This window comes from Methanolobus mangrovi (assembly GCF_031312535.1).
Taxonomy (GTDB): Archaea; Halobacteriota; Methanosarcinia; order Methanosarcinales; family Methanosarcinaceae; genus Methanolobus; species Methanolobus mangrovi.
Window position 1 is genome coordinate 807,135 of sequence record NZ_CP133594.1, and the last position, 230,686, is coordinate 1,037,820.

Below are 230,686 nucleotides of genomic sequence, written 5' to 3' on the forward strand. Positions count from 1 at the left end.
CTTGTCTAATCATATAAAGGAGTAGATATGAGAAAAGAGCAATATGATTTTCCTCTAGGTGATTTCATCTCTGAGGACAACTTTGATAAGATCAAGGAATTTTCTGAAGGTAAAGAAACACCATTCCTTGTTGTGAATCTGGCAAAAGTTGAAAGAATGTATGATGAGCTTGTCAAAAACATGCCTTTTGTGAAGATATATTACGCAATGAAGGCAAATCCTCTTGATGAGGTCATAACGGCCCTTAAGAATAAAGGATCTAATTTTGATGCTGCCACAATATATGAAATCGACCAATTGATAAGACTTGGAGTCCAGCCAGAGAAAATAAGCTATGGTAACACTATCAAAAAGGAAAAAGATATTGCTTATGCATATGAAAAAGGCGTTCGTCTTTTTGTTACGGACTCAGAGAGCGACCTGCATAAAATTGCACGAAATGCTCCGGGATCCAGGGTATTCTTCCGTTTGCTAACTGAAAGTGACGGTGCAGACTGGCCATTATCCCGAAAATTCGGCTCTCACCCGGATATAATCTATGAACTGATAATTCAGGCACATGACCTCGGTCTGGAACCTTATGGCCTCTCATTCCATGTAGGTTCCCAGCAGCGTGATATAGGACAATGGGACAATGCTATCTCAAAATGCAAGTATCTTTTTGAAGCTGTAGCCCTTCAGGGCATCAAACTCAAAATGATCAACCTTGGTGGCGGATTCCCTGCCAAGTACCAGTCTCCTGCCAACGAGCTTGAAACATATGCTCATGAGATACTCCGTTTCATACAGGAAGACTTTGGGGAGGACCATCCGGAGATAATCATTGAACCAGGTCGCTCACTTGTGGCTGATGCCGGAATAATTGTCACCGAAATAATAATGATCTCCAGGAAAGCAAGGCTCAATCAGTATAAGTGGGTGTACCTTGACATTGGTAAGTTTGGTGGTCTTATTGAAACCCTGGATGAATGTATAAAATACCCAATTTACTCAGAAAGAAAGGGTTATGAGGAAGAAGCGATATTAGCAGGTCCAACCTGTGATAGTATGGATATTCTTTACGAACACCATAAATATTTCTTCCCCGAGACCCTGGAAGAAGGAGATAAACTATATATTTTCACTACAGGGGCTTACACGCAAAGTTACAGTTCCGTGGCTTTTAATGGTTTCCCACCATTGAAGGCATATGTGATAAAAGACTTTGGACAGGAAATGGAGTAATTCCTTTTCCTACTTTTCACACTTTTTTTTCTTAACATTCTTCTTTCTTATTACTCTTCAGGCTGTAGTCCAATCGCTAAACACATATTCACTATTGGCATTAGAATCCCATGCCCATATACCAACTCGATATTTTTCACCGGCTGGAACGTGGAGATTTGATACAGTATATGTCACAGTATCATCAACGTTCAGATCCATATCTGTATCAGTTTGAAGGTCATCCCAAACCATGCCTTCAGTGGTGCTTTCAAGTGTTGCATAAATAACCAGATCCTCAGCAACCAGGGAACCTACATTCTCAACCTCAATTTCCAGGTTCACATAAGAAACGTATCCATTACTTTTTGCAGTTCCACTGAATCCGATTCTCAGCTCAGGATATCCCCGAGTGATTGGCAATACTGTTGCATCTGCATTGATATATTCATCCGGAATAACGCCCACATTCCATCCTGAATTTGTGGTTTCCAGATAGTAGTATCTTGTACCTGAATAGTCATAATAGCTACCTTCAAGGTTATCATCACCTTTCACACCTACAGCCATATGTCCTGGTAGTTCTATGAGTGCGACCCCATAGCCCATATCATAAAGAATAGAAGCCAGAAGAATAGATGAATCTTCACAATCCCCACCTCCGTGATATAATGTCTCAAAAGGGAATCTGGTATATTCATCATATCCTGAAGAAGCACTATCACTAACATACGGCAATGACTGTACAAAAGCCATGGCAATATAAGGTATCTCATTTCTGCTGTAACCTGCATCATCTGCAAGCTCTCCCATCTGTGTTGTTATCTGGGAGATCAATAAATCATCATACGGGTCATTTACAAAATGCGTGTAATCCCGGTAGCGGCTTCTTTCTGAATATGTATCATAGGCTTCAATATTGTATTCGTATTCCACTGTGAATTCCGTATTTTCATATTCCCATCTGTAGGTTCTGGAAATGGTGTCTTCATTAATACGAACCTCAATTTCCCTGACTTTACCCTCATAGACCTCTGTTTCCAGTAAAATCTCAGGTTTTATCGTATATGTAAGCTCAACAACAAAACTATTATCGAATATTTCATCCACATGGATAGAATAAATGACATTCTGGTCTTTGGTATCCTTCACACTATAAGTATGCCCAGTGAGCATTGTGCGTGTAGCGTATTCATTGCCATCTTTCCTTAAGGAAACCAGAATTCTTTCCTCTTGCTTATCAACATCCAGAACTTTAAGTGAATAGCCGTTTTCAAGTTCTAATATCGCTGTTTTCTTAAGGGCCGTTGTATAGCTGGTTGAATCAATCTCCAGCATTTTTTCTTCATTTGACTCATTAATGACCTTGAAATCTTCCGGAACAACACCTGAGGTATTGTTGTTTACATTGATACTTTCTGAAACAACAGGCTCATCACCTGCTATACACCCACATGAAAAAACGATAGTAAGAAATAGAACTAAAGTAAGTGTCAGACCCTTGTACTGTTTCCAGATGTTCATGCTATCTTCTACCAGATTAGATTGCAATCTATATCATCTTTTATGATGCCGCTCGTATTTTCATTCAGGGTCTGTATGTGAGTGTTTGTTCTTCTTCCTTTTTTCTAGAATCTCAACTAATTCCGGTTTGAAATCACACATTTACCATTGGGTTAAGTACAGAAAACACAGAGAATTATATAGCTAATTCTTGCGAAATACCAATCAAGCTAGAGCTGTGCAATGTTTTTGAACGAACCTGCCGGGTCCTTAAACCCAAAGTTTACTATTTCCTTAAGCTCACAACTAGACTACATTCATCAGAAATAAATTGCTTTAAGTTAAAACTTAAATAATTGTCAAAAAAGTGCTATAAAACTAGGAATATGTAAAAGATTTTGGTAGCCCGGCACGGATTCGAACCGAGGTTGCGGGATCCAGAGTCCTGCATGATTGACCACTACACTACCGGGCTATGGTGAATGCATTCCCTTAATTGTAAAGGTTGCATATTAAGATATCGGTCGGATGATTACTCCAGACCTTCCGGATTTTCATTAAGAACTGCAGTCCACCACCATCTGGCCATATCTACCAGATCCTTACTGAACTGCCCGGAAAGGCGATACTCCTGATTTTTGTGAGAAATAAGGCCAGCGCCTAGCAGTTTGTTGCGCATGGCATAGAATGAGGCACGTCCAATATCCAGTTCTTCGAGAAGAGCTTCCCATTCACTGGTTTTTATAGGATTTCCACTTTTTTGGCGATCTTCGACCATCATGAGAAATTTCTGGCCGCGAATGGCAGTTGCCTCTTCCTGGAAAAGTCGCCTCATCAAATTATAATAAGGGTCCCTGGAATGTGTTATGCGAGAATTGGAATCCGAACGTACTACCAACGTAGTAGATGTACGTGGTGCATTTTTTACAATAGACATTTAAGATCTCAGGTCTAAGAAAATACAAATATCAGCAACTTGAAGCTGATGATTTTGATTCTAATGCATTTCTTATGAGGTCCTCATATTCTTCCTTCAAAGAATATACTATAGGAGTCTTATAAGATTCCTTATGAGATCTAAGCACACCTAATTTTGAATAGATGTAACCTACCATTGATGCTACTGCACTACGGGAAATATCATATTTTTGAGCGATATTCGTATGCAATTCATCAACCGTTGTCTCCTTTGCATTTAAGAACAGGGATAATATGTGACTGCGGAGCCCATTACAATCAAGTTCAATGAACTTTTGCAATCTTCGTTTTATTTTTGCGCGAATTGAGTCCATAATTTCACCTCATATATAGCACAACCTTTTATATGCACTTTAATCTATATATATGTTTCTAAACTTTTGTAGTATGAAGATTATAATAACTGAGATGTGGTAAAATGACTAAATATGATTAAAGCATTCCGTTATCTCTCAGTTTTTTGGTGACTATATGGATATCAGGTACGATGTTGAAAATAATGTAGTGAAGGTTGAAGATATTGACCTATGCCCTCAGAGCCTTGACATAAATTTTATTGGAGTTTGCAGCCATTGTAATTCAGATGTATTCAGTATGAGCTATCATCCATATGAAGATGGAATGCTAGTGATTGCAAAATGCAATTCGTGCGACAATATCTATGCCATCATATACGATAAAGACTGGAATTGGCAGAGTGAGGAAACGATATCTCAGTTCTTTGATCTTAAGAGCTGCAATGATCTAAAATTTCTGGATAGCATCAACAAAAAGAAGCTTGCGGCTGTTTTCACCCCTGCTGAAATTGATTCCATGTATACAAAAGCACGCGGTGAAAAGTATACTCGCCAATACCTTTACAGAGCCAGAAAAAAGTATGTGGATTTTGAAGACTTATTCGGAATTAAGATTAATATCTGAATACACGTTCATAAGTAAGGTATTAATTTGTAGAACAATAGTTTTCAAAAATAGGTGGGAACTTCAGAGAATTTTATAAAAAAATAATTACTTATAAAATAAAAAAACAAATTGAAAAATAATATTAAACAGTTTAATTAAAATAATAGTATTTTTATAATATATGTTTTGATTTCAATCTGATAGAGGTTGCGATAGAAGAATTGTAAAATAATACTAGTTGAATTATTTGAGTATTTGTGTAATAAATAACTACTTTTTTTAAATTTGTTTACTAAATTAATAAATTATAGTATAAGTTATATTGTATTCAAGTAGTTTACTGGAACTAACAAAAATAGCAACCTTTGCACATACTTTAAGGCTCTGCCCAAAAACGTGTCCTTTTCCAATATTCCATTTTTAGCATAGCAAAAGTGTTTGAAAAATATGCAGATTTACCACGTTCTTTAAATATAATGATTCCCACATATACAACTGTGGAAGGTACATTTAAAGGATTGGTATCATAAAGCACCAGTTATAATGCTGGTGCATCCTTTTTTTAGGCAAGTTGTTATAAACCTTGGTTATATATCAAGGGTTATTTATACACTATATGCAGAGTGAAATAACCGATAAATAAAAGAACACGGAAAAAGTCCTCAGAAACAACCTTTTTGTATTCTAAGTAAAATTCAATTATCTCATTATGATATCAAGGCGTCACGACCTGATTCCTTCATAACCTCACATTTTTGTGCTGCCTCTTGAAATAAGGCTTTATGCCTGATTTTGAAATGTAAAAAAGGCGGTACGACTGCAAAACGCCGATTATGAGGTTGCGGCGTTATCCCTTAATATTCGATTTAACTTGGCAAAAATATAGAATAATCACCTCAATTTATACCTCTTAGTTACATATCAGATACTGTTAACTTATATACGAGTACATTGTATAGCAAAAGGTAAACTGTTTTACAGTTTCGTACCACCCCCAAACCCCCACACGAACATCGATAACAATTATCGGTGTTCTTTTCTTTAACGAATTCATATCCTTTTTATTGATGCTTATTTTCAAACAGCTGAGCTAATTTTACCTGAGCATTTATATCAGCTACAAATCTTGTAATTTAGAAGCAAGTATTTGCTATGATCTATTGAAAAAAAGAACCGATTTTATCGTTTTATTTGCTCCTAAAGAACATAATTACTAAGTAGTAATAAACTTATATCTTGACACGTAGACAGATGAACTTTTAAGTAAGCACCGGTGATGGATATTGTATTCACTCCCACTGTTATAACTATTGACATTTAGCGCCGTTCAAAAATATAATGCCGTTAAAATTTAATCTGATGCTTAAAATGAAAATGAGTTTCTTTTTTATATTGTAAATTCATAAAAGGAAGGGGGCTTTGTATAAGATGGGGTGGGACCTCATAAAACACCAGCTACATAGCTGGTGTTTCACATTTTTATATTAGTTCCATACTTTTCTTTAATCACCGCAGGCAACTGAAATCAATGTCAGAAATTATAAGATGAAATCCAAGCATAGGAAACGGCTACTATCTTTTAGTTAATAATAATGTTATTTCAAAACTTGTGCCATCGATAAAAGATGCGGAATCAAGGTTGTTATTATAAGTTACTAAACATTGTTTCTTGTTTGTTTAAATATGAAGAAAAACAAAAAAGGAATTGTACACCATTAAAAATGATAACACGGGGGTTAGGTATGTAGATACCGAAAAGCGATATTTTCGGTGTCTTTTTATCTTATCGGCCTATGGGATCCCCTCAGAAATGCTCGTTTCAATCTATGCCCATCAGGCCATTATTCTTATTTTACCTACGGTGCTATGAACAAATTATTCTAGTAAGGAGATCTATAGCAAAATGCATTCCTATATCCTATAATGTAGGTTTCTAATCAGAAACCTATCTATTGATATAACATTATCTCATTAGTATAATTGGAACTTCTTTTAGTACCACCCCCAATCCCCCACACGAACACCGATGTATATTATCGGTGTTCACTCCTTCCTTTAACCATTTAAGATGAAGTTTTTAGAATAACTGACTTTTATACTTGTTCAAAAACTCAAAATACGAGTGCATCACCTTTGTTACAAGTTAAGAAACATTGTTTCGTATAATTTAAAATAGAAATAAAGACATACAGTTGCATGTCTGGCTATGAGATCTAGAAAAGAGTGGTACGACTGAAGGACGCTTACCGTGGGGGTTGAAGCGTCTTACTTTTATTATCGGCCTGATAGATTCCAATGTACCAACTATTTCGCCAACCCAATAGGGGCCTTATCAGGCCACAATTTTCATTGTCCAGGAGGTGTTTTTACCGGTTTAGGTGTTTTTAAGATCCTATACAAATACATTATATCTTAGCTTTCTTCATTCCTTCATTTTCTTGAAATATGAGGGTAAAACATGTACGAAATACTTATCTTATCTTTAACAACTGGTGCAAGTTTGCTAATTTATACATCTGTCTTGTATAAGTTAAGAAGTATTGAAAACCGGGTTAAATATTGTGAAAACTTCAAAGTTTCTCCAAAATAGCATAATGTAACTAATTTTAGTTATATTTTATTTGGTTTTTCTATATCCTTTACAATATAATACGACGTAACAATATATAGCTACGTTTAATTATTACGATGTTATAATAATAGAATATTATCGACTTATATTTATAAAGACATACTTAATTAAATTGTTGTTTTCGTATACTTGCGAACCAAAACAGCAAATTTCTTGATTTTTCCCGGTTTTCCCAACAAGTCACCAGCATTTTAATAAAATAGCCATTCCCCAATAACTATCAGTAATGATATCTAATTTATTTCAATAGTTGTATAACTTTCATATGAATTAAATTAAGCTATATTTATATAATAGTTTTAGACATGCTTTGTATAGAGGTTGGATGCTGAAAAAACCAAACTAAAACTAACGTCAATAATATAAAGAGTGCTTAAAATATCGAGTACATTATAATCTTATTTTAAATGACTTAATCATTACATTCTCAAAAAATATACTGAATATTTCCTGATCTCAACGCTCGAAAACACAAAAAATCCATATTCTTATAGTGTATATGAATGGATAATTAGAATTCTCAAAAATGGCAAAATGGGTATGTTTTTCTAAAATCGGTTATTCCATAGTATATATGAATACACTAGTTCTAACCTTCACCAGAACCATGATCTATTAGAAAATAGTTGGAAAAATTATACCTGATATAGCACCTACCGCATTACTATAGTCTATGTAATAATTGTATGCTGGTTTAAAGCATTATTTTCAAGATCAAAGACTAATTGGTTTTAAATTAGTAGACAAAACATGGGTAAAGTATAAAGTTGTAAACAAAATATATTCAATGGATGAAACTGAGTGAAATGTAGCATAAAACTTTACTTTTTAATAAAATAACTGAATTATATAACATATATTACGCATATACATAAAAATTACAAATGTCCATATGATTTTTAATGATGTTACTAATTTTATACATGTGTTTTTATATATACATAATAAACACTTTTAGCCTATACTATGCAAGCTACAAAATATAATATAAATATATGTTGATAAAATTAGTTACTATCCAATAAAATTTGCATTTTAACTTATAAAGTTATTATTTTGTTATAAATATTTTAACAGTTTGGTGATTTGTTTGCTATTTTGTGAAGTATATATTGCAGTATGGATTAGTGAACTCTGCCAAGTTCATTGAACTCACATTTTTGAAGCGTTTTTGAAGCATATACTTTACTATACATATCTATATCAGTGATTATAGCCCCACAGCAAAATAGCCATCAAGTACATAATTATTGACTACAATCTCCTAAACCTAAATAGTATGCCATGTAATTGAATATTCCTATAACAGGTGAACTATATGGATAAAAACCGGTTTTTGATCTATTCAACAGTATTTCTTATCATGGCATTATCTAATTCCGTTATTCCGGTACTGCCTGAAATATCTTCAACCGGACAAATAAACCATAGTAGTTTTATAACCACATTACTCTTTTCCGGATACTTCATTGGAGCTTTACTCACCATGATCCCCTTTGGATTAATGGCAGATATATATGAGCATATAAAACTTATTGTGCTTGCAATTGCACTCACTTTCTTCGCAGGAGTAGTACTCACATTTACGGAAAACATCTACCTGCTCATTGCCGGCCGACTCATCGAAGGTATCGCTTGTGGTGCATTCTTCCCTGCAGCTTATGCAATACTTTCCGGCTTCCGGGAAAAGAACCGCTATATCGGAGAGTTCAATTTCCTGCTTAATGCAGGCCTTGCTGCCGGAGTATTGACTTCAGGATTCCTGGCTGAATGGTCAATTAAAGGTGCAATCATCCTGTTCACCATTATGGCTGCACTAATATTATCTATCGGAATATCTGCTTTATTCACAAAGAACAAGGCTAAAAAAACAATAGTAAGAAAAGCAATCCCTGCACCAAATTTCAGGAAGATAATCAATAAAACATTCGATCTCAAATTCATGCGTACATGGACCACCGCATTCCTGATCTTTGGAATAACAGGAGTGATGCTTGCTTTTTATCCCGAATACAGCAAGGATACGCTAAGTAAACCAGAACTTGGGATTGTCATCGCCATACTTTATGTCAGTTCCATGGTCACCAACATTATTGTCGGAAGAATGGGCCTGGGATTTAAAAAAATGGTCTTCGCAGGAATCCTGCTGGCAACCACCGGCGTAATAATAGCCATCAAGTTCCCGTTTTTAGGTTTCGCACTAATTGGCATAGGTTCAGGAACAGGAATGATCGGACTGCCGATAGCTGTCTCACACATGCCTTTAGAAAAAGGTCTTGCCATGGGAATCTTCAATACATACACTTACGCAGGACTTGCATTCATGCCTATTATCGCAGGATTATTTGTTAATCTGGGTTATCAGGCAGTGTTTATCTTAAGTGCTTTTTTTATGGTTATGTCTCTTTTCCTGAAAGATGGGGTGAAAAGTGAGGAATGAAATTATTTACTACTATTTGCAGATTTTATCTTTAAATATAGCATCAGCACAACAAATTAATCACAAAGACAAATAATAAATCCTGGAAATCTATGCAAAGAGTCTTTCAAAATAAAGACTTAATATAGCTTCTTTTTGAAACATGCCCGGATAAAAATACTCCAATAATAATTTAAAGTAATTTTAGAGCATATCGTTCTAAAAATACAAGCAAAATATAGAACAAAGACTTAATATGGCTTCTTTTAACTACTCCCCTGGACAAAATTCCTCCGATTCCACATATTATTGATTTTTAGTTATAACCAATTTTTTGAAACCTAATCTTTTTTTTGAATTGATATTATTTATAGAATTACATCCCGGAAACAAGAAACAAAGATATTTTGTAAACTCGTGTTTTGAGATTAAGAACTTACACAAATTTTATACAATTTTAGGGCCTATACATTAATAATAAAATAATTAAGTTCCAAAAATTTGCACGACTTCGTAAACTATATGCAATAGATTAATCATGCCACTTTACATATGCAACCCCTATCAAATCAAATCAGTAAACTAATATATAAAAATAGTTTAATAGAATTATTTACTTTTTATAAATTAATATACATCAATGATAATTTTTGGTATGTTGTAGCTGTAACTATATATTGTTACACAAAATAATACACTAAAGTAATGCTTACTCAACGTAGCATGTAACAAAATATTATTACACAAAATTACTTCGATTAAAAGTATGTACTAAAAAAGTCTGAAACATAAGATAAAAAAGAACAATACAATTCCGTACATATCATTTAATAAAATGTCAATTCAAATAGAAACTTTATTATGTGGATAGTCTCTTCCATGAAGAGATGACAGCTGGAAAAAACGGAATGAAGTATAAGGGTTCTGAATACAATAAGCACATCAAGCAAAGCATTATAGCCTTTAGGTTCTGTGCACTCTTCTTTTTGCTCTTGTTCCTGATTCCAACATGTAGTGCAGATGATATTGCAGAAATAAATCATGTCAATACTCCCCAGGGTGCTGTTATTCTTATTGTTGATGGACTCAGTTCCTGTTATGTGTATCCCGAGTATACGCCTTATGCTATTGATGGAAGTATGCTGGAAAAAGCTGAGCCTGAAAATATATTACAGATATTTGACCAGAGTTGCAGGGTACTGGATGTGACAACTCCGCAGACGTTCACAGAGGGAGGGCATTCTGTGATCGCAACAGGATATTCGAAAGCGGATAGTGTATTGGTGGGTTCTTTTGGAACAACGATATACGATGTGGCGCATGATAATGGATATCTCACTTTTGCCATCATGGAAAAAGGAGATTCTTCAGGTATTCGCAGCAAACAGAATGCAATAGTCCATGATGCTGAGAACTCAATTACAGAACCGGAAATGGTCATAGAAACAAATATGCTTTCAGGGACGGGAAAAAGCATATCCCTTTCAGTTGCAGACCTGATGCAGGAAAATTCCCTTGAGTTACAGGACCAGTTGGATAAGTATCCTGAAGGATCACAGCAAAGATATGACGCCTATGATATCTGGGTCATCAAGACAGCAATTGATATCGTGGATCATATGGATACAAAGTATCCGCAGCAACACTATATTCTCACATTAAATGTAGGGGCTGTGGATTGTGCTGGCCATTACAAAAAGAATAGCGGATACATTGCAACTATCGAAGGCATCGACAATGCAACCATGGACCTCTATGAAACATGTCTGGAAAATGATATGGCGTTTATACTCACCGGCGATCATGGCATGGCTTTTCCTACAACCGATTCCCGTGGAGGACATCAGGCTGATAAGTACTCCGTAATGACCGAGTCACAGAAAGTACCGCTGGTCATTGCAGCAACAGATGTCGACATCGGAATAATAGAAGGAGAATTCGGGCAGGAAGATGTTGCACCTACAATACTTGAAGTCCTGAACCTTCCCGGAAAACTGAGAGCTGCGGATGGTACAGCGATTCCTGTAAAGGATTATGTGAATTTGAAGGTCAATGTTCCTGAAGAAGGTGACCTCACCCTCATGAGAAACAATGAGATACTTTTTGAAAGCAAAATTAGTGAAGCTATTTCATTTGTAGGCCTTGAACCGGATATTGATTATGTTTTAAAATATGTATCCTCTGCAGATTCGGATGATGAGGTTGAAACACTCATAAATTTAGGATCAAGCACGATCGTGGATATATTCACTTCATCAAAACAGCCCACAAGCGATAAATCCTATCAAAACCCACGTTATATTGTAGGTGGAACACTCATTGTAGTGGTGAATCTTGCAGGACTGATACTTATACGCAAAGTATTGAAAGAATAGATTCACTGATTATTAATCCGCCAATCCATTGGCCAGTAACCAAATAATAACAACAAGGTCGGATGGCTTTGTGCCATAAAGACTTACATACCCTTCTTGAAAGAGCATACGATATTTTCAGAAAAGAGAATGCCCTTATTCGCATAAATTCAGCCAATGTAATGATAGTTGGCGATATACATGGAAACCTGAAGGCACTTGAATTCCTTCTGCAAATCAGGCAGGAATTAGAATGCAGTGACCTTATTTTTTTAGGAGATTACGTTGACAGGGGAAAGAATTCAGTTGCTGTCCTCTCCCAGCTTCTTGAATTAAAACTGAGAGATACGCAAAAGATCATTCTTCTGCGAGGAAATCATGAAACTAGAGAAATGAACAGCCTTTACGGATTTTATGATGAGATCCAGGATGATGATCTGTTCCTTGATGCAAACAGGACCTTTGAGGAAATGCCAGTTGCAGCACTGATCAATGATAGCATCTTCTGTGTGCATGGAGGCATTCCGGGAGCGGTAGACATTAAGGAAATAAACAAAGGAGAATCATTTCCCTACCTCTGGAACGATCCATCCGAATCAAATGGGATCACTACTTCATTCAGGGGACTGAAAGCCCGGTGTTTCGGACCGGACGTGTTCAACGAATTTAGGAGACTTAATCATCTTTCTTTAATGATACGAGCACACACTGCACTTTCCACTGGCTATAAATGGTGGTTTGAAAAAAGACTCCTTTCTCTTTTTTCCACTCCTGAATATATAGGTAACCCCAACGTTGCTGCATTTTCTGTATTAAAAGGCAGAGAATTATCCATATTTGTCTTTGGAAAAACAGAAAACGACAGTTACGGACTTATTAGCAATAAATTTTGATTCACAATTGTTAAATATGTAAAAATTCATAGTATTAGTTGTTAGGGAACATTTAAGTTATCCGGTAACAGATATAGTTACGGGGAGATCGTATGACTGAAACGAACATTGATGTTAGAGGACAAACCTGTCCAGTCCCTCTTGTGGAATGCCGTAAAGCTATCAAAAAAGCTGCGCCTGGCGATGAAATCGTCATATTAGGCACCCACCCTGCTTCCAAAAAAGAAATTCCTATGGCCTGTGAGGCAATGGGACTTGAGGTTATGGAAGTTGAAGATAAGGATAATGAATGGAAAATACGTATCAAGCGTTAGGAGGGATTAGATGGCTGAAAAGGCTGTAATAATAGTTCACAGCGGCGACCTTGATAAGATCTACAGTGCTATGATAGTTGCAAACGGTGCACTTTCAATGGGCATGGATGCTTCTCTTTTCTTTACATTCTGGGGTCTGGAGCGTCTGAAGAAGAATGGTTTGGATAAAGGACCATTATCCAAGATGAATTTCCTTGGACTCGGGAAATGGATGGTCAAAAGCAGGATGAAGAAGGCCAATGTAGTCTCACTTGAAAAGCTGATGACAGATTTCAAGGAGCTTGGCGGAAAGATAATTGCCTGTGAGATGACAATGGAAATAATGGGAATAAAACCAGAACAGCTACACAGGGAATGGATAGACGATTACGGTGCAGTTGGCACTTATATAATGGAAGCAAAAGATGCCAGTATAACACTTTTCATATAATAGCACTTACCATATAACTTACAAGTTACGTGTAAAAGCAAGGACTGTTTTAGAGGAGACACAGATGTTAGATAAAATGATATATCTTGATAATTCTGCCAGTACCCGATTAGATGAAAGGGTAATGGATGCAATGAAACCTTATTACTTTGATACCTATGCGGTAGCCACATCCGAATTCGGTTACTCCATGGGCATTGATGCAAAAGAGGGACTTGAAGCAGCCAGAGAAACGATTGCAGCATCCCTTGGTGCCTCAGCAGAGGAGATCGTGTTCACATCCGGAGAAACAGAATCAAGCAATATGGCAATCAAAGGTGTCTGTGCAGCCTTACAGAAAAAGAAGGGAGAGCACATTATTGTATCTAAGATTGAGGATTTCTCTGTCCTGAACACTGCAAAGAACCTTGAAAAAAAAGGATACACTGTAGATTATATCAGTGTGGATGCAGAAGGAATTCTTGACCTTGAAGAACTTAAGAATAAGATACGTGATGACACTGTCCTTGTATCCATCCAGCACGCCAATCAGGAAATAGGAACCCTTCAGGACCTTGATGCAATTGCAAAGATATGCAAGGAAAAAGATGTTCTTCTGCATACTGATGCAACACACAGCTACACCAGAGTTCCAATAGATGTATCAAAAACACCCGTAGACCTGATATCCATGTCAGCTCACACAATCCACGGTCCAAGAGGAGTCGGAGCATTATATGTTCGCAAAGGCACACCTCTTGATAAATGGATGGATGGTGGCTATCAGGAAACTAACCGCCGTGCCGGGCTTGAGAACATACCCGGAGCCGTTGGTTTTGCAAAAGCTGTGGAACTTGTGACCCCTGATGAGATCGAGTTCCTCAAATCACTGAGAGATTATACATTTGAAAGGGTCTTTGATGAGATACCGCATGTAACCCTCAACGGTAGCAAAACACAAAGAACACCGCAGAATGCCAATATAACTTTCCACTATGTTGAAGGTGAATCAATGACACTTCACCTGGATATGAGAGGTTTTGCAGTGAGTACCGGATCAGCCTGCTTTAGCCGTTCACTTGAAGCAAGCCACGTTATACTGGGTATCGGTGGTGACCACGAACGTGCACACGGATCCATCAGATTCACATTCGGACGCTACAACAGCAAGGAAGATGTGGATGCTATTGTAGATGCAATGAAAGAAGTAGTAAGCCAGCTAAGGGCTATCAGTCCCCTGTTTAACAAATGAGGTGAGAAGATGAAATTCCCATACACAGAAAAGGTACTTGAACACTTTAAGAATCCCCGCAATGTAGGGAAACTGGAGAATCCGGACGGAAAAGGACTGGAAGGCAGTCCTGCATGTGGTGACATGGTTGCCGTTTACCTGCAGGTAAACCCGGATACACAGATAATTGAGGATATCAAATTCGAATCATACGGATGTGCCTCCAACATTGCTACTGCTTCCATTATTACAGAACTTGCAAAGGGCAAGACCATAGAAGAAGCAAAGAAGATCTCATGGCAGGAAGCCACTGAAGAGCTTGGGGGACTGCCACCTGTAAAAGCACACTGTTCTGTGCTTGCAGTTGAAGGACTAAGAGCTGCTATCCGTGATTATGAAGAAAAGCACGGTCTTGTAACCGAACAGGAACCTACAACACCAGATGTCCTTAGAAGCAGGTTGAAGCATGTCATGAATCCAATGGCCGGACTTGACATTGTCAGGACCGAACTTGTAACAAAGATGGAGATCAATGACGGCGTTGTAAGGATACTCCTCGACCTTCCATCTAATCACCAGTTTGCAGCAAACATCAAAGAAGAGGTCCTCGAGAAGATAGAATCCCTCTGGGATGTTAAAGAGGTCAACGTTGTCTTCACAGAGTGAAGATAACACTATTTTTTATTTATTTTGTCTTCGCTTTAGCCGGGCTATGATAACAACATAGTTCTTACCATATTTCTTTGCACATTTAGGACAGGTGGTATACCACATGAACCATTTATCAAGCTCATGACCCTGCGCCTGTGCATATATTTCAAAGTCATCTGACCACTTTCTAGTATCCTTGAAAGGACCTTCATAAACCTTGCTCAGAAATCTCCCGCTTATGTTTACATTCTCTGCATCAGGAATCTCTTTATCGACTGCAAGATACACATCCATATTCCATTTTGAAGTATGGTCGGAAAGACAAAGATAATCCGGTATAGTTGCACCGGCTTCCCTCACTTTCCTGTCAAGTCTTTTCATTACTCCGCCAAAGTTTATCGGCATGTAAAAAAGCGTCAGGACCTTATCTTTAATGAATCTCTTGTTCTCCCATTCAATGATCTTCCCATCCCACGGCATGGGGTCGAATTTCGGACAGCATTCTTCTTCCATTAGAGTGTCACCCCTTGTTACCTAATTGAATGTTTGAACTATAACTATAAAATATGAAAGGTCACTGAATGATGGCAATCCTTTCCACCATTAACACCCCAGGATGAGTAAACAACTGCCAACTCGACTGCTTTTTAAATGATCGGGCACCATATTAGATGACATGACAAAGGACAGCAATTCAGTGATGGCTAAAGCGGCAGAACTCGGCCTTACAGCTTACATGCTGAATGCATCTGATATAGATGTAGAGAACAGGGCAAAACTAAAGTGTGCCTATGGTTGCAGGGGCTACGGAAAACGCCTGAGCTGTCCACCGCACATCATTTCTATTGATGAGTTCAGAGAGATTCTGAAGGAATATAACACTGCTATCCTGCTTATTGAAGAACATGATACTTCTGCTGAAAAAGATATATTTAAGGCCTGGTCAAGACTTCGTAAGGGTACATTTCACAAGATGCTGGAACTGGAACATGATGCTTTCAGAAAGGGTTTTACATATGCACAATTACTCCGGCCAGGTGCATGCAATGAATGCGAAACCTGCGGAAATGAATGCAACAAACCTGAAATGAGGCGTTTCCCCCCTGAAGCGGTTGGAATAAACCTGTCCAAACTCATGGAAAAGAAGGGACTGAAAATGGAATACTGTAACTTTGACAGGGTCAAATGTGTGGGAATACTACTTCTGGAATGACCGGTCATTACAGTGTCTTGATGATTACGAGGGAAAAATGTGAGAGTTAATGAAGACCTGAGCGTGAATGCAAATGATCTGGAAGAATTTCAGGAAATTATCGGATTCAGGTTTAAAGATAAAAGCTACCTGATACAGGCATTATTGCATGGCTCACTTTTCAGCGGTGATAAAGAAAAACTGAGTATTTTCAGGAAAGCTAATAATCTTGAAAACAAAGATTACGAGAAACTTGAGTATCTAGGAGATTCGGTTCTGGGTCTGATAATTGCTGAATATGCATACCATGATACTAAGGTCAATGACTATGCAAAATCAAAAGGACTCACTATAGAAGGCGTTTGTACAAAGATCAAGGTAATACTTGCTTCCAATGAGAATCTCAAACCTGTAGCCTGCAAAATCAAACTCTCAAGATTCGTATTATCCGAAGGACATGTGAACATTGATGGGAAACTGGCGGATATAATCGAAGCACTCATTGGGGCGATATATCTTGATGGCGGTTATCGCAACAATATTGACGATGATAGCAAGGATAATACCAATCATACAAACAACACTGATACCAATTATTCCATAACAAGAGACTTTGTTTACAGATTTTTTGATATAGACAGTGCTCTGGAAAAAATATCCATATCAAATCCAAAAGGAATTATACAGGAAATGTTCCACAAGAACGGTCTTGGGAATCCATTCTATAAGGTTATTGGTGAAGAAGGACCTGATCATGATAAACATTTCACAGTAGGGCTGTATCTTGATGATGATTTGCTTGCAACCGGTTCAGCAGATAGCAAAAAGAAAGCTGAGCAGACTGCAGCTGATCATTATCTGAGACATCTGGGAAAAAGTAGTTGCCCATAGTTCATAGTATTTTTAAGCAAATATCACTCTTTTTTTAATTTATGGGCTAGCAGGACAATGCAAGGATTACTGAGGGCTGATTGGTAATCATCAGTTCATTGACATAAAGGATAAGGCTAATCATCCTGATATCCCGTATATCTGATATTTCAGATATATCTATTTTTCCAGAAATTGAAACTTCCTGTCTGATACATAATTCATAATGATTTTATTAATATATTTATAAATATGGCATTTCATCAATAAGTTTAAATAAATTGTCATAACTTCTCATATTAAGTAGTCATTGAGTTGATTCTTCAGGAAATTAAACTCATAATAAAAGGTGGTAATCAATATGTTATATCCAAATCCTCAAAACCAGCATCCAAAGATCAGTGAAAAGGCATGGGTTTCTGAAACCGCGATCATTGTAGGAGATGTAACGATCGGGGATAATGTGTATGTAGCTCATAACGCCATCATTAGAGCAGATGAACGCGGTTCCTCAGTAAAAATAGGAGATAACTGCAATGTGCAGGATAATGTGATAATTCATGCCTTATCCAATTCAGAAGTCATAATAGAAAGTGATACTTCACTTGCACACGGATGTATCGTTCATGGGCCATGCACACTGGGACAGAGATGTTTCGTCGGATTCGGTGCTGTGGTATTTGACTGTAATATCGGAGATGATGTACTGGTTCTGCATAACGCTACTGTTCGCGCTGTCGAAATACCTTCTGAGAAGGTTGTATCAGATGGGCAGGTAGTTACAAAGCAGGATGATGTTGGAGCTCTCGATGTGATAACACCTGATCTTGCAAAGTTCAAGAGCTCTGTCATTAATGCAAATGTAGAGCTTGTTGATGGTTACAAAAATCTTGCACAAGAAGCCTGATTAAAAATGAGATATAAGCTTAGAAAAATATCTCATACATTATTCTTTTAATTCCTCTTTCTTAAAGGAGATTATATTTACATATGGTTAAATATAAGTTTCTTAATATAATCAGCCAGCAATATGATTGGTTTTTTAGTCTCTTTACTCGCTCTTGTGACAGGTTATTTTATCTATGGGACTTTTGTAGAAAGTGTATTTGGGGCAGATCCAGATAGAAAAACACCTGCATATACTCAGGAAGATGGTGTTGATTTTATCCCTCTTAGCTGGTCCCGGATATTTTTGGTCCAATTTCTCAACATCGCTGGTTTAGGTCCTATATTTGGTGCTATCATGGGAGCATTGTTCGGTCCTGCAGCTTTCCTGTGGATTGTCCTCGGCAGTATTTTTGCAGGTGGTGTTCATGATTATTTTTCAGGAATGCTAAGTGTTCGACACGATGGAAAAAGTATTTCGGAAATTGTAGGATTATATCTGGGCAAGCATGTCAGAATAGCCATGGTAGCATTCTCAATCATTTTACTGCTGCTTATAGGAACTGTTTTTATGGCAGGACCGGCAGGACTTCTGACTAATTTAGGATTCACAGGGATGTTAGCCCTACAGAATTTCTGGCTGGCAATCATTCTCATTTATTATTTCATAGCCACTGTTGTCCCTGTTGACAAACTCATAGGCCGTATCTATCCCCTGTTTGGAGCCATCTTAATAATAATGGCTTTAAGCATCGGCTCTATGATTCTGATAAAAGGCTATGAGATACCGGAGATAACTCTCAGGAATCTTCACCCTGACAATCTTTCTTTATGGCCTATGCTTTTTATAACAATTGCATGTGGAGCTGTCAGCGGATTCCATTCAACACAGTCACCAATTATGTCACGATGCCTGCCAAATGAAAAATATGGTCGGCATGTCTTTTACGGAGCCATGATCGCAGAAGGAGTTATCGCCCTCATATGGGCTGCTGCTGCCATGTCTTTTTTCCCGGATGGAGTCACAGGATTAAATGAAGTACTTGACACCGGAGGTGCTGCCTTAGTAGTAAATAACGTATCATTAGGATTACTGGGGCCTTTTGGAGGAGTTCTCGCAATCCTGGGAGTTATTGTTTGCCCTATTACTTCCGGAGATACGGCTTTTAGAAGCGCACGTTTAACCATAGCTGATGCCATGAACATGGATCAGGAACCTTTAAAAAACAGGTTAATGATAGCTCTGCCCATATTTGCCATTGGTTTTGCTCTGACACAGGTCGACTTCAGTATTGTATGGCGTTACTTTGCATTCTCAAATCAGGTATTAGCAGCCATAGTTCTATGGACGTCTGCTGTTTATCTGGTAAGGAAGAACAAATTTCATTGGATAGCTACTATTCCGGCTACATTTATGACAGCAGTTGTAATAACATATATTTTACAGGCCCCTGAAGGTTTTAGTTTACCAACCAGCATCTCTTATCCAGTTGGAATGGTAGGTGCAGCTGTCGCTTTGTTCCTATTTATAGTCAGAATATCCTTTTTAAATATTAGTCAGGAAGCAAATCTAATTGAGGATATATAACTCAGATAAGCATACAGCAATGCTAATTATCGATTTGAGCTATTGAAAATGAATATTGTACTTATTGCATCAGCCAGTAAGATATCACATTTAAACAAAGGAACTGGGGCATGCTCTATCATTTTCTACAAAAAATAATTGAGGGTTATCGTAATTACTGATATCCCTCTTCTTCAAATAAATCTTAGCTGCCTGTTTTCCACAGGAAACCTTATGCCAGTATATCAGAAGGAACTTTGTAATGCGGATCTTCCCAGTGATTGATGTCAATTATGGCAGATGCGTTGTCCAGCAGTATTTGACAATCTTCACTTAAATGGCGCAGATGAACTTTTTTACCAATCTTTGCATAGCGTTCAGTTATCTTATTTAATGCTTCAATTGCAGAATGATCTGCAACTCTTGATTCTTTGAGATCAATAATTATCTCATCCGGATCGTTTAGGACATCAAATTTATTTTGAAACTCTGTAACTGAACCAAAGAACAACGGCCCAAAGAATTCGTAGTGTTTTATTCCGTTTTCATCAACTGTTTCTCTTGAACGTACCAGTTTGGCATTCTCCCAGGCAAAAGCCAATGCGGAAATGATAACACCTGCAATTACCGCTACTGCAAGGTTGTGGTAGATTACAGTTATGGCTGCGACGAGCACCATAACAATCACATCCGTTATGGGTACTTTACTGAATATTTTCAATGAAGCCCATTCAAATGTTCCGATGGCAACCACAAACATCACTCCAACTAATGCTGCCATTGGTATCATTTCAATAAGTGGGGCTCCTACCAGCACAATAAGTAATAGGCCAACAGCTGCAATGATTCCTGATATTCTGCTTCTTGCACCTGAATTTATGTTGATGAGACTCTGCCCTATCATGGCGCAGCCGCCCATACCTCCAAATAAGCCGCAAACAAAATTGGCAACACCCTGTGCAACACTTTCTTTATTTGCCCTGCCTCTTGTTTCGGTCATTTCATCTATCACGGTCAGCGTCAATAGACTTTCGATCAAGCCTACCAATGCCATGATAATTGAATATGGGAATACAATTTTCAGTGTTTCCAGATTAAGTGGGACCTGTGGCAGATGGAATTCAGGTAAACCGCCTGCAATAGATGCAATATCTCCAACTGTTCTGGTTTCTATCCGGAAGAAGATGATAATGGCCGAAACAACTATAATTGCAGTTAGTGAAGCAGGAACAGCTTTTGTCAATCTGGGCATCAAATAGATGATAGCCATTGTCAGGCCTACAAAGCCCAGCATGACCATGAGTGCCTGTCCACCTAACCAGTGTTCTATTCCATTAATGTCAATAAATTTGAACTGGGAAAGCTGAGCCATGAAAATAACGATAGCCAGTCCGTTCACAAATCCAAACATTACTGCATGTGGCACAAGCCGAATGAATTTACCTAATTTCAAGGCCCCAATGGTAATCTGGATAATACCCATTAGAACTACAGCGGCAAAAAGATACTCGACTCCGTGTCGGAATACCAGGGCAACAACTACAACTGCTATTGCACCTGTGGCACCGGAGATCATTCCTGGTCTGCCGCCTATGATTGCTGTTATTATTCCAATGATGAATGCAGAGTAGAGTCCAACCAACGGACTAACATTTGCTATTATTGAGAAAGCCACAGCTTCAGGTACAAGGGCTAATGAAACTGTCAGCCCGGACAAGACCTCATTTTTGAGGTTCAAATCATTGTTCTTTAAATTTTCTATAAATGCCATATTAATCATGTTTTTAAAATTACTATGCACGCGCAAGTTATGTCAACGCTTTAAACTGAAGATACACCAATAATTGTAGGGTACTTTGCGAAAAACGTTACTTCAGATGGAATCATGTTGTGATCATTCATCTGGATATGGAATACTTTGAATTACTAGTGGAAAAAGCAAGAATATCTCAAATAATCGCTTTATAACGACTTATCATCGGTTTCAGGACAGAAATTATTTTAAAGGCAATTTGAATTATTATAATTGTTATAATTGCGATAATAAAACTGCTTTCATATCAATGGAAATTATCCATTAGAACTCTTTATGATCCTGATCCCAATACCGTTTGATTCATCCATCCAGTATGCACCGCCTATTTTGACGGAGCACCATAGAAGCGTCTGTCAGTATTTAAATATATAGCATGTTTGGGCTTTATAGAAAACACTTCATATCCTATTATAACATGAAGATTTCAAAAAAATTAATATTCGGAGTATTTTTTAACACAAAAAATCATTAGAGAAATTCTACAGAACCTGGATTTAGTCTATATCTAAAAAATCGGGCATCATATGACTCGAAAAGCTTTAGATTGATTGTTATCCGCCAGTCTCCTGAAAAACAGACTTTGCGAATTCGAAAATAAGATATAATACTGAGAAAGAAAGGGGATGAAGATCAGATAAATTTCCCATCCATTTTTTCCATGACTGTTTTTCCCATGTCTGTAAGAACATATTTTTTCCATGTGGTCTTGGAAGGAGTGAGACATTCTATAAGATCCTTGTCTTCAAATTCCTTTATGGCATGACTGATGTTCTGGGTAGATCTTTGCGTTTCCTGTGCTACTTCTGAAGCATTGGCTATCATGTGTTTTTTCATGAATTGCATAAGAATGAGCCGACGGTCAACGCTTACGATCCATTTTACATGTTCATTGATTAAGTCTTCTGTCATGATCATTCCATCTCATTAATTAAAATCATCGTCCAAATGCCCTGTTAGGTTTGAAGTTGGTGTTAACTACTACAGATTACTATTTAATCAATTCTGTATATTTCGCATCAGATACCTGGCCTGTATACAAGTTCAACGAGTCCTGAGCCGAATACCTGTGTAGCAATAAGTTCCAGCTTTATGCTCTTTTTTATGTCCCTGAAAAGTGGTATTCCTTTTCCAAGTACAATGGGCTGTACCACTATTCTGAGTTCATTGATAAGGTTTTTGTTAAGAAGCTGGGAAATGATGGATGTACCGCCTACAACCCATATTGCCCCTCCGGACCCCAGCATCAGATTTTCTGCAGTACCTATCGGATCGTCTGAAAATATAACCCTTTTATCTTCAGGACATGGATGCTGTTTTGTGAATACATAGCACTCTTTACCTTCATAAAGCCATTTACCAAAGCCCAATACCTGATCATAGGTCTTATGACCCATAAGCAAAATGTCCACTTCATGCATGAATGCATCGAAATCGTATTCTTTATCCGGCAGCAGCCAGTCAACATTTCCATCTTCTGCTGCTATGAAGCCATCCAGGCTGCATGTTATCAATAATACTACATCCCTCATTTTTTCCCACTCTCGTCTATTAAATGCTATACACAGAATTATCAGGTCAATACATATGGAAACTCAGTTATTTTCCATTCATCTTCCTGCTTTACCAGTTCGATCTGTTTTGTAACTTCCTCAAATTCCGGCTCAACCTCAATGAAATTCTTGAGCGAGAACTTGATAGCTACAGAGGATTCATTTACAAGTACATCAACCACTGATGTGTCCTCATCAATGTATTCTTTAGTTACTTCTATGAACTCATACTTATCAGGATTCACATCCTTGCAGATGCCTACAAAACCTGCAAGATCGGTTTCACCCTTGTAGTCTGATGACATGAGAGTATAACACGAGTCATAATTCCCTTCATCAAACTGCAATGCAAAGCTCTCCACGGTCTTTGCGGGACTGCTTCCAATACCTGCGCATCCGGCAGTCAGAATAACTGCCAGCATCATGGTTGCTATTATCACTTTTTTCATAGCCCACTCCCCTTTATATTAAATATTTAGTGATTATTTAGTTGGCATACTCACTTTCAATTTGTTCTTTTTTCTATATATGAGCAGCTATCCCTACATTGATCGAATCTACTCGATAGTATCACCGGATACCTGCTTAATGTACGGACCAAGGATCATATCCTTATAAGCTCCACCTGCAGGAACCTTCGGATAGAGTATCTCTTCCCTGTCCGTGCAGATTTCAAGGAAACAAGGTCCTTCTGCATTAAGGAAAGCTTCCATACCGTCTTTCAGATCGCTTCTGTAGGTTATCCTTTCTGCATAACAGAATCCAAATGACCTTGCAATCTCTGCAAAGTGAACATCTTTTGGTCTCTGTGTTCCCGTTCTCATTCCATCATAGGCTGCATCCTGCAGGTTCTGGACCATGCCATCACTCCTGTTGTTCAGCATGAGTATCTTGATTGGCAGGTCAAGTGATGCAATTGTATGCAGTTCTCCCAGATTCATCCGCAGACTGCCGTCACCGTCGATTGCTATAACCCTTGCTTCAGGGTTTGCATAATGAACACCGATAGATGTTGGCATGGAAAAGCCCATTGTCCCAAATGAACCAGAGGTCATGAAGGATTTCGCCTTTTGCATTGGCAGGTACTGGGCTGCAAGCATCTGGTGATTGCCAACACCCGTGGTTATCTTTGTGTTACCGTCAACATAAGTTGAAAGCAAAGCCATGACCTCGGCTGATTGGATGTATTCGGATTCACGGTTGTAATTTAGTGGCCAGGACCTCTTCAGGAATCTGGCACGTTCCTGCCAGTCATGGATATTCAATGTGATGTTGTGCTTTTTAGCATAGTTCAGCAGGTCCATGATGGCTGTGGCAGCATCCCCGATAAATGAGAATTTAGGTCCTCGTTCTATCTTTATCTGGTGCATCTTCTCGGGATTGATATCAATGTAGGCTACGTCGGTGCCTATTGCAAACCCGACCTTTTCCGCGACCCTGTCATCCCAGCGGACACCGATAGCGAAGAAGAAGTCGTTCTCCTGAATGAGCATGTTAGCATAAGGTGTGCCGAACATTCCCAGCATACCAAGGTTGAGGTCATCTCTTGCGTCAACTACACCCTTTGCCATTAGAGTGTTAACTGAAGGAACCCCGAAATACTCGTTGAACTCCCTGATGGCGTGACTTCCTGCTTCTGAGTTGAGACCTCCTCCCAGATAGAGAAGCGGTCTTTTTGATCTGAGGAACAACTGGTAGAACTCTTCGCATTGTTCTTCGCACAGGTGCCTGTCATCGTGATAACTCTCCTCGAATCTTAGGACGTTCATGTTCTGGTATTCATGCATCTTCTGCTGTTTATCCAGAGGAACATCTATGACAACAGGCCCGGGCTTTCCAGACATTGCAAAGTAGTAGGCATCCTTGATTATTGACTCGAGATCATCGTCATTTGATACCTGTATGACCTTCTTGGCCGCATCCCCGAAAACTCCCTTAACGTTGATGTGCTGGAAGGAGTCGGTGCCTATCTTATGTTCAGGGACCTGCCCTGCGAAAACAAGCAATGGAATACTGTCACCAAAAGCATCAGCAACGCTGGTCAGTGTATTGGTAATGGCAGGTCCGGATGTGACTATGGCTACTCCTACTTCACCACTTGACCGGGAATAACCGGCAGCACTGAATGCCGATGCCTGCTCGTTGGCATTGATGACTATCTCAATATCACTCTGCTGAAGGGCATGGAATACCGGAAGTATTGCCGCTCCCGTATAACCAAAGATTTGTTTGACCCCAAGGTCCTCCAGACTTTTAACTAAGATCTCTGCTCCATTCATTTCTTCCATTTTCAATTCTCCGTGGAAAGAACGATTCCAGCACAGGATACACTAATCAGTAAATTAACCAAAAACAGCGCACTTGAGCCAGAAAAGTTCTGATTATCTTGCTCAAGCGTGTAACACTACCACTACTACAGACACATTGCGTAAAGTGTGAGTTATGGTAGGATTTGACATTATTAGATTGGAGGGTGGAAGTGATATTTAAGGGTTTGGGAGTAAGGTTCTGGTGGTTCAAATCTTCTCACTATAGAGTTAATAGGGGTATATAGTTTACTAGAAAAAACGGAACGATAGAATTTCGGTTCTATTAATTTAATGTTTAACTCATCAACATAAAGTTAACAAAAGTGAATATTTTCTCTGCTTTAGTCGATATTCTATAAAATTAGAAAATAATTAATGGTAAAGAGCTTAACGAGCAGATAGAGAAAAAATAATCGAGGGCTTAGAATTGTTCTTCAGCCCGCCGTTTATAGACAAAAATCATCTATAGCTAAGCATGGCATCAGCCACCATCTCAGCGTTCCGTGGGGTTGCCATCTCGAATCCGTAGTAACTTCCATACTTTGGGCGCAATGCATCAGTTGCATTCTTGGCAATAGCATCGAACCATGCAGGGAGGAAAGCAGTGTGTGCATTGACCTTGTCTGCATCGACACCTGTACCCCATTCGACTTCGCCCATAGCTTGACCTACAGCCTGTTTGAGATCAGAAAGGAAGGAGCGGTAGAACTCAATATCCGCTTTGTCTCCAACATTGCCATGCCCCCCGCTTAAATAGGTCCAATCCAGGTTGGCGAGCTGTTCGACGTTCGCCTCGTAATAGACAAAATTCTCTGAACCGGCAAAGGCCCAGAAGGGCAGCTGGTCAGGATTAACGAGGTCAGGCAGGTGTGCCACTTTTTCCTCAAGAAGCAGCCAAACTCCGTGGTCATCGCAATGCGATGCACGCTCGAATCCATGAAGTTCGACGGTAAGATCTTCGAACTTGAAGGACCCTTGTGGCCAAGCTACCGTTTCCGTGGGTGCAGGGAGAGAACTCTTGAGGAAATCCATCTTTTCTGCCGTGGCTTTCGAGGCAATAATTCGCTGTATGGCTCCATCCTCTGTAAAAATATTAGCGTCACCGATATGATCGGCATGGGCATGAGAATACACGATCGCAGTCAACGGAAGACTGGTGACAGATGCTATTGCTTTCTTGATGTATTCGCTTTGTCCATCGAGAGCATCAAAAAGCAAAACGCCGTTTTCGCCAACATAGAATATCGTTCCGTAATATTGACCTTGATACCAGTATGTGCGTTCTGTCAGGCGTTGCAAAACATATTCCTGCATTGAGTTCCTTGTAAAAAGGTTGTCGATCTTCTCACCTGGTTTGAGTAGACGTGTGATAGATGGCTCAACATAAGTTGCACTTACCGTTGATGGTGCTTCTGTAATAGATGGTCTTTTCATCATAATTTCTCCCATTTCCCTTATAGAGTGCCCAGCAAAGCATTGCGAACATCTAAATAAAATATATCCTCTTTATTCTATAAATAATCCCTTAATGCAAGAATTTGTTTGTTCACTTTCTCATTAACTTCTTCTCAATGAAGGTCTGTGCTCTCTGAAGCTCCAATTCCTCTTCATCAATGTTGTTGGCTTCCTTCCCAATGTAAAGGATACCATTGGCGTGAACGTATTTCCTTTCCATAAGCCCAATATCCTCATCAAACCTGGATTCAGAATGATTGGCATATTCTATTATTATCCTGGATAAGTTGCTTGAAATAATGTAATGTGAGCCTTTTATTCATTGGGCCACGAAAATGATATATTTTAAAAAATCAAAAGATAAAGGTAGATATACTTTAGATGTGCCTTTAATTCATAAGACTCTGATAATTACATATCCGGAAAAAGAATGATACCTGATTACAAATACAAACCCGGCATCTATTATCTTTCAACCTTTATCGTAACCTATGTTCTCTGGTTTGCAGGAGCATACTTGAGCTTTCATGATGGTGGAAGCGGTCTATACATACTTATAATGCTTCCCGGACTTATGGCACCATTTCTTATCTCTCTTATTATGATCTACCGTTCAAAGAATGTGGATTTGAAAAATGATTTTATTAACAGACTTACTAATATCAAGTTGATACAACCAAAAATCATGCCTGTATTTATCTTGTTAATGCCTCTGACAGTTCTGGCATCCACACTTATTTCCCTTTTTTTCGGAGAAACAGTATCACAATTTCAGTTTGCGGAAGGTTTCTCTTTCTCTGCAGGAGCCGTTCCGGTATTGTTGGTTCTCCTGCTTGCGGCCAGTTTTGAAGAACTCGGATGGCGAGGTTATGCCTTTGACAGCCTGCAGAGTCGGTATACCTACTTTACAGCATCGCTTATTTTCAGTGTACTATGGTCATTATGGCATTTTCCACTGATATTTGTCAACAACTCCTACCAGTATGAGATATTCAATGAAAGTATCTGGTACGGTGTGAACTTTTTTATTAGCATCATTCCAATGGGAATGATCATCAGCTGGATATGCATAAAGAACGGAAAAAGCATCATTGCCGCTATAGTCTTTCACTTCATTATTAATATGTCCCAAGAACTGCTGGATATAACCCAGAACACAAAGTGTATCGAGACTGTTATTCTAATACTTGTGGCCGCTGCTATCATTGTATATGATAGGAAAATGTTCTTTTCAAAAGAGCACCTTGCAGAAAAGACTGAATGAGAGTCCTGTTTCTTTTTATTCAATTAAAAATGTTAATACAATCACAGAATGTACTATTTCTAAGATATGTATAATATGTATATCTCTAATTTACCCACATCTCCAATCGTCCCCTTACATGAGCATTAAGAGTAAAAGATTTATCAGCTTCAGCATTCTTCTTCCTGCCTTCAACCTGCAACTATCACTGTTCCCCAGTCTTCAAATGCTTTCTTGCAATAGCTACCCCTTTCCACTTTTTCTTCTCAACTCCCTTCAACCCGATCTCAGCCTTGTCTGCCTGGAAGGCCAGCTCATCGCTGAGCTTATGATAACTGTCAAACCTTTCCTGAGATAGGAGCCCTTCGTCGACTGCTTTTCTGACGGCACAGTGTGGCTCATTCCTATGTGTACAATCCTTGAAACGGCAATTTTGAGCAAGTTCTGAAATATCGGAAAATGTCCTGTCGATACCATCGGACGAATCTCCTAGCTGGATCTCACGGATGCCGGGGTTATCGATGAATATTGTGCCGTTCGGGAGAGTAAAAAGCTGTCTGACAGTGGTGGTATGTCTTCCTTTATCGTCATCTTCACGTACACTTAATGTCTTCTGAATATCGTGGCCTAAAAGAGCATTGATGAGGGTGGATTTGCCAACTCCTGAGGAACCGACTAGAGCTATCGTTTCATCCGGATTCATGAAAGGGTCCAGCTTTTCCAGATCAGTACTTGTAAGAGCACTAAGAGTAATCACCGGAACATCATCAGCGGTATCTCTTATTTCCTGTATCGTTTCTGACACGTCATCCGGCAGGCTCTCGACAAGGTCAATCTTGTTAATGAGAATGACAGGTTTTGCACCGGAAGAATGAACGATGGTGAGATATCTTTCAAGTCTTCGCACGTTAAGGTCATGTCCCACAGCCGTGACAATGAAGATCGTATCAATGTTCGCAGCTATCAACTGTTCTTCACTGGACTCACCTGCAGAACCTCTGGAAAGACAGGATGTTCGCGGGAGAATATCTACGATGGTGTATGAACCTATATCACTCTGATCAAGCAGTACAACAAAGTCCCCGACTACCGGCTGTTTGCCGACCTTACGCATAGCTCCTGATATTGCTGCCTGTATCTCTCCCTTCTCAGTAAGTATATTCCAGACCGTCTTATGTTGGGTTGAGATCCTCCCGGGAATATATGGTCCTTTATAAGCTGAAAATGTAGACTCAAGAGAAGTGTTCCAGCCGGGAATAACACTGGTGTCTGAAACATCACTTCCTTTGTTCCTGTATTCACTATTCATAACATTAATTCAATATGTTATTATGAATAAACTTTTTGACAGAAGTAACTGGAACATCGAAGTGACAAATCCTGAAAATGCTCCATTCACGATCAATTCCGGATCTCTTTAGCACCTACGAAGGTTATCCATAACATCCATATAATCTCACCCATTGTGAAGATATCAACAAAGGCTGGCACAGATCCTATAAGGAAATATGAGACCGTTGCTCCGAAGTATCCTAATGAACCCAGATATAAAAAGTATCCAATCCATTTTGGGAACATTCCCGATCTGATAACCAGCGTGCCAATTGGTATAAGCCACAAACCCCAGAAGACCTCTGCTAAGTGTATTGCTTCAGGCATGAGTATTGCCATCAATGAGAAAGGCACTCCTAAAAGACCGAATATGACTATCAACGATGCCTGTTCCTTATCGGTATCCATGAATAATTTGTACAGCAATAACGCAATCACTATCTGGAACACCTGTACAACGATCTGACCTAACTGACCAACTTTGAATAATGTAGATTCACTGGCAAGTGTCGGTGCGTATAACAATGAAAATATGCTTATGACAGTCCATACCGGATAAAGAATTCTAAGTTTGGTTATGGTCTTCACAATAATAACTTTGCTGATTTAGCATATATATTTTGGCTTTTTGATATAATTGATGTTGTGATGTAAATAGAAGTTTGAATTGGTGACTATCTCGATGTTACCTTTTTTCTCTGTGAAAAAAACGGTTCCGCACAGCCTACTTTTAAGAGTATTTAGAAAATCTTAAGCCTGATTATCAGGCTTTAATTTAAGTATACTTAGCAGGAAAAAGACAATTATGGCTTTAAATTGATTAAAAAAAGCTTTATTAAAACTTTATTCACTTAGATATTCTTTGAAAAACAAAATAAGAAATAGATACCATCAGGTATCCATTTCTCCAGCAGCTTTCCTGGCCTTGCAGAATAACACATTCTTACCGTTCCACATATCAATCTCAGGCAACACCTTATCAGAACATTCGATGTCCTCAAAACCTTCCGGTTCCAGCATCTTTTTCAGATCATCAGATGTGAAAAAGTGAGTCCAGAAACGATAGACATCTGAATTCTCAGACTCGTCCGTCACTATATGCTGGTACAGTATTACTTCCTCATCCTGATACAGGAAAGAATCCGAGAGTATCAGGTATGGCCTGTCCTTCCAGAAACCGGTCTCTTCCACCTCCCATGTCCTTTCAGAGACTTTCTTTTCGAGATCCATGTCGCTCAGGACATCAAATATGAAGATTCCACCTGGTTTTAAGGCCCTGTGAATATTCCTGATAAGTATCTCTCTTTCATGTGGCTTCAGGACACCAAAGTCGGTGAAGACCATCATCACAAGGTCGTACCTGTTCTCCTCGTTGAGTTCAAGATAGTTCTGGTTCACATACTCGATATCCAGACTTTTTCTCGTGGCTTCCTTTCTGGCATACTCGATGGAATTCTTTGAAAAATCGATACCTGTGACCTTATGTCCTTTCTCTGCCATCATCTCGCAATACAGGCCTGGACCACACCCGAGGTCGAGTATGTTCATCTTTTCCATATTCATCGAATTAAGGATCCAGTCAACCGTACTCTCGATACTTGACCTTCTCCGGCTTGCCAGATCGATATCCGGGTTAAGATGGATGTTCAACAACTGTTCTGAAATGTGGGCATCCGTCCACATAACTGCATTTCCTTCTGCGTATAACTGTGGTTTCTTTGTAAACTCAATAATATCTTTAAAATTCATAATGAGTTCTCCTTTTATGGGAAAATCCCGGGACTCGAAATCTTCGATTAACCGCTAACAACTTTCGAATAGAACAGGATGCTTAGTTGTTGTTCATCAGGGTATATAGGGCAGTCATGCTTATTAAAAATTAGTGGTGTACCGGTATAGTTGAACTTGCAGAAAGATAATTGGATAGAATACGATTTCACATCAATTATCTTCCACCCACTCATCACTAACCATAACTCCATCCTGGAATGTGATCACCCTGTCAACATACTTAACATGCCACGGCTCATGCGTTACCATCACAATGGTCTGGCCGTAGTTGTCATTAAGATCCTTGAACACTTCCAGCACCTGTTCAGAGTTTCTGGTATCCAGATTTGCGCAGGGCTCATCAGCAAACATAATGTCGGGTTTTTTAGCAATAGCCCTTGCAATGGCCACCCTTTGCTTTTCCCCACCGGATAACTCATCTGGGATCCTGTCATGTTTATCCTTCAGGCCGACCTTATCCAGTGCTTCAAGGGCTGTATTATAAGATTCCTTCTTCGACTTTCCTTCCATCATGGAAAGAATGTACACATTCTCTGCAGCGGTCATCTCGTTGATAAGAGCATAGTCCTGGAATACATAACCCACCTGTGTCAACCGGTAATAACTCCGCTCCGCTTCAGGTAGACTGGAAACCTTCAGACCCCGGATGGTGTATTCACCTCCTGTTGCATCGTCCAGAAGTGCCAGTATCCTCAAAAGAGTCGTTTTGCCACTTCCCGAGGCACCCATGATCGCTACAAATTCCCCTTTCTTTATCTCAAAGGAAACACCATTCAGAGCTTTGACAGTCGTATTCCCTGAACCATAATACCTTTTCAGGTCCTTTACTGTAATCATTCTCAGCGTCCCCATATGGCTTTGAGTATACTTTCCTTTGATACGCTCCATGCAGGCAGCGTTCCGGCAATCACCGACAGAGTGAGCATTGTAGCTATGCTCTTGATAAGCAGCATTACATCTATCTGTGGTCTTATCTCCATAGTCTCGTAGAATACTACAGGATTTGCCTGGAAGTAGAGCATAAGTGAGAGATACAATATCAATCCTGCAAATATTCCGATAGAAACATAGAACATACTTAAGAATGCATAAGAGAGAACTATCGACCTTGGAGTGATCCCCACGGCTTTCAGTATGCCGATCTCCTTTTTCCTGTTGAGTATGTTGATGTAGATTATGATAAGTATCAATGCTGCACCGACTATCAGACCCACGAATTTCGACATAGTGTCTATAGCACCCAGACTTTGCATTGCCTGCCTGATAAGGGTCTCTGATTTATCAGCCCATGTGAAGATCTTTTCGTTGACCCCGGCTTCCCTGATCTTGTCCTTCATTTCATCTTCACTATCCTGCTCATCTATCCTGACCACTACACTGGTAGCCTTGCCGCTATCCAAGCCGTATACATCTTCTATTTCCTTGTAATGGACCATAGCATTCAGGTCCACAAGTTCGAAATTACCTTCCATGATGCCTTTGACCTTATAGGTCCGCTTCACACCATTGTTGTATGTTACATCAACAAGTGATCCCGTTCTGGTTTCACCCAGATCATCATAAATTTCACCAAACGTCGTACTTGTACCTGAGATAATAGAGCCGATGATGATCTCATCACGGGAAAGCTCCCCCAGAAAATCCCCTTCTTTGATAATGTACGGATACTGCGATATCTCATATTCTTCTGTGGGAACCACACCTGTGACGGTCGCTCCCACTACATTCTGTTTATGTTCGATAGATGCGCCCACATCCAGTCTCTTGGTTGCAGCCCTCACACCTTCCACAGCACGGACCTTCTGCAGGACATTATCGGCGTTATTGATGTAGGTGTTGTCACCTGTAGGCTCGATAACAATGTCCCCATAAGGATAATCCCGCATGAAACCTGTGAACAGGACCGTCATCCCCCCTATCATCGAAGGAAGAAAAACAAGATTCATAAAGATAAGTGAAAGCACAAAAACAATGAAAGCCAATGTTTTTTTGTTGCCTCGCTTTATGCTGCTGCCTGCAATGAGAGCTCCAACCCTGATATCATCTATCATATCGGACACCTCTATTCTTCTGTGTTCTCACCCGGGATGCTACCGCCTTCCATTAGCTGCTTGATGATCTCATCCTTTGACTTTTTTGTCCTGTAATTGTTGTAGGCAAGTCCACCGATAACCGCCAGAAGCAGTAATACAACAATGATTGTTCCTGCCCCGCCGCTCTTTTCCATAACTATGACATTGACCTTTGTTTCGATCTGTTCCTCTCCGAAATCATCGATATAAGTGATAGTCACCGGAATCTCGAACTCTCCCGACTGGTCTGCAATAAAAGTGATAACCGCAGGTCCATCCTCATCAGGGTCAAGAGTTCCGATGAAGGATTCTTTCAGTCCCTTGAATGGATGATCTGCATAGACACGTATTGAGTTAATTGTCCTGTCACCGGAGTTCTCGATCCTCATGGTAAGTTCAACAGTATCATCCATTTGAGGAAGGATTGGATCGACCTTTACAGATGCAAGGTTCAGACTGCCTTTCTTATCGAGTACGGTTATCTGAATGTCATATTCATCCTTTTGCTTGCCATAATCGTCTTCATATTCTACAATAACAGGAATGTCAAATGTTCCTGACTTGTTTGCTTTGAATTTGAACAATGCAGTTTGACTGGCATTTAAATCAAGAGTTCCAATGGTAGAGCTTTTGATCCCTTTAAAATCGTGATTTAACTTAACGATTACAGATTTTGCTATCCCTTTTCCTAGATTTTCTATCTCCAGATCTAAGTCAACAGTATCCCCCTCATACATATATTCAGGATTGGTCTTGACAGAGGATATCCTTGGTTCTGCATGTTCACCTATAACAAATACTTCAACGTCATAATAGGTAACTTGTTCCACAGCCTGATTTCCATATGCCAATCTCATTTTTATGATATGCGAACCTGGTTTTGCATCAGGAGTTGTCCTCATATGGTATATCAGCTGCCTTCGACTGTCATGATAAACAAATGTAGGAATATAGGCAACAAGGTCTTCTGTAACTATAATATCGGGAGGGATGCTGATTATTTCAAAAGTGATGTCTTCCGGAACTCTTGTACCGCAGTTCTCAAGACCGATGCCTATAGTGAATTCTTCATCAATGCCCACTGAACTGGGACTTATATCCTCTACAACCGCAGTTAAACATTCATCACCGGAAGCTCCTGCCAGTGCAGTAGATGTCCCTGCCAGCATAATGAAAAAAACTGATAATAGCACATATGGTAATTTAGTATTCAAACTCACCCTTTACTCATCCCCTTTTGAATATTTTCTGTAAATTCACTTAAATTCTTGAAAATCAGATCTAATGCGACCATCTGTTGATAATACTCTCCGATCAGTTTGAGCATAGCTTCAGAATCATCTGTTTTGCTCTTTTGACATTTTTCAATTATTGCAGGAAGAGATTTAAGCGCTGGATTCACAAAAGCTTCATTCTTTATTTTTGCTGCATTAATTATCATTGTCAGCAAATCTCTTTGAACTGAGAAGTACAATTTTTTTGAACCGGCTTTCTTTGTTTTATCTGCAAGAGTAATTCTGCTAAGTAATTTCATTGTCGCGCTAACAGCTGAAAAACTATACCCGGTCTTTGCGGAAAGTTCTTCTAAAGTTAGCGGATCTGGCTCAGAATAAAGTACTGCAAGTAGTTTAGAGGAAAGTTCATCGAGTCCATAGGACTTCATCCCCTGATACACAATATCTTCAAATTGCTTTCTGGCAGTTTCCATATTTACCCATTGTTTACATAATTTACTGTAATTACAGTATTTTGTGTAAATTAGAGTTTATATGCACGTACATATATATCTTTTGAATGTATAGATGAACTTAAAAGTTGAAGATATTACGTGGAACTTACACCTAAAGTAGCCACAAAATCTGTATTTCTTATATTGTTTTCATTTTGAGTGATACCTGAAACCATCCAATGATCAAAGTCTCCAAAGCTGTACGAATTAATGCATACTGAAGGAAACACATAATCATGCGATGCCTTCTCCTTTTATGAGAATCTACTACATTGTCCATGTTAATAGGAAAAGTATCATCAAACCCATAAATTTGAATAAAATCCTGGAAAGGGTTTTTCCTTTCGGAATAAATGAGAACATTCAAATATACATTTTTCGTAACATTAATAAAATACATAATAATCAATTAAAATTTTTGAATTATCAATAGATGTTTGAGTTTAATATTGGTATTTATAGAGGATTAAAATCAAAAAGTTAATAAATAAATAGAGTAACATAAAAAGTCACAACTAATTGCCAAACCAAATGGCTGGGTGGTAAAATGAAATCAAAAATAATAGTAGCAATGCTCTTGATAGGCATAATAGCGTTTTCAGGATGTACTGACATAAGTGACTCATACAAACCTGGAAGCTTCGGGACAACCGAAGAAGAAATGCAGATCGTAGATGCAGTAACAGACAAATATGGAGATATGACAGCCACAGGCGAACCACGACTTCTTGAAGTAATGATGACATCATCAACACAAAACTTCATACCAGTCGATAAGGTACTGAAATATTCAAAGGACTCAGAAGAATTGTACGCATGGTTCATCTATGACAACTTTGACAACGACATAATAAGTGTGGAATGGATTTACCTTGACAGTGATTACTCGATCCACACCTTTGAATCAGAAACTGGCGAAGACTTTGGACGTGGAACATTCATACTCGAAAAACCAGATGACGGCTGGCCACTCGGAGATTATAAAGTAATCATAAGCGGAGCAGGAGTCGAAGAATCCGTAGAATTCGAGATAATAAACGGAGATACTGTTTCTATACCACTTGATCTTCTAGCCGGTACAACAATAGGCAGCCAGCAGGCAGACTTTGGAAACACAGGAACAACAGAAGCATTACCAACCCCACAAAGCGGATTCACAGCAGAAAGCACATCATCCAGCTTTATAGGAGACTGGACTTCAAATTGGGGCGACATGACATTCAAAAAATCAGGAGATAAGATAATCGGTGAATACACACACGATAAGGGAAAACTTGAAGGTGTTGTAAACGGCGATGTATTCATAGGAACCTGGTCCGAAAGCCCTTCATACGCAGAACCAAATGATGCAGGTGACGTGGAACTTAAACTAAGCAAAGACGGCAACTCATTCGAAGGAAACTGGAGATATGGCTCTGATAGTTCATCATGGAGCGGTGGCTGGACAGGAACCAGAGTAGCACAATCATCAGGCACAAGTTCATCAGACATAGTACCTGGCTGGTATCTTACAACAGTCGAAGACTACGGTGACAAAGTAGTAAGCACAAACGACTACTACAGCTATGATGTAGACTACAAAAGAGGCAATGTCTGGACCAGTAACACAGGAGATGAAGGCGAAACTGTACAGGTAAGAACGATCAGTGAAGAGCCAGAAGACTTCTACGCTGCTGAAGAAGAGATTGTGATCAACGTCAGAAAAGAAGGCTCATTGATTGCACCCGGTGATCTCGGACTTGAAGATTCAAGCAACATAGACATAGACGCAGCAGATGTCGCGATCGACAGAGCAACCTCAAGCCACTATTATCTGGAAGATGAAACATATGGAGCTTTCTTCAAGATGGGATGGCATGATGCAACCGGTGACGTAAAACAAGGTACGTTCAAAGCAGATGCACCATGGGAAAACGCATTTGGTGGCTCATTCAGAATAACTTACACATACATCAATGGTGGAGCCTACAGAACAAACTACATATACGAATGGAGAGAGTAATTCTCTACCATTCTCTTTTTTCTTTTGGCTCACTACAAAATTGAGTGAGAAAATCATATCAACTCATTTCCATATTTTATGGAAACTGCACTCATTATAAATTATTCTCCTTTATTTCCATTATTGACAGCATCCTGAATAATGTATAATTTTCTTCTCCACAACCATTAACTGTGAGCATCGTTGAAAAAATGCATGTTTTATCATTGCTGAAAGAAAGAGTATCAAAAAAAGTGAGAGTTTGTTCATAGTCTCCAACCTTAAATCACACAATTCCTGTTGTAAGTAAATAATTTACATTATAGACGAAACTCAAACTGAAAAAGCAATATCATCAAATCCCTATCAAAAACCCTTAAATATCCCATTTACCATTATTGTTGTCATGACAACAGTTGTGCCGGCAACTGTACACTATAAGGAGCAGAACATGAACGACATACCTCTCGGAGCATTCACCTCTATAATCTATCGCAGTCAATTTGTGAGGATAAACAATCGAATGAAAGAACTCGGTCTTTCTGCAGGACAATTCTTCGTTCTTATAATACTTTCAATCGAGCAGGGTATCACACAGGACACACTTGCAGGAAAACTGCTCATTGACAAGGGAAGTATAGCCCGGGCAGTCAATGTCCTTGAGGATAAGAGTCTTGTCAAACGCATAACCGATGAGAACAACCGCCGCGCTGTGCGTCTTTATCTAACTGAAACAGGGAAACAGCTCATTCCAGAGATCGTAAGAATAGACAACGAATGGGAAGAAGCTGCATTTTCAGGATTCACAGAAGAAGAGAAGACACAGGCAAAGGAGCTACTCCACAAAATAGCAAAGAACAGTTATGAATCCGCTTATAAAAAAGGTGATAAAAAATGGAAGGAATTTCCCCTGAAAGACCTGCAATAAATGGTCATAATAAAAATTCAACGCAAAAATATGAGAGTTTAAAGCTCATCGTAATCCTTAGTGCATCCATGCTGACCATCATGGGTGCAGCCGCGGTCGCACCGGCATTGCCCAAGATGCTCGAGTACTTTGCCGACGTTCCGGATGCAGGCCTGCTGATATCCATGATAGTAACATTACCGGCACTGGGTATCATAATCAGTTCTCCTTTCATCGGCATCCTTGCTGATAAATATAGCAAGAAAAATCTGCTTATAGCATCCCTTGCCACATTTGCATTAGTAGGAGCCACAGGTGCGATCCTCAACACTCTCTATGTCATACTCGCCTTCAGGGTATTGCTCGGAATAGGCATTGCAGGAATGTCCATTTGTGCCACAGCCCTGCTTGCAGACAATTACTCCGGTGCCGAACTTAAGAAAAAAATTGGTCTGCAATCGGCATGTATGGGTTTTGGAGCCGTAGTGCTTGAAGTATCAGGCGGCGCCCTTGCAGATATTAGCTGGCACGCTCCTTTTTACATTTACCTCATTGCGATGCTGATAATCCCGGGAGCCATGATCTCCATCAGCGGGTCTAAGAAAAAGAGTGGTCAGGGAGAAGGACAAAAGGACCATTCCAATGGTCAAATGAAAAACAAACAGCTGCAACTCAAAAGTATCTCCCTTATCTACGTAGCAACATTTGTACTGATGGTACTCTTCTTTTCAGTGCCTACAAAACTTCCATTTGTCCTTGACGAAAAAGGCATTTCATCAGCATTTCTCATCGGAGCCTTGATATCCATCCCCGGACTCTTCGGTACAGTAGGGGCACTCGGGCATATCAGGGTTTCAAGATACCTGTCAGAGGTAAAGACCAATCTCTTTTTCTTCATTATGTTCGGAGCAGGCATCTTTACACTCTCCATAGCCCCTGACATTGCAACACTTATCATAGGATTGATAATAGCCGGCATCGGCTTTGGAGTTATTAACGCCACAAACTTAAGCTGGCTTGGAAGAATTGCTCCTGAGAGATCACGCGGAAAGATATTCTCCGGATTTACCACTGTTCTCTTCCTTGGACAACTGGCAAGCCCCCTCATTATTCAGCCCATACTCAAAACAGGTACGCTCTACGATGCCTATGCATTCCTGGGAATTGCCGGAATCGTGTTGGGACTGGTATTTGGTGTGGTCAGTATCATAGACATCATTGAGCAAACAATCATAATTGCTGAGCATCCTGTTACTGTGGAATCAGGAAAATAAGAGAATAAATTCAGATAACAAAAGATAATCGAGAACAGAATTAATTCTGTCTCGGTCTTTTTTACCAACTATTGATCTGGTTCCTTCATAACTTACCTTTAACTTTTTCTGAGACTAACCATAAAGAGCTTTCTTGGAAGAGGTCCCTCGTCAAATTCCTTTATATCAATTATATCATACCCTTCAGAAAGATGCTCTATTTTCTCTTTGCTCAGGAAATGCACGATAAATCCACCCTCTATCTCCCACATATCTTCACACCTGTGAATTCCTAATCTATATTGCGAGTCTCCAGTATGTCGTGTTGTGAATATGTTCAGCCCACCGGGCTTAAGGACTCTTTTTATCTCTTTTGAGACAGATTCAAGCTCAGAGATCGTTAGTGGCATACAGTAAAGCATATGTGAATAACACGCATCAAAGGTTTCATCTTCAAATGGAAGAGGTTTTCTCACATCGTACTGCAAAGTAGTTATATGCTCAGATAATCCATTCTCCCGGGCTTTCTGCTCTATAACCTGAATTCCTTTTTTAGAATAGTCAAGAGAATAGACCTCAAATCCATTTCCCGCAAAAAATAAAGTATCTCTTCCCTGCCCGGCTCCAAGTTCAAGAATCTTAGCTTTTCCCTCCTTCCTGAAGGTTTCAGCCGCCCATTGAGCAGGTAAACTGGGTTTTTCACCGAACTTTGCATTATTATTTGAAAACACATTTTCCCAGTGATCCTGTTGTTTTCTAAGAATTGTCTTATCTATGCATGAATCTCCCTGCACCATAGAATCACTCTTTAATCCTTCTTTAATCCTTATATTTCCCTAAGGAGCCGCAAACCAACACGACTGCTGTTACGGCGGGCAATCGGCGGATAGCAATACCGACTTGCAGACCGGCATCCTGCGGCTGACGTTTGCCAGCTGCCTCCTCGTAGTACCCTCATTATCTTTGAAGAAACATCAGCATCCTCCCGGGGACTACCGTCTGCAGGAGCATCTTCATAACTATCATGATACATGTCCTGCATCCATTCCCAAAGATTTCCATGCATATCATACAATCCCCATGGATTGGGTTTCTTCTGGCCCACAGGATGAGAGCCAATATCCAGATTACCGCAGTAACAATATTCATCCAGTTCGGAGTCATTGTCACCAAACGAATACCTCGTGGCAGTACCCGCCCTGCATGCATATTCCCATTCAGCTTCAGAAGGCAGACGATATTTACCAGTACCCTCTTTCTCACTTAGTTTCTTAATAAAATCCTGTGCAGCATCCCATGAAACTCTGTCAACAGGACTGGCGTTTCCAACAAACTTGGAAGGGTTACTGCCCACTACCTCAGTCCACTGCTCCTGTGTGACCAAAAATTTACCAATATAGAATGCTTCCCCTATGCTAACTTCATGAACAGGTCTTTCATTCTTATACCAGTTAGTTTCATCATCAGGTGAACCCATTTCAAATTTGCCTGCGGGAATCAATATGAATTCCATGCCAAGGGAATTTGTGTAAGTATCTGGAAATCCTGATTCCTCACTTTTTAATAGACCATCAGTTTCTGCTTTCATAATGAACATTCCATCAATAAAAGCAGTCATAACTTCTTATGACTGCATAACCACAGATTATGTATTCTCTGTCTCGGTCCATTTAGGAATCTTAACATGGAATGAACTTCCCTGTCCGACTTCACTTTCTATCCAGATATTACCCTTATGCGCATCTACAGTATCTTTGCAGATATAGAGACTTGATTCAAGACCCTGGTACATCCTTGCAATGGAGTCATCCACCTGATACATCTTGTAGAACAAACGGGGTATCAGGTCTTCATCTATCCCTTCGCCTTTGTCGGTAATAGTGACATGGAGATAACCATTTTCCTCACATACCCCTACCCCGATACACTTTCCTTTAGGTGTAAGACTGATAGCATTGTGAATAAGATAGACAAACATTTCATTCAGTTTTTCTTTGTCACCCTTGATCGGTGGAAGACCTGTTGGAATATCCTTCTCTAGCATCAGTTCTTTTTCATCTATCAGCAGTATCTGGTTAAGCAGGACATCAGAAAGAACACTGCCTATGCTTACCGGCGCGAATGAATATTCAATTTTGCCTGACTGCTGGAGGTTATTGTATAGAATTGCATCCACAAGGAGTTTCAACCTTTCCGAATTGCTTAACAGGATGGAGATAGCCTCTTTTTGTGAATCATCCAGAACATTCAATGTTTCATCATCAAGTATATCTAATCCATGCACAAGATCATGGCCTCTTTTCATGCTATCCTCAAGGAATTCCGCCTTGATCATATTGACAGATCTGAGCTTCGTATTAGCCTTTGAAAGTTCTTCGGAGTACTTACTCAACGCACTTATCAACTGCTGCCTCTGAATGAGTTTCCACATTCCCTGTAGTAAAAGGGTCAGCTGACGAACGTCTGATTCATCATAATCCTCTTCCTTGTTTCCGACACCAACTACTGCAACTATATGATCCCCGTCAAATATTGGGACATTCATATGCCTTACCAATTCGACATGTCCTTTAGGATACCCTTTTTTCAATAGGCTTGGAGCTGCATAATCATTGGTGATGATAGGTTTCCTCTGCTTTACAGCCTCTCCCCATAATCCGGTACTCTTTACAGGATAGATGAACTGTTTATTAGTTATACCACATTCACTCATTGCAGAGTTTGACCAGGAATGCATGATGAGTTCTGTTTCACCGGCATTCATGAATGCAAGATATCCCAGTTTACTTTCAGTTAGACGAACAGCTTCTTCCTTGACAAACTCAGCGACCTCATCTAAGGAAGCAGCTGTCATCTCGTTGAGCGTGATCAATGCCTCCAGTCGGGATTCGTTCAATTGTTTTGACTTTTCGGCTTTTTTACGCTCGGTAATATCACGGCCAACTGACAGTATAGTCTTCTTTCCATTGTAGTTGATCATCCGCGCATTAATTTCCAGAGGTATGATAGAACCATCCTTGCGAATAGCTGCAGCTTCATACATTGCCTTATGATCCCTGTCGATCACTTTGAGAAGTTCAGAAGCACGCTGTACATACCAGGAAGGTACGATATCAAGAGGGGATGATTTTAGAATGTAATCCTTCGAATATCCAAGGCTGTCAACAACAACCTGATTCACATCTATAAGATTCCCGTTCAGTTCACTTACATATATCTGGTCATTGATGTTATTGAAAATGGTTTTGAACTTATGTTCGGATTCCCTGAATGTTTCATTAGCGATCCTGTGTTCGATCTCTATAGCTGCTAGGTCTGCGTTTGATTTGAGATATTCAAAACATGCCTTTTTTGGTGCATTCGGAAAATTAAAATACATTATGAAGACACCAAGTATCTCACCGGTGGAAGCCGTTATCAGTTCAGCCCAACTGGCCTTGATGCCTGCCTTCTTTGCAACGTCCCTATATAGTGCCCAATATGGATGCTCCTCTATATCCTCAACGATAACCCTTTCTCCCATGTAAAGTGCTGTACCGCCCGAACAGACCCCATATCCGATTTCAACACCTTCTATAGCTTCTTTGTAGACTAAAGGAAGGTTTGGAGCGATTACACGACATATATGCTGCTTATCCCTATCAAGCAACATAACAGCACATGTCAGACCGGGGCGGATCTTTTCTGCATTTGTGACAAGCAGTTCCAGAACACCCTCAAGAGATATTTCAGTAAGAGACTTCCCCTGAGCATTTTGACGTTGATGGGTAATCATTTCATGGTGCTTACGCTCGGTTATATCCAGAATCGTACCTTCTATATGTGCATCATTACTGCCATAAGACCTTATATGAACCCTGTCTTCGACATAACGAATCTCATCAAATCGGGTTACTAACCTGTATTCCTGAACAAATTCAGTTAGTTGCTTGTTCAGGTGCTTAAAAGTCTTTAAAACACCTTTACGATCCTCTGGATGAATAAGGTCAGCAAATTTAAGTTCCCCTGAATAAAAATCATCAGGTGTGTATCCAAATTGTCTGATATTATTGGATACGTACTTGACGGGGAAATTCTTCTCAATTTTCCTTGAAATCACAATAACGGGACTATTATTTATTATTGATTCCATGCTGATTTCGGGATCTGGTTCTCCAATCATGTTTTTAACCATTCATTATATTGATTTCAAATTGTTCTTACACAAATGCAAATTTAAAAAAAATATTGTAGAGGATCATACAACAGACAGATCCCCGGCAGAAACAGCCCTTATTTGCCTGTAATTTATAGCTTTTACAGGACATGCACCAATACACCTCTTGCAGCTCATACCCAGACAAAGGTGTGCGGTGTAATCCACATATATGTGTCCGTTCTTGGGAACCACGTGTATGGCTTTTTCAGGACATTCACGCTCACACATCAGGCATTGCATACATCCATTAGATTCCTCTTCAATTAACATATCGAAATCTTTTAGTATTGCCAGACCCTGGTATCCGGTATCTTCAATATCCTTGTTAACCCTCTGTTCAATCGTTGGAACATGAGTGACATCAGGTAGTCTTGGCAAGCCGTATGCTTCAAGGAAATCATTGTACATTTCAGCCTGCATACCCTCGGTCCAGTAAGAGAGCTCACATGCATATATATTCTTAAAAGTCTCATTGGAAGCCAGCATAATATGATCTGCTTTTATCCTGTCAGCAAGATCAACTATCTCCTGGAGTTTGTAGTTCCCAAGGACAACGTCCCTTGCAAGTTCCAGAGATGTATTTCCAAACTGGACTATCTCTTTGGAGAAAATTGGAGAAAGGCCTATCGTTCTTCCCTTGGCAGCATCAACATATGTGCCTGATGCACCTGACATGTACATGTACTTCAGGTCTTCATATTTTACACCGGATTCTATAAGCAGTGTCAGGTGTGCAGCCCTTATGGCACCTATGGCTTTTCCAGCCTCTGCAATATCTTCATCCGTAAGGAAAATACCCTCACCCAGAACAAGTTTTCCAGTAGGCAATTCCGGTAGTTTTTTGATCAGGCCGGTACTGATTGCAAGTGAGATTGCAGAGATCACACCGGTTCCGGTAATTCCCCTGGGCTGAACTTCACCCTTTTCGATAATAATCCCTGTTACCGGATCTATAAGGTCACCTTTTCCGGGTCCCATATTCTCATCCAGTACGGTTACTCTCCAGAAACCATCCTCTTCATTCACATCGGAAACAGCACCCGGACTTGCAAGCATTCCGCATTTGATACCCTGCCCTTCTATAGAAGGTCCTGCTGCTGCACTACAGGTAACGATACGGTCACCGACCTTCAAAGCCATTTCAGCATTTGTCCCGTAGTCTGTTACAATTGCTATATCATCCTGGTTGATGAAGTCGGTCTTGACCATCATAGCAAGGGCATCAGCTCCTATTTCATGCTCTATCGATGGCAGCACGATTATTTCACATTCATCCAGACCGGAATCTTTGCCAAACATTTCGCTACCCTTGTAGATCATCAGACCTCTTTTTACATTTTCAATACCCAGCCTTCTTTGCATATTCTTACCGGCATAGGCAAGGTCTCTTATTTCTATATTCTGAAAAAGGGATAGCTGAATAGGATTACCACATACAGCCATTTTCTCTATCATGCTAAGAGGGATATGCAATTCATCAAGCATTTTGTGAATTGTATGGGTCATTATCTCATTCGCACTATCCTGACCTACCTGAATTGCAAAACCCAGGTGATCGATGACGTTTCCTCCTGGCAGGGGGTGTCTCATTGTCATCACTGTTTTTATGATGCCTTTGGTTTTGAGATCCAAAAGCTGCAATCTAAATCCACTTGTTCCCAGATCTAATGCAATTCCATACAAACAAATTCCTCCTATTATTTTAAAATCTGAATTATTGATAGTCAATTGTCAATGCGATTATGCATAGAAATAATCTGTAAAATAACTATAAATAACGAATTCGAACAAAAAATAAGAGGCGGCGATATAATCAATGTCCCGAATGAAAATAATACGATTGATAAAACAACAGCAATAATTAAAATAATACGATTGATTTAATCGAAACGGTATTCTGATATTTGGCCTGAAGTTTCAGGTAAAGTAATTAATTGAAAGAGGACAATTAATATTTTCAGTAAAAGTGAGAATAAACATTTACTTTGCAGGATCATTAATAATGTGGAGAGATCCTGCAAAGCGTGTAGATGGTGGTATAAACATCGCACAGTTATTGAGAAATGGTATTTGGTAAGATTCCCAGGGGTTGAACTTAAATTATGGAGGTAGATTTAGTAGACCCGTTAACTGTGAAATTATCTTTGTGCATCTACACTTTCTCTGTCCATAACGGACAGGTGTCGTACAAATCACAGTATCAGGTAAAAGCATATATAATAACCTATGGTTATCAATTAAAGATAATAATATTATCAATAACTCGTTTTCAATTCAAACTGTAGATTTAGAAAATGAGAAATTCAGAATCACAGGCTTGCAGGAAGACAGAGACTAAAGAACTATTAAAGCCTTTGATTTAATCAAAAGCATGAATACTGCCATGCATTAAATTCCCACTGGACAAATAGAATATAGAAGAACAGATATAAAATACTTACTTAACCTGTTCTGCAAGTTGCCTGTAATGATAAAAGAAATCCTGACCCCATTGTCGTGCACTTTTATGGAAACTGATAACCTTTTTGTGGTCAAACAAACCCTTCTTGTTAAAGAAAGAGAGCAAAAGGAGATTATCAGTTACAGAGATTGCACCTGGTTTTATGATATCTTCTTCACATACAAATAAGTGAGAATTCTGGGAATTCATAATTGCGTTATACTGTTCAGTATACTCATCCCTTAATCTTTCATATACAGGTCTGGTAAGGATCAGATTGTAGTTCACTTCTTTTTTTGCCAGTTCAGCATAATTATAAGGGCATGTAGGACAAAAATATGAATAGAATGTACACACGTTCTTTGTCTGTTTAAGGCTTGTAAGCAACTCTTTTGGTGGTTCGAAAAGATGGTTGAGATCTGGTTCATGTATCATTATCTCTCCAAGATCGCCAATTCTGTCCAGCAAAGGATCAGGTACTGCACCCAGATCACGACTTTCCCAAAAATCCTTATTATCCTCAACAACATTTAGTGCTTCTATCAATGGTTTTATCTTTTTCAAAATAATTCTACCGATATGAGTTAGCCTGTACTCATCGTCCTTTTGTTCGATCAGGCCCTGCTCAATAAGTATTTTTACCTGAGCCATAATTGCGCTGGTAGTGCCATTTATAGACTTTTTTATGTCATCAATTGTTGCTGGCCCATCCATTAACATGATAAGGGTATTTTTCCTCTTTTCCGATAGGAATACTGTACTTATCAATTCTGTTTTCATGGTAAGATCACTTGCCTCATTTTTGGTGAAATTAGATTTTTTATCCAATCAAATACAACCAATCTGTGAATAATATGAATAATATAACATCGATCGTTTTTAGCATTCTGAACCTGGTCTTTACTGACCCGGCCTTTCACCGAAAGTACTATGGTATCTTTTTATTACAGAACCAATGTAGTTAGACGTCGTTCTTGTAGCGCTTTTTGACATGAAATTTGTCAGTGGGAACTCAGTATGGCAGTGTGTACAACAGGCACGTTCACATCCCCTTATTAAACTTGGGCATCCTGCACATATTTTTGCTCTTGAGTAGAACAGGTTGAAAGATTTACCGCATTCCGGGCAAAGAAGCATTCGATTCGCATCGTAGAAGCTCTTATTAACTCCTTTTCTTTGCAGTTCAAAAGAATACCGTTCATCACGTTTCAGGTCGTCAATATATCTTTTCTCATCTAACATCTTTTTTTCACCTTTTTGACTGCTAGTATGAGTTTCAATACCGAGATATATATAACAAATTATTAAGAAAAATCAAGTAAGCACAGGAAATCATCAATTGAACAAAAAACAATGGCTTTGATTTAATCAAAGCTATGAACATAACATCTACATTAAATATAAAAGACGGATGTATCCATATTTCTAACCCTACAAAATACTGGAAACTATATTGTAAAGATAATTCGATATTCATTCTGTTACTCTTTTATTACAAAATGGCCGAAAAAACAGTAGTATCTTGTCAGAAATAATCAATTATGAGGGATAAATGGCATTTGAAAAACTATTTGAAACGAGTAATATCGGCAAATGCAAACTGAAAAATAGAATTATCATGGCACCTATTGGTAATATCAATATGGCTGACCAAAATGGCCGTCCCCTCGACAAGATGATAGAGTATTTCATCGAAAGGGCAAAGGGAGGAACAGGTCTATTGATCACAGGCCTTGTCCCTGTTTCTTATGGTATAGACCCTACCCTTACAGAAGAGAACAACACAACTTATTTTCCCCGCATAGATGGTTCATCGAGAACCCGTCTTAGCGGCTGGAGAGATCTTACAGCAGCTGTGAAACCTTATGGCTCAAAGATATTTATCCAATTATCCGCAGGCCTTGGGAGAGTAGGGTCCCCTGAACCTGCATTGAAAGGAAAGATATTGAGATCAGCTTCATGGAATAGAAATTTTTACATTCCACAGGTTCCTCATCTGCCACTTTCTGACCGTAAAATCAAGAAAATTGTCAAAATGATGGGTCAGAGTGCAGCCAATGCGAAGACAGCAGGATTTGATGGTGTACAGATACATGGTCACGAAGGATATCTCATGGACCAGTTAACCTCTGCACCCTGGAACAGGAGAAAATTTGGCAGGTACAGGAATAAGTTCCAGTTCGGTATCGACGTTGTCAGGGAGATCAAAAAACGTTGCGGAGAAGATTTTCCTGTCATGTACAGGATAGACCTGACACAGGCACTACAGGAGAGCTACGGAGACAATGTATTCAAAAGACGTTTTCGTGGAAAAGAAAGGACAATTGAAGAAGGATTGCAGTTCTGCAAGGCACTCCATGAAGCCGGAGTCGATGCTTTTGATGTTGATAAAGGCTGCTACGACAACTGGTTCTGGCCTCATCCACCAGCCTATTTTGACGATGCTGTTTATGCCAGGGAAATGGCTGGAAGATTAAAAGATTTTTTCAGGCAGGAAAATATCGATGCAAAAGTAGTAGCTGTGGGAAAACTGGGGAAGCCTGAAAAAGCTGAAGAGGTACTGAATAACAACTGGGCAGATTTTGTAATGCTCGGAAGACCTCTTCTTGCTGATCCGTACTGGCCTGCTAAAGTAAGGGAAAACAGGGCAAAAGAGATAATCCATTGTATAGGGGATCAGGAAGGCTGTATAGAATCATTCAAAAAAGGTGGACATCCCTGTTGTTCAGTAAATCCCTACACAGGTTTTGAAGATACAAAAAAACTGGTCAGAGCAGATATCATTAAGAAAATAGCCATAATCGGAGCAGGACCTGCCGGCTGTGAAGCGGCTATCACAGCTCATAAAAGAGGCCATGAAGTGACCCTTTTCGAAAAAAGCGAACGAATTGGAGGACAACTGTTTACAGCCAGTAAAATGGCCATCAAACATGATATCAGAAGATATCTGGACAATCTCCAATACCGGATAGACCTCCTTAAAAAAGAAGGGCTTAAAGTTGAATTCAACAGGGAAATAAAGACAGATGATATCAAAAGTAAGTTTGACGTGATAATCTGCTGTAACGGAATGAAAACCTTTCTGCCTTCAATAGAAGGCCTGGAAACTATCAGGCATATTGAAGCCAGGGAATTCTTGAATAAGGAGATGGATCTGCCTGAAAACATTGATAATGTTCTGATAATAGGTGGAGGAATGATAGGTTGTGAGATTGCTTACTCTCTGGCCTATGAAAAAGATATCAACGTAACAGTAGTTGGCAAAAACAAGGAACTTATGCCTGAAACTGTGCTGGCCAACCGTGCCCAGATGTTGTGGATGATGATGGGTAAAGGCTCACCTTCCGGTAAGAAGGAAAATACCTTGAAACGACCTGTCAAAGTGTATAATGCTTCAAAGGTTATCGGGTTTACAAATGGCAAAGCCCACATAAAAGCGAACAGGGACAGGAAGGACCCTTATACCCCCTGGAAGTCATTGATTCCGGAAAATGTCAAAAATCCCTTTGAAAAAGAGCTTTACTCGGATAAGGTGGAAGAGATACTGATCGATACAGATTTTGTTATTTTTGCTATAGGAGGACAGGCAGATGATTCACTTTATTACGATCTGCTCAAAGCAAAAGCTGCCATTGAAGTATATTCTGTCGGAGATTCGACAGAACCCGGAGGGGTCTGGGAAGCTATTAATGGAGCTAATGAGATAGCCAGAAACATTTAATTTGCTTCCATATGATTTTCCTGACAGAGAATGAGGATTTGGCATTTGACACAGTGATATTATTCATGCTTTTGATATTATCAAAGGCTTTCTTTTTTGCTCCGGTGAAGTTTTCCGGCACGTCATAAATCCAGATTACCGGATTTGCAAAATCCACATTTTGAACTGAGAATACCTTATTGATAATATGTAATTCTTTGATTAATTACTACAAGTTATTATATATATCCATATCAGCTAATGGTTTATTGTCAATAATTACAGGTTTTAAGATCTGTTTTATTGACCTCAGAAATAATTTGTGTAACCAATGGGCAGGAATGCAGAAAATGGTAATACCCCATTCCTGAACGTTGATAACAAAAATTTGGAGGTATTCTATGGAAGAAAATGAGATCATCAACGGTTTGACAGATGCTGTAGTTAACGGAAAGAAAGACCTTGCAACTGAATTAGCTCAGAAGGCACTGGATGAAGGTATTGACCCTTACATCGCAGTTATAAACGGTCTTGCAAAGGGCATGGAGATCATGAGCGAGAGATACGAGAACAAGCAGGCATTTATGCCACATCTTTTGATGGCTTCCAATGCAATGTACGGTGGTATGGATGTACTCATCCCTCACATCAAATCAGAAGGTGCAGGCGCAAGAAAAGTTCTCGTTATTGGCAGTGTTGAAGGAGATGTTCATGACATCGGAAAGAACCTTGTCAAAACAATGATGAGTGCTGTAGGTTTTGAAGCAGTTGACCTGGGAAAAGATGTACCTATCGAGCAATTCGTAGAAGCTGCTGTTGAACACAAAGCAGATGTCATATCCATGAGCACACTTATGACATCAACAATGGACAATATGCAGAGAGTTATGGACGGTCTCCAGAGCAGAGGTATCAGGGATAAAATGAAGATCATCATTGGTGGTGCACCTATTACTGCTGATTTTGCAGTTGAGATCGGAGCAGATGCCACAAAGACCGATGCAATGGAAGCTGCAAGATGGGCACATGAAGCAGCCGAAGCTCTTGCACCTGGCAGATGGGATTAAGATGAAACAACTGCAGAAAATCTAATGCACAACAACCCTGCTCGTGATCAGCAGATCTGATCGTAGCACCAATCGAACAGATCTGGATCTTCACAGTAAAATTGCCGGAATCCAACAATCCTGGAAAGGAATCAATCGCATATCAACCATCAAGCCGGCAATGTGAACAAGAGTATGAGGCAATAGATTTTTGCAGGACAGTGGTTGGGATCATTATCGATTAAGGGAGAACTTATCGATTATCCCATGGTTCCAATCACTTTACATTTCATTTGAAAAAAACGATTTCTATCTAAATAAAATATCTGATAATTATTATATTTACATTTACAAATTTACATTTCAATCGATTATAGGAGTTCAGTTCAATGGATGAATACACACCTAAAGAGAGATTAGCACGTGCATTAAGAGGAGAAACTGTTGACAGAATGCCAGCTATATCTGTTACACAAACAGGAACCGTAGAACAGATGGAAGCCTGTGGTGCATTTTGGCCGGAAGCTAACGAGGATGCAGAAAAAATGGCAGCACTCGCCGAAGCAGCCCACACCGTAATAGGCTTTGAAGCTGTACGTGTTCCTTTCGATATTACAGCTGAAGCTGAGTTCTTTGGTTGTGACATCAAAGCAGGTACAAAAGAACAGCAGCCATCTGTCGTGGGACATATTGTTAAATCAATTGAGGATGTCGAAAAACTCAAAGACTACGAGATCAACAATGGAAGAGTTGGCGTTGTCTGCGATGCTATAAAGATCCTTGCAGAAAAGTATGGCGATGAATTACCAATAATGGCCAGTATGCTAGGTCCTTTTTCCCTTGCACAGCACATGAATGGTGACGATTGGTTCATGGCAATTATGACTGATGAGGAATTTGGATTTGCACTTATGGAACTTACAACTGAATTCAACATTGCCTATGCAAAGAAAATGGTTGAGAACGGAGCAGACACCATGGTTATCATTGATCCGACAGCAAGTGCCATGCTCATAGGTGATGAGTTCTACCAGAAATTCGTGGTTCCTGCACACAAGAAAATTGTCGATGCAATGCGTGAACTCGGTGTAGCTACTGTACTTCACATTTGCGGAGATACCACCCCAAGTCTTGGACTCATGGAATCCTCCGGTGTAGATGCTATCAGCGTTGACCAGAATGTGGATGTTGCAACTGCCCTCAGCAAAGTTGACCGTGCTGTCCTCGTTGGAAACCTCGATCCTGTAAGTGCTCTCTGGAAAATGACACCAGAGGACATCAAGAAAGTCTCAAAAGGTATATTGGAATCCGGAGTGGGATTACTGGGTCCAGGATGCGGAATTGTAAGCAAGACACCAAATGCCAACCTTCAGGCAATGGTCGAAATGGCTAAAAGCCACAAATATTAAGATCAAAGATAATTTCTCCGGTTGATATCTTTCATGTTCAAAAACGTTCATCTCTGAGAAATTATTCCTTTGGTAGGGGAGATAAAAGCCTGAGAAATTAAGTTGAACAAATACCAGTTCATCAGGTTCTATACGGCAGATCTACCTCCACACTTCCCTGGCCAGTTAACCTTCCTGGCCTTTTTATTTTTTAAATGGTCATTCAATAAAATGTGAAAAATGTAGTGATAAAATGATATCCCAATTGAGAGTGTTTTTAGGTATCCAGAATCTCCAACTACCCCTGTCCATTTACTCTCTTGGCAGCACACTTAATGAGAAAAGCAAACTTCTTCTTAATAGTGCACAGTACTTTGCCGCGTTCATGCTCTCTGTGATATTCGGAGTTCTGATCTATTACACAAATACTGTTGATGAAATAGTACCAACAGTGATACTTTCGGTTCTTTGGATACTATTCTGGAAGAACACCGATGAAAAGGGCAGAATATTCCTTGTCATAGCATCGGTTTTCGGATATGTGCATGAAATTCTTGGTGTCAGGTACGGATATTTTACATACCTCGGAGGATTCATAGGTGGCTCTCCCATATGGCTGATACCGGGTTACGGAACAATATTCTGGTCATCCCACAATCTATGGAAGAACTTTGAGAGAAAGTATTCAAAGGAACAATGGTTCCATTATAGCAATTATTTCGTAGCTATAAGTCTGGCAGCACTGTTTGCCATTGATTATATTGTATTTGACCTGTCCACTGACCTTGCAGGAATACTCATAAAATTTGCCCTTGCATTCATGCTTTTCAGAACACTCAATGGGTTCAGGCTTGCTTATTTTGTGGGATTCTTCACGGTATTGACAGAGCTTTCGGGTGAATTACTCGGTACATGGTCACATCCGGACTTTTCACTTTTATCGCTTATGGCAGGATACGTGTTCCTCTTATGGGTATGCCTTACGATAAATGATCTTAGCAAAGGCAGGAGTGGCAGAAACACAAAAGAATCAGCAGCTGCAGCTGTGCTTACTACTTTCTACATATTGTCATTACTTGGTCTGATCTCAGTATAAGTTACAAAAGACAAAAGATGTGATAAACTCAATGCAGCCGGATATTAAAACAATATTCAGACTTCAGCAGAATACTGCACCTATATTGGCACTTACAGATGCAAAAGAAAGAATCGAGCGTCTGTTACGCATTGATAATTATCTGAAAGATGAGAAACACCTTGCAGAACTCTATAAAGCCCTGTACAAAGATCTGCGCAAGCCGGAAGTAGAGGTCATATCAACTGAAGTAGGAGTCATTCAGACGCAGATAGCCTACCTGAAAAAGAATTTAAGCAATTGGGCACGGGACCATAAAGCCTCCACTCCACTACCATTGATCGGTACCCGTTCCTACCTTCGTTATGAACCCAAGGGAGTGGTACTTATTATGTCACCCTGGAACTTCCCACTGAACCTCTCCCTTGTTCCTCTGGTCTATGCCATAGCTGCAGGTAATGCTGTCATGTTAAAGCCCAGTGAGATCTCATCCCATACTTCTGTCTACATAAAGAACATGATAGAGGAATTGTTTGACTGGAACGAAGTTGCTGTTATTCAGGGTGATGCTTCGGTAGCCAGTGAACTACTGGAACTGCCGTTCAATCATATTTTTTTCACAGGCAGCCCACGGGTTGGAAAAATTGTCATGGCCAAAGCTGCAGAGCACCTTTGTAGCGTAACCCTGGAGCTTGGAGGAAAATCACCTGCTATCATAGATGAAACTGCAAATATTCCTAAAATGGCAAAACGCCTTGCTTGGGCAAAATCAATAAATTGCGGACAGACCTGTGTAACTCCCGATTATCTCATCCTGCATGACTCAATAAAAGACTCCTTCATCAATGAGTTCGAATCGTCACTCAAAGAGTTCTATGCACCTTCTGATAAGGGTATAGACCAATCACCGGATTATTGCAGGATAATAAATGACCATCACTTCCAGCGACTTAATTCCCTGTACGAGGATGCACTTGAAAAAGGAGCATGTGTACTGACAGGAGGTGAACTGGATGGCACTGACCGTTTCATTGCCCCTACTATTCTCGATAACATTTCAGAAGAAATGAGCATTATGCAGGAAGAGATATTCGGTCCTCTGCTCCCTGTAATAAGCTACAGTGACAGGTCAATGGTGAAGAAAATCATCCACAACCATCCGAATCCACTAATGCTCTACATAGCCAGTAATGACAAAAATAACATCAGGTATTACATGGACGGTAACCCTGCCGGAGGAACGGTCATCAATGATTATATGCTCGGTTACAGCAACCCGAACCTGCCCTTTGGAGGAGTGAATAACAGTGGCATGGGAAAGTCACTTGGATTTCATTGTTTTATGGAGTTTTCCAATAAGAGAAGCATAATTCATCGTAAATGGGGATCACTGAGTATGATCTACCCTCCATATAATGACCGTGTCCAATGGTTAGTGAAAATGATGTACCGGTGGATGTGACCATGAGCGGTAAGAATGATTTCAAAGCTCATCATGCAAACTCCGTTAAAAGAACTGCATTGATTACCGGAGGAGCAGGGGGTATCGGACAGGAATTGGCAAAGCTCTTTGCACGTGACAGTTACAATCTGGTACTGGTCGATAGAAATGAAGAGGACCTGGAATCTGCAAAAAATAAATTGCATGCCGTTAATCCAGATATTCGAATACTGCTGCTGGAGCAGGATCTAACGAGTCAGGATGCTGCAAAGAAGGTATATGAATTTACCCAGAAACATGACCTTCAGATCAATGTGCTGGTTAACTGCGCAGGTTTTGGCACTTACGGTTTTGTCAATGATATTGACGATGACAGGGAACTGGATATGCTGCAACTGCACGTGATAAACCTCTACCGTATGACACGTCTTTACCTGAAGGATATGGTAGAGCGGAATGAGGGACAGATAATCAACATGTCATCAATATCGGCCTTCCAGCCAAATCCTTATTTTGCTACTTACGGTGCCAGTAAAAGTTTTGTATTGCAGTTCAGCAGGGCACTGAATTACGAATTGAAAGAGAAGGGATTGAATGTGAAGGTGCTGGCTGTCTGCCCTACTGCAGTGAAGGATACAGGATTTAAGGCATTTGCCGGGATGGAACACACCAGAGCTTTCCGTTCATGGATGGTGGTCAATGCCAGCATTGTTGCACGTGATACATACCTTGCAATGGAATGTGACAGGGATCTTGTCATTCCAGGCAGGGGTTTTGGTCTGTTACAACGTATCACCAGCCGTCTGCCTGTAAGTTTGCTGATGAGGATATCACGTTCAGAGCTGAAGGAAACCGCCGGGTTCCTTTCAAGAGAAATGTTCACCTGCTCTTCTGAAAAAGGAGCAGATCAATAGATGTATTTGAGGTGATTAAAATGGATATTGGATATAAGGAAAATGCAAATAATGATGTCTGTGGGATGAAAGATGTTCATATTCCTATGAGCTCAGTTTCAAGTACAGATAACGTGCCCGGTTGCAAGACAGATTGCCTTGTCTGTGGTACCGATGTCGATTACCTGAGTGAGCCGGTAAGTGCCAGCTGCTATTATTGCGGAGTTGAGGAGGGGACATACTTCGTATGCAAAGAGAAACATTATGTGTGCAATAATTGTCATTCTAAAGATGCAATCACCATTATCGAGAATATCTGCAAGACCACATATCTTGCCGATCCGTTGTCGATAGCAGAGATTATAATGGAGCATCCGGGTATTCATATGCATGGACCGGAACACCATGCTCTTGTTCCAGCAGTTCTTGTGGCTGCCTACCAAAACTATATCGGTGAAACTGACAAAAAACCCATTCTTGAAGCGATCAAGCGCGGAAGTAACGTTCCCGGTGGCTATTGTGGCCTTTACGGAACATGTGGTGCAGGAGTCGGTGTGGGAATCGCAATGTGTGTCCTGCTGGAAGCCACTCCCCTGAAGCCTGAAGAAAGATCACATGCCAACTGGGCGACATCAAGGACTCTTAACTCCATCGCAGATGCCGGTGGAGCCCGATGCTGTAAGAAGGCAACCCGTATCGCACTGGAACAGGGAATGAGATACCTTTCAGATATGTTCGACCTCGAATGGTACAAAAAAGCAGACTTCCACGTTAAGTGCAATTACACCCAGTACAACAAGGAATGTGACAGGAATTGCAGGTATCGAAGTGATGCCTGAATCCTATTTTCTTTTCAGGAGATTCATTTTATTGTGATCTGTGATCTTATAGTAAGGTAATGGAAATGCAAAAATTTATTTAATGGCGAAATGTATCGCCATAAAAACGTGATCATGTATTTGTACAATCACTTGAGCCTATTCTGAAGACGTTCTCTTTCTGAAGACCGTATCAAAGATCAAGTGGATTCAATTCTTCTCATCTTTGAATTCAACATCATAGTGACTGCCGTCACAGAATGGTTTATTTTTTGAGGCTCCACATCTGCAAAGGGAATAATGGTCCTGGGTTTCGGGTTCTGAACCATCGGGATCATCAAGCCTGATTCCTGTAACATTGTAAGGTCCATCTTTTAGAATTGAGATTTGCGGTTCTTGTGAGTATTCCTTATGCAATTCTCCGTTGATGGTATAACTCAGCGCACCGGAAGGACAGGACCTGATGAGAGCTGCTATTTCTTCCGGGTCTGCAGCATCCGGATCTGCCCAGGGATCTCTACCCCTTTCGAAAACCGAAGGCAGATTATGAACACAGTAACCTACATGGCAACACACACCTCTGTTACGATAGATGCTGATATTTTTCCCGACGTAAGTCTCAACTCTGTCGGGAACACGGTCTTCTTCTTTTTCCCCGGAAAAACCCTTCATTGCATGTGTTCCATCACAGAATGGCATATTCGATGACCCACCACATCTGCAAAGTGTCATAACGGGTTTTGTGTCAATGAAAACACCCTTTGAATTCCTGAGTGTTTTTACATTTTTCGCAATGTATGGGCCATTTTTTGATACTTTTATCGAAGGTCTGACATCTTTATCCACTGGAATACCTCTCTAAATTAAAATCTGTGTGCATCCAATTTCTAATTTTTGCAGGAAAGTACATCATAAAGAAATCAACGAGAACCCTACACTACACGTCAAAAAACTCAAAGGCTCTCCAAAATCTCCTTTGTATTCACTAAAAGTTGGAGTTTATCGTGTTATCATGAGTATCGAGGGGGGTAAGGTGAAGAAATAATAAAATATCGATAGAGCAAAAGCAGTTCATTGGTTCGAATCATACTCTTAGCGCAGCTATATTGGGTAATAGGTAACGCCAAAAAACCGAACTTTCAATTTTAATTGGCGATGTTTAATTAACCAATAAAGGAAAAAAGTGTATACTGACTAAATCTCAGTTACCAGAATAGAATCTTTTAGGTAATAGTCGAATAATTCTTTTGCCCATTGAATTGCATTTGAATTAGAACATAAAATATGTTTATAGTCAAAGTGACCTTCTTCTTTAAGTGGGCTTAAACTAAGATTGTAGTCATTGTATGCAAAAGCTAGAAAATCTATTTTTTTAGTATAGATATAGAAATGGGTTAACTCACTATTGAATATCTTTACAAAATCGTCATAATGCTGAGTTCGTAGTTTGTTGAATAGATCTGTTGTTACAATTGAATATATATTTACATTATGTGAAAGAAGATCAGAAAATAAGTCTACAAAATGAGGATAGAAAGAGGTAGCAACTCCATGCAAAGATTTGGATTTTTTTGAGTTCTCATGGAAATTTTCATGAATTTCGCATATTTCATGTAGTGAAGGCGCCAGTATTTTACATTTTCCAATTTCATCTATTCTTTTTAACAAATGAGGAGGGATAAAACTAAGATTATGAGTTCCCCAGTAATCAATATCATTATCAAAAAGCTCAATATTATTCAATAAAGGGACCATCTCATCAGCTATCAGTTTTCCAATAGTTGTTAGTTCATAGTTATCATTATAGTGAAACACAAGATAATGTTCTTCTAAGATCTTAATCTGAGGAAGTAATGCTTGTCTGGTTGTTTCCAGTGACTTGAGAAGAGCATCCATTTCTTTTGGACCATTCTGTAACAATAGTAGTACATTCTTTCTCTTATCTGAAGCAAATATAATATCAAGTAATCGTTTTTTCACTTAAACCACATCCCATTAGCAAATATTGCTCTGTTGTGGTTGATACATATTTATTTTATTTAAATAGGCTTGTTAATAACAATTATACTATATATATATTCAATAATTTTTTAACCATCAATTATTTTACTTCTTCTCTCTCACATCCTCAGTCTTCCCTAACATGAGTATTTAGAGTAATAGCTTATCAGCTTCAGCATTCTTCTTCATGTAAAGGAGAGTTCCTTTTAAGAAACCCATTTCTTTCCATTCTAAAAGTAATTTTCATACAATGAAAATATAAACTTCTAAAAATAAGCATAAAAATACAAACATTGTGTCAGTGAATATTAAAAAAAGAAAGTAAAAAGTAACTACTTTTTAAACACTTATTTATTCTTCCCTAGGAAGTAATATGCAATTGCTCCAAGAATACCAAATATTAATGCTGCAAGTATCCAAACCACTTTCATTATATTAGTTAGACCTTTGTTCTGAGTTGCTACATCATATATAACCCATATGACAGAAATTAATACAATAAGACCCCATATTGTTTCTAACATTTCACATCACCTCAATAGCTATTTATAAATTAATATAATTAGGTTGCATTTGTATATATATCTTACTTAATTTAAATAATCAGATTATTTTACAACCATTGATTTCCTTTTAAGGCATTGTTCTCAACCCCCTTCCCAAACATCCAATCTTTCTCTAACATGAGTATTCAGGCTAAACGGTTTATCCCCTTTAGCATTCTTTTTCATATAATGCAGTGTCCCCTTAGAAAATTCCATTTCCTTCCATTCAGAATAAGAAATGCTCAATATCTTCTTCCTGATCTCATCAGTATCCTGTCTTTCAGTCATGTAAGAATGAGTAATAAAATCAATTTTCCTCTTTTTACCGTTCAGAAATTGAGCCAACTCCCTTGTTTTAAACAAAGGAACATAGCTCCATATCATTGATTTATCCTGATAGGTTACTTTTTTATTCATCCAAGTCTGGAACTTCTCTGAAAGCTTCTTAGCTCTTGATGGCTTCACCCTCAATGAATAGCTCTCTGTTCTGATGAAGTCCTTGTTGTCCACAACTTCCATTTAAAACAGGCTAATGGCATCGTTTTCAAAAGAAAATAAAGACTGCAAGTCAGTTCGAAGCTTAAGAAGGGGCTAAATAACAACAATTCATAGTGGAATACAAGGAGCAAAAACCTATGCGAAATACGAGAAAAATACTTACTTTACTTTTCATATGCTTTTTAGCCACAGCCACTCTTTTAGTATCCGGCTGTACTGAAACTGTTGATGATTCGGAAGATGTGAACAACGAAGAAATGGGAACTGAAACCATTTCCATAAATGATGTAGCTGATATTGAATGGCAATGGTCAGGACTTATTGAAACGGAACCTGCCAGCCAATCCGTAGTTCCTGATCCTGAATACTACACAATTGTCTTTAACTCGGATAATACATACTCAATTAAAGCAGACTGCAACGTTGGAAGTGGAGCCTACACACTGGAAGGTAGTGATCTTACACTATTACCAGGACCAATGACACTTGTATACTGTGGTACCGATTCGCTGGATACTCAATATCTTTCCTTATTGAGCAATGTAACAACTGTATCAATTGACAATGGCAAGCTTGTTCTCGGTATAGGGGAGAATGGTGACAGAATGCTTTTTGTTAAAGAGGGAACATCCCCAGAAAGCAACGAAGAATCCGAACCTCTTAGCAGCTTCAATGGAACCATATCTTCACTCGAAGATGGGGCTTCTTATCCAATGCTCCTGCTTGAAAGTGAGGAAATAAGCAACTCAGGATATACAGAAGGAATTAAATTTGTGATATCTGAAGAAACAGTCATAGTGGATCCAAATGGAGGTCTTTTTGATTCAGAGAATCTAAAAGAAGGAATGAATGTCAGGGTTTTCTTTGGTCCGGCATTGACCAGAAGCATTCCACCTATTGGGCAGGCCGAATTAATTCAACTTAAGTAAAATTACTTTTTTCTTTTTTTATTTTTACCAGGCATCTATCATATGATTGTTGAAAATATTATTTGGACAAAGATCATACTCCTTGTCTTATAGTATCTTCATTCTCCTCAAGAACACTCTCATGGATGAACACATTATCATACAGCAATGCTGCAACAATGCCACCAATTATCGGACCGATCCAGTAGACCAGGTGGTCTGTCCAGTAACCTGCGATAAGAGCCGGACCAAAAGACCTTGCAGGATTCATTGATGCACCTGTGACCGGACCACCAAAAAGAATGGCCAGAAGAACAAATGCACCAATGGCAAAACCTGCCATGCCCGGCGGGGACCTGGTATCAACTGCAACACCGAATATTGTGAAAACGAGCAAAAAAGTGAGGATTGCTTCAATGAGTATACCAGTCTCAGGTCCGACATTAGCTCCAAGACTTGTTGCTCCGAGATTCACACTGCTCACTGCAGAAGGGAATATCTCCATAAGCATTATACTGGCTGCACAGGCTCCTGACATCTGGGATATAATGTAGACAAGACAATCCCTTAATCCTATATTCCGGGTTGCTGCCATTGCTATGGTGACAGCAGGATTAATATGGGCACCTGAGATGTGTCCAATGGCATATATCATCACCATGACTGTAAGACCGGTGACAGCAGCCATGCCGGTCAGACCCAGATAACCGTGTGACAGATGGTCAATTGCATTCGAACCTGCAGCTATGAACACTAGAACAAAAGTCCCTACAAATTCAGCTACATATTTGTGAAACGGACTTGTCATGTTTCAACCTTAGTTACCGGTCCACCTTTCGATGTCACTGATCCTCTGGTCCACACATGCACCACAGCTACATGGCTCATCGATAATTGAAGTTATATCCCTTGTCCTGTAACGGATAAGAGGCATACATTTTCTTCTCAGGGTTGTGACAACAAGTTCACCTTTCTCACCCGCTGGCAGGATTTTTCCGGTTTTCGGGTCTATGACCTCCACAAGGAAATCAGGATTGTTCAGGTGGAATCCATCCTGATGCTCGCATTCTATGGCATTGGCAAGGCCCAGCTCTGTCATTCCCCATTGCCTGAGGGTCTTGCATCCCCATACGCTTTCTATTTCTTCTCTCATTGTTTCGGTCAATGGTTCGGATGAACAGATTATCCTCTTGATTCCCAGCTCGCCGGGTTTTATAAGCTCACGGGCCTGCTTTGAGAGTTCATAAAGGAAAGATGAAGTTCCTATAATGAAAGTCGTACCGGATTCTCTCATGGTATTTATCTGATCATGCGCATCAAGAGAATCATTGATAACAGAATTGAATCCTGAAAGGGCACATGCTTTGCTCAGGACAAGGCCGGGGTCCCATGTTGCTGTTATTGTCGGATACATTATCTGCAATGTATCGTTCCTTGAATCCATTCCGGCCATCTTCAGGCCTGATATAACAGAATCCACGATCTCAAGTAATTCATCCTGGGTGTATGCCATCCTTTTCAGCATATTAGTAGTGCCTGAGCTTGTAAACTCACGGGCAATATTCTTTCTTGAAACGCAAAGGAAATGATAGGGCTTGTTTGCAAGTTCTTCCTGCTCTGTGAGGGGAAGCATCTCGAGGTCCTCATAGCTTCTTATCATTGAGGGATCGATTCCCGTATTTTCATACAGGTCCTTGTAGTAAGGGCTGTTTTCCAATACGTATGACAGTAGTTCCCTGAATTTAATAAGCTTGTACTGTTTGATATCTTCCCTGTCGGGTTCCTTCTGACCGAACAGTGCTTTCAGTTCCTTACTGTTTTTGATATCATTTTTGATCTTGACCAGACCCCACTGCTCAAGTGGATTCCCGTTCTGAAGGTATATCTTTCTGGATTCGAGCTTTCTTTTTGCCACATTCATACGAATAGATGTGTTGATCCTTGAAGGAAGACTCACGTTCATGCCTCCGTCTTTTCTGTTATTCAGTTAATGAGATTTAAAAAAATAAATGATAGTTTGTTCAGGCAGCGTTTCGGTACAGGAAATTCCCGTTGCAATCGGTCATATTGTAATTACAGAATGGAATGAACCTGCCATCCTGAGTTACTACGTGGATGCAACAATTTTCAACACGGTCCTGTTCATATGACCAGACATCCTGAAATGCCATGGTTGAGATAGTGAGATAAGTATTCTTGCTCATTTCAATGAAATCCGCCCATCCTCCACCCAGCTTGGAGCCTGAATTCTTAGGAAGAATGTCCACAAGTGGCTTTTCACAGCATGAGCCCTTCACTGTAATGTCACTGAGAGATTTTTCACAACATGAGCTCTTGATAAGAAGATCTCCGCAGGAAGAAGTGGATTTCTCATCTTTTTCCAGACCTTTCCAACGGCCCATTATTGATTTTTTAGTCTTGCTTGCTACATCAAAAGCAGATTTTGCAGCTCCCAGTGAAATATTCGTCAATGGCAGGAATCCATCGCCTTCGACCAATGTGAGACATGTGGCTCCGCAGTGAGCATGTGGCATGAGAGAAGGGGTGAAATTCTTAACCTTAAGTTGTCCGTCTGTCTGCTTCTCGATCTCCTGCAGGAGTTCCAGTATGGTTACCTTGTCTGTCGTATCCGATGGTGATCTTCCTGAGTGGAACACTGGCTGGAAGTGTACGCCTCTGACAGCCGGAACTTTGCTGGCTGCAAACTTTATAATCTTGCCAACTTCATGCAGGTTGTAACCATTTGCCACCAATGGAACAAGAACTACTCCTATTCCAGCCTTTTCACATCTGTTGATGACTTCGGTTTTGACGTCCAGCATTTTTCTTCCCGTTCTCTGCATGTAAACGTCATCAGATACACCATCAAATCCAAGGTAAATTGCATCAACACCTGCAGCTGCTATTCTATTAAAATAATCCTGATCCTTTGATATTCTGATACCATTGGTGTTTAATTCGATATGGGTAATCCCTATTTCCTTCCCCATTCTGATGATTTCCGGAAGGTCGTCCCTCAGAGTTGGTTCACCGCCGGATATCTGGATGCATGTGGGATCGTTCTGGCATTTCTTGACCGTCTCGAACATCTTCCTTATTGTATCCATATCCGGGTCAAGGCTGGCATCCATAGATGAATTGGCAAAACAATAAGTACAGGCCATATTGCATCTGTCTGTAACTTCGACAATTGCAAGACAGGTATCCTGTTTATGAGAGGGACACAGGCCACAGTCAAAGGGACAGCCTCTTTCTACATCTGTCAGCGGTGCCCTGGCTTTTGCCCTGTCAACATCGAAACATTCTTCCATTTGCCGATAATGGTTCACGTCCTCAGAAACAAGGGTTATAAAATTGCCGTGATCAGCACAGTTCTTCATGATGTATACTTTTCCATCTTCAACATACTTGATGCCTTCAATCTTAGCAAGGCATTCCGGACACAGACTATGGACTGTTCCTATTTGTTCCATAATATCCCTCTCAAAAGTTTGTTTTTTAATTCTCGGAGATTTGAGAGCTGGTTAAGCTCTCTTTTCTTCCAGAATTGATTCTGCAGTCTTCAGGGTCTTTGCGACACCATCGGAAACATAGAATTCATCACATTTTGGACATACAAGGCCTGGTCCCGGTCTTGTAACACCCATATATGTCATGTCTACATTTCTTTCCAGTGCGATCTCGCCACATTTTGCACATGTCCAGTCGCTTGCATCGTCATAGTCGACATCATTGAGCTCTCCGCCGGTGAGACCGAGAATACTCATTTTGTGAGCATACACATCAAGCAGTTCGGAAGGTGAATAAACTGCATACATGGTCAGGTTGTCTGAAACACCTTTTGCAATTGAAACATCTCCATCCCGTGCTTTCAGTTTTACACCACTGGATTCTGCGTTGTCGATCAGTTCCTGGATCTCTTCCTTCTTGAAACCGTTGTCCTTCAGTGTGTTGTCAAGTTCTTCAGTTATTTTAATATCCATAATGAAACACTCCTTAATTTTTACTTATGTTGATGCGATCTCCATCCTTAGAACTTCTCATACTTTCCGTGGTCTTTTGCAGCCTTCACCAGTGCATGGACATTTACAGGTGGTGCGTTGGTCGGACATTCACATGCAGTTCCCAGAATGAATCCTCTTGGACTGTCCTTTCCGGCAAGTACCTGCTCTTTGGCCTGTTCATAGACCTGTGCAGGGGTTCCACGGTCGACCAGCTTTGTATCGACTGTACCGAAACAGGTACATCTGTCACCGAAGTGTTCTACCAGTTTGGAGGTAGGGAAGATGTTCTGTCCGTCATACCCGATCTGGACGATGGTGAAAGGACTCATTGGAGCGTTCTTCCACATCTGGAAATCATCGGTATGGTTTCCACAAAGGTGGTAGTATATACCTGGACCTGCTCCTGCATTCAGGACTTTCCTGACTGCACGGGAAACTGGCTGGAAACTGAACCTCTTGATCTGTTCGGTATCCATGAGATCACCACTGGCGATAACTGAACCAGTGATCATTACATTTGCACCGTATCTTTCAGCTGTGGCTTTACATGCATTTACCATGTGGTCACCGGCCTTTACACAGAGTTTGTCAACAAGTTCAGGTTCTGTGATCATCCACATGAATACATCTTCAATAGCAGCCCAGTTGGTTGCTACTTCCATTGTACCGCCTAACTGAGTGATAGGGGCAAACATGTGAGGAAATTCTTCTTTACATGTGTCAAGTGCTTTGTAGTGGGTCGTAAGTGTTGGACCTTTGGCCAGGTCTTCGGTTTCAAGTACCTCGAAGTTGTCTACATCTTCAGCAGTCTTGATAGGACGCTTTGTAATACCGGGTGGAGAATTGGTCTGGATCTTTATTTCAGCCCCATAGTCCTGACCCCAATAATCAGCGTATAAGTAATGGCCAACAGGAGTGACATCATAAAGTTCACAGGCGTGGCATACCATTCTTATTGCTTCATCAGGGTTCTGATAAAAGTATCCTGCATTTTTCCTAAACAAGCTTGCAGCATGGGACAGAATAATCGGGTCTACAATAACTCTTTCTGATGGTTTGTCAACCCAAGGTGTTGTCCACAAACTTCCTGCATCTTCGAGCCAATTTTGATCTATTGGTGCATAATCTTTTGCTGGCATGATTTGATCACCCATTTTCTTATTTGGTTGCCAGGAATGGGAAATTTTTCAATATTTCCGTTCCTGTTATCTAATTCATATTAATATTTTACAGATCAACAGAACAAATTCTGCTTAAACGAATTCGTTATTGTTGACCATAACAAAATAGCTGAGTAGAATTATATATAATAACTTCAGGTAATTAATCGATAGAGATATTATTGTCAATCAGGTATTCTTTGTTCAAATAATGATTAAAACAAATGTTGTACTCCAGATTGATGACGTGCAGGAAAACTTCAACATGGAAAAAAAGAAGACCGTTGATAATATCAAAAGCATGAATATAATCAGGGATAGATTAGAGCAGAAAAAGGAATGAATAAAAATAATAAGAGGTCAAAAATGGCCAATATTAGTAAATACCAATTAAATGCAAATTTAACCTGAAAAGCTCAATAAAGTCTTTTTACAAACTCTACTTCACTTTTTCTGATTTTTCCTTGTAATGTAAAAAGAGGTCTTTACCCCACTGACGTGCACTTTCTTCAAAACTGAGAACTTTTTTGTGATCAAATATCCCTTCTTTGTTGAAAAAAGCTATTAACATCATATCATCTGTGATAGAAAGAGCACCCAATTTCAATGTGTCATTATTACATATGTATAAATGTGCATTTTCTGATTCCATCATTGCATTATACTGGTCAGTATACTCATCCTTCAACCTATCATATACAGGTTGGGTCAGGAGCAGATGAAAGTTTACATTTTTATTTGATAGTTCTGCATAATTGTAGGGACATGTCGGACAGAAATATGAATAAAAAGTGTATACGTTTGTTGTTTGATGAAGACTTTTAAGCAATTGGCTTGGTGGTTCAAAAAGATGATTCAAATCAGGCTCATGAACTAAAATCTCTCCAAGCTCACCAATCCTGTCAAGCAAGTATTCAGGAATGCAACCCAGGTTCCTGCTATCCCAGTAACCTTTATTTTCCTGTACCACATCCAGTGCTTCTACAAGTGGCTTTATTTTTTTCATTATGATCTTGCCAATATGGGTCAATCTGTACCCGTCTTCTTTTTGCTCAATCAACCCCTGCTCAAGAAGTATTTTTACCTGAGCCATGATAGCACTGGTAGTTCCGGTGAGAGAATCTTTGATCTCATCAACTGTGGCTGGTCCGTCCATTAACATAAGTAGAGCACTTTTTCTCTTTTCAGACAGAAATACTGTGCTTATTAATTCAGCCTTCATTGCAATTTCCCTTCTATAGTTAATATGATTTGATAGTATAAAATTTTGTGCATGTTTCGATTTAAATCGTGTTTTTTACAAAAGCACGTAGATAGTTATCCGATATCTACTTCATTTTTATCAACATGTTTACTTCATGTGCAAACTCTATGATTTCCGTATGTTTAAGCTCCCTTCCAGAAATTCAGCTGTATTGTATGCAGACTAAACAATGTTGTTTGAGATGAATTCACTCTTACGATCATGTTCATTTTCGCATAAAATGATACTTTTAGGAGTCTTTTAGTATTTATTTGATGTGTTAACACCGTGAACATCAAATTTCCAAAGTAGCTTTCAAGGAGTAATTTCATCCCACTTCAATACGAAGCTTTACTCTGGAGTTTATAGCATTTACTCTCTGACACAACTATAATCCTATTTTTTTCAGTATGCATATATATTTCTATTAAATGATAAAAAAAGATGATAACGATATGAATGCAACTTCGAAACTTATAAATATAGGAAACATAAATGATTCATCTTAAAAATATTTCATTTAAAATTGATTCTCCTTAACATATGTTTGAATTCCACCTCACCAGTCTCCAAGACAGGACTGACATTCTTCGATCGTCCTGTTCTCGAGAAGTTCAGTATTCTTCAATACCTGTTTTTCAGAAAAATCCCGCTCGCCAACAAGAAAATCAAACAGTGCGTCTGATTTCGGTTTTTTCCATTTAATGCTATAATCCGTAGTTACAGGTGGATTCAAAAAGAATTCCCTGATCTCTTCCACTGAAGTACAGGCACGGATATCCTTATTTTCTTTACTGATAACAGTGCTGATATCTTTGTGTTTACGAATGAGTTTTAGTGCGGTTTTTGCACCCACACGATGAATTCCTTCATTAAAATCTGTGCCAGTGCAGATGGCAATATCAATAAGCTGTTCACGAGTGATGCTTAGCTGCTCAAGAGAATCTGTAAGGGAGATATGTTCCGGCGTTTTTACAACATACTCCTTCTTTCCCGGGACCTTTCTTTTTCCAGTGCTTCCCAGATTACGGATGACATTCTCGGCTCCGAAAAGGAAAACATCGTAGTCCTGTGAACCCACGAGATCGGCATGCCCACGGGAAACCATGAATGCCGCCTGGGCTTCAGCTTCGGATTCTGCCTGCAGCCATGGGATACCCATGAGATCAAGGAGCTTTTTTGATTCTTCTAGTATCTGCGGGGTTATTCTGGAAGTACCCTGGGCATATTTTTTCATGTCCTCAAGATTGCCTTCATCCTTTGCAATCTCATAATTAAGCGCTGCATTCTCTTTGCACTCCTTGCGTTTTTCCAGTGTTTCTTTCTTCATCTCAGGAGGTTTGCCATCAAAGATGAAGACTGGTTTGATGTTTGAATCCCTCAGTTTACTGGTCCTTGAAAACAGACCGGTGAGGTGGGATGTTGGATTTCCGGAGGAATCTGTAAGAAGTGAACCATCCCTCTGGCGAATGGCACTAAGGAACTGGTAAATTGTATTGTATGCATCAATTGCTATCACTTTTCCTGAAAGTTCCTCGTAAGTGATGGGGGTTTTTGTGAGTAAGGTTCCTATTTGTGTGCCCATGATGATTTTCCTTTTTTAGTATCCTTTGATCCATTGGTATTTTGTTTCCAATGGTCATTCTGGTTTATAGTGGTATTCCAAAATACACGATTATTTTATCTTACTTTCAAGACTAATGTCTTATGTACTATGGAACTCAAATAATTATTATTCGTTCAAAGGGGGAGTAAATATCGCAGACAAAAATAGCAAAGTATCGGAGAATGTCCCGGGTCCATATTATGTCGATGAAAGTTGTATCTCATGTCAAATATGTACAGATGAAGCTCCGGACCACTTTAAAATGGCTGATAACAATTCAACTTCTTATGTTTTCAAACAGCCGGAAAATGATGAGGAAAAAAAGCTTTGTGAAAAAACTTTGAGTATTTGTCCGGTTGATGCTATCGGAAACGATGGTTAAAACCGATATTGAATTACGTAAATTAAATTACAAATGGAGTGGGACCATGACAGGAAATGCCAAGTACGTTCGCTGGTTTGAGGAAATAACTATAGATGACGTGCCTTCGGTGGGAGGTAAGAATGCATCCCTTGGAGAAATGTACAGAGAACTGACAGATAAGGAGATCAAGATACCGAATGGTTTTGCGATAACTGCAGATGCCTACTGGCATGTACTGAAGTCTGCTGGCGTGGTGGAAGAACTCAAAGCAACGCTTGAAGAAATGGACATCAATGATATCACCGATCTTGCAAAGAGAGGCAAGAAAGCAAGAAATATCGTACTTGATGCAGGCATCCCTGATGACCTCTGGGCAGAGGTTAAAGAAGCTTATGACAAACTTTGCGAGCAGTATGGAGAGGATACAGATGTGGCAGTTCGCAGTTCAGCAACTGCTGAGGACCTGCCGAATGCCTCTTTTGCAGGTCAGCAGGAGACATACCTGAACGTACACGGGTATCACTCATTAAAAGATGCCTGTAACAGGTGTTTTGCATCACTTTTTACAGACAGGGCTATCTCATACAGGGTGAACAACGGATTCGATCATTTCGCAGTCGGCCTTTCCATAGGCGTAATGAAGATGGTGCGCTCGGATCTTGCAGCTAGCGGCGTGATATTTACCATTGACACTGAATCAGGTTTTGAGAACGTCGTCTTCATAACCGGAGCTTACGGTCTTGGAGAGAATGTAGTGCAGGGACTTGTCAATCCCGATGAGTTCTATGTGTTCAAACCTACTTTAAAAGAAGGTTACAGGCCTATTATCAAGAAAAAGAGAGGCAGTAAAGAGATCAAGATGATCTACGGCCGTGGTGATTCCCGTGTACTGACCCGTAATGTGGATGTGCCGGAGACTGACAGGAAGCGTTATTGTATTGCGGATGATGAGGCTCTGACGCTGGCAAAGTTCGCAGTGACCATCGAGGACCACTATTCCAAAAAGAGGGGGAAGCATGTACCCATGGATGTGGAGTGGGCCAAGGATGGCGAAACCGGCGAGCTGTTCATAGTACAGGCAAGACCGGAAACCGTGCAATCACTGAAGAGGAAGGATGTGCTTGAAACCTATTACCTTGATGAGAGTGCAGATGTCATTGTAACGGGAAGAAGTGTAGGTTCGAAGATAGCTGCCGGTAAAGTTCATGTGATTCCTGATGTGTCTATGATCTCTGATTTCAAAGCAGGGGAGATACTGGTGGCTGATACTACAACACCGGACTGGGAACCTGTGATGAAGCAGGCTGCTGCTATCATAACCAATAAAGGTGGAAGAACCTGTCATGCAGCCATTGTCAGCCGTGAACTTGGCATCCCGGCCGTTGTAGGCGCAGAGGATGCAACGGAAAAACTGAGAGATGAAATGGATGTCACGGTGAATTGTGCAGAAGGGGATGCAGGTAAAGTCCATGAAGGAATCCTTCCGTTCCACATTGAAACGGTTGACCTGAAAGGGCTGGAGAAGACAAAGACGGAGATCATGATGAATCTGGGCAATCCAGAGGAGGCTTTTGCAATGTCAATGATACCAAATGACGGTATAGGACTTGCAAGACTTGAGTTCATCATTACCAGTTATATCAAAGTGCATCCCATGGCACTTGTGCATCCTGAAAAGGTAGAGGATCCGGAAGTGCTGGAAGAGATTGACAAACTCACAGGCAGGTACGAGAACAAGGCGGACTTTTTCGTGGAGAAGCTGGCTCATGGTGTTGCAACGATCACTGCTTCCTTCCACCCGAAGCCGGTGGTAGTGCGTATGAGCGATTTCAAGTCCAATGAGTATGCAAGCCTTATGGGCGGCGAGTACTTCGAATTCGAGGAGAACAACCCCATGCTTGGTTTCAGGGGTGCCTCACGTTACTATGACGAGCGTTACAGGGAAGGCTTCGCCCTTGAGTGTAAAGCCATGAAAAAAGTGAGAGATGAAATGGGACTGACGAATCTCATTCTTATGATCCCATTCTGCCGCCGAGTAGAAGAAGCCAAAAAAGTCCTCGAGGAAATGAACAGGAACGGCCTGGTCAGAGGAGAGAACGGCCTTCAGGTCTACATGATGACCGAGATACCAAGCAACGTCCTGCTGATAGACGAATTCAGCCAGTACTTCGACGGTTTCTCCATCGGTTCCAACGACCTCACACAACTGACACTGGGCGTAGACAGGGATTCCGAAATCCTCGCCTCCTCCTTCGACGAACGTGATGAGGCCGTGAAGAAAATTGTCTCAATGGCAATACAGGGAGCAAAGAGAAACAACAAACACAGCGGCCTCTGCGGTCAGGCTCCCAGCGATTATCCCGACTTCGCAGAGTTTCTGGTGAAGGAAGGGATTGATTCTATCTCGCTGAATCCTGATTCTGTGATGAAGATCGCGTTGAGAGTTGTCGAGGTTGAGAAGGGTATGGAGAAGTAAAGAGAGGAAAATAGACTTTTCCTTCTTTCCTATCTACCAGAACACGTAGTTCAAATCCCTCCCATCATATTGAATATTCAAAAGCTTTTACATCCCACTTTCCTCTTTTGGCACCGGCCTGATAGACACTATCCATGAAATCCAATATTGCCTTTTTTGGGTCAGATAATCCTCGCACATCATCATACATCAAAAGAGCCATGCCACCTCCTTCAGGCGACCAAAATGCTTTCTCCGGGCTCAAAGGTTCATCGGTAAGTCCTTCTGGTTCGGGGTATACGGAAGCATAGAATGCCGGTTCTCTGATATTCTCATCCCCTGGCCAAAAACCAAAGGCTATTAATTCATGCGAATAGGCTTCGCTATTCACTGGACCGGCTCCTTCCCATAAAGGCGCAGGTCTTCCAGAATAAAATATTAATGACAGATCCCTATGATGCCAGAAAAATTGAACTGGTGAACATTTTCCCAGAAATGTTCCTCTATAGGTCTGGAAGATCGAACTTACCTGTACAAGAATACGCCAATATGTATTCACATATTTTTCATCGTATGACGCATGTTGATCATCTGTTTCGAATGGTTCTGTACTAAAAGGTGTATCATAAGGAACTGCCCAGATATTCACAGTTATACCGAGTTCTGAAAGAGCTGAAAATAGTTCTTTGTAGAACTGGGATACAGAGAGCCCCTTTAAGGCTATTACCTTTTCAGAGTTTTTGCTTGTACTGATAACCAGCACATGATCAATGAGATCAAATTCCATCTCGAATATCATATCTTCGTAGGGAATGGGGCCTGTAGTGAGCCCTCTTGTCGATACATAGGACGTAATGTGCCACCAATGATTCCTTTTAGGAAATAGTTTGAGGCGGATCTTCCCGATTATTTGCAAAAATAGATGAAGTGTGTTCAGTGTATCTTCCCATTGTTCAATAGGAAGAGATGGAAATTGTTCTTCTTGATATGTGTTGTTCATAATTATTACTCCCACAGAAATCGTTAAAGATGAATTCTTTAATACTCTCAATAAAAGTATGAGAACAATGATATAAAAGTGATAGGACAAAATAATATTTCAACAGAGCCAAACGAGTATATAATAAAAAAACCAATTAGTAGTGGGGAGCTTAGTTGTATTTTTCTACCAATGCAGAAGTTTTGTTTTAACAGAGAGCTACCGAACTGTAAAGAACAATTAAGGGGAGTAAAATGACTGTTGAAGAAAATCTGGAATTGATGATAACATTGGACGATGCCTGGAATGCACAGGATTGGGAAACATTCAACAAACGCCATACTGAAGATACAGCAGTTTATTGGCCAGGACAAACTGATCCAACAAGGGGAAGAAAAGCGCATAACGAAGAAGCCATAGAGTTCTATAAGACCTTCCCGGACAATCATGTTGAGAATAGACCGTATAAAGTACTTTTTGGGCAGGGAGACTGGACATGTTCAGTGGCCGTACTTTCCGGTACTATGAAAGGTCCGATGAAAACTCCTGAAGGAGAGGAAATTCCACCTACAAATAGGAAATTCAAAGTGGACTTTTGTACCGTGGCTCATTGGAAAGACGGACAGATCGTTGAAGAGAAACTTTTCTATGACCTTGTAAGTGTAATGAGACAAATTGGTCTGATGTAACCCATATTTTTCACAAAAATACAAACAATATGGACTGGGATTAAAATATCATGGAAATTTATTCCTGGTCTATTAGCTTTGATTGTTTTAGCCTAAGATGCTATTAATGGTTGGCCGATAATGAAAGAATTTATTAACTCAACTTTAACTTAGGCTACAAATTATCTTCCTCATGTTCCTAACCTTAAAATTCAAATTCCCTTCCTTCTCTTTTTCTTCAAATAAACCAAATACTCCTATACTTGATCCCTATTTGTTTTTCTCTTTCAGGAATCAGCTTCAAAATAATTGTTGCAACTCAGGATTTTTGTATGTAAAATTGGCCTATGAAAAAGAATAATACAAAATTGTGCGTAAGCATTTTGTTTTTGCATACAAAGTCACATCAAAAAAATATCTGTCTGCTAACATTCTAGTTTATTCTAAAAAAAGAATTTATGTAAAATCGTTTCTTTCAATTTATGCCTTTTTTGTCAAATATTCGCCAACTTGTTGAAGTTCTTTGGCAAACGTCTCATAATCGTAATGTTGGGCATGGATCATGGCACTCCATCTTGAAGTGAAACTGGCCATAAATGCAGTTTCAGCAAATTCCTCTTCACTGGCCCCCATCATATGAGCCACATTTTTATGGAATAATTCGCAATAAGGGCATTTTAGATTGGCTGCAACAGCCAGTGACATAAGTTTATCGTATTTAGATTGCGAAACTATGTTTAGTAACAATCTAAACCAGCGTACAAAAATAGGAGCTAACTATATCCAGGCACATTGTTTTTTGGACATAGTTACAAGAAAAAAAGAACTTTTTAGATAAGAAGGAATAGATTTTACATCCCAGAGCTTTGCTTCGATCAATAAATACGTTATAAACAGTTTTTTATATGAATATCTTTTGTTTTTAATATGGGGAAAGTGGATATGTTAGGTTTCTTTTGGTATGAATATCAAGATTTCAGATAATTTTACTGTTGATTTTGTAGAAACAGCCAATTAAATGTGAGTTTTAACAAAACTGTTGTTTAATTGGGTTTTTTTCTTGTTCCCTATTTCTCCTGGCTATATGCTCCAACTCTGTGAGCAACGGTGGTGGAAATAATGATGAACATAAAAAGTTCGGAACTTATTGGGTTACTGGTAATTATGGCAATTCTGTTCGCAGCCATCGGTTGCGTTGAGACTCCTGAATCTACCACATATTGGCCCACTGAGGGCTGGCATAACAATACTCCTGAGGAACACGGATTCGACTCAGCTAAACTGGCGGAAGCGCTGCTGACCATGAGGGAGCAAAACATCAACATCCACAGTTTACTAATCATCCGAGATGGTGAGGTTTTGCTAGACGCATATTTCTACCCCTATGACGGCACGACCGTCCATGACCAGGCATCGGTGACAAAAAGCGTCATGACCACCTTGATAGCCATCGCCGACGAAGAGGGGAAGCTGCAACTCGATCAGCCCATGCTCGCGTACTTCCCGGAGCGAACCATCCAAAACGTTGATGCCCGCAAAGAAAAAATCACTGTGCGCCATCTGGCAAGCATGTCAGCTGGGCTGGAGTGTACAAGCGAACGCGATGAAGAGACCCTTAATGAGATGATGGCAAGTCCGGACTGGATACAGTTCACACTGGACCGCCAGGTGATCTGGGAACCTGGCACCCATTTTGTTTACTGCAGCCCGGGGATGCACCTGCTTTCTGCTATCCTGCAAAATGCGACCGGCATGGCGGGTCTTGAATACGCTCGTCTGAATCTTTTTGAACCTCTGGGCATCCGCGATGTCATCTGGTATACTGACCCTCAGGGTTACAACATGGGATCAGCGGATCTCTACCTGCACCCGCATGATATGGCTAAGATCGGTTATCTGTGGCTCAACAAAGGTCAGTGGGATGGTAAGCAGATAGTCTCCCGTGAATGGGCGGAGGACTCGGTCAAGGTGCAGATGGTTACAGGAGGTGACGATGATTATGGCTATGGCTGGTGGGTGCCAAAGGACGAACCTGTGGCATATAGCGCCATTGGAAGAGGAGGGCAGCGAATACTAGTTGTGCCGGACTGGGACCTTATAGTGGTGACAACGGGCGGAGGTTTTGATTTTGACGAAATTGAGCCTTTGCTCATCCCTACCATTGTGGACCTGGATCATGAGCTTCCTGCTAATCCAGCCGGAATGGTCCAGCTTGAAGCAGCCCTTGATACCATTGCACAGCCCCCCGCACCCTTGCCGGTGACACCACTGCCCGAAATGGCAAGGGAGATCTCCAGCAAGAATTTTACTTTTGACCCTAATCCTTTGGGAGTGGAGAAGATACGTCTCGAGTTCAATGATTCGGATGAAGCGATAACGTATCTTATGTTTACTGAAGAGGAACAGATGCTGCTTTGGCCCGTCGGTATGGATGGTGTGTATCGCCTGTCCCCGGGAGATAATGGTTTTCCGCTTGGTCTGAGAGGTTACTGGGCAGATGAACAGACCTTCGTACTGGAATACGACGAAATCGCAAACAATGGTAACATCATTCTGCGGATGAGCTTTGAGGGGGATCGAGTGGTAATGGAAGGACAGGAGGCTGCTCATGAACTTAGCTTGAATTTCGAAGGCGTGCAGGAAAAACCATAATGCTGTATGCTTTCCACTATTATACCCTGAAACTTTAATCTCAATATCCGAAAATTCGATGCAGAACGCATGGAATAATTTGAATTGGTTCGATGATCAATATATGTTGACTCATCGAAATCACTTCTAATGTTTTATAGCACTTATTTCTTTTTTCTCTTTTTTAGTTGAACACAATACTTCCATCATTCAACAACACCCTTCCCACAACTTCAACCTCACCCTAAAATGAGCATTTAAGCTAATGGTTTTTCATCTTCAGCACTCTTTTTCATATCAAGAAACATGACCTTGGGTTTTGAGTCCTTCTCCTCAAATAATTCATAATAATATGACCGCCAGTTGCTTATATTAGTAGTTACATAGTATAAATTGGTCATAAGGGAGTAAGCTTGAAAATGGAGCAACGTTCAGAACGAAATTAGAAGCGTTCCGTAACAAACTTCATTTGCGCGTAATTCAAATGAAGCGAAATTCAGACCGGAGTAAAAGCCGGTTCCGAAATAACCTTCATCAACGCAGAGCTGAAATGAAGCGAAATTCAGGACGGGATAAAACCCGATCCCGTAATAACCTTCAATACCTTGTGACCACCTGATTAACTGTTTTAATTAAGCTCTTTAAATAATTTCTTTTTGAATACTTCATCTCCTGAAACCTGCTTTTAGAAAAACCTATAGTTAAGGCTTGTTTTTGTGACATACCGTATATCTTATCCATTATCTCTTGTTTGTTGATAAATTCTTGAGCCATGTTCAAATCAAGAGTCTGCTCGTTAATGTTATTGGCTTTTTTGCCAATATAGATAACACAATCTGCCTGAACATGTTTTCTTTCAAGTATTCTTGGTTCCCCATGAGAACCAAATAAAAACCCAAGCATCTTCTCCCAAATTCCAATCTTATGCAGATGAATTTTTATACTTAACCAACAGAATTCAATATATTATCAGGGAGGTTTTAGTGATGGTTACAAGACATATCAATAGAGTTGGGGTATTCTCACTCGGGAAGATCCTTGCAGCGGTTTATGGAATACTGGGGCTCATATTCGGGGCTCTGATAACTCTTATGTCCCTGGGGATGGGATCCATAATGGGAAGCCAGGGAGCATTTGCAGGTATCATGTTTGGAGCAGGAGCGATCATAGCATTACCCATCTTTTACGGAATCATGGGATTTATCGGCGGTGTGATCGTAGCTTTGATATTCAATGCTGCAACAGGAATAATAGGCGGTCTGGAAATAGACGTTGAATAAATTACAGGATTTAAACAATATCTTCTTTTTTTATTTTCCAGGTAACTGCTAACTGTTTATTCAATATGCTAAGCGCCTTTAGCGATGCTAAGTAGCAATGTTCCTTAATTTAGATTCAAAAGAGATATGGCTTTTGAAAACCAGTTTTGATATGTGTATAATTTTTGACCAGTTGTCACAAATTATTATTCGAATTTAAGTAAACAATATGAAAAAGGAACAGGGAGTGTTAAACAAATGTTGTTTATGGATATAGTCACGTGGGAACCAAAGGACACCGACGAAGTACTGAGCCGCTTTGAAAAATGGGAATACCCGCAAGGTATCGAGGTTATCAGCGAATGGGATGATCTGTCCTCATGCCGGCACATAGTAGTCTATGATGCAAAAAACTCTGAAGCCTATCTTGCTGCCACCTTCCCCTGGAGGGACATCTGCTATTTCGACAGTTTCCCGGTGATGGAATCAAACGCCTGTATAAAATGTCTGGCTGATACATGGAATCAAATGCCTGTGTAAAATACCTGCCTGATACATGAAATGAACTGTCAGCACTATTTTTACATTGAATAAATCCGTTGCTCAGCATTTAATCGGGCAATGGAGCTTTTTTTAATAACCAGATAAATCTGTTTTCTGAATAAAGATGCAAGATTATTGTATCAAGGCTCGATCCAGACCTCAAGGACCCTGTCCTTAATCTCATAATCCTTAACAGTAGTAATCTTCATATCTTTAGGATTCTCAACCCATCCCAGATCATAGTCTTTCTTGTCCCTTCCACCGCAGCAGACTTTCCTTGTGATGGTCAGATTCAGCTTGACACGGTCAATATCTTTCTCATTGATCTCATCTGCGATATCCTGATATCTTTTTTGTATAAGAATCATGAAAATTCCCCACTCATAGAATATAGCTGCGTTTATGGAGAAAATCATTTGTATTTATTGGAATAAAAGGATAATTAAAATTGGACTAAAAAAGAAAGAATCACATCAATAATTTAGCCAGTATTGGAGCAAGGAATACAGTTACCAGCCCGGCAATACCGATAGCCAGACCACTCATAGCTCCTTCAGTTTCCCCCAGCTCAACAGCCTTGGTCGTACCGAGAGCATGGGATGAAGTGCCAATGGCCACACCTACTGCAACCTTGTTGTCGATTTTGAACAGCTTGCAGACCATTGGACCGAGTAGAACACCAGCTATACCTGTAAAGACTATGGCTGCCACGGTAATCGATGGCAGACCTCCAAGCTGGTTCGATATCTCGATCCCGATGGGAGTTGTGACTGATTTAGGGATCATGGAGATGCTTATAAGTTCATCAAGTCCGAACATCTTGCACATTATAATTATGCTGGCAATACCTGCTGCAGAGCCAATACTGATACCGGCAAGAATGGGAACTACGTTCTCTTTCAGCAGGGTTATTTTCTTGTATAGGGGAACGGCCAGAATAACGGTAGCAGGACCCAGGAAGAATGATATGAACTGCCCGCCCCTGTTGTAGTCTTCAAAACTTATGTGAAAACTCAGAAGAAGAGCTATGATCATCAGCATGCTCAGTACAAGCGGATTCATGAGGGGCGAACCCGTCTTTTTGTAGAGAAGAGCACCTGCGTAGAATGTCAGCAGTGATATTCCGATACCGAAAACAGGAGACCCAACAAACTGGGAGATAAGTTCACTCAACTGACTGCCTCCTTTTCATCAGTATCTGGACCGTCATACCGGTCACCACTGCAATTATGAAGGTCGATACCACTGAAATGACCACAAGGGCAGTCCATTTTCCTTCAAGTATTGTAAAACACGTTATCAATCCCACTGCTGCCGGGATGAAGAAAAATGAGAGATGCTTGAGCAGAAAATTGCTTATATCCTCTATCATGGGCAGCTTGATGATGCCTGTCAGAAGAAAGATCAGTAATACCAGCATTCCCAGAACATTGCCGGGGATAGGCAGATGAAGATAATCATGGAGCAGGTCACCAATGATGCAGATGGCAAGAATGATTGCAAACTGGATGACATACCTCATTTGGGATCACTTTCGTTTTTGTGGATCAGGACCAAAGTCCTGAGTATAAGGCAAATGGGCAGCACCTTCAAAATAATAGCTTTGCACCAATGAGCGCGAATAACTACCTGACCGGAGTTAAATCTTTCTATCGCTGTTTCGATATCGAGTTACCAACACTTCCCAGAGCAGGTAATAAAGCAAGACAATTAGAGAGACATAATAAGCCACTGTAATTATCCTATGGGTTTCTCTGGGCTTCGTTATGAGGCTAAAATAAATTCGTAATAGTGGTTTGGCAAGCCAATTATTTTTCATTCATTATCCAGTTGCTGCTATGAAAAATTCTCCTTCAAAATCATTCAACTTTTCTGCATAGACGGATGAAAAGGGAAGGACACTTCATCTTTCCCCTAACCGATACAATCCAGCCAAACAGAAAATCAAAAGAGATACTGTAAACAGATTGTCATATCCAACCTTATTTTCAATGGATTCTGAGTTGGAATATAAATCATCAGATTCTGCTGATTCAGATGCAGTTGACTTTTTCGATTCTTCATTAACATCCAAATCCAAGCCTTCAACTGCAGATGTTGTTATATTTTCACTTACCTCTGCTTGTTGAAAATTATCAGTAGAAGTAGACGAAAAGCCTGAAGTCTTTGAATCACTTACACCGGAAGCAACATCATTTGAATCATCGCTAACCAACTCTGAAATTATAATTTGTGAATCACCGCTTACTGGAATGGAAATTCTATTACCACCTTGAGCAGGCAGTTGTCTCCCAAGGACATTTCCACTTATAAGGTATTCACCAGATTCCTCTGTTTCTGGAACTTTTAGTTTGTATTCAATCGTCGTGACTGTACCATAAGGAACATTATTAGAAAAGTCACTCCATATCCATTCATTGTTCGACGCTGAGTATGTAAAAAGTTCAGAACTGGTTACTTCCACTTCCCACCCTGAAGGCACCATTTCCTGAAGACCAAGCGTAACAAGTTCTGTATTTGTAGTTATACTAACTGAAACTACTAATGCATCTCCTGTATTTATCCCATATTCCGAGATTGATCTTGATACAGTAACCTCATCTGCTGTAACCAGTGTTACAGACAGGATCAATACAACAAATGTAGCAGTTGCTACAAGAAAACTTCTTTTATTCAAGACAATAACCACCCAAACACCTTATATCTTTATTTTTACTTTTCAAATTAATATATAATTCTTCTCTTATTATATCAGACAGAAATCCTGATAGACAACTGATTTAGAACCACAGATACACTCATCACAGGAGATTGAATATATCTGCATCATCTGGAGTTTATTTTATCCAAACCTCCAGCTATAAATCAAATCCTGCAATCTAACAAGATCAACAAGCTCACCTGTTAAGGTTTGTACTCCAAATCTCCAGCAGTAGATTGCATCCTGTAGCTCGATGAGGGTTATGGATTCACCACCATCGGAATCTGGGTCATTCCAGGGATTCCAGTCATTTGTAGGATTAAGCCATCCATTTTGATCCATGAATGGATATGCATCTGCAAAATCATCTGTTATATTATAGGGAATATCCCCTATACCATCACTACCCAATACATTTTGAGAGAGACCACTAAAGTTGTCTACACCCAGATAATCATTCCAGTAATTTCCACCTGTTGGGTACTCCATGTTCCAGATATTGCTTCCAAGATCATTTACTTGTACAGAGTTATTCACAAAGTTGTTATGCACTACTGAATTGTTATATGAACCGTACAGGTCCATACCTATATTATTACCAGTTATTGAATTCTCAAAGATATTGCACTCTTGAACAGAGTCCAAATATATACCGGTAGTACAATTCTTTACAGTAAAACCTGTTATATTGACATTGTTTGCTGATACAATAATACCATTTGCATCTAAATTACCATCTATGACAGTATTGTTCTTATTTTCCCCAATCAAATTCAATGGCTTATCGATAAGAACTTCCTCTGAATATATACCATCATAAACAAATATCGTGTCTCCGATATTTGCATCATCCAGACCTTTCTCGATAGAATTCCATTCATGTCTAATTGGTGAATCTACGTAATCATCATCCACATAAATGGATTTTATCTCCTCTATATTCAATGTAAACGGTACATTTTCAACTGAACCATTGTTATCAGATATCACAACCGAACCTGTAAATGTAGAACCCGACGTTACTGTATCGGGAATATTCACTGTAAGGTTGGCGGTGATTTCAGAACCTGCCGATATTGTGTAGTCCGAAACATCTATGTCAATGTCTATATAGGTGATCTTTTCATTATATTCATTAGTTAAGTTAGATAAACTAATGTCAGATAAAATCAAATCGCTGAAGCCACCATATTCATTAATAGTTATGCTTTCTTCAATTGTATCTCCTAATGATCCTGAAATATCAATGCTAGATGGCATTGCACTAATCATAGGAGGCAATTTAGGAACCTCAGTAATAGATAAGCAATATGCTTCTTCACCTTCGGTTTCCACTGCTACAACTCTAACTGAATACGTATTTTCTCCTGAATTATTTACAATGATCCATTCCGGTATGCAATCAGAACCAGAGTAGGAAGCACCTTGGATTTCATTTTCGATAAGACCTGTAGAATAATTTAATCCAACATGGTTTCCGTCTGAATCATATAGATGAAGATCTAAGTCACTTCCTGGATACGTAACAGTATAAATTACTTGTTCCGTAGAGGAATCAGTATCGTATATTTTCTCTGCCATTTCCCCTTCTACTAAAACTCCATTTTGAGTATATTCTAACATCTCTTCATTCTCATCTGAAAATGTCACTGTGCCCCAAAAATTACTTTCAGCATAATAAGATGTTGCAGAAACTGTGGCTAAATATTTAGTATATAACCCAAAAGAATCTCCATTTGGTACTATGTAATTAAAATCAATTTTCAGGGATTCACCTGCTGGAATTTCTGTATATCCTTCACTGCCAGCAATTGAGATTACATCATTCGCATCTACACTCAAGTCTTTTTGAGGATATGGCTTTACGTCCACAAAAACATTAACTTTTGCATCATTTTGACCAGAATTCTCTACCAGAACATAGCCAGTTCCACCATACCAATCACCATTTGTATCCGAATCTAAAGTTGCTGGAGAGAAGTATACTTCTTTAATCTCAAGAGAATTTATCTGAGGGTTAAGGCTGAATTCAAGAGATTTTGTAAAAATGTCATCCACTGCAATAACCTCATTTTGCATTGAAAACAATGAGTTAAAACAATTGAAGACCAGCGTTTCACTGTAAGTTAAATCAACTTCTTCAAAATGATAATTTGCTATGGCAGACATTCCAGTAAAGTAAACACTTTCAGCAATCAACATGCCTCCGCTTAATCCACCAGAAGGAATTACAGCAATACACTTTGCTAGTCCAACAATAGGGACCGCATAAGCCGTTATTCGGGCATATTCAGAACTCTCTTCTTTATCCAGTATCAATTGATCAATGGTCTTGTCAAAAGTATTGAGACAACCAATTTTTATCGTTGATGCAGACTTGTCTTCTGGGTTCAGATATACAACATTGCGTTCTGAACGTAAGCTTTGATCTAAATCTGTATTTAATGTTTGAAGATATAGCAGTACGTCTTGTGTTGGATAATCCGTCAAATCCTTATTTCTAAATTCATCCTCAAATTCAGAATAAGATGTTTCAATATTTTCAAGATTAAAGTTGCAATATATCCCTTCTTCGTTATAAAGAATTTGTTCTTTAGATGCTTCTCTTATATATGTTTCCAACTCGTCAAGAGTTGGTTCATAATGGTAAGACTTTATTTGGTTTTTATAGCCTACAATAACGTTATTGTAACCAGTGTTTGTTGAATCACATACTTCAATACCCAAAATACTTCCATAACTGTTTCCGAAACTTTCAATCGAATAAAGATCCTCAAAATTTGAAGTTTCTTTGAACCTTAAACAGAAAACATTAGTTGATCCTTCATATAAAAATGAATATATTATTTCATTGTTTATTGGAACTTCATTATCTATATCTCCAATAGTTATATCTGCATCAAGCATTTTTCCTACAATTGTAAGGTGATTTTCCCCTACTTTCTCAAAGAAACCATTCTCATAACGATAAATTTCTATGTAACCATTTTTGTCTGCAACACCAATTTCATTTCCATTATCTTTTGTATTATCAACATCTCCTACACAGATTCCTGTTGCTTCAGATGAACCTTCAAAATCTTGAGTGGAGACTATGTTTTTTAAGCTACTGTCAAAATTAATAATCTCTATCTTTGTTTTGCTATCTTCTGAATTAAAGCATAAAATGCTTAGATCACTAGAGTCGTCATTAAGAACATCGCCAATCGAAAGATCAAGGATTTCATATCCCTCTTCAATTGCCATATTAATCGAACATTCTGTCTCAAAAAATTCAAGATTGTTTTCATTAAAATCATTCACACCTTTGTATACATAGGTGTTGTGTTTATCGTAGAATAACAAATCATTAATGCCATCGGAATTCAAATCCTCTGACAATATTTTTAAATCACCGTTATATTCTGGTCCGATACTATCGTCATCCCAAACCGATATATTTTCGAAATCACCTTTGCTAAAATTATAAGTATACATCTTAAGTAAAGATGGTAAATATTTTGATTGTCCCCCATCATTCCATGTTTTTGGTTCAGTTAGAACAATTATTCTATTTTCATTTTCATTTTCATATTTTGTGAAGCTCTGTATAGATAAAACACCAGCATTCACATCTCTGCATTCAATAATTCGATGTCCAAAATCTACAGAACTATACGAATTCAACAATTTCTGGGCAAGTTCTTCATCATATCCCTGGTAAAACTTGTCTATGACTACATCGAGACCCACATCCACAACATAAAATACATATGAAGTAACACTGGTAACACCATTAATTAGTTGTAAACCACCCAGTACAAAATCACGTTCCTCTTTATCATAAATTACTCTTCCAACCTTTGCCTGCATAGATGCAGTTTTTTCTACATCATGATTGATCTTTTCAATCGATTTATCCTTTAGAGCAGCAATCTCATCTAAAATTTCCTCTCGATCAGCTATTCCATTATTGTTATTATCAACAGGATCTCTTGTCACGATTCCACTAATAACTTCATTTACTTCCCCAAAAGGTGTGTAGTAAGCTGAGATGGTTATATCACATGGAGTTTCGGTATATATACTAGAAACGGTAGTTGCTGTCCATTCAGCCGCATAAATCCCATCTTCTGCCACACCATCATTGTGTTTTCCATCATCATAAAGCTGAATAGTATCATCTTTATTTGAAAATGATGCACGAACATAACCTATTGCAGAACCCGGTACACTGTTTCCGATGTTTTCAGTCACCTTTGCTTTTACAAGCTGAACATCGCCAGTCTTCAGTTCAAATACATCTGCTGGAGACAAAATATCAACATTCATGGAAGTAGGATCTATTCCAGTATAAATTTCAGTTCTTGAATTGTCCTCATCACTTATCTCATTAAGTTCTTCTCTTGCGTCAGCTACAACTTTGATAGTATCAGTTCCACCGGAATAAGTGTAAGTGTAATCGAAAGATTCAATACTCCACTCACCTGGCTGCAGGGAATCAACATAATCGTATTTTATGTAATCATCCATATCATTGATATAGAGATATGAAAAAGTAGACCCTGCCATAATTGAGCCTGTATTTCGTATTCTATAATATACAGCATCATCTTCTACAAAAATATCAGAAATAACAAGGTTAGAACTTGGATACACATTTTCAGTATAATTGTCAACATACCAACCCTGCTGGTCAATCTTTTCCCCTGATTCTGGATCGCGTACATAGTCACCAGTGCCATTTTTCAATGCGGCCCTTACATAGAATTCAAGTTTATCCGCACCTTCGTTGGGTTTAACTTTAATTGTGAGTGTTTTAGTTTGGCCGGTTGCCCAGCTAGAATCACACAATTCTGCAAGAGGGTTGATTGATGTTATTTGACTAGTCTTGCTATAAAGTGTGCTTCCAATTGGATACAATTTGTTGTACTCATTGCCTGTACCAGAGATCTCTAATACTTCTTCATTATTGGGGAAAGATACGGAAATGTATCCCTCGTCAGCAAACACTCCAGTGTTCTTTACAAACACTTTGATTGTCGCATTATCTCCCTCATAAACACCCATCAAAGGTTCTACGACAACACTGGTAATTTCAGGTGCAGGGGAACCGGGATACTCACTTGAAGAATTATCTAAATTCAATGTCATGACAGCAATCTCTGAACCACCTGAAGAACCAGATGGATTTGCACAGAAAACAATCTTTTTACCATCGCTACTCCAATGAGGATAGGCATCAGGTACTTTATAACCATATGTTAATCTGACCTTGAAAGTTCCATCTAAATTCCTTAACCAGAGCTCATGTTCCCCGGTTTCTGCTGATGAGTAGACTATGTAATTCCCATCTGGACTAAAACTTGGATACCAATCCATATAAGATGGATTATCTGTCAACTGACTTAGATTTGTACCGTCCGAATCGATAATCCACAGGTCACGTTTGTTTGCAGAGCCTTCTGCACTAAATATAATTTTCTTGCCGTTGGGACTCCAGTCTCCAACAAGGGGGCTATTTGAACTTAGTATTTCATGTTTGTTATTTCCATCAGAATCCATTATGCAAAGTTCGTTATCCTGTGAATAAGCAATTTTTGTACCGTCGGGGTTCCAGAATGCACCTGACTCTATCTTCGATGAATCGGCAGCCAAGGGAACCCTTGTTCCATTGTTAAGGTACACTTTATATACATCATACCAATATCCATAAACTACTGTTTCTAATAATTCATTTCCATCTGGACTAAGATCACTAAAATAATCAAGCTTCCCTTCACCAATTCCAGTTCTTATTTTATTAGAACCGTCAGCATTCATAGAATAAGAATCTCTGTCAGACCAAGCCACTCTTTCAAATGTGTAAAATATTTTTTCATCATCAAATGACCAGACAGGAGAACGTTCAGGTTCAGCTGCGTCTGTAAGTAAAGTGATATCCTGCACAATCTTATCCTGTGTAAGCTCCTCAGCAATCTCCCCAGCCTTCTCATACCTCTGGGCTTCAGTTGTGTCACCCCACATCCAGTGTACATAGAAAGCGAATTTCTGGTCCTGATTTATGGGTTGAGTGATTGGAGCTTCTAAAGTTTCACTGTAACCTCCCGACTCTGGTGAACGATCAGCATACCAACACCAATCAACCAAACCAGCAGCATAATACAAAGGATTAGCTGAATTATCATAAGAGATTCTTCCTCCCCATATAGCATCATTGGCCTGAGAAGACTCCACCCACTCCCAATCTTCTTCTTGATCAGCTTTTGGTTCTACTATAAGACAAGTATAACCATCATTTGTATCTTTGTAGAATTGATAAGGATGTGACAAAGATATGTCTGAAAAATGAGCATTGGTTATTGTAGCTCCTGTGTTAGCAGGGGTAGCAATCTGTTTAGTGCCACCACTAAATGTCACAGTATTAGTCAACTCAGAATCCGGACTTGATCTTATTCCTACAATATCATTGACTTCAGGAGAAACGCACCAGGTGAACATCAACGCATAGGTAGATTCCATTGAACCTCCAGTCCGTGGTATTACCTTTGCATCACCATTCGGATAAATCTCCCATCTTACAGTTCCTGTAACTGTTTCAAACTCAGAGGTAAAATCAATAATTACTTTTTCTTCTGTCGCTTCGACTATATTATGTGAATATGCTCCACCACTCACACTTCCTGCATATAGTTCACCACCACTACTCTTTGAAGTGATTGCTCCCCAGCTTGCAAAACCAAAATAAGGATATTCAAGAGTTGTATCCTCAAACCCAATATCCTCATCATAAATTCCATCGCCATCATGGTCCACCCAGAGTTCACGGGCGAAACCACCGTTTGCAAGGTAGTACTTAACTCTTGGAGTTTCGACGATGACACCGTCTGAGACTTCAGAAACTGTAAACTCACCTATTTTTTCACCAAGTGTCAATTCATAGATAGCTCCTCCGGAAAATAGGATTTTATTACCGTTCGGATGCCAGTCAGGAGTATGGCCTTCAACTCCGTCTTCATAATAATTTGTTAGCTGGGTCTGCTCAGTACCGTCAGCTTCCATAACCCACAAATTTTGATGTGATCCGGCTACTTTTTGATAGCTTATGTATTTCCCATCAGGACTCCAATCCGGGCTACCTTCCGTGACAGAACCAAAGGTCAACTGTTGTTTACCTGTGCCATCAACATTCATGGTCCAGATATTAGTGTAAGGCCAAGTGCCAGAATAGTAAGCAATTTTTGTGCCATCTGGACTGAAATATGGATCTCCATTGTATAATCCATCGTCAGTTAATTGCACTTTGTTTGAACCATCTGAGTTCATAATCCAGATATTACCTTTCTTCCCACCATCATAGTAATCACAGTATACTATTTTACTTCCTTCTGGACTGTATCCAACACCTCCAAAGTCCAGATTCTGATCAGTTGTAAGACATGTCTTTTCAGAGCCATCTAAATTTATCGTGTAAAGACCATAAGTTCCTGAAACACCGTACAGAGAATCGCGGAACAATATTTTGTCTCCAAGAGGACTCCATTCTATACAGTATAACCAATTTGAATCAGGAACTATTATTTCACTTAAATCTTCGTTTGTCAAATCAAATATCCACATTGAGCTGGAGTCAGGATTTCCATTATTTGTACAAAAAACTATTTTGTTACCTTCAGGATTATAACTTGGATTTGATTCTGTATCCAAATCAATTATTTCCTTGATCCCTTCATTCGAAAAAGTACTTGCTAATCCTATACCACATGTTGCTACTATAATCAAAATAACAGCTATGCCACTACCACTAACTTCAGATTTTAATCTCATATTCCAACCCCATAATTTTATTTCAAATTCAATCTTTACATAACAAACCCCAGTGGTGTAATGACTTTAACAAAATAGGCCTCATTTCATGCTAACAATAAGAGCTACCTACCCACCCTTACATTCAATTCACTACACCACATTTTAATTCATGAAAATAATTGAGTACAAAACTAAGAGTTCTACACAAATCAATATCCAAACCTCCAGCTATAGATTAGATCCTGCAATCTGACAAGGTCGACCAGTTCACCTGTGGAAGTATCAATACCAAATCTCCAACAGTAGATAGCATCCTGCAGTTCGACGAGAGTTATCGCTTCACCACCGTCTGAACCCAGGTCATTCCATGGGTTCCAGTCATATACAATAATGTAATCCACCTTTGTTTCGATGTTATAACCCTCAGAGCTACTCGCATTCAGACTCACAGCATATTTTCCCTCTTCATTATAGATATGCACTGGATTCTGTTCGAATGATAATGGTGATCCATCACCAAAATCCCATTCTAAAGATGTAGCGTCGAGAGATTGATCATAGAACTGAACGGTTAATGGCTGGACTCCTGATACTTTGTCTGTAGAGAAATCTGACCATGGTGTTATTGATTGAGGATCCAGGCTTTCTACTTCAACACAAGTGGAGTATGATGCTGATGCTCCATCGTTCGTTCGAACCGTTAAAGATGGATAAAATATCCCACTTACTTCATATGTATGAACTACATCCTCTATATCTGCTGTAGTGTTGTCGCCAAAGTCCCATACATATGTCTGATTATCAGATTTAGAATCAACTTTTGCATCAAATAAAATAGATTCGCCAGTTATTATCTTTGTCCTGTCGACAGTGAATGATACTGAAGGCGCTTCGATTATTTGATCGATAACTCCATCATCGTTTATGTCTAAATTTAATGTGCTGATATCTGATGTATTGGAGAATGCGGTAGTATTTTCTCCAATGGTAACATTTTTAAAATATATTGACTGTTTTTCCTGGAAATTGTTCACACTGGATACAATATCACATTCTCCACCATCATCTTTTGGGATCATGTAGAATTTTACATTGAGGTTCAGGTCATCTACGGAAAGTACCTGAGGATGTTCATCCGGGCCTGAGTAGTAGGCTCCTGGAATTTGCATATCAATTTCACCGGTAGTTGCATTATATCCAACCCTTCTACCATATTCATCAATTGCACATAGATATGCTGGAGAATGCACTTCACGTCGTTGACTTGTTAATTCCAGTTTAGGATTGAATTTTTCTTGTACCGAGGGTGTTTTTGGAGAGCCATCAAAATTAATAAATGAAATACTCCAAGGATCAGTATCTCCCCATCTTCCATTGAAGTATGGCCATTTATGAGCGTTCATTAAGTCACTGAAAAAGTAAACATTCTCTTCAAAATCTTTATAATGGAATGTTCGACCATCACCAAAATGATAATCATGGTATATAATATCTCCTTCAAGATATAGATCTTTATAGATATGTAAACCATAATTTGAATAGCTAGCATGAGACCCTCTTGCAACAAATACTGATGGATGATTTCCTATTGAAGCAATTTGATCAGGTGTGAAACATTTGCCGTCATAATGCTGACCATACGATGCATATTCAAGATTACCTGTGTTTTTGTTAACATAAACTGTTATATGTTCCCAATCGCCTTCATGATCAAGCCAAACCTCATGAGAATTGTAATATGACAACCACCAGTATTGAATACCAATAAAATCTGTCTTACCAATTTCATCAATGTCCACAGAGAAATCTTTAATATTAACATAAACAGCCGGAATACTTTTTCCTTCATATTCACTCGCATCATTCTTCAGATCTAATTTATAAAATTGATACATAGAAGATAACGGGCCAACATATGGACTAAAAGCCGCATCATCCATGTTGTCTTCAATTAAAATCCAACCAACAAGCAGAGGTTCAAATGGAAGAACAGTCCCTTTTAAAGAACTTTCCTTTAAAAAATGCTCTACTGTTGTTATATGATACTCATCACCTTGACTATACCGAAGACTTGGCAGGTATTCCATGGCTAAATATTGATAGTCCATAATCACTTCAAAAGCATTGGATTCTGTTTGACTATCAAGTTGATCACTGAGTTCTCCGTTTGGTAACTTATCAGACCAAACTGCTACCTTTGAATCAAAACTGCCCAGATGATCCTCAGTTAGCCATGGAACATCCCATGTGAGTACAACGGTCTTTGATTCTCCAGAAGACAGGGTCACATCCTTAGAATCTATATCATATAATGTATCAAGAGAATCCCAAACAGAATAACCAATGTAAAAAGTATTTTCTACATTTCCAGTATTCCTTACTTGTACACTAACCTTAGCTTCGCCTCCGTTTGGAACAGTAACTAGATCGTAATCCACGGATATAAGTTCTGCATCAGCAGTCGATGATTGATTATTTTGCCTAGATGCCCACAATGCACCAGCAAGTTCCAATTCATTAAGCTTCTCTGAACTATTCAGGGCAGCTGTATAGAACATCCTACCGGCACCATAATTATTGGTAAACGCAAAAATGCGGTCACTTGAATAATCCCACATTGCGAGATTCATTGTAGTGTCTTGATTTAAGTTACTAACTGCAGCTCCACCCCAACCTGAACAATGGGCAAGATAATCACCGGATATCAGAGTGGTTCCAAATGGATTATCCATTGTTATTGTCGCATCACTCACACCAACATTTTCATATCTAGCCGTACCAAACCATTCAGAGATATATGAAATATCATAATAACCAAAGCTTGAGCCTATTTCTTGATATTCCTTTGGAAAATTCGAAGGTACACCAGATACCAGGACGGCACCACCACCATTGGCTATATATTCTTTCATGTAATTTGCCGTGGTTTGCCAGCATGCATCATAACTTTGCACGATTACAAGATCGTACTCATTCATGTCTTCTGGAATAGATACTGACCTTGTGATATTGAATCCTTCGTTTATCAGACGATTATACAATGAATATGATTCAATGTCCGCAGATTCATATGTCACGAATAGAGCCTTGCGAGAAGGTGAGTTTGTTTCATTTATTTCCGTAGTTATTTTTATATTATCAATCCAACATCCATTCCCAGGAGATGACGCGGATTTTCCCTGAATCACAATTTTTGAGATATCAGAATCATTTTCAGATTGTGCTATGAGACTGCCCTTATTATCACCGTCAATGTAGAGTGTCCATTTGTGTTCTGATTTTAAAAACACCAATTTGACGGTATGACTTTCATTTCTACTGATAGGATCAATTTCGAAGTGCTGACTATCTGTACGCAGTAGACATAAACATCCAGAGTCATCATTTTCCAGATGCTGGAAACCTGATTTCCAATCATCTGCCCAATAAGGACCTGTATTTAATGCGATGTTATATGATGATGAATAATCGCTGTTTGTAAGACCAAGACCGCACCCTGTATAATCACCAGATGACAGTTTGAATTGGTATGATAATTCAAAATTCTGAGATAGTAAACCTGATACTTCTGTCTCGTAAGTTGGAATGTCTTTATCATCACTTACCCGGAATAATTTCATCCAGTGATTTCCATTAATGTTCTCAATAGTGGCAGGGCCGTCTCCATAACACCATTTCCATGTTGGGTTATTAGTGAAATCTTCATCTTCATAATCATCGAAAAATATTAATGATTCATTTGATGTCGCGCTTGCTATACCTACTGCAGATAAAAAAAAGCTGCAGACAATTAAAAACACAAAACAAAGTTCTCGAATCATCTAATCAACCAACACTTATCAGATTATGTCCACTATACGATTAGCATTCCAAAGTTCAATTTGTTAAAAAATAATTGATGACCACTGAAGAGTGATAGTGGCCATCATTACCCAATTACTTCCTTCTCATGTACAACATTAACACAAATCCAAGCACACTAGCTGTGACTAACGGATGAGCCGTTGGTACTTCGTGAATAGGATTATTATCATCAGACGGAATGTAACCATAGTAGCTACTTGGATCTATGTCTGAAACTATCAAGCCATTATACTCAGCAGTAAGCTGGGCTTCATTTGTGTACAGACCGTATTCAGCAGTTCCGTAAAGGAGGTACTCGACTGTTTCACCAGGGTTCAAAACATCCTTTGTGCCCACAAGTCCTTCTTTGTCATCCACGATTTCGATGTTAACCAGTGGGACTCCTCCAGTATTTGTGACAATATACTTCCAGGTGACAGTTTCACCTACCGGAATGTAGACACTTACGGGAGTGTCAGAATCATGCCCATTGGTCAATTTCTCGATGCTAATGGAAGGAACCTGTGAAATGACGTTAGTTTCGTCGGTTGCAAGGAATGTGGATGTTTCTTCACAATCAAACATAGCACAGCAGATAATCTCTCCGGTGCAGTTATCATTTACCATTACAGTAACAGTAATAACACCTGATGCGTCTTTTGGAACATCCCCAAGATACCAGGTAATGGCACTTGCATTCTCGTCGAATACACCATTATCCGAAGCAGACACAAAGGTCACACCGTCAGGCAATCCATTGGTTATTACAGCTCCATGGAGATCCATACTCATCCTGTTGTCATAGCTGATCTCATAGGTCACCTCAGTATTAGGAGTTATCACTTCCAATCCATCGGATATTTCCAGAAGCATGGTAGGGGTTACTTGTACTATGATGTTTATCTTTTGGGAATCAGTTAACGTACCATCAGTGACTGAGAACTCAACTATATACTCACCCACGTCATCAAATCCTGGTGTCCAGCTAAATTCGTTTCCAACCAGTTCACCAAATGAAGCATTGGTTGAATATACCAAGACATCTTCTGGATCGGGATCGATTGCTGAGATCGTGAATATCAGCGATTCATTCTCATTTACCGTCTTGTCACCAATCGTATCCATTGCTGGAGCCCTGTCAACATTTTCCACTGTTATTGTGATAGTTTCTGAGTCATTCAGAGAGTTTGCTACTACAATGAACTCAACATCATAATTGCCAGAATCATTGTATCCGGGTGTCCAACTGAACTCACCGCTTACATCATCAAGGGTGGCTCCGGTGGGTAAACCATTTGCAGTGTATGTTACAGCATCACCGTCAAGATCTGTTGCTAAGATAGTGAAACTGAGAAGCTCATTCTCATTGACAAACTTGTTACCAATCGGATCGATTTCAGGAGCTCTATCAACATCCCCAACACTTATTGTGATAGTTTCAGAATCTTCAACACCATTAGCTGTTGCAATAAACTCGACAGCATAATTACCTGCTAAACCAAATTCAGGAGTCCAGGTAAACTCACCGCTTACGTCATCAAGGGTAGCTCCAGCAGGCAAACCTTTTGCGGAGTATGTCACAGTATCGCCATCTGAATCAGTTGCTAAGATCGTGAAACTTAGAAGTTCATTCTCATTGGCAACCTTATTACCGATTGGATTAAGTTCAGGGGCTCTGTCGATATTTTCAACAGTTATTGTGATAGTTTCGGAATCTTCAACACCAAAAGCTGTTGCAATGAACTCGACATTATAATTGCCTGCATCATTATAATTCGGAATCCAGCTGAACTCACCGCTTACATCATCAAGGGTAGATCCGGCAGGCAAACCATTTGAGGAGTAGGCTACAGTATCACCATCAGGGTCTGTTGCAGAGATAATGAAACTTAAAAGTTCATTCTCATTGACAACCTTATTACCGATTGGATCAAGTTCAGGGGCTCTGTCGATATTTTCAACGCTTATTGTGATAGTTTCGGAATCTTCAACACCATTAGCTGTTGCAATGAACTCGACATTATAATTGCCTGCATCATTATAATTCGGGATCCAGCTGAACTCACCGCTTACATCATCAAAGATGGCTCCGGCTGGCAAGCCATTTGCAGAGTATGTCACAGTATCGCCATCAGGGTCTGTTGCAGAGATCATGATACTCAGAAGCTCATTCTCATTAACCACTTTATTACCAATAGAATCAAGTTCAAGTGGCCTATCAATATTGTTAACTTTTATGTTTACGATAGTTGAGTTTTCTAATTCTCCATCCGATACTTTGAACATTACCATATAGGTACCGTCCTGGGAATAGGAAGGTGTCCACTCAAATGTCAATGTAGTAGCATTGAAATTAGCACCCGGTAATGCTTCCAGACCTACTGCAGAATAGGTAAGTGTATCACATTCCTGGTCACTTGCAGCAACATTGAATGAAAGGTATTCATTTTCATCAACTTCAAGGTCATCGATTGCATCGAATACAGGAGGAACATTGTTTACAAGCACTTGGTCTTGACCTTCAATGGCGAATTCAATACTGGCACCTCCACTTGAAGGAAGGAGCTTTCCAACGGTTTTTCCGGAAATAGAGTATTCACCGAAGCAGATATTCTCAGGGACGGTAACATCATAAATGATTGTTGCTGTGGTTCCGGAAGGAACATTTGACATTATGTTTGACCACACCCATTCATTCTGACTCGGAGAATAAGTGAACAGACCAGAGTTATTTTCAGCAATAACCCAACCTTCAGGAACGGTTTCCTGAACTCCAAGCGTCACAAGCTCTTCTGCCGTGGTCAGTTCAATAAGAACACTAAAAATATCCCCGGGATTTACAGATGTCTGTGAGAGTGTTCTTACACCTGAAATCGCATCACCCGAAGATGAAATGCTAATCAGATCGTCACCAAGAGTATCATAAACTATCGAAGTACCTCCATTGTCTGGAGTTTGTTTTCCAAGAGTCTTACCAGATATAATATAATCTCCTGGCAAAGCACTTGCAGGGACTGTAACATCATAAATGACCGTTGCTGAAGTTCCGGAAGGAACATTTGACATTATATTAGACCATACCCATTCATTCTGACTTGGAGAATATGTGAACAGACCTGAATTATTTTCAGTAATAGTCCATCCCGAAGGTAAAACCTCTTGTAACCCAATTGTCACAAGTTCTTCTGCTGTACTTAGATCAATAACAACAGTGAAGTTTTCACCGGGATTTACGGTTGTTTTTGAAATCTGTCTGGTTGCTGTAATTTCACCTGAAGCTAATACGGGAATCGAAAGCATCAGTAAGGAAAACACAATCAACACGCTTATTTTGATACATTTATGCTCCACACAATACATTGTAAACCACCCATTGAATTAATTGAAAATAGTAAATCCACCTGCAGTTACTGCGAATGATCACCTTCTTTTACTTCTGTTGCTGAAATCACTCTGAATTCAGATTTTCCTTCAACCACACGTGCAGGCATCGAGAATATTATCAGTATAATAAAAATCAGTATGACAAAGTACGCCCTCAACTTATCAAAAATATATTTCATACCCCAACCAACTTTCTATTATCTAATAATTTTATCATAAAACCCATTAACATCCTACTATATATTGAATTTGAAGTAATATTCTGTAATAATGTTCTGAAGAAAAACTCAGTGTTGGATTTTTTAGCAATTGTTTGAACGACAACTTAGAAAATATAATATCGATAGTGTGTTATGATTATGGAATTCTTAAGTCAGAGTTGACAAGTTCCTCGGGTACGACACTGTAAACCAGATAAAAACAATACAAGAAAAAGAATATAATCTCGTGGCTATCGCAATAAATGTTTAAGTTTCAGAAGATAGCCACTAAAACATATCAATGTGTTCATATTTTACTCAAGCTGAGAATCTTTCCTGCATATAAATTATCCAAACCTCCAGCTATAAATCAAGTCCTGCAACCTAACAAGATCAATCAGTTCACCAGTAGAAGTATCAATACCAAATCTCCAACAATAGATAGCATCCTGTAACTCAATCAGGGTAATTGCTTCGCCACCGTCAGAATCAGGGTCGTTCCAGGGATTCCAGTCGTTGACTTCATCAAAAGCATCTCCCTTTGTCATATCATACACATTGATAGCATCAGCATATTTCACAACGATGATAACGGGTTCACCTAAAAGATGACCGATGTTAGCCGTATCTTCAAGTGAATAAACTGATTTCGTATCAGCATATTTCACAACGATGACACCGGGCTCGCCGGAGAGATAACTGATATTCGTAGTACCTTCAAGCGAATAAACTGATCTTGTGTCAGCATATTTCACAACGATGATACCAGGTTCACCGGAAAGATGCTCCACATTGACAGCATCCGTTAAATCCAGCTCCCATACGGTATCTGCATTTACAACCAATATCTCTTCCGCATTGACCAGAGCCATGTTCATCAGGAATAACAAAAAGATTATTCCCACGGCTTTAGTCTGCATACTCCAGCACCAATCCTACTCTTCCTGTTGCATAATTATCTGTTTGTATCATTACTGTTTGTTCTACACCATTCTGGACCTGTCCGGTAAAGGAGCCATAATTTGAGTCGGTTGTAGCTAAATAACTAACTTGGACTCCATTTAAATACGCATAACTTTTGCCGTAACCAGCATTACTTGGGTAGCCATCGATATTGTAGTGAGACCAATCAACAGCATATGTCTGAAAAATGGTCGGGATAGTAAATTTGAAGAAATTTTCTCCACCTTGAACTGATTCAACTATGATCATCATATTCTTTGCATCTTCATACCTGAAATCATAGTATTTTATCCCACTAGAAGTTCCTCCGACGCTTGTAGCCATTATTCCTATAGCCTTGCTCAATGTGGTGGAAGTTATTGCTTCACCACTGTAATCTGCCCATGGCAATATCCAGCTTGATGGCCTTTCACTTGGATAGTAAGCTACCACCCATCCATCTGTACTCACATACACATGTGGATATTCTTCTTCGTCATGTACGTCAAGGGCAACCGTACCTATCACATAATCCGAGGTTTCCCTTTCAATAGTTGCAAAAGCAGATTTTGCAGATTCCAGATTAATGCCGCTTGGTTTAGCCTGCACATATGCAGAAATTCCAGCTTCATCAGCCGGGAAGTCAACTGCTGCACTGGCACATCCTGTTAATGCAAATAACACAAGAAGTGCAAAAGACAATATCATTGCTTTTCTTATCATCCTATCTCAACCCTATTCTATGAATGGGGGTTTTTCAAGGGATATGGAGACCGGACCTGCTGATTTATTCGTTTCATTTAAATTTGCAGCAGTTTCATTGATGGTGTTGCTTTTAGACATGGTTTCATTCACACTTGTATCCTGTTTATTATCTATATCAGCAACTACCGAGATTGCCGCAAGTAACAGTATTACTATAATACCACTAAATAAAAATTTGTAGCTACTCATCACTAAATCCCCAATCCAACCCCAAAAAATTATACACAGCCACACTAAATTTCTAAGCATTATATAATTTTTATAGATAATAGAAGTGTGAAGGACGTTAACCTTTTGGAAACTATTTTACTGAATAAAGATACTTATTTACATCTTGTAACAGCTCTGTAGAAAAACTATTTCTTATTTTATTTTAACTTGCTAATTTAAAAAGGATTAATCCCTCTTAGCATCATCTGACAACGAAAACACATGTGAAATGATTGTGTTTTGTCTAATAAGCATTTAAAGTTTGTTGATACAGCGTTAGCTGCATCATAAAACTCATATATTCAGATCTATAGTTGCAAATATTCTAAAAGGAAATATGTACAGCATCAGCTACTGACTTTGGTTTTATTGAAAGAATATCTTAATGGGGCTTATCAATATAGGGTAGAAATTGTGGAAGTGGTGGATAAAATCAGAGAGATAATTGGACTTAAACAGGTTACACACCTTGCTATAAAATTTCGTTATCTCCTGTTCATTTTATCTTTTTTGTCTTTTGATTGTTTTTCCACCACACATCAAAATAATATATGATGTAGGCATTCTACAGATCCGAAATCAGAGAAAAACTCAAATTGAGTTTACCTTTTTGAAGATAAACATGAAACACTATTAATAACTCTCTTAAATATATGCGTGGACCGAATTTCTTGGCAAGCAGACGGCCCTTTAATATTTTTAACTATCTCTTCCTGTTATTTTCTCCTGCTTTACGTGATATTTACCGAAGGAGGAAAATATTGTGATCTGCTTTATCATCATATCTTTCTTTGGATGGTGAATAAGCTATTATAAGATTACAACTGAAAAATGTAGTAATACGTCTCGGTAGCACTTGTAATATCGAATGCCACCCCGGAGTGTCACGGCGAGCACTTGCAATTATTATTAGCTCATTTTTACATTCACCTCTTGCATCCAGAGAACCTACAAGAGCTTCCCATCCTTCAATATCTTCAAATGTGATGGAAATATCAGAACCTGACCCATTGAAAAATTCCTTATATTTTTCGGGTTTATCATCCACCACTATAGCTTTCACTGGTGCTGATGTCTGTTCAGCTATTCTTTTTATGGAATCCGCTACAGAACAAAAACCCGAATTATGATCCATACCAGGTGGGATTATAAGAGTGATTCTCTGCGTATTGCACAAAGGAATCCTTATCATTGAAACAAGCACAAGTTCCTTAGTTCCCCTTAGTACCTGGTCAATGACCGAACCTATAATACCCTCCTTTAGGGAATGGATACCATCCCAGCCTATTACGGTGGTTGAGATTCTGTTCTCAAGAATCGCTCCCATTATACCGGAAGCTACGTTGTAGCCAAGACGTACATGAGTTTTTACAGGAACTTCAGTACATGCAGCATAATTAGTGGTTTCCATAAGCATTTTCTCAGCTTCAGCAACCTTTTTTTCAGAATTATCACTATCATATTTTACAACAGAAAGTACATGCAACGGTTCACTTGATCTTTTCTCCCGAATCATCAGGGCTAAGTCCATTAAAAGTTGCTTGTAAGCAGATTGCGTCGAAAATGAAACAAGTATACGGGAGTCTGTTTCCTGAAGATGGCATGTGACACTCTCTGCAAGAGAGACCCTGTGACCATAAATCTCAACAATCTGAGGACTTATTATCCCGACGATAAGTATCATTATCACTACGGCATTTACCAGACCTTCATTGAAAAGACCGGCTTCAAAACCGACTAACACAATTGCAAGTGCTGCTGCAGCATGGCCAATAGACAAACCGAACATGCTCATTATCTGATTCCTATTATAGCGGTATATTTTCCCTGTAAACCATGCAGCTCCAAACTTGCCAATGAACATAGCGCCTATCATCCAGAGTGCCACGCTGAGCTGGTTCCCTCCTTCAAAGAAAGAATGGATATTTGTAAGCATTCCTACTGAAAAAAGGAAGAAAGGTATGAACAATACATTTCCAGCGAACTCTATCCTGTTCATGAGTGGACTGGTATTTGGAATGATACGATTAAGCAAAAGGCCGGCCAGAAAAGACCCAATAATAGGTTCAACTCCGGCAATTTCTGCAAGATATGCAAGTATAAATGCTATAGCTAACACAAAAAGAAATTCAAAATAACTCTCATCTGTAAGTTTACTGAAAAACAATCGTGCAATGCGAGGTACAATAAACAACGAGCCTACAAAGAAAACAGTCAGCCCGAAAAGCAATCTGATCCAGAAGAATAAATCAAGGCTGCCCTCTAGAGAAGAAATCACAACAGCAAGAATCATCAAGGTCATTGTATCAGTAAGTAAAGTAGCTCCAATCGCTGCAGTGATGGCCTCATTGTTGACGATTCCAAGCTTCTTGATAACGGGATATGCAAGTAAGGTTTGTGAAGCAAACACGGAAGCAAACAGGAGGGCTTCAATGAAGGGCAGACCCAATACATAATATCCTGCAGCAGTGCCTGCAACCTGTGGAATTAAAAATGATAATGTGCCAAAGACCAAGCTCCTATCTATCTTCTCAATGAACTTATTAATATTAATCTCCAGTCCCGCTATGAACATAAGATAAACAAGACCAATCTCACCAAGAAGGACTATGGTCTCATCCCTCTCCAATATATGCAACGCATTGGGACCGATCAATGCACCGGCAAGGATCACACCAATCATCCCGGGTAATCTAAATGATTTGAATAGGAGAGGTGCAATAAGGAACACAAGCATAGACAACGCGAAAATCAGCACGGGTTCATGTAGAGGGATCGACGGGAACATGTCCATTCACCATAATTATCAAGGTATATTTGAATGCAAAAAGACTCATATTAGTGATTACGCAACTAATACCTATGTATAGGTGAGCTTCATAATATAAAGTAGTAATGATGTTACTACTGCCTATTGTTCTGACACTTCCTATGATTGCCGGAAAAGTCCAGGCCCTACAACCCAACTTTGACATTCAAAATAATAAAAGTGTTCTTAGTTTTTGCTTAATCGATTAAGATGCAACAAAACATAAGAAAGAATGTGGCTACTCAGGCAAGAAAGCAAAAATAATATCAGGTATTATGATTTCGGTCCATTTATAGAACCGAAACCTGAATACTGAAATATTCTTTTAATAGAACTACTGGCGGCCTCTTGAATGACCTGGGCTTCGTGAAGCAGAGTGGTTCTTAGTAGCTGTTTTACTGCCACCCCTATTGCTCCTATTGCCAGTACTGCTGCTAACCTTGTTCACGCTCTTACCCTGGCTTGGCCTTACGCCCGTGGATTGCATAGGCTTGGATTTATTAGCTTTACCTTCGCCCTTTTTACCTCGGCCCTGACTTCTTTTAGGTCCGGAGCTTCCCCTTGGTTTTCCTTGCTGTCTCGGGGCTGGCTTTGCTTCATCACCTGTGGCATTTCTTGCCTTTTCTGAATGATAATTATGTTCAGCAACCTCAATATCCATTCTGGTGAGCTTTTCAATACTTCTAAGGAAATCACGCTCATCTGCGGAACAGAAAGAGAATGCAGTCCCATCAGCTCCTGCTCTTGCAGTACGCCCTATACGGTGCACGTAACTCTCAGAGACATTTGGCAGGTCATAGTTTATGACGTGTGATATGTCAGGAATATCAATTCCACGAGCTGCGATATCCGTTGCAACCAGCACACGAAGATGTCCTGACCTGAAATCCTGAAGTGTCTTTGTACGGTGGGTCTGGGACTTGTTACCATGAATAGCATCAGCAGGAACCTTGTTCTTGTTAAGCGTCTGAGCAACCTTGTTAGCACGGTGCTTTGTACGTGTGAACACAAGAACACATTCCAGATGTTTGCCTCTCAGGAGCTGCAAAAGTAATTCGTTCTTATCCTCAGAATCCACGAAGAATACGAACTGTTCTATGCGCTCTACTGTTGTCGCCTGCGGAGTTACCTCTACTGTAACAGGATTGGTTAGCAATTTCCTGGCAAGTGCAGATACTTCCGGGGACATAGTGGCTGAATAGAAAAGTGACTGACGGTTATTTGGCAGTAAGTCAACGACCTTGTACACATCATTGACAAAGCCCATGTCAAGCATCCTGTCTGCCTCATCAAGGACAAAATACTCCACACCGGATAGTCTTACATGTCCCTGGTCGACAAGATCAAGCAACCTGCCAGGAGTCGCCACAAGGATATCTACGCCCCTTGAGAGAGCTCTTACCTGCGGACCCTGGCCAACGCCACCAAATACGACTGTGTGCTTGAATCGTGTGAACTGGCCATATGTTGCAAAACTATCTCCGATCTGTGCTGCAAGCTCTCTGGTGGGTGCGAGTACAAGAACACGTGGTTTTCCAGGACGTGGTGACTTGTATGATGCAGACATGTTTTGAAGGATTGGTAATGAGAAAGCAGCAGTTTTACCTGTACCTGTCTGAGCGATACCGATCATATCCTTACCACTTAACAAATGTGGTATGGAGAGGTTCTGTATCGGTGTAGGAGTAGTGTACCCTTTTTCAGACAAAGCCCGCTTCAGCGGGTGTATTAAATTAAGATTATCAAATGACACGTATACCTCGGAATTACGGTGCAAAACTCATTGAAAATTGAATTCGACCAATTTTCCCAGAGGGATACACCACCAGGATAAAAGCCGAGCTTTTTAATTGATTCCGCACAGTAAAAAATCTAAAGATTGAATTTTAATTGAATATTACAAAAAGCGACATCTATACAATAAAAGTCAGATAATTATTGTTTTTCAAGAAAACATGAACTCTAGAAAATTACTTGATGATTTGTATGGTGCTCCGGCCGGGATTCGAACCCGAGTCTTCGGCTCGAAAGGCCGGAATGATTGGCCGGACTACACTACCGGAGCACGTTGATTTCGCTTTAGTGAAGCGACTCCAACATGGCACATATAGTTATTAAACCTTTCGCTTGCTGTATGGTTCCGTACAGTAAAAATCTATAAATTGAATTTTAATTGAATTTTACAAAAAGCGATATCGAGATAGTTAAAAGGTTGCTATTTTAAAAAAACATGAGCGTTAACTTTAAAGTATTATTTGAAAAATAATAGGAGTTACTCTAGCCAGGAGTGACAGCATAATGATTATAACCTCATAGATGAATTTGTTTTCTTAATTATTGGGGTTTGGTTGCGTGGATGGTCTGTGATTTTAAAAATATCTATCTCCACATAATTTCTTATATCAATTAATGTATTACTATATTTATGAAGTTAACTGCTCTTAAAAGTGAAGATGTAAACAATCATTTAGGTGAATGCCTCAATTTTAGAATAAATGGAACTCCTGAACGTAAAAGATATTCCTCTTATGACTACTGTTATAATTATTTCAGAGATTTCTATGTAGATGGTAATAAAGAAAATCTCACAAATGGGAACAATTTACATATGGGGTGCCTTCATTTAGGACATTATTTGGCTAGCTGGGGAATGTACCGAGGATCAGGTGCATTGCATCGTCGAAGCTTTAGAATTTATGAAGGGTTAATAAAAAGGATATCTGAAGAGGTTACGTTATGGGAAATTGATGTGGAAGACTATTGTTACAGTAGAAATGACGCAAATATAGATACCATAAAAGCCATCAATGATTTTAAGGAAGATGTTAAAAAACTTCTCTCTGATGATTATAATGAAATAAAAACCTATAAATGTATAAATTTTGATTCAAAACTGGTGCATAAATCACTATCAGTGAGTGACATTCTTTCTAGTAAAATAATGATGGGTGTTTTTGGGTGCGTCCCTGCTTTTGACAGTTATTTTAAAAGTTCGCTGGTTAACAATAAATTTAATGAAAAATTATTTAATGAAATTTATGACTTCTATGATAAACATAAGATATTGTTAGACAAATATCAAAAAGACTTCAAAACACTTGATGTGAATGGAGGGCTAACACAGCATACATACAAAAAAGCAAAAATGATAGATGTAATTGGTTTTCGCATTAAGGAACAAAAAGAAGGCTGACCTCTTTTTCAACCAATTGAACCAAATCCAAACCTTGAATAATGCGAACGTGGTATGATATTGCGCTTTCAGAATAAATTTGGTAGTGAACACTTATACAATGTGTAGACTCCACACGATTGTTGATTAATGGGCAAAGTGACCTCGTGAAGCAATAGCTCATATAAAAAATAAATCATATCTCTATGTAAATCAAACCAAAATAAGTGAGATTTTATGTAAGAAATTGGTGCTCCGGCCGGGATTCGAACCCGAGTCTTCGGCTCGAAAGGCCGGAATGATTGGCCGGACTACACTACCGGAGCACGTTGATTTCGCTTTAGTGAAGCGACTCCAACAAGGTATATCTAGTCATTAAACCTTTCGCTCGAATCAGCATTTTTCCTCTGTTTCCTCATTGTCATTAAGATTTGCAACCCATGCAGTAAGCTTCCAACATGTCTCTGGCTGACATGCATCCCTGCAACCTGCACAAGGTGAGAACATATCCCCGGATAACAGGAGATCAAAACAAGGCCTTTCTTCTTCCTTGACTTTAAGAAGATAAGTCCGGGCTCCGTTAGAGACAGCTTGCTCCCGGATGATAAGATCATCGTCCAAAAGCTTCGACACAACCCTAGAGCATTTACGACTGTCGATGTCAAGCATTTTCCAGAGTTCATTCTGGAAAACGCCTTCCTTACTGTCGCGAATAATGTTTAATGCATCTTCTTCGACACTCATGTTAGTTTCCACTGGGTGTTTATTCTTCCATCGGAACAACAAGAATAATATTATTTCCACGCAATACGACAGAGCCAAGGGATCTCAGACGCTCGCCGTTTGCTATCTCTACAGTATCCACCATATGCAGGTTCATGTAATCATCAGCACTTTTTAAAGTTCCTTCGAGGAGGTGAAGGTCACCTTTCATCTCTACCTGGACTTTGGATCCAACTAATTTCTGGACTTTCTTACTAGGGAACAAAATTAATCCTCACTTTCATTTAAAAGAATAATATTTACCTGTATGCCATTCTATTTTCAGGCTAATTAAAATAGCCAATATCGTATTTATTCTTGGCGATTTGCACATAAATACTTGATGCAGGGTCACATATAACCCTGTAATTCAGTACTATCCTGCACAGCATCCGGCTTTTTAGCCTTTATGCCAACCTGGGGTTTTGTAATTGGGCCAAATGTAGCTTCATAGTTCTGTATATGCTGATTAAGCCAGCGTACAAGTTCAACAGTTGCCAGAGGGGAAAGTATAACCTCAGTCTCAAGCCTTCTCTGAATGACCTGCTCATCGCCTTTCTTGCTCACAGCCATGGGCATATCATTGTAGAACCCGATCCTGAAATCATATGGACTGTGTCCGCCCACTGCGCCAATGGAGTAGACCTGCTTAAAATCATCAGGTTTATGTAATTCAATTCTGACATTCTTCTTTTTCTTTATCTCTTCAGGTTTATCGGTCATCTTGTCACCTTCGTTTTTTTCTGTGTCCATATAATCACATCCTCAATAGGCTTCTATCTGCAGACATAACTTTTATAATTTATGATACTGAAAATATTTAAGTGAGTGAGCAGAATGCAATATCAGCCTTCAACGAGTTTCTTAAGGCTTCTTGCCCGCAAGGATATTTCCCTCTTGGAATGTGCTGCAGCTATCATTTCCACAGCCTCAAGGTTACGTACCACATTATCGAGATATCCAAGCACATCTCCCGGATAAGCAGTTATTCCATAAAGGCTCTCAAGTTTCCTGACAATTCCATCCGGCTCATATCCTTCAGCCCTGATAGTAATGATCTTCTCTGAGAACTTTCGTTCAGCACAGCCACAATAAGGCGAATCACGGCAATTACAGGTCAGAAAATCAGCGGCAAACTCGAACAACTGATCACGCAGCGTGATATCCAGTTTATCCATATTCTCACCTTCAAATAATATATCCAGAGAAGCTCCCTGGAACACCCTTGAAGGAAGATTAACATTAAGGGCAGCAGATATGCGGGCAGCATACTTGTAATAGACCGAATCAAAGAACTCCAGATTGGAAACAGTAACCAGAGGGTCCTGCCCCACCAGAACGGAGTCACGAATCAGAAACGCCTTTGAAACTGAAAGAAAATGTCCTGCTGCTATCTTTCCGAATCTTGTAAGCGATATAAGATCATCTTTTTTATGCAGGAACTTATTTCTTGCAAGTTTGTTAAGCAAGAAATCTACGTTATAATCAGCCAGCATATTGGAGTGTATCTTTTCAAGGTCCTTCTTCGATGAAGTCACAGCGGCTGTTGCAAGAACTTCTTCCAGTTGTTCATCATCACCATACTGGACCTTTGTATGCTGCATCTCACCTTTAAGCAACTTCAGGGCAACAGCATCCTCTGTATCACCTTTGTCACCGGAATACTTCTTATTAGGAACAGCAAGCACAATTACCTCACCACGATCATGGTAATCAGGTCTTCCTGCACGACCTAGCATCTGAAGGAAATCCTGCATAGTGAGCCATTCAATACCCATTGCCAGGGATTCGAATATAACCTGTGATGCCGGGAAATCCACTCCGGCTGCAAGGGCTGCCGTTGTAACAACAACAGGGAGCTTGCCTTTGACAAAAGCAATCTCAACCTTTTTGCGTTCCTGACTTGTAAGGCCTGCATGATATGGAGCTGCAGATATTGGCAGTGCTTCAGCAATGCTATGACAATTACGCCTTGAATTTGTGAATATTATAGTCTGACCTTTATGACCTTTTGAAGACGTTATGGCAAACTCTTCCCTTACAAGCTTGGTCATTATCTTTACCTTGGAATATTCAGGACAAAGTATCAGGTGCCTTTCAATAGGCACCGGACGATACTCATACTCAATGAGCTTCGCACCAAGCTGTTTTGCACGTAACGCAGGTTTGGCTACGGTTGCCGACAGATAAATGAATTGAGCATCAGGTGCAATGTACTTCAACCTTGCAATAACACCATCAAGACGATGACCTCTTTCGGAATCTTCTATCGTATGAACCTCATCTACTACAACTGTTCCGACATGCCCCAGCAGGTCAGCACCACCCGTCCTCAGGACATAGTCAAGACCCTCGTATGTCCCTATTATTATATCCGAATCCAGAGTCCTCGTCATGGATGCATTCTTTGAGGTTTTGATACGTGCACTGCCCACCCTGATAGATGTTTTGATACCAATTGGAGAATACCGTTTTGTGAACTGGTCATATTTCTGGTTCGCAAGTGCCACCAGTGGCACAAGATAGAGCATTTTGCCCTTCTTCCTTAAAATATTCTCAATACCCGCAAGCTCGGCTATCAGGGTCTTACCTGTGGCTGTCACAGACGTAACAAGCTGGTTCTGTCCTTTGAGAAGACCGTTCTCAACTGAGAGAGATTGCACCGGCAGAAGAGTATCTGATTTTTCAAGCAGTATTTTTTTAAAACTCTTGTGCAAAGGCAGATCTTTTATCATCCCTTTTGGCACTGAAGTGTTTGCAGCAATGGAATCGAACTTTGTAAGCTCACGGTCCAGGTCATCAGGACTTATCATAGCCATCGTCCTGTCAAGATCCTTTGTCTTGAGCATTATATCCTCAAATCTCTGGCACACTTCATCCCCATAGTTCACATGGGAACTTTTCAGCATACGGAAGAGTTCTTCCCTTGCACATTCCTCACATACTTTATCCCGATGATACTTTATAGAGCGCCGATTCAGGAAATTGAACCTGTTCTTTAACAAACAGAATTTGCATGCATTTACAATATCTGCGCTGAGCTGGAATCCCTGAAGCATATCGATAAATCTGGTAGTCTGGTCATCATCACCGCCCTTGGCTATCATTATACGGTCAGCTATCCTTATAAGATCGATAAATTCCGATGGTGGCCTGTACTCACCCTCTCCATCGGTTTTGACCTTGAATTTATGCGGACGTGGACCTACATCTGTCTGCCTCAGAAGAAGTTCACCGACAAAAAGAGGTTTTTTCTTTTTATCCCGTATCGGCAGGATAATAATTTTGGACCTTTCGGCGCTTGCAAGTATCCAGAGAGTCATTGATGCTCTTTGATGACTTATAGCCTATAAATACTATTGTATATACTCAAAACAAACGTTTTATAATATTAAGGATTATATAATAATTGAGTATTATTGAGGATAAAAAATGCTGGATTCTATAAAAATGATGGAAACTAAAACCATTTCCCATGAGACTGAATTAATAGATGGAGGAGAAACTTCCCTTTATGAAAGTCTTAAAAAACAGGACAAAAATATGGTAGTTGAAGAAGGATTCCGTCTGAGTTCAACCGGAATTTTAGTTCTTGACAGGACATTGGGAGGAGGATTGCCAGCAGGATCACTTACATACTTTTCAGCTGACCCACGTTCGATGTCTGAAGTCTTCCTTTACCAATTCACCCAATCACGCAAAACATACTACTTTACGACAAACAGGAAACCAAGATTTGTGCTCAATGATGTGATAAACCTTGGATTTGATCCTAGTAATATCATTTTTGTGGACATATACAGCGAATACTATTGTACGGCATGCGGAGATAAGTCCGATAATGTAGGCAACGAATTCATAGATTCTAAAATAATAGACTTCACTGAGTTCAACCTGCGTAATATCGCAAATGATTCAAGCGGGGAAGAAGTGAATATAATCTTCGATTCCTTCTCTTTCTTCATGGAACTAACTGTTAACAACGGCCACATAAAACAACTTGTTAACGTACTCTATGAAACAACAAAGGAACTGGGATGCCTGACCTACCTATATGGATTGAATAACAATAAAGCTCGGGACATTGAGAACTTTACTTTTAACATCTGCGATGTTCTTTTTGAGTCCATGCTTGACTGTGGGGCTGACAAGGTAATAAGTAAACTTGCAATTCCAAAGATCAGAGGAATGGTACCCAGTGCAGACATCATAAAATTCAAGATTGGAGACGGTATACAGATTGACACATCCAGGGATATTGCATAATATCCTGGCACTCTTATTTTTAAAGTTCCGCATCTGAAGTTGCAAGCGAACAATTGCATGGATATTGCTCCGGAATTGATCGTACCACATCCGAAAGCACGCCTCGCAATTTATCATTTATGTCTGCGAGGGTATCAAGTACCTCACTAACAGTCATTTTTCCTGTTCCCAGCCCACATGCGTCATTGGTCACGGTACAAATGGATGCATAACACATGTTCAGTTCTTTTGCGAGCACAAGCTCAGGTAGTCCGGTCATACCGACAACATCCCCGAATTGGCGCATCATTCGTATTTCCGCTTTTGTTTCAAATCTTGGACCTTCGGTACAGACATAAACACCTTCTGAAAAACCGATGTTCCTGCAGGTAAGAGAAGCCCCTATAAGCTGTCTCGTATGTGGACAGTATGGTTCACTTACATCTACATGAACTGTCCGTTCATTAAAGAAAGTAGAAGGTCTGCTCTTAGTAAGATCAATAAAATCATTCGGTAAAAAAAAACTTCCAACAGGATGATTCTTCATGGTGCCTACAGAATTGGTGGCTATTATCCTCTTTACACCTAATTCATGGATAGCATGAATATTTGCCCGATAATTTAGCATGTGGGGTGGAACATGCCTGTTACCATCTGCGTGTCTGGGTATCAATGCAACATTCCTGCCACCAATTTCCAGAATATGAGCAAGAACATCGCCATACGGAGTGCCTACCGATAATTCCTGAAATGAACCTTCCGAAGTAAAAGCAACCCCGCCTATTAAAGCAACCTGCAGATCCAGATCACTATAAATGTTCTCTCTTTCCTGCATTGTTTTACCTCTTTGACTTTTTTGCAGTTGCTTGAGGGCGATTTGAGGCCTTGATACCTGCCAGTGCAAGTATGATAGCAAATATAATGGAATACACGAATTGTTCTAACCCTGCACGCGGGTCAGCAATATCGCTTCCAAGCACAGGGTTCATTGACATAATGTAACTGGTGGCTCCCCAAAAAAGGAAACCTACGGATAACACAAAGAAAACAGGTATCAGGTATTTCCCTAAAGGCTCAGCACGCTGTTTGCAATCTATTATTTTTCCTGCGTCTGCAAAGAGTATTGCCAGAATATAGATCCAGATAGTCCTGTGAATGAAAGCTGTGAATAGCGGGACAACTCCATAGTACCATAAGCCTTCTGCTGTGTAAACCTCCCATACCTCCATAAGACCTGCCAGAGTGGCCACTACTATTAAGAAAAACGCTGTTGAATAAGTGAAGAATGTCATTCTGCCAGAGTGGAAAGAATCTTTTAGTTTTTCCCAGTAGAAAGCAACTGTATCGCTGAATCCACGGTAAAGCATGTAAAGACCAACAGCCGCCAGAATACCTATAATAGCACCCTGGGAATAGTTGATCAGCAGGAAAAATGCGTATATAAGAGCTGTAAGTCCCAGCGGAACGAAAAATGTCTGGGATATTTTAGGATCATTGAAAGCATGTTTGATTATATAATAGGTACTTTCAAGATTGGCACTCTGCATTACTACAATACGTCTTACAGAGTCGATCTTGACCCTGGACTGAACAATTGGAAGCAGGGTTTCATCTTCAGCACCATCGGATACGAATATAACTGATTCTGCCGGGAATTTCTTCAAAAGCATATCAAGCTGATTGGCTATCTTCTGGTCAGAGATGATACCAATGTTCCGGTCACCTGCAAGAGTAAAGATTTCCGCATCAACTCCTTTTGCAAGCAACTCGTCAAGTATCTTGACGCCTCCGAAGATAGTGTTTGTATCAGAATCTTCAGGGTCTGCTAATGCAAGCTTGACCGCGGCCTCTATATTTGCTTCTTTGCCTATCAGAGGGCCCTGAACGTTCGCTTTGTCCCCAAGGTCATTATCCCTGTCTATGCAGATTACCAGTGTTTGCATGAAACTCCTGTAGATATTTATAACGAAAATATAAATAGATTCTGATAAATCAGCATCTGTAAAGAACTTAGAAAAAAGATGAATTGACTACCAAATGAATTTAAGGAACTATATTTTCAATGAGCAAGCGAGCCCATTTTAGTTTCTTTTTCTTGATCGGGTTAACATCCTTATCCTCAAAATCAAAACCTATCAGGGTTATACTGGCAGCACCGAACTCCTTTGCCAGATAGACACACCGGTCACCATCACTAAAACCACCGAAATTGTAGACATTCTCCAGAGGTGCGGCCTGAGTACTCCCGATTATCTTTGTAAGTCGGGGAACATATTTCTCAAGTTTATCAATATTGTCACCATGTCCATGCACTACCATCACTGAACCTTTTTGATTGGATATAATCTCTTTTTCAATATCGCCATCAAGGTCCGTCACTATGACATCAGGAACAATATCATTATCAACAAGTACAGCGGCAGCCCCATCGGCAGCTATTATGACAAGATCATCTGTATTTACAAGTTCCAGTTCATCACGGAGTACCGGAGCATTGCCGCATACAAGGATGTCCTTACCTTTGATCAAATGTTCCAGCTCAAAAATACCAGTGTTGTTTGAGACTGTGAGCATATCAGAGAGGATGAGAGCAGCCTGCTCATCACCTTCTCTGCTAAAGCCCATATCTTTTAAAATGGACTCGTAAATGGGTTCCCATTCATTAAAGTCCATAGGTCCTCAGTTAACCTTCGATATGCCTATCTTCATGGATATGCCTTCGACATCCCAGTCCTTCTCAAGGGAACCAGAGGTGTCAACATCAAGACCTATCACCTGTACATTCGAGCGGGTTTCCTTTGCGATGAACTGTTCACGGTCAAGCACAAGATCAAGAACCCTTTCATCATTGATCTGAATGTGGGACCTGATGTTATCATCCACTGCAAGATTGAGCTCTTTCCTCATGTCCTGAACTCTGCGGATAACTTCTCGTGTGAAACCTTCGGATTCGATCTCACGGCTGAGAGTTGCATCCACATAAATGATACCTGCAGTTGACTGAGCACTTGCGACCATTTCAGGTAAGGTTTCTACGAAGTTAACCATTTCAGGTTTTATGGTAACTGTTCCACCGGGAATCTCCAGTTCAAACTGCTCTTCCAGTGCCAGTGCTTTCTTTAACTCTGCAGCGTCTGCCTGCTTTATAGCTCCAATGACCTTACCGGCATCACCTTTAAAGACAGGTCCGATAGCACCAGGATCAGGATTTGTCTCGAATCCGAGTTCATCCCATGATTCACCGATACCAGTCAGTACAATATCCTTGGAATTTGTCTGGTCCATAAGCACGGACTTAAGTTCCATCACAGCATCGGCTGCCTGCTGGGTTACAGGTGTGAGCACTATCTTTGATACAGGCCATCTGAGCTTCCTGCCTACCTTCTGGCGGGCGTTGGATGCAGATTCCACAATTGAGCGAACCATCTTCATGTGGGCTTCAAGATCCTTGTCCACGAGACTCTCATCGATAAGCGGCCAATCGGTCATGTGAACTGATACCGGAGCGTCAGGATACACATTCCTCACAAGGTTCTGGTACATCTCTTCGGCCAGATGTGGCATGAATGGTGCAATTACCTTTGCGGTCAGGACGAAGACATCATACAGCACACGATAGACTGCAAGTTTGTCCGGATCGTCAGCTTCTACCCAGGTCCTTGGCCTGATGAGCTGGATATACCATCTTGAAAGATCTTCCAGAACGAATTCGTTGACAGATCTTAGTGCCCTGTGCAGCGTGCACTTATCCATAGCATCATTCACGTCAGCGATGAGTGATTGTGCCCTGGAAAGTATCCACTTGTCTTCCTTGCGCAGATGTGGCATGACAGATTCAAGTGATACCCTGGACGGATCGAACTTATCAAGCACCATGTAAGGCAATGGGAAACGGTACACATTCCAGAGAATGTTCAATGTCCTGTTGATGTTTCCAAGTTCATCCTGGACAAATTTCAGGTCATCCCATGGTGCACTTGAAGAGAGTACGAAACTTCTCAGTGTGTCTGCACCGAACTTCTCTATGACATCAACTGGTGCAATGACATTACCAAGACTCTTTGACATTTTCCTGCCTTTATCGTCAAGGGTGAAACCATGCATTAGCACGCTCTTGTACGGAGCCTTGCCGAAAGCTACCATACTGGCACCAAGCTGTGAATAGAACCATCCACGAGTCTGGTCCTGCCCTTCTGTGATGAAGTCTGCAGGCCACCATTTATCGAATTCTTCCTTTTGCTGCGGGAAGTGCAGGGTTGCCCAGGAAGCTACAGCTGAATCGAACCAGACATCAAAGACATCTTCTACACGCTTCATCTTGCCGCCGCATTCACAGTCCAGCAAAATCTTATCCACATATGGTCTGTGTAATTCGATGTCTTCGGTCAGGCCTGATATTTCCTGAAGTTCTTCCTTGGTACCCATGACATGCAATCTGTCACAAGTATTACACTTCCAGACTGGTATAGGGATACCCCAGTATCTCTGGCGGGATATACACCAGTCACGTGCACCTTCTACCCAGCCCTTGAACCTTGCAGAACCTGCCCATTCAGGATACCATTTTACCTTTGCAATTTCAGAGAGCATCTCTTCCTTGAGCTCTCCTATTTTTATGAACCACTGTTCAGTAGCAAGGTAGATAATAGGCGTCTTACAGCGCCAGCAGTGTCCGTACCTGTGTTCGATGGTTCCTTCTGAAAGAAGGTTACCACGTTCGATAAGATCCTCGATAATGACCTTATTGGCCTCGCGAATGTGCATTCCGGCATATTCACCAGCTTCTTCGGTGTAGCGTCCGTCAGGACCTACAGGACAGAAAATGGGAAGGCCATTCTTCTTACCAACATCAAAGTCGTCCATACCATGCCCCGGGGCAATGTGTACACAACCTGTGTTCTCTGCTGTCACGAAATCAGCAAGATAGATACCGTGCGCCATAGCTGCCTGTTTTGGCACCATGTCAAACAGCGGACTTTCGTATGAAAGTGATGTGAGGTCCTCGCCAAGCATTGTATCAAGAACTTCATAGTCAACATATCTGCCTTTCCTTAGCAGGCCTTCCATGAGATCGGAAGCCACAATAAGAACCTCTTCCTTGCCATCGGAATTCACAGCCTTTACTTTTGAATACTCAAATGAAGGATGTACTGCCACTGCAACATTGGAAGGGATGGTCCACGGGGTTGTGGTCCATATGACAACAAAGGTGTTCTCTTCACCCTTTATCTTGAATTTCACAAATATTGAAGGGTCTTTGCGTTCCTCGTACTCAACCTCAGAATCCGCAATTGCTGTTTCGCATCGTGGACACCAGTTGACCACACGTTTTCCCAGCTCAAGCAGCTTTTTATCCTGAGCCTGTTTGAGGGTCCACCAGGCGGCTTCGATATACTCGTCCTTCAGTGTCATGTAAGGATCTTTCCAGTCAAGCCATGCACCAAGCATCTGAAACTGATCGGTCATGTCATCTTTCTGAGTAAGCGCAAATTCCTTACATTTTTCGATGAAATTACCGACACCATATGTCTCAATATCTTTCTTGGAAGTAAAACCAAGAGCTTCTTCTACTTTTACCTCTATTGGAAGTCCATGCATATCCCAGCCCGGGCGGTCAATGATATCAAATCCGTTCATGGAACGGTATCTTAAGATGGAGTCTTTGATTATCTTATTCCAGGCAGTTCCCAGATGTATATGTCCGGTGGTGTATGGCGGACCGTCTACGAAAAAGAACTTTTTTCCACCTTTTCTGTGCTCACGTACCTTGGAATAGGCCTCGACCTCTGTCCAGAAATCATGTACCTCTTTCTCTATTTTCTGTGGGTCATACTGATTGGTGATCTCCTCTATCATACGGGATTCTCCATGCTAAAAGTTAATTGTGATTATATATGTAAATGCAATTGTGGTATTCCTACTGCAATATTCAATTTAAATATATTGCATCGGGATAACCATTTTGCTTCATTTGAATGAGTTCGTTTTCAACTAATGGCAGCATGAATCATACTTAAAAGTTTCGAATTGAACGATTATCCTGAAGAAACGAGACACATAATTTAAAAAAAGAAATTGGAACCAGATATCCTAAAGGATATCAAAGTTCTTTCAAAATACGGAAACCAATATAGTTCTTGTGACTTCCTTCACCTATACTGTCCCGGTCAGCTGAACGACAGTTGGGTTCTGCATTTTCCCAGCTACCACCACGGACTACTCTCCTGTCAACTCCACCAGTCCATTCACTTCCATCGGCAGGTGCTTTCTGATAGTTGCTGTGGTATTCATCGGTCACCCATTCAGCGACATTGCCATGCACATCGTACAATCCCCATGGATTTGCTTCTTTCATACCAACAGGCCATGTTTTATCTTCGGAGACATCATCATACCAGCCATACTCAGCAAGCATTCCTTCTTCATCGCCAAATGAAAAAGCTGTATCTGTGCCAGCCCTGGCTGCATATTCCCATTCAGCTTCAGTAGGCAGGCGATATGTATCAGTATCTTCAAGTTGATTGAGCTGATCAATGAATTTATTTGCTTCTACCCAGGAAACTTTCTCTACAGGCAGGTCATCGCCTACAAAATAAGAAGGGTTTTCCCCCATTACTTCTTCCCATTGTTCCTGAGTGACTTCATAGATACCCATATAAAAACTATTTCCAATAGTTACCTCGTGCATAGGCCTCTCATCCCTATCGCTATAAGTTTCCTCTTCGGATGCACCCATAATGAATGTGCCCTCAGGGATCTTCACAAACTGCATCCCAATGGAATTGGTAAATGTACTGTCATCAACCTCTGGTTCCTCAGGAGTGGTATCAATTTCTACAGGCTCATCATACCCATCATCTGTGCCAGTATCATTGGAATCAGTACAGCCGCTACCAAAAACCGAAATCATAAGGATGATACCCATAATAATTGTCATGTATAATCTTTTGTTCATAGACCTATCCTCGTACATATAAACAACCAGAATAATATTAGATTTTATTCCTGCCCTCAATTTAACCTCTTTGGTTTGTTCCTACGTGCAGGGCTATAGAAATCCGGAATTGATTAAAATCGATGAAAGCAAAAATCAATATTTACATGACAAAATTGATAGGCACCTTTTTGTCGGATAAAAGGCGCCCGATAAATCTCCAACCACCCGTACAAACGAGTTTCCAACTTACACTAATAAGCATTAACATCCATGAAATATAAATTATACGTAGGTTGAGCCATAGTTATTTCAAAAAAGGAAATTTTAGTTTTTAAGCGAGCCTGCATTTCTTTTCAGGAGCATATTCTTACACCTTTCCAGATCCTCACCAGTGTTAACATTGAGGGCAAGCTCAATATCATCCAGGACAAGGCTGACATAATCCTGTTCATGATCAACATCATTACCGTCCAGTATGTTGATACCTGAAGGAACTATCAGTTTCCCGTCCCAGTTGAAAACCGTATCAGGTCTGATCCCAAGACTTTTACAAACATGTATGGGAGAAAAAATGGACATTGCCGGTTTCCCGCATTCCTTATACTCCCTTATTACCTTTTCAAGAAGTTGCGGTGTCAAAAGAGGCAGGTCTGCCATAAGGATCATAAGCGGGTCTGTGATACAAGCAGCTTTTACTGCATACACCATATCGCCTACATAGTTGCCCCCACCCGTTGGGATGACCATTATCTTGTCATCGTATTCTTCCTGGACAAAGGATGCTGTTTTTGGGGTTGCAGGAGAAACAGCAACATATATGTCACCTATACTCTCGGTTCTTTGCAGGGTGTCGATTACATAAGAAATAAGAGGTTTTCCCAGAAGTTCAACACAGGGTTTTTCACCCATGCCAAGCCTGCTTCCAAATCCTCCGGCCATTATTATAGCGTTCAAATAATACCTCCATACATTAATATCAGCGTGATACTGATCAATGCAATTATCCTTCCAATTTCGTTGGAAGCGCCAATGACATCACCATTGACACCACCAAAATGCCTGTTACTTACGTTAAGCAAGACAAATGTCGCTACTATTGCCGCTATGAATGCGAAGATACCGGTAATTCCAAGACCAAAGTAAAAAGATGCTCCAAGACAGGCAATACTACCAATTACAAAACCTATAAGGTATTTAGATACTGTGGTATTGTTAATGAGTATGGAACCCAATCCCTCATGAATAGGTTTTCCGAATGCTGCAATTGTCAACATAGACTGCATTGCACTTACCTCGGAAACGAACATTGCAAAGAAGAATATACCTGCTATTTCTGCGGTCGTTGAGTACAGAGCCGTAGCTTCACCATAAAGCGATGTAAGGGAGGCGTAGAAGGCAATGATCACAAGAGCAGCATATGCAACCCCACCGATCCCCAGGGACATGTCTTTCAGGGCTTTTAGCTTCTTTTCCACAGAACCATGAGCAGTCAGGCCGTCACCCAGATCAGCTATTCCATCAAGATGGTTCAGGCCTGTAATATAATAGACAAAAGCAATGATAAGTACTGCACTTATTGAGATTGGCAGGAAGCTTATCAAAAAGTAGGCTACTGCACCCATCAATAAACCGAGTACAAGACCTACGACCAGATGCAGGTATGTCCTTTTGAAGAATTCATCAAGCCCCTCCATGGTAATTCCCACAGGTATGGTTGACAGAAACCCGAAACTTGAGCGAAGAGCCAATAAAAAAGCATTCATCCTGCCATCACATCACTTTTGCTGTTGGCATCTTTTTTTGCGGCCCTCTTTGTTTTACCAGAAGATGATGATGCATCCGCCATGGCCCTTGTGTACATACTAGCAGAGACCCCACCTATAAGCCCACCTATTATATCATCCATGAAAGGACCAAGCTCTGAGAGGATACCGGGTTTCTGCTTGTCAAAGCGAACGAATTCAAACATCCCTTTGTCACCGCTGATATATTTGGAGATGCTCATTCCAAGAACCTCATCGGCGATTATAAAAGTCAGGTCCTTTTCATAAGAGCTTTTGCTGATATTGGGCAGCCTGCCTTCACGGCCCTCTCTTTCAAGTAATATCCCGGAATAGACAAGCATACATAGGTTGGGATCGAAAAGAGCAAGATCAAGTTCGTAAAGGAATTTTTCCTCTGCAAGCTCTCTTGTTTCAATACCAGGGTGTGGAACATATAACTCCAGTGCAGTGTCAACAAGCATCTGGACTGTTATTCCTTCCTCTTCAAGAATATCAATGATATCCCTGGTGATCTCACCTTCCAGCTCTTTGGACTGGTCTTTTTTCCGGTCTTCTGATTCTATATCCGATAATTTCATTGCCATCACTTCGGAGAGATTTATTAAATTGAATATGATATGTCAAGACTATGTCAAAATTGTAAATAATGATACTATAATTGCAAAGAATGCTGCTATCAGGGTTATCCATGAGGTAAGTTTGATATCTTCGGACACTGGATAAATAAAACCCTTACCAAGTACGTAGGTATTGGGTTTTTCGAGTTTTATCCTGAGTGCACCGGCAACTGATGCCATGGGAAAACCTGAGTTTGGAGATGGAGTTTTCAAACCATCTGCAAGTCCGCTCTTGAATGCACTTTTATAATCCGGTACTTTGATCCCATGATAGAACAACCTGACTGTCAGAGTCGCTGCGGAAATGAAGAGAACGGACAAACGTGCAGGTACCCAGTTGAGCACATCATCCAGCTTTGCAGAGAACCAGCCCATATCCCTATGACGCTCATCCGTGTATCCAACCATTGAATCAAGGGTGCTTGTTGCTTTAAAGACATATGCTGCGATCAGTCCGAAAGGACCAAAACACGCATAGAACAAAAGCGGGGAAAGAATACCATCTACATAGTTCTCTGATGTTGTTTCAATGATGGCGGACGAGATATGGCTCTCATCCAGCTTTGATGTATCCCTGCTAACATACATGGATAGTTTTTGCCTTGCACCGTCAAGCTTCCCTGCATCCAGTTCTTTGCGGACTTCATCTGCAGCGCCATAGAGACAGCGTATTGCAAATGTTGCCTTGAGGAAATAAGCAGCAACAAGGTAGCGTAACGGAGAAGGAATGTTTTCTATCCCCATGAAAAGCATTACAAGATATGCTATAAGACTGCCAAACAGTATAGTGGTCAGACCCATGAATATGCCATAGAGCTTCCTGTGGGTCTTTGGGACATGCTTCTTGAAAAAGGATATCAACCTGCCCATCCATACAACCGGATGGATAGCAGCAGGAGGCTCACAAAATACCATATCCAGGGCATAGGCTAACAGAAGTACTATCACAAGCTCACTTGGATCAGCCTGTACCGGTGGTATCATAAATTAGTCTCCATTACGCTCTTCCATGCCTTCTCAATACTTTCTTTATTGAGTCCATCCACGGTGAACACAGATAATAAGTCATCAACGATTTTTTCCTTGTGAACTATATTGCATTTAAGACAGCTCCATACCTGACCACCGCTGGAACTCTCGATCCAGCTACCTCCGGTGCGGGTGTCCTCACATGGATAGAACGGACAGAAGCAGAAGGTACAATCCTGTTCTTCAAAATGACAGGGGTAATAGTCACAGTCTGTATTGCTACCTTTGCGCCCGCATTCTGCAGCTGCTTTAATATTTTCTCCTAGCTGCATCTCTGCCTGTTCCCGACCCCATTCATAGATAACCTGACGAATGGTAGATGCGATAAGTTCGTTCTCTTCCCTTTTGCGTATGGCTATTCGAATGTAATTTGGACCTATGTTCTGGAAAGAGTTACAATCACGTATCAATACACCATGGGAAGCCATGCGTTCTGCAAGCTCAGAAGAAGTAAGGGATAGTTCGGAGATATCCACAAAAATGTAGTTCACACTGCTTTCGATAGGCTTGAAGCCCCTGCGTGAGAGTTTCTCCATCAGGAAATCATGTTCTTTTCTTATGAAAGCCCTGGAATCTTTCAGATATTTGCTGTTTACTCCCCCTTCCATATTCAGAAGAGCAGTTGCTACTGTATCTGCAATACATCCCATATTCCATGACAGCCTTGCACTGTTAAGTACACAGGCAAACTTCTTTGATGCTATACCAAAACCCATCCTGATACCGGGGATAGCAAAGGCCTTTGTGAGAGAGCGCTGGATGAAAAGATAGTCATTTTCCTCAACAAGATATGCAACACTTTGTTCAGGATCTGCAAGTTCTATGAATGCTTCATCTACAAAGAGAATGGTCTTGTGGGCTGCACAGATCTTTGCAAGCTCTTCGATCTGCTCCTTTAAGAGTAATTTTCCTGTAGGATTATTGGGATTGCATACGAAGATGATTTTAGCTTCGTCAAGCAGTTTATCGTCAAGATCGAATATGTTTTCCTGATCGACGTATTTTACCTGTGCCCCCATAACCTTGCACTGCATCTCATATTCACTGAATGTCGGTGTGGGAATAAGTACAACATCCCCTTCACTGATGGCGCACTCAGCAACAAGCCTTATGATCTCAGTTGACCCGTTTCCCGGGATTATGTTTTCGTATGTTATGCCCATACCAACAAAATCAGCTGCAGCTGTCCTGTATTCCATATAACGGTTATCAGGATACTGTTCTAGTTTTTCAAGTCCGGTTTTAAGAAGGTCCTCAAGATCAAGTTCCGAATCAGGTTGCTCAAATGGTGTTCCAAACGGATTCAAGCTTGCACTTGCATCCAGTATTTCCGATTCAGGTATCCCGTATCTCTGGGAACTTTTTCGTATCAGTCCGCCATGTGCACATGGCTCAAGGCTTAGAAGATAATTCTTTACCGGGAGAGATGATCTTTGTCCTGTCAAAATAATCAAAGCATGTAGTAAATAGGAAATATATTAACCTGTTTAGCTGATCTTCAAGAAAGATCAAAGCAGAGGCTCAATCACTTCCTTCCATGCCCTCCTTATGTTCTCATCAGTGTCTCCGTCAGCCATCAGTGCATCAAGCACCATTCTGGCGACCTTTGATCTATGCAATAGAGTACAATGTTCACAACTCCATACCTGTCCACCTGTGGAGCTCTCTATTAATTTACCACCTGTATTTTCGTTCTGGCATGGATAAAAAGGACAGAAGCAAAATGTACAGTCCTGACCTGTGAAATGGCATGGATAATATTCGCAGGAGCCACGGCCAGCAGCAGTCGCACCACCATGTTCAATGGTTTCCTCCAGTTTTTCCCGGGCATCTTCCCTGCTAAGTTCAGCAAATACATCATCAAGAGTTCGTATCAGTTTCTCAAATTCAACCCTGGGTCGTACAGATATCCTGACATATCTTTTCGAACCATCAAAAAAATCACCGCATTCACGAATCATTATTCCATATGATGCCAGTCCTTCAGTGAGCCTTACAGAATCCACAAAGAGATCCTTGACATCCACAAGCAGATAACTGGCACTGCTTTCGATGGGATCGAAACCGTAGATGCCTGAAAGACGTTTGATGATGTAATCCCTTTCTTTTTTAATGAAAGCTCTGGACTCGGAGAGATACTTGCAACCGGAACCACCTTCCAGATTAAGGAAAGAAATTCCAATAGCTTCTTCAACCACCCCGATATTCCATGAAAGTCTGGCAGAATTCAATACTTCTGCAAGGGAAAGGGAGGCAATGCCATAAGCCAGTCTCATGCCAGGCATCCCAATAATGTTTGAGACAGACCGTATTACAAAAAGAGAATCATTTTCCAGCGCCACATCCGCAATACTCATTGCAGGGTCAGCAAGCTCGATAGATGATTCATCGACTATGAGTAAAGTATTATGTGCAGCGCATTTTTCTGCGAATTCAACCAGTGATTCCCTGGATGTAAGCTCCCCGGTGGGATCGTTAGGGTTCTCAATAATTACGATCTTTGCCCGATCCAATGTCATCCGGGGAAGATTTAGTAATTCCTTTGAAGTGAACGAATTTACACGAGCACCGAAGATCTCAGCTACGTGCCGATACTGCCCGGAAGAAGGAGAAGGAACTATTATCATATCTCCTTCATTTATAACTGACCCAATAATCAGGCGTAATAACTCGCATGAACCATTACCGGGAACTATATTTTCAAAGTTGATGCCATGACCCAGAAAACTGGCGGCAGCTGTTCTTAATTCAAGGTACCGATTATCAGGATACTGATCTGATCGGGCAATAGAATCAAAGATTATCTGCTCTTTGTCAAGTTCACTTTCCTTAAAATCAAACGGTGTGCCCAGAGGATTTGCATTTGAGCTGAAATCAAGCATATCTGTTTCAGACATATTATATTTTTCAGCTGCCTCATAAACCCTCCCGCCATGCTTCCTTGCTTGCAATGCAAGCAAATAATGCTTCAAATGAAGTGGGAAATTTTTTCGGTACACACTTATCAACAGGTGGTTACGCACAGGAGATATATTAAACTATTCAAGTTAAGTTGTGCAAATATCCACAATTTAAACACTAAAAAGGTAAAAACATAAATATACGGCAATATAAATCTATCAAAAGTTCTATAACGATGTATCGTACAACATTATATCAGGGCATATTGGAGATTTCCTCATGGCAGATGAAATTGATTATAAAATAATTGGCGACGACATGCAGCTTGTAGAGATTGAACTTGACACTAATGAGGCAGTAAGAGCAGAAGCTGGCGCAATGATGTATATGGGACCAGGCATCAAAATGGAAACATCTACAGGTGGCGGTTTACTCAAAGGCCTTAAACGTGCAGTAACAGGAGAGAGTTTCTTTATTACAAGTTTTATTCATGAGGGATCAGGAAAAGGGTATGTTGCATTTGGAGCTCCATACCCCGGAAAGATAATTCCACTTGACCTTGGAAAACTGGGAGGCAGCTTCCTGTGTCAGAAAGATTCATTTCTCTGTGCAGCAAATGGTATAGATATTGAGGTTGCACTTACCAAAAAGGTAGGAGCAGGACTGTTTGGAGGGGAAGGTTTTATTCTCCAGAGACTCAAAGGTGACGGACTTGCTTTTGTACATGCCGGTGGAACCATTATTGAAAAAGACCTTGCTGCCGGAGAGACCATCAGAGTTGATACCGGATGCATAACCGCCTTTGCAGAAAGTGTAACATACAATATACAGCTGGCAAGCGGATTCAAAAATGCACTGTTCGGTGGGGAAGGACTTGTACTGGCAAGTCTTACCGGCCCCGGAAAGATCTATCTTCAAAGTCTTCCTTTCTCACGTCTTGCAGACAGGATCGTTGCAGCTTCAAGGTACCAGGGCGGTAGCAGAAGAGACGAATCAACCGGAATAGCCGGAATTGGCAGCGGTGCACTTGGGGCTATTCTTGGAGGGGACCGTTCATTCTGAGAACAGGCGTTGCTGTCCGACATATGAGGAGACACTAAAAATGAGACTGTTTGCTATTGCAGATCCGCATGGCAATTATTCCAAAATAGAAGAGTTACTTGAACAGTCCGGAGACATTGATGTAATTTTGATTGCCGGAGACATCACCAATTTCGGACCTGATGAAAAGGCACTGGAACTCATTGATATGTTCAAGCCACCAATACTTGCAGTTCCGGGAAACTGCGATCATGAATCTATATTAGAAGTAATAGACAATTCAAGAGCCACAAATCTTCATAATGGATCTATTACAATAGACGGAGTTCAGTTTGTAGGTATGGGCGGGTCCAATCCCACACCATTCTGCACTCCTTTTGAGATAGAGGAATCTGATTTTGAGACAAATCTCAATAGCCTGATGAATGAAACTGGAAATACAGAAGAGCCCGTTGTCATCCTCACACATGTACCTCCCTACGGAATTCTTGACGAGGTGGGAGGCATGCACGTAGGGTGCAAAGCCCTAAGCGTATTTCTTGATAAAGCTGACATTATGGTCTGCGGACATATCCATGAAGCAAGAGGTATTCGAAACTCCGGAAAAACCATAATAGTCAATCCCGGAATGGCTGCATTGGGTTTTGCAGCACTTATAGATATTAATAGAGAGAATCATGAATATGATATAAGTATACAGCTACTAGAAGCTGGCAGATAAGTTATTTAACCATCCAAATTATATTATAAAGCAGGTGATCAGATGAAAGCAAAGATTTTGCTCATTTTCCTAATATTACTCTCTTTTACCGTCATCGGATGTGTTGACGAAGATAAAGAGACCCCTAATGAAACTGATATGTTGAACGAAACTACAGAAGAAGTTGTCAATGAAACGGTCACTGAAGACGCAGGTATGAATGAAAGCGTTGAAGAAGTAGCAGTTGACGAAGAGGAAGACCAAAAACTTGAGATTGTAGAGTCAGAAGGTCCGAAGACCTATACAATATATATGGAGAAATTCCTGACACAGCCTAACAATATAACCATTAACACAGGAGATACAGTTATATGGTTCAACCGTAATGACCCAACAAGGCTCTTCACACTTGTAAGCAATGAAGACCTTTGGGAAAATACAACCATAGGATACAGATTATCCTTCAAATATACTTTCAACGAAACGGGCACATACACATACAAAGTACTCGGTTGGGAAGAAAGGATGAAGGGAACCATTATTGTTAAATAAGAATGAATCTTCAGGGAACCGGATGAAAGTAAGATCTATTACGGAAGGAGATACCGAAGTCCTGGTCCCCATCCCTGTGGAAGGAGCTAATTTTGCGCCATCCGCAGCCCCTGTTTTTTATAATCCGGTCATGGAGATGAATCGTGATATCTCCGTAGCTGCAACATCTGCTTTTGTTAAGAGGATGGAACCTGACCCTGAGAAGACCATCACTTATGTTGATGCCCTCTCTGCTTCGGGTATCCGTGGGCTCAGGATAGCAAATGAGACAGGTATACACACAACCCTCAATGACTGGAGCGAAGAAGCTTGTGACCTTATACAGCAGAACATAGATAATCTGGAAATCGGGCACAATACCATTGCAAGCCATAAGAATGCGAACGTACTTCTTCACGAGAAACATTTCAATATAGTCGACCTTGATCCATTCGGCACACCAGCACCTTTCCTGGCAGCAGCTGCCCGCTCTGTCATCAATCTGCTTGAAGTGACGGCAACGGATACTGCACCTCTTTGCGGTGCTCACCTCAATTCAGGCATACGAAAATATGCTGCAATTCCTTTTAATAACGAATATCACAGTGAGATGGGAGTACGTATACTCCTTGGAAGGATAGCCAGGGAATTATCACTTCAGGATAAGGCTATGAATCCTCTCCTGACCCATGCTACGAGGCATTACGTACGTACCTACCTTGAGATGAAAAAAGGTGCAAAGCAAGCTGACAAAATGCTGAAGAACATGGGATTCATTGTCCATTGTCCTGCATGTGGAAACAGGGAAGCTATCTACGGCCTTGCGGCCCATATTGAAGAGAAATGTGGTCGTTGTGGTGAAAAGAATATGCTTGGTGGGCCTATGTGGCTTGGGAAAATACATAGTCCCGATTTTTGTAGCGAAACCATTGCAGAACTGGAAGCTCGCAACTGCGGCACCAAACAATTAGCCATCAAGATGCTTGAATTATGCCGGGATGAACTGGATATTCCAATGTTCTATGACCAGCACCTGATATGTAAAAAACTTGGAGTTTCCGCTTCTGCAATTGAAACAGTTATACAGGAGCTCCGGAACAGAGGATTTAAAGCTTCAAGAACACATTTTAGTGGTATTTCTTTCAAAACGGATGCAGATATATCGGATATTGAGATAATTATAGCTGATCTCCGATAGAAATATATACTATTTTTATTTTAATGATATATATTATAATATATAATACAAGGTATGATGATTTTTTCAACCAAGGGTTCGAAATATTATAGATAAAGGGGAACTTTCATGACAAAAGGATATGCTGAGCAATTGTTTTTACAGGAGAAACCAACCCTTGCCCTTCTGGCTATATGGTCTCTACAGAAAACCTATGCATCAGTTATTACAAAAGAGATAAATTCGACTTTTGCCCACACAACCAAAATACTATCAAAAATGGAAGATCACGGCCTGGTGCAATTTTCAGTTGAAGGGCGTGTTAAATATGTTGAACTTACCGAACATGGGTACAGAGTAGTTGATTCTCTTAAAAATCTGATAATGGCAATTGAAGGAGAAACGCCTGATAGCATAGGAGAGACTGAGAACGAAGAGTCTGCCACACAGGATGCAGAAGTCTCAGATAATGACAAAAAACTAACCAAAGAACATATTGACAGGTTGCATGAGCAGATAATATCTACATACAACAATCTTTTCAATGAAAATTCAGAACCTCAGGTAATGAAGATGAAAATTGGTCCCTTTAGCCGGGATATCCAGTTACTTTTAAATTCAATAGAAGAGAATGAGAACCTTATCGACGATGAAGATCTGGATAAGCTCAACGAGATACAGAACATCTTCGACCTGGCGATGAAGCAATAATTGAAAGGATAATAAAATGGTCACTGTAAAACTATTATTAAAAATATATGGCAACAGGGAAAGAGCATTTCATTCTGCAGAAGTGTTGATAAGCAATGAACTAAAAGAGCTTGATGCTTCCGCAAAATTCTCCGTATCGGATGATAACTGGCTGATGGTCGATGTCAGTGGAGAGGACAGCGAATTTGCATCCAATTTCCTTGGCAGTAAATTTGGGATGCCAGTCACAGAGCTTACTAAGAATGAAGTTTACTCCGGCGTTATACACCAGATACGTGAGAAGGAAATAATAGTTGATGTCGGGACCCTTGTTAGCATTCCCCAAAATAACCTTACAATTCTTGGAGCCGGAAATGCAAGACAGATAGCTACCCGCTTTGGAATGATCAAGCATTTGCCTGTCAAAATAGAGGTTACGGATGAATCAGCAAAAGTAGGTGCTTTTACAAAATCACAGGCAGATATCTGGTGGGGCTGGAAAAAGTCAGAACAGGACAGAGTAATAGCCAATGCAGTTACACGCTCTGAACTTAAAGCTGCCGTCAAAAGAACCGGGCACGCAAGGGATATCTACGGAATTGAAAGACTGGGACTCATGGAACATATGATAACCTGCAGAGAAACCAGTGATGGACCTGGAATTGTTGCTGCTATTGGCAGATTTATAAAAGGAGAACTTGGCGTTATAAAAGCATCAAGTTAAAGCAGAATCATCTGGAAATGACAGGCATCACAATCATCATCACATTTTCCAAGCATCTGCATTATACATTCTATACCCAGTTTTTCTTTGAAAACACCTTCGAAAACACCCTGTGCAAACGAGCATAAGGTCTTTTCCTTAATTGGTATAGAACGGCAATCAAAAAAGTTATGAACAGCTATTTTTATGGGATCGTGGCTCAGGACTTTAAAACTTCCGATGTCATGCTCTTCCCAGAAAGCCATCATTTCCTTCAGGATCTGTCCTTTTTCATTTGAAACGAAATTCCTGGAAAGACTGGCTCCGACATCGTTCCCTATTTTTCGCATGATAGGATCACAATTCACCCCATGGGCACGGAAACCATATTGCACAGCATGGAACAAGCATTTCAAACAACCAAAGGAATTCATATCAGGCGAGCCTATTACTTCCAGCATCTCACCATAGTGTTTCATGCCGGGTTCCTGAGAACATGCCACGTACTGACATTTTAAAAAGTAGACCTTTTTCCTCTTATCATGAACATCGGTTGCTTCTTCAAGGAGGTTTTGTGATTTTAAATCGTTAAGATGAACGGAAATTGTGGATTTGGCCTTTCCGGTGTGCTGAACGATCTCATCGAATGATCTGCAGCCACCTTTGAGAAAGTCAAGTATTTTAATCTTTACAGAACCATTAAGAGCAATAAATCCAATATCAGTGGAAAAAATAGCAGTGTTATCCCCGTTGTTCATGCAATACTCAATAAACCGACAATCTATTTAAATGTTCGCTATTAAGCGAATGAGTTGTTACCGATATTCAAAGCCTTCTGTATCGTTTAAGTATCATCTATCAAACAAGAAAATCAGACAATTGCCAGATAATTATGACTAAAATCATTCGCGTACCAGTAAAAGAAGCAGAAATCGTAAGACTCAGGATAATAGAAGATGGCAAGCTTGACCCGGAAAGAAAGATAAAGGTCATTGATGCTGATGAACGCTTCCTTGAAATACCTGTCACCGATGATATCGAAGGATTTGAGACTTACCAGCAGGAAGATGCCCTTTTCTACAATAAATGGCGCTCACTCAAAGAAATACTAAATGGAAGTATTAAGGAAAATGAACTTGAAATGCTGCCTTCCGGCTGGCAGATACTTGGAGAGATAATTGTTGTTACCATCGACCCTGCAATAGAGCACTTGAAACTGAGAGTTGCAGAGGCCCTGCTTCAGATGTACCCATACTGCAACACAGTAGTACGTGACCTGGGAATAAGCGGTCAGTTCAGGTTACCTGAGAGAGAGATACTTATTGGAAACAGTACGGAAACTATCAACAAAGAGAATGGCTGTTTTTTTAAACTCGATGTTACAAAGGTAATGTTCTCAAAGGGAAACCTCCACGAAAAAGCACTCATGAGCAGGATAGGCAAACATGAGACCATAGTTGACATGTTTGCAGGCATCGGATACTTCACCATCCCTATGGCGGTTCATGCAAAACCTGCAAGGATAATCGCCATTGAGATTAATCCCCAATCATACGCATACCTCCGAGAGAACATAACTCTGAATCACGTGGAAAACATAGTTGAAGCAAAGAACGGCGATTGTGCTGAACTTACACCTGAGGGAATAGCAGACAGAGTAATTATGGGATATGTTGGCACCACACACCATTATCTTGAACAAGGCATCAAAGCCCTGAAAGAAAGTGGCGGTATACTCCATTACCACGAAACCACACCGGAGAGTCTGATATTTTCCAGACCTATAAGCCGCATTGAGCATGCCGCCTCAGAAATAGGCAGGCATGTGGAAATAATGGATTGCAGGAAGATCAAAAAATACTCTCCCGGCATCTGGCATGTGGTAGTAGATGCCCGGATCAGTTGAATCAAAATAAGGTAAAGTGAAGCAATTACCAATTACGGAGGAATTTAATTATGCTTTTTTGACCTCATTGGTAAGGTCTGCATCTATAATATAATCAAAATCTATTACTTCGGGCCATTTCTGATCAATCAGCATAGACTGGAAACAAACACCTATCACAAGTTTCTTTTCAGTGTCCCGTAATAAGTCATCTACAAGCACTTTCATCTTTTCAGGTTCAACGCCTATCTTTGGCATTGCAAGCCCACCCAGCAGAACCACGGTATCTGCTGAAGGATCTGCTATATCACCAAGCTGCATTCCCTGAGGAGATGAAACTATAATGCGTGCTTCACCAGATTGCAGATTTGGAAGGAATATTGATTCTTTTCCTGTTTCCCTGAGGACGAATGCCATCAGTTCTGCAAATGGTGTACAGAAACCAACAGTACCGATAAAAGTAATCCTTTTGGATCCGTTCACAAGTTTTCTGAATTCTGTAAGCTGGCCACCGATACCTTTTGAAGTACTTATGATCTCCATTAGACTGTCTCCAAAAGAAAAAAGTAATACAACCTTTAAGGTTGTATCGGTATATTTTAAACCTGTTAGAAAGTTAGACTTCTTTGATGCCAAAGGATTCCAGGAGAATACCAGGGTTGATCCTTCCGCTTGTAAAGGACTTCTTGCTCTTGGTATCATTCACTGTTATCTTGGCTGGTGCAAACATGCCTGCATCAACCTTGAAGAAGTCGAATTCTGCTTCCTTGAAAGTTGTGTAGAATGGCTTACCAAAGTCCCTTGATGTTGTAGATGGAGCTTTCTTTACAAAGTCTTCCAGCTTCTCTGCATCTCCGTACTCAACGGTGTAGTATGTCTCACCACAGTAGATGATACAGTCATTTGTGGAGCCCATGCATTTTGTGTCGTCGCCGACAACAGGTGCAATAGGAGCAACACCGAAACCGCTCTTGATTGTGTTTATGTCGTATCCGATGGATTCGAGCTTGTGGATACCTGTCTCAACAACACGTGCGGATATCTGAACGCATCCTGCAATTGAAGCTGTAGGTGCAACAGCAATGTAAATGTTCTCAGCATCGACACTGCAGTGTTTTGCAATGTAGTCAACAACCTCTACGGTTGGTATTGCGCCTGATTCCATTACAAGGACTGCAAATTCAGAATCATCTTTGTAACCTATTTCTTCATACAGTTCTTTTGGCTTAAGTCCCAGAGCCCTTGCAGGACCTGAACCCATTCCAAAATACTTGCCGACTGCAATTCTCCAGCCTGCATACTGGGAACCCATACATGCAATGGTAGGATTATCAGTAGCTACCTGAATAGCAGGTACTGGGATACCGTCCAGATCGAACTTGGTGTAGCTTATGTCTGCAAGGTCTGCAAGACAAAGACGGGACAGATACATTCCAGCATCGTAGCCACCTTCTACATTCACACCACAGTCAATAACGGTAGCACCGTTCTCAAGCTCTATGGACTCGACTTTCAGTTCTTCTTCCCAGTCAAGCATCTCATCGATTATTGCTAATCCCTTTTCGTTAACACTTATCACGTTTATCACTCTTAACCTGTTGATCGAGTGACATTAGGCCGTTAAGAATATATAATTGACGATTCTTTGCGAACATCGGATACTTTCTTTTCGCTAAGCAGTGGCATTTAACTATGATGTGTAATTAAGTCTACATCCATAAAAAAGGTGGGAAAACCCCAGAATAATGAAGTCATGAGTCTTTTTTGAGTGTCAGCCAGAAAACACTGCCTTGACCTTCGGGATTATCATCGACAGCTATGGTTTCCTTGTGCAGGTCCATGATCCTTTTTACAATGGCAAGACCAACACCAGTGCCGCGTATATCTTCTTTATGCAGACGCTTGAAGCGTTCAAAGACAGAAGATTTACTGGCATTCGGTACTCCGTCACCCTGATCTGTGAAACTTATCTTCCATTTATCACCAATATCGGCAACCTCTATTGTTATAGTGCTGCCCCTGGGACTATACTTTATCGAATTAGATAACAGATTAACGAATACTCTCTCGATCATAGGATTGCCAACAGCATTGCATTCGTTTTCCATGCGAACCTTGACATTCATGTTCTTGTCTTTGATCTGATGCATAAAGCCATCCACAGTTCCAGCTAGTATTGAATGAATATCAACTTTAACAAAACTAATATCATCCACAGATTCCAGTTTCGCCAGATGTGCTGCATCATCTATCATCGCAATCAGTTTTTCAGTTGCATCATTCACATTTCCAAGCAAGCGTTTCTTATAATCATCGGATTCTATTTCAACAAGCAGTTCAACAAAAGATTTGATAAGGCCTGCCGGATTTAGCAGGTCATGTCGCATAACATCTGTAAAAAGATCTTTTAGGTCGTTTGACCGCTCCAACTGGACAGCATATTCTTGAAGTTGCTTTTCAGCTTTTTTAATCTCAGTGATATCTTCCCCGGATATCAGAATTCCTGTGGCGTTACCCGAATCATCAAGCAGTGGAGAATCATACCATCTGAAAAGCCGTTCTTCACCATTGCTTATGATAACAGGGAATTCACAATACCCATAAGGTTCTATCAGCCCTGATACAAGACCACCATAATGTTTTAGTATAGCATTTACCGAATCTTTTGGAATAAATGATTCCACCCATTCACGACCAATCAATTTATCGGAATTGTAGCCCAGGAAATCAGACCCTTTCTTATTGATGTGCGTGATCCGATAATCAATATCAAGTACTGCAACAAGTACACCGACATAATCAAGATAATGATAGGCTTTGTTCTTTTCCGTAAGGAGACTATCATGCTGCTTCTTAATCCTCAGAAGAGAGGTTATCTTCTTGTCAAGTTCGAACTTGCCGATGGGTTTCTTTAAGAATTCATCTGCCCCTGCCTCAATTCCCTTCTGATGATCAGCCCTGCCAGTTAGAGCTGTCACCATTATTATAGGAATAAAATCGATCTTAAAATCATTACGGATGGTACGGCAAACATCATAACCATTCATATCCGGCATCATTACATCAAGGAGTATCAGATCAGGGCACTCGTTTTGAACTTTTTTAAGTGCATCCTCACCGTTGTATGAAGTTACGATATCGTAGGTATCCCCTAGATAGACAGAAAGTAACTCGACATTCAGCGGTTCATCGTCCACTATAAGAATCTTGTATTTGGAAGGCATCACTAGACTTACAATATATTTCTACATTTATATAAAGATGTCTGATTAAATAGTACACCTATCTGGACAAACTGCATAAATCCCGAATAGGGATTCTTTATCTGCCACAGTAATCATAAAATGCTAGCACCTAGAACTCATCATCCTGTGAATAACTTCTTCCCAGTTTCAGGGCAATTTCAGCTTTTTTGAGTTCCTGCCCCAGATAAGCAGCGTGTTCCATTCTTGAAACAAGCTCCATTTTAAGAATCGTATCCATGACCTCTCTTGCATTCTTTCCGACAATGGATGCACTATCATGTTCAGCAAGGATGAAACCTTCTTTTTTCCCATGGATGTCGGGGATTATGCTTATCCTGATACTTCCTTTGGGATCCAGAGTCCACATTTTATTTTTTTCCGCTGGAACGAAGTTTTCCGGGAAAACAGAATCTGTACGCCTTCTTTTCTCTTTTATCTCGATTAGGTCGACGCCAAGGTCTTTTGGTGAACTCTGGCGTTCCTTTGAGAGTACCATCATCTGGGAAGCCCGTTTCAGCTCATTGATCGAACCCTGCGTCTTGTTGCTGTATTCGGGTGTGAAAAGGATGCTTGCACCGACATCTGCACCGATACCGCACAAAGTTGCATTGACACCTGTAGAATCAGCATCAATCAGTTCTGTTACATTACCTACACCGAAGAAAATAGGAATATTCGGATTCTGTTTATGGAAATCCATATACCGGACAAGTGAACCTGCAATTCCGTGGCCAATCGGATCAAGGACAGGGTCTGCTATAAGGTTAATTATACCTGATGCACGTGCTAATTCTATGTTCCGGACAAGGCTCTCAAAGCCTTCTCCCGGATCAGGAATGACCACAGCAGACGTGCCTGCTTCGGCAATTTCAGAACCTATATCATTAATATTGCTGCTGGCAAGACTCAGGACAAGGTCAATACCGCATTTCAGGGCTTCCCTGATAAGTATAATATCAAGTGTGTCTATGCTCAGAGGGAGATTGGTGGTGTCCCGGGCTATCCCGATAGCACGTTTTACGTCTTCAGATGTAGCATGCAGGGAAGCACCAAGGTCTATTATATCTGCACCTTTCATCTCAAAACTGCGTATCCTCAGAGCAAGTGCCTCAGGTTCCAGGCCAGTGGCATCTACTACCTCAGCCATCACTTTCATGCGAGAATTGCCACCTATTTTCAAATTCCCGAGCATCATAGGAACAACTGCGGCATCTTCAAGTTCCTGCACTTTTTCAAGAGCCATTTCCCTCCTGACATCTGCAAGCAGTTCACATGCAGGCACAGTTGTGGAAAATTCCATCTTTGCTACAAAAGGAAGTACAAAACCAAGGTCATAGGCATGTTTCGGCCCCAGACGTATCTTGCATCCAAGTTCATTCTCAGCTTTTGTAAAATTACCGGATACAAGACCAGGAATGAACATAATATCATAATCAAAAGAAGATAGCTCATCCGTTATTGCTGTAAGCAGTTTACGAGGGGTGATGAATGCGGCTACCTTAGTATCAACAATAAGCACATCGGCAAGGTCACCGACAGCATTCCTTACAGTCTGTTCTGCAAGCCTGCCCGTAGCTACCAGTATTTTCATGAGTGGAAATAGCAGTGAAAGTAAAAAAGAATAACTGCCAGAAAGGCAGGTCCGGCCTGAGCCGGACAAGTAGTTTAAAAATCAGTGGATAATGTCTATTATTGAACCACCATTTGTGCTGGTGTGCATTGGCTCCACAACAGGACGGCTTACCCTGTTAACGGATGTACCTGCACGCCTGTATGAACGTGGTGCTTCAGCGACCCTGTTTGAAACAGGTGTACTCTCACGGACAATATTGCACTGTGGGTGACCAAGTATCTGTGCTGACTGAACACCAGTCATGATAGCCATTACACGAACCTTGCCTTCGTACTCATTACTGATACGTGCACCCCATATGACATTTGCACTGGGTGACAGCTCATATGTAAGTGAAGCAGCGATCTCTTCAGCTTCCTTGAGACTGAGGTCAGGTCCTCCTGTGATGTGTACAAGACTGCCTGTTGCGCCTCTGTAATCTACATCGAGAAGTGGGTGGTTGAGTGCTGCACGGACTACATCGTCACTCTTGTCCTGATTCTTGCTCTCACCAACAAGCATTACAGCAACGCCGCCACAGCTCATGATAGCTCTGATGTCAGCATAGTCGATGTTGATAAGTGAAGGCTGGGTGATGGTCTCTGTGATACCTTTTACAGTCTCGGAGATGATCTGGTCCATAACTGAGAATGCTTGGTCTATTGGAAGGTTTGGCACATACTCAAGGAGCCTGTTGTTATCAAGTACGATAACTGTGTCTGCAGCGCGGCGGAAGTCTTCAAGACCTTCTTCTGCCTTTACAGCTCTTGCCCTTTCAACTCTGAAAGGACTGGATACCATACCTACAACAATTGCGCCCTGTTCTTTTGCGATCTCAGCAACTACAGGAGCTACACCAGTACCGGTTCCTCCTCCCATACCAGCTGTGACGAAAACAAGATCTGCATTCTTGAAGATCTCTTCAAGGGTGCCGCGTGCAAGTTCTGCTGCCTTGGCACCAATTTCCGGATAACCACCGGCACCAAGACCACGGGTGAGTGTTTTTCCCACAAGGATCTTCTTGTCTGCACGGATAAGGTCGAGATGCTGTTTGTCAGTGTTGATTGCCACTGTTTCGGCACCTTCGATACCCATATTGTAAAGTCTGTTAATAGTGTTATTACCTGCACCGCCGCATCCAACGATCATAATCCTGGGCTGGCCAAGGATGTCACTGAACTGGTCGTTAACTGCGATCGACTGGCGGTATTCTTTCTCTTTCTCTGTGTGTTTTAATGCTTCCTGAACTATTGACTGCACATTCATCCCCTCACGGATATGTTACATTTCGGTATAGTGTTATGGTTTCCAGTTGTTGCTCGAATATTACTGTAACCATTTATCAACGTTTATCAACGTTTTGAAATTCTGTAATTGCCTTATTTCCCTTATTGTTTTTATACTTATCCTTTTATGCAATTTAATAATCGATAAAATGAAGACAACTTTAAAATCCCGAGTGTCAAACGTTTCATATATTATCCTTGCATTAGCCCCCGTATAATAGGGACGGAAAGCAGACAAGCATCTGATAGTACATTTAAAAATGCACATATATAAATTTAACCCGTATTTTATTATATTTGCGATTAATATATAAACATCTGCATCACTAATTTACCCACACACCTTGCCTGAAAAAGTATATATCCATTCTACAAGGTAAAGTGACAAAGATATATACCTTATAAAAAGAATTAGGACCATATATAATTAACACTAATGGCGGAGAGTTTTTTTGGACGGAACAAACATTGCATTTACACTATTTTTACTTTACTGGATGGCAGTAATAGTGCTTGAAAGGAAAGGAACATTGAAAAAGTATAATATTAGTACCTATGGACCTGTCCTGATGATAAGGACAACACATGGACTGAAACTTCTGGACAAGCTTGCAATTCCAAAGAAAGCATGGAGAATCTATGCAGACATAGGCATCAGGCTGATGTTCATTGGAATGATAGCAATGTTTCTTGTTATCATATTGTCCGACATTGCAATGATAGCTTCCATCGGAAATAATTCAATGCCGGAACCAAGTAAATTCAACGAGGCAAGGAATATTTTCCTCATACCCGGAGTCAATGAGTTCATACCACTGACCTGGGGCATAATCGCACTTGTTGTTACCCTTATAGTTCATGAGTTCTCACACGCCATACTCTGCCGCGTTGAGGACATCAGAGTGAAATCCATGGGAATACTGCTTGCAGTGGTTCCAATCGGAGGTTTTGCCGAACCTGATGAAGAGGAACTTTTTGGTAAACAGGAAGAAGAATATAATGAGGCAGATGATCCATATGGTGATCGTAGGCTTGGAATATTCATAGGTGAGGATGAAGAGAAGAAAGTTGCCAGCAAAGTCGTCAAAAATAATGATAAAGTTGCAAGCCGTAAACAAAGAGCGCGTATCCTTGCAGCAGGAGTAATGGCAAACTTTGTTGTGGCACTTCTGGCCTTCGGTCTTCTGTTCGGTCCGGTACTTGGATCACTTTCCCCACTTGGCGACACCATGATAGTTGGTGTACAGGAAGAAAGTCCTGCCTATGCAGCAGGTCTGCGGGAAAACATGGTCATCACACAGCTAGATGATACTCCAATAAGCAATGTCAATGAGATGTTGGAATATCTTGACGGACTTGAAACCGAAACACAGGTTACAGTTCATGCGGCATCCGACAGGGAAATATCCAGCTATGAAGCAAAGGTCATCAACACAGACATTGAACCTGCAGGTATACTTATACAGAGCATAGTTGACGATTCACCGGCATCAGCAGCAGGACTTGAAGCAGGTATGAACATCCTGTACATAGATGAACTCCCGATACGTTCATACACGGATTTCAGGAACATAATGAATAACAGTGAACCCGGGCAGGAAGTGATCGTTGAACTTGGAACAGAAGATGTTGAAGGTACGACAAAATACAATGTTACCCTTGCAGAACACCCTGATGTTGAGAACAAAGGCTTTTTGGGTGTCGTTACAAGCGTGGACGGGCAGATAGAAACTTCCCTTGGGATCACTGTCGGAGAGTTCCCCGCAACTGCTTACCTTGACCTCTTTAAGAGCATACCACAGATGCTTACAGGCGTAACAGGCTGGATAATACTTCTCGGACTGCCGATCATCGGTTTTGCAGGAGAAGGATTCCCAGGTTTCAGTGGAACCCTGGCACAGTTCTACGAACCTGTAGGATGGGCAGAACCTTTCGGAATTGGTGTGTTCTGGCTTGCAAACGCCCTTCTGTGGATAGGATGGCTGAATTTCTATGTAGGTCTTTTCAACTGCCTGCCTGCTGTACCCCTTGATGGAGGACATGTATTCAGAGATTACATGAATGCATTCTTATTCAGGATAACAGGCAATGAAGAAAAGGCAGAGCATATATCCGCACTAATAGCCGCTACCTTTGCAATGCTGATACTTCTGTCATTCCTGTTCATGATATTCGGACCGTATATCGTACATGGTTTCTGACCACATCAGGCAAACACATAAGTAAATGAAAATAAGCTGAAATGTAAAGGCGAAATATATGATAAAAAGACATCTCTGGCATATGACCTTGCTAAGATCAGTCACCGGAGCTCTTGCCATCATATTGTTCTACATGCTTCTTTTCATAAGGATAATGATCCATGAAGGTCAGACCGCGCATGCAAACCTTTACGATGCTTTTTACTGGGTGATCACCACCCTTACAACAGTAGGATACGGAGACATCACCGTAACCTCCCCGCTGGGAAAAATATTCTCAGTCTTTGTACAGTTATCAGGGATCCCTCTTGTTTTTGGAATACTTTTCACCCTGATAATCATACCCTGGATGGAAAAGATGATCCATTCGAACATACCCACCAAAGCTCAGAAAAACCTCAAGGACCATATCATAATCTGCGGCTATAACAGGCTCATAGAAACACTTATCGAGGAACTGAATGGGAATAATGTTCCCTATATCCTGATAGAAGAGGACCCTGAACTTGTAAAGGATCTGCTTAAAAGAAATATACATGCCATATTTGGTGCTGTACACGAAGAAGAGACTCTGAAATATGCAAATATCAGAGATGCACATTTCCTGATCGCAAACCGTTCAGATGAAATGAACGCAAATATCGTACTGACAGCCCGTAATATCAGCGATCTTAATATAATAGCCATGGTTGAAGACAGGTCAAATAAGAAATACCTGAAATATGCCGGTGCCACCAGTGTTGTTTCCCCAAAGGAGATGTTTGGAAGGTTCATCGGAAGAAAAGCAGCTGATCCTTTTGTAAACAGGCTGACAGGAGCCACCGAGTTCTTTGAAGGCGTTAGCATCGTGGAATTGCCCATATACCCGAAAAGTCCTCTGGTAGGAAAAACAATGAAAAATGCAGCCATCAGGGAAAAGACCGGCGCCAATGTTGTGGGTATGTGGAAAGGAGGAAGCCTTACCTTCATTATCAGATCGGATGAAGTGATAAAGGACAATTCTGTTCTGCTGGCAATAGGTTCAAGTGAGCAATTATCCCGTCTGAAGAAACTGACACAATATATGGAGTGACAGGAATGGGAAATGTAAGTGACAAAGGATATCTGGTCGTACTCGGATGCGGAGATGTTGGCAGGCGCGTAGTGGAAACTCTCAAGTATGCCAATATCATGTTCACAGTTGTGGATTCTAATGTTCACAATTTCGAAAATGCAGATTACAACTATGTTGTGGGCAATGCAACAGAAGAAGAGATCCTTATACAGGCAGGCATCCCGGATGCTTCCACGGTGATCGTATCCCTGAATGAAGATACCGATGTCATGTTTGCTACACTTATAACCAGGGGATTAAATCCAAAGTCTACCATTATAGCACGGGCAAATTCCTACAAATCAATTGACAAGATCTACAAGGCCGGTGCTGATTATGTTGCAGCACTGCCAATAGTCGCTGGCCAGATGCTTGCAAAAATGACATCTCGTTGCCTTTTTGATATTGAATGTAAGAAAATGGATGAAGATATCATGCTGTATGAAGGTATAGATATCGAGAAACATACAGTTACAGATGATAAAGAGCTTGCAAATAAAACTGTCTTGGACATTGACCTGAGAAATAAAGTAGGATGCACAATAATCGGAATTGAAAGAGATGAAAAAATAATCACAGACATACTGCCATCTACAGTAATATTGAAAGGAGATATTGTTGCGGTAGTAGGCGGAAAAGAAGAAATTAAGATGTTCAAGGATAAGTATGTCAAGGTCAAGTGATATACAAAAATAATTACCTCGTCGGATCGTTTCTAATGGAAATAATAATTCTTGCTCTCATCGTATTCTGTACATCTGCCCTTTTCTCAATGATCGGGCTGGGTGGAGCCATATTCTATGTACCTTTCTTTTACTGGCTCAGTGGAGATTTTATTTCTTCAGTCACCATTGCACTGCTTCTGAACACTATCACCTCAGGATCAGCAGCCATCACTTATGTGAGAAAACAGATGGTTGAGTTTAAAATAACAATACCATTCATAATTGCTTCAATGACAGGAGCACAGATTGGAGCATATTTTACGAAGATAGTACCTGTAAGTCTACTTCTATTAGTATTCTCGCTGCTCATGCTCTTTGTCGGTGAAGAGATGATATTTTCCAGGGCACAGGTCATGTACAGGGAAAAGCATATCGATGGAAATAAAAGATATTTACTGATAGTCATCTGCGGATTTCTGATAGGAACCGTATCAGGTATGCTTGGAATTGGCGGTGGCACATTTATTGTTCCTTTGTTACTGATACTCGGGTTCAATATCAAAAGAGCTGCAGCCAGTTCAGGATTTATAGTACTGTTCACGTCCCTTTCTGCATTCACGGCACACGTATCTTCATGGGAGCCTGATCTGCACATGGTAGCTGCGGTTGTAGTGGCATCGTTTTTGGGAGCACAGCTGGGTTCTCACCTGATGCACGAAAGGATAAAGGCAGAAACGCTCCAGAAGATGTTTGGAACCATACTCCTGATAATGGCACTCAGAATGCTATCGGGACTCTTATGATAGAAACCTTTAATACAGGCTGTAGCAATCAGTAGTTGCCTTGCGGGCTCGTAGGGTAGCCAGGATATCCTGATGGGCTTCGATGTGACCAAAAAGGTCCGGAGATACCCATCGACTCGTGTTCGAATCGCGGCGGGCCCGTTCTAATCTATTTTTGTGATACTGTTTCGGTAGTAGGTAAACTCATTCTTAATTGTGAACTCGGACTGAACGGATCTTAGTATGATAATGGGACAGCAATTATATATAAAAATAAACTATATTATAATGTCATGCCATATCCAGCCTTTCACCTGAGCTTCTTCATATTCTGCATTTCTCTTGTTGGAGTCTTTGCAATTGCAGGAAGCGGTTTTCGCAGGGAGATTGGTTTTAAGGATGTGAAACATTTGAGTCTGCTCTTGTTTGTAGGAAGTGTAGGTTCGGTGTTCCCGGATGTGCCTGCAGTGTGGAACTATTTATTATACGGAAACCTCCAGCACACAAGCATCGGCACGGTTCCGACACATTCATTGTTCTTTGGCCTGGTGGCATTCATACTAGCATTGGCACTGGGATACATAATATACAGGAATATCTCAAAGGCATCATCCTTAGGGATCTTTGCAGAAGCTGCTTTTCTTTCCCACCTTTTGCTGGATGACATTGCCGATGGTGGCCTTACTTACCTGTATCCGGCGTACAATGAACCATTGAGCATTTTTGTTTTTATGAACGTTCAACTTTCCGGAGTGAACTTTTTCTACTATAACTTCGCTTGTTTTTTATCAGTGTTCTTCATCTTCTGCGTGATGTTCATGGCACTGCTTGCACTGAAGGACCTGGGATTCGGGTTTCGGTATGAACCTATCGAGTGAAATTATTTTATGCATATTAATCTCAGGCTTTTCTGAATCAATAACGGTGGAATATAACACCTAAAACAAGAGGGGCATGTCCACATACCCTAAATCAATGCAAACTCATACAATGCAATTTGACAAACACATATACTTGATTATGAAACAGGCCTTTTGTAGCAGGAATCAACAAAACACGATCAAAAATACAAAAAAATGCAACCAAAATAGTCAGTAAATCAAAATTAAAAAAGAAAATGACAGACCTCACTGGTCCATCAGATTGATCTCAAATCCAACAATAGGCTGTCCAAGTCCGAAGTTGACTATTACCTGAGGGAACAGTTCCCCCATAACACCTATCTTCTTGCCGTCAACGATAATGTCGGCCCTCCTGCCTTCCATGAAAGCAGAATCATCTGATTCAGCGATTTCATATTCTACCAGACGTTCACGCATCAGGGCATCCACCAGTTCCCTTACTTCAGTAAAATTGGCCTGTGCATGAATGGATACAGCCCCCAGATGCAGGCCGTTCTTGCCATCAATTACAACATCCCCAGCCTCGAATATACGTTGTGGCAGTTCCCTGTGCTGGTTCATGGAAAGGATCTCCACAAGGTTTGGCAATATGGTTGTCCTGACCATAGTCTGGTCCTCGCTTATTGGATGCAGAACGTATGTCACATCATCTGTCCTGTCCCTGCACATCCAGTCAAAGTGCACCTTCTCGCTTGTAAGAGTGAATGGCATAACCTGTGAATAACCAAGTCCGGTCATTATTTCGCGCATATCGGAACTTATATCGGATATCCTGTGGGATTTACCCACAGTTGCATTCATCGGGAATACGGCAGGTATCTTATCAAAACCATATCCGACTGCTATATCCTCAATGATGTCAGAATTATCCAGAATATCAGCACGATAACGAGGAACCATGACCTCAATCCGACCATCCTCAAGTTCCTTTGCTCCAAATCCCATCCTATTAAGCTGTTTTATTATCTCGGCAACCGGAAGTTCCATACCAATAAGGCCATCTATCTCGGACCTGCTCAGTGCCTTCACCATTGGACTAAGGTCCAGTGGAATTGATTCTGTGCCATCGGCATTTACCACTTTCACATACTCTATCTGGCCGCCACGCTCTGCAAGTGCTGTTGTCACAATATTAAGCGCAGTGTAGACCTCATTGCTCAGACCGGTAACATCCACCAGAAGGTCAGTGGTCTCTTCTGTGACCATTGTAAGAGTGCCGTTAATAATTGGCGGGAACGAAAGAACATTATCGTTAGCATCAATGATCAGAGGATACTTGTCAAAACCATCAAGTATATGTGCGAAACGCGTGCCTTTTGGATGCTTTTCAAGTATCTCCTTCATAGTCATTGGTTCTGTGAAGTCAAGAGGAACAAAACTGTACTCAGGGTCTGCTGCAATATAGCGGAAAGGCGCTTGAACCTTTGAAAGGTCATGAACACCTATGGACACCTTTTTACGGTCACGTCCAAGTCCCCAGTGAAGGGATTCCTGAAGGTCCATAAGGGTCTTTATGGAACTGGAACTAAAGGTAACACCTCTGACAATGGCACAGCCAAATATCGGGCGTACAGAATCAATGTCCTTGTCCTTTGTAATTTCAACAGTGTATGGTTTTACTTCATACTCACAAAAACCGGTTTCAATATCCAGAAAACCACGTAGTGCACGTGCCACACCTTCTACACTATAAAGATCCGGGCGGTCGGGGAAGAACTCAATATCTATAGATTCATCTTCTATGCGCTCGATATCTGCGCCTATCATAGGCACGCGCTTAATTATAGTATCCTTGTCTGTTCCTGTCAATACTTCAAGGTCATTATATGGTAAGGTTATAATCGGCATCGGGTTTTCCTCTTTCCTTCCCTGGTTACTTCTATCTGTAATCTAGCAGAACATATCCAGCTTTACATTTAATGTTTTTGTTTATATTGCAAATTAAAGAGACAACCTACCGAATTCAAATTTATTCCTCAGAACATGATATTGAGCATAGAAATGGATCTTCCCGCAAAGATAAGCAGTGCCCACATAATAGGTTCGCATGCCGCAAAGACGTATGAAGAATAATTTTTCCTTGATTTTACCACTTTATCAATATACGTGACAGCATAGTAGAACATTGGCATAATGGCCAGCGTAAAGAACGGAAGCAAGCCCTGAATAACGCACACAAGGACAAAGAGTATCGATACGAAATTGATCAAACGCAAAATGAGAAGGTATTTTCTTTCCCCAAATAAAGCAGGAATTGTCAAAAGACCAGCTGCAATATCCCCTTCCACATCCCTTACATCAAAAAGTATCTGGATATTCACCATCCTGATGAAGATAAAAAGTGCAAGCATAAGTGCACCATAGGTTATGGGAAGCGAATAATACACAAACAGGAACAATGCCAGGAAGGACCATACCATGGAAACAAAAATATTCTTAAATGCAGGTATCTTTTTTGTGAGCTTCTTAAAATGACTGCCGTAAAGAAGACCAAGTACCAGAATGCTCAGACCGATCAGGGTTGTAATGGTATTTGCAAAGATGAGAAGCGCCAAAAACAGAATAACAGATACTATGAAAACTATACATTTGCTCCTACTTTTGCATTGAAGATACCGGGCTCGTCCCTCATTTGTCAGCTCATCTGAAGACGCGCCTGCTGAATAATCATACAAATATATCGCGTAGAACAAAAGATAAGATACAAACAGAATATCCAGACTTACCGGAATCATAAATACAGTAGCACAGGCCATTATTACAGATACAGAACCCGTTGCGAACAGATGGCCGCCAAAGATAATTTCTTTCCATACCAGACCCATAAACTTTACAATATAGTTATTGTATTCGGACCCAAAACCAATTGAATGTACATTAAAACTCATGCATACTAATAAATTTGTACATGCATGTTAAAATAATGAATATATTTATACATTTATACTGTTTTTTATGTACATCTAGTATATACATATGAACATACAAAGTTCAGGGCAATATTAAGAATAAAAGCGGATAACACGGTTTGGATTTAATTCCCGGGTAAAAATATACATCCAGACAATACCTTTAATAACCATTATAAATATAATATCTGTACAATATATATGTGCATTTGACTCTCACAATTTCATAATAATCAATTTACGCATCAAATGGTGAAACAATGGCCGATGCCCAATTAAATGCTCCTGAAAATAACCATTCTAAAAGTGGCAGTAAAAATGATAATTTAAAGGAACTATCAGATGAAGAGGTGCTACAAAATGAAAATTCATCGATAGAACAAAACGGGGAAAGGGATGAAGGTATGCAGGATAATGGATTACTTGAGAATGAAGCATCTGACGACGAAATAGATGGTCTGGATATTCTAAAAGAAATATCAAAAATAAAGGAAGATGAAGATAAATTCGAAAAGGATTTTGCACATATCCTTGACAAAAAAGAAAATGACCCGGATCCTGAAGAAGATCAAGATCAGGATGAATCAAATGATGATGATTCAAAAGTAGAGGAACAAGGCGAGGAGGAAGAAATAGGAATATTACTTCCAAGATCACCTAATTTCGGACCTCCAAAAAGTATAAAGCATGATCTGAAAAAGGAAATTCTAATATCCTTAGAGGATGAGGAAGACGAAATTCCTGAGCTGCTCACAAAAGAAGAAGAAGAAAAAATAAAGAGTTCCACACCTTCTGAAGATGAGTCAAAAACAGACATCACGTTAGAAGAAGAAAATCCTGAAACTACTGAAGAAAAGCAAGGTGAGAAAGAAGAAAAACTGGGCTTTATTGACAAAATAAGAACTCTTTTCAAAAGAACTGAAATAGAAATAGAGCCATATGATGCTGAAATACATGGTCCCATTACGGAATTTAAGGGTGTTGAGGGCTATCAGGAAATTGAGCGTTACTGGGTAAATGAGCCATATGCATTCATAGTTATATTATACGATGAAGACAAAAATAACCACCTCTACTACATTGTTGAACCGGAACTAACTGAATTTGAACATACGTTCCTTCTTGAAATAAAAGACAGGCTGCGAGATGTACTGCTTGTAGAAGATATCGATGATGCCGATGAGGACAAGGAAGCCGTCCTTGAATCAAAGATCAGGTCGATCATACAGGACTATACTATAGAGATAACACCCCCGATGCTTGAAAAGATCTCATACTACATTAAGAGGGATTTTGTCAGGTTCGGAAAGATAGATGCCCTGATGAAAGATGATTCAATAGAGGATGTATCAGGCAACGGTCACGATGTACCTATTTTCCTTTATCACAGAGCGCATCAGAACATTGCAACAAATGTTGTTTATGAAGAGGATGAACTCAACTCTTTCATTATACAGATGGCACAGAGAAGTGGAAAGCACATATCTGTTGCAGAGCCAATGATCGATGCCACCATGCCCGACGGGTCAAGGATACAGATGACACTCGGTACAAGCGTAACTGCACACGGCAGTACCTTTACCATACGTAAATTCAGTGACACACCTATCACACCTGTGGACCTTGTCAAATGGGGTACATTCTCATCAGAATCAATGGCATACCTGTGGCTGTGTATTGAGAACAACAAGAGTCTTATCTACGCCGGAGGTACTGCATCCGGTAAGACATCCTCCCTTAACGCTGTTTCATTGTTCATCCCTGAAAAAGCCAAGGTCATTACCCTTGAAGATACAAGAGAACTCAAACTTCCACATCCAAACTGGATACCAAGTATCACAAGGGATTCATTCACAGCAGATGAACGAGGTGCGGTTGATATGTATGACCTGTTGAAAGCTGCACTGAGACAAAGACCGGAATTCCTGCTTGTGGGTGAAGTAAGAGGTAAGGAAGCTCTCACGCTTTTCCAGGCAATGTCCACCGGACACACGACATTCTCCACCATGCACGCTGACTCTGTAGCGTCTGCAATTCACAGACTTGAAAATCCACCGATCAGTGTCCCACGTACCATGATACAGGCACTTGATATCATGAGTATACAGTCCCAGACATATACCCAGGGTAAACGTGTAAGAAGAAATATCAAACTGGTAGAGATCATTGACATCGATCCGAATACAAGGAACATCAGGACAAATGATATCTTTGTCTGGGATTCTGAATCTGACATGTTCATCCGCACAGGTGAATCAAAAGCCCTTTTCGACATAAAAATGAGACGTGGATGGGGACAGGGAAGGATCGACCAGGAATTATATTATCGCCAGAAAATCCTTGAACACATGGTTAGCAATGATGTTACTGACTTCCAGGAAATATCGGACATCATAAATGCTTACCAGTCAACACCGGAAAAGGTCCTGAGGAAATTGAAGCTAGCGTAATTACTGGTGTGATACTGTGACAGAAATCAAAGAAACTTCTGAGGATCTGATCGTAAATGATCAGACCGATACTATTTCAACAGAGTCGCCAGACCTTCAGGAGCCGGAAGAGAACAGGACTGGTACAAGCCAGAAATCAAAGTCAAAGAGACCTAAAAAGAAATTTGATATTGACCATCATACTAAAAAAGCAACTATTTATGTCAATATACTAAAAAGAATTCCTTTTGTACTGATAGGTGACAGGATAAAAGCCAGAAAAGCAAATTATCAGAACCTTCAGAAACAGTTGAATCAGGCACGCATACCCATCTCACATGAGATGTACATTTCAAATGCCATATTCTACTCCATAATTGCAGGAATAGTCGGCGCTCTTGTAGGCCTTTTCCTGACATACACTGTTATTGTATTGGTAGGGTTACCGGATCAGCTAACAAATATAACATTCAGCTCCCGAATGGCTGCACTTCTTGAGTATAAGGAGATATTCCTGTCATTTTTCATAACCATAGTATTCATGCTGGGAATGGGTGGAGTTGTCTATGCACTGTTCATGATATTCCCCGGTTTCCAGGCAAGTGAAAGAAAATCGAAGATAGACATGCAGCTTCCCTATGCTGTCACCTTTATGTACGCATTGAGCAAGGGCGGAATGAATATCATAGATATCTTCAGAGCCATTGCAAGTGCCGAGGATACATACGGAGAAGTCTCAAAAGAAGTAGACTCCATCGTCAGGGATATGGATTATTTTGGTCATGACCTGAGAACAGCGCTTTCCAGCGCTTCAGAGATCACGCCATCGGACAGATTCCAGGACCTTATATACAATCTCCTGACAGTCATTGACAGTGGTGGAAATATTCCTAATTATTTCCGCGATAAGTCTGAACAATATCTGATAAAAGCAGAGGTTGACCAGAAAGGGTTCCTTGAAACACTGGGACTTCTGGCTGAATCATATGTTACTGCTTTTGTAGCTGGGCCCCTTTTTATAATCATCATGGGTGTCATGATGGCTGTTATGGGTTCAGGAACAACGACTATGGTATCTGCCATCATCTACGCAGTCCTTCCTGTAGGTTCATTGATGTTTGTGGTGATGATCAGTATCATCACACCTACCGAAATGGGAGAACCTAAATTGCTCCCAACCAATGAAACACTGGATCACGGAATACCGGATATTCCCAAAAACCTGGAGCAGACATATGATGAGAACGATGAACTCATTGATGAAAGTGAAGAAAAGGTCCGTGAAAGAAAGTACTTTGAGGGCTTCATTAAATCAAAGAAATCGCTTGCATTTAGGAACATATTGAACAATCCGCTTGCACCGATGTATCAAAATCCACTGGCTACACTTGCAGTGACAATACCTCTTGCATTGCTTGTAATTCTCGTCCCACTGTTCATGAATATGAACATTGCTCGCAACCCCATAATGCTCATTGATTTCATTGATGATAAATTGGTCCTGGCCTTATTCATAGTCATAGTACCACTTTCAATATTCCATGAACTGAAGGCCAGAAGGAAAAGGAAACTTGAGAGCAGTTTTCCGGATTTCCTAAAAAAACTTGCCAGTACCAACGAAACTGGTATGACCCTCAGGGATGCCATCAGACTTATGGCAAAGTCAGATACTGACTCATTAAGCAAAGAGATCAAGAAAATATGGCACGATATCTTCTGGGGACTTGAGATAAACGACGGACTGATCAGGTTTGCCAACCGTTTGAGAACACAGGTGGTCACAAGATCCCTTTCACTCATAACAAAAGCTAACGAGTCCAGTGGAGATATCGGAGAAGTACTCATGGTAGCTGCCAGAGATGCATCTTCAGAACAGGGAATGAAAAGAGAGCGTGGTATGAGCATGATGATCTATATTGTCATCATTTACATATCGTTCATGGTCTTTGTTGGTGTCATATACGTTATCTCAACGACATTCCTTACAGAAATGGCAGAAGCAGGACAACAGATGGCATCATCCGGTTCAACGGCTGGGGGATTCCTCGGAAACTTTGACCTTGAATACTACACCCGTCTTTTCAAGCATGCATCCATACTACAGGGACTCAGTTCAGGACTTATGGCAGGTGCAATGGGTGAAGGTAGCGTACTGTCAGGACTTAAGCACTCTACAATTATGATAGCCATAGGGTATACGATATTCACATTATTCATCTGAACCCTTTGGCAAATCCTTTTTTTATGATTACCGGCATTGATATCGATAGTGGAACTCAGGAAGATATCATGAAGATAGCTGGAATAGATGAAGCCGGGAAAGGACCGGTCATTGGACCTATGTGTGTCGGAGGAGTGCTGCTGGACGAGGCAAAAACAAACACACTGAAGAATCTTGGTGTTGCAGACTCAAAAAAGATAAGTCCTAAAAAGAGACCACAGCTTGCCGGACAGATAGAAAAATACTCGGAAAAGATATTTGTTCTTGAGATATCAGCCAGTCAGATCGATGAGCTTCGAAAACTCATGAGTATGAACGACATTATGGTCGTTGCTTTTTCAAAGGTCCTTGGGCAGTTACATCCTGAAAAAGCCTACGTTGATGCAGCCGACGTGAATGAGGAAAGATTCGGGAAAAGGCTTCTTGAAGAGTACGGAAAGAGCTACCCCGAAAAAGCCGCAGAGCTATCCATTATCTCCAAGCATCGGGCCGATGCTACATATCCTGTTGTTTCTGCTGCGTCAATTGTAGCCAAAGTACGTAGGGATGCATTAATAGAAGAACTCAAAGAGGATTTTGGCGTGGATTTTGGCAGTGGCTATCCTTCAGACCCTAAAACAAAACAATTTCTTGCAGACTGGTATAAGGAGCATAGAGAGCTACCGGATTTTGTAAGACATTCCTGGAAAACTGCAGAGAATGTTATGAAACAAGAAAATGAATAAGGAAACTAAAAAGAAGAAAAAAGGAAAAGAATCATTTGTTGGAGATGAACTCCACCATTGATTCAAATATTTTTATTCCATCTTTTGAACCCAGAATTTCCTCGGATGCTCTCTCAGGGTGTGGCATCATACCAAGTACATTCTTTTTTGCACTTACGATACCGGCAATGTTTTCCTGTGAGCCATTGGGATTTACTTCATCAGTTATCTTGCCATCTTTGTCCGAATACCGGAATACTACCTGACCGTTGTCATCAAGCATTGAAAGTGTTGATTCATCTGCATAGAAGTTACCTTCCATGTGGGCAATAGGAATACTGACAACATCTCCTTTTTTGAACTTTGAAGTGAAAGGTGTGTCTGCGGTCTCAACCCTTAGGAACTTAGGTTCACACCTGAACTTAGGGTAGTTGTTGGTTGTGAGTGCACCTGCAAGAAGTCCGGATTCTGTGAGAACCTGGAAACCATTACAGATACCTATTACAGGTTTGCCTGATTCTGCAAGTTCCTTGACCGAGTTCATAATAGGAGTACGTGCAGCAATAGCACCAGCCCTGAGGTAATCACCGTATGAGAAACCTCCCGGGATGACTATTCCTTCAAAACGTTTCAGGTTTTCTTCCTTGTACCATACAAGTTCAGCGTCAACTCCGATAACATCCTTCAGGACATGCAACACGTCAAGGTCACAATTGCTGCCACCAAACTGTACAATACCTATACTCATTGCAATTCCCTCAAGGAAATGGAGTAATTATGGATTATCGGGTTGGCGATCAGTTTCTGGCACATTTCCTCTACTGTTTCCCTTGCAGCATGGATGTTCTCTGACTGGAGATCGATAGTGTACTTTTTAGCTGTTTTCACGCTCTCGGTTTCATATCCAAGGTGTTCAAGTGCCCTTTTGATGGTTGTACCTTCAGGGTCAAGCATACCGCTTTTAAGTTCAATGGTTACATCTGCTTGATATTGCATTTGGAATCCTCATCTCTCATTTGATGATATATATTATTATAAGATAAACTCAGGCATAAATAATAACGTCTGCTATTATAACCTTTGCATTGCAGATATAGTCTTCTCATGCAAGTGACCTTTTTGCATGAAGCAGCCGCTGAATCATTGTTATATGAGTAAGGATCACGATAATAACGATAGATTCTCCCAGATAACCACTCAAAGTCCCTGCCACAAGTATCATCATGCGCTCCGGTCTCTCAGCTATCCCTATATTCATGGCTGTTGCGCCTGCTGTTTCTGCCCTTGAGCGCACATAACTTACAAGATAGGAACCCATGATAGCAAATACGACCCAAAGCCACAGGGGAACTGAAAAGAGAGTTGTCTGTATGATATTTCCGGCAATAATCCCATAGATAATACCTACAAAAATAATAGCGTCAGCATAGCGGTCACATACTGAATCAAGAACTGCACCAAAAGCGGTCATGCAATCTTTTGCTCTTGCAACTGCACCGTCTATCATATCAAAAAAACCGCTAAAGAGTATGAGCAAGCCGCCTGCCAGGAGATCTCCTTTTGAAAATGCGACTGCAGCCCAGATACTAATTAGTAAACCTATAAGAGTAAGTGAATTTGGGGACAAGGGAATCCATTTTACTAACGGCAAGATAGATGCTCTGACAGTATTCTTTAATTCGTTGAACATGTAACTCCGATCCTGTGACTATTCTATGCCTTTTGCAAGTCTTTCTATTTCATATCTTGCATCCATTTATTAACCGGACAAATCGAAAAATAACATCTCATTATGATGATAATTATTAGATACTGTTGTGTAGAAAAGTATAAATATTGAATCGAGAAAACTGGAAATGTAGAACAAACACAATAGATTGTAAATTGATAGTACAATCTCATGATTTGCATAAATATCTGTGACCTTGTATTCTGCAAAAAACAAACAGAGGCAATGAAATGAAGACTGAGCGCAAAATTCTGGTATGCGAGAATGGAAAATTGGTACTCAAGAAGATATCACTGGAATACAAAGGTTCTAACGGTGAGACTGCATACCTCTTCGAGCCTGAAAAGAAGGTAGAGAACAAGACGGAAAGTATTTACGAACGTATCGAGAACAACTTTTTGCTCATAGGTCTTCTCAAAAAAGTAGATATGTCAAAACTCAGTGACGAGGAAGTTCAAAATCTTATGCTCAGAAAACACGAAAAGGAAGAAATGTTCCTCAGAAGTGGCAGAGCAAAAGGATACAGCCTTGGAGTGGACATCAATCCGGATGACATACTCAGATACTACATCTCCCTTACACCACAGGAACGTATTGCTCTGGAATGCAAACCCTGAGGACAACACATTTTACTTTTCATTATTTCTTCCCTTTTCTTTTTTTCTTTTCACTTCACTATGCCTTATTCGCTTTAGAGTGGTTCACAGGCTAATTACTTTATACTTAATATTACTCAAAGCCTTTATCAGACTGTAACGCTTTTCAGAAGTAAAAATAGTATTATTAACTGGAAATATGTGCTCAATTACAGGTTTTTTTAATAACGGCAATGCAATGGAACATACCTTGCAAGCTCTGGAAATAACAAAGAACAGAGGACTGGACGGTATAGGGGTTTGTACTGAGAGCGAACTTTACCGTGCAGAGAATATCAATTCCCTTGAACTTGACTCCAGTATCTCTGAGAAGAATGTTCTGGGACATCGACTTCACTCAATGGTCAATTTCGTGCTTCAGCCAATTGTTTATAATGGAAAGATCGTTGCGAACTGCGAGATATACAACTGGAAAGAACTCGCTGAAAAATATAGCCTTGAAGCAGAGAATGATACAGATCTACTGATAAAACTAATCGAGAAACAGTTATTTGATGCAGATAATAACTCAGGTTCCACATCTGACATTATGCAGACAATTGACGGGATATTACGCGAGGTCATAGGAGTATATGCGCTTGCATACTGGCTGGATGGTAATGTTTACCTCGCAAGGGATATCGTAGGTCTCAAACCACTCTGGTATAGTCTCTCCGATGGTTTCGCCTTTGCATCTGAAAAGAAAGCACTTGCAATATCCGGATATGCAGATATAAAGGAACTCAATCCCAGGGAAATGTTTGCCTACAACATCAAAACAGGCAGCCTGGAAAAATACAACCGGGAATTCTTTTCCATAACACCACTGCATGAAGGCAGCATCACAGAAGTAGAAGAACAGATGAGAAAACTACTGGAAAATGCTGTTTCCATACGCATGCCTGATGAAAAATTCGGCATTCTCTTTTCCGGCGGGCTGGATTCCACTATCATTGCATGTATGTGTAAAATGATGGGCAAAAAACCAGGAATTGATTTTACCTGTTACACCGCAGGCCTCTCCGAAGTACAGCTTCCTCCTGATGTGGAATACTCCCGGATGATGGCAGAAGAACTTGGACTTGACCTGAAGGTCAAAAGCATCGGACTGGATGAGGTTGAAACCTATCTCAAAGATGTGGTCCCGCTTGTTGAAGATACCAATGTACCAAAGGTTGGAGTTGCACTGACCATGTACGCAGCATGTGTAGCTGCAAAGGAAGATGGTATCAGGGTCATGTTCTCCGGATCAGGAGCCGATGAGGTATTTGCAGGCTATGACCGTCACAAGCGGTCCACCGACATAAGCAGGGATTGCTATGCAGATGTACTGAAGATATATGAGAAGAATACTTACCGTGATGATGTTGTTTCCATGAACAACAACATTGAGTTACGTGTACCATATCTTGACAAGAGATTCGTGGATTATTCTCTCAAGATTCCACCGGAATACAAGATCAATGACGAGCAGAACAAACTCATTTTACGTCTGCTTGCCGATGAACTTGGAATTCCTGCCCAGGTCAGCCAGCGTAAAAAACAGGCTGCTCAATATGGAAGTCGTTTTGACAAGGCCATCGGCAAACTCGCAAAGAAAGCCGGATGCAAGACAAAGACAGATTACCTGAAGCAATTCTACGACCAGCCAAACCTCAAATTAGGCGTGCTTTTCAGTTCAGGAAAGGACAGTAACTATGCCATGCACATAATGCAGCAGCAGAATTATTCCATCGAGTGCCTCATCACGATCAAGAGCCAGAACCTTGACTCATACATGTTCCACACTCCTAATATCGATCTTGCACGCCTTCAGGCAGAAGCCATGGGAATGCCACTAATTGAAGAGTTAACAATGGGCGAGAAAGAGAAGGAAATCGATGACATGAAGAATGCCATCATTCGTGCCAAAAATGAGTATGGGATTGAAGGAATCGTCACTGGTGCCCTGTATTCCAATTACCAGCGTGAGAGAATAGAAAAGGTATGTGACGAACTCGGTCTGAAGGCTTTCTCACCCCTTTGGCACATCGACCAGGAAAAAGAGATGTACCAACTTTTAGATATCGGCTTTGAGTTCATCTTCAGTAGTGTGGCCGCATACGGTCTTGACAAAAGCTGGGTAGGACGAATTATCGGAGAAAAGGACATCGAAAAACTTGTCAAACTCAATGAGAAAATCGGACTTAATGTCGCTGGCGAAGGCGGTGAGTTCGAAAGTTTTGTAACTGACGGACCGATGTATCACAAAAAAATAGAGATAAGGGAAATGGAAGTTATCGAGAGGGACGAATACACAGCAAAGGTAGTTATCACCAATGCAGTGCTCGTGGACAAGGAGTGATGTGACCTCACATCTCCCTGTTATCTATAACCCTCTTACTCTTCTTTTCACTACGTGGTAATGCTCCCACAGGAACGCATTCCACATCAACGCTTACGCCGATAAAATCATGGAAAGCCTTGTTCATCTGTTTTGACCTCAGCTTGTTATTTTCAGGATCATCGGCATTCTCTATCTCGACCCTGAAGAGCATACTATCCCTTCCGGATTCCCTTTCAAGGATTATCTGATACTCACTGCTCACACCTTCCACCCTCAGGATGACATCCTCTATCTGTCCGGGGTAAACATTCACGCCTTTGATCTTAATGCGGTCATCTGTACGACCAAGCAGGCGATCGATACGTGGAAAAGGACATCTACACTTACATGGATCAGGGAATATACGCGTCAGATCCCTCGTCCTGTAGCGTATGAGTGGTGCACCCTCTTTTGTAAGCGTGGTTATCACCAGCTCACCGAGTGTCCCATCCGGCAAAGTTTCTCCGGTTACAGGGTCTATGATCTCAAAGAGCAGGTGGTCCGACCAGTAATGAAGACCATCATGCAGCAAGCAGTCAAGAGCAATACCGGGACCATATATCTCGGTCAGACCAAAAATATCATAGGTATCTATTCCCAGTTCATTCTCGATCCGTGCCCTCATCTTCGGGCTCCAGCGTTCTGAGCCGATTATACCGACCTTCAGGTTAATTTTATCCTTTAGTCCCCTTTTTGTGATTTCTTCCGCAAGCAGGAGGGCATAGGAGGATGTACTTGCAAGTGCCGTTGACTTAAGGTCGAGCATCATCTGGAGCTGTTTCTCGGTATTTCCGGGCCCCATTGGAACGGCCATTGCACCAAGAAGTTCCGCACCTGCCTGGAATCCGATGCCTGCGGTCCATAAACCATACCCGGGGGTGATCTGTATCCTGTCGGTATTCGTGAGCCCTGCCATCTTATAGCAACGCATCATCATATCAGCCCATACTTCCACATCTTGCTTTGTGTATGGAATGATAACCGGGCTTCCGGTGGTTCCTGAAGACGAGTGTATCCTCACGATATCCTCGTCCGGCACAGCCTGAAGTCCCAGGGGATAGGCATCCCTGAGTTCCTCTTTTGTCGTTAAAGGTAATTTACTGATATCTTCAAGCGTTTTTACTTCATTGATATCCACGCCTGCTTCTGCAAACTTTTTCTGATAAAACGGACTGCCTTCTGTAACTCTTCTCAGAAGATCGATGAGACTTGAAGTTCTCTTTTCCACGGATATATCATAATCACAGAGATTCCTGTCCTCTGCAGTATTATTTTTATTCCCTGCAAACTCCCGGCTGTTGTTATCGTGACAATTACACATTCATCTCACCCTGCGATCAATCCTTATTAATCACCTTGCGGTTATTCCCTGAAACACTTTCAATAGCCCTGTCAAATACCCTGCGATTAACATCCCTGTACTTTTCAGGAATCATTTTCTCAAGCACACCCCACAGATATTCTGTGGAGAATGGCAAAAGACCAGCACCTGCTGCAGCTGCTATCATGGCAACATTAGCCGCTTTATAGGTACCCGCATCCTTTGCAAGTTCAGTAAAATCAGCAGTGATGGTTCCCGGACAACTGCTCTTCAGGAAATCCAGTATCATCTCCGGGTCGTATTCATCACAACCCTGTGTGGAAGGCATTATGGCATGTTCATTGACAACCATGTTGCCGTCCTTTCCGAGGAAAAGAAGGTTCCTTGCAGTTTCTGCTGGCTCAAGGCCGATAAGCAGGTCTGCCTTTCCCTGAGGAATAAGTGAACCGCATACATCATCACCAATCCTTACATGACTGGTTACAGACCCTTCCCTCTGTGCCATTCCTATGGTCTCAGCCGTAGCCACATGGAAACCTGCGTCCATTGCTGCTGTTGCAAGCAAACGGGAAGCCAGCACTACACCCTGGCCACCGACACCTGCAATGAGAATATCGAATTTCATTGTGAAACCTCCTTCAGTACAATGGCATCTGACGGACATATCTGTGCGCACAGGCCACACCCACTGCATGTATCCTGAATTACCGGAAGTCCTGAGGGTATTGAGAATATTGCAGGACATCCAAGCTGGCTGATACACAGTTTGCAGCCGGTACATTTGTCCTCATCAACGATATACTGCCCTGTTCCCTTGCATATGGCAACACATTTGCCTTTGAACACCACAGCAGACGGACCTTCAAACTTCATTGCTTCTGTGGCTATATCCATGCACTTGTCAAGATCATCAGCTTCAATGGTCTTTACCATTCCGACCCCACAGCTTTTAAGGACCTCTGCAATATCGATCATCTTTGCAGGGGAGCCCATGGCAGTTATACCTATACCGGGATGAGGCTGATGTCCCGTCATTGCAGTTGTACGGTTATCGAGGACTGCAATTGTTATGTTCGCATTGTTATAGACAGCACTGACAACAGCAGCGATACCAGAATGGAAGAATGTGGAATCACCGATAAAAGCCACCTGTTTTGCATTCAGACCATTGCCGAATTCCTGTGTATGTGAAAGACCGGCTGCAATACTTATGCCGGCGCCCATACACAGACAGGTGTTAACCATGTTCAGAGGACGGGCATTTCCAAGTGTATAACATCCTATGTCACCGGAGAATACTGAATCAACACCGGTTTTTGATCTCATTTTAGCGGCAGCCTTCTTGAAGCCGTAGAATACTGTCCGATGCATGCAACCTGCACACAAAGTTGGAGCCCGAATGGGAAGTGACGGAATATCTTCTGCTTTTATGGCTGCAATCGAATGGGAAAAACGACAGGTCTTACTGCCTGTTTTGTCAAGTGCACGGTTGATGCCGTCTATGACAACATCTACATCATACTCACCACTGAAAGAGAAGGATCCATCTTTCTTTCCATGAATATTGATAGTTAGGTGGTGTCTGCCTGCTATTTGCAGGAACTGTTCTTCCATGTAAGGGTCCAGCTCCTCCACAACTATCAGGTCAGATATCCCTTTCATAAAATCAAGAGCTGCTTTTTCGGGAAATGGGTAAGCGGTGGCAGTCTTAAAAAAGGAGAATGTTCCGGGATGATCCTTTATTGCCTCCTGGACGTAAAGGCTTGAAACACCGGATGCTGCAATTCCTATATTGCTGCTTCCCTTTGTGATAGAATTAAATGAATTATCGGTAAAGTACTCTGAAAAACGGTCAGACATTTTAACCTGTAGCTCTTCCAGAAGCGGATGACGCTGGGCCGTCAGTTTTGGGAAGATGGTCCACCTTGTATCTTTCACAAATCCCTCAATGTCCCTGGGAACCGGGTCAATATCTTCTATGATAACATCTGCACAACCATGGGAAACCCTTGTGGTGGTCCTCAGTATTACAGGAGTTTCCAGTTCATGTGATAACTTAAAGGCTAATTTTGCCATGTCATAGGCTTCCTGCGGAGTTGAAGGATCAAGTACAGGAATATTAGAAAAATGCCCGAATGCCCGTGTATCCTGCTCTGTCTGGGATGAATGCGGACCCGGATCATCAGAAACAAGGATGACAAGTGAACCTTTCACCCCTATGTAGGAAAGGCTCATAAGAGGATCGGAAGCCACGTTAAGACCTACCTGTTTCATGGTGACTATGGCATTTGCACCCGAATATGCTGCACCTACTGCAGTTTCAAGTGCTACTTTTTCATTTGTGGCCCATTCAGCATAGATACCATATTCCTTTGCATGTGAAATGATAGTCTCCATGACCTCACTTGATGGTGTCCCAGGATATCCACTTGCGATCTGAAGACCAGCCTTCATAGCTCCAAAAGCAATGGCTTCGTTACCCATTAATATACGTTTACCGGTCAATGTCATTCCTCTTGAATGAAGATAATAGAAGTTAGAAAATGAATATACATCAGCTCCACATCAGGGATATGAAACATTGCATATATCGATAAATCAATGCTGTCCTATGCACTTATTTGATGAAATATAAATGTTTTGACACTGGGTTTTTGAGCTTGCAGGATGAACAGGATACAGGCTGATCAACCCAACACCTGTTTAAGAGTAAATGCCTTTGAAAAAGGAAAACAACAAAACATTTTTAAATGTATATATGTTTCATTGCGCATCAAAGTACATATTAGTTCATTAAGATGAGGAATACCTGATGTTGATACACAATATAATCACAGAATCCATTGCCACATCCCGATCAGTGGATGAACGGAGGAAAAACTAATGCCATTACCATATCTATACCTGATAGCATCTGTCATAATTATGCTGGGAATTACTTTCTTTTTCATATTGAGGCGTAACAATGCTTAATCAACTACTTCTGGCACTATATGTTATCGGGATCCTGCTGTTGTCGTTAAAACTTAAACAGGGAACATTTTCTGGATTTGTGATCTCAGACCGCAATATCACACACCCTGCTGTCATAGGCATCGCATACATGGCAGCATATTTCAGTGCAGCTTCATTCCTCGGTGGCGGCGGATACGGACTTGTTGCCGGCCTCCCCTGGGTTATCTGGGCAGTATTCTTCCACGTCGCATTTGCGTGTATCGCTTTTCTGGTTGCACCAAAAATATGGGCAGCTTCACAGCAGTACGATGCAAAGACAGTGCCACAACTTCTGGAACGCCGCTATAATTCACAGAAAGGAAAGGTGTTGCTTGCAGCTATAATGCTTTTGATGTACACTGTTTATCTGGTTGCGATCTTCAAAGGATGTGCAAATCTTTTCCAGGGCCTTCTTGGAGTAACCTATGTCCAGGGCCTGATAATAGCTGTAATAATTGTCGCTCTTTATTATGTAATAGGCGGACTTCCTGCAATTCTCTGGATAAGTTTCCTTCAGGGACTCATCATGATCGTTGGTGCTGTATTCCTGTACGGAGGACTTATTTCAAGTGGTAACGGAATGACTGCTATATGGGACGCGATCCCTGCCAACATGCTGAGCATGAGTGGAGCTATGGTTCCATGGCAGAAGACATTTGGAACTGCCTTTGCCATAAGTCTCGGACTTCTGGCATTACCTGACCTGCTTATCATGTTGTTCTCTGCAAAGGACAAGAAAGTTGTACGTTTTGCAGGTATCTACGGGCCTATTTCCATCACAATCTATGCTCTTTGTATCTTCTCACTGGGAATACTGGCATACGGAGCCTTCAGCCAGGAACAGCTTGCTCCTTACATCGCAAACCCTGATGGTCTGGTGCCATTCCTTGCAACGTCACTGCTCCCTACGGGATTTGACAGTATCGTACTGCTTGCAGCGATTTCAGCCGCAATGTCCACAATGAGTGCTATTGTACTTGTTACCACAACATCCCTTACTTCAGACATACTGAAGTACTTTAAACCCGAAACAACCGACGATAAGATACTCAAGATTACAAGGATAGTCGGAGTTGTGATCATTATTGTCTCTGCTTTCTTTGCAATTGATGTGCCACAACTTATCGTACCACTGGTTTCCGCAAGTATGGGAGTTATTGCATGCTGTGTTTTTGTACCACTTTTCTTCGGACTTTACTGGAAACGCGGTACATCAACAGGGTTCATTGCAAGTCTCATTGCAAGTTTTGGCTCAATTGTTCTGTGGCAGCTCTTTGGTAACCCGCTTATCCATCCGGTTTTCATCGGACTTATATGCGGAACCGTGGCTTATCTGGGCGGCAGCCTTGCAAGTTCTGCACCTGCAACCGGAACAGACAATTAATTAACAGAATAGAAGAAGGAACAATGCGGAGAATTACTCCGCAACGTTCTTTTTTATACATTATTGTAGCTACCTGAAAGTGCATCACAAAAACAGTTTTAACTATTTAGATCTATGAAATTATCAGGTGTTCTGATTTGAAGAATGTAATAAGCAAGAGTTTCGAGATCAAAGACTATATGCTTGATAACACTGTAATGAATGGCTTCTGGATGAATCTCATAGACAGGGAGAAGCTGACCACGGAAGTTGTTTATTCTCCTGTTGGCGCTGGAGGTTTCAGTTCAGATGAAATTAAAAGACTTATCGCAGAGATAACAGGTAAATGCAATAATTTCAAATCACAGCTTCCTGAGAACATAAACTGTGAAGTTGTCTTCAAAGACTTTGATGACCTGAAGTATTCAGCAAATGATGATGAACTTAAATTTGATTCAAGAGAATTGGATGAGATAAGGGTTGTTTATCGTTTCTGTGTCGGATACCATATCTGACAAATTGTCTGATTTTAAAAAATAATTAAAAGGGCATGATGCCCTTTCTTGTGTTTCCTTGTTCTTATTTCTGTTTTCTGCTCACAAGGAAAGCAAGTGAAACAAACACGACTCCTGTAAGAGCAGTGAATCCCGGAGTGCTGGAAGTTTCTTCTTCCTCTACTGGTTCATCTACTTCTTCAGCCACTGATGTTGCTGAACTTTCCACTGTATCTGCCGGAGTATCGCTTACTTCATCACCTAAAACACTGAAAATTGAGAATCCAGGAGTCTCAGCGTAGAAATAGAAGTATTCACCATCTTCACTTTTCTGAGAAGTTGGAAGATCATTCCACTGGTCATCATTATATCTTGTCATGCGGATGGTGGAAACATCAATGTTGTTATCTTCTATCCACTGCTTGCTCACCTTGAAGCTGATCATGACATTGTCAGCACTATCTGAAGAGATAGTTCCTTCATTTCCAACATCAATGCTCATCATCTGGTAGGAGTTACCGGATGGAGATGGAACGCCTTCTGGAGCACTGGAAAGTACCTGAACTTTGGCAACTACAAGACCCTTATCTTTCTTTGCGTCAAAGCTGATTCTAAGAACCGGGGTACCGCTGTCTGAGAAGTCGTAGTTAACTTTTGAGCCGCCTGTTACACGCTTGACAGATGAAGCAGACTGTGACACGATCTTTGGATCCTGACCCTGACTTACTGATGCACGAGTTCCTGAACTTGAACTGCTTGAACTTGGTACGTCTGTTACGGTTATGGTCATGTTACTGCTGAGATTGCTTCCCGCAAAATTACTTGCATTCAAATTTACGTAGTAGGTTCCTGTGGAACTGAAACTATGAGTAGGGTTCTGGGAAGTGGAATTAGTTCCATCACCAAAATCCCAGAACCACGATGTTGGAGTATTGCTGGAATTATCTGTGAATACAACAGTTAGCGGAACATATCCTGAACCAGTGCTTGCAGTGAAATCTGCAACCGGAGTTATGACATCGTTTATGGTGATGGTCATTACCTGAGAATCGACCGAACCATAGCCGTCACTTACATTGAATTCAACATAGTAAATTCCAGAATCATTGATGTTTGCACTCCATAAACCTTCACCGGTACTTGTATTAAAGTCGTCAAACAGAGAACTTCTGTTACAGCCAAATGTTGCTGTATCGCCATCGACATCTGTGAAGTTAATATCAAAGTTGATAGTTTCTCCTTCACTGCTTGTGATGTTTGTTACATCGAGAATACTTATCTCGTTGTTTGGAACCTGAACTGTGGAATTAGCTCCGGCTGACAGTACTGAGTACGTGATATTGTATGCATAAACTGTTATGTTAGACCATGCATGAGCAGAGAGAGCGGTATGGTTGAAACTGTTTGTTGTTCCATTCAGCCAGCTTGCATTATAACTCACGTTATAGGAATCAATTTCAATTCCTGTGCCTGCATTCCAGCTATGGTTCACCCAGAAATTACCAGTTGTATTTGTGAAGCTTTCAGGAGCTGAAATTGGTTCAACTGTGATGAACATTATCTGAGAATCAATTGAACCATAACCGTCACTTACATTGAATTCAACATTGTATGTTCCAGCTTCACCTAAACTGATGTTCCATGAACCAATACCAGTACTTGTGTTAAAGTCATCAAACAGGGAACTCTGGTTGCAGCCAAATGTTGCTGTGTCACCATCGGCATCTGTGAAGTTAATGTCAAAGTTGATACTTGCTCCTTCACCTGTGGTGATGTCTGTTACATTGAGAATGCTTATCACGTTGTTCGGTATCTGAACTCTGGAAATGGCGCCTGCTGAAAGTGTGGAATCCGTAGCATTGTATGCATAAACTGTTATGTTTGACCAGGCATGAGCTGAGAGTCCGGTATGATTGAAATAGGTAACAGTGCTGTTCTGCCAATTTCCGTCATAACTCACATTATAGGAATCGGTCAGATCTCCTGCACCTGCACTCCAGCTATGGTTCACCCAGAAATTGCCAGTTATATTTGTGAAACTTTCAGGTGTTCCTGCAAGTGAAATCGGATCTTCCTGATACTGGAAATATGGAAGAGTATAACCGCTTATTATTTTCCACACGTAACCAGAATTATCTGCTGTTGTGATTACATTCTGTGTACCGCTTGCATTCCAGTTAAGACCTGTATCTGAAACAAAGGCAAAACTGAGGAAGTTTACATAGGAAGTAGAAGTTCCCTCACCTGTAACCGGAGTACCGGAATAATACCCATCGGTAACACTGCCGCCACTAAGATAGCCGACAAGACCACCATTACTAGTACCAGTAGCAGTACCTGTAGCAAAACTCTTGCTCACTGTGGCGCTTCCAGCATTCTGTCCGACAAGACCGCCGACATACTGAGAACCAGTAGTTGCATTACCAGTAGCATAACAGTTGCTGATAGCACCCCAATTCTTCCCAAGAACACCACCGACAGAATCGCCAGAACCTGTGACATCGCCAGTGGCATAACTGTTGCCAATAGTACCAGTATTACCATTTTCACCGACAAGACCGCCGACTTCACCTGAGCCTGTAACAATACTATTGGCATAACAGTTGCTGATAGTATTAAGATTATAACCGACAAGACCGCCGGCATAATTAGAAGCACCAGTGACATTACCAGTAGCAAAACTGTTGCTAACAGAACCAGTGTTGGCATTTTCTCCGGCAAGGCCACCGACATAAGAAGCACCAGTGACATTACCAGTAGCATAACAGTTGCTAAGAGTACCGCCATTATTATTTGTACCGACAAGACCGCCAGCATAATTCAGAGAAACGGTAGCATTTCCAGTGGCAGAACTGTTGGTTACAGTACCGTAATTATCCCCTATAAGAACACCAGCATAGCCACCTGTAGTAACAACACCATCTGAGCTTGCTTCTACTCTCAGATCATAGATGTTAGCACCGATTGTTACGCCAAAGAATCCGGCATAGTTAGTGGTCTCATAAACAGTCAGATTCAGTATTGAATGTCCATTTCCGTTAAAGTCACCTGTGAAATAAGGTGCTGTTTTACCAATTGGAGTGTGATTACCCACAAGCGTAATGTCTTGTGTTAGTGTAAAGTTCATTCCCCAGTCAGCAGAAGTTGCTGAAAGTTCGTCAATATCGCTGTCGCTTGAAAGTAAATACGGGTCATCGACTGTACCGCTACCGCCGGAGTAAGTAACGTTTTGATACTGCAAGTATGGAAGAGTATAACCATCTATAATCCTCCATATGAAACTTGTATTCTCTTCTGTTGTGATAATGTCACCACTTCCATTCCAGTTAAGACCTGAAGCTCCTGATACAAAGGCAAAATCCATAAAGTTGGCATAGGAAGTAGAAGTACCAGCACCTGAAGCAGGTGTTCCTGAATAATAACTGTTAGTAACAGTGGCAACATTTAACCCGATCAAAGCACCGTAATCTGATGTGCCATCTACAGTACCTGTGGCAAAACTGTTGCTCACTGTGCCAGCCTCATTATACCCGATAAGACCGCCAACCTGCTGAACACCGGTAACATTGCCTGTGGCATAACAGTTGCTAACAGCCACCACCCAAATTCTCCCAATAAGACCACCGGTAAACTGATCACCACCACTAATAACATTACCTGTGGCATAACAATTGCTTACTACAGAATGCTCACTTGCGGCGCCTATAAGACCGCCGACATGATAGCTAGAACCAGTGACAGTAACATTGGCATAACTGTTGCTTACAGTACCCTCAGCATAGCCAACAAGACCACCGACATGCTGACCAGAGCCAGTGACAATTCCAGTGGAAGAACAATTGCTAATAGTGCCGCCAATATTACAGCCAACAAGACCACCGACATATTCAGTTGTTGAAACAACACCATCTGAACTTGTTTCTACTCCAAGATCATGGATATTAGCACCAAAATTTGTGTAACCAAAGAATCCAGCAAGGCCACCGGTATTATAAACGGTCAGATTACTTATTGTAGATCCATTTCCGTCAAAATCACCTGTGAACTGAGTGCTGCCATCACCAATAGGAGTATGATTACCCACAAGTGTGATGTCATTTGTTAGTTGGAAGTATTTGCTCCAGTCAGCAGAAGTTGATGACAATTCATCGATATCACTGTCACTTGAAAGCAGATACGGGGTTCCGCTTGAACCATCACCGCCGGAGTAAGTGCCTGCTGAAACTGTACCAATGCATGCTATTAAAATGCATATGAATAATGCTAATGAAAAGTGCCCTCTCTGTGAAATCATCCTATCAACATCCTTTATTATAAAATCAATCTGTTCAATCATATAAATATATTAGATTGTGAATAATTAGTATTGTTGATATTTATAATTATATAATTATAGTGAATGCATTATAACAAAAATGGACTGAAATCAGTGATTTCTGACTAAAAGATAAAATAAAAAAAGATGAGAGTTTACTGCTCTCCCGGAAGAGCAGAGTATCATAAGTTGTTTCGTTTAGTAAAATGATCACCAAGCACACTTTCCGCCAGCAGCACCGAAACGTCCTTTATCTTCATTTCCTCACCCTTTGACTCACAGGCACCTGACATGTGATGCACACAGAAAGGACAGTACGATGCAAGCATGTCAGCCTTATCCTTATAACTCTGCACCGTCAGCATGGCGATGTCATTTGCAATATCCGGGAAGTTTGGTTTAAGACCGGCTGGTCCTCCACAGCATACCTGTTTACCATCAAAGAGTTCCTTAATTTCCACACCCATACTTGTAAGGATACTCCGTGGAACGTCCTTTGTTTCTCTCAGCGGACAGGCATCCCTTACAGCAACTGTAAGATCGAGTTTCTCTGGTTTCAGGATGCCTTTATCGATCATATCCTTAAAGACATTCAGGGAATGTTCAACCTCAAAGTTCAGTTCACGATAAAGCTCAGGATAATCATGACTCAGGACAAGATAGCAACCAGGACATGAAGCTATTACCTTCTTTACTCCCAGTGACTCAATGTAATCCACAAACTTCTTTGCATGCTCTGCAGCCTGCCCAAAATGACCACTATCAATAAGGAAAAGTCCGCAGCATTTCTCTTCCTTGAGTATCATGGGTCTTATTCCTGCATGGTTGAGCAGGCGGATAGTGGCTCTGGCAACCTCTTGCTGACTATATGATACCCAGCAGCCTGCCATGTAAGCGATCTCTGAACTTTCGGCAATGTCAAGATCATCGGTTATCCAGTCAAACCTTTTTGAAGGGTCCTTGGCTCCGGGACTGTTGTGCTCAATGATGTTATTTGAGATAGCTGTAGTCTTTGCAGGCTCCCTGCCCTGCTTTGCCAGAAGCTCTCTCTCATACTGTATGATATCTGTGATAGGGATTTTCACAGGACAAACATCATCACAGGCTCCACACCTTGTGGAAAGATAGATATTGTCCATTTCATCCTTTGTAAGCTCCTCACCTGCAACGATCTTTGCAAGGGTCGCGATCTTTCCCTGTGGAGTAAAACGGTTACCATCTGTGACCATATTGACCGGACAGACATCCCAGCATTTACCGCAATCTATACACGAATATATTTCTTCCTGAAAACGATACATCATATCACCTTAAACAAAAGAAAACGAATCACTTATCCCAGTAGTCTTTATCCCTGCTCTCATCAACCTGTCCCTTGATCTCTTCGGGATATGGGTACAGGAAAGTGTCCTCATAAGAATCCACTCCATAAAAGCGCGATGAGAACATCCTTAATACTTCAATAACAGCATCTTCACTTATCCAGTTATTCTTGAAACGTCCGAGCATGTCCTCAAAGAAAGAATTCTCCGCCTGTGTTGTATCTGCAAACATGGAGAACATGTTTCTTGCAGTTTCAATTTTCAAGATCAATGAACCGGGCTTTCTCATTAGCTGCTTTAGCAGAGACTCATATTCCCCGAACAAACTTCCGGTTTCTTTCCCTGACCCCAGCAATTCTGACATACCTATGAGAATTTCAGTATTATAGGTCATGAACAGAAAACGGTTATTTTTATGGAACTCAAGCAATGCATCAAGAGAATATTCCGCTTTCACCTGCCTGAAAGCCGCAAAAGTGTATAACTGGGTCAGGAAATGATGGCTTATACGGCTATTACGCAATCTCTCATTCTCTTCAATGGGATATCCTGGATACCGCGCAATCACCTGTCTGGCAAACAATCCTGCACTTCTTTCAACTACCGGAGCCATATATGCGCCTGCATAGACCTTGACATCGTCGACTCCCATACTGGGAGAAATGCCTTTGAATATGAAACCATCAATATCCCCAAGCTTGTCAAGGAAATTGCATGTAAAAGTATTCATCCTTTCAGTAAGGTCTTCACCTGTCTTTGGCTGAATAAGCCGATATTCGCCATTCTTCTTAATGAGTCTCAAAGAATCCCTGGGTACCCCAAGGCCGATCTCAATTTCCGGACATACTTTTATGAAGTCTACAAATGGCATGAGATCGCGTACTATTTGAGAATGAACAATCTGTGCATTATAACGCACATTATCAAACTCAAGACACTTGCTTACAAGAACAGTTGGCCTTGGGAACTTTCTCATATAATCAACATTGAACCTTATAGATTATAATCATGACTTCTTCTGCTTTCCCTGACGTGTGCTATTTTCGTCTTGAAATGAAGCAAGCAAAGCAACCATAAGATCCCATACCTTCCTGACCGATGGGATATACATCCGTTCATCAGGAGAATGCGGATTCTTTATGGTAGGACCAAAAGAGATCATATCCATCCCCTCATATTTCGAACCTATAACAGCGCATTCCAGGCCTGCATGGATAGCTTCGATCCTTGCATGTTCCCCGAACACAGAGGAATATACATCCATACATCGCTGAAGAAGAGGCGAAGACATATCAGGTTGCCATGCCGGATAACCCGAACCATGTGAACAGTTCGCCCCATACTCTACGGCAACCGATTCAACTTTTCCGGTGATCTCTGCAAGTCCCGTGTCAGAAGAACTGCGCTGGCTTGATACTACCACCAGTTTACCATCCTCTATATTGACAATCGCCAGGTTACTTGAGGTTTCTACAAGGCTTGGTATTGCCGGAGATATGGAAGCTACCCCATGTGGCAATGACATCAGAAGACCTATGACCCGACGAGCAATAGAAGTATCGATTGCCTTCATTTCAACATCAGTACCGGATTCTTCAAGAGCTATTGAAAGAGAAGGCTCAAGACCTGCATATTCAGACCTGAACCTGCTTTCAAACCCGGCAATCAATGAAATAATAGTCTCTTTCAGATCCGGGGAAAAAGCAATGATTGCTTCCGCATGTCGTGGAATGGCATTATGTGCAGAGCCGCCTTTTATATCAAGCAACATGAGGTCGTATTCTTCCATAAGTGATTGCAAGACCTCTGCAAGCAGCTTGTTGGCATTTGCTCTCTTTTCATGAATATCAACACCTGAATGGCCTCCTGAAAGACCATTCACAACCAATCTGAAAAATAATACATCCTCAGGTACCGATGAATATTCAAGTGGCATCCTGATAGTCGTGTTCAATCCTCCGGCACAGCCAACTGTAAAAACACCCTCTTCCTCCGAATCCACATTCAACAGTATCTTCCCGGTGATGAAATCAGGCATCAGCGCATTAGCTCCTGTAAGTCCGGTTTCTTCATCCACGGTAAAAAGCAGCTCAAGTGGAGGATGGTTTACACCCATATCTTCTGCAAGGGCAAGGGCAATTGCGAGTGCTATTCCGTTATCTGCGCCCAACGTTGTTCCCTCAGCCCTGAGCCAGTCAGTTTCGATGACAGGTACAATTGGGTCTTTTGCAAAGTCATGCATACTGCCACAGGCCTTTTCGCATACCATATCCATGTGCCCCTGAATCACTATTGAAGGCAGGTTCTCATAGCCTTTTGAAGCGGGTACCCCAATGACTATATTGTTGACACTATCGAACTTTACGCTAAAACCTTTTGATAGACCCCATTCTTTCAGCCATGTGGCTATTCTCTCTTCCTGACCTGATGGTCGGGGAACGCTGCTTATTTCCCTGAAAAGGGTGAGGATCTTTTCTGTGACTTCATCCATGAATTGACCTGCCATAATCTTGAATCTTAAAATCTTACTCCATAAATTTTGCATTAATGAGATATAGTCTATTGCCTGCTCTGTACCAAATATATCATACAACAAAGATAAGAATAATCTTGACAATTCTTTCCTTAAAGATTATGAACCGGAAAAGAGGAGATCATATGGATATTTCCGACATTGTCAGTGTGATAATGGGAGACATAGTGGAACAGGAAGTTGATGCTATAGTAAATGCAGCCAACAATTCACTTCTGGGCGGGGGAGGCGTGGACGGAGCCATACATTCTGCAGCTGGTCCGCAACTTCTCGAAGAATGCCGTACACTTGGAGGATGCCCGACAGGAGAAGCCAGGATCACAAAAGGATACAGGCTTCCTGCTAAGTGGGTGATACATACCGTCGGACCTGTCTGGAATGGAGGAAATTTCAGAGAGGAACAACTGCTGACCGATGCATACAGGAATTCACTCATTCTTGCAGAAGAATATGACGTCAGAAGCATTGCCTTTCCAGGAATAAGTATCGGAGCCTATGGTTTTCCCGTGTACAGGGCATCGGGACTTGCATTGAGAACTATAATTGGACATCTTAAGGATGGCAGCTCACTGGCAGATGTCAGGCTCATCTGCTTCAATGAAAATGCACATCATTTTTATTCGAATGCACTATGGGAGCAGGCTTCCTTTATAAAAAACAGCAGATAATCTATATCCAAACAACAAAACACTCCATCATCATGATGATTAGCATATGCCGTATGATAGATATTTTTAAATAATATGAATGTGTGAAGAACTCTTGTTAAGTTAAACCATACGCAATAAAATTGTAGACTAACGATTGTTCGTTTGGTGAGATTGGTTGGAGGTACGGCAAATATGACAGGTGGTACCATAATTTGCCAAAAACGTAACTCAATTGGTCAGGATTTCCTTGATTAGAAAAAACGAAATCAAGAAAGTTACCATTTCAAAAATAATCAGGAATCCTGACCGTTGGGAATCTTCTTTTTCTGAATTCATTTTATCTGACATGGCATTTTTTAGCGGCTTCTACTCATAAACAATTTATTTTACAAACCAGATATAGGAATCCATGAACCTGCTGATCGTAAAGAACATTTCAAGGGAAGGTCCCGGGATATTAAAAGATATTCTGGATGAAAATAATATTTCTCACGACATCATCGACCTTGATTCCGGAGATAAAATCCCGAACCCTGAAAACTACTCTGCGATAATGGTTTTCGGTGGACCGGACAGTGCCAACGACACAACCGGGAAAATGTTGCAAGAACTTGAAATGATAAAGCAGGCAATTGATGCAGGCACACCTTACCTTGGTATCTGTCTTGGCATGCAGGCACTTGTTAAGGCCTGCGGAGGTTCTGTGCATGCAAATGATGTAAAAGAGATAGGTTTTCGTGGAGAGGACGGTAACTATTATTCGATCGACATTCGAAAAGAACATTCACATGACCCTCTGTTTGCCGGTCTTGAAACTTCTCTGAAGATATTCCATTTGCATGGTGAAACAGTAAATATAACCGAAAAGATGCAATTGCTGGCTACCGGAAAGTACTGTCAGCACCAAATAGTAAAAGTCGGTGAAAATGCCTACGGGATCCAGGGGCATTTTGAACTGACACCCGAAATGTTTGGTGTATGGCTGGACAACGATCCTGAACTCATGGAAATGGACAGGGATAAACTCAAAACCGATTTTGAATTGCTTTCTGATGAATACAATAACACTGGGAGAAAGCTGTTCAGCAATTTCCTGAAGATTGCAGGATTGCTCTGATACATTCATTGTTGTCCTGAGCAATGGATAACTTTTTTGTATCAGTCAGATAAATATTATTTCATGAAGATCCCACAATCCATAAACACAGAACGATTGGTAATCAGAAGATATGTGGAAGATGATCTTGACAGGTTACACCTTTTTTTCAACAATGAAGAAGTAACCAGTTCCACGGATATGCCTCTGCACAGAAGCATTGAGGAAACAAAAGAATTCCTTGACATACTTATACAATCATATAATTCGGATGAACCACTCTTTGCAATGGCAATTTCCAAAAAGGATAATGGAGAAGTGATTGGTTCATGTGGTTTTGCACCACTTGAATTTTCTCAGGATACACAGGTATATTATGCTCTTGAACCGGAATTTCGAGGTAAAGGATACGCAACAGAAGCAATGGAAAAAATGATAGAATACATGGTCCTTGTCCTTGACATCAACAGGATAGCAGTTTATTGTTCTCCTGAGAACAGTAATTCGATAAACCTGGCAAAAAGAGTGGGAATGGAATATCAGGGCACTGTCAAAGTAGAAGACAGGGATTCCGAGTATTTCCTGCTGACAAGGGAAAAATATCTCAGTGTTAATTAAGGCAACATCTTTCATTTCTCAATATAAGTGTTTAGAATAATATGACTGCTTATGTGCATATCTGCACAGAAAAACCGTCGCAGCATATCAAAAATATTATATAGAATTATATTAACTTTGTAGTTATATGAGGTTGGATATATTATTTATTTGTATTTTAATAGTTGTTTCGATGTCTGTACCTGTAACTACAGCAGAGTACAACTATGAAGAAGTAAGAACGATAATCTACGAAGCCGGGGTAGAGGTAAAACCCGGTTTAACTGAAGATCTTGTATGGTATGTCGGAGATGAAGAACATTCAGGAGTAGTGGGTTTCTGGGAAAATGGTCATCTTGAGGCTGAGATGAAGAACGTGGATTACTGGAATGTAGATGATCCGATGACTATAATGACCGCAGAAACGACAGATCAATTTGATATCACGACAAGTTATGCTTCATTCACAGCTCCAACTCCCGGAGGAGATCTGGTTTATGTGACCATTGATGGCTATAAACTTCATTTGTCTGAGATTAAGCCGGTAGCTGATAATATATTTATCAGACTTGTAGAGGAATCAGCAGCAAGTGGTGCTATTTCAGTATCTGTGAATACAATATACATTGAATCAGAAATCTATAATGAAGTCGTTGAAGCTATAAGAGATATCAAGCCCGGTTTCAATGATGACGGATACTGGTATGTTGGCGACGATGAACATGCAGGCGCAGTCGCCTATTCTGAACTGATCCTGGAACCTGAAATGAAAGATCCCGATTACTGGGATATCAGTGAACGAATGATCATGTCTGAAAATCCAGACATGCTGATCAGTAGTGATATTACGTTTGATGCACCAACACCTTATGGAACCAGAGTTTATGTCACTGTAGATGGCTATGATGTTCCTCTTTCTGAGATATGGCCAGTAGCAGAGGTCATCTATAATACACTTGTAGAGCGATCCTTTGAAAGTGGTGCTATTGGTAACGGAGTATCAGGAGATGCAGTCACACAGGATGCTTCCATAGGAACTTCAATTGGAGATATAGAAAGCGATTCCCTGCAGGACACTGTCCCTGATGATATTCCGACGGTTACGGATGACGGGGTAGAATATGATGAAGATTCCACAGATGATGATAATCTCGAAGACAAGCTTGCTGAGATAGATGAACTGTTTTCATTATATGATGATCTGTTAGAAAAAGGACTTCTCGAATATGAAAAGGAAATGGATGTCGATGATATTGGAAAACAGGACATCGAAGATTTCCAGAACATCCAGATGAATTATATTCTTCCTGAGGAATTCGTAGAATCAATGCAGGAGCAGGCTATAATCATCGATATGCTAAGAGATGAGAGCTCCGAAGACATAGATAAACTTGATGAAATAGATACAAGCGAAGAGCAAGATACCGAGACTAATAGAGCTATTATCAAAGATGTTTTTGGAAATGATTTTAACTTTGATGCCGGAAGCTCTGTAAGTGTTGGAAGCGGACCTGAGTATGAAGGCAAGGAAAAGGTTGCTGAAAAACTCAGCGAGAACCTGTATCTTGATGCACTGGACAATACCAGAAAGGAAAGCATGGAGAAGTTGAAGACCGGACACGAAGCAGCATCTTTCTTTTTGGATAGTTACGGAGACTCAAAAATAGCAAAGAACTTTGAGAAAATGGACAAGATCAACAGTGTGAAAGAAGAAGTGGACAAGTATGTAGGTGCCTACAAAGATACAAAGAAGCTAAGTGAAATGAAAGGAGCTTCAGGGACATCTACAAAAGCTCTGTATGCCCTTGCAAAAAGTGGTCAGGAAGTTGCTGATAAAATTCCCGTAGTTGGTAGCATTATTAAAACAGAATTAGAAGTCGTTGAAAAGGTGGTTATGGTTATACCTGAACTTGATGACGCTATAAAGAACAGCGATGCAAGACAGGGAGTTATAACAAACGGTCCGATTGGAACTTCCACACCTAACGCATTCCTGGATTCTTATGGAAAAATGACACCAACCCAGGATGGACCATCTTATTCTTTGCCTTATACCGATGAAAATGGAAAAGAGCATGAGATCAGCCCGGACCACTGGAAGAAGGTCACAACAAAAAGTGGAACCTATTACGTGCCAATGGATGAAGACGAGAATCCTGTTGGTGATATTGCTCTTAAAGACTCCGCAAGCAGTTGGAAACCATGGAAATGGGATAACTGCCATGTGGTCAAGCGTAGCAATCCTACGATAATCTACAATAACGGGGAGGAATACGACCTATGAAGAAAAGAACAATTGCAATTATAGGAATAGTATTGTTGTTCCTCCTGTTCTCAGGCGGGGAGGATGACAGCTCATCTAGTGCTGAATGGGATTCAATGGTATCAGACAGTTATGATGTTGACAGGGCTGCAAGCATGTCAATTTATGAATCCCTTGCATTCCAGGGAATCGATGATGCCATTGTAGAAGTAACTGAAGAACATGTGCTTGTCAAATATGACCAGCCACCAGTGAAATCAGATACCGATGCACTCATTATATGGTTCTATATCATGGGAATTGCAGCTGAGACAGCACCTGATACTGATGAGGTTATCATCGAGATGTACGATGGAACCGAGCCACTCTATGAAGTAACAGCACAGACCTCTGATATCAGGGATTATCTGGATTCTTACATGACTCTCGAAGATTTTAAGGCAAAAGTAGATGTCAGAGCAGTAATGTGATTTCAGGAGACAAACTGTGGGAATCATTGGTTCAATAGCAGACAGGACCCTTGATACATTGATAGATGACCAGCAGGCAAATCTCAGGAAGTGCTCAACAATCAGGGACCTGAGATCAAAGGAGTATGGGAAACAAAGGAGGGATTCCTCTTTGGTTCCCCTCTTTCTTTAGATATCCTGGACAAGAACAATATTGTCTATGAAGAAACAGAATTCTGCTGGGACGACAATTCAGAGGAATCAGATACTACTGCACTTGTAATTCTCCTCTGGTTCCTTGATAAGAATGAAACATTCCTGAGAAAGAAAACTTTCCTTCAGGATTTTGTTATGAAATTCCTACAGGAAGATTTTGAAACAACGTTTAATTGTGAATACTGGCTAAACTGCAAGACCCAAAGGTGGGGACACATGGCAAAGCCGCTTTTTGATTATGCGTATTCAGTAGATGATGACTAAGGTACATTACCAAGCTACTTGATTTGCCTATCTTTTCATGTCAATATCTAAACACCACTACTGTAAAGTATGGGCGATTAAAATAACAAAATATAAATATATATTAGCATATACTATTTTTGAATGATTGTTGGGTGTGTGCGGATGAACAGAATGAAATATTCCCCTGATTCTTACAGAAAAATAATGTTTCTTTTTTTTGTGTTAATACTTATCTATGCTTGCATTCTAACCACGTCAGCAGAATCTGTTGTTAGCATATCACCCTCCAGCCAGAGCATAGGTGCAAACCAGGAATTTGATGTATACATAAATATAGACCCGGAAACTCCCATTGCCGGTGCACAACTTGACATACTGTATGACCCGGACATGCTTTCAGTAAGCAGCGTTAATGAAGGGGATTTCTTCAAGCAGGATGGGACCATGTCGATCTTCATTGGGGGAACAGTGGATGATTCTCAGGGAAGAGTCAATGGGCTCTTTGCAGTAACCCTTGGCAAAGCCGAAATAAGTACAGAAGGGACCTTTGCCCACATTACATTCATAGCTTCCGATACAAAAGGAGATTGTGTCATCGATATTTCCAATGTAATATTAAGCAATTCAGATGGTTTGTCCGTTCCCGTAACTACTCATACCGCACAGGTCACTATCAATGAAAATACGCCCTCTTCTCCAATAGATGAAACAACTGCCAGCTCTGGTGGTGGCGGTGGCGGAGGAGGAGATACCGGCGAAGATGCCAATAACATTGCCCTTAAAGAAGTTAAAAAAATCTATATTATCGCAGACACCGATATCATTTATTCCTTTGATGAGAACTCAAACCCTATCAGTTCAATCAATTACAGGTCGCTGAAAAATGCCGGTTTCATAACAAGCACCATTGAGGTACTTAAAGATGTATCTTCCACCGTTTCAGAAAAACCGGAAGGACTTATCTACAGGAACATGAATATCTGGATCGGAAAAGCAGGCTATGCCACTGGAACCAATATGGATGATATGAGAATATCTTTTGTTGTTCTTAAAAACTGGATCACAGTCAATGATGTAGATCCAGAGAACATACACCTGAAAAGATACCATGCCGGAAAGTGGGAAACTCTTGACACCGAAATAAAAGGAGAAAATGAGGATTTTATCATTTTTGAAGCAAAGACTCCTGGATTCTCACCGTTTGCTATCACTGCAGAAGCGCCATCTTATATTATGGAAGATGAAGTGTTATTAAATGAAGAATCTGACAGCAAAATTACAGACCAGGAAGAAGAGAACAGCATCAGTATAGATAACTCTGTTTCCGGTTCAACTGAAACAAGTTCCGCAAAGCTTGCACAGAACAGCTCTTTGCTTTTTTGTACTTCCATGCTCATTATTTTATTTTTAAGACGTGGCAAACTCATTTAGAGTAACCGATGCAAAATACTGAAAAAGAATAAATCCTGTCCACACCTTCTTTAAAGAGGAGAAGTGGAAAAATGATAGGAATAATGGCTGACTCACACGATAATATGGATGCGATCAGGACTGCTGTGGAATTGTTCAATAAGAAAAAGGTAAGGACTGTACTGCATGCCGGAGATATCATATCACCGTTTACGGCAGCAGCTTTCAGCAAACTGGATGCGGATATGTACTTTGTATTCGGGAACAATGATGGTGACAGATTACTTCTCAAACAGAAATTTGATGAGAGCGGTGCACAGTGTTGTGGCGATTTCGGTGACCTGGAGATTGAAGGAAAGCGCATTGCACTCCTTCATGGAATATACGAACCACCGGTAAACGCTTTGGCAGAATCAGGAGACTTTGATATAGTTGTCAGGGGACACACGCATCATGCAGGTGTCACTGAAACAAATGAAACACTGCTTATAAATCCGGGTGAGACTGCCGGAGTACTCACAGGAAAACGAACGGTGGCAATCCTTGACCCCGAAATTGGTGTAGAGATAATAGAAATATGAATCCTGGCATTTGTTTCAGGATTCAGAAAAGAATTAATGTCTCAGAGCAGCTCTGAGACCTTTGACAGGACTTCCTTAACCTGTGAGGGATCAAGGTCAAGATTCTTGTTCTTTTTTATATCAAGATCCGTCAGAAGGATGTGTTTTCCAATTGGAATACCTGCTTCTTCCATAGTTGCTTTAGCACAGTTCACAGGGCATCCGTCTATTACTATTATAGACTCACAGCCTTCCGCAGATTTAAGCAGGCCAGGCCTCTTACCACCGATACCTACAGTACACATCATGTTGCCCACGCCCTGCTTGTGTAATTCGATTGCAACAGCATTGCTTAACTGACCAACATTGGATGCACCGGCACATGGGAATATTCCCACAATATCAGAGCCACATGAACATTTTACATTCCCGGACATAGGTATTACTTTGTTATCCATTCGATAACCTCTTCGACCTTTGGTACTCTGCCAGCGATCTTTACATCACCGTCAACAACAACAGCGGGCGTAATCAAGACGCCATATGCCAGTATGCTGTCCATATCTTCCACCTTTACTATCTCAGCATCGACACCAGTTTGCTCAACTGCTTTTTCAACTGAATTCTTAGCTTTGTTGCACTTTGGGCAACCGGCACCTAATATCTCTATTTTCATATTTTCATCTCTTTAATTTAAATAAACACTTTTATAGCATAAAATTCGCAGGATCTCACGCAATTAATACAGTATTTGCACGAACTCATCCTTGCAGGGAAACATATCCCGTCCTTCAGTTCAAGTACATCATTCTGACATGCATCCACACATGAACCACAACCAGTACATTTGTCATCGTGAACAGTGATAAGTACCATTTAGTCAACACTTCCTAATTAATTAAAGGGAATGTCAGTACCCTCTCTTTAATATTGTTATCAGTTCATCAGAGTTGGGCATGTTTTCCTTTATTTTTTTACATGTTGTATCCATATCATAATCACAGCGTATGATCTCAGCTTCTGAACTGGAAGTATCAAACACCACACAACTGGCACGCCAGTCACCATCCCTGGGCTGACCTGTCGACCCCGGATTTATTATAAGCATATTCTGGAATTTCCTGATAAATGGATGGTGTGAATGACCTATGAACAGAACATCTGCATCAATTTCAGATACCATTTCCTCAATTTCAGATTCTGGTATTTCCGGCTTCATGTATTCATAATTGGACCTCGGACTTCCATGTGTGAAATAAAGCCTCAGACCATCTATCTCTTTCTGAATGCTGAAAGGAAGCTGGCGAAGGAATTCCATTTGCTCTTCTGTTATCACTTCCCTTGTATAATCCCTGGTAGCAACTGAAAGATGTTTGTACTTATACCCACATCCGCATTCTATTCCGGAACCCACGGCTGCATCATGATTACCTAGAACTGTTTCGATCCCCTGTTGCATGATAAGGTCTATACAGTCTGATGGAGAGGGACCATAATCAGCAAGGTCACCAAGGCAGATGACCTTATCATGAGGAATATCCAGCACTGCATCCAGAGCTTCTTTATTGCCATGGATATCTGATATCAGTAGTATTCGCATTTTTTCACCAAGATTTTTACCAGAATTTTACCAAACTCTTCCTTCTGAACTTGTCCTTGTTTCCTAGATATATTATGCATTATATCAGGTACGTTCCAAACACATATCCTGATATCGTGGCAATCACAACGACAAGTGAAATGTATGTCAGGCCTTTCTGGACACCCATGATCCTGCTTATCACGATCATATTAGGCAGACTCAGAGCCGGACCTGCCAGCAGCATGGATAGTGCAGGACCCTTACCCATACCAAGAAGTGTGAGTGCACTTATTATAGGAACCTCTGTCAATGTTGAGAAATACATGAGTGCTGCAGCAACAGATGCAATTATGTATGACATAAAAGTGTTGCCTCCTACATATTTAACGACATATTCTGCAGGGAGGAGTTCAACCATGATACCGGCAAAGAACACTCCTATCAGCAGAAGGGGAGTTATCTGCTTTACGAGGAACCAGGTCTCAGTCATCCAGCTTTCAAGCTCATCCTTAGAGAACCATTTGAGAGAGACGTATATGGTAATAAGTATCAGTGGAATTTCCACAAATAGCATTGGATTCCATGTAGGCAGTATCTCAGGTGTCACAAGTATTGCCAGAAGCAGCAGGAAAAGCCAGACTGTGTGAGCGTGTTTCTCTTCACCGAATGTCTTGATGCTCTTTCTTTCGCCGTTATATTTCTCATATATGAATGCCATCATAATACCGATAAACACTGAAAGGAGAATTGCTATAACTGCCCTTGCAACTCCAAGGTCATAGCCCAGTATCTTAGCGGTATAAACTATGGCAAGAATATTGATAGCAGGCGCCGAGAACAGGAAGGTGGTTGCCGGACCAATTCCCGCACCTCTTTTATAGATTCCTGCAAATAGAGGTAGAACGGTACAGCTGCACACAGCGAGCAGACACCCGGAAACGGCTGCTACTGTGTAGGAAACATATTTAGGTGCATCAGCCCCGAAGTATTTCAGGACCGACTCTTTGGAAAAGAGCGATGCTATAGCTCCTGCCAGGAAAAAGGCAGGTATAAGGCACAAGAGTACATGCAATGCAAGATACTCCTGAAGTGATGCAATACCAACATAAGCCAGGTCTACGAGATAAGAGGTCATTGTTTCAAAATATGTTGAAATGCTATTTATAGGTTATGGTTTCAAATCTTTTTGAAACGCTTTGGATGTATATTTCAGGAATATGCACTTTCGGAATACCACTAAAAGTATATCTAAAAAACACAATTGAAGCATATGTCATTCAAACCCATTGGAAAGGTATCAAATTTTGCAGATGAAAAGACCATGCAGCTTCTTGCACTCTGGAAAGAGAGCGTAAGTGTTGTGGAACTGGATGAAACAGATGCAGAAGCATACCTCTATGAAGACTATTCACATTACATAGTGATCCATGACCCCCTGAAAATGGAGTTCCCTGAGAAAAGAAAAGAATGGAACAGAAGGTTCTGCAGGGATGCAAGCGTTTCAGTTGTTGAGCTTATAAAAGTGAATGAGAACAAGATATATTTCAAAGGTCTCTTTGCCATAAACGAGTCTTCCATTTACGGCATTGTCCCTTACACCTCTTTTGACAATTATGAAGCAGATTTCCCTGTTGCTGAGATGGAAATACTCAAGAAGCAGACAATGGATGTGGCACTTCCCCAGGCAACCGGAAAGACAATACTTGATGTAGGGTGTGGTGTTGGCAGCATTACGCTACAAATGGCAAGGATGAATCCCCTGTCACAGGTCATGGGAATCGACCTGATGGAAGAAACTATGGAGCAATGCCAGTTAAATGCTGCTGCCTACGATGTGACAAATGCATCTTTCAAAGCTGCAAGCGTCTACGAACTTCCATTTGAGAAGGGAGATTTTGAAACTATAACCTGCTTCTTCATGCTTCATCACCTTGACGACATACCAAAGGCTCTTTCCGAAGTTAAAAGAGTGCTTGCTACAGGTGGAAAGGTCCTGGCAGTTGAGCCTCTGGACCATAATCATGGAACTGAAAGGAGAATACAGGACTGGGTAGATCAGTTTGAGAATGCAGGTTTTTCCGTTGAGACCGAACAGATAAGCAGGGCCGTTTTCGTACAGGCAATGTTGAAGTAAAAAGAAACAAGGGAGGAGCGGGTGCACCACACCCGCAATAAAAACAGATGTGCAATATTCTTTTCCATCAAGAGGTAAACCATCTGGAGAGTTTGTTTTTCCTTGATTGCACTTTAGTGTTACAAACACACATGGTTTTTAACACTAAATTTACTATGGACCTTTTTTATTTATAACTTATGCCAGCTGAAAAAGGCAGCTAATTCCTCCATAATATCGAAAAGTTAAAGTACGTAACATGGCAAGTGATTACGTTGCTATTTATTGGAGACACAAAAATGCTAGGAATAACAGATCCACAAATATGGATCGCCTATATATTATGTTTCGTAAGTGCCATAGGATGTATAATCTATGGCCTGATACACTGGAACGATAAAGAGGATGATAACTGATGGCTGTCAGTACACCCATTCTTGGAATATCTGTACTAGCCTACATGATGGTGGTTTTCTACTTTGGATGGCTTGGTTACAAACAGACAAAGGACACTGACGACTACATGCTGGCCGGAAGGAAAGTCAATCCTTTCGTACTTGCTTTCTCCTATGGAGCCGCATTCATCAGTACCTCTGCGATAATAGGATTCGGAGGATATGCCGCTGCATTTGGTATGGGAATCCTGTGGCTTGTTGCCATGAACATAGTTGTCGGCATCTTCATCGCTTTTGTCATATTCGGTTCAAGGACAAGGCGTATGGGATTCAACCTTAAGGCTGTTACATTTCCCGAACTTATAGGAAGAAGGTTCCAGTCAAGATTCATACAGGGATTTTCAGGTGCTCTTATTACCATATTCATGCCACTCTATGCAGGCAGTGTCCTGATAGGAGGAGCACGTTTCATGGAAACTGTCCTTGGTATTGAATACAATACCGCTGTTCTCATGCTTGCCATAATCGTTGCAGCTTATGTTATAACAGGCGGACTTATTGCAGTTATGTACACAGATGCTCTTCAGGGTGTATTGATGTTCATTGGAATGGCCATACTGCTTGTACTTACATATGCAAAACTTGGAGGTGTTGTTGAAGCACACCAGGCACTCACAAATATGGCATATCTCGTCCCAGATAATCTTGCAGCCGTCGGACATACCGGATGGACCTCGATGCCAGCCTTTAACTCACCTACATGGTGGACACTTGTATCAACCATTATACTTGGAGTGGGCATCGGTGTACTTGCACAACCGCAACTTGCCGTACGTTTTATGACTGTGGAGAGCACCCGTTCACTTAAAAGAGCTGTTCTTTCAGGTGGTCCTTTTATCTTTATGATGGCAGGAGTTGCCTATATCGTGGGTGCATTATCAAATGTATATTTCTTCAATACACAGGGAATGATATCCCTTGATGTTGCAGGCGGTAACATCGATAAGATAATCCCGGAATATATCAACAGTGCAATGCCTGATTATTTTGTTGTGTTCTTCCTGCTCACCCTTCTGGCAGCAGCCATGTCAACACTGAGTTCCCAGTTCCATGCTATGGGTACTGCATTCGGACATGATTTCTACCGTGAGGGTATTATGAAGGGAAAGATCGCAAAGACAATAAATGTCACAAGAGCAGGCATTGCAACGACCATCATGATCAGTGTAATACTTGCATATATTCTCCCACCAGGAATTATTGCACGTGCAACAGCGATATTCTTCGGACTCTGTGCAGCAGCTTTCCTTCCAATGTACACAGGAGCGATCTTCTGGAAACGCATGACAAGACAGGGAGCGACTGCAAGCCTTCTTGTGGGTACTTTCGCCAGCCTGTTCTGGCTTACATTCGTTCACGCAAAGGAAGCAAGCGCATTGGGCATAAGCCAGGCACTGTTTGGTAAGGTAACATTGCTTACAGGTACATGGACTGTTGTAGACCCAATACTGGTAGCTACACCACTGGCCATTATTGTTGCCATAGTAGTGAGCCTCATGACAAAACCTGAATCAAAAGAACATATTGAACTGTGCTTTAAGAGAGAATAATACTTTTCTTTTTTAGAGAGGCGACCAATCAACGAGTTTAGTTGATTGATATGCCTCTCTTGATTTCTGAATTGGCAAATTAGAAGCTAGTGTTTTGAGATGGAAGGATTGTTGTTCTGGATACCATATACAGGTAGCTGTATCCTGGCAAGTTTCTTTTGTTGGGATTTCACTTGTTATACAGTCGTTATGGAATGGTTCAATTAGTAGCAAATTACTTTAATCAGCAACCTCAAATCACATAGGGGGTATAAATGTGACAAAAGCAACTTTTATCATATTCTTTCTAGTTGGAATATCATTGGTGGTTTCAGGCTGCGTGAATCATATGAATGACAACTACAATATGCCTGGTCAAACCTATGGGTGGCATGAACCAGGGTACATGTATCCAGAACAATATGATCCCTCCGTAAGTTCTAACATAATTACGGAATTTTCATCTAATGGAGAGATGATCTATTATACTGGTTTTAATGAAAGCGGACAACAAATATCTATCAGAGATGGCATGCCATGGTTATATGTTCACGGAGGCAGCTGCGTTAGTTGTCATGGAGTAGATGGTAAAGGCGGAGTTCCTATTATGATGAGCAATGTTATTCCTCCTGATATAACCTATGAAGCTTTAACCTCTGAAGATGAGCATGAAGAGCATCCCCCATATACTGACAAAACTATAAAAGTTGCAATAAGGGAAGGCAAGGACCCTTCTGGCGAAGAGCTTGATAACTCAATGCCTAGATGGGATATGTCGAACGAAGACGTTGATGATTTGATAGAGTATTTAAAGACCCTTTGATATGCTTGTGTTCTACAAAGGCAGAGGACCTTTACTTTCTTTTTTTGCCTCAAAGAATCTCTTTATCTACTCTGAATAATAAAATCTAATCAAAGCAACTTAAAGTTCATATTTTTTTGTGAATTACCTGTTTGTTCGTAACCTATATAACATATTACGTACATGTGTAGTATATAGACTACATATGCAAAACAATAAGTCATGTGTAGCTATGAGATGATAATGGTGAAAAACATGAAAAGAACAACAATGCTGCTTGCTATTGGAGCACTCATTCTACTTGTCAGTGGAATGGGGGCTGTAAACGCAGAAACAAATGAAAATGCCAATGCTTGGTACGGTCCGATGTACAACTGGATGGCTGACCATATGGGAAGCTATGGCTATGGACCTGGCGCATGCTGGGGTGGCTATGGATCCAGCTATGCATATGCAGATACAACACAGGAAATTGCTGTCCCAACCGTAGAAGATGCTTATGATATTGCAAAGACTAAGATAAGCGCAGATGTGTCAATGGACAACATTTACCAGATGAGTAGGTGGTGGGTCGTTTATTACACAGACGCTGATGGTGCAATAAAACAGGGACGTATTGATTCATTCACAGGTGAAGTCGTTCAGGATTTCAACACTTACTCCAACACATACGCCAGAAATTACCAGTCTGGAACCTCCAGTCGTAATTACAGAGGTGGAATGGGTACAGGTATGATGTATGGCTACTAAGCCATGCACATAGATCTATTTAGAAAAACAAGGTAATATCATGATGTACGGAGGCTATGGCAGCTATGGACTTTTCGGAGGATTCGGTATGATATTTTTTATACTTATCATCATAGCAATAATCTGGGCTGCTTCTTCAGGCTTTGGAAGAAATGGCAGAGATGACTATGATTCAAGGATCTCAAGAATTGAAAGATCTCAGGAAGAGAACAAAGAGAAGCTGGATAAGATTCTTCAGAAACTTGAGTAAAAACTCACATAAGGTCTGATAAGTTAAATCAATTGCAAGGATAGAACAAAATGACAGAGAAAAACATAATTCCTGTTCTGAACAATATGCCAGACAAGAACGAAAAAGAAAATGTGGAATGTAATTCTTGTGGGAAAGGTAGCTGTTGTGGTGGATTTGGGATTAAGGCAGGATCTGAAAAAGAGGTAGTATACAGGAACATATTCCTGTACCTGACTATGGGAATCATTATATTCGTAACTGCCTACCTCATAATGAAACTCTTGACATGGCTAACATAGTCCATTAAATGTTTAGCATCGGCCTATAATTAATCCCATTCTCCATTTACTTATTTTAAAATAAACCAATTTAAAAGGTGATATTTATATGATGGATAGCTTCATGTATGGAACATACGGCTCCGTATGGGGTTTGCTTTTGAACATATTACTTATCCTCCTAGTAGTCTGGATAGCAGTAACTCTACTGAACAGATCAGATAATGTTGGTTCAGTAAATAGTGAACGTCTTACAAAGGTTGAAAAGAATGCAGAAGACATAAAAAAGATGGTAGCTGATATCAAAGAGAAACTAGATGAGATTTAAATCTCTAAGACTCTAATAGGTTCAGCTCTAGAAAAGAAGGATTATAGATGACAATGACACTTCAACAGATCACAAAGATAGGGGAAGCAATTTCGCATCCTGTACGATTGAAACTGTTGTATTTGCTCTCTGAGAATGAAAGATATGTGTACGAGTTATCCAAAGATCTGAATCTGTCCAGACAGGTGATACAGCTACACCTAAAACGTCTTGAGAACGCAGGCTTTGTTGAGAGTGACCTGAGACTTGAAGATGATGATAATCGGGCAAAGAAGTTCTTTAAGCTAAAAGAATTTGATTTTAAGCTGGATATTGAAGATCTGGTAAAATTATTCTAGTAATTTTACAATCATCAGGAGCGTAGTATGGAATATACTCCTGTTAGGGCTCCAACGATAAAAGCGGTAATTCCTATCATAGAGATAATTCCCTCTCCCCTTATCATCAAATATGCAGAGAGACTTAGCAGGACCAGCAGGAACAACGTTTTAGATAGGTCTTTTATGGGTCCGTATTTTTGGATAATGTTGCTCTTGCGTTCTAATTTCTCTATCCTGTATCCTCTTATTGTCTTCACCACATCTGCAAACCCTTTAGGTATTTCCTTTATAATGGTCAGATATTCATCAGCTTCGAACTGAATTCCTTCCACTGCTTTCTTGGGAGAATATCTTTCTCTGAGAACTTTGCTGATAAGTTCTTCTGCATCGGACATTATATTGTAATTCGGATCTAACTGGAGACTGACTCCTTCTATAAGCAGGACTGCACGTTCGAGTGTTGAGAATTCTGCAGGCAGGGACAGGTCATATTTCAAAGCAAGTATAGCATAGCTATCACTTTTTCGACCACCTGCTCCATAATGCTGATCAGCTATCAGGTCATCCATGTCTCTTTTCAGTCCTCGGATATCAACATCCTCTTCATCAGTATCTGCGATCTTCAGGAGCATTTCAGTCGCCATATCCGTATTTTGTTTGTATATGGCATAAAAGAAATTCATCATATTCCGCTTCAGATCATCGTCAACAGTCCCTACAGCACCAAGATCTATGAAAGCAACAGTACCATCTTTTACTATTATGTTACCACCATGTGGATCAGCATGGTAGAAACCGTCAAGGTACACCTGTTTCAAATAGCTGGAAGATATTATTCTTGCATATTCTGCTCTTGTCCTTTGGTCAACTCCAGTTAGATTCTTTACAGAAGTGCCTTCCACATAATCCATAACAAGAATGTTCTCACGATTATAATCCATGTATGAATCAGGAATTATCACGTTGTTTACATCTTTGAAGTTCTCACGTAAGCGTTTCATATTTACGGCTTCATACCTATAATCAAGTTCCCGATGTAACATTTCCCTGAATTCTCGCAGGAAAGCGTCAATGTTGAAATTTGATCCCAATCCAAGGATCTTAACAAGAATAGGTTTCATATCATCTAAAATGGAAAGGTCCAGGTTGATTGTATCAATGAGGTTTGGACGAGCTATTTTAACAGCAACATCCTTTCCGTTCAGAACTCCGCGGTATACCTGCCCGATAGATGCGCTTGCAATAGGTTTTGTGTCAAATTCATCGAAAATATCCAGCATGTCATTACAATGATAGCAAGTAGGGTTATGTTCATGCTGGCATTCTGATATTTCACAAATACATTCTGTGCTGAAAGAAGCACGCATTTCATCAAAATCAAGAGCCATAACTCTATCCTGTAATTTCTCCAGTTCAGTGACGTAGGTAGGTGGGAGCAGATCAGAACGCTTACTTAGCGTTTGTCCTAACTTTACAAAACAAGGCCCTAGCTCTTCAAAAGCAAGCCTTAGTTTAATAGCATTGCTACGATTATCCAAATCATAGGAACAGGTACATTTTTTAAATGATATATGATCCCGATGTATGTCCTTGTAGATCAGGGAGAATAAATTGTATTTTGTGAAAACTTTAAGAATTGTGATATATCTTTCCAATTTTCTAAGCATTTAATTTATATTGTAATTTTTTAACTAAATATAAGTTGGCATTGTAACAATCTAATATTAATTTCAAGAATCAAACATAATTTAGACTAACTTTAACGTGATTAATTAAAGGATCCTATTTTCTTCAATTCAGTACAAGAAATGCTCAACATATTCTCTGCTGAATACCATCGGAATCCTGCTTTAGCAGTATAATCAGTTTTCTAAAATATGTAAATTTCCTTACCTACAGAAACAAGGAACCTTAATCAATTCCTTTTCACTCCCCATTTTTCCCCATAACAACAGATCGTTACTACAAAATTTATAGAAAGTATATACCCATTTGAAACTACTGGAAGTATCCTCATCTTTTCGAAGTATCGACTATTTTTATCAGGCGCATGCATGTTATATCTTTTACTAAACTTTAAATAGAGTGGCATGCTAACAAATGACATGTTGACAATTATCATGATTTTTTATAAAGAAAGGAAGGAGAAAAAATGCTTGGAATAGATGACCCACAAATATGGATTGCTTATGTACTTTGTTTTGTAAGCGCCATAGGCTGCATAATCTATGGAGCCCTCAAATGGAACGATGGTTCTGATGACGGAGAGGTGGAATGATGGTATTGAGCACACCCGTACTTGGAGTTATCATACTGGTCTATCTGATGGTAATCTTTTACCTTGGATGGCTCGGATATAAGAAAACAAAAGAAACTGAAGATTACATGGTGGCAGGAAGGAAGATACATCCTTACATACTTGCATTATCCTACGGTGCAACTTTCATCAGTACTTCAGCCATAATCGGATTTGGTGGAGCCGCCGGCGCTCTTGGTATGGGACTGTTATGGCTTGCTTTTATGAACATCTTTGTCGGAATATTCATAGCATTCGTTGTATTCGGTTCAAAAACACGCCGTATGGGCCTGAATCTAAATGCAGTTACATTTCCTGAGCTGATTGGAAGACGTTTCCAGTCCAGATTCATCCAGGGATTCTCAGGAGCACTTATAGGCATATTCATGCCACTTTATGCAGGTATCGTACTTATCGGAGGCGCAAGGTTCCTTGAATCCACCCTCAATATAAACTATGATGTTGCCGTTCTTATTCTCACTGTTATCGTTGCCGCTTACGTTATCACAGGCGGACTTATTGCTGTTATGTATACAGATGCCCTGCAAGGCACACTGATGTTTATAGGAATGATCTTCCTGCTCGTATTCACTTACGCCAAACTGGGAGGAGTTAGTGCAGCTCACTCTGCTCTTACAGCCATGAATGACCTTGTGCCTGAAAGTCTCACTGCCGGAGGACATCTTGGATGGACATCAATGCCGGTATTCGGATCACCCATCTGGTGGACCCTGATATCAACACTGGTCCTTGGTGTTGGAATTGGTGTGGTGGCACAGCCACAGCTTGCAGTCAGGTTCATGACAGTAAAGAACGATACAGCACTGAACAGAGCAGTACTTGTCGGAGGACCATTCATCCTAATGATGACAGGTGTCGCATTTACTGTTGGTGCACTCTCCAATGCATATTTCTATGAAACACTTGGTAAGATATCAGTAGTAGTTGCAGGTGGCAATACAGATCTTATCATGCCTGAATTCATAAACAGTGCAATGCCGGATACCTTCGTTGTCCTGTTCATGCTAACCTTGCTTGCAGCAGCCATGTCCACGTTAAGTTCCCAGTTCCATACAATGGGAACATCCATAGGCCATGACTTCTACCGCGAGTACATCAAGAAAGGAGAACTCGGTCAAACTATCAACATAACCAAAGTAGCAATTGCAGGCACCATTCTTGCAAGTGTTATTCTTGCATACATACTTCCAATTAGTATCATCGCACGTGCAACGGCAATTTTCTTCGGACTTTGTGCAGCAGCATTCCTGCCAATGTACGCAGGTGGCCTTTTCTGGAAACGCATGACCAAAGAAGGTGCAATTGCCAGTCTGCTGGTAGGAACATTCTCAAGTCTGTTCTGGCTCGCATTCGTACACAAATCAGAAGCTGTACCACTTGGAATAAGCAAAGCGATATTTGGTGTTGACACGATCCTGACAGGTACCTGGACAGTTGTGGACCCTATACTTGTTGCTACTCCACTTGCTATTGTTGTTGCGATTGTCGTAAGCCTTATGACAAAGCCAACACCACAAGAACATCTGGATGCTTGTTTTAAAAAATAGGACTTTTTAATTGGGCATTTTATGCCCAAAATTCTTTTTTCTTTTCAGATAACGGATTTTCCCTAATTAGAAGGAGGCATGCAATTTGCAAAATGTTCTTTTATAGGGAAACCGATGTGGAACGTAGAACCTTCATTAACCTTACTTTCAACACGTATAGTTCCTTCATGACGTTCAATTATACGCTGGCAGATGTTAAGTCCCAGACCCACTCCCGGATATTTTCTTGTGAGAGAACTATCTACCTGGTAAAATCCTTCAAATATGCAGGATAACTGCTCTTCAACAATACCAATACCGTTGTCCTTCATACTCAAATATAAACGACCATCTGCTTCAGTTACAGATATAGCTATAGTACTCCCCTGAGGAGAGAATTTTATAGCGTTGTCAAGCAAGTGGAAAAGTGCCTGATATAGTTTTTTGCTGTCGCCATGGATCATAGGAACCTTTTGAGGAATATCAGTTTGCAAGCTCAGATTCTTATCTTTAAGAGCTCTTGCAGACTTAACAGCCACTGACTCAATAACCTCTGAGATATTCAAAGGCAGAAAATCGTAAAAATGCTCATCCAAATGTTCCATTCCAAGATATAAAAGTGAATCAACTATGTTTTCAAGCCTGTTGATATTAAGAATAGCGGAATCTAAAGCATTTTTTTGACGCTGATCGACCGGACCCAGACACCCATCATAGAGAAGTTCGTTATATCCTTTTATTATTGACAAAGGAGTCTTGAGCTCATGACTGAATGTTGAAATTAACTCATTTTTCATATTGTCAAGAGAACTTAATGCCTCTTTGTTTGCAGCAAGTTCCGATGCATGTGCATTACTCCTGATCTCATGCATTTTTTGTTTACTATTCAGAAGAGCCACGTCAACTATCAGGTTTGTAAACTTTGAGCAATACCTCACGACTTTCCAGGCTTTGTCCTTACTGAAGATGGGAACTTCATCAAGAGCTTTAAGGTATGAGTCTACATCAAAACCTATAGACTCCGCCTGTTTCCGGAAAAAATCATAGTCAGGTTCATCAAAAAGAAACTGAGAAAAGATTAATGTTGCAAGATGCTTGCCGTGAACATTAATGGGTATTGCAATATTCACAAGGCCATTTTTGCATTTATACTCATAGTAATTACTCTTTGTTTCCATGCACGATCTGATGTTGCCGTTACTTTCAATGCACCTTTTTGCTGTAACGGGATTAGTACGATGGAATTTTGAGCATAGTCCGATCCATCCTGAAGCTATGAGAACATTGTCATTATCATCTATCAGGGAAAATGATAGATCTGAAAATTCACAGAAACTATGCATTAATTCCTGCAGCTCATCAATGTTCACCAGATCGGTAAATTTATAATCCATATAACTCCCTTCAAAATACAAAATATATTACGTGAAAAACGTAACTCGTTCATAACTTTTTATTTTGGCAGGTAAATTACTTTCTAGCATATAAAACAATACGAAACAAAGATACCTATATTATTGAAAATATTAGAAATGTATGTTAAAGTTGAGATCAATACGGCAAAATTGGAATTTGTCACGATAAAGTAGAAAAGAATATATAGAATGATATAGGGGTTTTCGAATTCAAACCATAAAAGTATACAAATTAGAAGGAATCGTAAAAAAATTATTATTTATCAGGCAAAAGTCGTATGACGAGAACTAGAGGGGATGTTTATTCTAATATAAATATAACTCGACTTTTGCCTATTGGTACTTCGACATAATCAAATATAAACCTATCCGTAGGCGTATAGTGAAAACTAAAATATTTTATATACAAGCCCTTATAAAATGATGAAGCTGTCAATTTCCATAATTAAAACATCTGTGTCAGACACCAGATCTACATACTTTTTAAAAATATCCGGATCCTGGGATATGACATCAAATGTATTGTAATGCATAGGAATTGCAATTTTTGGACGTAACATCTCAACGGCAATTGCAGCAGCTTTTGCATCCATAGTAAACCTACCACCTATAGGAAGAATGGCAACATCAGGATGGTAAAGTTTGGCTATCAATTCCATGTCCCCAAAAACACCCGTATCCCCTGCATGATAAATAGAAGTCCCACCTACCTTGATCACAAAGCCTGCTGCTCTTCCACCGTCAAAACTCCAGCAGGATTCATCAATGGACGAAGAATGACGTGCATCAGTCATTGTAAAAAGAATACCCTCAAGCTCAACATTTCCCCCAATATTCATTCCACATGTCTTTATTCCTTTTGACTTAAGGTAGTGGGAGATCTCATGGATGCATACGACTGTGCAACCCGTCCTTTTTGCTATGCTGACAGTATCCCCAAGATGGTCACCATGACCATGTGTGACTGCAATTATATCGGGTTCAAGGTCTTCAGGTTGTACTGTTGCTGCCGGATTACCTGTTATGAAAGGATCTATAAGTACAGTAATTCCTTCAACATCTATTTGAAAACACGAATGCCCAAGCCATGTTAATCGGATGTCACTCATATATCCAGAAATATGCCTCTCAGGATAATAGTTTATCGGCAGGAAAGTATAATTGTAAAAGACCCTAAAAAGAAAGTATATGGAAATAGGCGTAGTTATCCATGGACCGGATATTGTCGATTCCGGTATGGCAAAGGAAATGCTGGACATATTAAAAGAGTATGGTAACACCTCTGCAATAATGGCCGGGACTATAGGTAAGACAGCGGTTCTTGATGCTCATCTTGAAGATATTATTGATATCAGAAAGAGCCTGAAACCAAGCCGTTGCATAGAAGAGTTCTTCTTAACAAAAGATATTGTTATTCTCCTGAATCATGGAAAAACAACAAATAATGGGATTCTTTTTGCTAATATAGTAGTTTCAAGGATGGCAGATCGTACTATAAAGCCCCTTGTTCACATTGAAAGACCTGGATTGCCTGATGGAAAAATTATCCCATGGAATCAGAAATCTCTTGATTTTGCCTTGAAAATGGAAAAGGTTCTCGACCTTGAAATGACAGATGTCCCAGAGCTAATCACACCGATAAGTGTTGAAGACCAGGGTCATCGCATCATAAGGACCGTTTATGGTGTGCATATCGGAGAGAAAATAATGATCAATGGAATAATTGTGGGGTTTGCAAAAAGTGAAGATATACAGATAATAACTGAAAATGGCTTTATTAAGGAAATCAAGGGTGCAAGAGTCAAAGAACATGGACTCGAAAAACTTCACGGATACAACCTGAGAATTCCTATTGACCTTAATTCATGCTGGGTAAAAAGCGGACCTTTGAGGGGAAATAACTTTTCTGTTCGCAAAAATGTTTCGGAATCAAAATACATATCTAATGAAGGAAAAAGTTCTCCGGATTCAGTAGATAAAATAAAAGCAGTAATAATTGACCATGAAGCGGAGAGGTCTTTTGAACTGGTTGAAGGTGCTCAGGTCGCTGTAACTATCGGGGATGACACAACAGATGTTGCAGGGGATATACTTTACAGACTGAGAATACCCATCATAGGAATAACTGATGGAGATATCGATGGTTTTTCGCATAATAAACACATATATCCAGGCTCAACTGTGCTCAGGTTACAGCCCGGAAGTGATGATATTGTCGGCAAAGAAATACGCAGGCAAATATTTGATGGAAAAGAGTTTGCCTATTTTGATTCGACAAATATCCTCAAGAATAAAATATTCACACTGGCGAACAATTTACTCATTTTTAGCACAGATTATTAATTATTAAGTGTTTTAATTTTGCGCATATATAACTTTAAATATAATAATGTCATAGTAAGTATTGGAGCTCGAAAGAGCGCCTGTCAAAAATAAAGGGGTTATTTGATTATGAAAGACTTTGAAGTAAAGATACTAGACGATACAGACTATAAGTTCATTGAAGCATTGAAAAGCCTGGGAATGTCAAGGAATGTTGCAACCACACTCACATACCTGTCAAATGTTAATGAGGCATCATCCCAGGAAATAGAAATGAGCACCGGTTTGAGACAGCCAGAGGTCAGCGTTGCCATGAGGCATATGCGTGAAAGAAGCTGGATCGATATCCACAACAAAAAGGCAGTTGGAAAGGGCAGACCTACAAAGATCTACCAGCTCTCCGCACCTGTTGAAGATATCATCAAACACTATGAACAGAAGATCATAGCAGACACAAAAACAACGATGGATGCCATCACCAAACTTAAAGATATTACCCAAAGAATGTAACGTTTTTGAGTGTGCCTGGTTAGAATCTATCCTTGTGATGCAATGCACATGATAGTCAATTTACCGGGCACTGCTATTCCATCAATAGGAACAGCTTTTTTTTCTTTTAAAAGAAGGACAGTTTCCTGGTTTATACCAAGAATGTCCAGTACGTGTTCATAAGTGGTCCCATTCGGAACATTCAACTGTTTGTCTGAAAAATCCGAATTGATCAATTCGATGTCAAGGTTTATAGTCACTCTGAAATCTCACCATCCGAGGATTTTAGATCTTTGAGGTTTTCCTGGATTAGCTTTGCATCTAGTTCTTCGTTTTTCTTATCGCCTTTACGTTCATAATCTCTTTTATGGAAGTTTGACATACGAAAACACCTCGAATTTTAATCTGCTGCTATAGGTATTAACCCTTTCGGAAAAGAAAAATAAAATATTATATTTCGAACGATTATAATACCACAGTGTAACTTTTCTGTTCATGCAGGATTATTTAGAAACATATAAATCCATGGTCACCATTGATATTATATATAACAAATAATAAAATCGTAGCGACAGAGATAAAGATGGGCACCAGGAAACAAAATCAGACATTAGTAAAGTTTCTCGATATCGTTAAAGAAAAGAGTTCTATTTTTTGCTACGATAAAGATCCAAGAGCAGAAGAACTTATAAGACAAATCATAAAAGAGATGCGAACAAAGGAAACTTTGCCAGTTATCAGAATCTACTGGAATGAGAATGAACAAAATAACTATTCCGATGTAGATAATGTTGCGTCATTCCATGTATTCAGAAACTTTACAAGTACCCTAATCAAAGTAGAGAAATTACTTTCCGGAAGTAGACATCTGATACTTGTTGCAGACTTGACCACCCTCAAACAGCTACAGAACAATAAACCATACATTAATTTTATCTCAATTCTCCTACGTAAAAGTAGAGAATATAATAATCCGATGATAAGTATAGTCAGCGAAGAAGAGATTAGCATTCAGGTAAAGACTGAACTCATCCCATACTTTAAAAATGAATTTGTGCTGAAAGACGCAAGGATGAAGAAAAGAAGTGATGAACTTATCGATATCAGGTATGAAACAAGTGGAGATGCATTATACCTTGAACCATACATGCAAAATGATATTAATAAGATAAAAGAGATCTTCAGCCTGACACCCGAAGAAAAAAAAGAACTTGACAAAATTGTGGGCCGGAGTATCGAAGAATACAGAACCACAATGTAATCAAGAATTATTAATTTATGTTATCAGTTTTTCTGCTACTATTTTTAACTGAGTACAATAATCGCAGTCAGGATCATCTTTCATTGGAATTTTTCGTGACCAGGTCCTTGCTACGGATTCATCATAGGAGATTAGTCCAAGAAGCTCCGTACCAAGTTTCTTGCTGAAATCAGAAACGATCTCATTTATATCATCCCTCTTTTCCCGGGGAATTCTGTTAAAGAGAAGAGCTGCATGAGTACCTAGTTTAGCTGACATACTTGATAATAGATAAGTACCCCTTATATCCTGAATATCAATTGTTGATACGATAGTTGCCTTGTCCACGATGTTCATTGTCAGAAGACTGGACTTGTTGATGCCTGGACTGCAATCGAAGAGGAAATAATCAATTCCAATACTGGTTCCTATTTTCCTGATAAGTTCCAACAGTTTTTCCCTGGCCTCACCGGGAGTATTGAACATAGCGGAAATATCCTCCTCACAAGCTTTGGAAGGAACTACGTAAACATCAGTATCACCATACCTGTAAACAACCTCATCAGCGCTGCAAATGCCCTGCAGGAAGTCAATTAGCGTCATATCATACCTGATATCGAACAATGAATGTATGCCCGGACCATTTACATCAGTATCTATGATACACACTTTCTTACCCTGCTGTGCCAGCATGACACCAAGGTTTCCGACAAACGTAGTCTTACCGGTACCGCCTTTATAGGAATGAAAACTTAGTAGCATTGTACTCACCCAAGTAATCTGTCAAGTTTATTTTCGACTTCTTCTACTGCAGACCAGTGCTCATTACTTTTGCTTTCTATCTTCTTGCTTAAAGAATAATATATCTTTTTACCCTTTCGTTCTCTTTCAAGCCATCCGGCCCTGTAAAGTTCATTAAGATACTTATTTTCTATAGAGCGGTGCCTTCCCGTAATCTCGCTAACCTCATCTGCCGTACAAGAATTTAGTTTTGAAACAGCGAACAAAGATTTGCGGATAGAATCAGGAACGGTGAGAAAAACAGCCATTTTATCATTGATCTGGGGAGAATTACGAGCTTCAAGGTCAGCTATACGTAATTCAAGTGATTTCAATCGCTCGTTTATATCACTCAGATATGTTAAAATTCCATTGTTATTATGCAGGTCAGACATGATTATCAACATAAGAAAAGTGAGTTAGTGTTTATATCTATTTTAATTGAACTGATAATATATAAGGTTGCTTAAATGCTTTTGATAGGGCTAAAAAATTTAATGTTAATAATTTTTAGAACTACGACAAATTTATAAAATATCAAAGCGTACGCGTTTGTGAAAATATGAAAGTACCGTCCTACATCACAAAACTTGATGATCTTCTCGGGGGAGGATACATAAAACCATCAAATATCCTTATTGCAGGTTCATGCGGAACAGGCAAGACAAACATGTGTATGCAATCACTGTTCAATGCTGCAAAACAAGGAGAAAACTGTGCTTACATATCTATGCTCTCAGAATCAGAAGACAAGATAATCAGAGCTTTGTCATCCTTTTCATTTTATGATGAAAAACTGCTAACTGATAAAATAAAGATATTTCCCATCAGTTCAGATGTGGTGGCAAAAGGAGATTTTGCCATATTCGAGTATCTGAATGAGAACATCCTTAAGCATAAGATCTCACGAGTTGTCATAGATACCATAAACATCCTGGAAGATATTGAAAGTACATTTGATGAGAGACCATTTTACACATCTGAATTAAGAGCATTTGTCCAGAACCTTTTTCAGCAATTCGATGAATGTGGCATACTCCTTATAGCGACTGCCGAGATACCTGCTTCAAACATATATTCCAGCTTATGGTCCTATATATTTGATACAGTGATCGTACTTGATACTGAAAGGGACGAACAGAACACCAAAAGATACCTTGAGATAATTAAGGTACGGGAAAGTGATTTTACAATGGGGAAACATGAGTTCATGATTACAGACCATGGAATTGTATTTTGAGCTTTCAAATATCAAAATAACTCTGTATATAAAGGATTCTTCAGATCAAAGCTGAAGATCCAGAACCTTAAGTTCACGTTGACTGTGGTCTTTTATGATGTTATTGAGTTTCATGCGGACACTTTTTATTCCTTTTTCACTTGTAAAGTGAGAAAGAATTTCTGTAAGCTGATCTATCATGAACTGATAGTCACGTTCTGTCCCTGAATCCCTTAATTTCTGCATAGACATTTCAGCTAGTTCGGAAGTCCACTCATTATCCTTATAGTAGATCTTTTCATCGACCTCTAATTTTTTCCTTGCAACTTCATTATTGACTCTTGCAAAAATAAGTTCGACTGTATGAGGATCACCAACAAATTCATTCATGAATTGCATGATATCCATTACAACTTCAAAATAAGGAATTTCAGGATTCTCGCATTCCTTGAACATCTGTGACAATTCCAGGCGCATATTCCTTTCTGCAGGCTTAAGAATATGATTTGTAATATCATCTATTGTAGCAACACAGCTTTCAATATCCATATCACTGGATAACTCATAGGTATTACCCGGCAATACATTGAATCTGCTGTAATATTTCAATAAATTCTTACGCAACCGTTGAACATCTAAATTAGCCAAAATATCACCCGAACCATTATATCGTCATTTAAGCATCAAGTCTTTTAATAAATGAATCAAGTTCGTTCATTAGTTTGTTATCAAGCAATTCTTTTGAGTTTTGAAACAGTACCTGGAAGTCGCTGATGTCACTCTTTGATATAGATTTACCCATATTATCCCGGAACTTTAGCGACTCATAGCTACCAATGAGCTCAGGCAGCACCATACGCGGATAGTTTACAGCCATGGTCTTTAGCATGGCCCTGGCTCTTGGATATGGAAGTATCAGATAATCCTTATATCTTGAAGAAAGGCCATTGTTACCCGGATTCAAACACTTGAAGTTTAACTTATCTTTGAAAAAACGGGCAGCTCCCTGATTATCAGGCAGTGTTATAACGTTGGTTTCCAATTGATTGACAGATATTGCAAATAATAAACGCCCTATACCGACATGTCTGTGTGCCGGATGTACCTCTATACTCCTGAGCAGATGAACTGAATAATTAACAATATTCGTTTTGCCTTTGTATGTCTTCTCAGTTTCATCAGATATCTTTTCAAATCGTGCAAAACCCAGTAGTTGGTCTGAACCCTTAACAGCAACAAAAAGTGAATGTCCCGAACTTATTGAGCTTTTCAGCAGGAAATCATAAGGCATCCCAAACTTATTATGGAAATAATTAAAACCCACGTTATTGGATTGTCCAATATCTATAGTGAGCTGGTCCACCGATATGCCTGTTTCCAATACGCCATACCCGATATCTCCGGCCATGTGCAATACATTTAAACCTTCAATTGCCATTTTATCATCTAATATCTCAAGCATTTGCATGATCTGCAACAGAATAGAAAGTATACCTTCCTTTTTTGGTGGAATGAACAAGCTGTTCCTGTTCCAGATATGACATTACAAGAGCCAGTTTTTCAAAATCTATAGAAAATCCATTTTCCTGAATTTGCTTTTCAAGCTGCTTCAGAGTTGCGGAACCAAGTACCGACAGTTGGCCGGTTATGACATCTTCTATTGGCATTTCAGAAAGTTTTAGGGGCCGTGGCTCCTCCATACCATACAAATCAGGAGTTTCTTCACGGACTTCCGATATTTCATCCTCTGTTACCTGTAATTTCTGTGAATTTAACATAGTTTCCTGAACTTGCTGTTGTATCGAGGAAAACATATTCTCCACACTGGCTTTGAAAGATTCCATCTCACAGGAAATAGCTATTATATCTTCATGGCTTGCTTTTGAAGCAACCATTTCCTCAATCCTTGACAGATCAGGAAGTTCAAAACTCTCAGATATTTGATTTTCTGTGATGGGTGAATTCCGGAACTCGGAAAGAATCGTGCCCAATTTGTTTATTGCCTTTGTATGTAGATTGACAGCCTTTGCTATGCTCTCCATCTGTTCCTTTATCTCAATGAGATCCTTGGAATTAGAGGCTGTTTCTTCAAGCTGATTGTTTTGTAACTCAGCCATAAAACTGACATTCTCCGTGATATTAGCCAATTCATCCCTGAACAGGCCAATGTCGGAATTGATCTTATCAATATACCCCTCGTGAGATACTACTTTTTCGATAGTGTATTCCCGACTTCCAGTTTCAACAAAAGAACGGAAATCCTGGGAATTATAATTAGGAACATACTGGAAAAGCATCTTGAATAATTCTATATACGTCCCATGTATCTGTTTTATGGAAACTATCTTGGAAGATATTGCTTCAGAAAGTCCCCGTATTATGAAAGATTCGTTTTCAAATCTGAAAAAATCAATACCTGCACTGAACTGACGTACACTGTCCCTGGCATCCTCCACCATTTCGGCAGCTTCCCTATCGCCGTATACCCCAAGCATGGCACTGTAAATATCATTCAGAGTCTTTGCATAAGTTATCTCAAGAACATCAGGAGGTACTTTTGTAGCATCAAGAGATTCGGCATTAACAGAATCTTCAGCCTGCACAACCCTTTTAAGTCTCTTAGAGAACTGGTCAAAATCTTTTTTGAGCAGTTTTAACTCGGTCTCATCAGCCCTTGTTTGAAGATCGTTCTCTATAGAAGATAATAAATTTCCATTTGACTCAAGAAGTTCATCCATCCTTTCTTGAAGGTCCGTGAACTTTTTCTCAAATCCATATAACCGGGATTCCATTTCAGCATTGAGCGTTTCGGCTTCTTCCAGTCTGGATAACATACCCTCATGAACTGCATTGAACGAAGTTTCATATGATATATCAGAAGAATTTGCCGGGTTATTAGCTTCATGAGAATCAGAAGCCTTTGGGCTATCAGAGACCACCACCAGAGATGTTACCATCCCGGACTTCGAATCATCTTCATACCCAGAATTATCCTTTGTGATAGAACCATCCGCCTTATCATCCTTATTGACCATCACTTGATCTGCATCTGCATCATAATCCGTTTCAGGAAGTGTGATTGCATGATTATCCATCTCAGTTTCCGTTGTCCATTCATCTTGAAAACCCGGATTTTTTGTTTCACAGGCATTTAAGACACATATTTCATCATCCATAGCAGATCACCATATCATACAAAAGACTCAAGTTTGTGTTTTATATCCGGTATCCATTCAGCCTCACAGATATCAGCCACATAATCACCGTGCAGAGGACGTATCTGGTCCCTAATTATCATTTCAACAAGCAAAGGCCACAGGTCTTCTGTCATCCATTTTGGAGATGAGGCTATCTCATTGAAAGCCATTGCAAGCACCTGTTCAACTTCCCCCCTACCCATGACACCGGTGATCTTCACCTTTATATCTGCAAGGATCTCCATGTTCTTTTTATACTCAGAAGACTGGGTGTACATTTCATTGAATACTATCTTGGACAATACACGTAACTCATCAGCCACTTCTTCAGGATAGGTAGCCAACTGCTCTGCAGTCATTGGACGCTGCTCAAAGATATGCTGCATCACATGTTTAGCGATCTCGATCTTACCCATATTTTCTGAAAGATCCGCCCTTCCTGTGAAAAGGGAGATCAAAAGCGCTCCGCGACCAACTGCCGAGAAAATAACAGTACCAAAGTCATATTCAATGACCGATTGTCTGAGCCCCATTGCAAGCTGCTGGCTCACGTGTAACAGATTATGGCTGATCAGGTTGGTAAGCTCAAATATCTTCGGGCCGATACTATCCGGTATGTAGGAGGCGTATATCTTTCCGTCTGCACCTGCAAATAAAAGTACATCCACATCACTGGATTGGTGTGTCCTTTTCAGCTGTGCGACCAGAGCAAACTTCAAAAGGGAAACATCCTCAAGGTCATCTTTTGTTTTTTTAACTGACACGTCAATCCACCTCAGGTAATCATTGAATTAATTCTTCCAGTTCACTCAGACTATCAATCTCTATAACTCCCCCATCATCTGAATCTGAAAAGAGAGTTTCATCCTGCATAAATTTTGTATCTTCGATCTGCAGAGTTCCACCGGATAGATCACCGATATCCAGCGGGACTTCAGGAGAGCTTGCTTCTTTTTCTTTTCGTCTTGCAAGGTCTTCCCGGGTCACTGCATCATTCAGGCCCTGGGATTCAAAGAATATCTGGAGTGTTTCCTTTGGAGAGAACGGATATGACCAGTTTTCCTTAACGTAAACGAGACGTTCAAGCATCCTCTCACCTGCTCCGAGATCTGCAGCAGTCCTTATAGCCTTGTCAAAGACATCATCATACTTGCGCATATCTTCAGCAGATACAAGTGGAGTGGTTCTTACAACAACCCCGACGCCACGAACAAATATGTAGGGATATACTTCTTCCCCATGCCTTGTTGCACGCATTTTGATAATTTCAAGAGCTCTGTTAAAAGCGCCCCCAATAGGCCTGTATGTCAGGTGTACAGCACCATCGGACATGTAAATTGGGATCAGCACATCCTCACCGACAGTCTCTCCCGGAGAAGAGTGTTCTTCTGTTGTGATAAGGACAGGGCCGAGCTGCTTTAAAGTGTAGAACAGCTTCGTGATAATCTCACGCTGCTCCTGTTTGTCCTGTATAGCCCATATAAGAGGAGTTAAAGGATCAATGATAACACGGGTCTTTACAGAATAGTTCCTGTTAGCTTCTACAAGTGCAGGGAGTTGCTCATCTACAAGTTTTACGAAGTCCTTTCCTTTTGAATGGAAGAAAAAAAGCTCCTTTTCGTAGTACTTGTCGAGATTGAAACCCAGCATTTTCGCTTCACGCATGATCTGTTCGGGAGGTTCTTCCATACTGATGTAGAGACCATTCTCACCATGTTCAAGACCGTAATTCAGATATTGCATTGCAAATGTAGACTTTCCGGTACCACTTGAACCAACAACCAGAAAAGTCGTGTTGTCACGTACGCCACCTTCGATCACTCTGTCAAGACCTGCGATCCCGGTTGGTATTCTTTTCTCAGCACTCATTTATATTCCTCCGGGAATCCTGATTCATTAAAATTATTCAGGTCCTGTAAAGCTGGATCAGAATCCGGCATTAGTGAACCATTCTCAATTGAAAGTATCAGGGATTCATTACTGTCAAATGGAAAGCTTTTTTCTATGTAGATGGACTCGATGGCATGCCCCATTACCAGCATACGGCCAGTAATGTCAACCCATCCAGTATCGTTTTTCATTACAACATTTATCAAGAGAACATTGTTGTTCTTTTGATCGATCCTTACACATTCACCCCTGTAATGTGACTTATTCGTAATCACCCTTACAAATTCACCCATGAAATCTCCCAGATGATTATTAGCTGAAACTGATCTGTAACCTGACATTCATATACCTACTGATTTTTTTTCATTTTTGCAAGAAGTTCGGCAAAACTATCTGTCTTTTTAGCTTCTTCCTGCAGTTGTTTTGTTTCCTCGGAGACAACTGGTTCAGGAGTTACAGGCTTCTCTGATTGCTGTTCCTGGATTGTTTTGGTCATTGCACCAAATGCACCACCAAAAGTACTGTGAGTATCAGCAATAGATGAGAGTTTTTCTTTGAGCTTCCATGGTGGATCGAATATTTTTTCCTCGACCTTCATGCTGCTTGCAAATTGCATGTAAGCATTGCCTATTTCTGACAAACGACCATTTTCCAGTAACTTGTACACTGTCAGTGCCCTTACCCTGTCCCTCAATTCATTATCATCAACAGGTGGTCTGACACCTGAGAGTATCATCTTGTCATATTCATCCAGCATTACCTGGTATGCAGATATAGGCTGGAGATCTACTTTGAACTTACATACCTCATTGCCATTTTTGATACACTCGATCTCTTCAACTGAACATTCAAGTTCAAGCTCCTCCCTGAAGAACCTGTGGAGAGCATCAGTTGTAGCTACACACACTTTCTGATTGTTGAGTGCCGGGTAGAAATTACAAACAGGATTATTGGGAACTGCATAAATGTAATGCATTGGCGCATACGATATCAACTGCATATTACCAAGACCAATTTCCCGGAAGAAATCCATGTGGAAACGATAAAGCGAAGTGGACCTTATCAGCTCAATGGTACTGGCCTTGAGGAATTCCCTCGTCCCACTCCACGGGACCTTGGCTTTGGGGAATCTATCACTGATATTTTGCTGTAATTTGAGCATTGCTCCAAAAGCACCCATTGACTGCCCAAAACTGCTATTGGACATAGGAGGAGCATCTCCACCAGGAGCACTCATGAAAGGAGGAAGACCTGGATCAGTCAATCAAAACACCTCCTTTTTGGTGATTAAGTTCATTTCACATCATCTCCCTTATTTGCTTTAGACCATGTTCAGTAAGTGTTCCCGAAGTGTCGCAGAAATTTTGCTCCCTCAGGTTCTTGAAACTGGCAGCCAGAGTATCGTTGTCAACACCGATGAAAAAAACAAGCTTCTGTAAGTCATTTACACCAGTTGAAAGCATGTAAAGGAGCTTTTTATCAACATCAGAAAGTGATTGTTTTTTCGGAGGAGTGCCACACATTGGCTGAAGATAGGTCTTTAGCGTATTGATCACCGCTTCGTTACCTGCCAATAATGCAGTAGCTGAAGCCGTAGCTCCTTCTACAACAGATGAAGGCTGAAGATAATCGATCATGAGTACATGTGAAGTACCAATGGTTCTCTGTGCCTTCATACGGATAGGATCAGTAACCTCCCTGCCCACCATCGTAATGCTTTTTAGAGGTATTGTTATCCATCCACCACCCTCAGAGAACCACAGGTTCAGGTTGGTAAGATAGAGAACACCTTTCTCCCAATTCTCGGAATAAAGGGAATTACCCATCATCACTGCTTTGTAAATGTAAGTTAGATCAACTTTTGCGATACCCTGCTCTTGAGCCATATGGAAACCCCATATATAAGAATTATATATATTATAATATAATTATAACTAATATTGTATTTGCCATATTAATACTCTTCTGTTGAAAATCAAAATAAGTAACTTCTGCTTTTATGAGAACTTAACTTTTTAAGATATACTATAAAAACAAATAATAAAGTAAGTGACTAAAACAAACTAGATCAAAACAAAATAGATTATGAACTAAAGTTACTGACAAATAAATTAGGAATCGTCTTATTTAGACAAGTTCTTAAGTGGAAGGAAATACCGTTCAACATTGCAACTGGCACATATAAAAGCAGTACCTTTCCTTTTGCCAGTGACCTGATATTTATACACAAGATAATGCCCGCATTTGCAAGGAGACATCATTTTTTGTTCGCCTACAAATTTACCATCAAATACGATAGGATCCTGAGAGTCGGCAACATTTTCATCTTCAGATGGAGTTAACGGAGCAGTCTGACTATCTGCAACAATAACAGTTTCAAGGACAGCACAATCATTTGCTTCTGCCGTATTGACATCATTTTTCGCAGTCTCAAGACATATTTCTTTAGGAAATATCTTAGCTTTACAGGACATTATATTACTTTCAAATACTGAAATATCCTCAAAGGATAATAATTCCTTTTTACCTTCATCAAGTATCAGATAACCCGGATAATCACCAAGATTTACCGGTGAACTTGAGGAAGGTTCTACAAAATTAAGAGATTCGAAGAACAACTTTGCATTCTTATTTACAGGCTTTGTAATAACGTGACCAAGTAGTACATTGGCTATAAGGAAAAACATATTTTTCCCCACGCCCCTCCTTGCAAGCTGAGGAGATATCTCAATACCTCGCAACACATACACAGGCCTTCCATCAGTTGAAGGTGAACTCCATTTTTCATTCATAGCCCATCCAACAACAGTATTGCCTGATATTGCCAGCACCAATGCTACAGTAGGTCTTTTAAGCCAGCTATTAAAATTGGAGAAATAATCCGCCATACCAAGATATTTTCTGAAGTAACTGAATTCACCTATCTTCAACTTGTCAAGCTCAAAAGCATGCTCAAGTTTACAGAAAGATATACCATCATCAGTTCTTGCAAGTTCAAACATTTAATCAACTACCTTTTTAAGTATGGGCCTATAAACCCCAGTATGGTTCCAATCTCATTTTCAGAAGGGATAAATTGTTGTTAAAATCTTTTCTGGTTTTAGCATGTCTTGAAGCCAGCAGGTCTACAAGGTTTACATCATCCTTAATGCTACTTTCCCCGACCAATGCACGCAGAACAACTGATGTGAGCAGACCAAGATCATTATGATAACCGCCTTCCAGCAAAGCTACAATATTCCATTTAAGTGCTAATTTAAATATAATTTGGTAGTACCCATCAATTGTAAGATTCAGTTTTGTCAGAGCTTCTTTATGATAAGCATCAAAACCACATTCAAGTATGACCATCTGCGGATCGAATTTTGCCAGTACCTTTTCCACCACTTCATCATATAATACGTTATATTCCGGGTTACTGGCCTCAGGAGGCATTTCCATATTTATACAATAACCAAGTGCAGGCCTTACACCAATATCCCGAATAAAACCCTTATATGGATAAAGAGTTGATTGGTCCTGATGAATTGATATGCAGAGAACACTGGGATCTGCCTCAAATACCGCATGCGTCCCATCGGAAGCATGTGCATCAATATTTATGATTGCAATTCGCTCAAGCCCATGCACTTCCTGGAGATACCTGGCCAATACACCGGAATTGTTAAAAACACAAAATCCACTGGACGTATCAGGACCTGCATGATGGCCAGGCGGACGTATCAGGGCAAAAGAATGTTTACATTTACCCGTAACAACAAGATCGCCTGCATTCAGAACACATCCTGTAGCCTCCAAAAGTACATCAAATGAAGAAGGGCATACATATACATCCTTACTACTTAAACGAGAATCTTTAGTACACGACTTCACAAACTCAACATATTCTTTTGTATGAACTCGTAAGATATCATTGACAGAAGCAGCTTTCGAATCATACATACGACACCGAACACCATCAAGTAAATCTGTAGACTTCAGGTACTCCTGTATCTGTTCTAACCGTGAAGGATTTTCAGGACAGGGATAACCATTAAGCAAAGAGTCATGCAAAGAATGATTTTCATTAAGGGTAAGTCCAACATTAACCATCAGGACACCTGCAAAGATAATATTGGATTATGCTTTTTCGATTCCTCTATCTTCTTCTGCGTATCTGCAAATATCTGTTTTTTCTGATTCAATTTATAACTTGATATTTGCAGGGAGTCACTAACCGGATTAGGTTTTTCATGAAGGGAACTAAGCACACTATGGCATAACTGACCATTAAAATCGTGATACCCACCTTCCATCAGGAAAACCATTGGCCCATGGAATACTGAACGCATCTTTGATGTCATCTGATGATAACCTTCAGAGTCCAGAGTAAGGCCTATATTTTTTTCCTTATAGTATGCATCAAAACCACAACTGACTATTATATAATCAGGAGCAAAACGGTTTACCATTGGAATGACTACTTCATCAAATGCCAGCATGTACTCATCATTGCCGGCACCCTCTGGCATTTCAACATTCATGGTATACCCTTTGCCTGCATTTTCCCCTATTTGCGTACTGAAACCTTTACGAGGGTAGAAACCATGCGGATCCCGATGAAGTGATAAGAACATAACAGTGGGATCGTCGTAAAAGATTTCCATTGTGCCGTCACCGGCATGTGCATCCCAGTCAAGTATCAGTACTTTTCCTATATTCCTGTTACTTTGCAAATGCCTTGCAAGAATAGCTGCATTATTGAAAAGGCAAAATCCCCCATACTTCTGGGAACTTGCATGATGACCAGGCGGACGTGCCATGACAAAAGCATGTGAGAATTTCTTATCCACCAACAGATCACCTGCCGTTATCGCAGCGCCTGCTGCCGCCTTGGCAATTTCATAAGAACTTGGTGTCATGTAAGTACTGTCACCTAAAAAACCGCCCCCTGCACTTGCGTAAGATCGGACAAATGAAATATATGATTCATCATGGACCCTTAATAGATCAGTTTCTTCAGCCATTCCAAATTCATCTATTAGTGTACAAGTACCGTCACTGAAAACTTTATTCTTTTCCAGATACCACATCGCTTTAATAAGACGCTCTGGTTTTTCATGAGTATTAATAGATAGAGAAGCAGCATCATGATGTATATGGTCCTTGCTGTAAAGAAAAGCAATGTTTACAGGAGACTCAGAAGTGCTACTTTCTTTTACCCCCAATACTTTCATTTCTTTAATCCCGGGATTAATAGAAGATAATTGATCATCTGGAACCTTTTGCAATTTAAGAGGCTTTTCAATCTTCTTAACTTCTTTCTTCATTAAAGATTCATTCAGAGAGATTTTTTGAGCTGAAGTCAATGTTCCGGAGCTATTTGATTTAGATAATGCGGCCTTTGATTCTGCTTTGGCAGATATCGGCACGTTTTTTACTACAGTGACAGGTTCTACTTCTATAGAAGAATCAGAAGCGTTAACATTCTCATGACCAGACTCTGATTCTTTTGAAGGAATATTCTTTTTTAAAGCCGACAGATCAACAGATAAACTATCTTTTTTATCGACAGATTCTGAAGACGATAAAACAGGAGCCTTTGGAGTCTTTTTCAGAATATCAGACACAATTTCAGAATATCGAAAATCTCCTTCATGTTCTACAGTATTCCCAATTTCATCAATCTCAATTTCGACCGATTGATATACAACATCGTCAAAAACTCCAGATAATGTGTCCGGAACGATAATATTAACATCAAGATTTAATGGTTCATCATTCTGAGGAAAATAATCAGGCTCTTTTTCCGTTTCAACAAACTCTGCATCATTAATACCTGAATCTTCACCTTTTGAATCAGAAAATGAATTTGAGTCTTGTTTTTCAATTATCCCGGATTGAACTAATTCCAGAAGTGAATCCTTTTCAAATTGATCAGCATTAGAGTTTGCACTCTGATCCCCATCAAGATAAGAGGAAAATGCATCATTCAATTTTTTCATAATATCCGGAGATACTTTTTTAGAAGACTCACCTGCTTCGTTATTATCTGATGACAACGGCCCCATCTCCAACTATCACTGAACCTGCAGCCATACAGGATCGAGTACACCGACATACTTTGTGCCCACATAATCAAATATCACGGTTGGTTCTTCAATAGATGCCCAGCCGGCAAGTTTAGGTTTTACAACCCATGTCCTTTTTACCGTTTCACCTGGCGCAATGGTGTCAAAGAAGAGATTGACTTTTTGTGCTTCAAGCGAATTCGGAAATTTAGCTTTCATTGAAAAGTTATGATAAGGCTCCTGAGTAAAGTTCTTGACCCATACATCCACACTTGTGGCATTACCAACTGTAATCTGTTGTGCAGGAACAAACCTGACGTATTGTGCAATTGCTTCTTTCTGGATAGGAACTGCACCCGAAGTGTCTATTGTCCTACTATTTTCTTTTTTCTTAGCTTTGTCTTTTTTATCCAGATAAAGACCCGCACCAAGCATAGCAAACGCAAATACAGATATGACAGGGGCGTTATCAGTAATTACATCAACAGATGTTTTTTCAACCTCAATATTCACAATCTCAGCATTTTCAAATGTCAAGGGTTCATTAAAAGCAACCCTTGTTATGATCCAGCCTAATTCACTGTTCTGCAATCTGAAATAAACAGGAACTATAGTAGTACTTTTTGCATTTCCAGAAAGGTCAAGGGTTGCTACAGAACATTCAACATTTACTATAGCAAGATTATCGACTATTTCCCTGGAAACAATATTAGTTTCCATTATACATCCTGCTTTCATGCCTTTGTTATTGAATATCATTGTGATGCTTGCAGGCGCAAGAAAATCCTTACCAGTATATAGAGAATAAGCTATACCAGCTTCGTCTTCGTTGACAGCGTTCAAAAAATCCAAAACCTTTGATTCGACTGATTCTTCGGGGGAGTTGGCAACACAACCACTGTTAAATACAGCAGCTGCAAGAACAAGAAAACAAATGATATAGGATGAACTGTTTTTCATGTGAGCACCGTAAATAGGTAGATGATTAGAGAACATTTTTATTGAGATTTCTTTATTTTATTCATTCTAATTATATATAATGCTATTGATGCAAGTATGATCTCAATTATAATCAAAAGAGGCAGAAAGAAACTGCGTTCATAAATGGACTTTTCCTCTATAGTGACATATGCTGCATATTCGAATGCAGGCGTGTCATTTATCATAAAGGAACGTATGCCACTGACACCTTCAAGCACTACACGCCCATCCTGCACTGACTGTGATGCATTATCGAGTCCATCATATGAGACCAACTCCATATCAGCAGGGAGAACGAATCGCATGTTGTCGATAAGAGGATGACCTAGTACCCATACACTATGCTTTCCTTCGGAAATTGTTGAATTTGCCCCATATTGAACTATTGTGGTCACATTCAATTGAGAAATATCAACCATACCATCTGCACCTTCAAACTGAAGATCAGCAGAATCTATATTCAATGGAAGTGAGCCATTATCTATTAGAACATATTCCAGGAATTGTGCTTTGCGATCCGATAGATAGCTTTCCTTGAATACTTCGACCTCTGAAGCATTCACATTTCCACTATTGTCTGCATCCAGATCCTCTCTGAAACCCAGCGCATCATCAAGTGTATATGTTTCATGTATCACAAATGTGATAGATTCCTCATGCATTTCGATGTTATTAGTAAACGAAACATCTGCTGAAGCTTTTAAAGCAAAGCAACAGAAAAATAAAATAAACAATAAAATGATAGTTCTTTTGCTCATATCATCCCTCATAAAATATAAGAAAAGTCCGACTCATGGATAGAGCTGGACTGTTTCCCTAGTACCATACGACGACGGAGCCAAAAAGGTTGCCATTGTTGTTGCACCGAATTCGGGCGTAAGTACTATAGTTACAGTAGTACGTGGCTCGATGTCAAGGGTGGAATCCTTCTGACCGCCAGCAGTATTTACCTCACCTATTGTAGTAAATGAAAGATCACTGCCCGAGACTGCAGATACATAAATAATCGCAATATCCCCGGTATTCATAATCGGGCTGTTCTGAGAGAACGATGTATCCTCATCCCTGATCTTCTGTACCGTGAAGAAATATTTTGCATTGTCACCAGGTGTTGCCTGCGTATCCTTAAGCAAAGCCCCCAGATTAGCAATTGCAGCGGTGGCATCAGACGAAAAATTGCTCATACTGTAATCGTAGATCCGGTCATTGTTTGCATAAAGAAGATCATTGGTGTTAGTGCCATCTGTAACGGAAACTATCAACTGGTTAAGATCAACAGGAGAACTCCCAACATTCAAGCCGACCCGTATCTTTAATAAAGAGATGGCATCTGCCATGTCAGTAGCATTATTCTTTGCACGAATACCTTCTATATGTTTAACTACCAGATTAGAGGAAACTTCCTGAGTTGCCTGCTTACCAGTCGATTGTGCCTGCTGCTGAAGAATACCAGATGTCTGTATAATCACAGAAGCAGCCACCGTAGCAATGAGCACCATAGCAATGAAAATAATAAGGGTACCAATACCCACCTGAGCCCGAGCATCCTTAAACATTCCGGTCTTTTTATTAGCCTTCATGAAAAACATCTCCGGGAAAAAAGAATGGTGTGTAGAACTTCTACACACAAAGTTATCTTATGGATACAACTGTACGTTTTCCTTAACTCCGTATGAAGATGGAGTTACAAATTCAGCAACTGTTGCAGCACCAGATTCCGGAGTCAGCACAATGTTGACCATTGTCCTTGGAACAAGAGTCATGTCAGATGTTACAGGTGTTGTACTTGCTCCAAGAGTAGTTAAGGCAGCTCCAGCATCCGATGTTGTTGAAATATATACAACTATAAGGTCACCGGTGTTCATTACAGGATTACCCTGTGAGAAGGACTGGTCTTCATCACGTATCCTATCTACAGTATAAAACTGAGCAGGATTACCAGCAGTAGTAAGCAATGCATCCAAATTCGTTGCAGCATCTGCAGTGGTCGCAAACCCAGACATGACAGCATCATATGATTTATCATTACCCGCATATACCAGATTATGCGCAATTGTACCATCTGTGATAGAGATGACTACCTGATTCACGTCTACTGGAGAACTGCCCACATTAAGAGCTACCTGTAGTTTGAGCAAGTCAATGGTTTCTGAAAGATTTGTACCAGTTTTTGCACGTATGCCTTCGATGTTCTTGACCATCAGGTTGGATGATACTTCCTGGGTTGACTGCTTACCGGTTGACTGCGCTTTCTGTTGCAGTATACCGGATGTCTGAATAAGTACTGCTGCAGCAACTGCGGCAACGAGTACCATTGCTATGAAGATTATAAGAGTACCAATACCCACCTGAGCTTTGGTATTTTGTTTCATATTTAATGATTTGTTTGCTTTCATGTACGATCCTCCTCTTATATCCAGATATTTTTGGATATACCGATATTATAGAAATGAATATTATATATATTATTTGGTTGGAAATGTCAAACATCAAACATCATCTTTTTGTACTATCAGACTATTAATATATAATAACAAATAAGAATTAAATATGAGGTTAAGATATGAGCACCGGATTACTGTTAAATGCAACGATTTGTTTTGCAATAACCATATCTTCATTCGCATTTGCATGGGTACTTTCCCAAAGTGATTCGCAGCATAACAACAAAAGCAGACCTGCACTCTGGTCACTCATAACATTATGGGCACTTGTTGGCCTGACCTACCTGCCTACAACAATAAGGATGATAGCAGCATACATGGGCAATCAGCAACTGGACTTAACTATGTATTATATAGCTGCATTACCATTCTCTTTCGTTGCAGTACCATTGGTCTTTTTCATCCTGTATATCATCGTAGGTGACCAGAGGATCAGCGGTTACACCTCGTTACTTTTTGTTTTGTTTGGTGCAACCTATCTGACATTATTTTATTCCAGCGGAGTTATTGGCCCAACCATTACACCCCTTACATCCCTGTTTACCATCAATAGCGATATCGCAATTAACATATATCTGATAGGACTTTTTGTGATACCTACTGCTATGATAATAGGACTGCTTTTCCTTATCTTCCTACAACGCATGCCAAAGAGACTGCGCTACAGGACTGCATTGCCCTTAGTAGCTATTTCATTTGTGTTCGATTTCATGCTTACTGACATGATCACGCTTGATGATACTATGCAGCTTGCTGCCAGAATATTTGTACTCATAGGCACAGTACAGGCTTTCCTTGCCTACTTCCCACCAATGACCTTGCAGGAAAAATTAGGGATAAAAAAATATGAGTATATACTCTATGAAACTGATGAAGAAGAAGACTACGATGAAGACGATGTAGAGGAGACCTATATCAATGTCTGAAGACATCGATGTCAAGCTGGAACAGGAAGTTGCTGAATTTTACCAGTCGCTGGGAATTCATCAGGGACCGGGAGATATACAATACAGACTAATACTTAAAGTCCTCGGAAAGAATGAAGGTAAGGTTACAGAATTTTCAGAGATACGTGAGTACACAGACATGTTTGCAGACAAAGGGAGTATTGGAAGCAAGATGAAAACCATCTTTCAGCTTGAAGGCCTGGCCGTGAAAGTGAAAAGAGGAGGATATACCGTCACTGACAAAGGCATGACAGCATCTAATTTCCTAAAGGACACGACAACATTTTATAAGAAAAATAAGAGGATGGGCGAAATTATAGAAAGAATGCCCTAAAACCACATCCTATACTTTTTTCATATACACCTTATTACATAGCATTATTCGGATGCGTTTAGGAACCTTTTAAATCAGTATTCAAATAAGGAAATACAGACACTACTTATAGATAGTGAGTTTTGAAAGAGAACAAATTCCATTTTATTTAATAATAGTCTAAAATAAAATAGTAAATTGATTATTGCCCATCAGATGTAAATAGTTAGTTTTTTTAAAATATATTACTACAACAACCACTAAGCTGTTTCACCAACATGAAAATATAGAAATAATTACCATCATTGATCTAATCAGCATTATACTAGATAATTTTTCATTTTGGCAGATTCCCCACAAAGAACAGAAAAGAGTTCAGGTATTCTATATTTGTATAGATATATAATGTTCATTTTATTAATTTTAACTTAGATTAAAGGCATATAATGTAGAAAATACTACATTGTAGGACAAATACTACATTGTAGGACAAATACCACATCCAACTTCCAAAGACAGAATCCTAAAGATTCAAACGCCTTCTTTTTTGATATTTAATAAGAATCCTATAAAATTGAAAAGCTGGCCTGCAAGACTCAGGCACCAAAATAACTCATAGAGAATTTTTTAATAGGAAAGTTTATAAAAAAGAAAGAATAAGGTGAAAATCACCTTATGGATAAAGTTGCACATTCTCCAGAGTACCGTATGAAGATGGAGTTACAAACTCTGCGACGGTCGTAGCACCGGCTTCAGGAGTTAATACAATACTCACTGCACCCCTTGGTCCAATAACAAGACCACTGTCTTTTAACCCTGAAGTAGCCAGAGAACCTACCTGAGTAAATGCGGTATCACCAGAGGCAACTGTGGATATATAGACAGTAACCAGATCACCCGTGTTCAAGATGGGTTTTTCCTGAGTAAAAGATCCATCCTCATCACGTATTTTTTCTGCGGTGAAGAAATATTTTGCATTAGTACCAGGGGGCGTCTGCTCATCAATCAGTAGCTCCTGCAAGTTTACAGATGCATTGTTTGAGGCAGAAAAATCTTTCATTACTACATCATATGATTTTGCATTGTTACCATATACCAGATTATTGGTTGTGGTACCATCCGTAATGGAGATAACTACCTGATTCATGTCCACCGGAGAACTCCCTACATTCAGGCCTACATTGAGTTTCAGTAGAGATATATTTCCCGATACATTAGTGCCGTCCGTTGCACGGGCACCCTCAATGCCTTTGATCATTAGATTGGACGATACTTCTTGAGTTGACTGCTTACCAGTAGCCTGTGCTTTCTGTTGCAGTATACCAGAAGTCTGGATAAGTACAGACGCCGCGACAGCAGCAACCAGAACCATGGCAATAAAGATTATAAGAGTACCAATACCCACCTGGGCATGCGTATCCTTCTGCAGGCACATCTTGCTATTTGCTTTCATATTACACCCTCCTTAAAAACATGTACAGACAAGCTGTACATGTTCTGCTTATGGATAGAGTTGTACGGTTTCCTTGACACCATATGAGGAAGGTGTTACGAACTCTGCAATAGTAGCTGCACCAGATTCAGGAGTCAGAACTATGTTCACAGTAGTCCTTGGAACAAGGTCAAGTGATGAAGACACCAAAGCTGCCCCTGCATCGAGAGAACCCATATAATCATAGGAACTAGAAACTGCACCTGCAGACGTAGCTGAGATGTATACTATGATGAGGTCACCAGTATTCATTACAGGATTAGCCTGTGAGAAAGACTGATCTTCATCGCGTATCCTATCTACAGTATAAAATTTCGTAGGGTTGCCAGCAACTGTAAGCAATCGCTTCAAGTTATCATCAGCAACATCATCAAAAGAGGCCATTGAACCTGTGGAATATGTTTTATCATTACCTGCATATACCAGATTATGTGCTATTGAACCATCAGTTATTGATACAACTACCTGATTCACATCGACAGGAGAACTACCAACATTAAGTCCTACTTGAAGTTTGAGCATATCAATAGTAGAAGAAACATTAGAACCACCATCTGTTGCACGTACTCCCTCAATATTTTTAACCATCAGATTGGACGATACTTCCTGAGTTGACTGCTTACCGGTTGACTGCGCTTTTTGTTGCAATATACCGGATGTCTGAATAAGTACTGCTGCAGCAACTGCAGCGACGAGTACCATTGCTATGAAGATAATAAGAGTACCAATACCCACCTGAGCTTTGGTATTTTGTTTCATATTTAATGATTTGTTTGCTTTCATGTACGATCCTCCTCTTATATCCCAATATTTTTGGATATATCACTAATATAGTAATGAATAATATATATATTATTTGGTTGGAAATGTCAAACAACAAACGAGTAACTCTTGCACAATGAAAATATATAAATAAAATAAATCAAATACAAGTAAAGACAGAGATGAATTCAGGATTATTATTAAACGGTACAATCTGTTTTGCAATCACGCTCTCATCCCTTGCATTTGCATGGGTACTTTCCCGGAATAAGGAGAGTTATAAAGAGAATAGCAAACCTGCTCTTTTTTCACTTATAGTTTTCTGGACAATTGTAGGACTGACATATCTGCCAACGTCACTAAGGATGTTCATGGCTTATGCAGGCAGTCAAGAGATGGATGCCATCCTATATTTCATAACAGCAATCCCTTTCGCTTTTATTTCTGTTCCACTCGTATTCTTCATCATATACGTGATAACAGGCAGTACTAAAGTAGGAGAATATATTGCACTGATCTTCACTTTAACAGGAGCAGCTTATCTTGCATTTCTGTATAATAATGGCATCATAGGACCCACGGTTACAGAGTGGGGGTCCTTATTCATAGTTAATAGTGATGTCGCCATAAGCCTGTATCTTATGGGCCTTTTTGTCATACCAACCTCCATGATACTTGGATTGTTGTTACTCATACTGCTTCAAAGAATGCCAAAAAGAATACGATACAGAACTGCACTTCCACTTGTAGCTATATCATTTGTTTTTGACTTTATACTTACAGACATGATAGCAATTGTAGACGTAATGCAGATGTTTGCAAGGCTATTTGTCTTAATAGGTACTGTGCTTGCATACCTTGCATACTTCCCACCAATTACGGTTCAGGAAAAATTAGGCATACAGGAACAGATCAATAGTACCCAACATTTGGAACACATAGATTCCAATATAGAGTTCTTTTTAAGAGATAAAAGTGGGAATCCTTAATACAGACTTGCTTATTAGTGAAAGCCATAGATAGCATCAATAGATGGCAATATATACCGTTATCATTAAATATAATTACATCTATGTACACTTTTGTACATCATTGGACTAACGTGGTTGTTATATGCACTCTGTAATAAATAATATCGTTAAATCTACTGAAAAGAGAATTCAAAGAATAGAAAATGAAGCGGATCCTGAAGAAAATGGAAGTATACGAACCGAAAAGAGAGACATTGTTAAGGCCATAACCGATAAGAAATCGCAAAATAAAGTTGCAGTCATAGCTGAGGTCAAGCCTGCATCACCGGGAAAGAAGCTAAGGGACATAATGCCAGATGATGCTGTAATGATAGCAAAGGAGATGGAAAAAGCTGGTGCTATTGCAATATCAGTACTTACAGAACCTGAGTTTTTCCATGGGTCACTCAATAACCTTGAAGCTGTGAGAAAAGAAGTATCTCTGCCAGTATTACGCAAGGATTTTATAATCAATAAGGTCCAGTTCAATGAGATAGAAAGTGATCTCATATTACTAATAGCAGGCATTCTTAGAGACAATCTTGACGAGATGGTAAATTTGGCCATAGCGAAAGGTTTCGAGCCACTTGTTGAGGTCCATAATCAGAATGAACTTGAAGAAGCCCTGAAGACAAAAGCAAGACTCATAGGCATTAATAATCGGAACCTCAGTACTCTGGAAATTGATCTGGATACTACCCTTAAACTTGCCCCGATAATAAAGGAATATGATATTAATAACAATTTGCACCACACAATAATCAGTGAAAGCGGAATGCACAATATAGAAGATATAAAAATGGTTATAGAGGCAGGAGCAGATGCAGTGCTCGTAGGCACCTCAATAATCAAAAGTGGTGACATATACGCAAAAACAAAAGAATTAGTTGATGCACTTGATTAATTTAAGAGATGGAGGAAGATTATGAAAAAATCAATGTATGGCAAATTCGGCGGACAATTCGTTCCCGAAGTACTTATGCCGGCACTTACGGAGCTTGAAGAAGCTTATGAACGTTACAAGAATGATCCTGAATTTCTTGCAGAGCTTGACTATTTTATGAAGGACTTTGCCGGTAGAGAGACTCCACTTTACTTTGCAAAGAACCTTAGTAAAAAATATGGCATCAAGATATACCTCAAAAGAGAAGACCTTGTACATGGAGGTGCCCACAAACTGAATAACACGCTTGGGCAGGCACTTCTGGCCAAATACATGGGAAAAGAGCGCATTATTGCAGAGACCGGTGCCGGACAACATGGAACTGCAACTGCTATGGCTGCTGCTAATATGGGATTTGAATCTGAAGTATACATGGGTGCAAAAGACGTCATGCGCCAGCATATGAATGTATACAGGATGGAACTCATGGGCTGTAAAGTACATGCAGTAGAGTCCGGTTCAAAGACACTGAAAGATGCCATCAATGAAGCACTCAGGGACTGGGTCACCAATGTTGAGAATACGCACTATCTGATAGGATCTGTTGTAGGACCTCACCCCTATCCCATGATAGTACGTGACTTCCAGAGTGTGATCGGAAAGGAAGTTAAGGAACAGATAATGGAAAAGGAAGGCCGTTACCCTGATTCTATTGTTGCCTGTGCAGGTGGCGGAAGCAATGCAATGGGCATATTCCATCCATTCATTGAAGACAAGGAGGTAAAACTCTTTCCGGTAGAAGCAGGTGGGAAAGAAATGAAGACCACGGAGAAAGAGGCATTGCATTCAGCTTCCCTCTGTGTTGGCGAGGAAGGAATTCTCCAGGGAGCACATACACTTATTCTCCAGGACAAGTACGGGCAGATACTTGAATCAAGTTCTGTGTCTGCAGGCCTTGATTATTCAGGAGTGGGACCCGAACTTGCGTATCTTGCAGATATTGGAAGGATAAAACCATGCAATGTAAACGATGATGAAGCATTGGAAGCATTTTATGAGCTTAGCCGCCTGGAAGGTATCATCCCTGCACTGGAATCATCACATGCAGTAGCATATGTCATGAAGATGGCAAAGACAGGTGAACTCGGTAACCTTGTAGTCATAAACCTTTCAGGAAGAGGGGATAAAGACCTTGAAACAGTGTTCAAGCTGAAGGAAGAAGGAGAAGAGGCAAAGGAAGAAAAGGAGGTCTGCCTGTGAGAATAGCAGATAAATTCGCTGAACTTGGGAAAAAGAAGGAAAAAGCCCTTATTGCTTATGTGTGCGCAGGAGATCCTTCTGCAGAAGCTACAAAGGAAATAGTACATGCACTTGTAAAAGGTGGTGCGGATATAGTTGAATTAGGATTACCTTTTTCAGATCCTGTGGCAGACGGACCTACAATACAGGCTGCATCTACCCGTGCACTGGCAGCAGGCATGAATCCGGACCTGTATTTTGAAATGGCTGCATCCATTAAGGAAAATGTCCCTCTCGTCTGCATGACATATTACAACCTGATATACAAGCGAGGAACTGAGAAGTTTGCAGAAGATTGTGCAAAATCAGGAATTACAGGGATAATCGTGCCAGACCTTCCGGCAGAGGAATCCGATGAGCTGCACGATGCATGCAAAAGAAATGGTGTTGATCTTATATTCCTCATCACACCTGTGACAAACGGTGCAAGAATGAAGAACACACTTGACAGGACTTCCGGTTTTGTCTACATTGTATCAAGACTTGGAGTTACCGGAGAAAGAGTTGATGTTGCAGATTCTACAAAGAACATACTCGGACGCATTCACACGGATGTACCAAAGGCAGTTGGTTTTGGAATATCCAATGGCCAGCAGGCTGCAGAAGTAATTAAAGCAGGTGCTGATGCCGTGATCGTTGGTTCTGCATTCGTCAATATCGTCGCTTCAGGCGACAATGTTAACGAGAGGATAGAAAACCTTGCGTCTGAACTTAAAGATAGTTGCAGGGAATAAATCAAACAAAGAATATTAAATAAAAAGAGAAGGGGATGAGGATTATTCTGCAAATAACTGATCCACAAACCATTGTGGGTCAAATTTGCGCAGGTCATCATACCCCTGCCCCATTCCTAGGAATAATATTGGTTTATTGGTGATGTATGCAATTGATATTGCTGCACCACCCTTTGAATCAGCATCTGTTTTTGTCAGGATTGAACCATTTATTGGAACTGCATCATTGAACTGAGCTGCCCGCTCCACTGCATCATTTCCTGCAACTGCCTCATCAACAAAGATGAGAAGGTCAGGAGGACTTACACGACAGACTTTTTTCAACTGCTCCATCAGATTAATATTTGTATGCATCCTGCCCGCTGTGTCTGAGAGCACTACATCTACCCTGTTGGCCTTTGCATGTTGTATTGCATCATAGATGACAGCTGCTGGGTCACCCTGTTCCTGGTGTTTGATAATTTTCACGCCTATCTTAGACGCATGTATTGCAAGCTGGTCTATAGCACCTGCCCTGAAAGTATCACCTGCAGCCACTACAACAGACAAACCCTGATCTTTAAAACGCTTTGCCAGCTTGGCAATGGAGGTTGTTTTCCCGGTACCGTTGATACCGACAAAAACAATATGTACAGGCTTTTTAGCATTTTGCACATACTCATCAAGGTCAAATACATTGGCACTCATCACATCATAGATAGCTTTCTTGAGTGCATCTTCAACGATGTTACCAGTGTTGCTGCCGATACGGCGTCTTGTCCCGACAAGCTGACTCTTTACAGACTCAACGATAGCTTCTGATACGGAAAGTGCAATATCACTTTCAAGAAGAGCCATCTCCAGCTCCCATAAAGGTTCTTCCAGATCGCCTTCGTCAAGAATGAATTCCCTTTCAAAAACAAGGGCCTTTGCTTTTTGAGCAAAACCAATCTTTTTATCTGAAACTGTTTTTGGAATGCCTTCGGAGCCTTTTATTGGAATTGAGGTATCTTCATGAACTATTTTTATATCCTCAACGATTTCCTGAGCTAAATTATCAGTAACCAGAGTCGTACGAGAGTTGTCTGCAGCATCCACAGATTCTACAGCAACTGCTTTCTCGTCAATCTTGGCCCCTATCTTTTCCTTGAATCCACTAAGTTTTGCCTTAAGCTTATTGAACACTTGATACAACCCGTGAAATTTTTAAAAATAGAAAAAAAAGGTTCACTGGGAACCTACTTGCCCCTGAGCTTGCTGAAGCTTGGTGAGGTAAGATTCGATGGCCTGCATCTGCTGGCCTAATTGAAGCATAGCATTGTTCATGTTGTTAAGGGCTGTAGTTAGCCTTTCCCTGCGGCGCTGCAAAATTTCCTTTGCATCCGAAATAGGTCTTTCAACACTTAACCCTGCTCCGATATCAACCACTGCTTTATCAGTATGGCTGATACTGGCATATATAAATGAACCGGAACCGATTGGGAACATCATTTCAGAACCCATTGAAATATTGTTGAGCTCTTCGATAGTTGTAAGAGCACGATTACAATCTTCCATTGAGATCTGGACCATGCCTATTTGCTGCTGCACCATTTCCGCACGCTTTTGGAACTCACGATGCTGATTTGCGAGCACCCTCGGATCCTGTCCATTCATATCTACCATGGATTATGCCTCATTTACGCTATCTATTTTAATCAAGCTCCTTTTAAGACCATGCTTGCTGCCAAAAAGGGAATACACTTTATCAAGTGCGTTCTTTTCATTCTGGCTTTCAATGATCTTTGTGAACTTTTCCCATCCTACTCCGGCCTTAAATGTGCCTTTGACCTGAAATGTCTTCATTTGAATCACCTGTTTAGTATTATATAAATCCCAGGGCATCTTCTATTCTTCCAAGCTCATGACCAGTGGTCTGTGAACCTGCAACGTAACCTTTAGAATTGGCAATCAACCCGGAAGCTACCATCTGCGTACCAAAATTTGTAGTACCAATAGCCACTGGAAGTCCAAAAAGCTCTTCGAGAACCTCAAGTTCCAGACTTGTTGCACGTGGATTAACAAGTAATCCTTTGTTGGTCGCGATTCCGGCCATGCCTACAGTCTTGACACCACCTATTGTGCCACGTCTGACATCGACCTTCAAGGCTTTTTCTATTGCCTCAACAGCCCGGTCACTAAGTTCAGGATGAACCAGTGCAGCAGTGTCATTTACCATGACAACATTACCTACGGCATTTAATTTGCCAGGCAATTCACAGATAGGAACTCCTATCTTGTCCTGCCCCCTGACTGTGGACCCTCTTGGAACAAGTATTGCATTGGAATTTCCACGACAAAGTGAACCCACAATAGTACTTCCATTGATCAGAGTCTCCACTACATTTACCTGTAACAATTGCCCGATATCATCCCGAGTATTTTCCAGAGTGCCCAGAGGCACCAGTGCTACATCTTCAGTACACGTTGCAAAAGCCCCTATAACGGGGCTTTCCTGAATAGTTATAGTTCTTATCATTATTTATGAATAAACTTAAATGATGCCCAAGAGCACTTATGCGAGTTCTGCCTGTACTTCGCCATCCTCGAACTTTGCAGCCCTTACACGAATGGACGAAGGTGGTTTCTCTGAACCGCGTTCCCATACTTTCTCGTTGATGGTCTTGTCGATCTTAACCATACCAGGTTCAACCTTCATGTGTTTTGTAAGATATTCCCTGATCATCTTCACAGACTTCCTGGACCTCTGCCAGCGAGGGGTTGCCTTCACTTTACCAAGAGGGATTGTGTAAATCTGTTCTTTTACTATATCATCTGCCATTGTCATCACCTGCTTACTTCACATCAAGACTGCTTCTTCTCCAGTGCCTTCTCTGTGGATGGCTTACAACCTTACGGTTGGTTTTTATTATGACCCAGGTAGGAACCCTGTGGTTCTGCCTGTGGGCTTTTGCCAACCTTGTCTTCTGTCCTTTAGTATTGTGGCTCACTTGTCTCACCTATGCTATGATTGATATGTATTAAGGTATTGATTGAATTTTGAACTTATAACATAATTATTGTATAAATCATTAATCATGTTGTTCTGTTCGGTCCTGCTTTCCTGCGTTCGATAACATGCGATTGAACATGAGTGGGAAATATCTCCTTGATCTTCCCCGGACCATGCCGCTGACTTATTAATTCCCGAAGTTCGGTTTCGTAATCCGCTTTAAGTACGTTCTCGCTGAGGCCTTCATCAATGACCAAGTGTTCCTTCACAAGTTCATTGACAGCAGCACGCCCGAACCCTTTTAGGGGACAAATATAATGAACCCCAAAGCGGTCTTCTATGCTCCTTATCTCAGGTTGGCCCATCACAGGGACGCGATCATCACGGCGAATTCCATCTGCAATGAAAGTTATATTATTGTCAGCTGCAAGGTACTCAATAACACTCTTATGAATGAAATTGATAGCATTCTTTGGAAAACCATCCTGCATGATCATGTCATATGCCTTTTCAAGAATTGATATGTCGGGTTTGATTTGCCGGTGCGGAAAACCAAGCGCCTCTGCAGTTTCAGATGCTACTTCCCCTATAGGAAGTAACGAAAAACCACACGTCACAAGTTCAACCTCAAAGAAAGGCTCCAGCAATATTGCGGAAAGAGAACTGTCTTTCCCACCGCTGAATAAGACTGATACCTGCATGAAGGTACTCACATACGCTTTATGGTCGGTTCCCTTTTCTTTGGCTGCATCTGAACCAGAAGCTGTTTGAGTTTCTCATCATCGATCATTGATTGAAGCCTGCCATTTTGTGCAAGCATGATCAACTGTGACTCAAGCTGATCTACCAGTTCCTTACGGGACATGCGTAGATTGGTCAGCCTTTCACGTGCTTCCGGAGTCAGGATCTGACGCATCAGAGCCTGCTTTTTTGCATCCATATCGGCCTGTGCCTGCTCTTGCTGCATGGCCGCCTGCATGTCGCCGGCACCCATCTGCTGCTGTTGCTGCATTTGAGCAAGCCTTCTTCGTCTTATTTCTTCAAGGTCATCCGTCATGAAAGTCACCTATGCTTTACAGGAATGTAAGCAATGATTCTTTATAGGGTTACCGAAACAGGAAATACTCGATCAGTATTTAGCAAGACCTGGGATGCTTTCTACAAGGTCCTGTTTTACCTCGTATGCAACATTGTCAAGCAAAGACTGTCCCTGAGGAGCTACCACACGGCCGCTTTTAAGGGCACGTACAAAACCTGCCTCTTCCAGCTGCTGCAGAGCTACTCTTGCAATCGAACCGCTTCCTTTTGCCTTTACAGAAGGAGCGACACCTCTGTTCTTCTTACCACCATAAACAGATCGTAGCCTCTCAACACCGATTGGGCCCTGTGTATATACGGTCCTGAGTACTGCGGCACATCTTGTATACCACCAGTCACTGTCTGTAGGTGGAAGTTCTTTGTGTACACCAGTCTTTACATATGCTGCCCACTCAGGGGGATTAACCTTATCATTTTCTTTTAACTTCGCTGCTACCTTTGTGATTAACTCGGTTGCAGGAACGTCGTATACAGTTGTCATAATATTCTCCTGAATTATAATATCTGTTAAGATACTCACCATCTGCCGGACTCAATGGCATCTGGTAATTAGTTCAGCTGGATTGTGATGTTTAAACTATCGAGTAGTATATACGTGTTTCGGCAGATTTTACTTATCGGACCTATTTTTTAAACGTTTGTGCCCTTGCAGGTCCCACTGAGATATACTCAATAGACACACCCATCTTGTCTTCAAGGTAAAGGACGTAATCCTTTGCTGCCTGTGGCAAGTCATCAAACTCCTTTACACCAGTAAGATCATTGTCCCATCCAGGAAGATCTTCATATACCGGTTTGCATCTTGCAAGCTCTGATGTGTCTTCCGGAGGATAATCCAGAGTCTTTCCATCCAGCTCATATGCCACACATACCCTGACAGGATCAAGGTTGGATAAAACGTCAAGTTTTGTAAGAGCAATAGAAGTGTAACCATTAAGATAGATAGCTTTTTTAAGCAATGGAAGATCGAACCAGCCACAACGCCTTGATCTGCCGGTAGTAGTACCGAATTCATGACCAACCTGCTGGATCTGCTGACCCACATCATCAAGAAGTTCTGTTGGTAGCGGACCTTCACCAACACGAGTAATATATGCTTTTACTATAGCCAGTACACTGTCAACCCTTGTGGGTCCGACACCAATATTTGCACAGGCAGAACCTGCAATAGTACAGGAAGAAGTTACAAATTTCTGGGTTCCGTGTATCACATCAAGATGTGTGCCCTGAGCGCCTTCTGCAAGAACATTCTTCCCTTCATCAAGAGCCTTATTTACTTCATATGATACATCAGTGATATAAGATGCAAATCGTTCACCGAGCTTTACATACTTATCTATTAGTGCCTCATCCATTACAATGGAAGGGTCACCACCAAGCTCTTTTATTGCTGCCTCTTTGGATGGTGCAAGCTCTTCAAGCCTCTTCAGGAATTTTTCCTTATCAACAAGGTCAGCCATGCGGATCTCATCCCTTGCAACCTTGTCTATATATGCGAATCCAATACCACGCTTTGTTGTCCCAATCTTTTCAGTTCTTAGAGATTCTTTCAGACCATCAAGTTCGATGTGATATGGCATTATGATACTTGTCTTTGCATCCACACCAACTCTTTTTGCATCTAGTTTTATGCCACCCTCTGCAAGCATATCCACCTCAGTTGCAAGTACCTCAGGATTCATAACCGTACCCGGACCGATCAAAACCCTTGAATCCAGGAGAAAACCTGATGGAATTAGATGAAGTTTGTATACATCTTCACCTACCTTGACCGTATGTCCTGCATTGTCGCCTCCCTGAAAACGGACAACCAGATCATATCCCTCGGACATGAGGTCAACTATCTTACCTTTGCCTTCATCGCCAAACTGCGCACCTGTGATGATTGTAAACATGGGTGCAGGATTATCCTGTTCGCTTAATAAAGTTTTGATTGGCTTTTAAAGGTCTTCTTCAAACGCTAGCATACGAGCACCTTCATCAAAAAATCCAGAGGAATCTTCCCTGCGACATCTCAGTGCCTTGGTTACTCCCATATCAACCAGAGTATCTATCTGCTTTTCAGCAATTGTAATACTGACATTGAATTCCGACTGAAGCATATAGATGGCATCCGGCCTTTTTATAGAATAAAAACAGGCTTTTGACCTCTTGTCAGACGTGCAGGTGTCATAACTGTCACATTTCAATACGCGGGAACTGTTCTTAAAATGGATAGCAAGCCCCTGCCAGGAATGTACATTATGCATACCCTTGATGCCATAGATAGTAGATTTTGTTTTTTCCTTGAGTTTTCTCACAAACATAACTACTAGATATTAATATAATTATTTTATGCATATATCACGTGTGAAATGCATGCATTCAAATTAAACTGCAGTAGCAACCATAACATATTCTCATGCTTTTTCTTAGCTTTTTTCTTTTCCTCCAACGGAAGTGAAGTCACATAACCACAAGAGACATCCAGTCACTTCTGCATTTTTTCATGATCATCATACACAGATGGAGGCAGGAGCGCCTAGTCTTTAATTCGCCTGCCCATGAACTTAAAAGGTGCATTTACCCCCTATGATAGTTTATTTTTGTCACCTTTTCTATATTATAGTAACATTACTATTTACTACAGTCAAAAAAGTAAAGGACTAAAAATTCGACAACTATTTATCCGATAATCCCAGACTGAAATTGTATTATCTCTAAAACATACAGTACGGGAGTGATAGTTAAATGCCAGCAATTGTCGATAAAGATGTATGTACAGGATGCGAATTATGTGTTAATTCCTGTCCGGTAGAAGCGATCTCAATGGGCGATAATGATATCGCAGTCGTTGATGCGAATGAATGTGTGGATTGTGGTGACTGTGTAGATATCTGCCCGGTTGAAGCAATTTCACTGGAATGAATACATCAATTATTCTATTTTTTATTTTACTTGATACTTTTTAAATGTGGTTATGCTACTTCATGTGATATGAGCTTTGCTTGAATCGGATGAATTGCCATAATATGAAGCAATATTAAGAACACCTTTTTGATGAAACACGAAAGAGAGAAGGGAAACCCGGAGAAGTTTTCCCATTACTCTGCAATCTGTTTATTCACGTTAAGCTTGTTAAGGCATACTGCCAGCCTGTTGATACCTTCTTCAATCTGTTCAAAGTCGGAATTAGAAAAATTCAATCTCAGGGTGTTTTCTCCTAAACCGTCTTCAGTATAGAATGGTGTCCCCGGAACAAAGGCTACATTCTCTTTTATTGCCAGTTCAAACAGGTCCATTGATGAAATCCCATCAGGCAGTGTAACCCAGACGAACATCCCACCTTCAGGTTTTGTGTACCCTATTTCCCCCGGGAAATGTTCAGCCATCATATTTACCATGAGATCACGGCGTGCCCCATATGCAGCCTTTATTTTCAGAATGTGCTCATCGATATCATTATCCAGCAGGTACTGGTAGATTATTCTCTGGGAAAGGTAATTGGAATGCAGATCTGCTGCCTGTTTAGCTATGAGTAGCTTCTCCATTACTTCCTTTTTGGCACATATCCATCCCATCCGCAGTCCCGGGGCAATTATTTTTGAGAACGAACCAAGAAGAATAGTATTATCAGAATAATTCCTGATGGTCGGCAGATCCTCACCTGCAAACCTAAGCTCACCGTATGCATTGTCCTCAACACAGATTACATTGTGCCTATCGAGCATTGCAGCAGTATCCATTCTCTTCTGCATTGAATAAGTGATACCAGATGGATTCTGGAAAGTTGGAACCGTGTAGAAAAGCTTTGCACGACCTTCACTTAAAGTCCGGTCCAGCAAATCAGTATCAATTCCATCGTCAAGAAGAGGAACATTACTAAATTCCGGTTCGAAGAGAGAAAAAGCCTGGATTGCTCCAAGGTAGCCAGGGCTTTCAATTATGACTCTATCCCCTTTGTTCAAAAAGACCTTGCCTATCAGGTCTAAACTCTGCTGTGAACCATTTGTTATCAAAATCTCATCAGGATCTATCTTAAGCCCGCTCTTTTCCAGATATCTTTGAGCAATGAACTCCCTCAAAGGCAGATATCCTTCAGTAGTACTATATTGAAGGGCATTTGTACCCTCTTCTGACAGAACTTTTTCAGAAGCTGCTGCAATTCCTTCCACCGGGAAAAGACCTGGATTCGGCAGTCCACCGGCAAAGGATATAATCTCTGGCTGCTGGGTAACTTTCAGGATCTCCCTGATGAAGGACTTGCGAGTGTTCTCCATTCTGTCAGCAAATATAGTAGTCATAAAATTCGTTTCAGGCTTTGATAGAAATTAAATGTTTTCATCAAAGTTGAATTCAAGAAGAATTGTGCATTACATCTATTCAATTTTTACTATGATATACACATTTATATATCTAAAGATCAAATTAATGGCAATGGCTTCGATTTCCTTTACTAACGAGCTCATGAGAAAGGGCATACATTTAACCTCAATACTTATCATACTTGTCTATGCCTTTTTTGGAAAACAGGAAACACAGACGCTATTAATAGTCTATCTTGTGCTGATTATGATTATCGAACATCTGAGACTTGATAGAGGTATCAAACTTCCCGTATTCCATATTCTTCTACGCCAGAAAGAAAAATCAGGAATAGGTTCACATGTCTATTTTACTCTTGGTGCACTTGTTGCGGTTTCGGTGTTCAGTAAAAATATTGCTTTTGCAGCCATTCTCATGACAACTTTCGGAGATATGAGTGCAGCACTGATAGGAAAGAGATTTGGAAAGATTAGAATATTTGGAAACGGCAAAAGCTTAGAAGGCTGCATTTCAGAATTTATCGTAGACATTTTTATAGTGGTTCTTTTAATTCAAAACCCTTTTGTCTCTGTTTTTATGGCATTTGTTGCAACTTATGTAGAAACTACATTCGTGAAAATAGATGATAACATTGCAATCCCGGTATTTTCCGGTGCCTTTGCAGAACTTGCTTTTTTATTGATACCGCATTAATGGTGCCATGAAAGGACAACATATTTTGTGTGACGAACATGGATAATGATCTCCATAAGCACCTGTTCCCAAACCGAAGATTTCTACAGAACTGAAGAATGGTTCGAATTATCCCTAAAACACTATAGTTTTGCTTAATGCAGATATGCCAGTTAATTCTGAAATTCTGTTTCTATGACTGGTTTTTGCAAAATTGTCAGAATCCTTTAATAATCATGAGAGCAATCTACTAAGATATGACTGACAACAAAACAGATGAGCAGGTTATGGCAGAAGAAAAGAACAGGAAAGATTCTGGCAGTTCATCGCTTCAAAATACATTTGCTAGTTCTGTTACTGGTGAAGCTCCTACTACACCCGGTTTTGAGATCAAGTACGTTTCTCACAAATCCCAGGGTTTGCAGAGTGCATCCGATATGTGGATTGATAAGGGCAGGCTTTTTGATGGTCTTTCAAAGGAAAAGATGGACCTTGACAGTATTAAGAAACTGTCACGCCAATAACCCTCCAATACTTTTTTATTAATTACAAAGGGAAATATTCCGATACTCCCGTTTCATCTGAAAGCAGGGGAATAACCTGCCTTTTTGTTTTATCGAATTAATCAATTCTGATTATTTTATTTAAAATGTTCCGGACTTGAAAAGTAGAGAGCATAATTTGTTCTGACCCACCAATAAATCAAATTGATTTGTTTTAAACACAACTTTGTTTTTTGACAAGCTTTTTATATAACGCGATAATACCTTATTATATACTCAAATCAAACATTACATGATCAGAGGTTAAAATATGGCACCATGGGAATACGATATAAGATCTGTTCGCTACGGAGAATGGGACAGCACAAAAGAAGACCTTAACAAGCTCGGCATAGATGGATGGGAATTGATACGCTTCTCAGAAGACATTGACGAAAGTGGGATGATAAAGGCATTCTTCAAGAGGCCGCTCGACTGTCTTGAGATCTGAGTTATCCTCGCCCCCTTTATTTTCTTTCATAAATTTTACTTGTTTTATTTGATCGTTATTTTTAATCAATTGGAAATTTGTATTTTTACCTGTTAATTGGAAGTATCACATGCACAGTTGTTCCTGCATCCTTTTTACTTTCCAGCCAGATATCTCCCCCATGATTGGAGATTATCTTTTTACTTACGAACAAACCAATGCCGATTCCACCATATTTTCGGGTAGGTGATCCATCCACCTGATAGAAATCGTCAAATGCGGAGTCCATTTTTTCCTCCTCAATTCCAATACCCTTATCATTAATGGATACATGAATCTGATCCCCTATCTGTGATGCTGGAAGAGTGACCTTCCCACCGTTTGGCGTGAATTTGATGGTATTATTTAACAAATTCCAGAACACTTTTCCGAGATGTTCTTTTGATTACGCTCATAGACAATGAATCTGCCTGAAGGATACGTTTGGTTTCTTCTGATATTCCCAGGTCCGAAGAAAGCTCATGTTCATACAGATTATTTACATGAGCCCATACAAGCAAAAGAAAACAATTATGGTAATTATTGTTTTTATCGGAAGAAATGTAGGTCTCTTAGTTTTTCCCTTCCAGCGGCCATACAATATATTCCCCTTCCCCTAAATACCTTTTAAAAGAAGGATAAACAAACATTATCAATTTATGGGTTGTTGATATGTGCTAATGTACAATGTATGATATTTATTTCAATACTCCCTTTATACCCATATAAAAATAAAGCAAAACATTTTTATAATATAATGGCGGTAAAGGGATTCTGCTTGAAGAGCATAAAAAGAATGAAAAATCATATTGATCTACAAGCAAACTGACAGAAAAATTACAGGTAGAAAGATACAATGACTCAAATGGTCAATAAGTTAAACAACATACATATCCCGGAAGGTTACAGCCTGAAGAGGATACAGTTCTATTTTTGGTTAGGACTTGTATCTGCAGTCTTCCTGAGGTTGATAATCATTGCTGATTATTACAACGGGGTACTATCAAAACTTTTATTCTACCTGGGCGTCATCGGATACCTCGTGTTCTTCGCACACAGGTATCATATTGCAACACGCCGGGTAAGTGTTTTGAAGAGCCTGGAGTTGCTGGATAAAATAGAGACTAGGACTCCTTTAAGCGAGGATGACTACCGCGGATTACAATATATCATGTGGAGTCTCTCCGTGTCAAAGGAACGCATGAATTACCTGGTGATATTTGCCTTTTCGATAATAGCTATTGTATTATCGCTGGCACTTGACCTGGGATTTGTATGATTATAAACAAGAAATAGAGAAATAACTAAACTAATAGAACAACACCAAACACGAAGGTGAAATGTATGAACCCAACAAAAGAAGAGATCATTGACAGGGCAAAGCACGCCGTAATGGATCTCAACGAAAGTGCAGTTGAAATGATAGCCCATGAAGCTCTGGAAGCAGGAATTAGCCCTGTTGACCTTATTGAACAGGGATTTGTAGAAGGCATGAAAGCCATGGGTGATCTTTTTGAAGAAGGCAAGTCACAACTTGCTCAAATATTTGAAGCTTCACACATTGTAGAATCAGGGATCAATGTGCTCAGACCTGCAATAATGGGTTCAAAAAGCAATGTATGCCTGTTTGGCAACCTTGTTGTAGGCATGTAATACTACTAATATATCCATCGTTCCGTTAACAGCGGAACACTACCTCCTTCTTTTCTCCACATTTTTTTAAATCAGTGACAACATGAGCAAGGTTGATTGCCGAGTTTATTTGTGCTCAGAAATCTGCATCAAGTTTGCAGTTTTATGTAATCTTAAGTTCAGTCAGAATAGTTTCTCATCATACGGTACTTATTTTATGATTTCAAATCTGACCCTTCAATGTAATGGGGGATATAGGTAACACCAAAAAACAGAACTCTTTGTTTAAAGTAACAATGTGTTGTTGACCGTGAATCACAAAAGTATTTTGTGAAGTTAGAAGTATGTCCTTTCAAGGAAAACAATCAAAAAAATCAAATATCAGTTATTGGAGTAGAGTCCTTCTGATAATGTTCAAAAAGTTCTTTACCCCATTCTAATACCGCTCTATCATTGCAGAGGATATATCTTGTATCATGTTCACCATTGCTTTTTAATATCCTCATCATAAAGTAATGGTCGTTACATGCCATGCCTAGAAAACCCATATCTTCAGGATATACTGAAAAATGAACTAGCTCACTTAGCATGATTTTTTCAAATTGCGAGGATTGCTCTGTTTCAAATTTGTCAATCACAGATTGAGGCACTATCATATGTACCTTTACATTGTTTGATATCAGATTTGATATAAATTGAAGAAACAAAGGATGATAAAATGTCACAATTCCATAATGTGATTTTGAAATAGGGGATGTTTCCAGAATTTCTTCATTGAGTTTATACATGTCTACATGATGAGGAGTTATAACCTTGCATTTTCTAAGTTTGTCTATGCATTGCAAAAGGTGAGGAGGAATAAAACTAAGATTGTGCGTTCCCCAGTAATCAATATCATTTTCAAAAAGATCAACAGTATCTAATAAAGGCATCATCTCGCCTATAATCAGATTACCGATAGTTGTCAATTCATAGGTGTCATTATAGTGAATCACAAGATAATGTTCCTCTAATATCTTCATTTGAGGGAGTAAAGCCTGTCTTGTTGTTTTCAGTGACTTGAGAAGAGCATCCATTTCTTGTGCACCATTCTGTAACAATAATAGCACATTCTTTCTCTTATCTGAAGCAAATACTACATCAAGTAATCGTTTTTTCACTTAAGCCACATCCCATTAGCAAATATTGCTCATGTTATGCATAAATACATATTAATTTTATTTAAGTAGGCTTGTTAATAACAATTATACTATATATATATTCAATAATTTTTAAACCATCAATTATCTTACTTCTATATTCTCTCTCACATCTCCAGCCTTTCCCTTACATGAGAGCTAAGAGTAAATGACTATCAGTTTCAGCATTTTTCTTCATGTAATGGAGAGCACCTTTTGAGAATCCCAAACTCATAGTTATATGAGCGCCAGTGGCTTATATCATAAATTACATAGTATAAATTGGTCATAAGGGAGTAAGCTGTAAAATGAAAAAGCGTTCAGGGCGGAACCATAACCGTTCAGTAACAAATTTCATTTGCGCGTTATTAGAATGAAGAAAATTTCAGGATGGAATAAAACTTAATTCCAAACATTCTTCATCAACGTATAGCTGAAATGAAGCGAAATTCAGGACGGGGTAAAACTCGATTCCGTAACAACCTTCAACACCTTGTGACCAACTCATTATCTGTTTTTATTGAGCTTTTTCTTGATACAAAATTAAAATACATTAGATTATCAACCTCTTCACCGCCGGAGTATTTAAATTTAGATCTCCATTCCCTCTTATCCTTTGCTTGATTCCCTGAAACCTGTTCCTAGAAACTCCGAGAGCTTCAGCTTCAGTTTGTGACATATTAATAATGCTATCCATAATCTTTTGTTTGTTGATGAATTCTTGAGCTTTTTAACGTCAAGAGCCTGTTCTTCTATATTATTGGATTCCTTGCCGATATAGATAACAGAATCAGCATAAACATGCCTCCTTTCCAGTATTCCAACATCCCCATCAAACTTAGGTTCGGGATGATTAGCATATTCTATTATCATCCCAACCAATTGCTCAAAGAAATGAGAAAGACAGCTTCAATAACTATTTATTAAAAATTATCTTAACTAATATTAGGGAGAACGGATAGGAATCAAATAGATTATAGAAATCTGTACTAATATTTCTATAATTTACACATTGGACCTTCTGGAAGGTATTTTATGAATGATTTGATAAAATCAAAACATCCGAGGGACATATTTAATGAATTAAAATGGAAAGAAGATACGAGTATAAACGAATGCAGCATAGAGTATATCCACAGGGGTGTGCCTGGAAATACAAAAACGGTTTCCGGAGAGAATATAGTAGATATTGGACACTCATTCCTTACGCTTTATCCGGATACTATGATACCATATCACAGGATACTTAAAATTAAGTACAGAGGGAAAAATATCTACGTAAAGACTGCAACAGGACACGTTTGATCTGTGAGTACTTCCTTTTTTCCATTTCCCTAAGAACTCCTGTACTATCAAAATCAATAAATTACATTTATGGAGGGCAAAGTTATT

Annotated in this window: 215 protein-coding genes, 4 tRNA genes and 1 pseudogene; 90 read left to right on the forward strand and 130 right to left on the reverse strand. The window is 40.3% G+C overall.

What is annotated here, in order from left to right:
• The first annotated feature begins 27 nt into the window (after positions 1-27).
• Positions 28-1,224 (forward strand): type III PLP-dependent enzyme, encoded by a 1,197-nt coding sequence (locus RE476_RS03960; RefSeq protein ID WP_309309107.1) that lies wholly within the window; start codon positions 28-30, stop codon positions 1,222-1,224.
• Positions 1,225-1,281: 57 nt separating this feature from the next.
• Here RE476_RS03960 and RE476_RS03965 read toward each other — a convergent pair whose 3' ends face one another.
• The 4 genes from RE476_RS03965 to RE476_RS03980 form a co-directional block, all read right to left on the reverse strand.
• A complete protein-coding gene (locus RE476_RS03965) occupies positions 1,282-2,727 on the reverse strand; it encodes an S-layer protein domain-containing protein (protein ID WP_309309108.1) in 1,446 nt (481 codons plus the stop codon).
• Positions 2,728-3,105: 378 nt separating this feature from the next.
• Positions 3,106-3,181 (reverse strand) — tRNA-Gln (locus RE476_RS03970).
• Positions 3,182-3,238: 57 nt separating this feature from the next.
• Entirely contained in the window at positions 3,239-3,643 is a 405-nt protein-coding gene (locus tag RE476_RS03975; protein WP_309309109.1) for a hypothetical protein, read from the reverse strand.
• 31 nt (positions 3,644-3,674) lie between these two features.
• A complete protein-coding gene (locus RE476_RS03980; RefSeq protein WP_309309110.1) occupies positions 3,675-3,998 on the reverse strand; it encodes a DUF2551 domain-containing protein in 324 nt (107 codons plus the stop codon).
• Positions 3,999-4,155: 157 nt separating this feature from the next.
• Between RE476_RS03980 and RE476_RS03985 the strand changes: the two genes are divergently transcribed.
• The 8 genes from RE476_RS03985 to RE476_RS04020 all read left to right on the forward strand — a co-directional run bounded on the left by RE476_RS03985 (position 4,156) and on the right by RE476_RS04020 (position 15,505).
• Positions 4,156-4,605 carry a hypothetical protein gene (locus RE476_RS03985; protein ID WP_309309111.1) on the forward strand — a complete coding sequence of 150 codons (450 nt, stop codon included), beginning with the start codon at positions 4,156-4,158 and terminating at the stop codon, positions 4,603-4,605.
• A gap of 3,932 nt (positions 4,606-8,537) precedes the next feature.
• The gene (locus RE476_RS03990; protein WP_309309112.1) at positions 8,538-9,659 is read left to right on the forward strand and encodes an MFS transporter; all 1,122 of its coding nucleotides are present in this window, start codon (positions 8,538-8,540) and stop codon (positions 9,657-9,659) included.
• An 866-nt stretch (positions 9,660-10,525) separates the two neighbouring features.
• Positions 10,526-12,013, forward strand: a complete 1,488-nt coding sequence (locus tag RE476_RS03995; protein ID WP_309309113.1) for an alkaline phosphatase family protein — start codon at positions 10,526-10,528, stop codon at positions 12,011-12,013.
• A gap of 68 nt (positions 12,014-12,081) precedes the next feature.
• Positions 12,082-12,885 (forward strand): metallophosphoesterase, encoded by an 804-nt coding sequence (locus RE476_RS04000; protein WP_309309114.1) that lies wholly within the window; start codon positions 12,082-12,084, stop codon positions 12,883-12,885.
• 92 nt (positions 12,886-12,977) lie between these two features.
• The gene (locus tag RE476_RS04005) at positions 12,978-13,199 is read left to right on the forward strand and encodes a sulfurtransferase TusA family protein (RefSeq protein ID WP_309309115.1); all 222 of its coding nucleotides are present in this window, start codon (positions 12,978-12,980) and stop codon (positions 13,197-13,199) included.
• 10 nt (positions 13,200-13,209) lie between these two features.
• A complete protein-coding gene (locus RE476_RS04010; protein ID WP_309309116.1) occupies positions 13,210-13,629 on the forward strand; it encodes a DsrE/DsrF/DrsH-like family protein in 420 nt (139 codons plus the stop codon).
• A gap of 64 nt (positions 13,630-13,693) precedes the next feature.
• The gene (locus RE476_RS04015; RefSeq protein WP_309309117.1) at positions 13,694-14,860 is read left to right on the forward strand and encodes a cysteine desulfurase family protein; all 1,167 of its coding nucleotides are present in this window, start codon (positions 13,694-13,696) and stop codon (positions 14,858-14,860) included.
• Between the two features lie 9 nt (positions 14,861-14,869).
• Positions 14,870-15,505: an iron-sulfur cluster assembly scaffold protein gene (locus tag RE476_RS04020; RefSeq protein ID WP_309309118.1), complete on the forward strand. Its 636-nt coding sequence runs from the start codon at positions 14,870-14,872 to the stop codon at positions 15,503-15,505.
• A 15-nt stretch (positions 15,506-15,520) separates the two neighbouring features.
• On the opposite strand, the gene RE476_RS04025 is transcribed toward RE476_RS04020, so the two are convergent.
• A complete protein-coding gene (locus RE476_RS04025; protein ID WP_309309119.1) occupies positions 15,521-16,003 on the reverse strand; it encodes a hydrolase in 483 nt (160 codons plus the stop codon).
• A gap of 163 nt (positions 16,004-16,166) precedes the next feature.
• On the opposite strand from RE476_RS04025, the gene RE476_RS04030 reads away from it, so the two are divergent.
• From RE476_RS04030 to RE476_RS04045, 4 genes are all read left to right on the forward strand, one after another.
• Positions 16,167-16,703: a DUF2284 domain-containing protein gene (locus tag RE476_RS04030; protein WP_309309120.1), complete on the forward strand. Its 537-nt coding sequence runs from the start codon at positions 16,167-16,169 to the stop codon at positions 16,701-16,703.
• Positions 16,704-16,742: 39 nt separating this feature from the next.
• Complete coding sequence (locus tag RE476_RS04035) at positions 16,743-17,573, forward strand: ribonuclease III family protein (protein WP_309309121.1); 831 nt, start codon at positions 16,743-16,745, stop codon at positions 17,571-17,573.
• Between the two features lie 340 nt (positions 17,574-17,913).
• Positions 17,914-18,459 carry an LbetaH domain-containing protein gene (locus RE476_RS04040; protein WP_309309122.1) on the forward strand — a complete coding sequence of 182 codons (546 nt, stop codon included), beginning with the start codon at positions 17,914-17,916 and terminating at the stop codon, positions 18,457-18,459.
• 123 nt (positions 18,460-18,582) lie between these two features.
• Positions 18,583-20,025, forward strand: a complete 1,443-nt coding sequence (locus RE476_RS04045; protein ID WP_309309123.1) for a carbon starvation CstA family protein — start codon at positions 18,583-18,585, stop codon at positions 20,023-20,025.
• Between the two features lie 211 nt (positions 20,026-20,236).
• Here the strand turns inward: RE476_RS04045 and RE476_RS04050 are convergent, their stop codons facing one another.
• From RE476_RS04050 to RE476_RS04080, 7 genes are all read right to left on the reverse strand, one after another.
• Positions 20,237-21,775, reverse strand: a complete 1,539-nt coding sequence (locus RE476_RS04050) for a SulP family inorganic anion transporter (RefSeq protein WP_309309124.1) — start codon at positions 21,773-21,775, stop codon at positions 20,237-20,239.
• A gap of 675 nt (positions 21,776-22,450) precedes the next feature.
• Positions 22,451-22,729, reverse strand: a complete 279-nt coding sequence (locus tag RE476_RS04055) for a sugar-specific transcriptional regulator TrmB (RefSeq protein WP_309309125.1) — start codon at positions 22,727-22,729, stop codon at positions 22,451-22,453.
• Positions 22,730-22,836: 107 nt separating this feature from the next.
• A complete protein-coding gene (locus tag RE476_RS04060; RefSeq protein ID WP_309309126.1) occupies positions 22,837-23,349 on the reverse strand; it encodes a dihydrofolate reductase family protein in 513 nt (170 codons plus the stop codon).
• A 41-nt stretch (positions 23,350-23,390) separates the two neighbouring features.
• Positions 23,391-23,819 (reverse strand): hypothetical protein, encoded by a 429-nt coding sequence (locus RE476_RS04065; protein WP_309309127.1) that lies wholly within the window; start codon positions 23,817-23,819, stop codon positions 23,391-23,393.
• A 108-nt stretch (positions 23,820-23,927) separates the two neighbouring features.
• Entirely contained in the window at positions 23,928-25,658 is a 1,731-nt protein-coding gene (locus tag RE476_RS04070; protein ID WP_309309128.1) for a thiamine pyrophosphate-binding protein, read from the reverse strand.
• A gap of 480 nt (positions 25,659-26,138) precedes the next feature.
• Positions 26,139-27,113, reverse strand: coding sequence for an MBL fold metallo-hydrolase (locus RE476_RS04075; protein ID WP_309309129.1), 975 nt, complete (start codon positions 27,111-27,113; stop codon positions 26,139-26,141).
• A 112-nt stretch (positions 27,114-27,225) separates the two neighbouring features.
• Positions 27,226-27,354, reverse strand: a complete 129-nt coding sequence (locus tag RE476_RS04080; RefSeq protein WP_309309130.1) for a hypothetical protein — start codon at positions 27,352-27,354, stop codon at positions 27,226-27,228.
• A 210-nt stretch (positions 27,355-27,564) separates the two neighbouring features.
• On the opposite strand from RE476_RS04080, the gene mmrce1 reads away from it, so the two are divergent.
• On the forward strand, positions 27,565-28,398 hold the full coding sequence (gene mmrce1, locus RE476_RS04085) for an MmRce1 family CPBP family CAAX prenyl protease (protein ID WP_309309131.1): 834 nt from the start codon (positions 27,565-27,567) through the stop codon (positions 28,396-28,398).
• 184 nt (positions 28,399-28,582) lie between these two features.
• On the opposite strand, the gene rsgA is transcribed toward mmrce1, so the two are convergent.
• The 7 genes from rsgA to RE476_RS04120 all read right to left on the reverse strand — a co-directional run bounded on the left by rsgA (position 28,583) and on the right by RE476_RS04120 (position 35,280).
• Positions 28,583-29,686: a ribosome small subunit-dependent GTPase A gene (gene rsgA / locus RE476_RS04090; protein ID WP_309309132.1), complete on the reverse strand. Its 1,104-nt coding sequence runs from the start codon at positions 29,684-29,686 to the stop codon at positions 28,583-28,585.
• A 92-nt stretch (positions 29,687-29,778) separates the two neighbouring features.
• Entirely contained in the window at positions 29,779-30,297 is a 519-nt protein-coding gene (locus RE476_RS04095) for a DUF4386 domain-containing protein (RefSeq protein WP_309309133.1), read from the reverse strand.
• 303 nt (positions 30,298-30,600) lie between these two features.
• Positions 30,601-31,458, reverse strand: coding sequence for a class I SAM-dependent methyltransferase (locus tag RE476_RS04100; RefSeq protein WP_309309134.1), 858 nt, complete (start codon positions 31,456-31,458; stop codon positions 30,601-30,603).
• A gap of 192 nt (positions 31,459-31,650) precedes the next feature.
• Positions 31,651-32,337 carry an ABC transporter ATP-binding protein gene (locus tag RE476_RS04105; RefSeq protein WP_309309136.1) on the reverse strand — a complete coding sequence of 229 codons (687 nt, stop codon included), beginning with the start codon at positions 32,335-32,337 and terminating at the stop codon, positions 31,651-31,653.
• Between the two features lie 2 nt (positions 32,338-32,339).
• Entirely contained in the window at positions 32,340-33,551 is a 1,212-nt protein-coding gene (locus RE476_RS04110) for an ABC transporter permease (RefSeq protein ID WP_309309137.1), read from the reverse strand.
• Between the two features lie 11 nt (positions 33,552-33,562).
• Positions 33,563-34,741: a COG1361 S-layer family protein gene (locus tag RE476_RS04115; protein WP_309309138.1), complete on the reverse strand. Its 1,179-nt coding sequence runs from the start codon at positions 34,739-34,741 to the stop codon at positions 33,563-33,565.
• A 47-nt stretch (positions 34,742-34,788) separates the two neighbouring features.
• Positions 34,789-35,280: a GbsR/MarR family transcriptional regulator gene (locus RE476_RS04120; protein ID WP_309309139.1), complete on the reverse strand. Its 492-nt coding sequence runs from the start codon at positions 35,278-35,280 to the stop codon at positions 34,789-34,791.
• A gap of 568 nt (positions 35,281-35,848) precedes the next feature.
• Between RE476_RS04120 and RE476_RS04125 the strand changes: the two genes are divergently transcribed.
• From RE476_RS04125 to RE476_RS04135, 3 genes are all read left to right on the forward strand, one after another.
• Positions 35,849-37,303 carry a hypothetical protein gene (locus RE476_RS04125; protein ID WP_309309140.1) on the forward strand — a complete coding sequence of 485 codons (1,455 nt, stop codon included), beginning with the start codon at positions 35,849-35,851 and terminating at the stop codon, positions 37,301-37,303.
• Between the two features lie 385 nt (positions 37,304-37,688).
• Positions 37,689-38,210, forward strand: coding sequence for a MarR family winged helix-turn-helix transcriptional regulator (locus RE476_RS04130; protein WP_309309141.1), 522 nt, complete (start codon positions 37,689-37,691; stop codon positions 38,208-38,210).
• Positions 38,177-39,463, forward strand: a complete 1,287-nt coding sequence (locus tag RE476_RS04135; protein WP_309309142.1) for an MFS transporter — start codon at positions 38,177-38,179, stop codon at positions 39,461-39,463. Before RE476_RS04130 ends, RE476_RS04135 begins: the two co-directional genes overlap by 34 nt.
• 98 nt (positions 39,464-39,561) lie before the next feature.
• Here RE476_RS04135 and RE476_RS04140 read toward each other — a convergent pair whose 3' ends face one another.
• The 6 genes from RE476_RS04140 to RE476_RS04165 all read right to left on the reverse strand — a co-directional run bounded on the left by RE476_RS04140 (position 39,562) and on the right by RE476_RS04165 (position 47,322).
• Positions 39,562-40,239: a class I SAM-dependent methyltransferase gene (locus tag RE476_RS04140; RefSeq protein ID WP_309309143.1), complete on the reverse strand. Its 678-nt coding sequence runs from the start codon at positions 40,237-40,239 to the stop codon at positions 39,562-39,564.
• Positions 40,240-40,268: 29 nt separating this feature from the next.
• Entirely contained in the window at positions 40,269-41,060 is a 792-nt protein-coding gene (locus tag RE476_RS04145) for a formylglycine-generating enzyme family protein (RefSeq protein ID WP_309309144.1), read from the reverse strand.
• A 27-nt stretch (positions 41,061-41,087) separates the two neighbouring features.
• Positions 41,088-43,574, reverse strand: a complete 2,487-nt coding sequence (locus RE476_RS04150; RefSeq protein WP_309309145.1) for a GAF domain-containing protein — start codon at positions 43,572-43,574, stop codon at positions 41,088-41,090.
• 105 nt (positions 43,575-43,679) lie between these two features.
• Positions 43,680-45,323, reverse strand: coding sequence for a methylamine methyltransferase corrinoid protein reductive activase (locus tag RE476_RS04155; protein ID WP_309309146.1), 1,644 nt, complete (start codon positions 45,321-45,323; stop codon positions 43,680-43,682).
• 754 nt (positions 45,324-46,077) lie between these two features.
• Positions 46,078-46,860, reverse strand: a complete 783-nt coding sequence (locus RE476_RS04160) for a helix-turn-helix transcriptional regulator (protein ID WP_309309147.1) — start codon at positions 46,858-46,860, stop codon at positions 46,078-46,080.
• 120 nt (positions 46,861-46,980) lie between these two features.
• On the reverse strand, positions 46,981-47,322 hold the full coding sequence (locus tag RE476_RS04165; protein ID WP_309309148.1) for a hypothetical protein: 342 nt from the start codon (positions 47,320-47,322) through the stop codon (positions 46,981-46,983).
• 310 nt (positions 47,323-47,632) lie between these two features.
• Here RE476_RS04165 and RE476_RS04170 point away from each other — a divergent pair, with 310 nt between their 5' ends.
• The 7 genes from RE476_RS04170 (at position 47,633) to RE476_RS04200 (ending at position 56,462) form a co-directional block, all read left to right on the forward strand.
• Positions 47,633-49,801 (forward strand): oxidoreductase, encoded by a 2,169-nt coding sequence (locus RE476_RS04170; protein WP_309309149.1) that lies wholly within the window; start codon positions 47,633-47,635, stop codon positions 49,799-49,801.
• Positions 49,802-50,181: 380 nt separating this feature from the next.
• Complete coding sequence (locus tag RE476_RS04175; protein WP_309309150.1) at positions 50,182-50,847, forward strand: corrinoid protein; 666 nt, start codon at positions 50,182-50,184, stop codon at positions 50,845-50,847.
• Positions 50,848-51,215: 368 nt separating this feature from the next.
• Positions 51,216-52,235: a methylcobamide:CoM methyltransferase MtbA gene (mtbA, locus tag RE476_RS04180; protein WP_309309151.1), complete on the forward strand. Its 1,020-nt coding sequence runs from the start codon at positions 51,216-51,218 to the stop codon at positions 52,233-52,235.
• Positions 52,236-52,467: 232 nt separating this feature from the next.
• A complete protein-coding gene (locus RE476_RS04185) occupies positions 52,468-53,310 on the forward strand; it encodes a hypothetical protein (protein WP_309309152.1) in 843 nt (280 codons plus the stop codon).
• A 31-nt stretch (positions 53,311-53,341) separates the two neighbouring features.
• Positions 53,342-54,751: an aldehyde dehydrogenase family protein gene (locus RE476_RS04190; RefSeq protein ID WP_406600978.1), complete on the forward strand. Its 1,410-nt coding sequence runs from the start codon at positions 53,342-53,344 to the stop codon at positions 54,749-54,751.
• Positions 54,718-55,644 carry an SDR family NAD(P)-dependent oxidoreductase gene (locus RE476_RS04195; protein ID WP_309309154.1) on the forward strand — a complete coding sequence of 309 codons (927 nt, stop codon included), beginning with the start codon at positions 54,718-54,720 and terminating at the stop codon, positions 55,642-55,644. Before RE476_RS04190 ends, RE476_RS04195 begins: the two co-directional genes overlap by 34 nt.
• 20 nt (positions 55,645-55,664) lie before the next feature.
• Positions 55,665-56,462 (forward strand): DUF5714 domain-containing protein, encoded by a 798-nt coding sequence (locus RE476_RS04200; RefSeq protein WP_309309155.1) that lies wholly within the window; start codon positions 55,665-55,667, stop codon positions 56,460-56,462.
• 189 nt (positions 56,463-56,651) lie between these two features.
• Here the strand turns inward: RE476_RS04200 and RE476_RS04205 are convergent, their stop codons facing one another.
• The 4 genes from RE476_RS04205 to RE476_RS04220 form a co-directional block, all read right to left on the reverse strand.
• Positions 56,652-57,287, reverse strand: a complete 636-nt coding sequence (locus RE476_RS04205) for a CDGSH iron-sulfur domain-containing protein (RefSeq protein WP_309309156.1) — start codon at positions 57,285-57,287, stop codon at positions 56,652-56,654.
• A 348-nt stretch (positions 57,288-57,635) separates the two neighbouring features.
• Positions 57,636-58,421, reverse strand: a complete 786-nt coding sequence (locus RE476_RS04210; protein ID WP_309309157.1) for a helix-turn-helix transcriptional regulator — start codon at positions 58,419-58,421, stop codon at positions 57,636-57,638.
• A 368-nt stretch (positions 58,422-58,789) separates the two neighbouring features.
• Complete coding sequence (locus RE476_RS04215; protein WP_309309158.1) at positions 58,790-58,966, reverse strand: PLDc N-terminal domain-containing protein; 177 nt, start codon at positions 58,964-58,966, stop codon at positions 58,790-58,792.
• A gap of 123 nt (positions 58,967-59,089) precedes the next feature.
• Positions 59,090-59,506, reverse strand: coding sequence for a CRISPR-associated protein Cas1 (locus tag RE476_RS04220; protein WP_309309159.1), 417 nt, complete (start codon positions 59,504-59,506; stop codon positions 59,090-59,092).
• A gap of 116 nt (positions 59,507-59,622) precedes the next feature.
• On the opposite strand from RE476_RS04220, the gene RE476_RS04225 reads away from it, so the two are divergent.
• Positions 59,623-60,414: an META domain-containing protein gene (locus RE476_RS04225; RefSeq protein ID WP_309309160.1), complete on the forward strand. Its 792-nt coding sequence runs from the start codon at positions 59,623-59,625 to the stop codon at positions 60,412-60,414.
• Positions 60,415-60,487: 73 nt separating this feature from the next.
• On the opposite strand, the gene RE476_RS04230 is transcribed toward RE476_RS04225, so the two are convergent.
• The 5 genes from RE476_RS04230 to RE476_RS04250 are packed head-to-tail and all read right to left on the reverse strand — an operon-like array spanning position 60,488 to position 65,536.
• Positions 60,488-61,201, reverse strand: coding sequence for an MIP/aquaporin family protein (locus RE476_RS04230; protein ID WP_309309161.1), 714 nt, complete (start codon positions 61,199-61,201; stop codon positions 60,488-60,490).
• Between the two features lie 9 nt (positions 61,202-61,210).
• Positions 61,211-62,356 (reverse strand): phenylacetate--CoA ligase family protein, encoded by a 1,146-nt coding sequence (locus tag RE476_RS04235; protein WP_309309162.1) that lies wholly within the window; start codon positions 62,354-62,356, stop codon positions 61,211-61,213.
• Positions 62,357-62,414: 58 nt separating this feature from the next.
• Positions 62,415-63,866 carry a radical SAM protein gene (locus RE476_RS04240; protein ID WP_309309163.1) on the reverse strand — a complete coding sequence of 484 codons (1,452 nt, stop codon included), beginning with the start codon at positions 63,864-63,866 and terminating at the stop codon, positions 62,415-62,417.
• Positions 63,867-63,917: 51 nt separating this feature from the next.
• Positions 63,918-64,376, reverse strand: a complete 459-nt coding sequence (locus RE476_RS04245) for a DUF7479 domain-containing protein (RefSeq protein WP_309309164.1) — start codon at positions 64,374-64,376, stop codon at positions 63,918-63,920.
• Positions 64,377-64,423: 47 nt separating this feature from the next.
• Positions 64,424-65,536: a uroporphyrinogen decarboxylase family protein gene (locus RE476_RS04250; protein WP_309309165.1), complete on the reverse strand. Its 1,113-nt coding sequence runs from the start codon at positions 65,534-65,536 to the stop codon at positions 64,424-64,426.
• A gap of 232 nt (positions 65,537-65,768) precedes the next feature.
• Here RE476_RS04250 and RE476_RS04255 point away from each other — a divergent pair, with 232 nt between their 5' ends.
• Positions 65,769-65,900 carry a hypothetical protein gene (locus RE476_RS04255; RefSeq protein ID WP_309309166.1) on the forward strand — a complete coding sequence of 44 codons (132 nt, stop codon included), beginning with the start codon at positions 65,769-65,771 and terminating at the stop codon, positions 65,898-65,900.
• Positions 65,901-65,996: 96 nt separating this feature from the next.
• On the opposite strand, the gene RE476_RS04260 is transcribed toward RE476_RS04255, so the two are convergent.
• Both RE476_RS04260 and fen read right to left on the reverse strand, forming a co-directional pair.
• The gene (locus RE476_RS04260) at positions 65,997-66,779 is read right to left on the reverse strand and encodes a helix-turn-helix transcriptional regulator (RefSeq protein WP_309309167.1); all 783 of its coding nucleotides are present in this window, start codon (positions 66,777-66,779) and stop codon (positions 65,997-65,999) included.
• A gap of 580 nt (positions 66,780-67,359) precedes the next feature.
• Entirely contained in the window at positions 67,360-68,385 is a 1,026-nt protein-coding gene (fen, locus tag RE476_RS04265) for a flap endonuclease-1 (RefSeq protein WP_309309168.1), read from the reverse strand.
• Positions 68,386-68,500: 115 nt separating this feature from the next.
• Between fen and RE476_RS04270 the strand changes: the two genes are divergently transcribed.
• A complete protein-coding gene (locus RE476_RS04270) occupies positions 68,501-68,788 on the forward strand; it encodes a ferredoxin (protein ID WP_309309169.1) in 288 nt (95 codons plus the stop codon).
• A gap of 46 nt (positions 68,789-68,834) precedes the next feature.
• On the forward strand, positions 68,835-71,246 hold the full coding sequence (gene ppsA, locus RE476_RS04275) for a phosphoenolpyruvate synthase (RefSeq protein WP_309309170.1): 2,412 nt from the start codon (positions 68,835-68,837) through the stop codon (positions 71,244-71,246).
• Between the two features lie 64 nt (positions 71,247-71,310).
• On the opposite strand, the gene RE476_RS04280 is transcribed toward ppsA, so the two are convergent.
• A complete protein-coding gene (locus tag RE476_RS04280; protein ID WP_309309171.1) occupies positions 71,311-72,225 on the reverse strand; it encodes a DUF5996 family protein in 915 nt (304 codons plus the stop codon).
• A gap of 233 nt (positions 72,226-72,458) precedes the next feature.
• On the opposite strand from RE476_RS04280, the gene RE476_RS04285 reads away from it, so the two are divergent.
• The gene (locus RE476_RS04285) at positions 72,459-72,893 is read left to right on the forward strand and encodes an ester cyclase (protein WP_309309172.1); all 435 of its coding nucleotides are present in this window, start codon (positions 72,459-72,461) and stop codon (positions 72,891-72,893) included.
• A 459-nt stretch (positions 72,894-73,352) separates the two neighbouring features.
• On the opposite strand, the gene RE476_RS04290 is transcribed toward RE476_RS04285, so the two are convergent.
• Complete coding sequence (locus RE476_RS04290; protein ID WP_309309173.1) at positions 73,353-73,619, reverse strand: carboxymuconolactone decarboxylase family protein; 267 nt, start codon at positions 73,617-73,619, stop codon at positions 73,353-73,355.
• Between the two features lie 555 nt (positions 73,620-74,174).
• Between RE476_RS04290 and RE476_RS04295 the strand changes: the two genes are divergently transcribed.
• Complete coding sequence (locus tag RE476_RS04295) at positions 74,175-75,524, forward strand: serine hydrolase domain-containing protein (RefSeq protein ID WP_309309553.1); 1,350 nt, start codon at positions 74,175-74,177, stop codon at positions 75,522-75,524.
• 576 nt (positions 75,525-76,100) lie between these two features.
• Here the strand turns inward: RE476_RS04295 and RE476_RS04300 are convergent.
• A complete protein-coding gene (locus RE476_RS04300; protein ID WP_309309174.1) occupies positions 76,101-76,406 on the reverse strand; it encodes a hypothetical protein in 306 nt (101 codons plus the stop codon).
• A gap of 83 nt (positions 76,407-76,489) precedes the next feature.
• Here RE476_RS04300 and RE476_RS04305 point away from each other — a divergent pair, with 83 nt between their 5' ends.
• On the forward strand, positions 76,490-76,783 hold the full coding sequence (locus tag RE476_RS04305; protein WP_309309175.1) for a hypothetical protein: 294 nt from the start codon (positions 76,490-76,492) through the stop codon (positions 76,781-76,783).
• 237 nt (positions 76,784-77,020) lie between these two features.
• Complete coding sequence (locus tag RE476_RS04310) at positions 77,021-77,302, forward strand: DUF3303 domain-containing protein (protein WP_309309176.1); 282 nt, start codon at positions 77,021-77,023, stop codon at positions 77,300-77,302.
• Between the two features lie 143 nt (positions 77,303-77,445).
• Here the strand turns inward: RE476_RS04310 and RE476_RS04315 are convergent, their stop codons facing one another.
• The 13 genes from RE476_RS04315 to RE476_RS04380 form a co-directional block, all read right to left on the reverse strand.
• Positions 77,446-77,673: a hypothetical protein gene (locus RE476_RS04315; RefSeq protein ID WP_309309177.1), complete on the reverse strand. Its 228-nt coding sequence runs from the start codon at positions 77,671-77,673 to the stop codon at positions 77,446-77,448.
• A 100-nt stretch (positions 77,674-77,773) separates the two neighbouring features.
• Positions 77,774-78,478, reverse strand: a complete 705-nt coding sequence (locus RE476_RS04320) for an LrgB family protein (protein WP_309309178.1) — start codon at positions 78,476-78,478, stop codon at positions 77,774-77,776.
• Positions 78,471-78,827, reverse strand: a complete 357-nt coding sequence (locus RE476_RS04325; protein ID WP_309309179.1) for a CidA/LrgA family protein — start codon at positions 78,825-78,827, stop codon at positions 78,471-78,473. Before RE476_RS04325 ends, RE476_RS04320 begins: the two co-directional genes overlap by 8 nt.
• Positions 78,828-79,208: 381 nt before the next feature.
• Positions 79,209-79,982, reverse strand: coding sequence for a hypothetical protein (locus RE476_RS04330; RefSeq protein ID WP_309309180.1), 774 nt, complete (start codon positions 79,980-79,982; stop codon positions 79,209-79,211).
• Between the two features lie 165 nt (positions 79,983-80,147).
• Complete coding sequence (locus tag RE476_RS04335) at positions 80,148-87,812, reverse strand: NosD domain-containing protein (RefSeq protein WP_309309181.1); 7,665 nt, start codon at positions 87,810-87,812, stop codon at positions 80,148-80,150.
• Positions 87,813-88,003: 191 nt separating this feature from the next.
• Positions 88,004-91,615 (reverse strand): PKD domain-containing protein, encoded by a 3,612-nt coding sequence (locus tag RE476_RS04340; RefSeq protein WP_309309182.1) that lies wholly within the window; start codon positions 91,613-91,615, stop codon positions 88,004-88,006.
• 115 nt (positions 91,616-91,730) lie between these two features.
• Positions 91,731-94,997, reverse strand: a complete 3,267-nt coding sequence (locus RE476_RS04345) for a putative Ig domain-containing protein (protein WP_309309183.1) — start codon at positions 94,995-94,997, stop codon at positions 91,731-91,733.
• Positions 94,998-95,568: 571 nt separating this feature from the next.
• Positions 95,569-96,141 carry a hypothetical protein gene (locus tag RE476_RS04350; protein ID WP_309309184.1) on the reverse strand — a complete coding sequence of 191 codons (573 nt, stop codon included), beginning with the start codon at positions 96,139-96,141 and terminating at the stop codon, positions 95,569-95,571.
• Complete coding sequence (locus RE476_RS04355; RefSeq protein WP_309309185.1) at positions 96,131-96,886, reverse strand: hypothetical protein; 756 nt, start codon at positions 96,884-96,886, stop codon at positions 96,131-96,133. Before RE476_RS04355 ends, RE476_RS04350 begins: the two co-directional genes overlap by 11 nt.
• Positions 96,887-96,898: 12 nt before the next feature.
• Positions 96,899-97,117, reverse strand: a complete 219-nt coding sequence (locus RE476_RS04360) for a hypothetical protein (protein WP_309309186.1) — start codon at positions 97,115-97,117, stop codon at positions 96,899-96,901.
• Between the two features lie 763 nt (positions 97,118-97,880).
• The gene (locus RE476_RS04370; RefSeq protein ID WP_309309187.1) at positions 97,881-99,926 is read right to left on the reverse strand and encodes a cation:proton antiporter; all 2,046 of its coding nucleotides are present in this window, start codon (positions 99,924-99,926) and stop codon (positions 97,881-97,883) included.
• Positions 99,927-100,281: 355 nt separating this feature from the next.
• Complete coding sequence (locus RE476_RS04375; protein WP_309309188.1) at positions 100,282-101,655, reverse strand: DEAD/DEAH box helicase; 1,374 nt, start codon at positions 101,653-101,655, stop codon at positions 100,282-100,284.
• 279 nt (positions 101,656-101,934) lie between these two features.
• Positions 101,935-102,012: transfer RNA gene (locus RE476_RS04380), tRNA-Glu, on the reverse strand.
• A gap of 360 nt (positions 102,013-102,372) precedes the next feature.
• On the opposite strand from RE476_RS04380, the gene RE476_RS04385 reads away from it, so the two are divergent.
• The gene (locus RE476_RS04385) at positions 102,373-103,140 is read left to right on the forward strand and encodes a hypothetical protein (RefSeq protein WP_309309189.1); all 768 of its coding nucleotides are present in this window, start codon (positions 102,373-102,375) and stop codon (positions 103,138-103,140) included.
• Between the two features lie 227 nt (positions 103,141-103,367).
• On the opposite strand, the gene RE476_RS04390 is transcribed toward RE476_RS04385, so the two are convergent.
• The 5 genes from RE476_RS04390 to RE476_RS04410 form a co-directional block, all read right to left on the reverse strand.
• Positions 103,368-103,445 (reverse strand) — tRNA-Glu (locus tag RE476_RS04390).
• A gap of 67 nt (positions 103,446-103,512) precedes the next feature.
• A complete protein-coding gene (locus RE476_RS04395) occupies positions 103,513-103,863 on the reverse strand; it encodes a helix-turn-helix transcriptional regulator (RefSeq protein ID WP_309309190.1) in 351 nt (116 codons plus the stop codon).
• 19 nt (positions 103,864-103,882) lie between these two features.
• Positions 103,883-104,107 (reverse strand): LSM domain-containing protein, encoded by a 225-nt coding sequence (locus RE476_RS04400; RefSeq protein WP_309309191.1) that lies wholly within the window; start codon positions 104,105-104,107, stop codon positions 103,883-103,885.
• 125 nt (positions 104,108-104,232) lie between these two features.
• A complete protein-coding gene (locus RE476_RS04405) occupies positions 104,233-104,634 on the reverse strand; it encodes a DUF3467 domain-containing protein (RefSeq protein WP_309309192.1) in 402 nt (133 codons plus the stop codon).
• A gap of 92 nt (positions 104,635-104,726) precedes the next feature.
• Positions 104,727-107,204 (reverse strand): DUF5814 domain-containing protein, encoded by a 2,478-nt coding sequence (locus RE476_RS04410; RefSeq protein WP_309309193.1) that lies wholly within the window; start codon positions 107,202-107,204, stop codon positions 104,727-104,729.
• A 109-nt stretch (positions 107,205-107,313) separates the two neighbouring features.
• Between RE476_RS04410 and RE476_RS04415 the strand changes: the two genes are divergently transcribed.
• Positions 107,314-108,147, forward strand: a complete 834-nt coding sequence (locus tag RE476_RS04415; protein WP_309309194.1) for an RAD55 family ATPase — start codon at positions 107,314-107,316, stop codon at positions 108,145-108,147.
• 19 nt (positions 108,148-108,166) lie between these two features.
• Here the strand turns inward: RE476_RS04415 and RE476_RS04420 are convergent, their stop codons facing one another.
• The 11 genes from RE476_RS04420 to RE476_RS04470 all read right to left on the reverse strand — a co-directional run bounded on the left by RE476_RS04420 (position 108,167) and on the right by RE476_RS04470 (position 121,390).
• Complete coding sequence (locus RE476_RS04420; protein WP_309309195.1) at positions 108,167-108,961, reverse strand: MTAP family purine nucleoside phosphorylase; 795 nt, start codon at positions 108,959-108,961, stop codon at positions 108,167-108,169.
• A gap of 4 nt (positions 108,962-108,965) precedes the next feature.
• On the reverse strand, positions 108,966-110,069 hold the full coding sequence (locus tag RE476_RS04425) for a DUF373 family protein (protein ID WP_309309196.1): 1,104 nt from the start codon (positions 110,067-110,069) through the stop codon (positions 108,966-108,968).
• 100 nt (positions 110,070-110,169) lie between these two features.
• A complete protein-coding gene (locus RE476_RS04430; RefSeq protein WP_309309197.1) occupies positions 110,170-110,799 on the reverse strand; it encodes a 6-hydroxymethylpterin diphosphokinase MptE-like protein in 630 nt (209 codons plus the stop codon).
• Between the two features lie 6 nt (positions 110,800-110,805).
• Positions 110,806-113,982 carry an isoleucine--tRNA ligase gene (gene ileS / locus RE476_RS04435; protein ID WP_309309198.1) on the reverse strand — a complete coding sequence of 1,059 codons (3,177 nt, stop codon included), beginning with the start codon at positions 113,980-113,982 and terminating at the stop codon, positions 110,806-110,808.
• Positions 113,983-114,226: 244 nt separating this feature from the next.
• Complete coding sequence (locus tag RE476_RS04440; protein ID WP_309309199.1) at positions 114,227-115,081, reverse strand: formylglycine-generating enzyme family protein; 855 nt, start codon at positions 115,079-115,081, stop codon at positions 114,227-114,229.
• 306 nt (positions 115,082-115,387) lie between these two features.
• Entirely contained in the window at positions 115,388-116,017 is a 630-nt protein-coding gene (locus tag RE476_RS04445) for an NTP transferase domain-containing protein (protein ID WP_309309200.1), read from the reverse strand.
• Entirely contained in the window at positions 116,014-116,826 is an 813-nt protein-coding gene (gene cobS, locus RE476_RS04450; RefSeq protein ID WP_309309201.1) for an adenosylcobinamide-GDP ribazoletransferase, read from the reverse strand. The genes RE476_RS04445 and cobS overlap by 4 nt, the downstream gene beginning before the upstream one ends.
• Positions 116,823-117,425, reverse strand: coding sequence for an alpha-ribazole phosphatase CobZ (cobZ, locus tag RE476_RS04455; protein WP_309309554.1), 603 nt, complete (start codon positions 117,423-117,425; stop codon positions 116,823-116,825). The genes cobS and cobZ overlap by 4 nt, the downstream gene beginning before the upstream one ends.
• A 48-nt stretch (positions 117,426-117,473) precedes the next feature.
• A complete protein-coding gene (locus RE476_RS04460; RefSeq protein WP_309309202.1) occupies positions 117,474-118,448 on the reverse strand; it encodes a cobalamin biosynthesis protein in 975 nt (324 codons plus the stop codon).
• Positions 118,445-119,938, reverse strand: a complete 1,494-nt coding sequence (cobD, locus tag RE476_RS04465) for a threonine-phosphate decarboxylase CobD (RefSeq protein ID WP_309309203.1) — start codon at positions 119,936-119,938, stop codon at positions 118,445-118,447. The genes RE476_RS04460 and cobD overlap by 4 nt, the downstream gene beginning before the upstream one ends.
• A gap of 63 nt (positions 119,939-120,001) precedes the next feature.
• Entirely contained in the window at positions 120,002-121,390 is a 1,389-nt protein-coding gene (locus tag RE476_RS04470) for an aminotransferase class I/II-fold pyridoxal phosphate-dependent enzyme (protein WP_309309204.1), read from the reverse strand.
• A gap of 283 nt (positions 121,391-121,673) precedes the next feature.
• Here RE476_RS04470 and RE476_RS04475 point away from each other — a divergent pair, with 283 nt between their 5' ends.
• The 6 genes from RE476_RS04475 to RE476_RS04500 all read left to right on the forward strand — a co-directional run bounded on the left by RE476_RS04475 (position 121,674) and on the right by RE476_RS04500 (position 126,257).
• Positions 121,674-122,456, forward strand: coding sequence for a TIGR00266 family protein (locus RE476_RS04475; protein ID WP_309309205.1), 783 nt, complete (start codon positions 121,674-121,676; stop codon positions 122,454-122,456).
• 40 nt (positions 122,457-122,496) lie between these two features.
• A complete protein-coding gene (locus RE476_RS04480; RefSeq protein WP_309309206.1) occupies positions 122,497-123,156 on the forward strand; it encodes a metallophosphoesterase family protein in 660 nt (219 codons plus the stop codon).
• Positions 123,157-123,198: 42 nt separating this feature from the next.
• Positions 123,199-123,687 carry a cupredoxin domain-containing protein gene (locus RE476_RS04485; protein WP_309309207.1) on the forward strand — a complete coding sequence of 163 codons (489 nt, stop codon included), beginning with the start codon at positions 123,199-123,201 and terminating at the stop codon, positions 123,685-123,687.
• 22 nt (positions 123,688-123,709) lie between these two features.
• Positions 123,710-124,864: a tRNA (guanine(10)-N(2))-dimethyltransferase gene (locus RE476_RS04490; protein ID WP_309309208.1), complete on the forward strand. Its 1,155-nt coding sequence runs from the start codon at positions 123,710-123,712 to the stop codon at positions 124,862-124,864.
• Positions 124,865-124,972: 108 nt separating this feature from the next.
• Positions 124,973-125,554 carry a MarR family transcriptional regulator gene (locus tag RE476_RS04495; RefSeq protein WP_309309209.1) on the forward strand — a complete coding sequence of 194 codons (582 nt, stop codon included), beginning with the start codon at positions 124,973-124,975 and terminating at the stop codon, positions 125,552-125,554.
• Between the two features lie 16 nt (positions 125,555-125,570).
• Entirely contained in the window at positions 125,571-126,257 is a 687-nt protein-coding gene (locus RE476_RS04500) for a DUF2110 family protein (RefSeq protein ID WP_309309210.1), read from the forward strand.
• Here the strand turns inward: RE476_RS04500 and RE476_RS04505 are convergent.
• Entirely contained in the window at positions 126,254-126,994 is a 741-nt protein-coding gene (locus tag RE476_RS04505) for an ArsR family transcriptional regulator (protein ID WP_309309211.1), read from the reverse strand. The genes RE476_RS04500 and RE476_RS04505 overlap by 4 nt on opposite strands.
• Before the next feature lie 134 nt (positions 126,995-127,128).
• Here RE476_RS04505 and RE476_RS04510 point away from each other — a divergent pair, with 134 nt between their 5' ends.
• Entirely contained in the window at positions 127,129-128,142 is a 1,014-nt protein-coding gene (locus RE476_RS04510; RefSeq protein ID WP_309309212.1) for a class I SAM-dependent methyltransferase, read from the forward strand.
• Positions 128,143-128,190: 48 nt separating this feature from the next.
• Here the strand turns inward: RE476_RS04510 and RE476_RS04515 are convergent, their stop codons facing one another.
• The 5 genes from RE476_RS04515 to ftsZ all read right to left on the reverse strand — a co-directional run bounded on the left by RE476_RS04515 (position 128,191) and on the right by ftsZ (position 134,238).
• Positions 128,191-128,664, reverse strand: coding sequence for a DUF2124 domain-containing protein (locus tag RE476_RS04515; protein ID WP_309309213.1), 474 nt, complete (start codon positions 128,662-128,664; stop codon positions 128,191-128,193).
• 73 nt (positions 128,665-128,737) lie between these two features.
• Positions 128,738-129,700, reverse strand: a complete 963-nt coding sequence (gene mch, locus RE476_RS04520) for a methenyltetrahydromethanopterin cyclohydrolase (RefSeq protein ID WP_309309214.1) — start codon at positions 129,698-129,700, stop codon at positions 128,738-128,740.
• Between the two features lie 172 nt (positions 129,701-129,872).
• Complete coding sequence (locus RE476_RS04525) at positions 129,873-131,345, reverse strand: response regulator (RefSeq protein ID WP_309309215.1); 1,473 nt, start codon at positions 131,343-131,345, stop codon at positions 129,873-129,875.
• Between the two features lie 130 nt (positions 131,346-131,475).
• Positions 131,476-132,957, reverse strand: coding sequence for a dihydropteroate synthase-like protein (locus RE476_RS04530; RefSeq protein ID WP_309309216.1), 1,482 nt, complete (start codon positions 132,955-132,957; stop codon positions 131,476-131,478).
• An 81-nt stretch (positions 132,958-133,038) separates the two neighbouring features.
• A complete protein-coding gene (gene ftsZ, locus RE476_RS04535; protein ID WP_309309217.1) occupies positions 133,039-134,238 on the reverse strand; it encodes a cell division protein FtsZ in 1,200 nt (399 codons plus the stop codon).
• Between the two features lie 478 nt (positions 134,239-134,716).
• On the opposite strand from ftsZ, the gene RE476_RS04540 reads away from it, so the two are divergent.
• From RE476_RS04540 to RE476_RS04565, 6 genes are all read left to right on the forward strand, one after another.
• Positions 134,717-136,465, forward strand: a complete 1,749-nt coding sequence (locus RE476_RS04540; protein ID WP_309309218.1) for a site-2 protease family protein — start codon at positions 134,717-134,719, stop codon at positions 136,463-136,465.
• Positions 136,466-136,523: 58 nt separating this feature from the next.
• On the forward strand, positions 136,524-137,537 hold the full coding sequence (locus RE476_RS04545; RefSeq protein WP_309309219.1) for a potassium channel family protein: 1,014 nt from the start codon (positions 136,524-136,526) through the stop codon (positions 137,535-137,537).
• Positions 137,538-137,542: 5 nt separating this feature from the next.
• Entirely contained in the window at positions 137,543-138,241 is a 699-nt protein-coding gene (locus RE476_RS04550) for a potassium channel family protein (protein WP_309309220.1), read from the forward strand.
• 35 nt (positions 138,242-138,276) lie between these two features.
• Positions 138,277-139,026: a sulfite exporter TauE/SafE family protein gene (locus RE476_RS04555; protein ID WP_309309221.1), complete on the forward strand. Its 750-nt coding sequence runs from the start codon at positions 138,277-138,279 to the stop codon at positions 139,024-139,026.
• A 44-nt stretch (positions 139,027-139,070) separates the two neighbouring features.
• A tRNA-Arg gene (locus tag RE476_RS04560) sits at positions 139,071-139,167 on the forward strand.
• A 131-nt stretch (positions 139,168-139,298) separates the two neighbouring features.
• Positions 139,299-139,883 carry a metal-dependent hydrolase gene (locus tag RE476_RS04565; protein ID WP_309309222.1) on the forward strand — a complete coding sequence of 195 codons (585 nt, stop codon included), beginning with the start codon at positions 139,299-139,301 and terminating at the stop codon, positions 139,881-139,883.
• A 249-nt stretch (positions 139,884-140,132) separates the two neighbouring features.
• Here RE476_RS04565 and pheT read toward each other — a convergent pair whose 3' ends face one another.
• On the reverse strand, positions 140,133-141,755 hold the full coding sequence (gene pheT, locus RE476_RS04570; protein ID WP_309309223.1) for a phenylalanine--tRNA ligase subunit beta: 1,623 nt from the start codon (positions 141,753-141,755) through the stop codon (positions 140,133-140,135).
• Positions 141,756-141,883: 128 nt separating this feature from the next.
• Positions 141,884-142,795: a UbiA family prenyltransferase gene (locus RE476_RS04575; RefSeq protein ID WP_309309224.1), complete on the reverse strand. Its 912-nt coding sequence runs from the start codon at positions 142,793-142,795 to the stop codon at positions 141,884-141,886.
• A 281-nt stretch (positions 142,796-143,076) separates the two neighbouring features.
• On the opposite strand from RE476_RS04575, the gene RE476_RS04580 reads away from it, so the two are divergent.
• From RE476_RS04580 to rnhB, 3 genes are all read left to right on the forward strand, one after another.
• A complete protein-coding gene (locus tag RE476_RS04580; protein ID WP_309309225.1) occupies positions 143,077-145,266 on the forward strand; it encodes a type II/IV secretion system ATPase subunit in 2,190 nt (729 codons plus the stop codon).
• A gap of 16 nt (positions 145,267-145,282) precedes the next feature.
• Positions 145,283-147,466 (forward strand): type II secretion system F family protein, encoded by a 2,184-nt coding sequence (locus RE476_RS04585; protein ID WP_309309226.1) that lies wholly within the window; start codon positions 145,283-145,285, stop codon positions 147,464-147,466.
• A gap of 68 nt (positions 147,467-147,534) precedes the next feature.
• Positions 147,535-148,191 carry a ribonuclease HII gene (rnhB, locus tag RE476_RS04590; protein WP_309309555.1) on the forward strand — a complete coding sequence of 219 codons (657 nt, stop codon included), beginning with the start codon at positions 147,535-147,537 and terminating at the stop codon, positions 148,189-148,191.
• 31 nt (positions 148,192-148,222) lie between these two features.
• Here rnhB and purQ read toward each other — a convergent pair whose 3' ends face one another.
• The 3 genes from purQ to RE476_RS04605 all read right to left on the reverse strand — a co-directional run bounded on the left by purQ (position 148,223) and on the right by RE476_RS04605 (position 149,797).
• Positions 148,223-148,918: a phosphoribosylformylglycinamidine synthase subunit PurQ gene (gene purQ, locus RE476_RS04595; RefSeq protein WP_309309227.1), complete on the reverse strand. Its 696-nt coding sequence runs from the start codon at positions 148,916-148,918 to the stop codon at positions 148,223-148,225.
• On the reverse strand, positions 148,915-149,166 hold the full coding sequence (gene purS / locus RE476_RS04600; protein ID WP_309309228.1) for a phosphoribosylformylglycinamidine synthase subunit PurS: 252 nt from the start codon (positions 149,164-149,166) through the stop codon (positions 148,915-148,917). The genes purQ and purS overlap by 4 nt, the downstream gene beginning before the upstream one ends.
• Positions 149,167-149,272: 106 nt before the next feature.
• Positions 149,273-149,797: a CDP-alcohol phosphatidyltransferase family protein gene (locus RE476_RS04605; protein WP_309309229.1), complete on the reverse strand. Its 525-nt coding sequence runs from the start codon at positions 149,795-149,797 to the stop codon at positions 149,273-149,275.
• A 332-nt stretch (positions 149,798-150,129) separates the two neighbouring features.
• Between RE476_RS04605 and RE476_RS04610 the strand changes: the two genes are divergently transcribed.
• Positions 150,130-150,516, forward strand: coding sequence for a hypothetical protein (locus RE476_RS04610; RefSeq protein WP_309309230.1), 387 nt, complete (start codon positions 150,130-150,132; stop codon positions 150,514-150,516).
• Positions 150,517-150,694: 178 nt separating this feature from the next.
• Entirely contained in the window at positions 150,695-152,878 is a 2,184-nt protein-coding gene (locus tag RE476_RS04615; RefSeq protein ID WP_309309231.1) for a diphthine--ammonia ligase, read from the forward strand.
• Positions 152,879-152,885: 7 nt separating this feature from the next.
• Here the strand turns inward: RE476_RS04615 and RE476_RS04620 are convergent, their stop codons facing one another.
• The 3 genes from RE476_RS04620 to iorA are packed head-to-tail and all read right to left on the reverse strand — an operon-like array spanning position 152,886 to position 156,731.
• Positions 152,886-154,220 (reverse strand): phenylacetate--CoA ligase family protein, encoded by a 1,335-nt coding sequence (locus tag RE476_RS04620; RefSeq protein ID WP_309309232.1) that lies wholly within the window; start codon positions 154,218-154,220, stop codon positions 152,886-152,888.
• A 16-nt stretch (positions 154,221-154,236) separates the two neighbouring features.
• Entirely contained in the window at positions 154,237-154,845 is a 609-nt protein-coding gene (locus RE476_RS04625) for an indolepyruvate oxidoreductase subunit beta (protein WP_309309233.1), read from the reverse strand.
• Positions 154,842-156,731 carry an indolepyruvate ferredoxin oxidoreductase subunit alpha gene (iorA, locus tag RE476_RS04630; RefSeq protein ID WP_309309234.1) on the reverse strand — a complete coding sequence of 630 codons (1,890 nt, stop codon included), beginning with the start codon at positions 156,729-156,731 and terminating at the stop codon, positions 154,842-154,844. Before iorA ends, RE476_RS04625 begins: the two co-directional genes overlap by 4 nt.
• Positions 156,732-157,185: 454 nt before the next feature.
• Between iorA and RE476_RS04635 the strand changes: the two genes are divergently transcribed.
• Both RE476_RS04635 and RE476_RS04640 read left to right on the forward strand, forming a co-directional pair.
• The gene (locus tag RE476_RS04635) at positions 157,186-158,598 is read left to right on the forward strand and encodes a sodium:solute symporter family protein (protein WP_309309235.1); all 1,413 of its coding nucleotides are present in this window, start codon (positions 157,186-157,188) and stop codon (positions 158,596-158,598) included.
• A gap of 137 nt (positions 158,599-158,735) precedes the next feature.
• Positions 158,736-159,092 (forward strand): hypothetical protein, encoded by a 357-nt coding sequence (locus tag RE476_RS04640; protein WP_309309236.1) that lies wholly within the window; start codon positions 158,736-158,738, stop codon positions 159,090-159,092.
• Between the two features lie 64 nt (positions 159,093-159,156).
• Here the strand turns inward: RE476_RS04640 and RE476_RS04645 are convergent, their stop codons facing one another.
• The 4 genes from RE476_RS04645 to RE476_RS04660 form a co-directional block, all read right to left on the reverse strand.
• Complete coding sequence (locus RE476_RS04645; RefSeq protein ID WP_309309237.1) at positions 159,157-163,365, reverse strand: GLUG motif-containing protein; 4,209 nt, start codon at positions 163,363-163,365, stop codon at positions 159,157-159,159.
• A gap of 203 nt (positions 163,366-163,568) precedes the next feature.
• Entirely contained in the window at positions 163,569-164,690 is a 1,122-nt protein-coding gene (locus tag RE476_RS04650) for a (Fe-S)-binding protein (RefSeq protein ID WP_309309238.1), read from the reverse strand.
• Between the two features lie 25 nt (positions 164,691-164,715).
• The gene (locus RE476_RS04655) at positions 164,716-165,684 is read right to left on the reverse strand and encodes a YbgA family protein (protein ID WP_309309239.1); all 969 of its coding nucleotides are present in this window, start codon (positions 165,682-165,684) and stop codon (positions 164,716-164,718) included.
• A gap of 30 nt (positions 165,685-165,714) precedes the next feature.
• Positions 165,715-167,199 carry an aminoacyl-histidine dipeptidase gene (locus RE476_RS04660; protein ID WP_309309240.1) on the reverse strand — a complete coding sequence of 495 codons (1,485 nt, stop codon included), beginning with the start codon at positions 167,197-167,199 and terminating at the stop codon, positions 165,715-165,717.
• A gap of 143 nt (positions 167,200-167,342) precedes the next feature.
• On the opposite strand from RE476_RS04660, the gene RE476_RS04665 reads away from it, so the two are divergent.
• The 8 genes from RE476_RS04665 to RE476_RS04700 all read left to right on the forward strand — a co-directional run bounded on the left by RE476_RS04665 (position 167,343) and on the right by RE476_RS04700 (position 174,749).
• The gene (locus RE476_RS04665; RefSeq protein WP_309309241.1) at positions 167,343-167,909 is read left to right on the forward strand and encodes an O-acetyl-ADP-ribose deacetylase; all 567 of its coding nucleotides are present in this window, start codon (positions 167,343-167,345) and stop codon (positions 167,907-167,909) included.
• A 391-nt stretch (positions 167,910-168,300) separates the two neighbouring features.
• Positions 168,301-169,008, forward strand: coding sequence for a type 1 glutamine amidotransferase (locus tag RE476_RS04670; RefSeq protein WP_309309242.1), 708 nt, complete (start codon positions 168,301-168,303; stop codon positions 169,006-169,008).
• A gap of 63 nt (positions 169,009-169,071) precedes the next feature.
• Positions 169,072-169,605: a GNAT family N-acetyltransferase gene (locus RE476_RS04675; protein WP_309309243.1), complete on the forward strand. Its 534-nt coding sequence runs from the start codon at positions 169,072-169,074 to the stop codon at positions 169,603-169,605.
• 172 nt (positions 169,606-169,777) lie between these two features.
• Positions 169,778-171,868 carry a hypothetical protein gene (locus RE476_RS04680; RefSeq protein ID WP_309309244.1) on the forward strand — a complete coding sequence of 697 codons (2,091 nt, stop codon included), beginning with the start codon at positions 169,778-169,780 and terminating at the stop codon, positions 171,866-171,868.
• A complete protein-coding gene (locus RE476_RS04685) occupies positions 171,865-172,317 on the forward strand; it encodes a hypothetical protein (RefSeq protein WP_309309245.1) in 453 nt (150 codons plus the stop codon). Before RE476_RS04680 ends, RE476_RS04685 begins: the two co-directional genes overlap by 4 nt.
• A gap of 90 nt (positions 172,318-172,407) precedes the next feature.
• Positions 172,408-172,776, forward strand: a complete 369-nt coding sequence (locus RE476_RS04690) for a hypothetical protein (protein ID WP_309309246.1) — start codon at positions 172,408-172,410, stop codon at positions 172,774-172,776.
• Positions 172,777-172,920: 144 nt separating this feature from the next.
• A complete protein-coding gene (locus RE476_RS04695) occupies positions 172,921-174,189 on the forward strand; it encodes a PGF-pre-PGF domain-containing protein (protein WP_309309247.1) in 1,269 nt (422 codons plus the stop codon).
• A gap of 71 nt (positions 174,190-174,260) precedes the next feature.
• Positions 174,261-174,749 (forward strand): metallophosphoesterase, encoded by a 489-nt coding sequence (locus RE476_RS04700; protein ID WP_309309248.1) that lies wholly within the window; start codon positions 174,261-174,263, stop codon positions 174,747-174,749.
• A gap of 41 nt (positions 174,750-174,790) precedes the next feature.
• Here the strand turns inward: RE476_RS04700 and RE476_RS04705 are convergent, their stop codons facing one another.
• The 5 genes from RE476_RS04705 to RE476_RS04720 form a co-directional block, all read right to left on the reverse strand.
• The gene (locus RE476_RS04705) at positions 174,791-175,186 is read right to left on the reverse strand and encodes a putative zinc-binding protein (protein ID WP_309309249.1); all 396 of its coding nucleotides are present in this window, start codon (positions 175,184-175,186) and stop codon (positions 174,791-174,793) included.
• The gene (locus tag RE476_RS04710) at positions 175,171-175,404 is read right to left on the reverse strand and encodes a thioredoxin family protein (protein ID WP_309309250.1); all 234 of its coding nucleotides are present in this window, start codon (positions 175,402-175,404) and stop codon (positions 175,171-175,173) included. The genes RE476_RS04705 and RE476_RS04710 overlap by 16 nt, the downstream gene beginning before the upstream one ends.
• Positions 175,405-175,421: 17 nt before the next feature.
• Positions 175,422-175,604, reverse strand: a complete 183-nt coding sequence (locus tag RE476_RS12895) for a 4Fe-4S binding protein (RefSeq protein WP_406600979.1) — start codon at positions 175,602-175,604, stop codon at positions 175,422-175,424.
• 34 nt (positions 175,605-175,638) lie between these two features.
• Positions 175,639-176,328 (reverse strand): metallophosphoesterase family protein, encoded by a 690-nt coding sequence (locus RE476_RS04715; RefSeq protein ID WP_309309251.1) that lies wholly within the window; start codon positions 176,326-176,328, stop codon positions 175,639-175,641.
• Positions 176,329-176,407: 79 nt separating this feature from the next.
• The gene (locus tag RE476_RS04720) at positions 176,408-177,445 is read right to left on the reverse strand and encodes a permease (protein ID WP_309309252.1); all 1,038 of its coding nucleotides are present in this window, start codon (positions 177,443-177,445) and stop codon (positions 176,408-176,410) included.
• 135 nt (positions 177,446-177,580) lie between these two features.
• Between RE476_RS04720 and RE476_RS04725 the strand changes: the two genes are divergently transcribed.
• From RE476_RS04725 to RE476_RS04760, 9 genes are all read left to right on the forward strand, one after another.
• Positions 177,581-178,444, forward strand: a complete 864-nt coding sequence (locus tag RE476_RS04725; RefSeq protein WP_309309253.1) for a class I SAM-dependent methyltransferase — start codon at positions 177,581-177,583, stop codon at positions 178,442-178,444.
• A gap of 278 nt (positions 178,445-178,722) precedes the next feature.
• Complete coding sequence (locus RE476_RS12900) at positions 178,723-178,839, forward strand: symporter small accessory protein (RefSeq protein ID WP_406600980.1); 117 nt, start codon at positions 178,723-178,725, stop codon at positions 178,837-178,839.
• Positions 178,839-180,428 (forward strand): sodium:solute symporter family protein, encoded by a 1,590-nt coding sequence (locus tag RE476_RS04730; protein WP_309309254.1) that lies wholly within the window; start codon positions 178,839-178,841, stop codon positions 180,426-180,428. Before RE476_RS12900 ends, RE476_RS04730 begins: the two co-directional genes overlap by 1 nt.
• A 256-nt stretch (positions 180,429-180,684) precedes the next feature.
• Positions 180,685-181,230, forward strand: a complete 546-nt coding sequence (locus RE476_RS04735) for a c-type cytochrome (RefSeq protein ID WP_309309255.1) — start codon at positions 180,685-180,687, stop codon at positions 181,228-181,230.
• Between the two features lie 234 nt (positions 181,231-181,464).
• Positions 181,465-181,959 carry a hypothetical protein gene (locus RE476_RS04740; RefSeq protein WP_309309256.1) on the forward strand — a complete coding sequence of 165 codons (495 nt, stop codon included), beginning with the start codon at positions 181,465-181,467 and terminating at the stop codon, positions 181,957-181,959.
• A 40-nt stretch (positions 181,960-181,999) separates the two neighbouring features.
• Entirely contained in the window at positions 182,000-182,209 is a 210-nt protein-coding gene (locus RE476_RS04745; RefSeq protein WP_309309257.1) for a hypothetical protein, read from the forward strand.
• A 50-nt stretch (positions 182,210-182,259) separates the two neighbouring features.
• Positions 182,260-182,490, forward strand: coding sequence for a hypothetical protein (locus RE476_RS04750; protein ID WP_309309258.1), 231 nt, complete (start codon positions 182,260-182,262; stop codon positions 182,488-182,490).
• An 88-nt stretch (positions 182,491-182,578) separates the two neighbouring features.
• Complete coding sequence (locus RE476_RS04755; RefSeq protein WP_309309259.1) at positions 182,579-182,797, forward strand: hypothetical protein; 219 nt, start codon at positions 182,579-182,581, stop codon at positions 182,795-182,797.
• 47 nt (positions 182,798-182,844) lie between these two features.
• Positions 182,845-183,135 (forward strand): ArsR/SmtB family transcription factor, encoded by a 291-nt coding sequence (locus tag RE476_RS04760; protein ID WP_309309260.1) that lies wholly within the window; start codon positions 182,845-182,847, stop codon positions 183,133-183,135.
• A 14-nt stretch (positions 183,136-183,149) separates the two neighbouring features.
• Here RE476_RS04760 and RE476_RS04765 read toward each other — a convergent pair whose 3' ends face one another.
• On the reverse strand, positions 183,150-184,784 hold the full coding sequence (locus RE476_RS04765; RefSeq protein ID WP_309309261.1) for an ABC1 kinase family protein: 1,635 nt from the start codon (positions 184,782-184,784) through the stop codon (positions 183,150-183,152).
• A gap of 485 nt (positions 184,785-185,269) precedes the next feature.
• On the opposite strand from RE476_RS04765, the gene RE476_RS04770 reads away from it, so the two are divergent.
• Both RE476_RS04770 and RE476_RS04775 read left to right on the forward strand, forming a co-directional pair.
• Positions 185,270-185,395 carry a symporter small accessory protein gene (locus tag RE476_RS04770; protein WP_309309262.1) on the forward strand — a complete coding sequence of 42 codons (126 nt, stop codon included), beginning with the start codon at positions 185,270-185,272 and terminating at the stop codon, positions 185,393-185,395.
• Entirely contained in the window at positions 185,395-186,981 is a 1,587-nt protein-coding gene (locus RE476_RS04775; RefSeq protein WP_309309556.1) for a sodium:solute symporter family protein, read from the forward strand. Before RE476_RS04770 ends, RE476_RS04775 begins: the two co-directional genes overlap by 1 nt.
• 62 nt (positions 186,982-187,043) lie before the next feature.
• Here the strand turns inward: RE476_RS04775 and RE476_RS04780 are convergent, their stop codons facing one another.
• Positions 187,044-188,354 (reverse strand): PocR ligand-binding domain-containing protein, encoded by a 1,311-nt coding sequence (locus RE476_RS04780; RefSeq protein ID WP_309309263.1) that lies wholly within the window; start codon positions 188,352-188,354, stop codon positions 187,044-187,046.
• Between the two features lie 434 nt (positions 188,355-188,788).
• Positions 188,789-189,484 carry a metal-dependent hydrolase gene (locus RE476_RS04785; RefSeq protein WP_309309264.1) on the reverse strand — a complete coding sequence of 232 codons (696 nt, stop codon included), beginning with the start codon at positions 189,482-189,484 and terminating at the stop codon, positions 188,789-188,791.
• 79 nt (positions 189,485-189,563) lie between these two features.
• On the opposite strand from RE476_RS04785, the gene RE476_RS04790 reads away from it, so the two are divergent.
• Both RE476_RS04790 and RE476_RS04795 read left to right on the forward strand, forming a co-directional pair.
• Positions 189,564-190,718 carry a DUF2117 family protein gene (locus RE476_RS04790; protein WP_309309265.1) on the forward strand — a complete coding sequence of 385 codons (1,155 nt, stop codon included), beginning with the start codon at positions 189,564-189,566 and terminating at the stop codon, positions 190,716-190,718.
• Between the two features lie 108 nt (positions 190,719-190,826).
• Complete coding sequence (locus tag RE476_RS04795) at positions 190,827-191,207, forward strand: transcriptional regulator protein (RefSeq protein WP_309309266.1); 381 nt, start codon at positions 190,827-190,829, stop codon at positions 191,205-191,207.
• A gap of 26 nt (positions 191,208-191,233) precedes the next feature.
• On the opposite strand, the gene RE476_RS04800 is transcribed toward RE476_RS04795, so the two are convergent.
• A complete protein-coding gene (locus RE476_RS04800) occupies positions 191,234-191,446 on the reverse strand; it encodes a hypothetical protein (RefSeq protein WP_309309267.1) in 213 nt (70 codons plus the stop codon).
• Positions 191,443-191,568 (reverse strand): hypothetical protein, encoded by a 126-nt coding sequence (locus tag RE476_RS04805; RefSeq protein ID WP_309309268.1) that lies wholly within the window; start codon positions 191,566-191,568, stop codon positions 191,443-191,445. The genes RE476_RS04800 and RE476_RS04805 overlap by 4 nt, the downstream gene beginning before the upstream one ends.
• 201 nt (positions 191,569-191,769) lie before the next feature.
• Here RE476_RS04805 and RE476_RS04810 point away from each other — a divergent pair, with 201 nt between their 5' ends.
• Positions 191,770-192,447 carry a hypothetical protein gene (locus RE476_RS04810; RefSeq protein WP_309309269.1) on the forward strand — a complete coding sequence of 226 codons (678 nt, stop codon included), beginning with the start codon at positions 191,770-191,772 and terminating at the stop codon, positions 192,445-192,447.
• Positions 192,448-192,462: 15 nt separating this feature from the next.
• On the opposite strand, the gene RE476_RS04815 is transcribed toward RE476_RS04810, so the two are convergent.
• Positions 192,463-193,188, reverse strand: coding sequence for a MinD/ParA family ATP-binding protein (locus RE476_RS04815; protein WP_309309270.1), 726 nt, complete (start codon positions 193,186-193,188; stop codon positions 192,463-192,465).
• 5 nt (positions 193,189-193,193) lie between these two features.
• A complete protein-coding gene (locus RE476_RS04820; RefSeq protein ID WP_309309271.1) occupies positions 193,194-193,613 on the reverse strand; it encodes a helix-turn-helix domain-containing protein in 420 nt (139 codons plus the stop codon).
• A gap of 155 nt (positions 193,614-193,768) precedes the next feature.
• On the opposite strand from RE476_RS04820, the gene RE476_RS04825 reads away from it, so the two are divergent.
• Complete coding sequence (locus RE476_RS04825; protein WP_309309272.1) at positions 193,769-194,446, forward strand: RAD55 family ATPase; 678 nt, start codon at positions 193,769-193,771, stop codon at positions 194,444-194,446.
• A 45-nt stretch (positions 194,447-194,491) separates the two neighbouring features.
• Here RE476_RS04825 and RE476_RS04830 read toward each other — a convergent pair whose 3' ends face one another.
• From RE476_RS04830 to RE476_RS04900, 15 genes are all read right to left on the reverse strand, one after another.
• Positions 194,492-195,073, reverse strand: coding sequence for a hypothetical protein (locus RE476_RS04830; protein ID WP_309309273.1), 582 nt, complete (start codon positions 195,071-195,073; stop codon positions 194,492-194,494).
• A gap of 28 nt (positions 195,074-195,101) precedes the next feature.
• Complete coding sequence (locus tag RE476_RS04835; RefSeq protein ID WP_309309274.1) at positions 195,102-195,887, reverse strand: GNAT family N-acetyltransferase; 786 nt, start codon at positions 195,885-195,887, stop codon at positions 195,102-195,104.
• Positions 195,880-197,601: a hypothetical protein gene (locus tag RE476_RS04840; protein WP_309309275.1), complete on the reverse strand. Its 1,722-nt coding sequence runs from the start codon at positions 197,599-197,601 to the stop codon at positions 195,880-195,882. The genes RE476_RS04835 and RE476_RS04840 overlap by 8 nt, the downstream gene beginning before the upstream one ends.
• 14 nt (positions 197,602-197,615) lie before the next feature.
• Complete coding sequence (locus RE476_RS04845; protein WP_309309276.1) at positions 197,616-198,386, reverse strand: roadblock/LC7 domain-containing protein; 771 nt, start codon at positions 198,384-198,386, stop codon at positions 197,616-197,618.
• Positions 198,387-198,405: 19 nt separating this feature from the next.
• On the reverse strand, positions 198,406-199,491 hold the full coding sequence (locus RE476_RS04850) for an RAD55 family ATPase (protein WP_309309277.1): 1,086 nt from the start codon (positions 199,489-199,491) through the stop codon (positions 198,406-198,408).
• Positions 199,488-199,853, reverse strand: coding sequence for a hypothetical protein (locus RE476_RS04855; RefSeq protein ID WP_309309278.1), 366 nt, complete (start codon positions 199,851-199,853; stop codon positions 199,488-199,490). Before RE476_RS04855 ends, RE476_RS04850 begins: the two co-directional genes overlap by 4 nt.
• Positions 199,854-199,861: 8 nt before the next feature.
• Entirely contained in the window at positions 199,862-200,776 is a 915-nt protein-coding gene (locus RE476_RS04860; protein ID WP_309309279.1) for a hypothetical protein, read from the reverse strand.
• 34 nt (positions 200,777-200,810) lie between these two features.
• Positions 200,811-201,398, reverse strand: a complete 588-nt coding sequence (locus RE476_RS04865; protein WP_309309280.1) for a hypothetical protein — start codon at positions 201,396-201,398, stop codon at positions 200,811-200,813.
• Between the two features lie 237 nt (positions 201,399-201,635).
• The gene (locus tag RE476_RS04870) at positions 201,636-202,514 is read right to left on the reverse strand and encodes a GNAT family protein (RefSeq protein ID WP_309309281.1); all 879 of its coding nucleotides are present in this window, start codon (positions 202,512-202,514) and stop codon (positions 201,636-201,638) included.
• A gap of 28 nt (positions 202,515-202,542) precedes the next feature.
• Entirely contained in the window at positions 202,543-203,604 is a 1,062-nt protein-coding gene (locus RE476_RS04875) for a histone deacetylase family protein (protein ID WP_309309282.1), read from the reverse strand.
• The gene (locus RE476_RS04880) at positions 203,604-205,553 is read right to left on the reverse strand and encodes a histone deacetylase family protein (RefSeq protein ID WP_309309283.1); all 1,950 of its coding nucleotides are present in this window, start codon (positions 205,551-205,553) and stop codon (positions 203,604-203,606) included. Before RE476_RS04880 ends, RE476_RS04875 begins: the two co-directional genes overlap by 1 nt.
• 18 nt (positions 205,554-205,571) lie before the next feature.
• The gene (locus tag RE476_RS04885) at positions 205,572-206,522 is read right to left on the reverse strand and encodes a hypothetical protein (protein ID WP_309309284.1); all 951 of its coding nucleotides are present in this window, start codon (positions 206,520-206,522) and stop codon (positions 205,572-205,574) included.
• Between the two features lie 38 nt (positions 206,523-206,560).
• Positions 206,561-207,301, reverse strand: coding sequence for a hypothetical protein (locus tag RE476_RS04890; protein ID WP_309309285.1), 741 nt, complete (start codon positions 207,299-207,301; stop codon positions 206,561-206,563).
• A 33-nt stretch (positions 207,302-207,334) separates the two neighbouring features.
• Positions 207,335-208,123 (reverse strand): archaellin/type IV pilin N-terminal domain-containing protein, encoded by a 789-nt coding sequence (locus RE476_RS04895; RefSeq protein WP_309309286.1) that lies wholly within the window; start codon positions 208,121-208,123, stop codon positions 207,335-207,337.
• Between the two features lie 57 nt (positions 208,124-208,180).
• On the reverse strand, positions 208,181-208,939 hold the full coding sequence (locus RE476_RS04900) for an archaellin/type IV pilin N-terminal domain-containing protein (RefSeq protein WP_309309287.1): 759 nt from the start codon (positions 208,937-208,939) through the stop codon (positions 208,181-208,183).
• A gap of 167 nt (positions 208,940-209,106) precedes the next feature.
• Between RE476_RS04900 and RE476_RS04905 the strand changes: the two genes are divergently transcribed.
• Both RE476_RS04905 and RE476_RS04910 read left to right on the forward strand, forming a co-directional pair.
• The gene (locus tag RE476_RS04905; protein WP_309309288.1) at positions 209,107-209,913 is read left to right on the forward strand and encodes a hypothetical protein; all 807 of its coding nucleotides are present in this window, start codon (positions 209,107-209,109) and stop codon (positions 209,911-209,913) included.
• Positions 209,906-210,268 (forward strand): hypothetical protein, encoded by a 363-nt coding sequence (locus tag RE476_RS04910; RefSeq protein WP_309309289.1) that lies wholly within the window; start codon positions 209,906-209,908, stop codon positions 210,266-210,268. Before RE476_RS04905 ends, RE476_RS04910 begins: the two co-directional genes overlap by 8 nt.
• Before the next feature lie 652 nt (positions 210,269-210,920).
• On the opposite strand, the gene RE476_RS04915 is transcribed toward RE476_RS04910, so the two are convergent.
• Together RE476_RS04915 and RE476_RS04920 are read right to left on the reverse strand one after the other, a co-directional pair.
• Complete coding sequence (locus RE476_RS04915) at positions 210,921-211,700, reverse strand: archaellin/type IV pilin N-terminal domain-containing protein (RefSeq protein WP_309309290.1); 780 nt, start codon at positions 211,698-211,700, stop codon at positions 210,921-210,923.
• Between the two features lie 48 nt (positions 211,701-211,748).
• The gene (locus RE476_RS04920) at positions 211,749-212,522 is read right to left on the reverse strand and encodes an archaellin/type IV pilin N-terminal domain-containing protein (RefSeq protein ID WP_309309291.1); all 774 of its coding nucleotides are present in this window, start codon (positions 212,520-212,522) and stop codon (positions 211,749-211,751) included.
• A 161-nt stretch (positions 212,523-212,683) separates the two neighbouring features.
• On the opposite strand from RE476_RS04920, the gene RE476_RS04925 reads away from it, so the two are divergent.
• The 4 genes from RE476_RS04925 to trpA all read left to right on the forward strand — a co-directional run bounded on the left by RE476_RS04925 (position 212,684) and on the right by trpA (position 216,427).
• Positions 212,684-213,490, forward strand: coding sequence for a hypothetical protein (locus tag RE476_RS04925; RefSeq protein ID WP_309309292.1), 807 nt, complete (start codon positions 212,684-212,686; stop codon positions 213,488-213,490).
• Positions 213,491-213,614: 124 nt separating this feature from the next.
• On the forward strand, positions 213,615-214,415 hold the full coding sequence (locus RE476_RS04930) for an indole-3-glycerol-phosphate synthase (protein WP_309309293.1): 801 nt from the start codon (positions 213,615-213,617) through the stop codon (positions 214,413-214,415).
• A gap of 21 nt (positions 214,416-214,436) precedes the next feature.
• Positions 214,437-215,654 (forward strand): tryptophan synthase subunit beta, encoded by a 1,218-nt coding sequence (trpB, locus tag RE476_RS04935; RefSeq protein ID WP_309309294.1) that lies wholly within the window; start codon positions 214,437-214,439, stop codon positions 215,652-215,654.
• Entirely contained in the window at positions 215,651-216,427 is a 777-nt protein-coding gene (gene trpA, locus RE476_RS04940; protein ID WP_309309295.1) for a tryptophan synthase subunit alpha, read from the forward strand. Before trpB ends, trpA begins: the two co-directional genes overlap by 4 nt.
• Positions 216,428-216,469: 42 nt before the next feature.
• On the opposite strand, the gene ftsY is transcribed toward trpA, so the two are convergent.
• The 11 genes from ftsY to RE476_RS04995 form a co-directional block, all read right to left on the reverse strand.
• Positions 216,470-217,591, reverse strand: a complete 1,122-nt coding sequence (gene ftsY / locus RE476_RS04945) for a signal recognition particle-docking protein FtsY (RefSeq protein ID WP_309309296.1) — start codon at positions 217,589-217,591, stop codon at positions 216,470-216,472.
• A 42-nt stretch (positions 217,592-217,633) separates the two neighbouring features.
• Positions 217,634-218,071, reverse strand: coding sequence for a prefoldin subunit alpha (gene pfdA, locus RE476_RS04950; RefSeq protein WP_309309297.1), 438 nt, complete (start codon positions 218,069-218,071; stop codon positions 217,634-217,636).
• Between the two features lie 3 nt (positions 218,072-218,074).
• Positions 218,075-218,251 (reverse strand): 50S ribosomal protein L18Ae, encoded by a 177-nt coding sequence (rpl18a, locus tag RE476_RS04955; protein WP_406600981.1) that lies wholly within the window; start codon positions 218,249-218,251, stop codon positions 218,075-218,077.
• Positions 218,252-218,270: 19 nt separating this feature from the next.
• A complete protein-coding gene (locus tag RE476_RS04960; RefSeq protein ID WP_309309299.1) occupies positions 218,271-218,924 on the reverse strand; it encodes a translation initiation factor IF-6 in 654 nt (217 codons plus the stop codon).
• Positions 218,925-218,960: 36 nt separating this feature from the next.
• A complete protein-coding gene (locus tag RE476_RS04965; protein ID WP_309309300.1) occupies positions 218,961-219,227 on the reverse strand; it encodes a 50S ribosomal protein L31e in 267 nt (88 codons plus the stop codon).
• Positions 219,228-219,240: 13 nt separating this feature from the next.
• Positions 219,241-219,396, reverse strand: coding sequence for a 50S ribosomal protein L39e (locus RE476_RS04970; protein WP_309309301.1), 156 nt, complete (start codon positions 219,394-219,396; stop codon positions 219,241-219,243).
• A gap of 85 nt (positions 219,397-219,481) precedes the next feature.
• Positions 219,482-220,099 carry a DUF7411 family protein gene (locus RE476_RS04975; protein WP_309309302.1) on the reverse strand — a complete coding sequence of 206 codons (618 nt, stop codon included), beginning with the start codon at positions 220,097-220,099 and terminating at the stop codon, positions 219,482-219,484.
• An 8-nt stretch (positions 220,100-220,107) separates the two neighbouring features.
• Positions 220,108-220,455 carry a DNA-binding protein gene (locus RE476_RS04980; protein ID WP_309309303.1) on the reverse strand — a complete coding sequence of 116 codons (348 nt, stop codon included), beginning with the start codon at positions 220,453-220,455 and terminating at the stop codon, positions 220,108-220,110.
• Positions 220,456-220,527: 72 nt separating this feature from the next.
• Complete coding sequence (locus RE476_RS04985; RefSeq protein WP_309309304.1) at positions 220,528-220,977, reverse strand: 30S ribosomal protein S19e; 450 nt, start codon at positions 220,975-220,977, stop codon at positions 220,528-220,530.
• Positions 220,978-221,119: 142 nt separating this feature from the next.
• Positions 221,120-222,391, reverse strand: coding sequence for an adenylosuccinate synthase (locus tag RE476_RS04990; protein ID WP_309309305.1), 1,272 nt, complete (start codon positions 222,389-222,391; stop codon positions 221,120-221,122).
• 45 nt (positions 222,392-222,436) lie between these two features.
• A complete protein-coding gene (locus RE476_RS04995; protein ID WP_309309306.1) occupies positions 222,437-222,796 on the reverse strand; it encodes a hypothetical protein in 360 nt (119 codons plus the stop codon).
• A gap of 430 nt (positions 222,797-223,226) precedes the next feature.
• On the opposite strand from RE476_RS04995, the gene RE476_RS05000 reads away from it, so the two are divergent.
• Positions 223,227-223,403, forward strand: coding sequence for an indolepyruvate ferredoxin oxidoreductase subunit alpha (locus RE476_RS05000; RefSeq protein ID WP_309309307.1), 177 nt, complete (start codon positions 223,227-223,229; stop codon positions 223,401-223,403).
• 176 nt (positions 223,404-223,579) lie between these two features.
• Here RE476_RS05000 and RE476_RS05005 read toward each other — a convergent pair whose 3' ends face one another.
• Positions 223,580-224,779: an aminotransferase-like domain-containing protein gene (locus RE476_RS05005; protein ID WP_309309308.1), complete on the reverse strand. Its 1,200-nt coding sequence runs from the start codon at positions 224,777-224,779 to the stop codon at positions 223,580-223,582.
• Positions 224,780-224,810: 31 nt separating this feature from the next.
• On the opposite strand from RE476_RS05005, the gene RE476_RS05010 reads away from it, so the two are divergent.
• From RE476_RS05010 to RE476_RS05020, 3 genes are all read left to right on the forward strand, one after another.
• Complete coding sequence (locus RE476_RS05010) at positions 224,811-225,494, forward strand: diacylglycerol/polyprenol kinase family protein (protein WP_309309309.1); 684 nt, start codon at positions 224,811-224,813, stop codon at positions 225,492-225,494.
• Positions 225,495-225,730: 236 nt separating this feature from the next.
• The gene (locus RE476_RS05015) at positions 225,731-225,997 is read left to right on the forward strand and encodes a hypothetical protein (RefSeq protein ID WP_309309310.1); all 267 of its coding nucleotides are present in this window, start codon (positions 225,731-225,733) and stop codon (positions 225,995-225,997) included.
• 289 nt (positions 225,998-226,286) lie between these two features.
• Entirely contained in the window at positions 226,287-226,466 is a 180-nt protein-coding gene (locus RE476_RS05020; protein ID WP_309309311.1) for a hypothetical protein, read from the forward strand.
• An 85-nt stretch (positions 226,467-226,551) separates the two neighbouring features.
• On the opposite strand, the pseudogene RE476_RS05025 reads toward RE476_RS05020, so the two are convergent.
• Positions 226,552-226,872 (reverse strand): annotated as a pseudogene (locus tag RE476_RS05025) (sensor histidine kinase); the annotation flags it as partial.
• Between the two features lie 477 nt (positions 226,873-227,349).
• Here RE476_RS05025 and RE476_RS05030 point away from each other — a divergent pair.
• Positions 227,350-227,763 carry a hypothetical protein gene (locus RE476_RS05030; protein ID WP_309309312.1) on the forward strand — a complete coding sequence of 138 codons (414 nt, stop codon included), beginning with the start codon at positions 227,350-227,352 and terminating at the stop codon, positions 227,761-227,763.
• A 65-nt stretch (positions 227,764-227,828) separates the two neighbouring features.
• The gene (locus RE476_RS05035) at positions 227,829-228,137 is read left to right on the forward strand and encodes a cobalamin B12-binding domain-containing protein (RefSeq protein ID WP_309309313.1); all 309 of its coding nucleotides are present in this window, start codon (positions 227,829-227,831) and stop codon (positions 228,135-228,137) included.
• A gap of 353 nt (positions 228,138-228,490) precedes the next feature.
• On the opposite strand, the gene RE476_RS05040 is transcribed toward RE476_RS05035, so the two are convergent.
• Together RE476_RS05040 and RE476_RS05045 are read right to left on the reverse strand one after the other, a co-directional pair.
• A complete protein-coding gene (locus RE476_RS05040; RefSeq protein ID WP_309309314.1) occupies positions 228,491-229,192 on the reverse strand; it encodes a helix-turn-helix transcriptional regulator in 702 nt (233 codons plus the stop codon).
• A 711-nt stretch (positions 229,193-229,903) separates the two neighbouring features.
• Positions 229,904-230,167 carry a hypothetical protein gene (locus RE476_RS05045; RefSeq protein WP_309309315.1) on the reverse strand — a complete coding sequence of 88 codons (264 nt, stop codon included), beginning with the start codon at positions 230,165-230,167 and terminating at the stop codon, positions 229,904-229,906.
• Positions 230,168-230,329: 162 nt separating this feature from the next.
• On the opposite strand from RE476_RS05045, the gene RE476_RS05050 reads away from it, so the two are divergent.
• Positions 230,330-230,599, forward strand: coding sequence for a DUF504 domain-containing protein (locus RE476_RS05050; RefSeq protein ID WP_309309316.1), 270 nt, complete (start codon positions 230,330-230,332; stop codon positions 230,597-230,599).
• Positions 230,600-230,686 lie beyond the last annotated feature (87 nt).

Bases quoted from the DNA above. Each gene is read 5' to 3' on its own strand.
- RE476_RS03960 (WP_309309107.1), top strand. From the start codon at position 28: ATGAGAAAAGAGCAATATGATTTTCCTCTAGGTGATTTCATCTCTGAG.
- RE476_RS03965 (WP_309309108.1), bottom strand. From the start codon at position 2,727: ATGAACATCTGGAAACAGTACAAGGGTCTGACACTTACTTTAGTTCTA.
- RE476_RS03975 (WP_309309109.1), bottom strand. From the start codon at position 3,643: ATGTCTATTGTAAAAAATGCACCACGTACATCTACTACGTTGGTAGTA.
- RE476_RS03980 (WP_309309110.1), bottom strand. From the start codon at position 3,998: ATGGACTCAATTCGCGCAAAAATAAAACGAAGATTGCAAAAGTTCATT.
- RE476_RS03985 (WP_309309111.1), top strand. From the start codon at position 4,156: ATGGATATCAGGTACGATGTTGAAAATAATGTAGTGAAGGTTGAAGAT.
- RE476_RS03990 (WP_309309112.1), top strand. From the start codon at position 8,538: ATGGATAAAAACCGGTTTTTGATCTATTCAACAGTATTTCTTATCATG.
- RE476_RS03995 (WP_309309113.1), top strand. From the start codon at position 10,526: ATGACAGCTGGAAAAAACGGAATGAAGTATAAGGGTTCTGAATACAAT.
- RE476_RS04005 (WP_309309115.1), top strand. From the start codon at position 12,978: ATGACTGAAACGAACATTGATGTTAGAGGACAAACCTGTCCAGTCCCT.
- RE476_RS04010 (WP_309309116.1), top strand. From the start codon at position 13,210: ATGGCTGAAAAGGCTGTAATAATAGTTCACAGCGGCGACCTTGATAAG.
- RE476_RS04015 (WP_309309117.1), top strand. From the start codon at position 13,694: ATGTTAGATAAAATGATATATCTTGATAATTCTGCCAGTACCCGATTA.
- RE476_RS04020 (WP_309309118.1), top strand. From the start codon at position 14,870: ATGAAATTCCCATACACAGAAAAGGTACTTGAACACTTTAAGAATCCC.
- RE476_RS04025 (WP_309309119.1), bottom strand. From the start codon at position 16,003: ATGGAAGAAGAATGCTGTCCGAAATTCGACCCCATGCCGTGGGATGGG.
- RE476_RS04030 (WP_309309120.1), top strand. From the start codon at position 16,167: ATGACAAAGGACAGCAATTCAGTGATGGCTAAAGCGGCAGAACTCGGC.
- RE476_RS04040 (WP_309309122.1), top strand. From the start codon at position 17,914: ATGTTATATCCAAATCCTCAAAACCAGCATCCAAAGATCAGTGAAAAG.
- RE476_RS04045 (WP_309309123.1), top strand. From the start codon at position 18,583: ATGATTGGTTTTTTAGTCTCTTTACTCGCTCTTGTGACAGGTTATTTT.
- RE476_RS04050 (WP_309309124.1), bottom strand. From the start codon at position 21,775: ATGGCATTTATAGAAAATTTAAAGAACAATGATTTGAACCTCAAAAAT.
- RE476_RS04055 (WP_309309125.1), bottom strand. From the start codon at position 22,729: ATGACAGAAGACTTAATCAATGAACATGTAAAATGGATCGTAAGCGTT.
- RE476_RS04060 (WP_309309126.1), bottom strand. From the start codon at position 23,349: ATGAGGGATGTAGTATTATTGATAACATGCAGCCTGGATGGCTTCATA.
- RE476_RS04065 (WP_309309127.1), bottom strand. From the start codon at position 23,819: ATGAAAAAAGTGATAATAGCAACCATGATGCTGGCAGTTATTCTGACT.
- RE476_RS04070 (WP_309309128.1), bottom strand. From the start codon at position 25,658: ATGGAAGAAATGAATGGAGCAGAGATCTTAGTTAAAAGTCTGGAGGAC.
- RE476_RS04075 (WP_309309129.1), bottom strand. From the start codon at position 27,113: ATGAAAAGACCATCTATTACAGAAGCACCATCAACGGTAAGTGCAACT.
- RE476_RS04080 (WP_309309130.1), bottom strand. From the start codon at position 27,354: ATGGAAAGGAAATACGTTCACGCCAATGGTATCCTTTACATTGGGAAG.
- mmrce1 (WP_309309131.1), top strand. From the start codon at position 27,565: ATGATACCTGATTACAAATACAAACCCGGCATCTATTATCTTTCAACC.
- rsgA (WP_309309132.1), bottom strand. From the start codon at position 29,686: ATGAATAGTGAATACAGGAACAAAGGAAGTGATGTTTCAGACACCAGT.
- RE476_RS04100 (WP_309309134.1), bottom strand. From the start codon at position 31,458: ATGAATTTTAAAGATATTATTGAGTTTACAAAGAAACCACAGTTATAC.
- RE476_RS04105 (WP_309309136.1), bottom strand. From the start codon at position 32,337: ATGATTACAGTAAAGGACCTGAAAAGGTATTATGGTTCAGGGAATACG.
- RE476_RS04110 (WP_309309137.1), bottom strand. From the start codon at position 33,551: ATGATAGATGATATCAGGGTTGGAGCTCTCATTGCAGGCAGCAGCATA.
- RE476_RS04115 (WP_309309138.1), bottom strand. From the start codon at position 34,741: ATGCTGGCAGGGACATCTACTGCACTGGCAGGAGCTTCCGGTGATGAA.
- RE476_RS04120 (WP_309309139.1), bottom strand. From the start codon at position 35,280: ATGGAAACTGCCAGAAAGCAATTTGAAGATATTGTGTATCAGGGGATG.
- RE476_RS04125 (WP_309309140.1), top strand. From the start codon at position 35,849: ATGAAATCAAAAATAATAGTAGCAATGCTCTTGATAGGCATAATAGCG.
- RE476_RS04130 (WP_309309141.1), top strand. From the start codon at position 37,689: ATGACAACAGTTGTGCCGGCAACTGTACACTATAAGGAGCAGAACATG.
- RE476_RS04135 (WP_309309142.1), top strand. From the start codon at position 38,177: ATGGAAGGAATTTCCCCTGAAAGACCTGCAATAAATGGTCATAATAAA.
- RE476_RS04140 (WP_309309143.1), bottom strand. From the start codon at position 40,239: ATGGTGCAGGGAGATTCATGCATAGATAAGACAATTCTTAGAAAACAA.
- RE476_RS04145 (WP_309309144.1), bottom strand. From the start codon at position 41,060: ATGACTGCTTTTATTGATGGAATGTTCATTATGAAAGCAGAAACTGAT.
- RE476_RS04150 (WP_309309145.1), bottom strand. From the start codon at position 43,574: ATGGAATCAATAATAAATAATAGTCCCGTTATTGTGATTTCAAGGAAA.
- RE476_RS04160 (WP_309309147.1), bottom strand. From the start codon at position 46,860: ATGAAAACAGAATTGATAAGTACAGTATTCCTATCGGAAAAGAGGAAA.
- RE476_RS04165 (WP_309309148.1), bottom strand. From the start codon at position 47,322: ATGTTAGATGAGAAAAGATATATTGACGACCTGAAACGTGATGAACGG.
- RE476_RS04170 (WP_309309149.1), top strand. From the start codon at position 47,633: ATGGCATTTGAAAAACTATTTGAAACGAGTAATATCGGCAAATGCAAA.
- RE476_RS04175 (WP_309309150.1), top strand. From the start codon at position 50,182: ATGGAAGAAAATGAGATCATCAACGGTTTGACAGATGCTGTAGTTAAC.
- mtbA (WP_309309151.1), top strand. From the start codon at position 51,216: ATGGATGAATACACACCTAAAGAGAGATTAGCACGTGCATTAAGAGGA.
- RE476_RS04185 (WP_309309152.1), top strand. From the start codon at position 52,468: ATGATATCCCAATTGAGAGTGTTTTTAGGTATCCAGAATCTCCAACTA.
- RE476_RS04190 (WP_406600978.1), top strand. From the start codon at position 53,342: ATGCAGCCGGATATTAAAACAATATTCAGACTTCAGCAGAATACTGCA.
- RE476_RS04195 (WP_309309154.1), top strand. From the start codon at position 54,718: ATGGTTAGTGAAAATGATGTACCGGTGGATGTGACCATGAGCGGTAAG.
- RE476_RS04200 (WP_309309155.1), top strand. From the start codon at position 55,665: ATGGATATTGGATATAAGGAAAATGCAAATAATGATGTCTGTGGGATG.
- RE476_RS04215 (WP_309309158.1), bottom strand. From the start codon at position 58,966: ATGTTAGAAACAATATGGGGTCTTATTGTATTAATTTCTGTCATATGG.
- RE476_RS04220 (WP_309309159.1), bottom strand. From the start codon at position 59,506: ATGGAAGTTGTGGACAACAAGGACTTCATCAGAACAGAGAGCTATTCA.
- RE476_RS04225 (WP_309309160.1), top strand. From the start codon at position 59,623: ATGCGAAATACGAGAAAAATACTTACTTTACTTTTCATATGCTTTTTA.
- RE476_RS04230 (WP_309309161.1), bottom strand. From the start codon at position 61,201: ATGACAAGTCCGTTTCACAAATATGTAGCTGAATTTGTAGGGACTTTT.
- RE476_RS04235 (WP_309309162.1), bottom strand. From the start codon at position 62,356: ATGAACGTGAGTCTTCCTTCAAGGATCAACACATCTATTCGTATGAAT.
- RE476_RS04240 (WP_309309163.1), bottom strand. From the start codon at position 63,866: ATGGAACAAATAGGAACAGTCCATAGTCTGTGTCCGGAATGCCTTGCT.
- RE476_RS04245 (WP_309309164.1), bottom strand. From the start codon at position 64,376: ATGGATATTAAAATAACTGAAGAACTTGACAACACACTGAAGGACAAC.
- RE476_RS04250 (WP_309309165.1), bottom strand. From the start codon at position 65,536: ATGCCAGCAAAAGATTATGCACCAATAGATCAAAATTGGCTCGAAGAT.
- RE476_RS04255 (WP_309309166.1), top strand. From the start codon at position 65,769: ATGATTAAAACAAATGTTGTACTCCAGATTGATGACGTGCAGGAAAAC.
- RE476_RS04260 (WP_309309167.1), bottom strand. From the start codon at position 66,779: ATGAAGGCTGAATTAATAAGCACAGTATTTCTGTCTGAAAAGAGAAAA.
- fen (WP_309309168.1), bottom strand. From the start codon at position 68,385: ATGGGCACACAAATAGGAACCTTACTCACAAAAACCCCCATCACTTAC.
- RE476_RS04270 (WP_309309169.1), top strand. From the start codon at position 68,501: ATGTCTTATGTACTATGGAACTCAAATAATTATTATTCGTTCAAAGGG.
- ppsA (WP_309309170.1), top strand. From the start codon at position 68,835: ATGACAGGAAATGCCAAGTACGTTCGCTGGTTTGAGGAAATAACTATA.
- RE476_RS04280 (WP_309309171.1), bottom strand. From the start codon at position 72,225: ATGAACAACACATATCAAGAAGAACAATTTCCATCTCTTCCTATTGAA.
- RE476_RS04285 (WP_309309172.1), top strand. From the start codon at position 72,459: ATGACTGTTGAAGAAAATCTGGAATTGATGATAACATTGGACGATGCC.
- RE476_RS04295 (WP_309309553.1), top strand. From the start codon at position 74,175: ATGAGGGAGCAAAACATCAACATCCACAGTTTACTAATCATCCGAGAT.
- RE476_RS04300 (WP_309309174.1), bottom strand. From the start codon at position 76,406: ATGCTTGGGTTTTTATTTGGTTCTCATGGGGAACCAAGAATACTTGAA.
- RE476_RS04305 (WP_309309175.1), top strand. From the start codon at position 76,490: ATGGTTACAAGACATATCAATAGAGTTGGGGTATTCTCACTCGGGAAG.
- RE476_RS04310 (WP_309309176.1), top strand. From the start codon at position 77,021: ATGTTGTTTATGGATATAGTCACGTGGGAACCAAAGGACACCGACGAA.
- RE476_RS04315 (WP_309309177.1), bottom strand. From the start codon at position 77,673: ATGATTCTTATACAAAAAAGATATCAGGATATCGCAGATGAGATCAAT.
- RE476_RS04325 (WP_309309179.1), bottom strand. From the start codon at position 78,827: ATGAGGTATGTCATCCAGTTTGCAATCATTCTTGCCATCTGCATCATT.
- RE476_RS04335 (WP_309309181.1), bottom strand. From the start codon at position 87,812: ATGAGATTAAAATCTGAAGTTAGTGGTAGTGGCATAGCTGTTATTTTG.
- RE476_RS04340 (WP_309309182.1), bottom strand. From the start codon at position 91,615: ATGATTCGAGAACTTTGTTTTGTGTTTTTAATTGTCTGCAGCTTTTTT.
- RE476_RS04345 (WP_309309183.1), bottom strand. From the start codon at position 94,997: ATGTATTGTGTGGAGCATAAATGTATCAAAATAAGCGTGTTGATTGTG.
- RE476_RS04350 (WP_309309184.1), bottom strand. From the start codon at position 96,141: ATGCAGACTAAAGCCGTGGGAATAATCTTTTTGTTATTCCTGATGAAC.
- RE476_RS04355 (WP_309309185.1), bottom strand. From the start codon at position 96,886: ATGATAAGAAAAGCAATGATATTGTCTTTTGCACTTCTTGTGTTATTT.
- RE476_RS04360 (WP_309309186.1), bottom strand. From the start codon at position 97,117: ATGAGTAGCTACAAATTTTTATTTAGTGGTATTATAGTAATACTGTTA.
- RE476_RS04370 (WP_309309187.1), bottom strand. From the start codon at position 99,926: ATGTTCCCGTCGATCCCTCTACATGAACCCGTGCTGATTTTCGCGTTG.
- RE476_RS04385 (WP_309309189.1), top strand. From the start codon at position 102,373: ATGAAGTTAACTGCTCTTAAAAGTGAAGATGTAAACAATCATTTAGGT.
- RE476_RS04395 (WP_309309190.1), bottom strand. From the start codon at position 103,863: ATGAGTGTCGAAGAAGATGCATTAAACATTATTCGCGACAGTAAGGAA.
- RE476_RS04405 (WP_309309192.1), bottom strand. From the start codon at position 104,634: ATGGACACAGAAAAAAACGAAGGTGACAAGATGACCGATAAACCTGAA.
- RE476_RS04410 (WP_309309193.1), bottom strand. From the start codon at position 107,204: ATGACTCTCTGGATACTTGCAAGCGCCGAAAGGTCCAAAATTATTATC.
- RE476_RS04415 (WP_309309194.1), top strand. From the start codon at position 107,314: ATGCTGGATTCTATAAAAATGATGGAAACTAAAACCATTTCCCATGAG.
- RE476_RS04420 (WP_309309195.1), bottom strand. From the start codon at position 108,961: ATGCAGGAAAGAGAGAACATTTATAGTGATCTGGATCTGCAGGTTGCT.
- RE476_RS04425 (WP_309309196.1), bottom strand. From the start codon at position 110,069: ATGCAAACACTGGTAATCTGCATAGACAGGGATAATGACCTTGGGGAC.
- RE476_RS04430 (WP_309309197.1), bottom strand. From the start codon at position 110,799: ATGGACTTTAATGAATGGGAACCCATTTACGAGTCCATTTTAAAAGAT.
- ileS (WP_309309198.1), bottom strand. From the start codon at position 113,982: ATGATAGAGGAGATCACCAATCAGTATGACCCACAGAAAATAGAGAAA.
- RE476_RS04440 (WP_309309199.1), bottom strand. From the start codon at position 115,081: ATGAACAAAAGATTATACATGACAATTATTATGGGTATCATCCTTATG.
- cobS (WP_309309201.1), bottom strand. From the start codon at position 116,826: ATGAATGCTTTTTTATTGGCTCTTCGCTCAAGTTTCGGGTTTCTGTCA.
- cobZ (WP_309309554.1), bottom strand. From the start codon at position 117,425: ATGAAATTATCGGATATAGAATCAGAAGACCGGAAAAAAGACCAGTCC.
- RE476_RS04460 (WP_309309202.1), bottom strand. From the start codon at position 118,448: ATGATACCACCGGTACAGGCTGATCCAAGTGAGCTTGTGATAGTACTT.
- RE476_RS04470 (WP_309309204.1), bottom strand. From the start codon at position 121,390: ATGTCTGAAACAGATATGCTTGATTTCAGCTCAAATGCAAATCCTCTG.
- RE476_RS04475 (WP_309309205.1), top strand. From the start codon at position 121,674: ATGGCAGATGAAATTGATTATAAAATAATTGGCGACGACATGCAGCTT.
- RE476_RS04480 (WP_309309206.1), top strand. From the start codon at position 122,497: ATGAGACTGTTTGCTATTGCAGATCCGCATGGCAATTATTCCAAAATA.
- RE476_RS04485 (WP_309309207.1), top strand. From the start codon at position 123,199: ATGAAAGCAAAGATTTTGCTCATTTTCCTAATATTACTCTCTTTTACC.
- RE476_RS04490 (WP_309309208.1), top strand. From the start codon at position 123,710: ATGAAAGTAAGATCTATTACGGAAGGAGATACCGAAGTCCTGGTCCCC.
- RE476_RS04495 (WP_309309209.1), top strand. From the start codon at position 124,973: ATGACAAAAGGATATGCTGAGCAATTGTTTTTACAGGAGAAACCAACC.
- RE476_RS04500 (WP_309309210.1), top strand. From the start codon at position 125,571: ATGGTCACTGTAAAACTATTATTAAAAATATATGGCAACAGGGAAAGA.
- RE476_RS04505 (WP_309309211.1), bottom strand. From the start codon at position 126,994: ATGAACAACGGGGATAACACTGCTATTTTTTCCACTGATATTGGATTT.
- RE476_RS04510 (WP_309309212.1), top strand. From the start codon at position 127,129: ATGACTAAAATCATTCGCGTACCAGTAAAAGAAGCAGAAATCGTAAGA.
- RE476_RS04515 (WP_309309213.1), bottom strand. From the start codon at position 128,664: ATGGAGATCATAAGTACTTCAAAAGGTATCGGTGGCCAGCTTACAGAA.
- RE476_RS04525 (WP_309309215.1), bottom strand. From the start codon at position 131,345: ATGCCTTCCAAATACAAGATTCTTATAGTGGACGATGAACCGCTGAAT.
- RE476_RS04530 (WP_309309216.1), bottom strand. From the start codon at position 132,957: ATGAAAATACTGGTAGCTACGGGCAGGCTTGCAGAACAGACTGTAAGG.
- RE476_RS04545 (WP_309309219.1), top strand. From the start codon at position 136,524: ATGATAAAAAGACATCTCTGGCATATGACCTTGCTAAGATCAGTCACC.
- RE476_RS04550 (WP_309309220.1), top strand. From the start codon at position 137,543: ATGGGAAATGTAAGTGACAAAGGATATCTGGTCGTACTCGGATGCGGA.
- RE476_RS04555 (WP_309309221.1), top strand. From the start codon at position 138,277: ATGGAAATAATAATTCTTGCTCTCATCGTATTCTGTACATCTGCCCTT.
- RE476_RS04565 (WP_309309222.1), top strand. From the start codon at position 139,299: ATGCCATATCCAGCCTTTCACCTGAGCTTCTTCATATTCTGCATTTCT.
- pheT (WP_309309223.1), bottom strand. From the start codon at position 141,755: ATGCCGATTATAACCTTACCATATAATGACCTTGAAGTATTGACAGGA.
- RE476_RS04575 (WP_309309224.1), bottom strand. From the start codon at position 142,795: ATGAGTTTTAATGTACATTCAATTGGTTTTGGGTCCGAATACAATAAC.
- RE476_RS04580 (WP_309309225.1), top strand. From the start codon at position 143,077: ATGGCCGATGCCCAATTAAATGCTCCTGAAAATAACCATTCTAAAAGT.
- rnhB (WP_309309555.1), top strand. From the start codon at position 147,535: ATGAAGATAGCTGGAATAGATGAAGCCGGGAAAGGACCGGTCATTGGA.
- purQ (WP_309309227.1), bottom strand. From the start codon at position 148,918: ATGAGTATAGGTATTGTACAGTTTGGTGGCAGCAATTGTGACCTTGAC.
- purS (WP_309309228.1), bottom strand. From the start codon at position 149,166: ATGCAATATCAAGCAGATGTAACCATTGAACTTAAAAGCGGTATGCTT.
- RE476_RS04610 (WP_309309230.1), top strand. From the start codon at position 150,130: ATGAAGACTGAGCGCAAAATTCTGGTATGCGAGAATGGAAAATTGGTA.
- RE476_RS04615 (WP_309309231.1), top strand. From the start codon at position 150,695: ATGTGCTCAATTACAGGTTTTTTTAATAACGGCAATGCAATGGAACAT.
- RE476_RS04620 (WP_309309232.1), bottom strand. From the start codon at position 154,220: ATGTGTAATTGTCACGATAACAACAGCCGGGAGTTTGCAGGGAATAAA.
- RE476_RS04625 (WP_309309233.1), bottom strand. From the start codon at position 154,845: ATGAAATTCGATATTCTCATTGCAGGTGTCGGTGGCCAGGGTGTAGTG.
- iorA (WP_309309234.1), bottom strand. From the start codon at position 156,731: ATGACATTGACCGGTAAACGTATATTAATGGGTAACGAAGCCATTGCT.
- RE476_RS04635 (WP_309309235.1), top strand. From the start codon at position 157,186: ATGCTTAATCAACTACTTCTGGCACTATATGTTATCGGGATCCTGCTG.
- RE476_RS04645 (WP_309309237.1), bottom strand. From the start codon at position 163,365: ATGATTTCACAGAGAGGGCACTTTTCATTAGCATTATTCATATGCATT.
- RE476_RS04650 (WP_309309238.1), bottom strand. From the start codon at position 164,690: ATGATGTATCGTTTTCAGGAAGAAATATATTCGTGTATAGATTGCGGT.
- RE476_RS04655 (WP_309309239.1), bottom strand. From the start codon at position 165,684: ATGAGAAAGTTCCCAAGGCCAACTGTTCTTGTAAGCAAGTGTCTTGAG.
- RE476_RS04660 (WP_309309240.1), bottom strand. From the start codon at position 167,199: ATGGATGAAGTCACAGAAAAGATCCTCACCCTTTTCAGGGAAATAAGC.
- RE476_RS04665 (WP_309309241.1), top strand. From the start codon at position 167,343: ATGAACCGGAAAAGAGGAGATCATATGGATATTTCCGACATTGTCAGT.
- RE476_RS04670 (WP_309309242.1), top strand. From the start codon at position 168,301: ATGAACCTGCTGATCGTAAAGAACATTTCAAGGGAAGGTCCCGGGATA.
- RE476_RS04675 (WP_309309243.1), top strand. From the start codon at position 169,072: ATGAAGATCCCACAATCCATAAACACAGAACGATTGGTAATCAGAAGA.
- RE476_RS04680 (WP_309309244.1), top strand. From the start codon at position 169,778: ATGTCTGTACCTGTAACTACAGCAGAGTACAACTATGAAGAAGTAAGA.
- RE476_RS04685 (WP_309309245.1), top strand. From the start codon at position 171,865: ATGAAGAAAAGAACAATTGCAATTATAGGAATAGTATTGTTGTTCCTC.
- RE476_RS04695 (WP_309309247.1), top strand. From the start codon at position 172,921: ATGAACAGAATGAAATATTCCCCTGATTCTTACAGAAAAATAATGTTT.
- RE476_RS04700 (WP_309309248.1), top strand. From the start codon at position 174,261: ATGATAGGAATAATGGCTGACTCACACGATAATATGGATGCGATCAGG.
- RE476_RS04705 (WP_309309249.1), bottom strand. From the start codon at position 175,186: ATGGATAACAAAGTAATACCTATGTCCGGGAATGTAAAATGTTCATGT.
- RE476_RS04710 (WP_309309250.1), bottom strand. From the start codon at position 175,404: ATGAAAATAGAGATATTAGGTGCCGGTTGCCCAAAGTGCAACAAAGCT.
- RE476_RS12895 (WP_406600979.1), bottom strand. From the start codon at position 175,604: ATGGTACTTATCACTGTTCACGATGACAAATGTACTGGTTGTGGTTCA.
- RE476_RS04715 (WP_309309251.1), bottom strand. From the start codon at position 176,328: ATGCGAATACTACTGATATCAGATATCCATGGCAATAAAGAAGCTCTG.
- RE476_RS04720 (WP_309309252.1), bottom strand. From the start codon at position 177,445: ATGACCTCTTATCTCGTAGACCTGGCTTATGTTGGTATTGCATCACTT.
- RE476_RS04725 (WP_309309253.1), top strand. From the start codon at position 177,581: ATGTCATTCAAACCCATTGGAAAGGTATCAAATTTTGCAGATGAAAAG.
- RE476_RS12900 (WP_406600980.1), top strand. From the start codon at position 178,723: ATGCTAGGAATAACAGATCCACAAATATGGATCGCCTATATATTATGT.
- RE476_RS04730 (WP_309309254.1), top strand. From the start codon at position 178,839: ATGGCTGTCAGTACACCCATTCTTGGAATATCTGTACTAGCCTACATG.
- RE476_RS04740 (WP_309309256.1), top strand. From the start codon at position 181,465: ATGAAAAGAACAACAATGCTGCTTGCTATTGGAGCACTCATTCTACTT.
- RE476_RS04745 (WP_309309257.1), top strand. From the start codon at position 182,000: ATGATGTACGGAGGCTATGGCAGCTATGGACTTTTCGGAGGATTCGGT.
- RE476_RS04750 (WP_309309258.1), top strand. From the start codon at position 182,260: ATGACAGAGAAAAACATAATTCCTGTTCTGAACAATATGCCAGACAAG.
- RE476_RS04755 (WP_309309259.1), top strand. From the start codon at position 182,579: ATGATGGATAGCTTCATGTATGGAACATACGGCTCCGTATGGGGTTTG.
- RE476_RS04760 (WP_309309260.1), top strand. From the start codon at position 182,845: ATGACAATGACACTTCAACAGATCACAAAGATAGGGGAAGCAATTTCG.
- RE476_RS04765 (WP_309309261.1), bottom strand. From the start codon at position 184,784: ATGCTTAGAAAATTGGAAAGATATATCACAATTCTTAAAGTTTTCACA.
- RE476_RS04770 (WP_309309262.1), top strand. From the start codon at position 185,270: ATGCTTGGAATAGATGACCCACAAATATGGATTGCTTATGTACTTTGT.
- RE476_RS04775 (WP_309309556.1), top strand. From the start codon at position 185,395: ATGGTATTGAGCACACCCGTACTTGGAGTTATCATACTGGTCTATCTG.
- RE476_RS04780 (WP_309309263.1), bottom strand. From the start codon at position 188,354: ATGGATTATAAATTTACCGATCTGGTGAACATTGATGAGCTGCAGGAA.
- RE476_RS04785 (WP_309309264.1), bottom strand. From the start codon at position 189,484: ATGAGTGACATCCGATTAACATGGCTTGGGCATTCGTGTTTTCAAATA.
- RE476_RS04790 (WP_309309265.1), top strand. From the start codon at position 189,564: ATGGAAATAGGCGTAGTTATCCATGGACCGGATATTGTCGATTCCGGT.
- RE476_RS04795 (WP_309309266.1), top strand. From the start codon at position 190,827: ATGAAAGACTTTGAAGTAAAGATACTAGACGATACAGACTATAAGTTC.
- RE476_RS04805 (WP_309309268.1), bottom strand. From the start codon at position 191,568: ATGTCAAACTTCCATAAAAGAGATTATGAACGTAAAGGCGATAAGAAA.
- RE476_RS04810 (WP_309309269.1), top strand. From the start codon at position 191,770: ATGGGCACCAGGAAACAAAATCAGACATTAGTAAAGTTTCTCGATATC.
- RE476_RS04815 (WP_309309270.1), bottom strand. From the start codon at position 193,188: ATGCTACTAAGTTTTCATTCCTATAAAGGCGGTACCGGTAAGACTACG.
- RE476_RS04820 (WP_309309271.1), bottom strand. From the start codon at position 193,613: ATGTTGATAATCATGTCTGACCTGCATAATAACAATGGAATTTTAACA.
- RE476_RS04825 (WP_309309272.1), top strand. From the start codon at position 193,769: ATGAAAGTACCGTCCTACATCACAAAACTTGATGATCTTCTCGGGGGA.
- RE476_RS04835 (WP_309309274.1), bottom strand. From the start codon at position 195,887: ATGCTTGAGATATTAGATGATAAAATGGCAATTGAAGGTTTAAATGTA.
- RE476_RS04840 (WP_309309275.1), bottom strand. From the start codon at position 197,601: ATGGATGATGAAATATGTGTCTTAAATGCCTGTGAAACAAAAAATCCG.
- RE476_RS04850 (WP_309309277.1), bottom strand. From the start codon at position 199,491: ATGAGTGCTGAGAAAAGAATACCAACCGGGATCGCAGGTCTTGACAGA.
- RE476_RS04855 (WP_309309278.1), bottom strand. From the start codon at position 199,853: ATGTCAGGTTACAGATCAGTTTCAGCTAATAATCATCTGGGAGATTTC.
- RE476_RS04865 (WP_309309280.1), bottom strand. From the start codon at position 201,398: ATGGCTCAAGAGCAGGGTATCGCAAAAGTTGATCTAACTTACATTTAC.
- RE476_RS04870 (WP_309309281.1), bottom strand. From the start codon at position 202,514: ATGTTTGAACTTGCAAGAACTGATGATGGTATATCTTTCTGTAAACTT.
- RE476_RS04875 (WP_309309282.1), bottom strand. From the start codon at position 203,604: ATGGTTAATGTTGGACTTACCCTTAATGAAAATCATTCTTTGCATGAC.
- RE476_RS04885 (WP_309309284.1), bottom strand. From the start codon at position 206,522: ATGAAAAACAGTTCATCCTATATCATTTGTTTTCTTGTTCTTGCAGCT.
- RE476_RS04890 (WP_309309285.1), bottom strand. From the start codon at position 207,301: ATGAGCAAAAGAACTATCATTTTATTGTTTATTTTATTTTTCTGTTGC.
- RE476_RS04895 (WP_309309286.1), bottom strand. From the start codon at position 208,123: ATGAAGGCTAATAAAAAGACCGGAATGTTTAAGGATGCTCGGGCTCAG.
- RE476_RS04900 (WP_309309287.1), bottom strand. From the start codon at position 208,939: ATGAAAGCAAACAAATCATTAAATATGAAACAAAATACCAAAGCTCAG.
- RE476_RS04905 (WP_309309288.1), top strand. From the start codon at position 209,107: ATGAGCACCGGATTACTGTTAAATGCAACGATTTGTTTTGCAATAACC.
- RE476_RS04910 (WP_309309289.1), top strand. From the start codon at position 209,906: ATGTCTGAAGACATCGATGTCAAGCTGGAACAGGAAGTTGCTGAATTT.
- RE476_RS04915 (WP_309309290.1), bottom strand. From the start codon at position 211,700: ATGAAAGCAAATAGCAAGATGTGCCTGCAGAAGGATACGCATGCCCAG.
- RE476_RS04920 (WP_309309291.1), bottom strand. From the start codon at position 212,522: ATGAAAGCAAACAAATCATTAAATATGAAACAAAATACCAAAGCTCAG.
- RE476_RS04925 (WP_309309292.1), top strand. From the start codon at position 212,684: ATGAATTCAGGATTATTATTAAACGGTACAATCTGTTTTGCAATCACG.
- RE476_RS04930 (WP_309309293.1), top strand. From the start codon at position 213,615: ATGCACTCTGTAATAAATAATATCGTTAAATCTACTGAAAAGAGAATT.
- trpB (WP_309309294.1), top strand. From the start codon at position 214,437: ATGAAAAAATCAATGTATGGCAAATTCGGCGGACAATTCGTTCCCGAA.
- pfdA (WP_309309297.1), bottom strand. From the start codon at position 218,071: ATGGTAGATATGAATGGACAGGATCCGAGGGTGCTCGCAAATCAGCAT.
- rpl18a (WP_406600981.1), bottom strand. From the start codon at position 218,251: ATGAAGACATTTCAGGTCAAAGGCACATTTAAGGCCGGAGTAGGATGG.
- RE476_RS04960 (WP_309309299.1), bottom strand. From the start codon at position 218,924: ATGATAAGAACTATAACTATTCAGGAAAGCCCCGTTATAGGGGCTTTT.
- RE476_RS04965 (WP_309309300.1), bottom strand. From the start codon at position 219,227: ATGGCAGATGATATAGTAAAAGAACAGATTTACACAATCCCTCTTGGT.
- RE476_RS04975 (WP_309309302.1), bottom strand. From the start codon at position 220,099: ATGCAGGTATCAGTCTTATTCAGCGGTGGGAAAGACAGTTCTCTTTCC.
- RE476_RS04980 (WP_309309303.1), bottom strand. From the start codon at position 220,455: ATGACGGATGACCTTGAAGAAATAAGACGAAGAAGGCTTGCTCAAATG.
- RE476_RS04985 (WP_309309304.1), bottom strand. From the start codon at position 220,977: ATGACAACTGTATACGACGTTCCTGCAACCGAGTTAATCACAAAGGTA.
- RE476_RS04990 (WP_309309305.1), bottom strand. From the start codon at position 222,391: ATGTTTACAATCATCACAGGTGCGCAGTTTGGCGATGAAGGCAAAGGT.
- RE476_RS05000 (WP_309309307.1), top strand. From the start codon at position 223,227: ATGCCAGCAATTGTCGATAAAGATGTATGTACAGGATGCGAATTATGT.
- RE476_RS05005 (WP_309309308.1), bottom strand. From the start codon at position 224,779: ATGACTACTATATTTGCTGACAGAATGGAGAACACTCGCAAGTCCTTC.
- RE476_RS05010 (WP_309309309.1), top strand. From the start codon at position 224,811: ATGTTTTCATCAAAGTTGAATTCAAGAAGAATTGTGCATTACATCTAT.
- RE476_RS05015 (WP_309309310.1), top strand. From the start codon at position 225,731: ATGACTGACAACAAAACAGATGAGCAGGTTATGGCAGAAGAAAAGAAC.
- RE476_RS05020 (WP_309309311.1), top strand. From the start codon at position 226,287: ATGGCACCATGGGAATACGATATAAGATCTGTTCGCTACGGAGAATGG.
- RE476_RS05030 (WP_309309312.1), top strand. From the start codon at position 227,350: ATGGTCAATAAGTTAAACAACATACATATCCCGGAAGGTTACAGCCTG.
- RE476_RS05035 (WP_309309313.1), top strand. From the start codon at position 227,829: ATGAACCCAACAAAAGAAGAGATCATTGACAGGGCAAAGCACGCCGTA.
- RE476_RS05040 (WP_309309314.1), bottom strand. From the start codon at position 229,192: ATGGATGCTCTTCTCAAGTCACTGAAAACAACAAGACAGGCTTTACTC.
- RE476_RS05045 (WP_309309315.1), bottom strand. From the start codon at position 230,167: ATGATAATAGAATATGCTAATCATCCCGAACCTAAGTTTGATGGGGAT.
- RE476_RS05050 (WP_309309316.1), top strand. From the start codon at position 230,330: ATGAATGATTTGATAAAATCAAAACATCCGAGGGACATATTTAATGAA.